Annotated in this window: 204 protein-coding genes (2 of these 204 cut by a window edge); 103 read left to right on the forward strand and 101 right to left on the reverse strand. The window is 46.1% G+C overall.

Annotation, left to right across the window (positions count from 1 at the left end; translation table 11 throughout):
• The 3 genes from C1S73_RS18650 to C1S73_RS18660 form a co-directional block, all read right to left on the reverse strand.
• On the reverse strand, positions 1–435 hold the start of the coding sequence (locus tag C1S73_RS18650; RefSeq protein ID WP_038871570.1) for an HlyD family type I secretion periplasmic adaptor subunit. Its footprint begins 957 nt before the window's first position; the window shows 435 of its 1,392 coding nt (coding positions 1–435); its start codon is at positions 433–435; its stop codon lies beyond the left edge, outside the window.
• A 113-nt stretch (positions 436–548) separates the two neighbouring features.
• Complete coding sequence (locus C1S73_RS18655) at positions 549–1,775, reverse strand: sigma-54-dependent transcriptional regulator (RefSeq protein WP_038871569.1); 1,227 nt, start codon at positions 1,773–1,775, stop codon at positions 549–551.
• Entirely contained in the window at positions 1,768–3,651 is a 1,884-nt protein-coding gene (locus tag C1S73_RS18660) for a sensor histidine kinase (protein WP_038871567.1), read from the reverse strand. Before C1S73_RS18660 ends, C1S73_RS18655 begins: the two co-directional genes overlap by 8 nt.
• 127 nt (positions 3,652–3,778) lie before the next feature.
• On the opposite strand from C1S73_RS18660, the gene pdxH reads away from it, so the two are divergent.
• Entirely contained in the window at positions 3,779–4,414 is a 636-nt protein-coding gene (gene pdxH / locus C1S73_RS18665; protein ID WP_038871564.1) for a pyridoxamine 5'-phosphate oxidase, read from the forward strand.
• Between the two features lie 63 nt (positions 4,415–4,477).
• Here the strand turns inward: pdxH and C1S73_RS18670 are convergent, their stop codons facing one another.
• Positions 4,478–5,197, reverse strand: a complete 720-nt coding sequence (locus tag C1S73_RS18670; RefSeq protein ID WP_080774286.1) for a helix-turn-helix transcriptional regulator — start codon at positions 5,195–5,197, stop codon at positions 4,478–4,480.
• Positions 5,198–5,976: 779 nt separating this feature from the next.
• On the opposite strand from C1S73_RS18670, the gene C1S73_RS18675 reads away from it, so the two are divergent.
• The 5 genes from C1S73_RS18675 (at position 5,977) to C1S73_RS18695 (ending at position 13,372) form a co-directional block, all read left to right on the forward strand.
• Positions 5,977–6,786 (forward strand): AraC family transcriptional regulator, encoded by an 810-nt coding sequence (locus C1S73_RS18675; RefSeq protein ID WP_038871560.1) that lies wholly within the window; start codon positions 5,977–5,979, stop codon positions 6,784–6,786.
• 415 nt (positions 6,787–7,201) lie between these two features.
• Entirely contained in the window at positions 7,202–10,333 is a 3,132-nt protein-coding gene (gene putA / locus C1S73_RS18680) for a bifunctional proline dehydrogenase/L-glutamate gamma-semialdehyde dehydrogenase PutA (RefSeq protein ID WP_038871558.1), read from the forward strand.
• Positions 10,334–10,344: 11 nt separating this feature from the next.
• Complete coding sequence (locus C1S73_RS18685; RefSeq protein ID WP_038871556.1) at positions 10,345–11,052, forward strand: 1-pyrroline-5-carboxylate dehydrogenase; 708 nt, start codon at positions 10,345–10,347, stop codon at positions 11,050–11,052.
• Between the two features lie 136 nt (positions 11,053–11,188).
• Positions 11,189–12,682 carry a sodium/proline symporter PutP gene (gene putP, locus C1S73_RS18690; protein WP_038871553.1) on the forward strand — a complete coding sequence of 498 codons (1,494 nt, stop codon included), beginning with the start codon at positions 11,189–11,191 and terminating at the stop codon, positions 12,680–12,682.
• A gap of 180 nt (positions 12,683–12,862) precedes the next feature.
• Positions 12,863–13,372: a MerR family transcriptional regulator gene (locus tag C1S73_RS18695; RefSeq protein ID WP_038871551.1), complete on the forward strand. Its 510-nt coding sequence runs from the start codon at positions 12,863–12,865 to the stop codon at positions 13,370–13,372.
• Between the two features lie 124 nt (positions 13,373–13,496).
• Here the strand turns inward: C1S73_RS18695 and C1S73_RS18700 are convergent, their stop codons facing one another.
• On the reverse strand, positions 13,497–14,027 hold the full coding sequence (locus tag C1S73_RS18700) for a GNAT family N-acetyltransferase (RefSeq protein WP_038871549.1): 531 nt from the start codon (positions 14,025–14,027) through the stop codon (positions 13,497–13,499).
• Between the two features lie 148 nt (positions 14,028–14,175).
• On the opposite strand from C1S73_RS18700, the gene C1S73_RS18705 reads away from it, so the two are divergent.
• The gene (locus C1S73_RS18705; RefSeq protein ID WP_038871547.1) at positions 14,176–14,415 is read left to right on the forward strand and encodes an RNA recognition motif domain-containing protein; all 240 of its coding nucleotides are present in this window, start codon (positions 14,176–14,178) and stop codon (positions 14,413–14,415) included.
• 41 nt (positions 14,416–14,456) lie between these two features.
• Here C1S73_RS18705 and C1S73_RS18710 read toward each other — a convergent pair whose 3' ends face one another.
• Positions 14,457–14,981: a GNAT family N-acetyltransferase gene (locus C1S73_RS18710; RefSeq protein ID WP_038871545.1), complete on the reverse strand. Its 525-nt coding sequence runs from the start codon at positions 14,979–14,981 to the stop codon at positions 14,457–14,459.
• A 7-nt stretch (positions 14,982–14,988) separates the two neighbouring features.
• Positions 14,989–15,594, reverse strand: coding sequence for a histidine phosphatase family protein (locus tag C1S73_RS18715; protein WP_038871543.1), 606 nt, complete (start codon positions 15,592–15,594; stop codon positions 14,989–14,991).
• A gap of 444 nt (positions 15,595–16,038) precedes the next feature.
• On the opposite strand from C1S73_RS18715, the gene C1S73_RS18720 reads away from it, so the two are divergent.
• Entirely contained in the window at positions 16,039–16,287 is a 249-nt protein-coding gene (locus C1S73_RS18720) for a hypothetical protein (protein WP_038871541.1), read from the forward strand.
• 7 nt (positions 16,288–16,294) lie between these two features.
• Here the strand turns inward: C1S73_RS18720 and C1S73_RS18725 are convergent, their stop codons facing one another.
• Entirely contained in the window at positions 16,295–16,462 is a 168-nt protein-coding gene (locus C1S73_RS18725; RefSeq protein WP_005428989.1) for a hypothetical protein, read from the reverse strand.
• Between the two features lie 322 nt (positions 16,463–16,784).
• Here C1S73_RS18725 and C1S73_RS18730 point away from each other — a divergent pair, with 322 nt between their 5' ends.
• Entirely contained in the window at positions 16,785–17,261 is a 477-nt protein-coding gene (locus C1S73_RS18730; protein ID WP_038871538.1) for an Lrp/AsnC family transcriptional regulator, read from the forward strand.
• 68 nt (positions 17,262–17,329) lie between these two features.
• Here the strand turns inward: C1S73_RS18730 and C1S73_RS18735 are convergent, their stop codons facing one another.
• Positions 17,330–18,037 carry a DUF445 domain-containing protein gene (locus C1S73_RS18735; protein WP_038871536.1) on the reverse strand — a complete coding sequence of 236 codons (708 nt, stop codon included), beginning with the start codon at positions 18,035–18,037 and terminating at the stop codon, positions 17,330–17,332.
• A 637-nt stretch (positions 18,038–18,674) separates the two neighbouring features.
• Positions 18,675–20,513, reverse strand: coding sequence for an ABC transporter ATP-binding protein (locus C1S73_RS18740; RefSeq protein ID WP_038871534.1), 1,839 nt, complete (start codon positions 20,511–20,513; stop codon positions 18,675–18,677).
• A 405-nt stretch (positions 20,514–20,918) separates the two neighbouring features.
• On the opposite strand from C1S73_RS18740, the gene C1S73_RS18745 reads away from it, so the two are divergent.
• Positions 20,919–21,920, forward strand: coding sequence for an arginine deiminase-related protein (locus C1S73_RS18745; RefSeq protein ID WP_038871533.1), 1,002 nt, complete (start codon positions 20,919–20,921; stop codon positions 21,918–21,920).
• 765 nt (positions 21,921–22,685) lie between these two features.
• Here the strand turns inward: C1S73_RS18745 and C1S73_RS18750 are convergent.
• The 4 genes from C1S73_RS18750 to C1S73_RS18765 form a co-directional block, all read right to left on the reverse strand.
• On the reverse strand, positions 22,686–23,963 hold the full coding sequence (locus tag C1S73_RS18750) for a RidA family protein (RefSeq protein ID WP_038871532.1): 1,278 nt from the start codon (positions 23,961–23,963) through the stop codon (positions 22,686–22,688).
• 143 nt (positions 23,964–24,106) lie between these two features.
• Positions 24,107–25,153, reverse strand: a complete 1,047-nt coding sequence (gene argF / locus C1S73_RS18755; RefSeq protein WP_009706650.1) for an ornithine carbamoyltransferase — start codon at positions 25,151–25,153, stop codon at positions 24,107–24,109.
• Positions 25,154–25,228: 75 nt separating this feature from the next.
• Positions 25,229–26,320 (reverse strand): agmatine deiminase, encoded by a 1,092-nt coding sequence (gene aguA, locus C1S73_RS18760; RefSeq protein ID WP_038871530.1) that lies wholly within the window; start codon positions 26,318–26,320, stop codon positions 25,229–25,231.
• A gap of 14 nt (positions 26,321–26,334) precedes the next feature.
• Positions 26,335–27,738 carry an APC family permease gene (locus tag C1S73_RS18765; protein ID WP_038871529.1) on the reverse strand — a complete coding sequence of 468 codons (1,404 nt, stop codon included), beginning with the start codon at positions 27,736–27,738 and terminating at the stop codon, positions 26,335–26,337.
• 406 nt (positions 27,739–28,144) lie between these two features.
• On the opposite strand from C1S73_RS18765, the gene arcC reads away from it, so the two are divergent.
• Positions 28,145–29,053, forward strand: coding sequence for a carbamate kinase (arcC, locus tag C1S73_RS18770; protein WP_038871527.1), 909 nt, complete (start codon positions 28,145–28,147; stop codon positions 29,051–29,053).
• A 126-nt stretch (positions 29,054–29,179) separates the two neighbouring features.
• Positions 29,180–29,797, forward strand: a complete 618-nt coding sequence (locus C1S73_RS18775; RefSeq protein WP_038871524.1) for a TetR/AcrR family transcriptional regulator — start codon at positions 29,180–29,182, stop codon at positions 29,795–29,797.
• Between the two features lie 50 nt (positions 29,798–29,847).
• Here the strand turns inward: C1S73_RS18775 and C1S73_RS18780 are convergent, their stop codons facing one another.
• The 9 genes from C1S73_RS18780 to C1S73_RS18820 form a co-directional block, all read right to left on the reverse strand.
• Entirely contained in the window at positions 29,848–30,243 is a 396-nt protein-coding gene (locus tag C1S73_RS18780) for a hypothetical protein (RefSeq protein ID WP_038871521.1), read from the reverse strand.
• 67 nt (positions 30,244–30,310) lie between these two features.
• Positions 30,311–32,362, reverse strand: a complete 2,052-nt coding sequence (locus C1S73_RS18785; RefSeq protein WP_038871519.1) for a glycoside hydrolase family 3 protein — start codon at positions 32,360–32,362, stop codon at positions 30,311–30,313.
• 319 nt (positions 32,363–32,681) lie between these two features.
• Positions 32,682–33,206: a YgjV family protein gene (locus C1S73_RS18790; protein ID WP_038871516.1), complete on the reverse strand. Its 525-nt coding sequence runs from the start codon at positions 33,204–33,206 to the stop codon at positions 32,682–32,684.
• Between the two features lie 332 nt (positions 33,207–33,538).
• Positions 33,539–34,168: a bifunctional 4-hydroxy-2-oxoglutarate aldolase/2-dehydro-3-deoxy-phosphogluconate aldolase gene (locus C1S73_RS18795; protein ID WP_005429019.1), complete on the reverse strand. Its 630-nt coding sequence runs from the start codon at positions 34,166–34,168 to the stop codon at positions 33,539–33,541.
• 9 nt (positions 34,169–34,177) lie between these two features.
• Positions 34,178–35,155, reverse strand: a complete 978-nt coding sequence (locus C1S73_RS18800; protein WP_038871513.1) for a sugar kinase — start codon at positions 35,153–35,155, stop codon at positions 34,178–34,180.
• Between the two features lie 3 nt (positions 35,156–35,158).
• Positions 35,159–36,571 (reverse strand): glucuronate isomerase, encoded by a 1,413-nt coding sequence (uxaC, locus tag C1S73_RS18805; protein ID WP_038871511.1) that lies wholly within the window; start codon positions 36,569–36,571, stop codon positions 35,159–35,161.
• A gap of 12 nt (positions 36,572–36,583) precedes the next feature.
• Entirely contained in the window at positions 36,584–38,047 is a 1,464-nt protein-coding gene (locus C1S73_RS18810; RefSeq protein ID WP_038871508.1) for a mannitol dehydrogenase family protein, read from the reverse strand.
• 90 nt (positions 38,048–38,137) lie between these two features.
• A complete protein-coding gene (locus C1S73_RS18815; RefSeq protein ID WP_038871505.1) occupies positions 38,138–39,439 on the reverse strand; it encodes a TRAP transporter large permease in 1,302 nt (433 codons plus the stop codon).
• A gap of 11 nt (positions 39,440–39,450) precedes the next feature.
• Positions 39,451–39,966: a TRAP transporter small permease gene (locus tag C1S73_RS18820; protein WP_038871502.1), complete on the reverse strand. Its 516-nt coding sequence runs from the start codon at positions 39,964–39,966 to the stop codon at positions 39,451–39,453.
• 321 nt (positions 39,967–40,287) lie between these two features.
• On the opposite strand from C1S73_RS18820, the gene C1S73_RS18825 reads away from it, so the two are divergent.
• The 6 genes from C1S73_RS18825 (at position 40,288) to sigZ (ending at position 45,914) form a co-directional block, all read left to right on the forward strand.
• Positions 40,288–41,271: a TRAP transporter substrate-binding protein gene (locus C1S73_RS18825; protein WP_038871500.1), complete on the forward strand. Its 984-nt coding sequence runs from the start codon at positions 40,288–40,290 to the stop codon at positions 41,269–41,271.
• A 107-nt stretch (positions 41,272–41,378) separates the two neighbouring features.
• Positions 41,379–42,170, forward strand: coding sequence for an FCD domain-containing protein (locus C1S73_RS18830; RefSeq protein WP_038871498.1), 792 nt, complete (start codon positions 41,379–41,381; stop codon positions 42,168–42,170).
• 129 nt (positions 42,171–42,299) lie between these two features.
• Entirely contained in the window at positions 42,300–43,487 is a 1,188-nt protein-coding gene (gene uxuA / locus C1S73_RS18835) for a mannonate dehydratase (protein ID WP_038871494.1), read from the forward strand.
• Between the two features lie 191 nt (positions 43,488–43,678).
• On the forward strand, positions 43,679–44,854 hold the full coding sequence (locus tag C1S73_RS18840) for a MalY/PatB family protein (RefSeq protein ID WP_038871491.1): 1,176 nt from the start codon (positions 43,679–43,681) through the stop codon (positions 44,852–44,854).
• Between the two features lie 24 nt (positions 44,855–44,878).
• Positions 44,879–45,277, forward strand: a complete 399-nt coding sequence (locus C1S73_RS18845) for a rhodanese-like domain-containing protein (protein WP_038871488.1) — start codon at positions 44,879–44,881, stop codon at positions 45,275–45,277.
• Between the two features lie 76 nt (positions 45,278–45,353).
• Complete coding sequence (gene sigZ, locus C1S73_RS18850; RefSeq protein ID WP_038871486.1) at positions 45,354–45,914, forward strand: RNA polymerase sigma factor SigZ; 561 nt, start codon at positions 45,354–45,356, stop codon at positions 45,912–45,914.
• Positions 45,915–45,979: 65 nt separating this feature from the next.
• On the opposite strand, the gene C1S73_RS18855 is transcribed toward sigZ, so the two are convergent.
• Positions 45,980–46,870, reverse strand: a complete 891-nt coding sequence (locus C1S73_RS18855) for a LysR family transcriptional regulator (RefSeq protein WP_038871484.1) — start codon at positions 46,868–46,870, stop codon at positions 45,980–45,982.
• A gap of 148 nt (positions 46,871–47,018) precedes the next feature.
• Between C1S73_RS18855 and C1S73_RS18860 the strand changes: the two genes are divergently transcribed.
• The 3 genes from C1S73_RS18860 to C1S73_RS18870 all read left to right on the forward strand — a co-directional run bounded on the left by C1S73_RS18860 (position 47,019) and on the right by C1S73_RS18870 (position 49,601).
• Positions 47,019–47,555, forward strand: coding sequence for a nuclear transport factor 2 family protein (locus tag C1S73_RS18860; protein ID WP_038871481.1), 537 nt, complete (start codon positions 47,019–47,021; stop codon positions 47,553–47,555).
• 109 nt (positions 47,556–47,664) lie between these two features.
• Entirely contained in the window at positions 47,665–48,207 is a 543-nt protein-coding gene (locus C1S73_RS18865) for a peroxiredoxin-like family protein (RefSeq protein ID WP_038871478.1), read from the forward strand.
• Between the two features lie 155 nt (positions 48,208–48,362).
• Positions 48,363–49,601 (forward strand): DEAD/DEAH box helicase, encoded by a 1,239-nt coding sequence (locus tag C1S73_RS18870; RefSeq protein WP_038871474.1) that lies wholly within the window; start codon positions 48,363–48,365, stop codon positions 49,599–49,601.
• Positions 49,602–49,661: 60 nt separating this feature from the next.
• On the opposite strand, the gene ompV is transcribed toward C1S73_RS18870, so the two are convergent.
• The 8 genes from ompV to C1S73_RS18910 form a co-directional block, all read right to left on the reverse strand.
• The gene (gene ompV / locus C1S73_RS18875; protein ID WP_038871471.1) at positions 49,662–50,438 is read right to left on the reverse strand and encodes an outer membrane protein OmpV; all 777 of its coding nucleotides are present in this window, start codon (positions 50,436–50,438) and stop codon (positions 49,662–49,664) included.
• 187 nt (positions 50,439–50,625) lie between these two features.
• Positions 50,626–51,792 (reverse strand): MalY/PatB family protein, encoded by a 1,167-nt coding sequence (locus tag C1S73_RS18880; protein ID WP_038871469.1) that lies wholly within the window; start codon positions 51,790–51,792, stop codon positions 50,626–50,628.
• Between the two features lie 12 nt (positions 51,793–51,804).
• Entirely contained in the window at positions 51,805–53,280 is a 1,476-nt protein-coding gene (gene nhaC, locus C1S73_RS18885; RefSeq protein WP_038871466.1) for a Na+/H+ antiporter NhaC, read from the reverse strand.
• A gap of 137 nt (positions 53,281–53,417) precedes the next feature.
• Positions 53,418–54,428 carry a LacI family DNA-binding transcriptional regulator gene (locus C1S73_RS18890; RefSeq protein WP_038871463.1) on the reverse strand — a complete coding sequence of 337 codons (1,011 nt, stop codon included), beginning with the start codon at positions 54,426–54,428 and terminating at the stop codon, positions 53,418–53,420.
• A gap of 207 nt (positions 54,429–54,635) precedes the next feature.
• Positions 54,636–55,415, reverse strand: a complete 780-nt coding sequence (locus C1S73_RS18895) for a hypothetical protein (protein WP_038871461.1) — start codon at positions 55,413–55,415, stop codon at positions 54,636–54,638.
• Positions 55,416–55,551: 136 nt separating this feature from the next.
• Positions 55,552–56,058, reverse strand: coding sequence for a GNAT family N-acetyltransferase (locus C1S73_RS18900; protein WP_029788381.1), 507 nt, complete (start codon positions 56,056–56,058; stop codon positions 55,552–55,554).
• Positions 56,059–56,257: 199 nt separating this feature from the next.
• On the reverse strand, positions 56,258–56,950 hold the full coding sequence (locus C1S73_RS18905; protein ID WP_038871454.1) for an MOSC domain-containing protein: 693 nt from the start codon (positions 56,948–56,950) through the stop codon (positions 56,258–56,260).
• 55 nt (positions 56,951–57,005) lie between these two features.
• Positions 57,006–57,248 (reverse strand): hypothetical protein, encoded by a 243-nt coding sequence (locus C1S73_RS18910; RefSeq protein WP_005429049.1) that lies wholly within the window; start codon positions 57,246–57,248, stop codon positions 57,006–57,008.
• Positions 57,249–57,332: 84 nt separating this feature from the next.
• Between C1S73_RS18910 and C1S73_RS18915 the strand changes: the two genes are divergently transcribed.
• The gene (locus C1S73_RS18915) at positions 57,333–58,148 is read left to right on the forward strand and encodes an AraC family transcriptional regulator (protein ID WP_038871451.1); all 816 of its coding nucleotides are present in this window, start codon (positions 57,333–57,335) and stop codon (positions 58,146–58,148) included.
• A 41-nt stretch (positions 58,149–58,189) separates the two neighbouring features.
• Here C1S73_RS18915 and C1S73_RS18920 read toward each other — a convergent pair whose 3' ends face one another.
• Positions 58,190–58,672: an Lrp/AsnC family transcriptional regulator gene (locus C1S73_RS18920; RefSeq protein ID WP_005450000.1), complete on the reverse strand. Its 483-nt coding sequence runs from the start codon at positions 58,670–58,672 to the stop codon at positions 58,190–58,192.
• Between the two features lie 121 nt (positions 58,673–58,793).
• Between C1S73_RS18920 and C1S73_RS18925 the strand changes: the two genes are divergently transcribed.
• Positions 58,794–59,393: a LysE family translocator gene (locus tag C1S73_RS18925; RefSeq protein WP_038871447.1), complete on the forward strand. Its 600-nt coding sequence runs from the start codon at positions 58,794–58,796 to the stop codon at positions 59,391–59,393.
• A gap of 94 nt (positions 59,394–59,487) precedes the next feature.
• Positions 59,488–60,501: a zinc-dependent alcohol dehydrogenase family protein gene (locus tag C1S73_RS18930; protein ID WP_038871445.1), complete on the forward strand. Its 1,014-nt coding sequence runs from the start codon at positions 59,488–59,490 to the stop codon at positions 60,499–60,501.
• 86 nt (positions 60,502–60,587) lie between these two features.
• Here C1S73_RS18930 and C1S73_RS18935 read toward each other — a convergent pair whose 3' ends face one another.
• Positions 60,588–61,901 (reverse strand): 6-phospho-beta-glucosidase, encoded by a 1,314-nt coding sequence (locus tag C1S73_RS18935; RefSeq protein WP_038871443.1) that lies wholly within the window; start codon positions 61,899–61,901, stop codon positions 60,588–60,590.
• 114 nt (positions 61,902–62,015) lie between these two features.
• Between C1S73_RS18935 and C1S73_RS18940 the strand changes: the two genes are divergently transcribed.
• The gene (locus tag C1S73_RS18940; protein ID WP_038871440.1) at positions 62,016–62,942 is read left to right on the forward strand and encodes a LysR substrate-binding domain-containing protein; all 927 of its coding nucleotides are present in this window, start codon (positions 62,016–62,018) and stop codon (positions 62,940–62,942) included.
• A 72-nt stretch (positions 62,943–63,014) separates the two neighbouring features.
• Here the strand turns inward: C1S73_RS18940 and C1S73_RS18945 are convergent, their stop codons facing one another.
• From C1S73_RS18945 to C1S73_RS18955, 3 genes are all read right to left on the reverse strand, one after another.
• Positions 63,015–64,100, reverse strand: coding sequence for a methyl-accepting chemotaxis protein (locus tag C1S73_RS18945; protein WP_038871438.1), 1,086 nt, complete (start codon positions 64,098–64,100; stop codon positions 63,015–63,017).
• Positions 64,101–64,291: 191 nt separating this feature from the next.
• Positions 64,292–64,681 (reverse strand): VOC family protein, encoded by a 390-nt coding sequence (locus C1S73_RS18950; protein WP_038871435.1) that lies wholly within the window; start codon positions 64,679–64,681, stop codon positions 64,292–64,294.
• A 60-nt stretch (positions 64,682–64,741) separates the two neighbouring features.
• Complete coding sequence (locus C1S73_RS18955; RefSeq protein ID WP_038871432.1) at positions 64,742–65,146, reverse strand: helix-turn-helix transcriptional regulator; 405 nt, start codon at positions 65,144–65,146, stop codon at positions 64,742–64,744.
• Positions 65,147–65,421: 275 nt separating this feature from the next.
• On the opposite strand from C1S73_RS18955, the gene C1S73_RS18960 reads away from it, so the two are divergent.
• A complete protein-coding gene (locus C1S73_RS18960; RefSeq protein WP_038871430.1) occupies positions 65,422–67,455 on the forward strand; it encodes a TonB-dependent receptor plug domain-containing protein in 2,034 nt (677 codons plus the stop codon).
• Between the two features lie 106 nt (positions 67,456–67,561).
• On the opposite strand, the gene C1S73_RS18965 is transcribed toward C1S73_RS18960, so the two are convergent.
• On the reverse strand, positions 67,562–68,257 hold the full coding sequence (locus C1S73_RS18965; protein ID WP_038871427.1) for a VC0807 family protein: 696 nt from the start codon (positions 68,255–68,257) through the stop codon (positions 67,562–67,564).
• Between the two features lie 216 nt (positions 68,258–68,473).
• Positions 68,474–69,241, reverse strand: coding sequence for a DeoR/GlpR family DNA-binding transcription regulator (locus C1S73_RS18970; RefSeq protein ID WP_038871425.1), 768 nt, complete (start codon positions 69,239–69,241; stop codon positions 68,474–68,476).
• Between the two features lie 276 nt (positions 69,242–69,517).
• On the opposite strand from C1S73_RS18970, the gene ltnD reads away from it, so the two are divergent.
• From ltnD to C1S73_RS18995, 5 genes are all read left to right on the forward strand, one after another.
• Positions 69,518–70,426, forward strand: coding sequence for an L-threonate dehydrogenase (ltnD, locus tag C1S73_RS18975; RefSeq protein ID WP_038871422.1), 909 nt, complete (start codon positions 69,518–69,520; stop codon positions 70,424–70,426).
• 25 nt (positions 70,427–70,451) lie between these two features.
• Positions 70,452–71,708, forward strand: coding sequence for a 3-oxo-tetronate kinase (gene otnK / locus C1S73_RS18980; RefSeq protein ID WP_038871420.1), 1,257 nt, complete (start codon positions 70,452–70,454; stop codon positions 71,706–71,708).
• 11 nt (positions 71,709–71,719) lie between these two features.
• Positions 71,720–72,367, forward strand: a complete 648-nt coding sequence (gene otnC / locus C1S73_RS18985) for a 3-oxo-tetronate 4-phosphate decarboxylase (RefSeq protein WP_170926983.1) — start codon at positions 71,720–71,722, stop codon at positions 72,365–72,367.
• Positions 72,367–73,143 carry a 2-oxo-tetronate isomerase gene (otnI, locus tag C1S73_RS18990; RefSeq protein ID WP_038871419.1) on the forward strand — a complete coding sequence of 259 codons (777 nt, stop codon included), beginning with the start codon at positions 72,367–72,369 and terminating at the stop codon, positions 73,141–73,143. The genes otnC and otnI overlap by 1 nt, the downstream gene beginning before the upstream one ends.
• A 113-nt stretch (positions 73,144–73,256) precedes the next feature.
• Positions 73,257–74,714, forward strand: a complete 1,458-nt coding sequence (locus C1S73_RS18995) for a GntP family permease (protein ID WP_038871418.1) — start codon at positions 73,257–73,259, stop codon at positions 74,712–74,714.
• 108 nt (positions 74,715–74,822) lie between these two features.
• Here the strand turns inward: C1S73_RS18995 and C1S73_RS19000 are convergent, their stop codons facing one another.
• On the reverse strand, positions 74,823–75,242 hold the full coding sequence (locus C1S73_RS19000; RefSeq protein ID WP_038871417.1) for a VOC family protein: 420 nt from the start codon (positions 75,240–75,242) through the stop codon (positions 74,823–74,825).
• Between the two features lie 1,625 nt (positions 75,243–76,867).
• Between C1S73_RS19000 and C1S73_RS19020 the strand changes: the two genes are divergently transcribed.
• Complete coding sequence (locus C1S73_RS19020; RefSeq protein ID WP_038871411.1) at positions 76,868–77,551, forward strand: hypothetical protein; 684 nt, start codon at positions 76,868–76,870, stop codon at positions 77,549–77,551.
• Between the two features lie 466 nt (positions 77,552–78,017).
• Here C1S73_RS19020 and ahpF read toward each other — a convergent pair whose 3' ends face one another.
• From ahpF to ohrR, 3 genes are all read right to left on the reverse strand, one after another.
• A complete protein-coding gene (gene ahpF / locus C1S73_RS19025; RefSeq protein ID WP_038871409.1) occupies positions 78,018–79,586 on the reverse strand; it encodes an alkyl hydroperoxide reductase subunit F in 1,569 nt (522 codons plus the stop codon).
• A 335-nt stretch (positions 79,587–79,921) separates the two neighbouring features.
• Positions 79,922–80,479, reverse strand: a complete 558-nt coding sequence (gene ahpC, locus C1S73_RS19030; protein WP_005374632.1) for an alkyl hydroperoxide reductase subunit C — start codon at positions 80,477–80,479, stop codon at positions 79,922–79,924.
• Positions 80,480–80,784: 305 nt separating this feature from the next.
• Positions 80,785–81,243, reverse strand: coding sequence for a transcriptional regulator OhrR (gene ohrR, locus C1S73_RS19035; protein WP_038871408.1), 459 nt, complete (start codon positions 81,241–81,243; stop codon positions 80,785–80,787).
• 137 nt (positions 81,244–81,380) lie between these two features.
• Between ohrR and ohr the strand changes: the two genes are divergently transcribed.
• From ohr to C1S73_RS19050, 3 genes are all read left to right on the forward strand, one after another.
• Complete coding sequence (ohr, locus tag C1S73_RS19040; protein ID WP_005374640.1) at positions 81,381–81,803, forward strand: organic hydroperoxide reductase Ohr; 423 nt, start codon at positions 81,381–81,383, stop codon at positions 81,801–81,803.
• A gap of 264 nt (positions 81,804–82,067) precedes the next feature.
• The gene (locus tag C1S73_RS19045) at positions 82,068–82,310 is read left to right on the forward strand and encodes a type II toxin-antitoxin system Phd/YefM family antitoxin (RefSeq protein WP_005383516.1); all 243 of its coding nucleotides are present in this window, start codon (positions 82,068–82,070) and stop codon (positions 82,308–82,310) included.
• A gap of 13 nt (positions 82,311–82,323) precedes the next feature.
• Positions 82,324–82,659 (forward strand): type II toxin-antitoxin system RelE/ParE family toxin, encoded by a 336-nt coding sequence (locus C1S73_RS19050; RefSeq protein ID WP_038868848.1) that lies wholly within the window; start codon positions 82,324–82,326, stop codon positions 82,657–82,659.
• A 53-nt stretch (positions 82,660–82,712) separates the two neighbouring features.
• Here C1S73_RS19050 and C1S73_RS19055 read toward each other — a convergent pair whose 3' ends face one another.
• Together C1S73_RS19055 and C1S73_RS19060 are read right to left on the reverse strand one after the other, a co-directional pair.
• A complete protein-coding gene (locus C1S73_RS19055) occupies positions 82,713–83,810 on the reverse strand; it encodes a YdcF family protein (RefSeq protein WP_038868849.1) in 1,098 nt (365 codons plus the stop codon).
• A 299-nt stretch (positions 83,811–84,109) separates the two neighbouring features.
• Positions 84,110–85,009, reverse strand: coding sequence for an AraC family transcriptional regulator (locus tag C1S73_RS19060; protein ID WP_020195560.1), 900 nt, complete (start codon positions 85,007–85,009; stop codon positions 84,110–84,112).
• 184 nt (positions 85,010–85,193) lie between these two features.
• Between C1S73_RS19060 and C1S73_RS19065 the strand changes: the two genes are divergently transcribed.
• Both C1S73_RS19065 and C1S73_RS19070 read left to right on the forward strand, forming a co-directional pair.
• Positions 85,194–86,057, forward strand: coding sequence for a helix-turn-helix domain-containing protein (locus C1S73_RS19065; RefSeq protein ID WP_038868850.1), 864 nt, complete (start codon positions 85,194–85,196; stop codon positions 86,055–86,057).
• Positions 86,058–86,148: 91 nt separating this feature from the next.
• Complete coding sequence (locus C1S73_RS19070) at positions 86,149–86,736, forward strand: GNAT family N-acetyltransferase (protein WP_038868851.1); 588 nt, start codon at positions 86,149–86,151, stop codon at positions 86,734–86,736.
• A 111-nt stretch (positions 86,737–86,847) separates the two neighbouring features.
• On the opposite strand, the gene C1S73_RS19075 is transcribed toward C1S73_RS19070, so the two are convergent.
• The 7 genes from C1S73_RS19075 to C1S73_RS19105 form a co-directional block, all read right to left on the reverse strand.
• Positions 86,848–87,114 carry a DUF2999 family protein gene (locus C1S73_RS19075; protein WP_004746427.1) on the reverse strand — a complete coding sequence of 89 codons (267 nt, stop codon included), beginning with the start codon at positions 87,112–87,114 and terminating at the stop codon, positions 86,848–86,850.
• Between the two features lie 66 nt (positions 87,115–87,180).
• The gene (locus C1S73_RS19080) at positions 87,181–88,533 is read right to left on the reverse strand and encodes an MATE family efflux transporter (RefSeq protein WP_038868852.1); all 1,353 of its coding nucleotides are present in this window, start codon (positions 88,531–88,533) and stop codon (positions 87,181–87,183) included.
• 86 nt (positions 88,534–88,619) lie between these two features.
• A complete protein-coding gene (locus C1S73_RS19085; protein ID WP_081634769.1) occupies positions 88,620–89,471 on the reverse strand; it encodes a helix-turn-helix domain-containing protein in 852 nt (283 codons plus the stop codon).
• Positions 89,472–89,553: 82 nt separating this feature from the next.
• Positions 89,554–90,663 carry a lipocalin-like domain-containing protein gene (locus C1S73_RS19090; RefSeq protein WP_038868853.1) on the reverse strand — a complete coding sequence of 370 codons (1,110 nt, stop codon included), beginning with the start codon at positions 90,661–90,663 and terminating at the stop codon, positions 89,554–89,556.
• Entirely contained in the window at positions 90,663–93,188 is a 2,526-nt protein-coding gene (locus C1S73_RS19095) for an ABC transporter permease (protein ID WP_038868855.1), read from the reverse strand. Before C1S73_RS19095 ends, C1S73_RS19090 begins: the two co-directional genes overlap by 1 nt.
• A complete protein-coding gene (locus C1S73_RS19100) occupies positions 93,175–93,885 on the reverse strand; it encodes an ABC transporter ATP-binding protein (RefSeq protein WP_038868858.1) in 711 nt (236 codons plus the stop codon). The genes C1S73_RS19095 and C1S73_RS19100 overlap by 14 nt, the downstream gene beginning before the upstream one ends.
• 225 nt (positions 93,886–94,110) lie before the next feature.
• Entirely contained in the window at positions 94,111–94,356 is a 246-nt protein-coding gene (locus tag C1S73_RS19105; RefSeq protein ID WP_005374689.1) for a DUF3297 family protein, read from the reverse strand.
• A gap of 234 nt (positions 94,357–94,590) precedes the next feature.
• On the opposite strand from C1S73_RS19105, the gene agaR (C1S73_RS19110) reads away from it, so the two are divergent.
• The 10 genes from agaR (C1S73_RS19110) (at position 94,591) to C1S73_RS19155 (ending at position 103,783) form a co-directional block, all read left to right on the forward strand.
• Entirely contained in the window at positions 94,591–95,361 is a 771-nt protein-coding gene (agaR, locus tag C1S73_RS19110) for a transcriptional repressor AgaR (RefSeq protein WP_038868859.1), read from the forward strand.
• 469 nt (positions 95,362–95,830) lie between these two features.
• Positions 95,831–96,607, forward strand: a complete 777-nt coding sequence (agaR, locus tag C1S73_RS19115) for a transcriptional repressor AgaR (RefSeq protein WP_005448941.1) — start codon at positions 95,831–95,833, stop codon at positions 96,605–96,607.
• Positions 96,608–96,615: 8 nt separating this feature from the next.
• Positions 96,616–97,926, forward strand: a complete 1,311-nt coding sequence (locus C1S73_RS19120) for a D-tagatose-bisphosphate aldolase, class II, non-catalytic subunit (protein WP_038868861.1) — start codon at positions 96,616–96,618, stop codon at positions 97,924–97,926.
• Positions 97,923–99,080, forward strand: a complete 1,158-nt coding sequence (locus tag C1S73_RS19125; protein ID WP_005448944.1) for an SIS domain-containing protein — start codon at positions 97,923–97,925, stop codon at positions 99,078–99,080. Before C1S73_RS19120 ends, C1S73_RS19125 begins: the two co-directional genes overlap by 4 nt.
• Before the next feature lie 22 nt (positions 99,081–99,102).
• A complete protein-coding gene (gene agaV / locus C1S73_RS19130) occupies positions 99,103–99,576 on the forward strand; it encodes a PTS N-acetylgalactosamine transporter subunit IIB (protein WP_005448946.1) in 474 nt (157 codons plus the stop codon).
• A 16-nt stretch (positions 99,577–99,592) separates the two neighbouring features.
• Positions 99,593–100,369: a PTS N-acetylgalactosamine transporter subunit IIC gene (gene agaW, locus C1S73_RS19135; protein ID WP_005448948.1), complete on the forward strand. Its 777-nt coding sequence runs from the start codon at positions 99,593–99,595 to the stop codon at positions 100,367–100,369.
• On the forward strand, positions 100,359–101,243 hold the full coding sequence (agaE, locus tag C1S73_RS19140; RefSeq protein ID WP_005448950.1) for a PTS N-acetylgalactosamine transporter subunit IID: 885 nt from the start codon (positions 100,359–100,361) through the stop codon (positions 101,241–101,243). The genes agaW and agaE overlap by 11 nt, the downstream gene beginning before the upstream one ends.
• A gap of 59 nt (positions 101,244–101,302) precedes the next feature.
• The gene (gene agaF, locus C1S73_RS19145; RefSeq protein WP_005448952.1) at positions 101,303–101,743 is read left to right on the forward strand and encodes a PTS galactosamine/N-acetylgalactosamine transporter subunit IIA; all 441 of its coding nucleotides are present in this window, start codon (positions 101,303–101,305) and stop codon (positions 101,741–101,743) included.
• A complete protein-coding gene (nagA, locus tag C1S73_RS19150) occupies positions 101,733–102,938 on the forward strand; it encodes an N-acetylglucosamine-6-phosphate deacetylase (RefSeq protein ID WP_038868863.1) in 1,206 nt (401 codons plus the stop codon). The genes agaF and nagA overlap by 11 nt, the downstream gene beginning before the upstream one ends.
• Positions 102,929–103,783: a tagatose bisphosphate family class II aldolase gene (locus tag C1S73_RS19155; protein ID WP_005448957.1), complete on the forward strand. Its 855-nt coding sequence runs from the start codon at positions 102,929–102,931 to the stop codon at positions 103,781–103,783. The genes nagA and C1S73_RS19155 overlap by 10 nt, the downstream gene beginning before the upstream one ends.
• 122 nt (positions 103,784–103,905) lie before the next feature.
• Here C1S73_RS19155 and C1S73_RS19160 read toward each other — a convergent pair whose 3' ends face one another.
• Entirely contained in the window at positions 103,906–104,292 is a 387-nt protein-coding gene (locus C1S73_RS19160; RefSeq protein ID WP_038868864.1) for a hypothetical protein, read from the reverse strand.
• A gap of 42 nt (positions 104,293–104,334) precedes the next feature.
• Positions 104,335–106,326 (reverse strand): peptidase U32 family protein, encoded by a 1,992-nt coding sequence (locus C1S73_RS19165; protein ID WP_038868865.1) that lies wholly within the window; start codon positions 106,324–106,326, stop codon positions 104,335–104,337.
• A gap of 218 nt (positions 106,327–106,544) precedes the next feature.
• Between C1S73_RS19165 and C1S73_RS19170 the strand changes: the two genes are divergently transcribed.
• Positions 106,545–106,994, forward strand: coding sequence for a DUF302 domain-containing protein (locus tag C1S73_RS19170; RefSeq protein WP_038868866.1), 450 nt, complete (start codon positions 106,545–106,547; stop codon positions 106,992–106,994).
• Between the two features lie 5 nt (positions 106,995–106,999).
• Here C1S73_RS19170 and C1S73_RS19175 read toward each other — a convergent pair whose 3' ends face one another.
• Together C1S73_RS19175 and C1S73_RS19180 are read right to left on the reverse strand one after the other, a co-directional pair.
• Positions 107,000–107,932, reverse strand: coding sequence for a hypothetical protein (locus C1S73_RS19175; protein WP_038868867.1), 933 nt, complete (start codon positions 107,930–107,932; stop codon positions 107,000–107,002).
• A 231-nt stretch (positions 107,933–108,163) separates the two neighbouring features.
• The gene (locus C1S73_RS19180) at positions 108,164–110,050 is read right to left on the reverse strand and encodes a methyl-accepting chemotaxis protein (RefSeq protein ID WP_038868869.1); all 1,887 of its coding nucleotides are present in this window, start codon (positions 110,048–110,050) and stop codon (positions 108,164–108,166) included.
• Between the two features lie 318 nt (positions 110,051–110,368).
• Between C1S73_RS19180 and C1S73_RS19185 the strand changes: the two genes are divergently transcribed.
• Entirely contained in the window at positions 110,369–113,119 is a 2,751-nt protein-coding gene (locus C1S73_RS19185) for a M16 family metallopeptidase (RefSeq protein ID WP_038868870.1), read from the forward strand.
• 65 nt (positions 113,120–113,184) lie between these two features.
• On the opposite strand, the gene C1S73_RS19190 is transcribed toward C1S73_RS19185, so the two are convergent.
• Positions 113,185–113,511: a 2Fe-2S iron-sulfur cluster-binding protein gene (locus tag C1S73_RS19190; protein ID WP_038868872.1), complete on the reverse strand. Its 327-nt coding sequence runs from the start codon at positions 113,509–113,511 to the stop codon at positions 113,185–113,187.
• A gap of 208 nt (positions 113,512–113,719) precedes the next feature.
• On the opposite strand from C1S73_RS19190, the gene C1S73_RS19195 reads away from it, so the two are divergent.
• The 8 genes from C1S73_RS19195 to C1S73_RS19230 all read left to right on the forward strand — a co-directional run bounded on the left by C1S73_RS19195 (position 113,720) and on the right by C1S73_RS19230 (position 122,869).
• On the forward strand, positions 113,720–114,148 hold the full coding sequence (locus C1S73_RS19195) for a Spy/CpxP family protein refolding chaperone (protein WP_038868873.1): 429 nt from the start codon (positions 113,720–113,722) through the stop codon (positions 114,146–114,148).
• A gap of 568 nt (positions 114,149–114,716) precedes the next feature.
• Positions 114,717–115,517, forward strand: a complete 801-nt coding sequence (locus C1S73_RS19200) for a tyrosine-type recombinase/integrase (protein WP_038868874.1) — start codon at positions 114,717–114,719, stop codon at positions 115,515–115,517.
• 394 nt (positions 115,518–115,911) lie between these two features.
• A complete protein-coding gene (locus C1S73_RS19205) occupies positions 115,912–116,646 on the forward strand; it encodes a helix-turn-helix domain-containing protein (protein WP_038868877.1) in 735 nt (244 codons plus the stop codon).
• A 332-nt stretch (positions 116,647–116,978) separates the two neighbouring features.
• A complete protein-coding gene (locus C1S73_RS19210) occupies positions 116,979–117,512 on the forward strand; it encodes a fimbrial protein (protein WP_009706582.1) in 534 nt (177 codons plus the stop codon).
• A 69-nt stretch (positions 117,513–117,581) separates the two neighbouring features.
• On the forward strand, positions 117,582–120,047 hold the full coding sequence (locus tag C1S73_RS19215; RefSeq protein ID WP_081634770.1) for a fimbria/pilus outer membrane usher protein: 2,466 nt from the start codon (positions 117,582–117,584) through the stop codon (positions 120,045–120,047).
• A 17-nt stretch (positions 120,048–120,064) separates the two neighbouring features.
• On the forward strand, positions 120,065–120,823 hold the full coding sequence (locus C1S73_RS19220; protein WP_038868881.1) for a fimbrial biogenesis chaperone: 759 nt from the start codon (positions 120,065–120,067) through the stop codon (positions 120,821–120,823).
• Positions 120,823–121,863 (forward strand): adhesin, encoded by a 1,041-nt coding sequence (locus tag C1S73_RS19225; protein WP_038868883.1) that lies wholly within the window; start codon positions 120,823–120,825, stop codon positions 121,861–121,863. The genes C1S73_RS19220 and C1S73_RS19225 overlap by 1 nt, the downstream gene beginning before the upstream one ends.
• 10 nt (positions 121,864–121,873) lie before the next feature.
• Positions 121,874–122,869 carry an OmpA family protein gene (locus tag C1S73_RS19230; protein ID WP_038868885.1) on the forward strand — a complete coding sequence of 332 codons (996 nt, stop codon included), beginning with the start codon at positions 121,874–121,876 and terminating at the stop codon, positions 122,867–122,869.
• A 113-nt stretch (positions 122,870–122,982) separates the two neighbouring features.
• Here C1S73_RS19230 and C1S73_RS19235 read toward each other — a convergent pair whose 3' ends face one another.
• Positions 122,983–123,369: a DUF2541 family protein gene (locus tag C1S73_RS19235; protein ID WP_005434277.1), complete on the reverse strand. Its 387-nt coding sequence runs from the start codon at positions 123,367–123,369 to the stop codon at positions 122,983–122,985.
• A gap of 408 nt (positions 123,370–123,777) precedes the next feature.
• On the opposite strand from C1S73_RS19235, the gene C1S73_RS19240 reads away from it, so the two are divergent.
• Positions 123,778–124,494: a GntR family transcriptional regulator gene (locus C1S73_RS19240; protein ID WP_038868886.1), complete on the forward strand. Its 717-nt coding sequence runs from the start codon at positions 123,778–123,780 to the stop codon at positions 124,492–124,494.
• 52 nt (positions 124,495–124,546) lie between these two features.
• Here the strand turns inward: C1S73_RS19240 and C1S73_RS19245 are convergent, their stop codons facing one another.
• Positions 124,547–125,746, reverse strand: coding sequence for an enolase C-terminal domain-like protein (locus C1S73_RS19245; protein WP_038868887.1), 1,200 nt, complete (start codon positions 125,744–125,746; stop codon positions 124,547–124,549).
• A 286-nt stretch (positions 125,747–126,032) separates the two neighbouring features.
• Here C1S73_RS19245 and C1S73_RS19250 point away from each other — a divergent pair, with 286 nt between their 5' ends.
• The 4 genes from C1S73_RS19250 to C1S73_RS19265 all read left to right on the forward strand — a co-directional run bounded on the left by C1S73_RS19250 (position 126,033) and on the right by C1S73_RS19265 (position 130,429).
• A complete protein-coding gene (locus tag C1S73_RS19250; protein ID WP_227740542.1) occupies positions 126,033–127,439 on the forward strand; it encodes a PTS transporter subunit EIIC in 1,407 nt (468 codons plus the stop codon).
• Between the two features lie 73 nt (positions 127,440–127,512).
• Entirely contained in the window at positions 127,513–128,478 is a 966-nt protein-coding gene (locus C1S73_RS19255) for a sugar kinase (protein WP_038868889.1), read from the forward strand.
• Between the two features lie 16 nt (positions 128,479–128,494).
• Complete coding sequence (locus C1S73_RS19260; RefSeq protein WP_038868891.1) at positions 128,495–129,133, forward strand: bifunctional 4-hydroxy-2-oxoglutarate aldolase/2-dehydro-3-deoxy-phosphogluconate aldolase; 639 nt, start codon at positions 128,495–128,497, stop codon at positions 129,131–129,133.
• Between the two features lie 171 nt (positions 129,134–129,304).
• Complete coding sequence (locus C1S73_RS19265) at positions 129,305–130,429, forward strand: carbohydrate porin (RefSeq protein WP_038868894.1); 1,125 nt, start codon at positions 129,305–129,307, stop codon at positions 130,427–130,429.
• Positions 130,430–130,496: 67 nt separating this feature from the next.
• Here C1S73_RS19265 and C1S73_RS19270 read toward each other — a convergent pair whose 3' ends face one another.
• Both C1S73_RS19270 and C1S73_RS19275 read right to left on the reverse strand, forming a co-directional pair.
• On the reverse strand, positions 130,497–130,928 hold the full coding sequence (locus C1S73_RS19270; protein WP_081634771.1) for a bactofilin family protein: 432 nt from the start codon (positions 130,926–130,928) through the stop codon (positions 130,497–130,499).
• On the reverse strand, positions 130,832–131,785 hold the full coding sequence (locus C1S73_RS19275) for a M23 family metallopeptidase (protein WP_038868898.1): 954 nt from the start codon (positions 131,783–131,785) through the stop codon (positions 130,832–130,834). The genes C1S73_RS19270 and C1S73_RS19275 overlap by 97 nt, the downstream gene beginning before the upstream one ends.
• A 458-nt stretch (positions 131,786–132,243) precedes the next feature.
• On the opposite strand from C1S73_RS19275, the gene C1S73_RS19285 reads away from it, so the two are divergent.
• The 3 genes from C1S73_RS19285 to C1S73_RS19295 all read left to right on the forward strand — a co-directional run bounded on the left by C1S73_RS19285 (position 132,244) and on the right by C1S73_RS19295 (position 136,775).
• Positions 132,244–133,977: a hypothetical protein gene (locus C1S73_RS19285; RefSeq protein ID WP_038868899.1), complete on the forward strand. Its 1,734-nt coding sequence runs from the start codon at positions 132,244–132,246 to the stop codon at positions 133,975–133,977.
• Between the two features lie 246 nt (positions 133,978–134,223).
• Positions 134,224–135,237: an HlyD family secretion protein gene (locus C1S73_RS19290; RefSeq protein WP_038868900.1), complete on the forward strand. Its 1,014-nt coding sequence runs from the start codon at positions 134,224–134,226 to the stop codon at positions 135,235–135,237.
• Positions 135,238–135,242: 5 nt separating this feature from the next.
• Positions 135,243–136,775, forward strand: coding sequence for an MFS transporter (locus C1S73_RS19295; protein ID WP_038868902.1), 1,533 nt, complete (start codon positions 135,243–135,245; stop codon positions 136,773–136,775).
• A gap of 103 nt (positions 136,776–136,878) precedes the next feature.
• On the opposite strand, the gene C1S73_RS19300 is transcribed toward C1S73_RS19295, so the two are convergent.
• From C1S73_RS19300 to C1S73_RS19320, 5 genes are all read right to left on the reverse strand, one after another.
• Positions 136,879–137,481 (reverse strand): TetR/AcrR family transcriptional regulator, encoded by a 603-nt coding sequence (locus C1S73_RS19300; protein ID WP_038868903.1) that lies wholly within the window; start codon positions 137,479–137,481, stop codon positions 136,879–136,881.
• 143 nt (positions 137,482–137,624) lie between these two features.
• The gene (locus C1S73_RS19305; protein WP_038868904.1) at positions 137,625–138,386 is read right to left on the reverse strand and encodes an iron ABC transporter ATP-binding protein; all 762 of its coding nucleotides are present in this window, start codon (positions 138,384–138,386) and stop codon (positions 137,625–137,627) included.
• Between the two features lie 11 nt (positions 138,387–138,397).
• Positions 138,398–139,348 carry an iron chelate uptake ABC transporter family permease subunit gene (locus C1S73_RS19310; protein WP_009695905.1) on the reverse strand — a complete coding sequence of 317 codons (951 nt, stop codon included), beginning with the start codon at positions 139,346–139,348 and terminating at the stop codon, positions 138,398–138,400.
• Positions 139,341–140,297, reverse strand: a complete 957-nt coding sequence (locus C1S73_RS19315; RefSeq protein ID WP_032802805.1) for an ABC transporter permease — start codon at positions 140,295–140,297, stop codon at positions 139,341–139,343. Before C1S73_RS19315 ends, C1S73_RS19310 begins: the two co-directional genes overlap by 8 nt.
• A 91-nt stretch (positions 140,298–140,388) precedes the next feature.
• Positions 140,389–141,309, reverse strand: coding sequence for a siderophore ABC transporter substrate-binding protein (locus C1S73_RS19320; RefSeq protein ID WP_005434328.1), 921 nt, complete (start codon positions 141,307–141,309; stop codon positions 140,389–140,391).
• A 202-nt stretch (positions 141,310–141,511) separates the two neighbouring features.
• On the opposite strand from C1S73_RS19320, the gene C1S73_RS19325 reads away from it, so the two are divergent.
• The 3 genes from C1S73_RS19325 to C1S73_RS19335 all read left to right on the forward strand — a co-directional run bounded on the left by C1S73_RS19325 (position 141,512) and on the right by C1S73_RS19335 (position 145,159).
• Positions 141,512–142,453: a LysR family transcriptional regulator gene (locus C1S73_RS19325; protein ID WP_038868905.1), complete on the forward strand. Its 942-nt coding sequence runs from the start codon at positions 141,512–141,514 to the stop codon at positions 142,451–142,453.
• Between the two features lie 135 nt (positions 142,454–142,588).
• Complete coding sequence (locus C1S73_RS19330) at positions 142,589–144,607, forward strand: TonB-dependent receptor domain-containing protein (RefSeq protein WP_020195587.1); 2,019 nt, start codon at positions 142,589–142,591, stop codon at positions 144,605–144,607.
• 117 nt (positions 144,608–144,724) lie between these two features.
• On the forward strand, positions 144,725–145,159 hold the full coding sequence (locus tag C1S73_RS19335; RefSeq protein ID WP_033004842.1) for an EamA family transporter: 435 nt from the start codon (positions 144,725–144,727) through the stop codon (positions 145,157–145,159).
• Between the two features lie 156 nt (positions 145,160–145,315).
• On the opposite strand, the gene C1S73_RS19340 is transcribed toward C1S73_RS19335, so the two are convergent.
• From C1S73_RS19340 to glgX, 12 genes are all read right to left on the reverse strand, one after another.
• The gene (locus C1S73_RS19340; protein ID WP_038868907.1) at positions 145,316–146,461 is read right to left on the reverse strand and encodes a winged helix-turn-helix domain-containing protein; all 1,146 of its coding nucleotides are present in this window, start codon (positions 146,459–146,461) and stop codon (positions 145,316–145,318) included.
• A 41-nt stretch (positions 146,462–146,502) separates the two neighbouring features.
• Positions 146,503–147,687, reverse strand: coding sequence for a multidrug effflux MFS transporter (locus C1S73_RS19345; protein ID WP_038868909.1), 1,185 nt, complete (start codon positions 147,685–147,687; stop codon positions 146,503–146,505).
• Complete coding sequence (locus C1S73_RS19350) at positions 147,684–148,313, reverse strand: recombinase family protein (RefSeq protein ID WP_038868911.1); 630 nt, start codon at positions 148,311–148,313, stop codon at positions 147,684–147,686. Before C1S73_RS19350 ends, C1S73_RS19345 begins: the two co-directional genes overlap by 4 nt.
• Positions 148,314–148,499: 186 nt before the next feature.
• A complete protein-coding gene (locus tag C1S73_RS19355; protein ID WP_038868912.1) occupies positions 148,500–148,736 on the reverse strand; it encodes a hypothetical protein in 237 nt (78 codons plus the stop codon).
• A gap of 315 nt (positions 148,737–149,051) precedes the next feature.
• On the reverse strand, positions 149,052–150,197 hold the full coding sequence (cfa, locus tag C1S73_RS19360; protein ID WP_038868914.1) for a cyclopropane fatty acyl phospholipid synthase: 1,146 nt from the start codon (positions 150,195–150,197) through the stop codon (positions 149,052–149,054).
• Between the two features lie 7 nt (positions 150,198–150,204).
• Positions 150,205–151,206 (reverse strand): sulfite reductase subunit C, encoded by a 1,002-nt coding sequence (asrC, locus tag C1S73_RS27990; RefSeq protein WP_038868915.1) that lies wholly within the window; start codon positions 151,204–151,206, stop codon positions 150,205–150,207.
• Positions 151,207–151,218: 12 nt separating this feature from the next.
• Positions 151,219–152,019, reverse strand: coding sequence for an anaerobic sulfite reductase subunit AsrB (gene asrB / locus C1S73_RS27995; RefSeq protein WP_038868916.1), 801 nt, complete (start codon positions 152,017–152,019; stop codon positions 151,219–151,221).
• Positions 152,019–153,047: an anaerobic sulfite reductase subunit AsrA gene (gene asrA / locus C1S73_RS19370; protein WP_038868918.1), complete on the reverse strand. Its 1,029-nt coding sequence runs from the start codon at positions 153,045–153,047 to the stop codon at positions 152,019–152,021. Before asrA ends, asrB begins: the two co-directional genes overlap by 1 nt.
• Before the next feature lie 25 nt (positions 153,048–153,072).
• Entirely contained in the window at positions 153,073–153,864 is a 792-nt protein-coding gene (gene cobA / locus C1S73_RS19375; protein WP_038868919.1) for a uroporphyrinogen-III C-methyltransferase, read from the reverse strand.
• Positions 153,861–154,019, reverse strand: a complete 159-nt coding sequence (locus C1S73_RS27920; RefSeq protein WP_167391664.1) for a hypothetical protein — start codon at positions 154,017–154,019, stop codon at positions 153,861–153,863. The genes cobA and C1S73_RS27920 overlap by 4 nt, the downstream gene beginning before the upstream one ends.
• A gap of 255 nt (positions 154,020–154,274) precedes the next feature.
• The gene (locus C1S73_RS19380; protein WP_081634773.1) at positions 154,275–155,996 is read right to left on the reverse strand and encodes a sensor domain-containing diguanylate cyclase; all 1,722 of its coding nucleotides are present in this window, start codon (positions 155,994–155,996) and stop codon (positions 154,275–154,277) included.
• Positions 155,997–156,260: 264 nt separating this feature from the next.
• Entirely contained in the window at positions 156,261–158,219 is a 1,959-nt protein-coding gene (glgX, locus tag C1S73_RS19385) for a glycogen debranching protein GlgX (RefSeq protein ID WP_009706536.1), read from the reverse strand.
• Positions 158,220–158,664: 445 nt separating this feature from the next.
• Here glgX and C1S73_RS19390 point away from each other — a divergent pair, with 445 nt between their 5' ends.
• The 5 genes from C1S73_RS19390 (at position 158,665) to C1S73_RS19415 (ending at position 165,354) form a co-directional block, all read left to right on the forward strand.
• Complete coding sequence (locus tag C1S73_RS19390; protein WP_009706535.1) at positions 158,665–159,942, forward strand: maltoporin; 1,278 nt, start codon at positions 158,665–158,667, stop codon at positions 159,940–159,942.
• A gap of 102 nt (positions 159,943–160,044) precedes the next feature.
• Positions 160,045–160,854: a MalM family protein gene (locus C1S73_RS19395; protein WP_009706534.1), complete on the forward strand. Its 810-nt coding sequence runs from the start codon at positions 160,045–160,047 to the stop codon at positions 160,852–160,854.
• Positions 160,855–161,182: 328 nt separating this feature from the next.
• Positions 161,183–161,689 (forward strand): hypothetical protein, encoded by a 507-nt coding sequence (locus tag C1S73_RS19400; protein WP_020195601.1) that lies wholly within the window; start codon positions 161,183–161,185, stop codon positions 161,687–161,689.
• A gap of 89 nt (positions 161,690–161,778) precedes the next feature.
• Positions 161,779–163,389, forward strand: coding sequence for an alpha-amylase family glycosyl hydrolase (locus C1S73_RS19405; RefSeq protein ID WP_038868922.1), 1,611 nt, complete (start codon positions 161,779–161,781; stop codon positions 163,387–163,389).
• Positions 163,390–163,734: 345 nt separating this feature from the next.
• Positions 163,735–165,354, forward strand: a complete 1,620-nt coding sequence (locus C1S73_RS19415; RefSeq protein ID WP_038868924.1) for an endonuclease — start codon at positions 163,735–163,737, stop codon at positions 165,352–165,354.
• Positions 165,355–165,495: 141 nt separating this feature from the next.
• Here C1S73_RS19415 and pulA read toward each other — a convergent pair whose 3' ends face one another.
• Positions 165,496–169,485 carry a pullulanase-type alpha-1,6-glucosidase gene (pulA, locus tag C1S73_RS19420; RefSeq protein ID WP_038868927.1) on the reverse strand — a complete coding sequence of 1,330 codons (3,990 nt, stop codon included), beginning with the start codon at positions 169,483–169,485 and terminating at the stop codon, positions 165,496–165,498.
• Between the two features lie 515 nt (positions 169,486–170,000).
• On the opposite strand from pulA, the gene C1S73_RS19425 reads away from it, so the two are divergent.
• The 6 genes from C1S73_RS19425 to pdxY all read left to right on the forward strand — a co-directional run bounded on the left by C1S73_RS19425 (position 170,001) and on the right by pdxY (position 177,411).
• The gene (locus tag C1S73_RS19425; protein WP_038868928.1) at positions 170,001–171,206 is read left to right on the forward strand and encodes a tetratricopeptide repeat protein; all 1,206 of its coding nucleotides are present in this window, start codon (positions 170,001–170,003) and stop codon (positions 171,204–171,206) included.
• Positions 171,207–171,679: 473 nt separating this feature from the next.
• Positions 171,680–172,126: a helix-turn-helix domain-containing protein gene (locus C1S73_RS19430; protein WP_038868929.1), complete on the forward strand. Its 447-nt coding sequence runs from the start codon at positions 171,680–171,682 to the stop codon at positions 172,124–172,126.
• A gap of 432 nt (positions 172,127–172,558) precedes the next feature.
• Positions 172,559–174,739, forward strand: a complete 2,181-nt coding sequence (gene speF, locus C1S73_RS19435) for an ornithine decarboxylase SpeF (RefSeq protein ID WP_038868931.1) — start codon at positions 172,559–172,561, stop codon at positions 174,737–174,739.
• 63 nt (positions 174,740–174,802) lie between these two features.
• Complete coding sequence (potE, locus tag C1S73_RS19440; protein WP_038868932.1) at positions 174,803–176,113, forward strand: putrescine-ornithine antiporter; 1,311 nt, start codon at positions 174,803–174,805, stop codon at positions 176,111–176,113.
• 138 nt (positions 176,114–176,251) lie between these two features.
• Entirely contained in the window at positions 176,252–176,434 is a 183-nt protein-coding gene (locus tag C1S73_RS19445) for an AbrB/MazE/SpoVT family DNA-binding domain-containing protein (RefSeq protein ID WP_038868933.1), read from the forward strand.
• A 107-nt stretch (positions 176,435–176,541) separates the two neighbouring features.
• The gene (pdxY, locus tag C1S73_RS19450) at positions 176,542–177,411 is read left to right on the forward strand and encodes a pyridoxal kinase PdxY (RefSeq protein WP_005429237.1); all 870 of its coding nucleotides are present in this window, start codon (positions 176,542–176,544) and stop codon (positions 177,409–177,411) included.
• Positions 177,412–177,500: 89 nt separating this feature from the next.
• Here pdxY and C1S73_RS19455 read toward each other — a convergent pair whose 3' ends face one another.
• The 4 genes from C1S73_RS19455 to C1S73_RS19470 form a co-directional block, all read right to left on the reverse strand.
• Positions 177,501–177,995 (reverse strand): hypothetical protein, encoded by a 495-nt coding sequence (locus tag C1S73_RS19455; RefSeq protein WP_038868934.1) that lies wholly within the window; start codon positions 177,993–177,995, stop codon positions 177,501–177,503.
• Positions 177,996–178,164: 169 nt separating this feature from the next.
• Positions 178,165–178,842 (reverse strand): 3-oxoacid CoA-transferase subunit B, encoded by a 678-nt coding sequence (locus tag C1S73_RS19460; protein WP_038868937.1) that lies wholly within the window; start codon positions 178,840–178,842, stop codon positions 178,165–178,167.
• Complete coding sequence (locus tag C1S73_RS19465; RefSeq protein ID WP_038869175.1) at positions 178,842–179,495, reverse strand: CoA transferase subunit A; 654 nt, start codon at positions 179,493–179,495, stop codon at positions 178,842–178,844. Before C1S73_RS19465 ends, C1S73_RS19460 begins: the two co-directional genes overlap by 1 nt.
• 27 nt (positions 179,496–179,522) lie before the next feature.
• Positions 179,523–180,728, reverse strand: coding sequence for an acetyl-CoA C-acetyltransferase (locus tag C1S73_RS19470; protein WP_038868939.1), 1,206 nt, complete (start codon positions 180,726–180,728; stop codon positions 179,523–179,525).
• Between the two features lie 180 nt (positions 180,729–180,908).
• Here C1S73_RS19470 and C1S73_RS19475 point away from each other — a divergent pair, with 180 nt between their 5' ends.
• The gene (locus C1S73_RS19475) at positions 180,909–181,796 is read left to right on the forward strand and encodes a TIM barrel protein (protein ID WP_038868941.1); all 888 of its coding nucleotides are present in this window, start codon (positions 180,909–180,911) and stop codon (positions 181,794–181,796) included.
• 31 nt (positions 181,797–181,827) lie between these two features.
• Positions 181,828–182,577 (forward strand): sulfite exporter TauE/SafE family protein, encoded by a 750-nt coding sequence (locus C1S73_RS19480; RefSeq protein WP_038868943.1) that lies wholly within the window; start codon positions 181,828–181,830, stop codon positions 182,575–182,577.
• A 12-nt stretch (positions 182,578–182,589) separates the two neighbouring features.
• Here C1S73_RS19480 and C1S73_RS19485 read toward each other — a convergent pair whose 3' ends face one another.
• Entirely contained in the window at positions 182,590–183,480 is an 891-nt protein-coding gene (locus tag C1S73_RS19485; protein WP_038868945.1) for a LysR family transcriptional regulator, read from the reverse strand.
• A gap of 70 nt (positions 183,481–183,550) precedes the next feature.
• Positions 183,551–184,993 (reverse strand): sugar porter family MFS transporter, encoded by a 1,443-nt coding sequence (locus C1S73_RS19490; protein WP_038868946.1) that lies wholly within the window; start codon positions 184,991–184,993, stop codon positions 183,551–183,553.
• Positions 184,994–185,530: 537 nt separating this feature from the next.
• Between C1S73_RS19490 and iolE the strand changes: the two genes are divergently transcribed.
• The 9 genes from iolE to iolG all read left to right on the forward strand — a co-directional run bounded on the left by iolE (position 185,531) and on the right by iolG (position 195,478).
• Entirely contained in the window at positions 185,531–186,424 is an 894-nt protein-coding gene (gene iolE, locus C1S73_RS19495) for a myo-inosose-2 dehydratase (RefSeq protein ID WP_005437833.1), read from the forward strand.
• A gap of 93 nt (positions 186,425–186,517) precedes the next feature.
• Positions 186,518–188,389 carry a 3D-(3,5/4)-trihydroxycyclohexane-1,2-dione acylhydrolase (decyclizing) gene (gene iolD / locus C1S73_RS19500; protein ID WP_005437835.1) on the forward strand — a complete coding sequence of 624 codons (1,872 nt, stop codon included), beginning with the start codon at positions 186,518–186,520 and terminating at the stop codon, positions 188,387–188,389.
• A 98-nt stretch (positions 188,390–188,487) separates the two neighbouring features.
• A complete protein-coding gene (locus tag C1S73_RS19505; protein WP_038868948.1) occupies positions 188,488–189,663 on the forward strand; it encodes a Gfo/Idh/MocA family protein in 1,176 nt (391 codons plus the stop codon).
• A gap of 12 nt (positions 189,664–189,675) precedes the next feature.
• Entirely contained in the window at positions 189,676–190,662 is a 987-nt protein-coding gene (gene iolC, locus C1S73_RS19510; RefSeq protein WP_038868949.1) for a 5-dehydro-2-deoxygluconokinase, read from the forward strand.
• Positions 190,663–190,843: 181 nt separating this feature from the next.
• Positions 190,844–191,713, forward strand: coding sequence for a 5-deoxy-glucuronate isomerase (locus tag C1S73_RS19515; protein ID WP_038868950.1), 870 nt, complete (start codon positions 190,844–190,846; stop codon positions 191,711–191,713).
• A 10-nt stretch (positions 191,714–191,723) separates the two neighbouring features.
• A complete protein-coding gene (locus C1S73_RS19520) occupies positions 191,724–192,551 on the forward strand; it encodes a class II fructose-bisphosphate aldolase (protein ID WP_005437843.1) in 828 nt (275 codons plus the stop codon).
• Between the two features lie 72 nt (positions 192,552–192,623).
• A complete protein-coding gene (locus C1S73_RS19525; protein ID WP_005437844.1) occupies positions 192,624–193,457 on the forward strand; it encodes a MurR/RpiR family transcriptional regulator in 834 nt (277 codons plus the stop codon).
• Between the two features lie 185 nt (positions 193,458–193,642).
• Complete coding sequence (locus tag C1S73_RS19530; protein ID WP_038868953.1) at positions 193,643–194,470, forward strand: sugar phosphate isomerase/epimerase family protein; 828 nt, start codon at positions 193,643–193,645, stop codon at positions 194,468–194,470.
• 21 nt (positions 194,471–194,491) lie between these two features.
• A complete protein-coding gene (gene iolG, locus C1S73_RS19535) occupies positions 194,492–195,478 on the forward strand; it encodes an inositol 2-dehydrogenase (protein WP_038868955.1) in 987 nt (328 codons plus the stop codon).
• Between the two features lie 94 nt (positions 195,479–195,572).
• On the opposite strand, the gene sstT is transcribed toward iolG, so the two are convergent.
• The 8 genes from sstT to malT all read right to left on the reverse strand — a co-directional run bounded on the left by sstT (position 195,573) and on the right by malT (position 204,990).
• The gene (sstT, locus tag C1S73_RS19540) at positions 195,573–196,790 is read right to left on the reverse strand and encodes a serine/threonine transporter SstT (protein WP_038868957.1); all 1,218 of its coding nucleotides are present in this window, start codon (positions 196,788–196,790) and stop codon (positions 195,573–195,575) included.
• 358 nt (positions 196,791–197,148) lie between these two features.
• A complete protein-coding gene (gene rsgA / locus C1S73_RS19545; protein ID WP_038868958.1) occupies positions 197,149–198,225 on the reverse strand; it encodes a ribosome small subunit-dependent GTPase A in 1,077 nt (358 codons plus the stop codon).
• Between the two features lie 254 nt (positions 198,226–198,479).
• Positions 198,480–198,782: a PTS sugar transporter subunit IIB gene (locus tag C1S73_RS19550; RefSeq protein ID WP_038868960.1), complete on the reverse strand. Its 303-nt coding sequence runs from the start codon at positions 198,780–198,782 to the stop codon at positions 198,480–198,482.
• Positions 198,783–198,958: 176 nt separating this feature from the next.
• Positions 198,959–199,426 carry a copper chaperone PCu(A)C gene (locus C1S73_RS19555; RefSeq protein WP_038868962.1) on the reverse strand — a complete coding sequence of 156 codons (468 nt, stop codon included), beginning with the start codon at positions 199,424–199,426 and terminating at the stop codon, positions 198,959–198,961.
• The gene (locus C1S73_RS19560) at positions 199,416–200,027 is read right to left on the reverse strand and encodes an SCO family protein (protein ID WP_009706507.1); all 612 of its coding nucleotides are present in this window, start codon (positions 200,025–200,027) and stop codon (positions 199,416–199,418) included. Before C1S73_RS19560 ends, C1S73_RS19555 begins: the two co-directional genes overlap by 11 nt.
• Positions 200,028–200,036: 9 nt before the next feature.
• Positions 200,037–200,462, reverse strand: coding sequence for a hypothetical protein (locus C1S73_RS19565; protein WP_038868964.1), 426 nt, complete (start codon positions 200,460–200,462; stop codon positions 200,037–200,039).
• A gap of 204 nt (positions 200,463–200,666) precedes the next feature.
• Positions 200,667–201,584: a polyprenyl-phosphate transporter gene (locus C1S73_RS19570; RefSeq protein WP_038868965.1), complete on the reverse strand. Its 918-nt coding sequence runs from the start codon at positions 201,582–201,584 to the stop codon at positions 200,667–200,669.
• Between the two features lie 697 nt (positions 201,585–202,281).
• Positions 202,282–204,990, reverse strand: a complete 2,709-nt coding sequence (gene malT, locus C1S73_RS19575) for an HTH-type transcriptional regulator MalT (RefSeq protein WP_038868966.1) — start codon at positions 204,988–204,990, stop codon at positions 202,282–202,284.
• A gap of 569 nt (positions 204,991–205,559) precedes the next feature.
• On the opposite strand from malT, the gene C1S73_RS19585 reads away from it, so the two are divergent.
• From C1S73_RS19585 to C1S73_RS19605, 5 genes are all read left to right on the forward strand, one after another.
• Positions 205,560–208,013: a glycogen/starch/alpha-glucan phosphorylase gene (locus C1S73_RS19585; protein ID WP_038868969.1), complete on the forward strand. Its 2,454-nt coding sequence runs from the start codon at positions 205,560–205,562 to the stop codon at positions 208,011–208,013.
• Positions 208,014–208,388: 375 nt separating this feature from the next.
• Positions 208,389–210,569 carry a 4-alpha-glucanotransferase gene (malQ, locus tag C1S73_RS19590; protein ID WP_038868971.1) on the forward strand — a complete coding sequence of 727 codons (2,181 nt, stop codon included), beginning with the start codon at positions 208,389–208,391 and terminating at the stop codon, positions 210,567–210,569.
• Between the two features lie 250 nt (positions 210,570–210,819).
• Positions 210,820–213,024 carry a 1,4-alpha-glucan branching protein GlgB gene (gene glgB / locus C1S73_RS19595; protein ID WP_038868973.1) on the forward strand — a complete coding sequence of 735 codons (2,205 nt, stop codon included), beginning with the start codon at positions 210,820–210,822 and terminating at the stop codon, positions 213,022–213,024.
• Between the two features lie 133 nt (positions 213,025–213,157).
• The gene (gene mtgA, locus C1S73_RS19600) at positions 213,158–213,865 is read left to right on the forward strand and encodes a monofunctional biosynthetic peptidoglycan transglycosylase (protein ID WP_081634772.1); all 708 of its coding nucleotides are present in this window, start codon (positions 213,158–213,160) and stop codon (positions 213,863–213,865) included.
• Positions 213,866–214,045: 180 nt separating this feature from the next.
• Complete coding sequence (locus C1S73_RS19605) at positions 214,046–216,106, forward strand: alpha-amylase (RefSeq protein WP_038868975.1); 2,061 nt, start codon at positions 214,046–214,048, stop codon at positions 216,104–216,106.
• Between the two features lie 88 nt (positions 216,107–216,194).
• Here C1S73_RS19605 and C1S73_RS19610 read toward each other — a convergent pair whose 3' ends face one another.
• Positions 216,195–217,367: an MFS transporter gene (locus tag C1S73_RS19610; RefSeq protein ID WP_038869177.1), complete on the reverse strand. Its 1,173-nt coding sequence runs from the start codon at positions 217,365–217,367 to the stop codon at positions 216,195–216,197.
• Positions 217,368–217,559: 192 nt separating this feature from the next.
• Between C1S73_RS19610 and C1S73_RS19615 the strand changes: the two genes are divergently transcribed.
• On the forward strand, positions 217,560–218,357 hold the full coding sequence (locus C1S73_RS19615) for an AraC family transcriptional regulator (protein WP_038868977.1): 798 nt from the start codon (positions 217,560–217,562) through the stop codon (positions 218,355–218,357).
• A 129-nt stretch (positions 218,358–218,486) separates the two neighbouring features.
• On the opposite strand, the gene C1S73_RS19620 is transcribed toward C1S73_RS19615, so the two are convergent.
• Complete coding sequence (locus C1S73_RS19620) at positions 218,487–219,203, reverse strand: DsbA family protein (RefSeq protein WP_038868978.1); 717 nt, start codon at positions 219,201–219,203, stop codon at positions 218,487–218,489.
• 97 nt (positions 219,204–219,300) lie between these two features.
• A complete protein-coding gene (locus C1S73_RS19625) occupies positions 219,301–219,669 on the reverse strand; it encodes a hypothetical protein (RefSeq protein ID WP_038868980.1) in 369 nt (122 codons plus the stop codon).
• Positions 219,670–220,045: 376 nt separating this feature from the next.
• On the opposite strand from C1S73_RS19625, the gene C1S73_RS19630 reads away from it, so the two are divergent.
• The 6 genes from C1S73_RS19630 (at position 220,046) to C1S73_RS19655 (ending at position 224,847) form a co-directional block, all read left to right on the forward strand.
• On the forward strand, positions 220,046–220,786 hold the full coding sequence (locus C1S73_RS19630; RefSeq protein ID WP_038868982.1) for a nucleoside recognition domain-containing protein: 741 nt from the start codon (positions 220,046–220,048) through the stop codon (positions 220,784–220,786).
• Positions 220,786–221,253, forward strand: a complete 468-nt coding sequence (locus tag C1S73_RS19635) for a YjiG family protein (protein ID WP_005374849.1) — start codon at positions 220,786–220,788, stop codon at positions 221,251–221,253. Before C1S73_RS19630 ends, C1S73_RS19635 begins: the two co-directional genes overlap by 1 nt.
• A 9-nt stretch (positions 221,254–221,262) precedes the next feature.
• Positions 221,263–222,387, forward strand: coding sequence for a M20 family metallopeptidase (locus C1S73_RS19640; protein WP_038868984.1), 1,125 nt, complete (start codon positions 221,263–221,265; stop codon positions 222,385–222,387).
• Between the two features lie 190 nt (positions 222,388–222,577).
• Positions 222,578–222,952: a YkvA family protein gene (locus C1S73_RS19645; RefSeq protein WP_038868985.1), complete on the forward strand. Its 375-nt coding sequence runs from the start codon at positions 222,578–222,580 to the stop codon at positions 222,950–222,952.
• Between the two features lie 251 nt (positions 222,953–223,203).
• The gene (locus C1S73_RS19650; protein ID WP_045421636.1) at positions 223,204–223,719 is read left to right on the forward strand and encodes a DUF6795 domain-containing protein; all 516 of its coding nucleotides are present in this window, start codon (positions 223,204–223,206) and stop codon (positions 223,717–223,719) included.
• A gap of 3 nt (positions 223,720–223,722) precedes the next feature.
• Positions 223,723–224,847 carry a lipase family protein gene (locus tag C1S73_RS19655; RefSeq protein ID WP_038868987.1) on the forward strand — a complete coding sequence of 375 codons (1,125 nt, stop codon included), beginning with the start codon at positions 223,723–223,725 and terminating at the stop codon, positions 224,845–224,847.
• Between the two features lie 78 nt (positions 224,848–224,925).
• Here C1S73_RS19655 and C1S73_RS19660 read toward each other — a convergent pair whose 3' ends face one another.
• From C1S73_RS19660 to C1S73_RS19675, 4 genes are all read right to left on the reverse strand, one after another.
• Entirely contained in the window at positions 224,926–226,230 is a 1,305-nt protein-coding gene (locus C1S73_RS19660) for a dicarboxylate/amino acid:cation symporter (protein ID WP_038868990.1), read from the reverse strand.
• Positions 226,231–226,547: 317 nt separating this feature from the next.
• Positions 226,548–227,615 carry a DUF4056 domain-containing protein gene (locus C1S73_RS19665; RefSeq protein WP_038868991.1) on the reverse strand — a complete coding sequence of 356 codons (1,068 nt, stop codon included), beginning with the start codon at positions 227,613–227,615 and terminating at the stop codon, positions 226,548–226,550.
• A 9-nt stretch (positions 227,616–227,624) separates the two neighbouring features.
• Entirely contained in the window at positions 227,625–228,749 is a 1,125-nt protein-coding gene (locus C1S73_RS19670; protein ID WP_038868993.1) for a BamA/TamA family outer membrane protein, read from the reverse strand.
• A 12-nt stretch (positions 228,750–228,761) separates the two neighbouring features.
• Complete coding sequence (locus C1S73_RS19675) at positions 228,762–229,568, reverse strand: hypothetical protein (RefSeq protein WP_038868995.1); 807 nt, start codon at positions 229,566–229,568, stop codon at positions 228,762–228,764.
• Between the two features lie 279 nt (positions 229,569–229,847).
• Between C1S73_RS19675 and C1S73_RS19680 the strand changes: the two genes are divergently transcribed.
• Positions 229,848–230,444, forward strand: a complete 597-nt coding sequence (locus C1S73_RS19680) for a TetR/AcrR family transcriptional regulator (protein WP_038868996.1) — start codon at positions 229,848–229,850, stop codon at positions 230,442–230,444.
• 9 nt (positions 230,445–230,453) lie between these two features.
• Here the strand turns inward: C1S73_RS19680 and C1S73_RS19685 are convergent, their stop codons facing one another.
• Positions 230,454–230,686: the 3' portion of a DUF1835 domain-containing protein gene (locus C1S73_RS19685; protein WP_038868997.1), read on the reverse strand. 1,039 nt of this gene lie beyond the right edge of the window; the window shows 233 of its 1,272 coding nt (coding positions 1,040–1,272); its start codon lies beyond the right edge, outside the window — the gene reads right to left on this strand; it ends in the stop codon at positions 230,454–230,456.

Consider the following 230,686-nt stretch of genomic DNA (forward strand, 5'->3'; position numbering starts at 1 on the left):
GTCTTTGTCTTCAAAATCACGGTTCACTTCTACACTGCTGATGGAGGCTGAAAGCTGCAACACCGAAGCCGTTAAGTTCGCTACTTGTTGTTCACGTTCTCGAAAGTCTGAGCGAAATCGCGTGTCGTCAATCAGCAACAGCTGCTGGCCTTTCTCTACTTGTTCGCCTTCTTTTACTAAGATCTCTTTGACCAAGCCGCCTTCAAGGTTTTGTACCACTTGGATTTGAGAAGAAGGAATGACTTTGCCTTGACCAACCGTCACCTTGTCGATTTGCGCCCAAGATGCCCAGCCAATAGCAGCAACAAAAAACAACACCATAACCCACAACATAAGGCGGGCACTACTCGGCGTGTTCAGGAGCAAAGCAGCGGTTTTATCGTCAACAAAATCCAACTCGTCGTTGCTTAGCTTGTTGTAGTTGTCTCGGCTCATCACATTCCTTGTTTTATAAAGACGGTTTATCTTTTTGATCTTATTATTATTAACCGACCATGTCAGCATGCTCGGTTAATAAAAATGTGTGAAAGGGGTAGATGGCCCCTCTTTTACAGTGCCTTGAACTTTGTTTTATCCAACTGATGTCGTTTTAGTTTGTCATACAAGGTTTTTCGCGACACCTGTAATTCTAGTTGAACCTCTTTGAGTCTGCCTCTATGTCGTTGTAGTGCATCGAACAATAAGCAATATTCAAAGTGTTCTGTGCGTTGAGTCATACTTTGGATTTCAATGCTCTTTTCACTGTTCCAGTCTTCCATGCGAAACGCATCTGGTTTGAGGGCGCGCAATTCCGCAAACTGCCTCAATTGTTTGATGTTTTCTGGCCAAGTCAGTTCTGTTATTCGTTTTACTTCTGCCAAACTGATTTGTGGTGGTTGCAACTGATAACGACTGGCAGCATGGCGAACAAAATGTTTATACAGCGGGCCTATGTCTTCTTTGCGCTCGTCCAAGCTCGGCATGCGAATCAACTTAGCCAATGTCTCGACTCCTTGCACTACTTTGTTTGCGGCCCCAAACACGCGTTGTAAGCTTGGGTGCTTAAACAGGCATTGCCATTGTGGTAATGAGATGTGTTCGGCACTGTGAAGATACAAACTGCAATGTGGTCTCCCTTGTGACAAATGATAAATCGCTTTGTCGAACGCATCCGAGCTTAATTCATACAAATCTTCACCAGACGCGACGATCATTTCACTGTCTGACGTGGCATGAATATCGTGGGCAAATTGCGCAGCGAGCCTTCGTCCTGTGCCATCTTCGCCAAAAAAGATCAGTGGCTGGTGGAGTGAGGCGCTGATTAAAGTTCGGCGAATATCGACCATAACTTGGCTATGACCAATCATTTTTGGCCCCACGTGCGTTTGCATATCGAGCTCTTTTTTCAACCAGACGTTTTCTTGCAATAGAGTCAGTTTGTCACTGGCGTTATTCAGTGATTTTAACAGTTGCTCTGTCGAGAATGGCTTTTCGAGAAAGTCATATGCGCCACTTTTCATCGCCTCTACTGCTGTTTTTACATCACCGTGGCCAGTGAGAACAATAAACTGAAAGTGATTGTTTTTGCTCAGCAGCGTGCGCATAAACTCTAAGCCGTTCATCACTGGCATATGGATATCGGTAATGATCAAGGCTGGTGTGTGCGGGTCGATAACGCGTAGTGCTTCGACTGCATTGGGAAAACAGGTTACTTCGATATCTTCAATTAAAAGCGCTTGTGATACAGCATCACGAATATGTGGTTCATCATCGACAAAGAAAACAGGATTATGCATAGGTGTTTTCCCCTAAGGACGGTGTTGTAGCGAGTGGAACCGTGATAACAAAAGTCATGCCGTTTACTTTTTGTGTTTGAGCGTCTAGATGTTGGTAAGCGCTCAAAGCACCTTGATAGCTCTCTAAAATACGTTTTGAAATGGTTAACCCTAAGCCCAATCCCTCGGGCTTGGTAGTGAAGAATGGGTCGAAGACTTTTGCTAAGGCACTCTCGGACATGCCTGGGCCGTTGTCGGAAACTAAAATATCGCAGTGAGTTTCTTCGCATTGCACGGCAATCGAAATTTGTGGATCAATGCAGTAGCTATCCATGGCTTGCGCCGCATTATGAAATAGGTTAATCAGCACTTGCTCAAGCTCAACGCTGTGAATCGCTAACCTCACGTTATATTCGATAGTTGGCACTTTTAATGTTACGCCTTGCTTGATTAGCTTGTTACTCAAAATTCGCGTGGCGTTGTGTACAGCATCATGCAGGATGGCGACTTCGCTGTGTTGGTTGCTGTCGGTTTTGCGTGTAAAGACTTTTAAACGAGCAATGACTTCGGCAATCGTGTTGTTGAGTGACAGCATCTTATTCAAATTGCTTGCCACCACAGGGTAACGCTCCTTTGCCATCAAACGTTGTGAGTTTTCGGTGTAGGTTCGCAGCGCGGCAAGCGGCTGGTTAATTTCGTGATTGATGCTGGCGGACAGCTCCCCAAGTAGTGCGAGTTTGGCGGCTTGCGTCAACTCTTGTTGAGTTTGCTTGAGTTCTCGCTGACTCTTCTCATATTGATGCACGGTTTGCTGCAATTTGTGGTTGGCTTGGCTGAGGACCAAAGTTCTTTCCGAGACTTTTTCTTCCAAGTTCGCGTTCACATTCGCGAGGCGTGCTTTGTTGACCAGCATTTGGAACCAAGCCAAAGCAATTAAACCAACCAAGGCATACAACAGTAGATAAATGACATCGGCTTGAAGAACGGCGGTGAGTACTTCTTGCTGGCTGATCAGTGCTACAACACGAAAGCCTTTTTCAAACAACTGGGTCGCGTATGCTAGATAGTTTGGAGAGAGTAGAAGTTGATTGTTTTTAAACTGCGTCGCACCACTTTTTCCGGTTAACTCACCACGATATTCTGGTAGGGAGTGGCCGTATTGTTGGGTTTGACTGAGTTCATGTTTTGCTGCTTCGGAAAGTGGAAACAATGCGCGATAACGCCAATCCGGTAGATTACTCATGAAAACGACGTCATGCACGCCTGTGACGAGTAAATCTCCATCGTCTTGAACCAACCTTTGTTCAAGTTGTTCTAAGTTGACTTTAACCGTAATCACTCCCGCGACTTTGTCATCAACCCAAAGCGGAGATGAGAAGAAATAGCCCCGCTTATTAGAGCGAACGCCTAATCCAACGTATTGGGCTTTCTCGCCATTGAGCGCGTTCTGAAAATAAGGGCGAAAGGCAAAGTTAGAGCCCACAAAACTGTCGTCTTGCTGGTAATTACTTGATGCGATTACTAAGCCCGTTTTGTCGTGGACATAGATGGTATCGGCCAAGCTTTGTGTGAGCCATTCCGCCAACAAACGGTTAAGTGCATCAGACGGTTTTCCGATTTTTATAGCGTCGAGCAATCTTGGATCGTGGCTGAGTAGATTGGGGATTTGTTCAAACTTAGCCAACTCATAATCGATCTCCTGAGCAACTTGCGTGGCTTGGGTCTGAAGTTTTTTTTGCCATTGATCATGTTGATGCTCGGTCGCGTACTTATGAGTCGATATTAGCCCGACCATACCGATGGCGAGTAACACCAGCAAAAAATGGCGCAGAGCTTTGGGGTTGAGTAGGTTCACGGTTGGCTCACTCGTTTTTAACGCCATGTTATCAAAAGGCATTTAACGATGCTGTGAGCCGCAGCTACAACGTGACACAACACAAATCGCAATCAGAGTTATCGTTTGCTGTCCTTGAAATTGAGTATCATCGGGCGCACAATCGGAAAAAACGAGTGAAGGAGTGAAGATGGAACTTGCTGATATTCGTCGTGAGTACACAAAAGGTGGCCTGCGTCGTAAAGATTTAAAAGCAGATCCTGTCGATCAATTTAATTTGTGGTTGGCGCAAGCGGTAGAAGCTGGCTTGACCGACCCTACTGCAATGACCGTTGCCACGGTTGATGAGAATGGCATGCCATTTCAACGTATCGTACTACTGAAAAGTGTCGATAAAGATGGTTTTGTGTTTTACACCAACTTGGGCAGCCGCAAAGCACAGCAGCTTGGGCACAATAGCAATATCAGCCTACATTTCCCTTGGCATCCGCTTGAGCGTCAGGTCCATATTACGGGCGTTGCAGAGAAGCTGTCACCGATGGAGAACATGAAATATTTCACTTCTCGCCCGAAAGAGAGTCAGCTTGCTGCTATCGCCAGTAAACAAAGTAGTCGTATTTCCGCTCGAGGCGTGTTGGAAGGCAAATTCCTAGAGCTGAAACAGAAATTCGCCAAAGGGGAAATCCCAATGCCAACCTTCTGGGGTGGCTTCCGTGTGAAACCACAAAGTATCGAGTTTTGGCAAGGTGGCGAGCACCGCTTGCATGATCGTTTCTTATTTTCTAATCAAGAAGGGACGTGGGACATTGATCGTCTTGCGCCATAATCACGCGAAAAAAAAGAATAAAAAAACACCGCCCAATTTGGCGGTGTTTTTGTTTATTAAGAATCAGCGTTCGCCGTTAAGCACCACAGAGAGCTGATGTTTAAGTAGGGTCTTTGGCACAATGGAGCCGTAACCAGCTTCCATCGCTTTGTCGATCAACTCATTCTTGCTGTTGGCTTCAAACTTCGTACGTAGACGAGCAACATGCCCCTCTACTGTTTTAGTGGAAATACCCATGACCTGAGAGATGAATTGCGGTTTTTTTCCATACAGCAATAGGAATAAGGTTTCTTGTTCGCGGCAGGTTAGCTTTTCGGGTTCGGGTTTCAGGTTAGAGAAGCGGAAGATTGATTTTTTGCTCGGGTTTCCACCAATGGCTCGACAAACCCAGTAGCCAACTTCAATGACCGCGGTGTCGGTCAGTTCACGCCCATAAAAGATGGTGCCAATGATGTTGCCATCGTCATCTCGCCACGGCGTTTTAGTAAAGATATGCGCTCGCCAATGACCATCAGGATAGGGGTGGATATCGAGGATCTTCAGTGACTCGCCAGTCTCAATAACATGCTTATCTTGCTCTTGAAACTCTTTTGCACACTCAATGGTTGGGCTCGCCATTTCAAAGTCTGTCTTTCCAATACAGGCTTCAGGTGAATCGTAGCCTATCAATTCTGCGTATTCCTGATTCACATATCGGAATACTGACGCTTTATCTTTGCATCCCCAACAACCCGGTAGCTGTCGGAGGAGCGACTGTTCTATGGTATTGACTGGAATATTCACAAGAGGGCTCACTACTGCTACGTATCGCCTGCTTTATTGCAGGTCAGTGTTCTCACTTCGATTATCCTGAAATTTCTCTTACGAAATCGTTCCTTGATCATGCTTTCAGGAATTGCGCCAGACAAACTGGAAAAGAGAGAAGATAGATCAAGTTAGCTCAGCGTGATGATTAAGCTCAGGATACGGTGAGGTGGCCCATATAATATCAGCTTATGCCATTGTTTTCATTGGCGTAGAGCAAAAAAAAGGCCAGCCTGAAGACGGGCTGGCAACACAAGATATAATCTTGTCGACGTGTAGAAGAGGTTCTAAATTACATAGCGAGGGTCTGCTAAGTAAGTTAGAGGTATCAAGTAGATACCGGTGAACTCAGGGTCGTATGCATCCTAGAGCTCGAGGTCTAATGTATTGAATTGAGCGTATATTGGTAAGGGGGGAATTCCCTCTATGTTGCTGTTTTCTGGTTAATTCATGCGCTTTTGATCGTAATTTTGACCTCTTGACTTACATTGGTGTGCACTTCAACCGCAAAGATCTTTTGAGTCGAGCTGTCTCAACTTTAGTAATTTTGACTATCTATCCGTTTTTGTTAAAAAAATTGGTTGCACATTGACCGTAAGTTACTCTTACATGATCATCGTTCCGGAACTATGATCATGTAGAGTGCCTTGATCGTGTTGGTTTGATCTTGTGCGATTGAGTTGGGGAAGATTTGCAACCCCACCGAGAAGGTATATGATGCCAAGGTGTAAGCCGACCGTGAAAGACGACTGTTTTAAATGAGTGATTCAAATAACCCGAAAGCCCCGCTGTATAAAGAGATCGCGCTGCCTAAACCAGCAGAGTTGATCACGCTTCCGTCTTATATGGATTGCCATGATCATGCTTACACGCAGATCGTGATCGGTTTGAAAGGCCAAGCGGAATTTGAAGTTCGTGGACAGGGTAATTTAGTTGGTCCGGGACAAGGCTGCATCGTAACGGCGTCTTCTGATCATGCTTTCGGCGGCGTGATTCATCAATCAGACATTTTGGTGCTCAACATGCCAAAGCCTGCTAATGATGATCCTGAGATGCTACAGAAAATCAATAATCTAGAGCGCTCTCATCTTTACTTCCAACTGGATGGTCAAATCCAAAAGCTGATTCAGATGTTGGTACAGGAGATGCGTAATCATCCTGATGATTTGCTGCTTAGTCGCGCTTGTAACGATACTGTGATTGCGTTGATGCAACGCCATATCTCTTCATTTGAAACATCAAAAAAAGATTCACGATTCGATTTGGATGCGATAGATCGTTACATCGAACAGCATTTGAGCCATAAAATCAGTGTTGCGCAGTTGGCAGGTAGTGTGTTCTTGGGCGAAAGCCAGTTCCACAGCTTATTTAAAGAGCAAATGGGTATAACGCCGCATCAGTATGTGCTAGGTAAACGTATTGATATGGCGCGTGATTTGATTGAGCAAGGCCACCTTACGCTTGGCCAGATAGCCGAATTCACCGGTTTTTCTAGCCAAAGTACTTTCACGCATACTTTTACTCGTTTACAAGGTTTGTCACCTTCGCAGTATAAGAAACAGAGTTAATAAAATATCTTTCTTTTTGTTAGTCTTGTTGCTTATTGATAGAACGCCGCGCATTGGTCGCGGCTTTTTTACGTCTGTATTTTGCACAGGAAAGTCGAACTTTTTTGCGTAATTCCCCTTTAAATTTTCAGTGTTTTTGCCCATTCCTCACAAAATCACAATCTAAATCCTTCTTATTCAAATAAAAATTACCCAAAACCTCTCTACTTTTGTTGTAAATGACATGCAAAAATTAATTTTTACAACACAATATATTATCTAATTGCGTGTGACTATGTAGATGTTTTGTTATAAAAGCGAGTTTTTAGCAAAAAGCTCGGAGTTTTTGACAAGTATTCTTCTCGGGCTCAAAATACACTGCCAGCCATTGATGATCCTCGAAGCGGTTTTCGAGGAGAGAGATTGAGGAAAACGCATGTTTACTGCAACAAACGTGTTAACACCGGAATTTATCGAGCAACCGCTTGATAAGTTGTGGTCACTGATCTCGCCATTGTACATGGTGGACGAGTCTCAATGGCTAGAGCAATTATTGCCACTAGCAACGCCGACAGCGGAAGAAAAGTCGGCAATCACGACCCAAACAACTCAGCTTATCGAAGCCATTCGTGCCGATAAGAAGTCAATTCAGATGATTGATGCGCTGTTGTTGGAATACAGCCTAGATACTCAAGAAGGCATCTTGTTGATGTGTCTTGCAGAAGCGTTGATGCGTATTCCGGATTCAGCGACGGCCGATGCACTGATTAAAGACAAGTTAAGTGTTGCGGATTGGAAATCTCACCTTAAGAGTTCAGATTCTGTCTTCGTTAACGCTTCAACTTGGGGTTTGATGCTGACAGGTAAAGTGATTGGCATTGGTGACCAAGAAACCCAGAGCCCAAGTCAGGCTGTAAACCGTCTGGTGAACAAATTCTCTGAACCTGTGATTCGTAAAGCCATGTATCAGGCAATGAAGATCATGGGTCACCAGTTTGTACGTGGTCGTACGATTGAAGAAGCACAAAAGAACGGTCGGCCAATGCGCGACAAAGGTTTCACTTACTCATTCGATATGTTGGGTGAAGCGGCGCTAACCACGGCAGACGCAAGTAAGTACTTCAAAGACTACCTAATGGCGATTGAAGCCGTAGGTCGAGAAACGTATGGCAGTGACACGAGTCCTGCGCCTTCTGTTTCTATCAAGCTTTCAGCACTTCACCCACGTTACGAAGTAGCGAATGAAGAACGCGTGATGACTGAGCTTTACGATACGCTGACGCAACTGCTTAAGCGCGCTATCGAAGTGGATGTTGCCATCACGATTGATGCAGAAGAAGCAGACCGTCTTGAACTGTCACTGAAGCTGTTCGAAAAACTGTACCGTAGCGATCTACTCAAAGGCTGGGGCAAGTTTGGTCTTGTGGTTCAAGCCTACTCGAAACGTGCGCTGCCAGTATTGGCATGGTTGAACGGTTTAGCGAAAGAGCAGGGCGATCTTATCCCACTGCGTCTCGTGAAAGGTGCGTACTGGGACAGCGAAATTAAGTGGTCGCAACAAGCGGGTTACGAGAATTACCCTGTTTACACGCGCAAAGAAGCGACGGATGTTGCTTACCTCGCGTGTGCACGCTTCCTACTAAGTGAAGGCGTGCGCGGTAATATCTTCCCGCAGTTTGCTAGTCACAACGCGCACACTGTTACTGCAATTGCTGTGATGGCAGAGCACAAAGATTACGAATTCCAACGTCTGCATGGTATGGGCGATTCGCTTTATAACCATGTAATGGACACTTATGGTCAGCCAGTGCGTATTTACGCGCCAGTCGGTAGCCATGCGGATCTACTGCCTTACTTAGTTCGTCGCTTACTAGAAAACGGCGCGAACAGTTCGTTTGTGCACCGTTTAGTGGACGCGCGTTGTCCAATTTCAGAGCTGACGCATCACCCTGTTGATGTGCTGACCTCTTTTGATACTTTGCACAACGGTCAAATTCCAATGCCAACTGGTATTTTCCCTGAGCGCAAAAACTCATACGGTGTGAACGTTGATATTGATAGCGAAGCGAAGCCGTTTGAAGCGCAGGTTGAAAGCTTCCTAACCCAGAAGTGGACTGCGGGTCCGATCATCAATGGCGTGAAACATGCCGAAAGCATGATCAAGGAAAACTCCGCAGAGATCATTACTGCCCCTTACGATCGTCGTATTGAAGTGGGTCAGGTGGCTTTCGCAAGCCTTGATCATGTTTCTGCTGCAATCGAAGCGGCTGATGCTGTATTCCCAGAGTGGAAAGGCACCGCAATTGAACTAAAAGCGGCGTGCCTAGATAAGCTTGCGGATCTGATGGAAGAAAACTTGGCTGAGCTGGTGGCGATTTGTCACCAAGAAGCGGGTAAGACGATTCACGATAGTATTGATGAAGTGCGTGAAGCGGTCGACTTCTGTCGTTACTACGCGAAGCAAGCGCAAAACCTCCAGCCGTTCGAGTTGGAAGGTTTTGATGGCGTGAAACGCATGTCTAGCCGCGAAGGTTTGGGCGTATTCGTTTGTATCAGCCCATGGAACTTCCCATTAGCGATTTTCCTTGGTCAAATCACCGCGGCATTGGTTGCAGGTAACACAGTTGTGGCTAAGCCCGCTGAGCAAACTAACTTAGTTGCGGCGCGTGCGATCGAATTGATGTTAGAAGCCGGCTTCCCAGCGGGCGTGATTCAGCTATTGCCGGGTCGTGGTGGTGAAATTGGTCATGCACTAACGTCTCATGATGCGATTGCAGGTGTAGCATTTACTGGTTCGACGGCAACGGCGCAGCGCATCAACGTGACGCTTGCCGAGCGCAGCGCGAAGCCAGTCCCGTTTATCGCTGAAACTGGCGGTCAAAACGCCATGATTGTGGATAGTACGGCACTACCAGAACAAGTTGTGCGTGACGTGATTCGTTCCGCTTTCGCTTCTGCAGGTCAACGCTGTTCTGCTCTGCGTGTTCTGTTCGTTCAAGAAGACGTTGCGGACCGCATCATCAACCTTATCCAAGGTGCAATGAATGAGCTGCATGTTGGTATTCCTTACCTACACAAAACGGATGTAGGGCCGGTTATCGACAGCAATGCAAAAAATAAACTCCTTTCTCACCTAGAGCACATGACAAGCACACAAACCAAAGTTGCTCAATTGCAATTGGATGAAGCGTGCCAGCACGGTGATTTTGTGTCGCCAAGTGCGTTCGAAATCTCGGGCATTGATGTTCTGAAAGAAGAGCAATTCGGCCCTATCTTGCACATTGTTCGCTTTAAAGCGTCTGAGTTGCCAAACGTGGTTGAGCAAATCAACCAAACCGGTTTTGGCCTCACAATGGGCATCCACAGCCGTAATGAAACCACTTACCGTTGGATTGAAAAACACGCTCGCGTGGGTAACTGCTACATCAACCGCGATCAGGTTGGTGCAGTCGTTGGCGTTCAGCCATTTGGTGGTCAAGGTTTGTCTGGTACAGGTCCGAAGGCGGGTGGTCCTCATTACCTATACCGCTTCACTAAACAACATCTTGTTCAAGCAGAGAAGGCGTAAGGAGTCGTATTATGGTTCATCAGATCACGTATTTTAAAGATGCATTCTCTGCTTGGGAGCAGTGGAATCTGACCGATTTTGATTACAAATGTGAGCATTTGCTGGCATTTAAATCTGCGATAGAAGAGCAGCATAGCGTGGCTGGCAAAGTGGTGTCTTACCACTTGCAACAAGCGTCAGCTCTGTTAGCAGAAACTCATCAGTTAGTGGGCCCTACGGGCGAAACTAACGAGCTGTACGCGGCGGGGCGTGGTGTGGCTTTGGTCGTTTGTGAAAACAACCTAGCGAATACTGAGAACGCACTGTACAGCACTTTTGCAATGATCACCTGTGCCCTGATTGCGGGCAACAGCGTGGTGATTTGTAGTGACAATACAGAACTTAATCAGATGGTTAAGCAGGCTGTAACGTCAGCAAACTTCCCATCTAACTTAATCCAAGTGGTTGCGTACGACGCGTCTTCCCCGCTGTTAGACAGCGACGTACGTAGTGTTGGTTATGTTGGGCATTCACAGGTTGAGCATGCGCTTAACCTGCAACTGGCTAAGCGTGACGGTGCCATCGTCGGTTTAGTTTCTGAAACGGATTTAGAGTCACCGACATTGACTCATGATCCTCATCTGTCGTTGCGCTTCATTACTGAGCGTACTCGAACGATAAATATTACAGCAGTGGGCGGTAACGCGACTCTACTCGAGTTGGGAAGCGACTCCCACTAACCTGACTTGTGATACCAATCTGAATAAAAGAGCCTGAGAGCTTACTCGGGTTGGTATCTCTTGTTCTGGTGTATTGCTGAGACGGCAAAATACCCGAAGAAACAAGGAAGGAAATAATTATAACGAGGACTATCAAATGATAGAAAATAGCTTTGCTATCACGACCACTTTTGTGGCGTATTTACTAATTATGGTTGCCATTGGCGTTTACGCGTATAAGAGGACTTCCAATTCATCTGACTACTTCCTAGGTGGTCGTAGCCTTGGTCCATGGCCAGCGGCACTCTCTGCGGGCGCATCAGACATGAGTGGTTGGTTGCTGCTGGGTCTTCCGGGGTATGCGTATGCAGCAGGTATCGAAGCGTTCTGGCTAGCGGGTGGTCTGCTACTGGGTACGTGGGCAAACTGGTTGATCAATGCGAAGCGTCTACGTACGTATAGTATTCAAACCGATTCACTAACGCTGCCTGAGTTCCTGTCGCGTCGCTTCAACGATAAGTCGAAACTGATTCAGACAATCTCTGCGTTCTTCATTCTTTTATTCTTCCTTTTCTACACCAGCTCAGGCTTGGTTGCAGGGGGTAAACTGTTTGAAACCGTATTCGGCTTGGATTACAGCATTGCCGTTATCATCGGTACCGTGTGTGTGGTTTCGTACACGCTATTTGGTGGCTTCCTGGCGGTATCTTGGACGGATTTAGTACAAGGTCTATTGATGGCGGCGGCACTGATGATTGTGCCTGTTGCTGTAATGGACGGCGGTCTAGGTCAACTAGCGACTGACATGCACAACATCAACCCAGAGCTATTAACGCTATGGAACGATGTGAAAGGTGAACCTCTATCGGCTATCGCGATCATTTCGCTAGCGGCTTGGGGCCTAGGCTACTTTGGTCAGCCACATATCCTAGCGCGTTTTAAAGCTTCTCGTTCAAACAAAGACCTAACAACAGCGCGTCGTATCGCTGTGGGTTGGACTGCGCTGTCTATGGCGGGTGCAATGCTTGTGGGTCTTGTTGGTCTAGTGTGGGTAACAGGTCACCCTGGTACCCAACTGGATGATGGTGAGAAAATCTTCATGCTATTGGTGAATACGGTATTCCACCCAGTGATTGCAGGTATCCTACTGGCGGCAATTCTTGCGGCGGTAATGAGTACTGCAGATTCACAGCTTCTAGTATCTTCATCAGCTCTTGCTGAAGACTTCTACAAGCAAGTGATTAAGCCAGATGCAACGTCTGAAGAAGTGGTAATGATTGGTCGTGTAGGCGTTATCGTGATTTCTCTTATCGCGCTATTCCTAGCAATGACGCCAGATAGCTCTGTTTTAGGTCTTGTATCTTACGCTTGGGCAGGCTTTGGTGCTGCGTTTGGTCCGGCAGTTGTACTTAGCCTTTACTGGAGCGGTATGAACCGTAACGGCGCACTAGCAGGTATCCTAATCGGTGGTGTGACTATCGTGGTTTGGAAACAGCTAACAGGCGGTTGGTTCGATGTGTACGAAATCGTACCGGGCATCATCTTCTCTACTATCGCTATCGTGGTTGTGAGCAAAATGACTGGCGGTGCTGCGCAAGACGTACTAGAGCAACACAAAGAGTACCAGAAGAAGTTGGTTGAACTAGACTAATCATTCTCAAGTGAAAACAAAGCCCGCGACCATCGCGGGCTTTTTTGTGTTTGTTCGATAGCAATTTGAATGACCACTAACACCTCAATTAGAGAATTTCTGAGATATAGTAAAAAAACGTGTTGACCCGTCTATCAGTGTAGGGCTGATGCTATGTCTGTACCGACAAAAGGAGCCACTATGCTAACCATAACCCAACTGGCCAGAGAGTGTGGACTCTCCCGTACTACGATTCTTTACTATGAGCGTGAAGGCTTGCTAGCGCCTGCACATCGTTCAGAAAACGGTTATCGATGGTATGGAGAAAAAGAGATGCAGCGTTTAAAAACGATCTCGTCTTATCGTTCTTATGGGTTACCGATTTCCAGCATACGCACTTTGTTGGCACAGAAAGGCAAATCTCAAGCGGAGATCTTGAAAGACCATTTCAATGAGCTCGAACGCGAGATTCAAAACCTACGAGCGCAGCAAAAAGCGATCATGGTGCTATTACAAGAACCACAACTGATAGAGGATAATATTGTGACTAAAGAACGTTGGGTACAAATCATGCAAGCTGCGGGTTTCTCTGAAAACGACATGGTGACATGGCACCAGAAATTTGAAGAGATGGAGCCTGCTGAGCACCAAAAATTCCTTGAATCTTTGGGGATTGAGCAAGACGAAATTGTGCGCATTCGTGCTCTATAATTAGCGCCTAAGCAGCGCATTAAAAACCGGTTAAATAAGAATAAGCCTCTTCGTGAGGCTTATTCTTATGGCGTTATATTCAATAGAAAAAAGTTTAATAACAGGCAGCTTGATAACAAACCGTTTAGTTGCGGATTTTTGAGTAAACTACAGTGTTGCTCAATTCCCCTGAGGTAGACAGGCGGTCGTGTCTCAACTCGCCTTCAAAATCATAGCCACAACGCTCTGCGACGGCGCGGCTTTTTAGGTTGGTTGAATCTGCCGTAATAGCAATGCGCCTCGCACCAAGATCTTCAAACGCGTAGCGCTCTAGTTCAAGCACCGCTTCGGAGATGTAACCATTGCCCACTGCGGTATCATCTAACCAGTAACCGATCTCAAATGCTGGTACTTCTTGGTCTCTAATCATCAAGCCTACGGCGCCAATTAAGCGATCGCTTTCCTTTTCGATGATGAAGTAACGTAATTCCTCTTCGAAGTTTTCAAAGTTGGCGATGGCTTTTTCTGTTCCCTCAATCATGGCTTCTAGTGTGAGCACATGTGGCACCCAAGGAAGGTACGTTTCGAGCGTCTTCTGGCTGCGCACAACCGCTTGATGTGCTTCTTCTGCACGTTCCAAACAAGCAGGGACTAACTTAAGACGTTTCGTTTCCATATCGATTCTCCTTTGGGTGAAAAATGAACGAAAAATCATTTAATCAGATGTACTTAGAATGATCTAGTCGTTAGTACAATATTATTCGCTTGGTTTGCTTGGAAGAACCTGAGAGAATCGTACGGTTATTAAACCAACTAGGTTCATTATGAAACTTTTAGTAAGAAACTTGGCTCGTGAAACGACCGAGCAAGATATGCGCACATTATTCTCAGCGCACGGCAAAGTAGAACTTTGTACTCTGGTTCTTGATCAAGAAACGGGTCTATCGAAAGGGTTTGGTTTTGTGATCATGCCAGATGAAGCAGAAGCAATTGCTGCACTAGAAGCGCTAAACCTTTCTAGCGTCGCGAAAAGCAAAATCCGCGTGAAAGTCGCTCAAGACTAAGATAGAGAAAAGCCAGCATCATCGCTGGCTTTTTTGTCCCTTCAAACGAACGTTTTTTGATAGACACAAACTTCACGCTCAGCCCCTTTAGGACCAACCCAAGTGTTTTCGACATAAGGTACATTGAGTTTGTTTATCACCGATTTGGAACGGTGGTTTTCTACTAAGTGCAGTACCTTAATTCCGGCTAACTCAAAGTCGACACGTGCGAACTCGATTAGGGCGTTCGTAGCTTCAAACGCGTAACCCTTCCCCCAGTAAGGGACACCTAGCCAATATCCTAAAGTGCCATAACCATCCTCAATTCTCGGTATGCTCACGGCCCCTAATAACTCTCCTGACTCACGCAAGGTAATCGCGTAGACGACACCTCTGCGCTCGTCGTACGTTGGCTCATGTCCTTCAATCCATGCTTTCGCCATAGACAGCCCATAAGGATGTGGAATGTTCGCGGTCATATCTGCGATGATTTTTTCACCCGCGAGTAAAGCGACGCGTTCACTATCTTCATGCTGAAAAGGTCGCAGAATGAGTCGTTCAGTAAAGAGTTTTGGTTGTGTTGGCATAACGGCATCACCTTACAGATTGAATGACCCACACATCAAGATCAGGTCGGTAGGTAGTATCGAAGTAGCCTAAATCGTGAAATGCGAATTGAACTCCAGCTTCATTCGCTCTAGGTTGGTTGCCGCAAATCACATTGAACATGGCGCTCATAAAACGGCCGTGGGAGACCACCAAGTAACGGCCACGGCCTCTTCTTATGATGGACTGAAGAGCAAGGCTAGCACGTGCAAAAAGTTCCACACCGCTTTCCCCTTCATTGGCAGAGACAACGCAAGGTTGGTACGGGTTGACGAAATCAGCCATAGGGTATTTGTGTTGAGATTCGCTAAAAGGTAGCCCTTGCAAAGGGCCGTTATCACGCTCCATCAATTCATCATGTGTGGTCATAGGGACATTTAGGTGTGTAGAAAATATCTCTCCAACATGACGTGCACGCTGCATTGAGCTACTTAAAATCGCATCGTACTTTCGCCCTTCTTCGGCAAATTGTTTCGCGCGATTTTCGGCTTGTTGAATCCCTACTTCGGTGAGCGGACTATCAAAGCGCCCTTCGTGAACGCGTAAATCATCCGCTTGTGAACGTCCATGACGAACAAAAGTAATGTGGATCATCGGTGACTTCCTTGTCAGTTATTTTTATTGGGCAGAAACGCTGAACAATAGCATGGCTTTACCAAATAAAAGTGGGTTCAACTAATTCCTATCCTTGTGATTCTCTATTATTTTTGGATGAAATTCACACTGTAAATCGCTGAAATTTGAACCGGTGATGATGGGGGGCTTGATAATTGTCAGCCGTCGCCAATCGCTTTTGAATAAAAACAAACGGCAATAATAACTTATGTGCTATGTCGCGTAGAATTACATACATAAGCGTTATTTTTCATAGTTGAGGAATGAAAGTTGAGGTCTGACCAAGGTCTCATAATTTGACCACTGAAAAGGGATTTTTTGGAGGTGGGACACAAAAAAACAATGGGGCTTTTTTATTGTGGAATTATTTTGAACAAAATATGTCAATTGTCAGTAGCACAGGAAAAAGCAGGGAGAGATGTAATGCCAGATATTTATTGCTCAGCTTGTAGAAGATCAACGCAGCATAAAGTGATCATGAAGCGTTGTGAACCAGAGCAAATTGCGACACTGAGCGGCAAAGTGGTGAGCTTTACGCAGCTGATGGCCAAATTTGTAACAGGTGAACACTATTACGAAATGGAGCCTCAATATTATTGTCGTTGCTGTAACCATCGCGCTATTGGTGAATTAGTTCAGCATCCAGCGCGACAGACATCAGCGATAATGTAACCGGCGTTTAGGCTGCGAGTTCTTTCTCGGTAGCAAATGGTAATCCGTCGATCATAACTGGCCAGCCGTAAGAGGCATATTCAGACGCCAGAGACTTTGCGACTTCGTGTGAAACGGTCGTGTACGTCCATTCGCCAACACCAAATGGTTTGTACGCGAGTTGTAGGGTTAACATTGCTTTCTCCTCATTATTTTTGCCTATTATTACCTTACTATTTGGCTCATTTCTTTTCTTTAAAGCTCGTATTTTTCTCTCCAAAGTTCATCATTCCATTTTTTCGTTAACAAAATTATCTTATTAATAAAGTTACCTATATTGGTCTGCGTATCTATAAATTTGGCATATGAATGTTTTCATTTTTTGAACGTTTGACACTTTTTTGTACATGGCAATCGTTAAATGTATGCAGGTTTCACACGTTCTCTCTTTCACTATTTGCAAACTGAATAGTAACTATTAATCTGAAGGCTCCTAAGTTGTTAAAAGGATGTGGTTAATGAGTTATCAACTAGACAGAATTGATTTACAGATTTTAAGGATTCTGCATTCTCGAGGCCGAATTCCGATCGTTGAATTGGCAAAACAAGTCAATTTAACCACGTCTCCATGCTCTGAGAGAGTCAAAAGACTCGAAAAAGAAGGCTATATTAATGGCTATCACGCCGAACTTAATGCGGAAAAGTTAGGTTTAGATGTACAAGTTTTTATCCATATTCGTCTCGATCAAACCAGCTTTTCGATTTTTGAAAAATTTGCTAAAGCCGTAGAGCTGATGCCAGAGATTGAAGAGTGCTATTCATTGTCTGGTGATTTTGACACCATGATTAAGGTAAGAGTAAGGAATATGAAAGCTTATCAAGAGTTCATGTCGAGTAAGCTTGGGACGTTGCCTGGTGTGATTCAGACTCGTAGCGAAGTGGTGATCGAAGAGCATAAAACGGGGTTTGGCGTTAATCCAGAGCTGTTAAGCTAACTAAGGCTAAATGCTAGGTACAAAAAAGGAGCCTACTGGCTCCTTTGTTATATCAGGTAGATAAATGCTTATGCGCTAACGTAGGTGGTTAAAATACCAATTAAACCACCAAAAACACCGCCCCAGACGACTAGCCAACCCAAGTGCTCTTTTATCATCTTCTGCACGATTTCTTTAACAAGAGCGGGCGTCAACTCACTTAGCCGCTGATCAATAATGCTTTCAATGTTTTGTTTGATTTCATCCATCATCGCTGGCGATTCTAATTGATCTTTTAACGCTGCTTTGATGGTGTCGCTTTGGCTCAGTTCTACAATTGATTCCTGCATCTTTTCAACAAACGGTTGTCTCATTGGTTGCAGGGCTTCTGTGCCCCCAAACATTGCAAGCATACCTCCAAACTGTGAGCCTTCGATGACTTCGACAAGTGAATCAAACGCTGGGTTTAAGTCCACTTTTTCGATGACAGGTTGAAGGTTGATGTTTACGCCTCCTGCCATTTCTTTATTAAGGAAACGGTCGATGTTTGCTTCGGTAAAGAACTGCTCCATCATCAAGTTTTTGATGGCCAGCTTAAACTCCTCGAACCGTGCAGGAATAACGCCAGAACCATAAAGCCCTGGAACTTTCTCAAACAGCATGTGGATGGCTAGCCAGTTGGTAATTGCGCCAGAAAACGCAAACAAACCTGCATACCAAAGGTAATCGTTTTGAATTTGGTATCCTGCACCCATCAGAGCGATAGCAAGGATATTAGTCAGCAAACTTTTGTTCATAGTGAGCGATTATGTATGAATTGAAGAAGGAATAAGTGGACATGATTCTATACCTAAGTCACACCGAGATGCTAGGTTGTGAGAATAATCGATTGGGTAAGGCGTGGTGATAAAGAAGCACAATGTTGATAAAGGCCAAAAAAACAAAACCCGACAATCATTGTCGGGCCACTGCTTTTTCTTAGAAAATCTAAGCGTCTTTTTTGGTCTTTTAGAAGCGGAAGATCTTACAGCAAAGTTGGCATTTCCAGCGCTCTGAGTAGCCGAATAGTTTATCTGCCCAACTTTGTTTTACTTGTACGATCTGCATTGAACCACATTTGCACATAAGCTAATTACCTTATTATTAGATTAATAACTAAGCCATCGATTGAGTATAGCTGTTTCTCAAAAAGTGAAATAACAAATGAAGCCAGCTCAATACTCTGCGTTGTGTCCACTGCTTTCGAATACGCAACGGGGCGCTATATTAACAGAAAAAATGTGATATGCACCTATATTATTGTTTCATATGTGAGATTTTAAGTGATCTCGATCACCTTTTGTTTGGGGTTATCAAAATTACCTTAGTAGACAGAAGGTAAAAAAAACGGCGCTTGAAGCGCCGTTTCTGTTGGTCTCTTTTTTTGAAAGAGATTTAGCTATTGGATTCTTCTCCAAGAAAACCACCGGTCTGGTGTGCCCAAAGCTGAGCATAAATGCCGTTGTTGGCAATCAGCTCTTTATGAGTCCCTTGTTCAACCACGTTACCTTTATCGAGCACTATCAGGCGATCCATTTGCGCAATGGTCGACAAACGGTGTGCAATAGCAATAACCGTTTTACCCTGCATGAGCTCGTTCAAGCTTTCTTGAATTGCCGCTTCAACTTCTGAATCCAGTGCTGAAGTCGCTTCATCAAGTACCAGCAGAGGTGCGTCTTTTAGCAGTACTCGCGAAATGGCGATACGTTGGCGTTGACCACCAGACAGTTTCACACCACGTTCACCTACTTGTGCGTCGTATCCAATGTTGCCAAACGGGTCAGTTAGGGTTTCGATAAACTCATGCGCGTGCGCTTGCTTGGTGGCTTTGATCAGGTCTTCTTCGCTTGCATCTGGGTTGCCATACAAGATGTTGTCACGAATCGAACGGTGCAGCAGTGACGTATCTTGTGTCACCATGCCGATATTTGAACGTAGCGAGTCTTGTGTGACACTTGATATCTCTTGTCCGTCAATCTTGATACTGCCTTCTTCAACATCATGAAAACGCAGCAACAGGTTCACTAAGGTGGATTTACCAGCCCCTGAACGCCCGACCAGGCCGACTTTCTCTCCTGGTTTGATATTGAGGTCGAGGTTGCTTATCACGCCCTTGTTTTCACCGTAGTGGAAGCTGACGTTGTCAAAGTGGATACCACCTTGAGAAACTTGCAGATCTTTTGCATCAGCTTTGTCTTTAATATCGATAGGTTTGGACAGTGTCTTTATCCCATCGACAACCGTGCCCATGTTTTCAAATAGAGCACCGACCTCCCACATGATCCACATTGACATGCCGTTCACGCGCAGTGCTAAACTGACCGCAATCGCGATGGCACCGACACTGATCGCGCTGTCTAGCCACAAGTAAATTGACAGAGCCGCTACCGAGAAAACCAGCAGGTAATTTGAAATCTCAACCGCGATATCAAAACCAGTCACCAAACGCATTTGACGGTACACGGTATTTAAGAAGCCTTTCATACCCTCTTCGGCGTAGTCGGTTTCACGCTTACTATGCGAGAACAGCTTTACCGTCTGAATATTCGTGTAACTATCGACAATACGACCTGTCATGGTAGATCGAGCGTCCGCTTGTTCAGACGCAACGTCTTTCAGTTTCGGAACAAAATGCACTTGAATGGCAATATAAGCCAATAACCAAATGATCATTGGAATCATTAAACGCCAATCTGCTGCGGCTAACATCACGATCATGCTGGTGAAGTAGACAGACACATAAACAAAGACGTCCATCGTTTTCATGACGGTCTCACGCACGGCCAGTGAGGTTTGCATTACTTTGGTGGCAACACGTCCCGCAAAATCATCTTGATAGAAGTTCAGGCTTTGATTGAGTAAATAGCGGTGTGCCAACCAACGCACCGACATAGGGTAGTTACCAAGCAAGGTTTGGTGAATCAACAAAGAATACACAACCACCAAAATGGGCATGACAATCAGTAACAACGCGCCGTAAAACATCAGCTCTGCTTTGTTGTCTTGCAAAAACGTTTCAGGGTTGCTGGTGGAAAGCCAATCGACCAACTGACCCATGGCACCAAATAAAGACACTTCCACGATCGCCACAATGGTCGACATGATCGACATGATGATCAGCGGTTTTTCAAAGCCGCGAGTGTAGTGGCGTAAAAACGCGAAAATCCCAGTAGGGGGCTGGTCAGGCTGTGATTTGGGGAACGGCTCGGTAAAGCCTTCAAATCGTTTAAACATAACTCTTCCTAAAGTTAATGGTTCCCATCTCAGTCATTGAATTCATCAATTCTTCCTGCCTTGGACTAAGCAGTTAATACTGAGTATGGGGTAAGACATATTGTGGTCTGCTAGCCAGAAAAGCAGACAAAGTTACGAATGTGAGAGAGGCGAAAAAATAGTCTAACCGATTGTCTTTTAAATGTAACTAGTTGGTTATTGCTTAATAGTCGGTGCATTATTCTTGAGAATGTGATTCACACTTCATAAAACAGTAAACCTTCAAAGTGACGATAAAAAATCGGGTTATAGTGGTTTTTTACAGTAAATATTACTTTTGACTAATGGAATTATTATTAAAAACAGTAAAACTGAAGTTAACAATAATTTTACAATCTCATCATTCTAGTCAAAAGGAATGTTTGGATGCTATTACACGAATCAGTGCCTCAGAATGCACATGGAAAAGAAGAAAGCACGCAAAGTGCTCTGCGTCATACCGCAAATTGCGTTGTGATGGTGCCGCCGAAAGAGTTTCGTTTTAACGAAGAAACCGCGCAAGACAACGAGTTTCAACACCAAGTTTCTCTGACTCAAGAAGAAGTCTCACGTAACACTATGGCTGAATTTTCCGCGATGGTTGAAATATTGCGCAAAGAAGGTGTGCAAGTCGTCGAGTTTGATTACCCTCAATCGGACATTGCCACGCCAGATGCGGTGTTCCCGAACAACTGGTTTAGCACTACCCCAGAAGGCACTTTGTATACCTTTCCGATGGCATGTGAAAACCGTCAATATGAAGTTCGGCCTGATGCGTTGGTCGCTGCATTAGCACAAGCGGGTCGCGAAGTGCATCAACAAGACTCGCTGACTGAATATTTAGATGAAGAAGCCTACCTAGAAAGCACGGGCGTGATGGTGTTCGATCACATTAATAAGGCCATCTATGCCGCGCTCTCACAGCGTTGTGATCGTCTGGTGTTAGAAGACTACGCCAAGCGTATTGGTTACGATCGCGTGATTTCTTTCCAAACCCGTTTGCCTTCTGGTGCACCGATTTACCACACTAACGTGATGATGGCAGTGGGGGAGCAGTTCTGCGTTATTTGTGACGAAGTAATCCCTGAGTTTGAGCGTCGCTTTGTGCTTAAGTCATTGGCGAAAGACAAGCAGGTTATTTCTATTTCGCTTGATCAGATGAACCAGTTCTGCGGCAACATCCTTCAGCTAGAGACGGTACGCGGCGATAAGGTGATTGCTATGTCTCAATCGGCTTACGATGCGTTCTCACCAGCACAAAGAAATCAATTAGCAACACACGGTAAATTGCTGCCATTCGACGTTTCTACTATCGAATCGATTGGCGGTGGTTCTGTACGCTGCATGTTAGGCGAAGTGTTCCTACCAAGCCGCAAGGCCGTGCTTTAAGCCAACCCTGAATTTCCCCCAAAAAAGCACCATGTTGAAAGATGTGGTGCTTTTTATTGATGTCGAAGATGAAGAGCTGACCATTAAAAATGCCACTCAACATTGAGTGGCATTTTTATGCTTCGTCGCTGTTTGATTTGTTTAATCTAAAGCGACCAATTCTTTTTCATGGGTGTTTTCGCCCACTTCATGACAGCAATGGTTGTGGTGATCCTCGTAGCCATCATACGCGCATTCGCCAATATTGTTTCTAGGACAGATAAGATAGTGACTTCTATCGAGCAACTCTGTTTGACATATTGGACAGTACTTTTCCATAGCAACCTCCCACAACTAACGATTGAAAATTTCGTCCGTAGACACGAGTTCAAAGGTAATTTTAGACCCTAGATTATGACCGTGATGTGAAGGTTTTATGTGAGGATAAGAGTGTGTTCTCTGTCTTGACAAAGCTCTGACAGAGGGCGGAGTGAGGGTTATTCTCGCATTTTCATTAGAAGTCTGATTTCAAAAGAAAAGGAGAGATTTGAAGTGTCGTTTTATACTTGATGCTTTGCTGTATCACGCCATAATTTTGCAGCTTCTTTTAGAAGGAACATCACAAAGATATTTGTCTTCATTTCGCGCAAAATTGTTGGAGTATTTTGGCTGTTTATAGGTGAGCTTTGAAGTCTTGGGTTTTGGCAATATGTCAGGGAAGAAAAGCACAGATAAAAACAAGGTCAGCGGTTGGGCTGACCTTGTTTCTCGATAATTTTATGAGGCTCAGTAGCTAAGCTCTTCTTTTGGAAATGTGCCTTCACCATTAGAAACGATAGCGTCTATTTGGATTGAAGCGTCCATAAAGATTTCTGATACACCGATGACAGTGCACGCTGGAAGTTCTTTATCAAAGTAGCTTGCTAAAACATCCTCTACTACTTGCAAGTCGTTTATATCTTTGAGCTGAATATTCAGCTTCACGATGTCGTCCATTACATGGTGCACGCTTTTGATGATGGCTTTGATGTTGTCGAGGCATTGCATGGTTTGCTCGCCTACGTCATTAGCAATGACTTCGCTACTCGACGGATGGATTGGCAGTTGTGCAGAAATGTTATTGTAATGCGAGAAAGCGACAGTTTGAGTGGAGAACTTGCTGACTGGTGCCGCTTCTGTGTTGTGGGCGCGAATCACAATCCCATGTCTATCTTCAACGGCTTGTGGTGGCGTTCCGTCTCCATGAGAAACCGTTGCGTCTATTTGCACCAAGGCGTCCATTGGTAACCCCTCAGCTTTGATGACAGTACGAGCGGGCACGTAGGCAACGCTTCTTGCTATCGCCGAGTCTGGAAAAAATGTGCTGTAGACTTGATTGACAGCAAAGGCGTCGTCGAGACTTCTCAGATGGATATTGAGTTTAACAATGTCATCAAAAGGGACATCAATACTATTCAGTATGCTCTTGATGTTTTTCAGACATTGTCGAGTTTGCGCTTTGATTCCGCCTTCAGCAATATTGCCTGTTTCTGGTTCGATTGGCAGTTGAGCTGAAATGTGGTTGTAATGTGAGAACGCAACACTTTGGCTCGACAGCAAACTGGTTGGGGCTTTTGCTGTGTTTCTTACCAACTTGATCAGCTCGCAAGGTTCTTGAGGGTGTGTACCTTCACCGTTCGAAATGAGCGCGTCGATTTGAACCAAAGCGCCTTCCAAAGGCAGTGCAGCAACGGCAATTACGGTTCGAGTTGGAAGGTGGCTGATGAAGTATTGTTTATAAACCTCATCGACAGCATCCAGATCGGTCATAGATTTAAGATAAATCGTGATTTTAACGACGTCATTTAAGCTGTGCTCGATGCTATCCACGATAGACCTAATATTGCTTAAGCATTGCTTAGTTTGCTCTTTGATGCCCCCTTCCACTAACTTTTGGCTTTTTGGGTCAATCGGCAGTTGCGCTGAGATATTGTTGTAATGGGAGAAAGCTACCGATTGAGTTGAGCCGTCGTTGATTGGTGCATTTTCTGTATTTCTAGATACTTTGATGATTTCGCCGTGCATTTCGAATGTTCTCCAATTCTGGCTGCTGTAGGAACGCTGTGGGTACGCTGATACAGGCAATAGATAGCCAGACCAACCGCTCAAAACAGAGGCAAGTCTGGCTATGTGTGCCGAATAAAAACGTTAGTTAGTGAATGAGATCGTTATAGGGTGCTGAGGAAGGTCAGGATTTTGTCTTCGTGGCGCTTGATGGTTTCTTCGCTTGGCGTGATGGCATCTTTATGGGTGAAGTAAACCAATATGGCCATTTGCGCTGTTAGGCGGTTCTCTGCTTCGTCGAATGCCACAGAGTACTCACTTTCTAGCGCACCGCGAGTGACTTCCTCTTTGTCGTTTGCAGGTAAGCAGTGCAGAAGCATGGCACCTGGCTTCGCTTTTGCCATAAGTTCTTCCGTGATCACGTAGTCGGGCATGAAGGCAGCCAAGCGCTCTTCTTTCTCATCCATTTGAGTGACCCAGTAGAAGCTGTCGCCGTAGACCACATCACAATCACTGATTCGCTCTACATCATCGGTGATCTCGATATGACCGCCAGACTCTTTGCAGAACGATTCTGCAAGCTCAACCCATTCTGGTTCCATGTGGTATTTAACCGGACCAATTTGCTTAAAGCCCATGCCGTATTTCGCACAAGTTAGCATCAATGAACGGCACACATCAGTAGCGTCACCCATGAATGCCAAAGTCAGTTCATTTAGCTGACGACCATCAGTGATGTGCTCACGAATAGTAAATAAGTCAGCCAGCATTTGTGTTGGATGGAAACGGGTATCTAGGCCGTTGATGACCGGTACGGTAGACATGTTTAACAAACCATCTAGCGTTTCAGGACTGTTAGTGCGAGCCATGATCACATCACACATGCGTGACAAAACACGTGAGGTATCATCAATCGACTCTTTGCCACCAAGATGGATGTCTTTTGGCGATAAGAACAAAGCGTGACCACCAAGTAGCGTTGCGGCAACTTCAAATGAAACGCGTGTGCGAGTCGAGCCGGCTTCGAAAATCATCCCGACTGACTTTCCTTTGAACAGTTGTGGGACTGCATTGTCTTTACGCGCCTGTTTTAGGTAGCTCATCAATTCCATCATGTTGTCCATTTCTCGGACTGAGAAATCTTTCATAGACACCATATGCTCAATGTTTGCTTTGTGTAGGTCAGTTGCACTTGAAGAAGGTAATTTCATAATCATATTCCTATTTTCATTTGGGGCTTACCTAAGCTCGCCCCTTTTATTTTGAGTCGTTGGATTCGTATGGATTTAAACTTGAGGTACTTGTTGAGTAATGCAGTGGATATTGCCGCCACCGAGCAAAATCTCACGAGCAGGAACACCGTTTACTTCATAGCCTGGGTAGAGCTCCTCTAAGAGCGCAATCACCTCTGCGTCGTATCGCTTATCGAGTAGAGGTAGAACAATCTGGTTGTTCGTGATGAGATAGTTCGCGTATGAGGCAGCTAAGCGCTCTCCGGCTTCACGCTCCATCCCTTCTGCAATATCAATCCCTGCTGCTTCTTCTTTTGCCATGTACAAAGGACCTGGCATTGGCAGCTTATGGACTTTGATTTTGCGGTCTTTCGCGTCTCTTTGATTTGTCAGGCAGTCGTAGGCTTCTCGACTGATTTCGTATTGCGGATCATTTGGGTCGTCGCACCAAGTCAGTACCACTTCTCCGGGCTTAACGATGTGGAGAATGTTATCGACGTGACCATTGGTTTCGTCGTTATATAAGCCACGAGGCAACCAAACAATTTTCTCTATATTGAGATGTTCACGAAGAACTTTACTCAACTCTTCTTTGTTTAGATCTGGGTTACGACTCTCGTCCAGCAGACACTCTTCTGTGGTGTATAAAGTGCCGTCGCCATCGATGTGTATGGAGCCTCCTTCAAGTACAATTGGCGCTCTATAACGAGAATCAGCGGTAATTTCACACATTTTCTGTGCGACTTGGTCATCGCGTTTCCAAGGCCAGTAAAGGCCATCGACAAAGCCGCCCCAAGCATTGAATTCCCAGTCGACACCGCGACGTTCACCCTCATCATTCACGACATAGCTTGCGCCGATGTCGCGCATCCAAGAGTCATCGGTTGATACTTCAAGCACGCGGATATCGTCAGGTAAACGAGATACGGCATTGTCGTACTGATCCGCACTTACCAGCATGGTGACGGGAGTGGTTTGGTTGATTTGCTTTGCCACTTCAGCGAACACTTTTTGTGCCGGTTTTGCTCCGTTTCGCCAGTTGTCAGTGCGTTCTGGCCAAGCCATCCAGATTTCGCTATGAGGCTCTTGCTCGGCAGGCATTCTGAAGCCGTCTTGTTTTGGTGTGGTTTGTAATAGCTTTTTCATATCAATCTCCTGAATTACGCTTCAGCTTGTTGTTCCGTTTGTTGGTTTTTGCGTTTCAATGCGCCCAGTAAAATCCATTCACCAATCAAGATTGTCGCGATAACTCCGATGAGCACTGGCGCTGTGTAATTCCAGTCTGCGACGGTGAGGTCAAGTGCTTCTGGGAAGATGAAGAGCACCACGGCTTGAAGGATTACCAAGAAACACACAATTGAGATGACGTATTGCGTACCCATGCCACCCGGAACTTTGAATGGGCGCTCACGGTCGCCATCCACGAGGCGCAATTTTAGGTATGCAGGGAACATGAACAGATAAGGCAATAAGAAAATGCAGCTTGAAAAGGCGAAGATGGACCAAAACAAGTCGTCATTACCTTGAGCGAATAGGGCGTATGACAAGATCACAACGGTAGAAACCGTGCCAGTGATATTGTTCGCACCTACTGGAGAGCCTTTGTCCGACATTTTTGCTACAGCGGCTGGTAGTTCACCTTCTTGAGCGGCTTCGGCAGCAGCGCGACTTGCACCCATTGTCCAACTCACCATGTTGCCGATGAGCGTTAATAGTGCACAGACACCAAAGAAATACACCATGGCATTGCCCAATGGACCATCACCAAATAAGGTTTTAAATGTGTCGATTAACCCAGCGACCAGACCGATGCTTTCAACAGGTAACGCCATCAGAATGCCAATCGTGCCGAAGATGTAGAGGAACGCAGTGATACCAATAGAAAGGAATACGGCTTTTGGCATATCACGCACGTCCTTCATCTCTTTCGTCATGGTTGCAACCAATTCGAAACCCATTAGGTTGAAGACAATAGCAGGAAGAAACGCAACCGCTGAGTCGAGAGTTGGCACCATGGCAGACAAAGAAAATTCGTTTGCGACGCCATGTTTCATTGCGTAAACAAAGCCCCCTACACCTAACGTGCCGATCACTAAGATTTTTAGGATGGCGCCTACATTCGTGACCCAAACGCCAATGTCTGCCGATACGTTGCAAATCCATACGGTGAACCAAGTCAGCGCTATGCAAATCGCTATTTGGCCCCACAAAGATAGATCTGGCATGAATAGCTCGGCAAACATGCCTGCAAACATGATGTATACCGCTGGCATCCATAGACCGACGTTAATCCAATAAAACCAAGTTGTGCGTACGGCCCATTTGAAATTGAAGGCTTCTTTTACCCAGTCATAGATACCACCGTCGCCTGGGTAAGTTGTGCTTAACTCAGAAGTGATGAACCCATAGGGGATAACAAAAAAAATCAGCATTACAACCCACCAACCGATCGAGCTGACCCCTATACTTGCGGATGCGGTGAGTGTGTCGACCACCAGTACTGCACATAACGTAAATAGCGCAATACTCATGACCCCCATTTTTCCTTGAGTTTCGTTACTCATTGTTTCGCTCCTTAACTACTGAATATGGCAATTATTAGAAGTGAAATTTATGTAACGAACTTTGATGTGAACTTAATATCGGTATTGAGGAAACGAATTGCGGGGAAAATTAAAAGAACCTAGACATTTTATGAGGAAAAAAACACTAATCGCAAAATAGTTGTTCTTGATCAATTTATTAATTTCAGAATTTTCTTACTCATTAAAAATCTAAAAACACATTCGAGATCACATATCGGTTTTTAAACGATTAATAATGAAAATTACGTGACGTCAACTTCATTTTCTATGCCAATTATTGAATAGGAATTGAACTGTGATTTTTATCTCCAACCATAAAATTCCAATTAAATACAGTTAGGCCAGTCTAATCTGACATCATTTATTTATATTTGGAGATTTCGATATGTCAAAACCGATTATTGTTGTTGCTGTTGGAGGGAATGCTTTATTGCAGCGTGGTGAGATCATGAGCTGCGAGAATCAACAAAAAAGCATTGCGCAGACGGCGAGTTCACTGGCTGAATTGAGTAAAAACTACCGTTTAGTCATTGTGCATGGTAATGGTCCTCAAGTCGGCTTACTTTCCCTACAAAACAACGCTTATAAAGATTGCCCTCCCTATCCATTTGATGTGCTTGGCGCAGAAACACAAGGCATGATTGGGTATTTGATTCAGCAAGGTCTCAATGCTGCAATTGAAGATCGTTACACGACGACGATACTTACGCGAATTGTCGTCGATGAAAACGACCCTGCCGTTGTGGACCCTTCTAAGTTCATTGGCCCTGTTTACACTGAGGATCAAGCAAAACAACTTGCCGAGGAAAATCACTGGGTTGTGAAACCTGATGGTGCGCATTGGCGTCGTGTCGTCCCTTCTCCTAAGCCACAAGAGATCTTAGAAATCAAAGCAATCAAAGACTTACTCGAAAAAGAACACTTGATCATTTGTGGTGGCGGCGGCGGTGCTCCAGTAATCGAAAAAGACGGGGCGTATGTCGGTTTTGAAGCGGTTATTGATAAGGACATGACTGCGGCACTAATTGCAGAACAAATTGGGGCGGAGCATTTGCTGATTCTGACAGATGGCACCCACGTTTGTCTCAACTGGGGAACACCACAAGAGCAAAAGCTAAAGAATGTGACCATTGAGCAAATGAAGCAATATTCTTTCCCTGCAGGATCGATGGGACCGAAAGTCGACGCATGCTGCCAGTTTGTTGAAAAAACAGGACAAAGTGGTCATATCGGTGATTTATCTTTTGCGTTAGAAATCATTGAAGGGAAGTCTGGTACACATATACAACCATAATATGCAAATAAGTTAATTCACAAATCAATAAGGTCGCATGTCAAAGTTACGGTCGTTTTTGGCGGACATTGATAGTGTGACCTTATATATTAGGTTTTAATTAAAATTTGGAAGGACAACATCACGATGCGAAAAGTTAGTACAGAAACAAAATTGTTGAAAATTAACGAAGCAGTTGTCCGTTTGATGGAGAGGCGAGAAGCGACGGATATTTCGATGTACGACGTTGCTAAAGAATGCGGAATGGCAACGTCAACGGTTTATCATCATTATCCAAATATAGAAAACTTATTTCATAACTTATTGGAAAATGTTTTCTCTGATTTTGATTTATTACTCGAGCAGTGTATTGATGAAGAAAAGATTGTCCATTGGAGCGATATTAATCGAATGATAGAAACGGCTTATGTGAATTATTATAATAACAATCCTATTGCCAAAAAATTGATATTGGGTCGACATACGTTTGCAGAGTTAGGTCACGCAGATACAGAGCATGATCTTGAATTAGGGTATCAAGTTGAGATGATTTATCGCCAGTTCTTCGACATTCCTCAGCTACCTCAACCGATTAATATTTTTGCTATATCCCTGCAAGTTGCCGACAAAATCTATTCTCTCTCTTACCGCAAATATGGCTACATCACCCCAGAACTGGCTAAAGAAGCCCTTCGCCTATCTGAGTCCTATCTTCAGCTTTACATCCCGCCAATTTGTCAAAAGGTTGATTTTCATCCGTACTGAAGCAAAGCACAGATAAACACAAGGTCAGCTGCTGGGCTGACCTTATTGGTTTAACATGCCTCAGCGTGATGTTCTTGTTGAAAGCGAGAATCTTGCTTTGAATGTTTCGGTACAAAACAGAGCTTGTCAGCAGACATCTTCAAACCATTTTGCATCTTGATATGAGTGACGGCCCAAATCACGCAACCATGAGGAAGGTTGAACAGCGAACGGGTTTGAGTGAAAAGGACGCCATCATCATAAGCGGGTGTAACGTTGATAGCTTTACCTTGCCATGCCTGACGAACGTTTTTCACATCAATGTTGGGCACAATCAATGAGAGCATTTCTGGCTCAACATCCTTGACGACCTTTAGGCAAATGCGGCAGCCGTCGTAGTATTGTTCAACCCAAACTTTATGGGGAATGCTTTGGTCAACCCAGTCTAACTGCAGTATGTGTTCCATGGTTTATTCCTCAAGTAGATCCAACAAAGGCAGCGCCGAGACACTGCCTAGTTCGGTGGATAAAAGGTTATTCGTAACTTAGGCCGTGACCGAATTCGTACAAGGTGTCTGCGTCGTCATAACCTGGGTAGTCAGAGTGCTGGTTCAAAATCGCTTGCGCGCTGTTTGCCAGTGCAAATGGAAGCTTGCCTTGAGGAGCGAAGTTGCCAGAAAGGACTTCCATTAAGTTGCTGTCTGATACACCGAAGGTGGCTAAGATTGCGCCCGATTTTTTCATGTTACTTGCGTCATCCAGTACAAACGGTTGACGGAAGTTAATTGAAAGCACGGTCTTCTGTGCGCCAATTTCATTCATGACGGCTTGGATATCGGTCAGACTTGGCTCAATTTTCCAAGATGTTGCGGTTGCCATTTGGCTGAATGCTAACAAGTCGAGTTCATCTGGGTTTGCACCGCCAAAGATAAGCTCAGGATCCGCACCTTCATTGGAGACGCGAACGCGAATAACGGCGTAATCAGTGCCTGCTGGTACTGGTGGGCGAGCTTTGCCATCTTCATAATCACCAGACGTCACATCAAAGCCATAACGCTCGTCACCAGCGATGGTTTCATCCATACCCATCACATAGAGCGAAACTGCTTTGTCGGCGTTTGGTTTGGCTAGAGGCAATGTCTTGTCTGTGTTTTGCAGCAGAACTACGGATTTCTTCTGAGCGTAATCTGCACGTTCTTGATATTCTGCGTTGCCTAAGATTTCTTGGGCTTTATCGACGTCCACATACGTGTTCTCAAACAAACCAAGTTGGAACTGCTCTTTGACTAAGCGAGTCACTGAAAGATCGACACGCTCTTCGTCAATCAGTCCTTTGTTGACCAGATTTACGATGACGTCTTTATCGTTAAAACCAGAGAGAACGTCGACGCCAGCTTCGATTACCATCGCAACTTGTTCGTCGATGGTTTTATCTTCCACACCCCATGCTCGGTCGCCGATGATACCAGTATCGGAGTTTACGTTGCCGGTATAGCCCAGCTCACCACGCAGCAGGTCGGTCACAATGCCTTTAGAGAAGGACATGCCCACATCGTTTGGCATCCACTTTTGATCTACTGGTATGCCGTAATAAGGCATGATGGAAGAGGCACCAGCATCAATCGCGGCAATAAACGGGATCAAGTGATAATCAAAGTTGTCTTTTGGATAGACTTGGTTTTGCCCAAAGTCGTAGTGAGGATCACCGCCGTTTTCTTGAGGACCTCCCCCAGGGAAGTGTTTGATCGTAAGGGCGATGCTGTCTTGGTCAATGGCTCCACCACCTTGTAGACCGTTGATCAAAGAACGCATGATATCTGCTGCAAGATCCGCGTCTTCTGTAAAGGTTTCATGTACGCGGTACCAACGAGGCTCTGTCGCCAAATCCATCATGTAGCCATACATACTGCGTAAACCAATCGATGACCATTCTTCATTCATGATGCCCGCAAACTCTTCAATCAGCGCCATATCGCGAGTGGCTGCAAGTCCAGCTTCTTTTGGCCAAGCCGAGAATGCACCCGAAGAGACGTTGATACCCGCTTTTGCAGATGGGTCGATGTGGTTGCGTGCGTTGGACTTAAATAGAGCAGGGATACCCATGCGGGTTTTCTCTCTCAGCTCTTGAACGCTATTCATGAAAGTCGCGGCTTCTTTAGGTGAAATCTGGCAGCCTGAGCGTCCGCTGTCGCAGTTTGGTGCGTTTTCTGGTGTTTCCACCACGCTGTTACGGAAGATAAAACGGGTCATTTGAGCATCGGCGATCATGTCCTGACCTTTGCTTGTCACGACACCGCCTTCACCGGAGTTGAGTGTGTCGATAAGCATCATGCCGGCTTTCTCTTCAAGCGTCATTCGGCTAACAAGATCGGCGGCACGCTCTACCGGTGTTAGACGCCAATCCTCGAACGGTTCTAACGTCCCGTTGCCATTGGAGTCTCTAAATTGATAACCATCAACGCTGAGCACGTCGTGCACTCGAGAGAAGACTTCTGGTTGAATATAGTTGCTGTCATCGTCGGATGAATTACACCCTGCGAGAACAAGCGCCACTGCGATAGGAGTGAGTTGGGTAAGACGTTTCATGTCGCTGTCCTAATGTTGGTATAGTTGTTTGTTCAAGACCAATATTAGTAATTAGCGATGTTTTGGTTAACCAAAATTAATTGAACTAAAGATTTGGATCACCATATTTTTTAATTAGGTGATTAAACTCAATATATAATTAAAAATAGGTTGACCAAATTAAATGTGAGCTTGATTTTGTAGTCTGTTTGTTTTTATTTAAGCTCTTTAAAATCAATGTCTTACTTTTATATTATGTCGCTTCCAAATTCTATGTAACGCTATGGTTGTTATTGTTTACTCCAAAATTATTACCAGGTGAGAAAAAGCGCTAAATACATTAATCCTGATTTAAAGTTTGTGTCTGGTTATTATTTTTACTCGATTGATACAAGCGATATATGGTCAGTAAGTTGGTGATGATAAAAGTACTCTCGACTAATGAACCACCGATAGAGCCAAGCCAAATATTGTGGCTGACCCAGCAGAAGGAATTAAACAAAATTAAGCTGCGTAGAGTGATGCCTTGTTTGGAAAAGAGTGCCCAAGTGGCGACGGATGATCCGATTACAGTGAGTAACTCAAAAAAGTGAGTGATGTTTGGCAGGGTCATCAGCCACATAAGAGCAATGAAGAACCACATTACTTTACGTGATTGAGTTTTGATTGAGGCGAAGCTGCGAATGCCATTAATGATCACGCCAATGGCGGCGACGGTTGCGCCCATCAGGGTAAAGTGAATACCCATGATGAAACAAAACGCCATCATCTGATAGCGAAAGCGCATGTCGTCTTTTTGCCAGAATGCCATCACGCCAACCATAAACGCGATGCCACCAATGCCTTGTGCTAACCAGTTTTCCATTTATTTCCCTAGAGTGTTGTTCTTTGAGTTATTTCCATTAAGTGAGTAAGCAATGGTCATCCTTCAAAGTTGCCAATCTTTTAGAGTTTGATTCAGTCTGTGAGTAGATCCTTAATCACGCTCGTGACTCGCTTTTCAGGATGACGAATAGGGAGATATTTATCCTATCGTCATTCCGACGAGCCTAGGCGAGAGCAGGAATCTACTTACCGCGATAACCCAATCAATTGAGCCATGCTTTGAATGAATCAGCCCTCCACAAAGGGAGGGCTGGGCACTTTATCTAAGTCGCTAAGGGGTTACCTAAGAGCCTTGAGGCTACTTACCAACCATTACTCATTCACAAGCGCTACTGCTTCGCGAGTTAGGCGAGCAAGCTCTTCCCAGTTGCCCGCTTCAATCAGCTTCTTGTCTACCATCCACGTACCACCACATGCCAATACACGCGGGATAGCTAAGTAATCTTTGATGTTCGCAGGGTTAATGCCACCAGTAGGCATCAGTTCGATGTCGGTGTATGGCGCAAGCAGTGATTTTACCATGTTGATGCCGCCAGAGGCTTCCGCAGGGAAGAACTTCAAGGTGGTCAATCCCATCTCTAGCGCGGCTTCAACTGTGCTTGGGTTGTTCACACCCGGTACGATATCAATCCCGATTTCTTGGCATGCTTTAACGGTATTTGGGTTAAAGCCAGGCGATACGATAAAGGTTGCGCCTGCTTCTTTTGCTGCAATTGCTTGCTCGCGGTTCAGCACCGTACCTGCGCCAATCAGCATGTCTGGCTGGGTTTCACGCAGTAGGCGAATCGCTTCTGCAGCCGCTGCTGAACGGAAGGTGATTTCAGCTGCTGGTAGTCCGTTTTCTGCTAGTACTTTACCCAGTGGGATAATGTCTTCTGCTTTATCAATGGCGATAACAGGGATGACTTTCAGAGCTTTCAATTGTTCTTTAATGCTAGACATGAATGTTCCTTAAACGACGCCAAGCGCCGGTTGTGTGAATGCTTTGGGAATGATGGCACCGCGATGTTGAATCACAGCACCTGCCAGTACGTTGCCTCTTTGACATGAGGTCGCGAGATCTGCGCCAGCAAGGTATGCCGATAAAAAGCCACCATTGAATGAGTCGCCCGCCGATGTGGTGTCCACCACTTGAGCGACAGGTTGGGTTGGCACGGCTTGTGGAGCCAGAGCAGTGCTCGAACCCTGATTTGTTGAGTCTTGAACCAAGCAGCCATCTGCGCCGAGCTTGACGATGCATTTGCCTATGCCAAGAGAGGTAAGGCGTTCAATGGTTTGCTCTGGCGTTTCGTCACCCCAGATCAATTGCTCATCATCAAAAGTCACCAAGGCAACGTCCGTCAGTTGATACATGGCTTGGTACACTTTCTTGACGGTTTGATTATCGTCTTGAGGCCATAGCGCTGGGCGGAAGTTACTATCAAACGCGATTTCAACGCCTTGAGCTTTAAGTTCGACCAATAAGTTGAGCAGTGAAATTCGGTCTTCTTCTGGCAAGATGGCTAAAGAGATACCGCTGAGAAACACCGCATCCACTTGAGTTAACGCTTGCTTAACCAGTCCAAAGTTTGGATGTTGAAGTAAGTAACGCGCAGCTGATTGGTTACGCCAATATAGGAACGTACGCTCGCCTTGGTCATCAAGCTGAATCAGGTACAAACCCGGCGTGCGAATCTCATCGCGCAGCACTAAGTCTGTTGATACGCCTTCGTCTTCCCAGCGAGTCAGCATGCCCGTACTGATCGGGTCATTGCCAAGCGCTGTAACGTAAGAGACCTTAACTTCATCAGGCTTGCTATTGGCTTCGCAGCCGCGGCTCAAATAAACCGCAGCGTTGAGCGTATCCCCACCAAATGTTTGATGCATTGAGCCGAACGGTTTGCCATTCAGCTCAATCATACATTCACCAATAATGGCGATGTGCTTCATTGGTTACGCCCTCTCTTCAAAGTAGCGTTTTGCGTTACCAAAACAGATGTCTTCGACCATAGGGCCAAGCAACGATAGGTCATTCGGAACTTCGCCGTTCTCTGCCCAACGACCGACCATGTCACACAAGATGCGACGGAAGTATTCGTGACGAGTGTAAGACAAGAAGCTGCGCGAGTCCGTTAACATGCCGACGAATTGGCTGAGCAAACCAAGTTGAGAAAGCTGTTCCATTTGGCGTTGCATGCCGTCTTTCTGATCGTTGAACCACCAACCTGAGCCAAACTGCACTTTGCCCGCGATGCCGCCACCCTGGAAGTTACCAATCATGGTCGCCATCATTTCGTTATCACGAGGGTTCAAACAGTAAAGAATGGTGCGAGGCAGCTCGTTGGTTTGGTCCATTTCATCTAACAGGTGTGCCAGTTCAAAAGCAAATGGGCGATCGCCAATCGAGTCAAAGCCAGCATCAGCACCCAACAGTTTGAACATGCGTGTGCTGTTGTTGCGTTGAGCGCCAATATGAAGCTGCATGACCCAGCCCAATTGTGCGTAGCGTTTTCCGAGCCAAACTTGAACCGCGGTAGAGAACTGCGCACATTCAAGCTCTGACAATACTTCGCCATTCAAACGACGAGCCAGCAACGCATCTAAATCAGCTTCGCTTGGGATCGGCGCGTAACGGACGATCTCAATGCCGTGGTCTGCCGCGCGACAACCATGTGCATCGAAGTGTGCCAAACGTTTATCAAGCGCACTCAATAAATCATCAAAGCGGCGAATTTCAATGTCTGCTACTTCGCCCAGTTTGTGCATGTAATCCGCAAACACGTCCAATTCAATCTTGAACGCTTTATCCGGACGCCAACTCGGCAGTACTTTAACGTTAATGGTGTCGTCTTCTGCGATCGCTTTGTGGTGTTCTAGTGAATCGATAGGATCATCGGTCGTGCCCGCCATTACGACGTTCATTTGCTGCATGATGCCGCGAGCTGTGAACTCAGGTGTCGCCAGTAACTCATTACATTGGTGCCAAATTTGGTCAGCGGTGTCTGGACTAAACAGCGTATTGGTAATGCCGAATGGGCGACGCAGTTCTAAGTGCGTCCAGTGGTAAAGCGGGTTGCCCAAGGTTTGAGGAACCGTCTTCGCCCACGCCATGTATTTGTCGTAATCGCTCGCATCACCCGTAATCAAACGCTCTTCAATGCCTGCCGAGCGCATGCCACGCCATTTGTAGTGATCGCCTTCAAGCCAGATTTGACCCAAGTTATCGAACTGACGATTTTGCGCCACTTCCGCTGGGTTTAGGTGGCAGTGGTAATCATAAATTGGCTGGTGGAACGCATGCTCATGGTACAAGCGACGTGCAGTTTCGTTTGAGAGTAAAAAGTCTTCACACAAGAAATTCTTCATCGTTAACTCCTATTACAACGCAGCGATAGTGGCACGAGCACCGTTATCGATTAGCGATTGGTAAGCACTGCTCACCGCATCAATCACTTGTGGGTTTTGACCAAGCTCTGCTGGGAAGATAGCTTCAACCGCGAGCAATGCAGGCACAACAGAAACGTTCAAGCCGTGCTGGTCGCAGATCTGACGTAGTGTCTCTGCCATTGGATCGCGAACATCAATGTCGTTGCCTTGCTCGTCCACGCCGGATACGTAGCGCATCCAACCTGCAATCGCCGTTGCCAACCATGAGAAGTTCGAACCTTGAGCAAGATGGAATCGTAAGCTGCCACCCATGCGTTGTGGGATTTTCTGGCTGCCATCCATCGCGATTTGCCATGTTTTGTGTTTCAAGCTTGGGTTAGTGAAGCGCTCGATAAGCATCTTAGCGTAGCCTTCTAAATCGGTGCCTTCTGGCATGGTCAGCGAAGGAGCTTGTGCTTGCATCATCATATCGAATGCCGCTTTACGGTAGCCTTCATCTGTCATGGTGTCAGAGATGTGCGCGTAACCACCAAGGTAGCCTAGGTAGGCTAGGAACGAGTGGCTACCATTTAGCATGCGCAGTTTCATTTCTTCGTAAGGCACAACGTCAGCAACAAATTCTGCGCCAGCCACGTTCCAATCAGGACGACCTGCCACGAAGTTATCCTCGATAACCCATTGGCGGAATGGTTCACAAGCGATGCCACATGGATCTTCACAACTAAGTAGTTCAGCGATTTCGGTCAGTGTCTCTTCGGTTGCTGCTGGCACAATGCGGTCAACCATGGTGCAAGGGAAGGTAACGTTGGTTTCAATCCAGTCACGCAATTCTGGATCGAGCAGTTGAGCGAACTCAAGTACCGCTGCTTTTGCTACGTGACCGTTCTCTTGCACGTTATCGCAAGACATCACGGTAAATGGCGTCAGACCGCGTTCACGGCGCATCTTCAGTGCTTGCACGATGTAACCCAGTGCCGATTTTGGCTCCGTTGGGTTGGCAAGGTCAGCAATGACTAGCGGATTGTTTTTATCAAGCGTGCCCGTCGCAGGGTCGGCGCAGTAGCCTTTCTCGGTAATCGTCATTGAAACGATCGCCACTTGTGGCTCGGCCATTTTTTCTAAAACCGCTTGAATGCTGTCGAGGCTTGGGTGGAGTGATTCGGTCACTGAGCCAATCACTTTTACCTCTGTCGATTCTGCGCCTTTTTCTGCCACTGTATAGAGGTGGTCTTGTGCACGCAGCGATTGAATTAAGTCTTCACCACCAAATAGGTTGATTTCGCAAATGCCCCAGTCAGAGCCCGTTTTGTTCAGCATCTCGTTGGTGAATAGAGCTTGGTGTGCGCGGTGGAAAGCACCGAAACCAAGGTGAACAATACGGCTTTTAAGCGTTGAGCGGTCGTAGTCCGGAAGCAGAACGTTTTCATTCAGAGTGGAATTCGAAATAGTCTTCATTGTTGTATCCCTTTTCCCGCAGGTTATCCTGCGGGATGGTTTATCTTAATAATGGGTAGCCAAGAGCTTATTTAGTAAACAAGCACCTATTTAGTAACCAAGAACAAGCCTAGGTAGGAAGAGGCTCAAGTCAGGAATAAAGGTTACGGCCATCAGGGCTGCAACCAAGGCTACGTAGAATGGAAGTAGAGGCTTAATTACTTTGTCGATGGCAACGTTCGCCACAGAACAACCGATGAACAACGCACTACCTACTGGTGGGGTACAGATACCGATAGCCAAGTTGAAGGTCATCATGATGCCGAAGTGCACAGGGTCAATACCCATATCCAATGCGATTGGCAGGAAGATAGGCGTAAAGATCAGTACCGCTGGTGTCATGTCCATGAAGATACCGACAATCAGCAGAATGACGTTGATGATCAGTAGAATCATCATTGGGTTGTCAGAGATAGCCAGTAGGGCATCTGCAATCATGTAAGGAATGTCGGCGTTCGCCATCGCCCAAGACATGCCCATTGATGCGCCAACCAGTAGCAATACGATAGAAGTGGTCACCGCAGACTCTAGGATGATCTTTGGAATGTCACGCCATTTCACTTCGCGGTAAATCAACACCGCTAGCACAAAGGTATAAACCACCGCGATAGCTGATGCTTCTGTTGCCGTAAAGATACCGCCAATGATGCCACCCATGATGATCACAATCAGTGCAAGAGATGGGGCGGCTTTCAAGAAGGTATTCCAAACCATTGCCAGAGAAGGGCGCGCTGCCACTGGGTAGCCACGGCGTTTTGCAATGATACCTGCTACCACCATGATGCTTAGACCCATCAAGATGCCAGGAATATAACCCGCTAGGAACAATGCCGCGATAGATGTACCACCAGATACCAATGAGAACACGATCAGTGTGTTACTTGGCGGAATCAACAAACCAGACGGGCAAGAAGTGATGTTCACTGCCGCAGAGAAGTTCTCATCGTAGCCATCTTTCTTTTGCAGAGGAGACATAGTGCCGCCAACCGCTGCTGCAGACGCTACCGCAGAGCCAGAAATCGAACCAAACATCATGTTCGCCATTACGTTCACGTGTGCTAGTGAACCAGGAAGGCGGCCACCGAGTACTTTTGCGAAGTTGATAAGACGCAGTGCGATACCACCTTGGTTCATGATGTTACCCGCCAAGATAAAGAACGGGATTGCCAGTAGAGCAAAGTTATCAAGGCCTGCCGCCATACGCTGCGCCACAACGGCGATCGCAGGCTCTAGCGGTAAGCTCATTAAAATAGTGGCTAGCGATGACAAACCGATAGCAAAAGAAACCGGTACGCCAATCGTCAATAAGACCGCGAAGCTACCGAACAGGGTGAGAATTAATTGCCATTCCATTGTGGAACCCTCTATTGATCAAGCTGGGTGTCGGTGAGTAGGGCTTCACCAGACGTCAATTGTTTTACACGGTCGAAAGCAAATACCGCAGAGTAAAAGATCATCAGTGCGCCACTGATTGGTAGGCAGAAGTAGATGTAGCCCATTTCCAAGCCTAGTGCTGGCGTTAACTGGCCAGTTGCCAGTGTTTTCAGTGCGAGTTGCGTACCGCCGTGAACCAACACCACGTAAGAGAACAGTGCGATGGCAATTTGGATGACGATTTCATTGATGAGTTTGCGCTTGCCTTGCAGCTTCATTGTTAGCAAGTCGATAGCAAGGTGACGTTTAAGGCCGGTGGTGTAGGCGGCGCCAATTAATGCTACCCACATAAAGAGATAGCGAGCAAGTTCGTCAGTAACGGTACTTGGTCTGCCAATCACATAGCGTGATAACACTTGCCAGACTACGCAAATGACGAGGAAGGTCGAGAGAGAGACCGTAAAGGCAGCCAGCCCCCTGTTTATGTATTTGACCAATTTATTCATTTTTATTTCCTTTAAGTAAATACGCGCATCTCATAACAATTGGTTTACCAATGTAAGGAACTGTTTCTGTGTAGGGCAGCAACATACGCTAATCTTTCTGAGTGGATTATAAGTTAGCCGATTTGGTTGTCCGTGAGCAGCTTCACAATTGGATTGGTTGACCAATTTAACGATTGCTATTGTGATTTTGGTCAATCAATTTGCATTTTTGTTTTGACGATAGGTTTTTTGATCGCCAATAATGGCTTCGAAACAAGAAATACCGATAAAAAATTAAAACTACCCTACATATTGGACAACCAATCCAAGGAGAATAGAACAATGATGACGCGTAAGACTCTTTTAAGCGCTGTAGTAGGTGCTGCAATGACCTTCGGCGCCACTGCTTCTGCTTATGCTGCGACCACTTTGAAGCTGAGTCACAACCACCCTCGTGACCATGCGGTACATAAAGCAATGGACTTTATGGCAAAAGAAGTTCGTGAAATGACAGATGGTGAAGTTCGTATCCGTATTTACCCTGATGCACAGCTAGGTACACAGCGTGAATCGATGGAGCTAATGCAAAACGGCGCTCTAGATATGGTGAAGAGCAACGCGGCAGAATTGGAAGCTTTCTCCCCGGCTTACGCGGCATTCAACCTGCCTTACTTGTTCCGCGATAAAGACCACTACTACAAAGTGACAGATGGTGAAGTGGGTCGTGAAATCCTGAATTCTTCAGCGGACAGCGGCTTTATTGGTGTGACTTATTACGATGCGGGTGCGCGTAGTTTCTACACCAACAAGCCAATCAACACGCCGGAAGATCTAAAAGGTCTAAAAGTGCGCGTACAGCCAAGCCCATCAGCGATTGCGATGGTGAAAGCATTGGGTGGCAACCCAACGCCGTTGGCATACGGTGAGCTATACACGGCATTACAACAAGGCGTGGTGGATGCTGCGGAAAACAACATCCCATCGTTTAGCTTGAGCCGTCACAGTGAAGTATCAAAGTACTTTAGCTTAGACGAGCACACTATGGTGCCGGACGTTTTGGTTATCTCAACTAAGACTTACGACAAGCTAACGCCAGAGCAGCAACAAGCACTGATGAAAGCAGCGGCAGACTCTTCGGAATACATGAAGAAGCTGTGGGCTGAGTCAGAAGCGAAAGAGCGCGCGAAAGCAGAGAAGATGGGCGTGACTTTTGTAGAGCCAAATAAAGCGGCATTTGTTGAAGCGGTTCAACCAATGTACGCGGACCTAGAAAAGACAAATCCTGAATTAAATGAATTGGTTGAGAAAATCAAAGCCGTTCAATAATTCACAATTTAATTAGTACGAAACAATCGAAAACAAGGTGTTACCACATTCTGGTACATAGAGGTTGACCAATTGTTATTGGTCGTTATGATGGCGTGAGAAGTTAGATGGAATATAGTGATAATATCATCATGATGCCTTTTGAACCGAAAAGACCGTATCAAGAAACCGGTCTAGTCCTAAGACAAGAGTTAATCAACGGCCTTTACAAGGTTGGTGATAGGCTGCCGCCTGAGCGCGATATTGCAGAACGTCTCGACGTTAGCCGCACAGTTGTGCGTGAAGCGATCATCATGCTTGAGCTGGAAAACCTTGTCGAAGTGAAGAAAGGTTCTGGGGTGTATGTCATCAATATTCCATCTCAACCCAACTCCCGCGAGAATGTGATCAGCGATGATGCTGGTCCGTTCGAAATGCTCCAAGCTCGTCAGTTACTTGAAAGCAACATCGCTGAATTTGCCGCGATGCAAGTGACGCCAAGCGACATTGTGAAAATGCGTGCAGCCCTTGAGCTGGAACGAGAAGAACTCGCCAGTGGCACCGCAGATTGCAACGGTGATGAGAAGTTTCACATGTGTATTGCAGAGGCAACCCAAAACTCTGTATTGGTGGACATGCTGAGACAATCTTGGGAGCGACGTGAGAGCAGCCCAATGTGGAATAAACTCCATTCCCACATTGCTGGTCAAGACTACCGTGAAGAGTGGTTAGACGATCACGCCAAAATCCTCGCCGCATTGCAGCGTAAAGATCCTATCGCTGCAAAAAATGCCATGTGGCAACACCTTGAAAACGTTAAACAGCGCCTGTTGGAGCTGTCTGACATCGATGACCCAGATTTTGATGGTTACTTATTCAGTTCCAACCCTGTTGTTCTGCAGGGTGCTGAAAATAGTTAACCACATTGCCGGCTTTGGTCGGCTCTAGTCAGCGCAGCTGCATTATCGTGGCTGCATATTAAGAAGTCGTTGTGCACTTAGCTTGAATAATTTGAGCGGGCTGAGTGCGTCTTAAAAAAGGTGAGTGTCATGGAACAAACTTGGCGTTGGTACGGTCCGAATGACCCAGTGTCGCTAGACGATATTCGTCAGGCTGGCGCAACAGGCATCGTAAATGCCTTGCACCACATTCCAAATGGGGAAGTGTGGTCGAAAGAAGAGATTTTAAAACGTAAAGCCATCATCGAAGAGAGAGGCTTAACGTGGTCGGTGGTTGAAAGTGTCCCTGTTCATGAAGAAATCAAAACTCAAACAGGTGATTACCAACAGTGGATCGACAACTACAAAAAGACGCTGCGTAACCTTGCAGAATGTGGCGTAGATACAGTCTGCTACAACTTTATGCCAGTGCTAGATTGGACACGTACTGACCTTGAATTTGAAATGCCAGATGGTTCTCGAGCACTTCGTTTTGACCAAATTGCATTTGCGGCATTTGAGCTGCACATTCTTAAACGCCCGGGCGCAGAAGCGGATTACACCGAAGCTGAACAAGCGCAGGCGCTTGAGTACTTCAACAACATGACGGCGGAGCAAATCCAACAACTGACAAGCAACATCATTGCTGGTTTGCCGGGTGCTGAAGAAGGCTACACGTTAGAAGAGTTCCAAGCACAGTTAGACCGTTACTCGGGCATCAGCAAAGATAAGCTGCGTGAGCACATGGCGCACTTCTTAGCGGAACTTATGCCAGTGTGTGAAGCGCATGGTTTGAAGTTGGCTGTACACCCAGACGATCCACCGCGCCCAATCCTTGGTTTGCCGCGCATCGTTTCAACCATCGAAGACATCGATTGGTTGACTGAAAAAGTACCGAGCAAAATGAACGGTTTAACCATGTGTACGGGTTCTTACGGTGTGCGTGGTGACAACGACCTAGTGAAGATGATCAAAAAGCACGGCGACCGCGTTTACTTCACTCATTTGCGTTCAACCAAGCGTGAAGAAAGCAACCCGATGACGTTCCACGAAGCAGCCCACCTAGATGGTGATGTGGATATGTACAACGTAGTGATGGCGATTCTGGATGAAGAACAACGCCGCGCAGAAGTAGGTGATCACCGTTTGATCCCAATGCGTCCTGACCATGGTCACCAAATGCTGGATGATTTGAAGAAGAAGACCAACCCAGGCTACTCAGCCATCGGTCGCTTGAAAGGCCTTGCGGAAGTGCGTGGTCTAGAAATGGCACTAAAACGCGCTTTCTACACCAAGTAAGTAAGAACCAGCAAAACCATCTAACAAAACGCAGAGTCTAGGCTCTGCGTTTTTTCGTTCTTAATTTCTTGAATATTATCCATAAAAAGTATCTGCGATACTCTGTCAGATGAATACCTGAAAATATTTTGCGTCTTTTTCTAACCACAGTCGTCTTATCTGTGTAAAAACGATTTCGACCGGAGAATTCCATGTTCAAGCCACAGCCAACGCGCTTAGATATTCAAGACAAATTCATCAAACACGATAGCCAAATGCTCAACCAAGTGTACGGAACAGACCAAGTTGTACCGTATTGGATTGCTGATATGGACTTTCCTATTGCATCGCCTATTTCGCGAGCGATGCAGCAACTTGTCAGCCGTGAAACCTTTTCATACGAGTTTGATAGTAAGACAGTTTTTCAGTCCATTGCCGATTGGAACAAGGATTTACATGGCCTTGAGCTTAGCACTGATAACTTTGTTCAAGTGCCGGGCGTACTGAGTGCGATTGCATTGCTGATTCGCGAGTTCACCAAAGAAGGTGAGGGCGTATTGATTCAAACTCCGGTTTATCATCAGTTCCGACGTTTGATTGAGTCAGCTGGCCGAACCGTTGTGGGCAATACAATGAAAATTGAAAATGACCACTACGTGATGGACTTTGAGTTGCTGGAGAACCAGTTGAAAAGTGGTGAAGTGCAAATGATTTTGCTGTGCAACCCTCATAACCCAGTGGGGCGTGTTTGGACTATAGCAGAACTAGAGCGCATGGTGGTGTTAGCTGAGAAGTACAATGTGATGATCATCAGCGATGAAGTGCATGCCGACATCGTATTTGAAGGTTCAACCTTTACCAGTATGACTTCATTAGGCTATGAAAACAGTCTGACGATCATTGGTTCTCCGGCGAAAAACTTTGGTTTGAACAGCACCTCTAACGGCTACATTTACAGCGATAACCAAGCACTTTTCGAGAAAATCAAAGCGACGTCGGCTTCACTCTCTATCGATCATGGCAATGCGTTTACCACCTACGCGACCATTGCGGCTTACCAACAGGGCAAAGAGTGGTTTGAAGGTTTTCATGCTTACACGCAAAACAATCGTAACTGGATTATTGAGTTTATTGAGCACAACTTGCCACAGGTGAAAGCATTCCTGCCACAAGGAACCAATCAAATTTGGTTGGATTTTTCTGGTTTAGAATTGGAATCTTCTCAGCTAAAAACCTTGCTGACAGAAGAAGCCAAAATGGCGTTGACGCCAGGTACTTGGTTTGGTGAACCCAATGAAAACTACTACCGCATGAACTTCGCTTGTTCTTTAGAGCAAATTCAAACCTCATTTGAGTTGCTTAAAGCCGCTGTCGATAAACGTAAATAAGTGAAGTGGTAGGGGAATAAAACGATGACACAAACCATCACTAAAGGCATCAAAGCCCTAGCAGAAGAAGCACGCTTGAGTGTCGCAGACCTCTCTATTGAGGATGCCAAAGCGTTGTTTGCAGACGAAGATTACGTATTCGTGGATGTACGAGAAGCCGATGAGAGGCGCAAACTTGGCGTGATCCCGGGGGCATTTACCTGTCCAAGAGGCATGTTGGAGTTTTTGATTGATCCACAATGCCCAGTGCATAACCCAGTCTTTGCTCAAGATAAAACGTACGTTTTCTACTGCGCACATGGGCTTCGTTCCCTCTATGCGGCAAAACAAGCCGCTGACATGGGGCTTGAACCTGTGCTCAACCTTGCTGGTGGTTTTGCTGAATGGCTAAAAGCAGATGGCGCGGTTGAGTCTGAGTCATAATGTATAGGTCATACTTGCCATACGGTTTATATTTCGATTAATATCGAATTATTATTTTATGTATAGAGACCGTCGCATGTTAGCAGAGTGGTTGGCACACAAAGAGCAGCTCAAAAACTACATTGTCAAACAGACCAGTGATCCAGATTTAGCCGATGACATTTTGCAAGAGGTGTACATCAAGGCGAGTCAAAAGATCGATCAGTTAGAAGCGCGAAGCAAAATCAAAAGTTGGTTATATCGCATCACGCACAACGCGATCATGGATCACTATCGTACGCAGCAAAGTTACGAAGAGCTGATAGACAATCAGGTTGAAGAGGAAATGCCGATAGAGCTGGAGAATCTTCAAACCATGGGGCATTGTTTACGCCCAATGTTTGAGTGCTTGCCAGAGAAATATCGCCAAGCCGTGATTCTGTCTGAACTCGACGGTTTGCCTCAACAAACGGTTGCGGACCAGTTGGGGCTTTCGCTTTCTGCGACGAAAAGCCGAATTCAGCGCGGTCGAGTTAAGCTCAAAGCCTTGTTAGTTGAGTACTGCAATGTTGAAGCAGGTCGAGGAGGTATCGTTGACTTCTCACCAGAACCGCAGTGTCTTCACATGGCTCAAATGTACAGTGCTGAAGTGGCATAAAGCCAATAGAACCGTTCGATTTACAATGTAAAAGCGCAGAGTTTTGGCTCTGCGCTTTTTTGTTGCTACTCAACGTTGGGAAGTTTTTCTTTCAGATAATCAATCAAGCAGCGAACCTTAAGAGGCGTATAACGGCTTTGTAAGTACACCGCATTGAAAGGTAAATTTTGCCCTGTGTAGTCGCTCATCAATTGTGTAAGTCGCCCTTCTTTTAAGTGATGTTCAACCATCCAAATCGGAAGAATGACAATCCCCATTCCGGTTAACGCGACCTCTAGTAATACATCCCCATTGTCGCTTTGAAAATTACCATTTACCGCGACGGCATGTTTCTGATTTTGCTTGGTAAAGCTCCATACATTAATGTCTCTCATCCGCGAATAAACCAAACAATTGTGTTGTTTTAAGTCTTCAGGAGCTTTGGGTTCTCCGTGCTGTTGTAAATAACTCGGCGCCGCTAAAACGAGCATTGGGTTATCAAACAAATGGCGCGCAATCAGCGTTGAGTCTTCCAGTTGTTTAGCTCGAATTGCGACATCTATCCCATCACTGATCAAGTCGGTGTGCTGGTCACTGAGCTGTAAATCCACCTTGATATCAGGATAACGTTGGAAAAACTCTGCCATGATAGGGGCAAGCAGAATGCGACCAAACGCCACTGGTGCTGAGATGCGAATCGTCCCTTGGGGAGAAGCCACCTCCGATCTTGCCTCAGCTTCGGCTTCATCCAGTTCACCTAAAATATCAACGCAAGTTTGATAATACTTCGCGCCTGCAGGCGTTAAAGCATGGTCGCGACTGCTTCGAGCGAGGAGCTTGACGCCGATTTTCTTTTCTAACGCTGCCACTTTTTTGCTGATCGTTGTTTGTGAGGTATTCATTTCACGACCCGTGGCAGAAAAGCTGCCCGTTTGTACCACTCGAACAAATGCGCGCATTGCACTTAGTTGGTCCATTAGTGCTCTCAATTATTCTAAATAGGCATAGATGCTAGTCATTGTAGCTCAGTTTTAGTCGATATTGGTTGGTTCTAAGATACATTCCAAGCCGAAAACAAATCGGTAAGAAAGATTAACCAAGATTGATTCGCCAATGGAGGCGCTTATGGACATGCAACAAAAACTACAACTTCTACTTGATAAACAAGATATTACTGAAGTGATTTTCCGTCATGCTCGCTCTTTAGATCGTATGGACGCAGAGCTGATGAAGTCCACTTACTGGGAAGATGCTATTGAAGACCATCAAGACCCAATCTTCCCAGATTTGTTTTTCTATAACGACAATGCCCACGCTTTTGTTGAACCCGCAATGAAAGGGTTTGAAGCAATCAAAATTACACAGCACCGCATCAGCAACGTTCTCATTGAAGTGGATGGTGATACAGCAACTGCAGAGAGCTATGTGTGGGCGTACCACGTGCATGAAGAAGATGGCGTGGACAAAGAAGGCATTTTAGGTGGTCGTCACCTGTACCGTTTTGAACGTCGTGATGGTGTTTGGAAAATGGTACACCGTTTTACCGCTTTTGATTGGAACCAAAACCAAGATGCGAGCGCAGTGTGGTCTCCAGATTTTGAAGATAAGTACGTAGGTAAACGCAATAAATCTGACGAAAGTTACGAATACATTCAACGATAACTCCGGTCTGTTAGTTGGAGCGCGACATGTGAGGGCAGCAATGCTCTCCACTCCAACCTGTGTCGCGCTCGTTTTATCTTAAACAACGTGAAGTAAATAGGACTGAATAATGACAACGACGAAATTTACCGCAGGTGATTTGTTTCCCTCTATCACTCTGCCAACGCTAAGTGGCGAAACTATCGAGCTGGGTACACCTTCTGAGAATGTCGATTGGCGCTTAGTGGTGGTTTACCGCGGCAAACATTGCCCTTTGTGTACTCGCTATCTCAACCAACTAGAGACACTAAAAGTACGATTCTTACAACTCGGGATGGATATCGTGGCGGTGTCCGCAGATAGCCAAGTACAGCTAGAGCAGCATAAGGATCAACTGAGCGTCACGTTCCCGGTCGCTTATGGTCTGACAGTAGAGCAGATGCAAACGCTTGGTTTGTATATCTCGGAGCCTCGCTCAGAAAAAGAGACAGACCATCTCTTTGCAGAGCCAGGTTTGTTTGTGGTGAATAGTAAAGGACAAGTTCAGTTAGTCGATATTTCCAACGGTCCATTCGCTCGACCTGACCTAGAAGTCTTGCTCTCAGGATTGGCGTTTATCCGTAACCCAGAAAACGATTACCCTATTCGTGGTACTTACCAAGCGGCAATCTAATCACTGTTTTGGTTTGAGGCATTAAAAACCAATGACGTTCACAAACTTCCTCTTCTAAAATTGGATTGTTCGTCTCCTAGATTGTGGTAAAGTCCGCGCCTGCGATTTACCGCATCTTTTACTGCCTCTTCAATCAAAAGCACAAGGTTAAGCTAATGCCATTTTCTACTCTCTCTTTGAGTTCTGAGCTGATTCACGCACTGCCAAAAGATTTCAAGAAGCCAACCGATATTCAAGCTTTGGCCATTCCTGAGCTACTCAGTGGTAAAGATGTGTTGGCATTAGCAAACACGGGCAGCGGCAAAACCCTTGCTTATGGCTTGCCTTTGTTGGAAAAACTAAGTGCAAATCCAGAGCGAAAAGCGCTGATTCTAGTACCAACGCGTGAGCTAGCAACTCAGGTAAGTGAGGCGATTAACCAAGTTGGTCAATCTGTTGGTCTCAACGCAGTGTGTCTGTGCGGTGGCGTGGATAAAGAGCCGCAACTACAAGCACTTGCGACAAAACCTCAAATTCTTGTGGCGACAACAGGCCGTTTAGTCGATCTGGCGAACAACAGTTTGGACCTGAGTAATATTCATTACCTAGTGTTGGATGAAGCGGACCGCTTGTTGGATATGGGCTTTTGGCCTGACGTGCAAAATATTGCAGGGCAGATTTCAAACCAGCGTCAAACCGCGATGTTCTCAGCAACGTTTTCTGATGAGTTGAAGGGCAAAGCCAAGCAGCTCATGCACGCACCAAAACAAGTAGCAGCGCATCAAGAAAACAGCACCAATCAAGATATTGCCGAAACGCTGTATCTCGTCAACAAAGGCAGCAAAACCAAAGCGTTGATTGAACTGATCAAGCAAAATGCGTGGACGCAGGTATTGGTATTTATAGGCGCCAAAGAGAATGCCGATGGTCTAGCGAAAAAACTCAGTAAAGCTGGAATCTCAACCAATGCGTTGCACGGCAATAAGAGTCAAGCAGAGCGAGAAGAAGCGTTGGCGCAGTTTAAATCGGGGCAAACACAGGTATTGATTGCCACCGATTTGTTGGCGCGCGGTATTCATATTGAACAACTGCCCGTGGTGATTAACTTTGAGTTGCCAATGCACGCAGAGACTTACGTTCACCGAGTTGGACGTACAGCCCGTGCAGGCGAGCAAGGTGTCGCAATGTCGCTGGTCTGCCATGGCGAAGCAGAAGCTCTTACCGCGATCCGTAACCTGACTCAACGTGAATTGCCAACGCAAGATCTTGAAGGTTTCCCAGTTACGGATAAGCCATCAACAGGCGAAAGCAAACGCGCCCCACGCGATAAAAAAGCCAATCGCCGAACCAATGCCAAGAAGAGCATTAAGCAGTTTCAAGGAAAACCGAAACGCCAAGCGCCCAAAGCTAAATAAACCAAGCTAAACAAACAAAAAGCCATCGTGATGATGGCTTTTTCTATTAACGGAAAGAGACTAGAAGTTGTAAGAAACGGTCGCGCCAACTGTCCATTGGTTTGCGCTCTCTACGATAGAAGAATCACTGATGCCACTTCCTAGACGCGTGTATTGTGATACTTGGCTGATTTGCCAGTTATCGGTGATTGGCACAACCAGTTTGTAGCCTAAACCATAGTTTACCGTAGCTTCGCCTTTGTAAGCTTTGCGGTTTGCGCGTGCTTCTTTGTCTGTGACACCGAAGTAGTAATCTACATAGTCTTCGCTTTGGTAAGACACGCTCGCAAATGGTACGAAATCAGCATTGCCGATGTTCATGATGTGGAAGTAAGTCGCACCACCTTGGAAGCCTTTATAGGCACCAGAAACATCGTGTTGTAGGTAAGTTGAAATCACGTTGTTTGGATCGAGTGTGAAGTCTGCGTTTAAACCTAAATCGACCGCAAAATCACGACGCTTAGTACCTTTTAAGCTTTTCGCTACATCGCTATCGCGAGGTACGCCACTGCCCACCACATAAGCACTCATGTTTAACAATTCGTTAGTTTCACCAAGAAAGCGGTAGTTGATGCCACCAAGATCAGCGTTGAAATCTTCACCGTGATAGCCACCGTTTAACACTGGTGCTGTATTGTGCTTTTGGTCTTTGAAAAGATCACTGGCTTGCACTACGCCAGCTTCGACCATCCAACCGCCTTCGTTGTTGTAGATGTTACCGTTACGAATGTAAGTGTCGCCAGCTGTTGCTGTTCCTGCTGCTGTTAAAGTGATTAACGCGATGAGTGTTTTGTTCATTATGCTGTCCTAATTATTTGATTTTGAACAGTGTACAAAACGAATGTGTAACCTTCTATCAGCAGAACGTATGGAAGTGTAATGATGGCTTTAGGGAAGTGTTGTCTGTGCAGTCTGGGGAAAGGGAAACAAAAAGCCACGCCTTAACATGAAAAGCGTGGCTTTGTTATATCGGTTGTTTGTATGGCTAGTTTAGTGCGTGTTTGATTCTTACCAAGGCTTCATCCAGTGTGCCTGCTGGGCAGCCTAGATTAAGGCGAACAAAGCCAGAACCTTCTTTACCGAAAGCGATGCCCATGCTCGGGACAAGCCCTGCGGCGACAAATTTTTGCTCCAGCTCGGCGTCGGTCAGGTTGAATGCGCGGCAATCTAACCAAGCCAAGTAGCCTGCTTGTGGGGCGATAAATTTCACCTCTGGCAGTTCCGTTTGTACAAACTGATCAAGTTTGGCGATATTAGCTCGCAAGTAGTCTTTTAAGTCCATCAACCAATTAGAGCACTCTTGATAAGCAACAGTCGCTGCACTCATCGATAGGCTATTGAACACGTCCATACCATGAGCATCTAATCGGCGAGTAAACTGTGCTCGGAGTGATTCATCTGGAATCATAAAGTTAGAGATTCGCAGTGAAGACAAACCAAACGTCTTACTTGCAGCCGTAGCTACTATCAGACGTTTTGTAAGATTTTTTGGAAGACGTAAAGCAGAGTAGTACTCCGCATCGCCAACCACTAAATCGCCCCATATTTCATCACTCAGCAGCCAAACTTGGTACTGTTCACACAGTTTAGCAACCTTTGTCATTTCGCTTTCAGACCAAACTCGCCCTGTTGGGTTATGTGGGTTACAGAAGATCATTGCTTTTGCGCCATTAGCAAAGCAGGTTTCGAGATGATCAAAGTCGAGTTGATAGTCGCCTTTGGTTTCCGTCAGTGGGTTCTCTACGACAACACGATCGTTGAATTCAATGATCTTACGGAAGGAGCCATATCCCGGACTCTGCATCACGATGCCATCACCTTTTTCGGTGAGCATTTGCAATGCCATCGCGAGTCCAGGAAGTACGCCATGTACCGTAGTGATCCACTCACGCTCAACGTGGGTACCATGCTGGTTTTGATACCAATCGATCGTAGCTTGGTAGTACGTATCATCGCGTTCTGCGTAACCAAAAATTCCATGCTCAACACGTTGTTGTAGCGCGTCTAATACTACTTGCGGCGCTTGAAAATCGTAATCGGATACCCACATCGGGAGTAAATCCGTGCCAGCCAATCCCAGCTTTTGCTGCATAAAGTCCCATTTAACAGAGCCACTTTCCTTGCGGTTCAGAATTTGGTCGAAAGCGTTCATCAATGATTTACCTTATTTTGTTTCTACTGCTGGTGTATTTGAATGCTCTTCAGCAATCTGTTGTTCGTTTTGTTCTAGCTTGGCTTTTGCGATACCAAAGCCAGTGAAGCCATAAATCAGAGCGAAGATCACGCCGGTGTAACATTGAATCGCCCATGGTAGGTAATCCAACGTTGCCACGCCTAGCGTACCCGCCATATAGATACCTGCGGCTGTCCAAGGAACCAATGGTTCAATAATGGTGCCGGCATCTTCGATGGTTCGAGACAGGTTCTTCGTGTCTAATCCCATTTTTCGGTAAGCGTTTTGGAACAACTCACCCGGAATCAACAGCGCTAGCTTGCCGTCAGAAGTGGTGAAAACCACAGTGATGGTTGCCACAACGGTCGAAGCAATCAGCTGACCTGTGGTGTGAATCGCATGTAGGAATTTGCCTAGTACCACGTTTAGTGCGCCAGTTAGGCTCAAAATACCAGCGAAGGCAAAAGCACAGAATACTAGTAGAATCGTGCTCATCATTGAGAACAGACCGCCACGGTTAAGCAGTTTGGTGATATCTGGCACTAAGCCATTTACGCTGTGACCGTTTGCTTCAAACATGGCTAGGTTGAAGCCGTCTACGTAAGCTTGGAAGCCTTGTTTTAGTGTGAAGTCTTGGAAAACCATGCCTAAAACAATCGCGATAGCCGATGCGCCAAGCATCAATGGCAGGACTGGCTTCTTAGTCAACGCGCCCCATAGGATCATCACTGGCGGAATAAGAAGTAGGATGTTGAAGTTGTATAGATTATCTAAGCCCGAGGTGATTTGAACAACTTTCTCTGGCTCGTGAATGTTCGCGATATCAGCGCTTTGACCCGCAAAGAAGAAGACGACAGACGCAATCACAAAGCCCGGCAGGGTGGTGTAAAGCATATGTTGAATGTGTTCGTACAAGGTGGTGCCTGAAACGACAGGCGCAAAGTTGGTTGAATCTGATAACGGTGAGATTTTGTCACCAAAGTACGCGCCAGATACCACTGCACCAGCGGCAGCTGCGAGCGAGACGTCAAGGCCTGCTGCCACGCCCATTAGTGCGACACCAACAGTACCTGCAGAGCCCCAAGACGTACCGGTACAAACGGAAACGACACTGGTCACAAAGAAAGCGGCAATAAGAATGTATTCAGGGCTGATGACTTTTAGTCCCCAGTAAACCATGTAAGGGATTGTGCCGCTGACCATCCAGCTGGCAATCAAACCACCAACCGAGACCAAAATCAGAATGACTGGCATCGCTTTCGCCAGTTTTTCTACGATGGCGTTAATGATGTCATCCCAGTTGTAACCGATCTTCCACGCGATAAGACCAGTAAAGGCAGCTGAAATCAGCAACAGAACTTCAATGCGAAGTCCGAGTATTCCGTATCCGACAGCCAGAAGTGCAAACATCACCGCAATAGGGGCGAGTGCTAATCCGAACGACGGCAGAGGCTTAGAATTTGTCATGTTATTTATCCTCAGGATCGATGTAGGGTTTGTTCGAAATGGATAATAACGGTCACATAATAGGCAAAATGAGAGCGGTGTGTTGTTTTCATGTAAGCGCTTACATGAGGTGTGCGAATGTAAGGTTCATCACAATTTTATCCGATCTTTTGTATTGCTTTGACGGTTTGTCTGCTGACTAAGCTTGCTTCAAATTGATGCAGGTTTGGTGGCGAATAGCCGTCTTTACTTAAGTTTAGTGCTAATTTCGCTGCATAAGTCGACATTTCGTCAATTGGGTTATGCATGGTGGTCAATCGTGGATAGAGGTAGCGTGCAAGCAACACATCATCAAATCCAACCACGGAAATATCATCTGGCACCGTGAAGCCCTGTTCATGCAAACTTGCCATTAAGCCTGCTGCCATTACGTCGTTAAATGTGACTACCGCAGTGACTCCCGGACAGGATTGAATAAGTTGGCGACCTGCTTCCTCTCCTCCAGACTCACTGAAGTTTTGGTTGATTACCCAACCTGTTGGGATAGCTAAATTGGCTGCATTCATTGCGTCTCGATAACCTTCAAGGCGGTCGGTTCGATCTTCAATGGGTAAGTCACTGGTGACACAGGCGATCTTGCGATGACCTTGCTGAATCAAATATTCGACCGATTTGCGCGCACCGACTCGGTTGTCTACCCAGACTGAACGATTGGAGATTTGTGCAATGGTGCGGTTGAGTAACACCATCGCCGGAAGCTGTGCAGCGTATTGCATCAGCGTGGTGTCATCGAGCATCTTTGAGTGTACGACCATCGCCTCACAGCCCTGACTGATGAGAAAGTCGAGCCCTTCTTTTTCTCGTTGCGCATTGTGCCCACCACTGACTACGACCAACTGACAACCATTGGCACGGGCCACTTCTTCAACGCTTTTGGCGATCAAGGCGAAAAAAGGGTCAGCCAAGTTCCCAGTGAGTAAACCTAGCGTGTTATTGCTGCGGTTCGCCAGCGCTGTTGCTCGCGCATCTCGGCGGTAGTTGAGCTCTTTAATGGCGCGTTCGACTCGCTCTTGCGTTACTGGTTCAACATAACTGGTGCGATTGATAACACGCGAGACCGTTGCCGTAGAGACACCAGCCATGTCCGCGACGTCTTTCATGGTTGCCACTAGATTTCTCCAAGAGAGTAACAGGGTGAATTGAAAGGGAGGATATGAGGCAGAGTGTAGCGGCTATTAATTGTTGGTTATGTTAGTAAGTTCAAAGGATAGAACTTTAGAAAAAAGCGCTCCTATCTTGTTTTATTAATTCAACAAGATAGGAGAAACAAAAAAGCCACGAACCTGACGATATCGGGTGCGTGGCTTCTTTATTTATTAGCCAATCTTTTTATAGGCGACGATATGAGACAAGAAAAGGAGAGAGTATCTCTCGTTGAATCTGATTTTGTACTCGTGTTCAGCTTCCGATAGTGGCACCCAACCATTGCCAAAATAATCGTTTATATCGTCAACTGCTTCAGTCTCATCTTTTAAATGTTTTTTGCTCCACTGATAGGTACAGGCTAAAACCAAAACACCATTAGGAGCCGTTGCGTCCATTAATGCTTCCACGACCGTTTTAGGGGAGTCACATTGATCCAGTACATTCAAGCAAAGACTTAAATCGTGCTGCTCCGCGACCACGCCACTTTCAAAAGGTGCTTCGATGAGAGAAAAATTCACATGGTCACAAGCTTTGGCTATTGAAGATGCATTAAATGTGAAATGCTTTTGCTCTTTTAAGCTCTTAATATAGTGGAAGTCACACTCTCCCCCATCGATCAGTAGCTGTTTCAAGTTTGATAACAAACGATGAGAAGGTTCTACGAGCGTAGCCGAATTGATACTTGGTATGTTGGTTATCAATTCATAACAGTTTCTCCCGAGAGCAGGCCCCACTTCTAATAGGCTTTTAGGAGAAGGGTTTTCACTACCGAGAGCTTCAACAACAAACTGCGCGACGTCTTTCGAATGGCTTGAAGAGACAAACCAATCTGGCACTGACTTAGACTGGCTATCAAGCAGTTTGCTCACGCCGTTTTGTCGAAGTTTATCAAGCCACTGAATCTCGAAATATGCTGCTAACCCTTTGTGATCGATATAGAAATCTTCCACTTTTACTCCTTTTTGATATTCCGTTATTGAGCGCTAATTTTGCCCCATCGATCAAAGGTGAGTAAATGCTAAATACCAAATATTGAAACTCTGCCTGACTTTATTTTTTAATATTTACAATGAGTTAATGCTGTTTTTATGCTGAGCAGATAACTTTCGGAATGTGTCTAAGACCCAACATAGTGCATCCGTCTTCCAAGTAGCTATCGGTGACAACATCAAAGCCGAACTTGCCGTAATAGTCTTTCAAGTGTGCTTGTGCGGATATAAAAATGCTGTCATTCGGGTAGATCTTCCTTGTGGCATCGAAACTCACTTGCATCAATTGGTTGCCGATGTTTTTCCCTCTGTAATCTTCTGCGACGATAACGCGACCAATACACACGTCATTGGCATCAGAGTTCAGCAAGGGTAAAACGTCAACGGGGTATCCGAGTTTCGGAGGCATAATGCGACTATAAGCCACCAGACGTTCGTTATCATATCCCATTACGTGGTAGGTGTCGGGATGGTTATCTTTACCATCCAAATCGCTGTATGGCGTGTTCATGTCTACGATGAAAATATTGACTCTTTGCTGCAAAAAATCGTAAAGCTCTTGAACAGACAGGTCTGCGAATTTCTTAATTCTCCATTCGAGCATCATGCTTCCCCTTGTATTATTTTGGGTACAACATAAAGCGTATTTGTGCGCGATTCATTAACCTTTGTTAATTGCTAAGCTCCAGCGTAAACACAGATTTGCTGTTTTGAACGGCTAAAAAGCAAAAGCCCCAATGACTTGGTCGTGGGGCAGATATAGGAAGTGAGAAGCTTTTTCTCTCGAGGAGTCAGAAAGGGAATTAACCCGCAGTCGGACCGACTAAACGCATTTCCCAATCTTCGACTTCCCCGGTTTCTAGGCGACGTTCGACAAGCTTGCCCCAAGATTCAACCAATGGAAGTTCCGCCAGTTGGCTTAGCTCCGCTTTATCTAGGCAACCAGTAAATACTGCGCCCATGATGCGAGCCAATGACCAGTCTGGGTAAGGTCTTTCGCACAGAATAATTTCGTCACCTGCGCCGATATCGCCCTCTTGTAGCACTCGGAAGTACCAGCCTGTTCGAAGCGTGTCTTGCAGTCTTCTCGCCATGTCGTTTTGCTCGAAGCGGACGTTGAGTTTCCAGCAGGGCATACGCCCTTGGGATACTTCTAACAAGGTTGAGCCGATGCGGATCTTATCTTTCAAGCAAATGGATTCTTCTGTTACGCCGCTTGAGCTTAAGTTCTCGCCGAACGCCCCAGCTGATTGGAAAATCGCTTTGTCGCCCAACTCTTGCTGCCAAACGGGATAGTGCTCACTTGGGTAAATATGAAGGGCTTTTTGAATCCCACCATGGAAGCGTGGATCGCCTTGTTCGTCGTTGGTAAAACCCAGTTCTGTTGCATGCTGACGCTGCGGCAAAACCTGTTTGTTAATCGCACTTTTCGCACCATGTGCAAAGGCAACGGTTTTACCTGCTAATACGTTGTTAACTACGCCTAACTTCTTCATATTCTTTCCTTATCGCCTAAAACTGATTTGCCAAACGGCGTGAGACAAGACCACGTTAGCGTTCGCCCAGTGACTTGAATACCGGAATCGCTGCCAGCACTTCAATACGCTTTTCTGTGCTTTTTAAGTAGCGCGTTTCGCTATCTGAAACCAACACATGACGTTGATAACCTTCCGCTTTAGGAAACTTGGTTAACACGGTTTCAAGCGATGCTTCGCACTTGTCTTGGTTGATGTTATCAATATCGACTTTGAATAAGAGTTGGTTTTCTTTGGATATTTCAACTTGATATCGCATACGTCGCACCTCACGGCTTCATTCACTTTGACGAGCATGATAGCCTAGTGAGCTTGTGTCAGAGTAGGGATGTAAGGACAGTTAATGATGACAACCCGCCAAATCGATTCTCACTCCGGTGTCATGACCTCCAATGAGATGATGGCTGCCAATCCCCACTCACCAGCTTTGGTTAAGACCATCGACATGCCCAAAGGTTATATTGATGCGCTGCACCAACACACGTGGCATCAAGTCATCTTCCCGATCAAAGGGTTATTGCAAACCAAAACCGAGCACTACCAACACCTTGTCCCTCATACCTCTGCGCTGTTTGTACCTGCGGGTATTCAACATGAATCCATCGCACTAAGCCATACGACATTTGTCGGTATCTATCTAAACCCTAAGTTCGGTACTGAGTACGAGCATCAAGTTAGAACCATCACTCTCACTCCTTTCTTGAACGAGTTGCTACAGGAAATACGCCGTCAATGCGAAGGGTTCGTCAGTGATGAGGAAGTATCGCGCTTGCTAGGCGTACTGCACGATCAAATCATGAAAGACAACGTGCAGACCTTTCAGTTACTGCTGCCTGAAGACAGACGCTTAAAGCTGATTTTTGAAGCGCTGACCGACACGCCAGCATTGGATTGGTCACTCAAACAGTGGGGAGAGAAAGTCGGTGCATCCGAGCGAACTCTGTCGCGCTTGTTCTCCAAAGAGTTCAACACCTCGTTTCAACTTTGGCGGCAACAAATTCGGCTGATTTATTCGCTCTCTTTGCTGGACGAAGAGCTCTCTATCCAAAGCATTGCCGATCAAGTGGGGTATCAAAACGACTCTTCTTACATCAAAGCATTTAAAGCCTATTTTGGTGTCACCCCACAGCAGTTTCGCGTTAATGGTAGAAGGGGATAGCGAGTACAATCTTGTCCACAACATCGGTCTCGTCCATCACACTACTCTAGCGGTAACTGGAATGTACTCTTGATTTCCTTAACTGAGACGTTGGATTGAATGGCGCTGATGCCTTTCACGCGGCGAATAGCACTGATGCGGTCAAAGTATTCGTCCAAGTCTCTCGCCACTACTTGCACCATGTAATCTGCGCTACCTGCAATGCAGTGACACATTAAGATCCAATCGGTTTCTGCGACAAAGTCTTCAAAAGGTGTGGTGTTTTCTACCTCGTGACTGCCTAGTGTCACCAGCGTAAAACCAGAGACTTGAAAGCCGAGTTTTTTGCGATTCAACTTGGCGGCGTAACCCTCAATGTAGCCTTCCTCTTCCATTTTTTTCCAGCGTCGCCAGCAGGGCGTCTCACTCAGGTTAACCGTCTCCGCGAGCTTGGAATTACTCATGCGGCCATCTTTCTGAATGTGGTCAAGAATAGCGAAATCGGTACTATCCAATTCAAAGTTGGTGGATTCTTTCTTTTTCATGGTTATTTTAGAAATAGTCTGCTCAAATTGACTTTTATCGTAGCGCAGATAGCAATTTTCTTTCTACCCAAATCGTTAGACTGTTTCACATATTCGTTGATTACTTTTTGGGAGAGAGTGCATGAGTGCTCAATTGTTGGCGGCATTTTTGTTGTTTGCCGTTTCTATTTCTTTAACGCCGGGAGCTGGCAACGTCGCGCTGTTAGGTATTTCGAGCCGATATGGGTTTTCTGCGACCGTGCCGTTTGTATTGGGCAATGCAGTCGGGGTGATCATCATGTTGGTTGGTGCAAGTGTGGGGCTTGTCAGTTTGTTTACCCTTTACCCAGATTTGTACATGGCGTTAAAGTGGATTGGCGCGGCGTACCTGCTGTATCTCGCATGGTCGATTGCTACGATGGAACTCGACAATGATTCGAATGCAAAAAAGTCCGGCTTTTTATCTGGCGTTTGGGTGCAAATTCTTAATCCGAAAAGTTGGGTTGCGTCACTGACGGTGTTCTCTCAATTTATCTCGCCAAACAATGATTACCTGACTCAGGTAGTGATCATTATCAGCGTGATGGTGGGAACTGGTGTGCTGGGGATGTTTGCTTGGGCGTACTTTGGCACCGTATTGAACCGCTTTATACAGTCACCACAAAAGGTTATATGGGTAAACCGATGCATGGGCAGCAGTCTCGCTTTAGTGGTGGTGTTTATGCTGAGTCAGCCCGTTTAAGCTCTTATCCAATTTGACGTGCGCGCTGAGAAAACGTTATATACCCGTTTCCCTATGGCGCGCCATATTCCCTGCAACAATCCTGTGGTATCCAATGAGCTTAACCAAGACCAACTCGCATAAGACAAACACTCGCGTTAATCAACTGAGCTTTGGTTCGCCAAGTGAATCGTTGGTGTTGGAGCATGTTGAGCTAGAGCCACTGGCTTTGGGTAAAGTTCGTGTGCAAATCGAAGCCACAAACATTAATCCAAGTGACCGATTGTCGATTCAGGGAGTAGGGCAGTATCGTCGTACCCATGTACCGCCGCGAGTCCCAGGGTTTGAAGCGGTTGGACGTGTGGTTGAGATAAACGATCCGCATCAAACCGAATTTCACATGGGGCAAAAGGTGCTGGTGGCACAAAGCGGGACTTGGCAAAGCTATGTCGATGCGCATGCGGAGAATGTCTTTGCAGTGCCGGAAGAGCTTGAGAATGGCTACGCGTGCCAGTTGTATATCAATGCCCTGACGGCTTGGGTGATCACCACTCACGTTGCCAAGTTGGGCCAAGAGGGTGTGGTGATCATCAACGCGGGCAATTCTGCGATTGGTAAGATCTTCGCTCAGTTATCGCACTCACTTGGATTTACTTTAGTTGCGATAAGCTCCGCGCCAGAGCGTTATCCATACGATTCCAATGCAGTGCTAGATTGTAAGCAAGATCTGCAATCTCAAATCGATGTCCGAGACCTGCCTCAACCCAATGTCGCATTCGATGCCATTGGCGGCAAGTTTGGCACCGAACTAATCCAAGTTCTGCTTAGTTCGGGAACGTATATTAATTATGGAACGCTTTCTCTCACCCCTTATGAGCCTGCTTTCTTCGCTTGTATGAAGCAGAACAATATCGACTTCAATACGTTCTTTTTGCGCTACTGGGAAGAGTCGGTTGGTAAGACCGTTCGCAAACAAGTCTTTGCCGAGATGCTAGAACATTTTGTGGAACATCAGATACAACTCGATGTGGATTGCTACCTTCCGTTGGAACAGTTCCAGCGCGCCTTCGAGCTGATAGAAGATGAGTCGGTCACGCTGCAAGGCAAAATCATTCTGACCATGCAGTGACGATATTCAAGCTCCTTAAGGCTGTTGGGTAAATTGAAGAATAAAAAAGGATGGCATTCACCATCCCTTTCGCGTTCTCGTTAGGATTAACGGAACTGTGGCATGTAGTCGAGGTTGGCTTCAATCGTCTCTTCTAGAGCCTTTTCTAGAATCGTCCCGGTGGTTACTAACGGGTTTAAAATCAATGCTCGATGCGCGGCATTGCGGTCGCCTGTGACAGCCGCTTCTACCGTGAGTGATTCAAAGTCTTTCATCAATTGGATCAAGCGCAGCGTATCGCTTGGGAATGGCGCGACGTTTAAAGCCACAGGTCCCGATTTTGTGATCATGCAGCTGACTTCCACCGCGCAATCGTCAGGTAAACCTGCAATGGCACCGTTGTTACGGGTGTTTACGTGCATGATGGTGCGCTTATCGTTGTAGATAGAGCTCATCAGCTCGCAGGCAGCTTCTGAGTAGTATTGACCCCCACGCTTTTCGAGCTCTTTTGGTTTTTCGTTGAGCTCTGGATTGCGGTAGATATCGAACAGTCGTTTCTCCATGGCTTTGACCACCTCACCGCGAGTACCTTCGCCGTTCGCTTCTTCAATCTCTTGGCTCATGATGTCTTCGCTGGTGTAGTAATAGCGCAGGTAAGCACACGGGATCATCCCCATATTACGCAGCAACTCTTGTGGCCAGTCGAATGGAGGAATATTTTGCGGCACCAAAGGATCGTTGCCGGATAGGATCTCTTCGACCACTTCTTGCAGTTTGTCACGACCTTCGTGCAGGATCTGGCGTGCCCAGATAAAGTGGTTCAAACCCGCAACTTGCAGTACAAATTCTGGCTCGTTAGCACCGAGCATTTGGGCGATGCCTTTTTGCATGATCACTGGCACGTTACATAAACCGACCGCTTTCACTTTGGTGTGTTTGAGAATCGCTTCTGTCACCATGCCTGATGGGTTGGTAAAGTTTAGCAACCAAGCATCTGGACACAACACTTCCATCTCTTTACAGATTTCCAGCGCGATAGGAATAGTACGACAGGCATTGGCAAAACCGCCTAACCCATTGGTCTCCTGACCGATCATGCCGTACTTCAGTGAGATACGTTCATCACGGATTCGACCTTCCAAGCAGCCAGCGCGAAATTGAGAACATACAAAGTCTGCGTCTTTCAAAGCAGGTTTGCGATCCAAGGTGACGTGCACATCAATATGCGACATGTCGTTTTTAGCCAACATGCGACGTGTTAAATCGCCAATGATGCTGACTTTCTCTGCGCCATCTTCAATATCAACCAACCACAGTTCGCCGATTGGCAGTTCATGATTTCGTTTGATCAGACCTTCGATGAGCTCTGGTGTGTAGCTAGAGCCTGCGCCAATGATGGTAATTTTAAGATTCTTTTTCATCGTGATGTTCTCGTTATGGATAAGACAGTTTGATTAAAAAGCATCCTGATGAGCTTCACAAACCAAACAAATCTTGCTATGGATTAGTACAGCTAATTTATAGAGAGTCGAGTGATGGACAGAAAGCAGCAGATGCTCTCCAATATGTACACTTTTGCGATTGCAGGTAAGTTTCTTAGCTTTACCAAAGCAGCGGAAGAGCTATTCATTACCCAAGGGGCGGTGAGTCAGCGAATCAAATCGTTAGAAGAGCAACTGGGCTTCAGTTTGTTTGTGCGCATGACGAGACGATTAGAACTGACCAAAGAAGGTGAGCGATTACTGCATGCATTAAACCAATCGTTCGACGTTATTTTCTCTGAGCTCGAAGACATCAAGTTCAATGAACTGCGTGGTGAATTATATATTGGAGCAGCGCCGACGTTCGCCCAGAGTTGGCTTTTGCCAAGGTTGCCAGATTTCCAACGTTTGTATCCGCATCTCAATATAAAACTGAGGGTGAAAGCGAGCCGTTTGGACTTTCAGCATGAGCCCGTCGATATCGCGATTTACTACAGCGATAGCGAACATCCGGGCTTTTACCATCAGCGTTTATTTGATGAAGTGCTGTTGCCGGTTTGTAGCCCCAAATACTTTAACGACCATTTTACTGAGCCAGCGCCATTGCTTGAGCAGTTGGCCGGCGTGACTTTTATTCATTGCTCTGAATCATTAGAGGCGAGTGAACCCAATCAAGAATGGGCGATGTGGCTGGACAAACAATCTAACTCGCTACTCAACACACTTAACGTGATGGACAGAACTTACTTGTTTAATCACGCCGATATGGCAATGACAGCGGCTAAGAACGGAATGGGGTTGGGAGTCGCTCGTGAATCGTTAGTGAAAAGCAGCCTAGAAAACGGTGAACTAGTGGCACCTTTTGAGCGCGTAAGTGCAGAGCGAGGCTACGATTTGATTTGTTTAAACGGTCAGCAACACAGACCAAAGAATGCTGCATTTATTGAATGGCTTGAGACGCAATTACCAAAGAATGAATAGGGGATGATAGGGTAGGTAAGCTTAACTTCCTCCCTTTACTCGATGAGAAGGGAGGAAGAATAAGTCTTGAAATTAACTCGCGATAATCTCATCCATCAAGCGGTCTATTTGAACGACTACTTGTTCGCTGGCATCTTCCATCGCGTTAATTGCGGTCACCATGCCAGCCATGTTGCCAGATTTGGCTTGGCTCATCGCTTCACGTCCGCTGTCATGCACGCCTTTGTGTGGTTCTTCAAGTAACGCATAGCTTCTTAGGTGGCTATACGCTTTACCGTCACCTCGATAGTACCATTGGCCTAGCCTGCATTCTGAATGGCTATTAACGGTTTCTCCAAACGAGCCTTTTTGCAGTAAGCGATAGATGTTGTTCTTCCAAATTGCGTGGTCGAGCTTGACGGTATCCAAGAAAGCGCGTGTGGAAGCAATATGGATCACTTGCTGCATGTGCTCTGATTTCACGACGACTTCGTTCACGATAGAGCCAATCTGTGCTGAAGATGCTGAAACTTCTTCTGCACACGTTTGGTTTTCATCAATCGAGCTTTTAATTGCATTTACTTGCGTGAGTACTTGATTCACAAGCGAGTCAATCTGTTCACTGGCTTCACTCGCTTTGCCCGCAAGGTTTCTTACCTCGTCGGCTACCACCGCAAATCCGCGTCCTGCTTCACCGGCTCGTGCGGCCTCAATAGCGGCATTTAGAGCAAGCAAGTTGGTTTGGTCAGAAATTTCTTGAATAGTAGATACAAGGAGGGAAATAGAAGTGGCGGTTTTATCTAATATTTGAACTGATTCAATGCTTTGAGAAGCTTGAGTACTGATCTTCACTGCTCGGTTGTCCAGACGAGCGAGAGCTTGGTGTGTTTGCTTAAACATCTCATCTAGTTGTTGCAGTTCTTGGTTCTCGTGCGCCATAGATTGCGCACTCTCCACCATCTCAGTTCGAATGGTTTGGAGCATGTCTCCACCTTTCAAACTGCTCGACATCAACTCATCGCTATTGTGGTGTTCTTGCTGAGCGGAGCGAACAAGTTGTTGCGTCTCTTGGAGCTGATTTTCCAGAGCAGCAATGTCAGTTTGGTACTTTTGTTTGAGGTCTGCTAACTCTTGCTTTAGCGCCTCATTGTCGGCTTTGATTCGTTTTAATCCAAACATAAGTTTTATAAATGTAACATGATGTTAAAAATTGCATGCTAATCGAGTTGAGTATCGAATACACGATCACATTCATATATTTGCTTAGCCGAATCACACTTTTTCAGTAAGGTTTATTTAAACAACAAAAGCCAAGGTCAAACGATGTTGAGCTTGGCTTCTCTGTTAAAAAACGGCACGAATTTAAGCCGTTATAATTCCTGCATAAGTTGAATGTAATTCCCACAGGTATCATCGAGTACGGCAATCATTACAGGGCCAGCTTCTCTTGGCTCTATAGAGAAAGCCACGCCGAGTTCAGAGAGTCTCACGTATTCTTTCTGCAGATCATCGACCGCAAAGGAAGTCCAAGGAATCCCCGCTTCTTTGAGAGCATTTTGGTACACTTTTGCTGGTCCAAACGCCATCGGTTCTAACAACAATTCAACCCCAGATTGTTCAATCGGAGAAACCACTGTTAACCATTTATGTTCACCGATAGGTACTTCGGTTTTTTTGATGAAGCCAAGAACATTGGTGTAGAAATCGAGGGCTTTGTCCTGATCGTCCACAGGTACGCTGGTTAGGGAAATTCTAATCACGGGTATTTACCTTCGTTGAGTTTGGATGAGGAAAAGATACTGAAAGTGAGGCTCAAAAACTTATTCTAGATTGCTTTTCTGCATTTTTTGAAACGCTTTGGGTGAGTAACCAGTGCTCTTTCTAAAGACACTCGAAAACGTGGTTAAGCTCTCATAGCCAACCTGAAAACAAGTATCCGTGATCGAGTGACCTTCCTTGAGCAACGCTTTGGCTTTCTTAATCCGCATATCCCTCAAATAGCTTCGTGGCGTCACGCCATACATCTGTTTGAAAATCCGCACATAATGAAAGCGCGACATAAAGGCGGCTTTGGCTAAGTGGTTTAATTCGATGTTTTCCGAGTGATGCTTTTCCATAAACGCTTTGGACTGTCTGATCAGGAGAAACTGCTTTGGGCTCAACGGCATCTCGCGGTATACGCGGTCAATTTCTTGTTCATAGAAGGTCTTTGGGCGAGATGACATCGTATTTCCACATTTTGAAAGCATCGTATTGAGTCTAACATTGCTTCGGCAAGATTGAACAAACGAGTGAGTTAAGTGCTCGACCTTGCGCGAAATACCTTTCATACCTCATCCCAACCTTCTTCCTAAATGTGGATTATTTGGTGGTGATGTGCTCGATCTGATTAAAAATAAATCGCTCATTAACGTAAAGAATGTAAATGAGATTAATTATCATTAAGCTCGTGTATTATGCTGCGCTCCCTCGTTATTGTTTATAAAATATAAGTAGTATTATGAAATTGAAGTCACTTTCCGCAGCCATCACCTTTGCGATTGCCTCTTTTGCTGCTCACGCTTCTGACGAAAACATCGTCGTTGTCGGTTCTGCTCTTGATCAACTTGTTCAAACTGAAATCAACTCAGAGACATTAGAACAAAAACAAGCGTCTGATATTAAAGACATACTGAACACCATGCCGAGTGTAACGGTTGACGGTAACGCACGTTACTCGCGTAAGGTTTACATTCGCGGTATGGAAGACAAATACTCGGTTGTCACCATTGACGGCGCACGCCAAGAAGGTCAGTTATTCCACCACTCTGGCGATCAGACCTTTGACCCAGCCATGCTTAAATCTGCTGAAATCACCCTAGGCGGTAACTCTGTACTGTCGGGAGCGGGCGCAATTAACGGCTCATTCAGCTACGAAACGAAAGATCCCAGTGACCTCCTTGCAGAAGACGAAAGCATCGGTGCTCGCGTTAAAACGGGGTATCAAACGGCTTACGAACGCTTCACGACGAACGTTGCGGTTTACGCGAAACTGAACGATGAGCTCCAACTGATGGGTATTGCGAACTACTCAGATGACGGTGAGTTGTACATTCCGGGTAAAGATGATGTGACTTCTAAGCAAGGTAAGCTGAAGTCTGGCTTGGTGAAAGTGGTGTTCGTACCAAACGACGCGAACGAGTTCAAACTGTCTTACGACACGTACCAAGACGGTGGTAAACGTCAGCTATCGGGTGAGAAAGCGGGTGCACTGTATGCACATGATGAGCACAACTACCACTCGATTAACCGAGATACTGTGACGTTCATGCATCGCTATGACAATGGCAGTGACTTGGTGAACCTAAAGACGAACCTATACTACAACCGTCAGTACATGGATCGTGATGCGCTAACTGAAGAGTATGGCGATTGGAATCAAGTGAATGGCGCTTGGGAATTCACCAAAGACGGTGACCTATCAATTCCTTCTCGTGAGTACAACGTGACGACAATTGGTGGTGATATCCGCAACATCTCTTGGGTTGGCGAGCATGAGTTGACTTACGGCTTCGAGGGTTACAAATCAGAGCAGTGGGTTGATTCTGGCCTTGGTCACTACACGTCGGGCTCGAAACTCGGTGAGACGAAGAACTACGACATCGACGGCGGTACAGTAACGGCTTACGGCATCTACGCTCAAGACGCATTCGAGATAAATGACTTCCGTTTTGTTACCGGTCTTCGTTATGACGTGCATGAGCTAGGTGGTGTATTTAAAGGTAAATACGATCAGTTGTCACCTAAGTTCCAAGGTGAATACCAAACTACAGATAACCTAAGACTGCGTGTTGGTTACGGTCGTCTATTCAAAGGCGCTTCACTACCTGAAACACTGACTATGAAAGCGGCGGCTGACGTAACTCAGGCAGACACCAAAGCCATGACAGGTAACAACTACGAAGCGGGTTTCGATTACGACATGTCTGGTTTGCTAGTGGCGGATAATGCGATTCTTGGCTTCACTGCATACCAGTACGATCTGGATAACCAAATGCACCCGACCAAGAACAACAGAACCTTGGCTAACCAAAATGATGTAGAAGTTTGGGGTGTAGAAACCGTATTTACTTACAGCATTGAAGATTTTGACCTGTACGCAAACCACTCATACTCTGATGGTGAGCAAACCAGTCTAGAAAGCGGCAAGACGAGCCACATGAACAAGACGGGTATTCACAATATCAAGGCGGGCTTTAAGTACGACGTAACCAGTGAAGTGGTGTTCGGTTGGGATTCACGCTTCGTTCCGGGTAACGACTACACAGACGAAGATGGCGAGAAAGTTGAACGCCCTGGTTTCGCAACTCATAACCTATGGGCAGTGTACGTACCAGACTTTGCGAAAGACCTGTCAGTTAACCTAGCGGTCGACAACGTGTTCAACAAGCTATACTCAGAGCACACAGGTTTTGGTATCTCTTGGGGTTCAGTGAAATACACCAGCTACGAAGTGGGTCGTAACTTTAAAGCGTCTGTGGCTTACAGCTTCTAATCACGCTTAACTAAATCACTCCAAAAAAAAAACAAAACCCCGATAATTGGTGATCAACTATCGGGGTTCTTTTTATCTCACTTTGCCTATCAAGGTGGAACGAGCATTATTTGGTATGAAAAATCTGCTCAGTCTCTAGCGACGTCATTGCACGAACTTGGCGCCAGATGTAGTAGAAAATACCAAACATCATCAACATGCTCGGAATCGCAATCATTGGGTAGCTGTACAGCGTTAGTTTACCCAACTCTTCATTGAACGCTGCTGTACCTGCTGGGCTGGTTACAATCCACGTTGCTAAGAAATAGTTCATTGCTGATGAGAATGCGAATGTGCTGGCGAACAGGTAGTTTGAAGACATCAAGCAGCGCTCGAACGCTTGAGTTTTTCCGTTTTGTACCAAACGCTCGTTAATCAGCGGTAGGTTCAAAATCGTGTCATTCAACAGCATCTTCTGCATAAGCGGGTAGCGAGTGAAGGTTGAGCCCAACACAGCAAGACCAATCAAACCTGGGATTAAGGCTTCTTTCAATGCCAACCAGCGCGTGTCTAGTTCTAACAAACCGATACCGCCGGTTAATAGCACGCTGATAAAACCAAGTGCAGAGATGAAGTTAAACTTCTTGTTGCGGATAAGATCCATGCCGCCGTACACCAAAGGGAACATCAAAGCGACAACCAGTGCCAATGCTGTACCTAGGTGCTCTTCACCACTGAACTTCATCAAAATGAATGAAGGAATGATGACGTTAAACAGGATCTCGAATAATGGATTCGACTTTTTCGCCGTCGTGTTACTCATAATTTTACTGACTCTACTATGTCGGCTGAATTTTACTTTGAGGGAAGTGTTCTACTCCTTGCGCCAGATGTAAAGCCTTAAAGCCCCGAGTTGTGTAACGACTTATGAAATGAACAGTGAATGAGCTCTAATTGAACATGGTTTATGGTGTGTGTTGGGTAGGTCGATAGAGCCTACCTAAATCTGATAGGCCCTGTCATTTCTTGTATTTGAGGCTTACTGATGCGCTTCTTTGATAACACTTAACCCTTTATCCATCAGCTCTTGTGTTACTACGTCAGACAGATTGGAATCGGTAATGATGCCGCCTAATTGCTCGATATTTAATGCACGAAAGCTGGCAATTTGGCCGTATTTGGTGGAGTCAGAAACAAGGTAGTTGGTTTGTGCCGCTTTGACGATGGCCTTTTTCACAAGGACTTTGTTTTCGTTTGGTGTTGATAAGCCTTTTAAGCTCCAAGAAGATGTTGAGATAAAGGCAATATCAATGTTTAAGCCGTTCAAGAACTCAGCAACTTTTCCTCCAACAGTGGATTGGTTCTCACGATCAATTTTGCCCCCTGTATGGTAAAGCTCACATTGACTGTGCGTCATTAGGAAAGCGGCGATAGAAAAGTCATTGGTGATCACTAATAGATCGTCACGATCCGCTATTTGATGGGCGATCTCTAGAGAAGTAGTTCCCGCATCCAAGTAAATCGTAGCGTCTTTGCCAATTAACGTGGCTGCAAGTTTGCCGATTTGAACCTTCTCATCCGCTTGTTGCTCGACTTTAGCGTCATGGGAAAGCTCAGAATGTAAAGCCTGAGCCAGTTGCACTCCACCAGAAACAGAAACGACTTTACCTGAGGATTCCAGTTTCACGATGTCACGGCGAATGGTCATATGTGATACGCCAAGGTGGTCGGTTAAATCTGAAATGCTTAACACTTCTTGGTGTGATAACAGGGACAAGATGGTTCTTTGACGTTCTGCTGGGATCATAATTTCACTTCTATATTCTTGTTTTTCAGTATCCTACCAACCTTTTCGCTTTTTGTGAATATCTGTGAATATATGTTCTCAACCTAATAAGCCTTGCCCTCCCTTGTGTTAACTGATCAGGTTATCTCTGCCCATAAAGGGGTAAATATCACAGCGTTGTTAATTTGTGTGAAAAAATGTGATTCAAAGCGAAGTCTTGGGTTTGTGCTTCACATATAATCACACCAACTAAACAAGAATTAACAAAATTCAATTTACCAAGAAGGTGTTGTTGTTATGAGCGAAGTTCAATCTGTCGGTGTTATCGGTTTAGGCTCTATGGGAATGGGCGCGGCGAAGTCATGTGTGCGTGCGGGCCTTGATGTATATGGTTTCGACCTGAATCCTATTGCTTTAGAAGAGCTAGGTGCATTTGGCGCGAAAGCCGTTTCTACCAATGCAGTCGAGTTTGCCGATCAACTTGATTCTGTGTTGGTTTTGGTTGTGAATGCGGCGCAAGTTAACACCGTATTGTTCAAAACAGGTCTTGCGGCTGCGCTCAAGCCCAATACGCCTGTCATGGTATCAGCAACTATCTCGGCAGAAGACGCCAAGCAAATTGAAGCCAAATTGGCTGAGAACGATCTTGTGATGCTTGATGCTCCAGTGTCTGGCGGCGCAGTAAAAGCAGAAGCTGGCGAGATGACTATTATGGCGTCGGGTGCACAAAGCACCTTTGATGCGCTGGAGCCTGTATTGAGCGCAACAGCTGCCAAGGTATACAACATTGGTGAAGCTGTAGGCCTTGGTGCGACAGTGAAAATCATTCACCAACTGCTTGCGGGTGTTCACATTGCAGCAGGTGCAGAAGCGATGGCGCTTGCCGCTCGTGCAAACATTCCATTGGATTTGATGTACGACGTGGTGACTAATGCCGCGGGTAATTCTTGGATGTTTGAGAACCGCATGAAGCATGTCGTCGACGGTGACTACTCACCGAAATCAATGGTCGATATCTTCGTTAAAGACCTAAACCTCGTGTCAGATACCGCGAAAGACCTGAAATTCCCTCTACCACTTTCCAGTGCCGCTCTAAACATGTTTGTAAGCGCAAGCAATGCTGGTTTTGGTCAGGAAGACGATAGTGCCGTTATCAAAATCTTTAACGGCATTGAGCTTCCTGGTGTGGAAAGCAAAGACATATAAGCGCAAGTAAAGTGGAGAAGTAATTATGTTATTAGGTGTTATTGCAGACGACTTTACTGGCGCGACTGATATTGCCGGATTCCTTGTAGAAAATGGCATGCGCACCGTGCAGCTTAACGGCATTCCGAAGCAACAGGTTGATATCAATGCCGACGCGGTTGTGATCAGTCTTAAGTCTCGTTCTTGCCCTGTCGATGAAGCAATCGACGATTCGGTGGCAGCGCTAAAATGGCTACAAGCCAATGGCTGTCAGCAGTTCTATTTCAAATACTGTTCAACTTTCGACAGCACCGCTGAAGGCAATATTGGTCCTGTTACTGACGCGTTGCTAGCCGAGTTAAATGAAGATTTCACCATTGTTTGTCCTGCGTTGCCGGTTAATGGCCGCACGGTTTACAACGGCCACCTGTTTGTTTTCCAAGACCTGCTCAGTGATTCTGGTATGCGTAACCACCCAGTGACGCCAATGACAGATTCTAGCTTGATTCGCATGATGGATGCGCAGTCACAAGGCTCATCTGGTTTGGTGAATTTCCAAGTGATTGAGCAAGGCTCCCAAGCGGTGTCTGAGCGATTTGAATCCCTTAAACAACAAGGTGTTCGTTATGCCGTTGTTGATGCATTCAATGCCGATCATCTAGTGACGCTCGGTCAGGCAGCGAAATCTCTTAAGCTGGTTACCGGTGGTTCTGGTCTAGCGGCGGGGATTGCTAAGAACTGGGCAGAACATCTGGCCGATCAAAGTGATGCTAAGAAAGCGGGCAATCCAACCACGGCGCCGACGGTGGTGTTCTCTGGCTCATGCTCTGTGATGACCAATCAACAAGTCGCCGTTTACAAACAACAAGCACCGCACTTCGCGATTGATGTGAAAGCCTGCCTTACCGATGAAGCGTACTCAAATCACGTGTTTGATTGGGTGATGACCAATATCGACAGTGAATTTGCTCCGCTGGTTTACGCAACCGCAGAGGCAACGGCTCTAAAAGTCATTCAAGAAGAGTTTGGCGCACAAGCCTCAAGCCATGCTGTTGAGCAATTCTTCAGTAAATTGGCTATCAAACTGCAGCAACACGGTGTGAAGAACTTCATCGTTGCTGGTGGTGAAACATCTGGCGTTGTTACGCAAAGCCTCGCGGTAACAGGGTTCCATATCGGCCCTCAAATTGCGCCGGGCGTGCCTTGGGTGAAATCCGTTGATGGCGAACTTTCACTGGCGCTGAAATCTGGCAACTTTGGTGATGAGCATTTCTTTACTAAAGCTCAGTCGCTTTTTGAATAACAGGAGTTGTGATGAATAAAGACTTAATGACAGAGCAGCAACTGCGAGATCAAATGGTGACCATGGCTCGCTCTATGTTTGAGCGCGGCTACGCGACGGGCGGTGCTGGTAACTTGTCTGTGAAATTACCGAATGGCCATTTTTTGGCAACGCCGACAGGCTCCTCGTTTGGGCGCTTAGTGGCAGAGGAGCTGTCTGTGGTGGATATCGATGGCAACCATATTTCGGGTAAAAAACCGTCGAAAGAAGTGGCATTTCACTTAGCCATTTACCGCAATAATTCGCAATGCAATGCCATCGTGCATTTGCATTCAACTTACCTAACGGCGTTGTCCTGCCTTGAAGAGTTAGACCGCACCAATGCCATCAAAGCATTCACACCTTACTTTGTGATGCGTATTGGTGAGCTACCAGTGATCCCTTACCTGCGTCCGGGGGATCCACAAATCGCAGAAGAACTCGCACAACGTGCTGGTGACTATCGTGCTTTCTTACTGGCTAACCATGGTCCGGTCATTACAGGCACAGACTTTGAAGATGCAGTAGACAACGCTGAAGAGCTGGAAGAAACCGCAAAATTAGCGTTCATTCTTAAAGACAGCAACATTCGTTACCTAACGGATGCCGAGGTTCAAGACCTAAAAGGGAGAGGTAAATAATGGCTAAGTTCGCAGCAAACCTAACCATGTTATTCACAGAAGTGCCGTTTTTAGAGCGTTTTGAGAAAGCGCATCAAGCGGGATTCAAAGCGGTAGAGTACCTCTTCCCATACGCATTCGAGGCGCAAGAGCTGGCCAACAAGATGGAACAGTTCGGATTTGAACAAGCGCTTTTCAATATGCCTCCGGGTGATTGGGATGCTGGCGAACGTGGCTTCGCCGCGATTCCGGGCCGTGAGGATGAGTTTAAGGCGAGCGTTGAGACGGCACTGATGTACGCCAAGGCACTGAAGTGTAAAAAGGTTCACGCTATGTCTGGCATTGTTGATTCACGCTTCACTCGTGATCAGCATATTGAAACCTTCATCTCAAACATTCGTTATGCAGCGGATAAGTTTGCCGAGCAAGGTGTTGAGCTGATGATTGAGCCACTCAACAATCGCGACGTGCCGAACTACTTTGTCGCCCATCAACGCGAAGCGGTCGAGCTGATTAAGCAAGTGGATCGTCCAAACGTCAAACTGCAACTCGACCTTTACCACGCTCAAATTATGGATGGCGACTTAAGCACATTAATCCGTGAAGTCGCTCCTTACACCGGCCACATTCAAATCGCCTCAGTGCCTGAAAGACACGAACCGTCAGAAGGTGAGTTGAACTACCCACACCTGTTCAACGTGTTGGATGACTCAGGTTATCAAGGCTGGATCGGCTGCGAATACAACCCAAGACACAGCACAGAAGAAGGTCTTGGTTGGGTTCACCCTTACCTCTAATAAAAATACTTATAACAATTTCAGTTGCTTGCGCAACAACGTGTACTAGGTGATGAGAGCTCATCGCCTAGCTGCACGCACCCTACAGAGTCAGAAATAAAAGGAACATAAAAATGGATGGAGCATTAATCGGCATTGTCATCGGTATTCTTGCCATGATGGGAATGATCATAAAAACACGTATTCCTGTCGCATTGGCAATGGTTATTGCGAGCATCATCATGGGTCTATTTGCAGGCATGGCGCCAACAGAACTCATTGATGCTATTAAAGCGGGCTTCGGCGGCGTGCTAGGCGGAATCGGTTTGATCATTGCCTTCGGTGTCATCATGGGCGCGTGTTTTGAACGTTCTGGTGCTGCTGTCCGCATGGCGAAAACCTTCGTTAAGATCTGTGGTAAAGGCCGTGAAGATCTAGCACTTGGGTTCACTGGTGTGCTGGTGGCAATTCCAGTTTTTTGTGACTCTGCGTACATCATTTTGCACTCTCTTGTTCGCGCAATTTCACGAGATACGGGTAAATCTGCCGTTGGTCTTGGTGTGACGCTCGCACTTGGTCTGCTTATCACTCACGCACTTGTGCCGCCAACACCGGGTCCTGTTGCGGTAGCCGGTATTCTTGGTGTCGACCTAGGTGAGTACATGCTGTGGGGGCTAATGGTGTCTGTACCTATGATGCTGCTCTCGATGATTTACATCCGCCGTGTGGGTAATGAATACTACCGCGTACCTAACGGCGATGGCTGGATCACAAACCAAGCGGATTGGGCAAACTTAGAAAAAGTAGAAGCAACGGACGACAAAGAGCTGCCAAGTAACTTCCTTTCTTTTGGTCCAATTCTTGTTCCGATTGCACTTATCCTTATCAACACTTTAGTTGGTTCAGGAGACACATTCCTTCATACAGCGCTGTCGCTGCTTGGTAACCCAGTTGTTGCTGTAGGCCTTGGTGTATTAATGGCGTTGTACGGTCTTACTCGCAATATCGAACGTAAAGACATGGTTGGCTCGATGGATGATGCGCTATCAACAACAGGTCTTATCTTAGTGGTAACGGGCTGTGGTGGCGCAATGGGCGCTGTACTTAAAGCGTCTGGCGCTGGTCCACAAGTGGCAGAAGCTATCGCTAGCAGTGGTATCCCACCACTACTTGTGCCATTGGCTATCGCGTCTATGCTTCGATTGATTCAAGGCTCGGCTACAGCATCGATGATGGTTGCTGCGACAATGACGTTACCTCTAGTCGAAACATTAGGTCTGGATCCTGTATTCGTGGCATTGGCGTGTGCGGTTGGCCCGGTTGGTTTCTCACACCTTAATGACTCTTACTTCCACATCATCAACCGCACGCTAGGTATTACAGAGTTGGCAGACCAAATTAAAATCTGGTCAGTATCGTCAACAGTGGCGTGGGCGATTGGTGCATCGATCATCATGGCGCTAAACCTAGTCTTTGGTAAGGGTGGCACGCTCATCGACCCACTGGTACCAATCTTAGTGCTTGCGGCCGTCATCGTTTGGATGAAGTCAAAAAGCAATAAGGCAGCGAAGCCTGAATTAGCCGCTAGCTAATCACTCGCTCAAGGTAAAATGTTCAAAGCCCCTAGCTGAAAAGTTAGGGGCTTTTGGGTATCTAAGACGCTGCTCTTTCTTGATAAAAGAGAGATAAAGGTTAAGCTCTTAATTCGTCGAGTTACGCAATTTTGGGTCATCCGTCAGGTATTCTACAAACTCGATTTCAAAACCGGCAGGGTCAACAAAATAGACGTTCTTTCGGTATGGCTCATCCGCGCCGGATTGGGCGATTGGGTAGCCCGCTTCAACCAGTCTTTTTATCACAGCGTCAACGTTGTTGGTCACATAAGCGAAATGCGCCAACCCAACTTGATGACCATCTAAATCGCGATTGTTGCCTTCGCCGTGGTCACTCAACGCAATGTATTGGTACTCATCGCCAAAGTGCAGCCAGTTTCTGTGCTTGCCGCTCCATGTTCCTTCCCCCTCATCACGCACATACCAATGCGGAAAGGCCGCTTGGTAAAACTTCAGCATTTCAGGGATGTCTTTTACCACTAAGTTCACGTGTTCTAGCTGGATCATGGTGTGCTCCTTTTTGTCATTTTCTAGCCAACGGTGAACATGCTAAAACCTCAAGTTAAGTTTAGGTAAAGGGCTTTTTTGGAATTTTTTATATGAGCTTCTTGAAGCTTTATAGAAGGGGAGGTTAGGTGGGGTTGGTGGTTTGAAGCTGAATGTTGGGTTATGCGCTTGCAACCCCCTCCAACTCCCCCTTTTCTCGACCTGATTTGCCAAGCATTTGAATGCGGCTATCAAGGGGGAGGGTTTTCTTTTCTGCTTTTAGTTCAGCGCGTTGTGATGCTGACAGTGTGAGTTGAATTATCTGCGAGTGTAGGACCAGTCCCTCCCCTTTGAACTCGGTGTGTTGAGATCTTCGGAGTTTGATACAAGGGGAGGTTAGGTGGGGTTGGTGGTTTGAGGTTGAATGTTGGGTTATGTGCTTGTCCCCCCAACTCCCCCTTTTCTCAACTTGGTTTGCCAAGCATTTGAATATGGTTGTCAAGGGAGAGGGCTGTTCTTTATTGCGGTGAGTTCAGTGCTTTCCCACCGTCATTCTGAAGGAGCCTAAGCGAGTATTCAGAATCTATTTTCAGTGCGTTGCTGTGTTGTAGTGTGAATTGAATTATCCGCGAGTGCAGAACCAGTCCCTCCCCTTTGAACTCGGAGTGTTGAGAGCTTTAGAGTTTGATACAAGGGGAGGTTAGGTGGGGTTGGTGGTTTGAGGTTGAATGTTGGGTAAGGTGCTTGCAACCCCCTCCAACTCCCCCTTTTCTCGACATGGTTTGCCCAGCTTTGAATTTGGTTATCAAGGGGGAGGGTTATTCTTTGCTGCTGTGAGAACAGTGCTTTCCCAGCGTCATTCTGAAGCAGCCTAAGCGATTATTCAGGATCTGTTTTCAGCGCGTTGTGATGCTAACAGTGTGAATTAAATTATCCGTGAATGCAGAACTCATTCCTCCCCTTTGAGCTCGTTGCTTTGAGAGTTTCGGAGTTTGATATAAGGGGAGGTTAGGTGGGGTTGCTGGTTTGAGACTTAATGTTGGGGGTATGTGCTTGCAACCCCCTCCAACTCCCCCTTTTCTCGACTTGAGTTGCTACGCATTTGGATGTGGTTATCAAGGGGGAGAGTGTTCTTTGCTGCTGTGAGAACAGTGCTTTCCCAGCGTCATTCTGAAGCAGCCTAAGCGATTATTCAGAATCTACTTTCAGCGCGTTATGATGCTGGCGTTGTGAATTGAATTATCCGCGAATGCAGAACCAGTCCCTCCCCTTAGAACTCGGTGCATTGAGATCTTCGGAGTTTGATACAAGGGGAGGTTAGGTGGGGTTGTTGGTTTGATGCTGAATGTTGGGTTATGTGCTTGCAACCCCCTCCAACTCCCCCTTTTCTTGACATGGTTTGCCAAGCATTTGAATGCGGTTCTCAAGGGGGAGGGTTTTCTTTTCTGCGGTGAGCTCAGTGCTTTCCCATCGTCATTCTGAAGGAGCCAAAGCGATTACTTAGAGTCTGCTTGAAGCGTACTGTGACACTGGTGTTTAGATGTTTTGATTAATTGAAACATTTGACGGAACTTAATTTGACCTAATTTGGAATTCGCGTGTACTTTGATGAGTAATAGGAAAATTGAAGTAAAGGGTGAACGTAATTGTTTGACGAAGAACAGAAAAAAGCAGTTATGCGAGCATACACTTTTGCGCATGGGGTTGGAAAAGAACACATTCGATATCTAGAAAAAAATAGATCAAGCAATGCACTAGCAATGTTAGAAGAGCTGAGATCAGAACATACGCCAGAAGAGTTGAAAAAGTGCGTTTTGGACTTGGCGATTGAATATCATTACTGGAAAGCCCCCTCGTCCAACTACGGTCTGATTCCCCATTTGGAAGATATAGAAACTGAATTAAGAAGTCTGATAGCGAAGTTTGAGTCATTAAAAAATACGGCTCCAAACATCTTTGATGAGATTGCTTATCTGATGCATTCACCATATGTACGGAGTGGTGAATTTAAAACCAATACGTTTACGTACTATGACCCTCAGATAGAGTTAAACCATCTAACTCGGGCTGTAAGTATCACTAAGAGTGACGTACAGAAAAAAGGACGGGCAGCCAAAAAAAGAGGCTTTTATTGGAAGCTAATTGAACGAGTATGGCAGCAGATAACATACCAGTCCCCGCAAAGCGGTCAAAGCAGTGGATTTATTAAGTTCTCTGAGATGGTTTTCAACTCAGGTAAAAGTTCTGAAGATAGTTTTGAAAGTGCTGAAGCCCTGAGTAAGGATTATCGAAGGTACCTAGAGGTAAAACGCTTAAAGGAAAACATCTAAGTTGCTTGGACAAAAAAGGTAAAATTATGACTTCTCTGTCCAGAACAATTAGTTCTTGTTGCGCATAATGTCCTTACAAACAATGTAATGGAGGAGTTTATTGTGCTTCTAGAAATTCGAACAAAAACAGTGTGTATAAAATTTTCTTGGAAGACACTAAGCGTGGTTGTTATAGCTGGGTTATGTATGTACTTGGATCTACCGTTACCTTGGCAATATCCCTAGCTAAAAATACTAGGTTTATGAAGATATCTCAGTCTCTAAACGGCAGTAATCCAGTATCATAGAGTCAAGAAAGACTCCCCCAAAACCAAAAAAGCCAGCAGTTAATACCTGCTGGCAAAGTCTTTGGGCTTCTAGGTTTTTTGATTTTATTTCTTGTTACTCATCGCTGTCACGGTGCCCCGATTGGTTTTCCGGGGAAGAAAACACAGCACCGTGCGCTTTGTGCTCAAGAAATTGGAGATTAGCCTTGCTTACGGATTAGGTAGTCAAATGCGCCTAAGCTTGCTTTTGCACCTTCACCCATCGCAATGATGATCTGTTTGTAAGGAACGGTTGTTGCGTCACCCGCTGCGAAGACACCTTCTAGGCTAGTATCGCCACGGCTACCGACTTCAATTTCGCCGCGCTCAGATAGGGCTACTTCTGAATCTTTTAGCCATTCTGTGTTCGGTACTAGACCGATTTGAACAAAGATACCTGACAGTTCAATCTCTTTGATTTCGTCTGTGTTGCGGTCTTTGTACTTCAAGCTTGTTACGCGAGTACCGTCACCCACTACTTCTGTTGTTTGCGCCATCGTGATGATGTCTACGTTTGGTAGTGAGTTCGCTTTGTCGATAAGCACTTGGTCTGCACGAAGTACGTCTGCGAATTCAAGAACCGTTACGTGTTCTACGATACCTGCAAGGTCGATAGCTGCTTCGATGCCTGAGTTACCACCGCCGATAACCGCAGTTTTCTTACCTTTGAACAGTGGGCCGTCACAGTGTGGGCAGTACGCGACACCTTTGTTGCGGTACTCTTGCTCACCTGGAACGCTCATTTCACGCCAGCGTGCACCTGGGCTTAGGATGACACTCTTACTCTTCAGCGTTGCGCCACTTTCGAGTTGGATGTGAATCAAACCGTCTTCTGTGTGTGCTGCGCCCATTAGCTTCTCAGCTTGTTGCTCAGTCACGACGTCTACATCGTATTCTTTTAGGTGTTCTGCTAGATCAGTTGCCAGTTTTGGACCTTCAGTACGTTTTACCGAAATAAAGTTCTCAATTGCCATGGTGTCCATAACCTGACCACCAAAACGTTTAGCAACCACACCAGTGCGAATACCTTTACGAGCAGCGTATAGTGCAGCTGCGCTACCACCAGGGCCACCGCCGACAACAAGTACGTCGTATGGGTCTTTTTCGCTCAGTGCTTTCGCCGCTTTCTCGCTTGCGCCGTCATCCACTTTGTTTAGGATTTCAGTCAGAGACATACGTCCTTGACCGAATAGCTCACCGTTCACGAATACACTTGGTACTGCCATGATGTCGCGTTGTTTCACTTCATCTTGGAACAAACCACCGTCGATCATGGTTGCTTTTACTTTCGGGTTGACCGCCGCCATCATGTTGAACGCTTGAACTACGTCCGGACAGTTTTGACACGACAGTGAAATGAAGATTTCTACGTCTAGATCTTTGTCTAGTGCTGCGATTTGCTCAATCACTTCTGGTTCTAGTTTGATTGGGTGACCGCCAGAGTGAAGCAGTGCCAATACTAGAGAGGTAAATTCGTGACCCATTGGCAAGCCTGCAAAGCGTAGTGCAGTGCCTTTTGCTGGGTTAGTTACCGCCATCACTGGTTTACGTGCGCTTGCATTGTCGTCACGTTCAACAGTGATTAGGTCGCTCATCTCTGCGATTTGGTTCGCTAGAGACAAAATGTCATTCGATGCTTTGCTTTCATCTAGACTAACCACTAAACGAACTTCTTCTTTTACATTAGCCAGATATTGTTTGAGTTGTTGTTGGATCGCTTGGTCTAACATAGTTGTTACTACCTTAATTAAATAGTTACCAATCAAAACAAGTATTTGTTCATTCTTGCTAGCCAAAATCGTTGATAACTGCGTTATAGATTTTGTAGTTAGGGGAACTAGCTATCGAAAATCTATGCCTGGTTCTAAACGATTTTTTCTACGCAATTACTGCACACCTACTTATTCAGATAGGTAATAAAAAGTGGTTACTGTAGATAAAACCTGAGGGGGAGAGAGCAAATCAGGCAGAAGGTCGTCAAGGTATCTAACCTGAAGTGCTCTCTCATTCAGTTCTAATCAGAAAAAGGAAATCGGGAACTGATTAGAACTTAAATTTCAGTGGCTTAGATTTTGCCAACTAGGTCTAGTGATGGAGCTAGTGTCTCTTCACCTTCTTTCCATTTAGCTGGGCAAACTTCGCCTGGGTGTGCTGCTACGTATTGAGCTGCTTTCACTTTGCGTAGTAGGTCTTCTGCGTCACGACCGATACCTTCAGCAGTGATTTCCATTGCTTGGATAGTACCTTCTGGGTCGATTAGGAACGTAGCGCGGTCTGCAAGACCTTGACCTTCACGCATCACACCGAAGTTGTTTGTGATGTTGCCTGTTTGGTCGCCAAGCATGTAGTACTGAATCTTACCGATTGTGTCTGAGCTGTCGTGCCATGCTTTGTGAGTGAAGTGTGTGTCAGTTGATACGGAGTAAACTTCTACGCCACGTTTTTGTAGCTCTTCGTAGTGGTCTGCTAGGTCGCCCAGTTCTGTTGGACATACAAACGTAAAGTCTGCTGGGTAGAAGAAGAATACTGCCCATTTACCTAGAACGTCTTGTTCTGTTACTTCAACGAATTCGCCGTTTTTGTACGCTGTAGCTGCAAATGGTTTGATTTGAGTATTAATCATAATTTACTTTCCTTTGAATGTTTTAAGCTGAGCTGTTGTTGCTTTCGGAAAGTATATTCTCATCGGAGTGTGTTTAAGGAAAATCGCTTGTAACTATCCTATTGATAGTCATTTCCTATTTCACTTGATAGGGAAATCCGATGTAAGTGAGTTTGCTTTGATAGGTTTTATTGAAGATGAAGGCGGATTAGCAATAGAGAATACCGATGATTACTTTGAGTAGATCTTCTAGCTAAGATCGAAAGAGCCTGCATCTCGGCAGGCTCTTTCTAATAGGAAGTGAGGAAGCGGATGCTTCTATTTTGTTAGCTCAGATTGTCGAGCACTTTGCCACACAACTTCTTCAGCATGATCATTTCATCCAGCTCTAATGTGATTTTGCACATCATGGCGTTTGGCACCGACTTGGCTTGTTCTCTGAGATCACGACCTTGCTCGGTGAGGTTGAGTACGCGAACGCGCTCATCGGTTTCACTGCGACCACGCTCTACATAGCCTTTTGCTTCTAAGCGTTTAAGCAGCGGCGTGAGTGTGCCTGAATCCAAATGCAGTTGAGACCCCAATTCTTTCACACTGGCACCGTCTTTCTCCCACAGCACCATCATCACTAAGTACTGCGAATAAGTCAGGTCAAGCTCGTCCAGCAACGGGCGGTAAGCTCGGATCACTGCATTTGCTGCGCTGTAGAGCGGGAAGCAAACTTGGTTTTCGAGTAAGAGTTTATCGTCGTCGGTCATGGTGTTGTCGGTGTAACACTGGCTCATTGGCGTTGCCTACCTGCTCACAGAGAAAGAGAGTCATAAAATAAATTGTGCACAATATAGTTGCAAACGATCTTTACTTCGATATAAGATTGCAAGCAATTAAATTGTGCACAACTTAAATTAAGAAGGACACTCGCATGACTACTCTATACAAAACTCAAGCTACCGCTTTGGCTGGTCGTAATGGTCAAGTAAAAACTGATGACGGTCTTCTCGATCTAGAGCTGTCATACCCGAAGGAAATGGGCGGCACAGGTGCAGCGACTAACCCAGAACAGCTTTTTGCAGCGGGCTATTCTGCATGTTTTTCTAACGCGATTCTGCACGTAGCGCGTGAAGGTAAAGTAAACCTGAAAAGTGCACCCGTAACAGCGGAAGTGGGCATCGGTCCTAACGATAACGGCGGCTTTGCACTGACAGTGAGCCTAGCGGTAGAGCTAGACATGCCACAAGAACAAGCGCTAGAACTAACGCGCATCGCACACCAAGTTTGCCCATACTCAAACGCAGTTCGTGGCAACATTGATGTGGCAGTAACGGTAAACGGCGAAGCGATTTAAGCGGTTCTTATCACTGCACAAAGACAAGAAAGCCTGCAAGTACGCAGGCTTTTTCTATATTTGAAGTAGGAGTCTAAATTTAAACTTAATTTGGTTTGTTCGAAATGCACAGGTATAGTTGGAAAGATTAGGTCAGAATCTAAACGAAAAATAGAATGTGATTAGCACTTTCTATTGATTCAAATATTTCGGTCAAACCTGCAGTATAGCTCGGCTGGGTTCGCTTGTTGTTACACCAGCGAGGTTGCCGATAGGAGTCATGTGATGAGCACTGAAACGGTAAGTTATCTAAAAAAGAATGCTGCGAAGCTTGAACTGGATGAACCAATGACGATTACGCAAAATGGTAAGCCTATTTATGTCGTTGAGTCTTATGAAGAACGTCAGAAGCGTGATGAAGCCATTGCTTTAATGAAGTTTGTTAGCTTTGCTCAAAATGATGTTGCGAATGAACGTGTAAAGTCATCAGAAGATATGAAGAGCACGTTAGCAGCACTCAAAGATTGAGTTTGATACGAGCATGGAAGCAAAAGTTTTTTATACACAAACCTTTGAAAATACGGCTATTCAGAGTATTAACTATTTATCGAACTGGAGCGCTCGCAACGATGTGATTGATAGATTAATTGCGGTTCAGCAGAAGTTTGAACACAACGTTTTGAATAACCCGTCTATCTATCCCCCTTGTTATGAACTGACAACAATCGGTGTTTACGACATACGGCAATTTAGCTTTGATGGATTCAAACTGCTTTACCGAATTGGTGACAAAAATACTATCTATGCTCTAGTGATTCTGAGTGACAAACAAAACCTACAAAACGCATTGATTGATCACTGCATCATGTTCAAATGATTCTATGAGAGACCGCATTAACGCGGTCTCTTTTGCTTTCTGGCTCTGGTGTATTAACGCGACTCGAGCGGGTAAGATCGGTAGCTCCACATGCCGTAAGTACGCAGAGCATCGCGGTAGATACCAAGCAGTTCGCTATCGCTGGCTTTGGCTAAGTCTTTAAGTGGTTTGTCTGGGTAGCTCACTGTGTCGAAAGTGATGCCTTGCGGGCCAGTTTGCCAACTTGCGATTTCAAACAAGGTTTGACCACGGCGCACGTGGCTCGCGGAACTGATGATGGTCGCGTGTTTGATGTTATGACGCGCCAACGCGTAGCTGCTGAATAGGGCGTTACCTACCGTGCTGGTGGCGTAGTTTTCTTCAATGATGCGATCTTTGCTGATGCCTTTTTCGATCAGCCAATCTGCCATTAATTTGCCTTCGGTTTTGTGGTTCTTCGGTACACCACCCGTCAATACGATCAACGCGTCTGGGTTTGCTTTCGCCATTGCTAGCGTGGTTTCCAAACGCTCAACCAAGATTTGATGCATTGAACCATCTGGGTTCAGCGCGTATCCCAATGTAACGATTGCGCCTTTGTCATCCAGTTTGCCTTTGTCGGCTTTCTCTTTTAGTGGCGTGGCAAGTACGCGGTCTACGGTGTCGAAGATGCGTTGGATGTCTGCGGCTTTACCTGCATTGAGCTTAGTGAGCGTCGCCATGTGTTTCGCTGATTCCGCTTGGTTGCCCTCAAAGCGTTGCCATACCGCTAAGTAAGCGTGCAAATCCACATCGTCTGGTGCGACAGCAAGGGCTTGTTCAAACAGTTTAATCGCGCGGTCTGCATTCTTGTTGTAGATCTGCGCATTTGCCGCAGAAATCAGTAGGTCAGTGCGGTACGGCTCAAGTTTGTATGCTTCTAGTAAGCGGTCGGTAACAATCTCCATGTTGCTCGGCATTTTGGCGGTAAAACCCGCATGCGAGATACGCGCAGGGGATTTGAATGCTTGTACCGCGTCGTTGAGAAGTTGGTCGACAACCTGACGTTTAGTGACGATTTGTGAGTAATCGGCGGAAGATTGGACGGCAGCATCGTTAGCCGCGATAGAGTATGGGGCAGCAGTCAGCGCAATCACGCTACCAAGAGCAATGGCAAGTAAGTTCTTCTTCATGGAATGTCCTAGAGGTGCAGTAGTACCTAGTTTTTATTGTGCCTAGCGTTGTAGGTCGAACGGGGTCGATGGAGTTTTTTTCAGTCTAGGTTCGCTTCATGAATAATCTGTGAAATGAATCCCAACTCAGCCGAGCGAATGAACGCGCGTGGTCAAAACGCGAAGTAGGATCACGAAAACACTGAGGTATTCGTTCGTATTCTAAGTAATTGGATTAAAAGATAAACAGCGTTTGGAACAGCGAATTTAAACAACCAGAGTAAGAAATGAAAAAGCCTGCAACGATGCAGGCTTTTGGTTTATTTGATGGCAGTGCAGAAGCTAACGTCTGCATGGTGCGTTTGTGGGTCGAAGCTGTGGTAAAGCTCGAAGCAAGGGCGGTCGTCGTTCTCAATACCGGATTCAATTACCTTGCTCATGACATCATCCCACGCTTTTGAGTATTGGCTCGGGTCAGTAATGTGCTGGCGCATCACAGCATATTGACCGCCGGGGAAGTCTTGCAGCTCAATGCCTTTCGGAACTTCCGTGTCTTCTGGCACCATGAGACAGATGTCAGTACGGCACTTCTCGTCTGGCGTGATTTCAGGATTGTCATGGTAGATGAAGATGCAGGTATTGCCCGCCAAACCTTTCATTCCTGCCCATTGATACAGGCGACCTGATGGCTCTTCATAGCCTTGGCCGTAAGGGCCGTTTACGCGAATGTAAGCCAGTTTTGCTTTTTCAAAGTTTTGCGTTTCCATTGTCGTGCTCCATTTGGTGAGTTCAGAGCCAGTATATGAATCGCTTGGTGTTACTTCGTTTCCATTCTTGCGCAACGTGTGTCCAATCTTGCTGTTTCGTGCTAATTCAGAAAACTGCTGGTAGTTTTCGCAGTCACGAAAGGCTGTAGGTGTGACGCCATAATGTTGTTTAAAGGCTTTGGCTAAGCTCTGTGAGCTAGAAAATCCGTACTCTAGGGCAATGTTTAATACCGGTTGCTTGGATTTGAATAAGTCATCGGCGGCGGCTTCTAGACGCAAACGTCGAATGAAGTCGGCCAGTGTTTCGCCTTGCACGGCTTTGAAGGTGCGATGAAAGTGATAAGGGGAAAGGTTCGCCAGCGCGGCCACTTCTGGCAGGTTGAGTGGTTCATTAAAGTGTTGTTCTAAATAACGAATCACAGGAACCAGTCGTTGGTGGTAGTCGACGCGCATCGGGGTATTTCCTTGTTCTGTTCAGCTTGTTTTCTCTGCTCAAAGCCTACCGCAATCCAACAAGCTTGCAAGGGAGCAGGGTGAGAAATGCGTGGCGAGATGAGCGTCAATCAGTCACACTCAACGAGCAGATGTTTAAGCAAAAACGTTGCGCTCATTATCTTTACTAACCGCTAGGACAATCATGATAGCTTGGAAACAGTCTCTGCCAGAGTACGAATGGCTCATTCATCAAGTTTGGTACTTGGAAGTGCCAAAGGGTGAAGTCATTGACCCCAAGCCGCACCTTATTCCAAACCCGCGTGCTCATTTACTCTTTACGCCACCAGAGCAAGGCTACAGCTATGACACGGGAGACACAAAGTTTGTTGGCAAAGGCTGCCACTTATTAACGGCTAACGAACATTTGCTGTTGTTGGAAGATACGGCTCCCATCAAGCGTATTGGTATCACCTTTCGTCCAGAGGGTTTGTATGCCATTGAATCGCGGTTTAGTGATGCATCCCGAGTTAGCGTAATTAACCAATGCGAATGGTTTGATTGGCTTAACGTGGCGTTTGATGAGCGCTTTCAACAGGGCCTATGGCAGTTAGAGTTGCAGGATTCACCGCAATGTTTGCTGGACTATATCAAACAACATTTAGATGCGTTAGATATCGAACCTTGCCGTACCAAATCGTTTTTAGCATCGCAAAAAGCAGTGTCCGTGATGGATGCTCAAGCGCTACGCTCACCTGAGTTAGCGATGGATATTGATGAGATAGCCAAACAGTGCGCCTGTTCTCGAAGAACGCTTGAGCGCAGTTTCAAGCAGGTGGTGGGGTTGAGCGTTAAGCAGTATCAACAAATGGCACGTCTGGAGCAGATGATTTTGACCCTCTACAAGCAACAAGAAACGATTGATTGGGCGAGCTTCTCACAGCAATTTGGTTTTAGTGACCAATCGCATTTGATTCGAACCCTCAAACAGCAGCTAAGAAAAACGCCAAGCAAGTACTTGAAAAAGCGTGACTTAACCATCGATATCTATGGCGACTTTGAGTCGTAATACATTGCTAATCAGCCCGAAAGTTGTCGCAAAAATCCAATTTTTCTCTTATCCGCTGGGCTACTATTTTCCGCAGATAACGAGGTAACACATGTCATATCAAAAACTAAAACAAGGCGAAGCCATTTCATTTAATGAATCGTTGACTATCCAACTGATTCAAGGCTCTGATCTACAAGATATTATCGAGATGCTGAACGACGATAAGGTCAATCAGTATCTGTTCTTCGCACCTGCTGACAACAGCCTGTATGAAGGTTTCTTTGGCCCTATTATTGAAAATACGGCACAAGCGATCAAAGACGGTGTTTGGCCAGACAGTCCAACGTTCGTGATTCGCGACCAACAAGGTCAGTACATGGGAATGTGTGCAGTGACCGCAGTGATGTTCTTAACTGGCAACTACGAAGTGGGTTATCAGTTACCTACTTGCGCATGGGGCAAAGGCGTTGCGACTCGCGCTTGCCAAATGATGACCGAGATTGGATTTACTGAGCTAAACGCCCATAAAGTCAGTGCCGATTGCTACGCTTCTAATGCTGGCTCTTACAAGACGTTAGAGAAAAATGGTTTTACTCAGGAAGGCCTTCAGAAAGACTACTATAAACGAGAGCAAGGCTTTGACGATAAACTTTACTACGGTATGACCGCAGAGCAATTCGCGTCTTTAAATCGCTGATTATTAGCCGACAAAAAAGTAGCTAAAAACAAAGTAGTGAACAAAAAAGGCCGTTAACCCACATGCTCGGGTTAACGGCCTTTTCTATATTCAGCGCTAAATGGCTAAGACTTAGTTGCCTTGGTTTTGGCTTTGAAGCTTCTCTTTTGCTTCTTCAACCTTTGAGAAATCCAATCCCAACTCATCTACGGCTTCTTTGATTAGCGCAGGGTTTTGCATCACTTGCGCCATCAGCATTTGTAGCTTGTCTTGTGGCAAACCTAGTTGGCTGATTGTTGCCATTGCCGCTAGAGGGTTTTGCGTCAGAGTCTGAAAAATCTCGTTGATTTGCTCATCGCTGATGTTGTTCTCTTTTAGCAGCGCAATAATCGGGTTCATCGCATTTCCTTTTAATCACAGAATGAAATAGAACCCGAGTTTATCATTTGGCTGAGCTTGGTTGAACTAGGAACTGCTTGCCAAGGAAGTTGTTAGTTCCATTGCGCGTTTTCGGTAGTTGAATAACATGCTCAAACTGATCACCGCAGTGAGCGTTTCTGCAAATACTATGCTCGCCCAAATGCCGTCTTGCGGGAAGAACTTAGGCAGTAGCAATACACCTAGCGCGACAAACACAAACCCTCGGCATAAGGAAATGAGCGTCGCTTGTTTTGGTTTGGCAATGGCTTGGAACAGGTTGGCAATCACCATGTTTAACCCCATCAAAGGGACGCCGAAGAAGTAGAACGTCAGTGCGCTTGCGGCGATAGGGATCAAGTCATTTGCGTTACCCAAGTAAATCGAGGCAATCAGTGGCGCTGACAGCCAGATACCTAAAAGAAAGACTGTGCCACTACCCATGGCTGCTTTCATCCCCAATTTTAGAATCTCGTCAATGCGTTCTGGTCGCCCTGCGCCGTGGTTAAAGCTGATGATTGGCTGACAAGCTTGCGCTATACCGACCATCACAAACAGAGCGAATACACCGACATTGGTGGTTAAGCCATAGGCAATGATGTGGCTTTCACCGAATTGGCTGAGCAATACGTAGTTGAACAACACGATGGTCATCGCGGATGTGACTTCGATAAAGAAAGTCGGAGTACCGATGCTTAAGATTTCTTTAGTCTTGCTTAAGCCGATGCCTTTCAGGCTGAATTCTAGTGAGCCTTTCTTACGCACGAAATGAGCCAACAAAATCAGTGCGATGAACGCTTGAGCAATGGCCGTACCATAAGCTGCGCCTTTCATCCCCATGTTCATCTCAATGATAAATAGGTAATCAAAAGCGAGGTTGGTAATGGCACCAATCGACATGGCATAGGTTGCCAATTTGGGGTTGGTGTCGTTACGCACAAAGCAAGACAACACCCAAGCCAGCGAGTAAAGAACAAAGAAGGGCAGCAGCACGATCAGGTAATCATGAGCAAGCTGAGCCAAGTTGCCTGAAGCGCCCATCAAGGCAATCAATTCATCCAACCAAATGAGAGCGAGCGTCACCGTGATAGTGGATAACAGAGTGGTAATCAACATGGATTGACTGAACCACATCTGGCTGGATTCCGTGTTGCCTTTGCCTATTTCTATCGACATTTTGGCAGCACCACCAATGCCAACCATCATGGCGATGGCAGTAAAAATAGAAAAAGGTGGAATCACCAAGGCAATAGCACCAAGCCCATCGGGCCCGACGCCTAAACCGATAAATAACGCATCACCCATGATGAACAGTGATTTAATCACCATTCCAGTTAGCGCTGGCCATAGATACTGATAAAAGGATTTTGAAATGGGATCAGTTTTTAGATTGATAGCCATGGATTAGAAAAATACCCGAATGTGGTGGATTTATGTTCGGGTATTATCAGTACATTCAAGCGTAGCGAAAAGGGATTATCCGCCCATTATATTGCACTATCTAAACATCGGAGACGAAACTCCGCTGGTGTTTCTCCCTTTTGCTTCCGATAAAAGCGGCTGAAATACGCAGGGTCATCAAAGCCCAATTCAAACGCTATGGTCTTGACGGTTTTCGTCGAAAACACCAGTTCTCGATTGGCTTCTAATATGATTCGATCATGAATCAGTTGCGTGACCGTCTTGCCTCTGGCGGCTTTCACTAACTCGTTTAGACGTTTGCTGGTGAGAGCTAAGGCATCGGAGTAGAACTGGCATTTCTTTTGTTCGCGATAATGCAGTTCGATTAATTCGGTCAACTGCACGATGCGAGCGTCTTTCTGTTCACCTTTTTGAGACGGTGTTTTAGCAAAGCGTAATGCATAGCGTAGAAAGCTGTTGATGAGTGATTCGACAAGGTCCCAGTCACAATCCTCTCTTTCACACTCTTCCTTGATTAGGGTGTAAATCGATTCTAGGTAGGGAAAACCCTCTTCGCTGCAATCGAGGTACGGCGGTCGATCAATCGTAGAAAATACGCTATTCACCAACTGCGTGCTGCGTGGATTGGTTTCAGCAAAGCCGGGACGGAATATCAACATACGAATGTTTTTGCCCATGAACTCGGAATGGTGAACCTGCCCTGGTGATATGGTAAATAAGCGACCAAGGCGGTTTTGGTATTCGACGAAATCGATGCTCTGCGTTCCGCTATTATCTAAGCACCAGACAATTTCCCAGTACTCGTGACGATGCGGTTCGATGTATGGGTCTTCTTGGATGTCCGAAAATTCAAGCGCTCGACACGGCTCACCTAAAATGAGTCGCACTTGTCGGATTGGCGAAATCATATTGCTCATGAGGGCATTCAACAGCTCTTGGGGATGAGGATTTCATCATTATGAATCGAATAACCAAGATTGTGCACGGAAATTTTTGTGCTCAGTAGCCAGTGAGTTCCATATAACCAGTCCCGGAATGAGAGCCATCAATACGCACTGGACCTTCCCAATAAGGCACCGAAAGTGGCATTTTCGAGTTCGGATTGAGGGCAGAAACGGTTAGCTCGATTTGCTGATTAGGAATCGACACTTGCCACTCGGTTGGATACTTTCGCCCTTGGATTTCAGTTTGCTTAGTCGCCTCTAACTGAATGTCTTTTTGTGAGATAGCGATGCCAGAGCCGTCTTGCTGCATCAGCCTTGCACTGGAGTAACTGGCTGCTCCGGTTTTGGAATCCCGCAATTGGAACACCACCAAGCTTGTCTTGTCACTCAATCTTAGGGCAAACCAGTCCCAGCCTTGTTGTGAGTCGAGTAAGAATTGCGAGCTCCACTCTCGGTCTATCCAACCTTTGCCGGATACTTGATGGGTTTCGCCGTCGATCGTGACTTCACCGGAGACTTCAATAAACGGTTGGCTGTAATAATACGAAGCCACCTGACCATCGGCACTTTTGGTGCTGTACCCTTGCTCGCCTTGCTTTTGATAAGGTGCGCTGCTGGTAAGCATCAGCGAATAGCCAAACTGTTCGGAGTTCGCCTTCAAAGTGGCAGGGAAGAGGTCGTTGGTTGAAGAGACCCACTGCCAATCATCGAGATAAACTCGAAATGGTGAAGTGTCGACGCCGGCTAGAGAGGCTTGATCGCGCGACCATTTTTCATCGGCGTAGTGTTTGTCCGCGGTCGTGACTGCGCTGTGCGCTGTGTAGATTTGTTGCGTTTGCCACTCGGTTTTCTTCACGTCATCTTCGCCCGTTGGCGGCGCAGCAGCAAAGCGAAATTGTGTCCACTGGACGCCAAGTGGGTTGCCATATTCATCAATTAAGTTAGCGGTTAAGTACCACCATTCATGACGAAAATCCGGGTGTGCTTGATGATCGGTAGGAAAGGTGAGTTCAACCCCTTTTTCTACGGGTGTGAATAGGTTGCTCTCGCTTTGCGTATCTCCACTGCCCAGTAAAGTGCCCATATTTTGTTGTTGGGGATCTTCACAACCGAACAGGAACAGACTGCTCATGAATAGAGTAAGTGTGCTTGCTAACCGAACCATCACAACACCTCGCTTTGCAAACTGGATACGACAGGCTTGCTGACCAATCGCCACAGCGGAATCAAGGTTGCAATCACCGCCACCAAGATGGTGATCGCCGCAATACTGAGGGCATCACTCCAATTCCACAGATAATTTAAGCTCCAACCAAAAGCGCGCAAGGTGACGATGTCTGTCAGCACGTAACCCACCATCGCACCGAGGGGCAGGGCGATAACCAGAGTAAAACTGACCAAAACGACGATCTGTCCGACCACCATGGTCATTAATTTACGACGACTAACGCCAAGTGCATACAGCCTTGCAATGGCGGCTTTGCGCGCGTCGAGTAACATAAAACAAGCACTGAACAAACCAATCACTGCGACCATCAACGTCACGCCGTTGAGCGCGCGCGTAATGGCGAAGGTCTGCGAGAAAATATCCAACGCGATGGATTTGATTTGCGCCTGATCGTAGAGCTGACTTGGATGCAGATTCAATTGCTCGCGCAGTTGCTCGTAGACGATTTGTGGGTCTCCTGATACTTTAATGCCAAGGCTTGTCGGTAGGTCGGTAAACCCGCTCTCTTTCCATAACTTTGGTGCCAATAACACTTCACCGTTGGGTGAGCCGTAATCATGGAATATCGCACCCACAAGCAGGTTCTTATTTGGAACAGCATCAAGCGTGAGCTCGCTACCCAGTGATAAACCCAATTTGACCGCGGTTGGTTCACTGATCGCGACTGACTCACCTTGGTAAAAACGCTGCCAGAAGTTCTCCAAATGCGATTTGAACACCATGGTTTGCTCTAAGGTGTATTTGTCTTTGGTACCAAGCAAAATCGGTAAGCCTTGCAGGTTATCGTCGACATAGTATTGCTTGTAGACGGTCTCAACCTTGTCGAACTGTCCTAATGCGCGCTCTACATCTGCGATTTCCCCTTGGGCAGGGCTGACGTAAATATCGGCGTGCAACCTTTGTTCTAACCACTGTTTAAGGGTGGATTCAAAGCTACCAACTAGGGTGTTCATCCCCATATTGGCAGTAACGGCGAGTAGCAGTGCCATCATGGCGAGAGAAAGCGGAGAAATCAGCTCGCGCAACTCAGCAAACAGATACTGCATCAAACCGGAAGTGGTGCGCTTCCCACACCAATTGGCTAGTACGCTGAGTGTTTTGGGTAGGTACAAAGGAATCGACACTACAAGCACGCCAAGCCACGCCATGGTGAAGCGGTGATGCTCACTCAGCCATAACCCTGCGAGTGCGAGAGTCGTCAACGCAGCACCTATCACGAACAATTGGTTTTCGTTAGAGGCTTCAGGTGCTTGATAAAATCCACCATGAGAGGAGAGCGGTTGGCGCACTCGCTGTTTAAAGTGCTGCCAACATGCCAATAGGGTTGCGGCTAACGTGAGCAGCAATGCTTGTGCCCACCATTGCCACTGCCAAGTGCCGGGCAGCAGTGTCGCGCCATAAAGTTGTTCTAGAGTCAGTGCCACGGTCGGATGTAACCAGTGGCTAAGCTGCATGCCCAATACAAAACCGAGGGAGGCGCCGGTGGTAACGAGAAGAGTGAGTTCAACTAACAGCGCAGAGAACACAATGCTAGGCGCGACACCCGCCTGTTGAATTTGCACTAACAGCCGATTGCGTTTAAGCAAGCTGTACTTGACGCCGTTGTAGGCAATGAACAGTCCGACTAAAAAGGCGAGTAAGCTCATTGCGGTGAGATTGAGGTGAAAGCTGTCGGTCAGCGAGCCAAGGTCTGTACTTTGATTATTGGAAATCCATTGCCCTTGATCGCCAATCAGCTTCTGCCATTTTGCTTGCGTGTCTTTATTCCCTTTATCACCCGAGTGGAAAACCGCAATGTAACTGAGCTGACCTTGTTTATTGAGCAGTTGCTGGGCAAAACCAATGTCCATCAACATTCGGCTACCTAACTGCCATTCGTCAGGTAGCACCACCACTTGGGTTGGAATGTCGTCCAGAGTTAGCGTTTCTACCTCTCCTAGGTTTTGATGTTGAGATTGGCTCATCATCACGATTGGCTTGCCAGCTAAAAGCTCAGGTAAAGGTAAAGCACTGTCGAACAAAGACACGTTTTGTTGGTTTTCTGATGACTTTCCGTTTGTAGAATACCGAGAACGCGAAGAGATAGCGGCAATCAACTCGCTACCTTGCACTGACCAGCGACGCCCTTGTTCGTCTCTCACTCGCCCTTCGATTACAGGCAGCGCTGCACTGAGCCCGTTTTGTCTAAGGGTGAAATAGAGCGATTCAGGCAGATAGTTTTGCCCTGCTGGTGGAATAATTAAGTTCTGAGCTTGTGCGCTAAGCTGCTCGGTAGACTCTGCATAACTGCGCTTGGCATTGAGGTTGATGGCTTGCACCGCAACAAACAAGGTTACAGCCAACACGATACCGATCAGAATTGCGGCGGCCTGCAGTGGCGCCTGCCGATAGTGCGCTACAAACAGATTCAGGGCGAGTCGAGTATGCGTGAATCTGGTGTTTGGTTGCTTAGCTTGCTTCATGGCGAAGCTCATGTTTGTTTACTTGATGATTGTTCTGTAGCTGACTATTATCCAATCGCAGCCGTATTTTCATAAACTCAGCGCAGTCAGGACTGTGGGTGACTAACAGCACTGCCGTATTGCCTTGGGTGGTGATTTCACTGAGTAGCTTCATCACTTCTAACCCCGCTTTTTGGTCGAGGTTACCTGTGGGTTCATCGGCGAGCAGTAATTTGGGCTTGTGAGCCAATGCGCGTGCGATAGCGACTCGTTGTTGTTGACCGCCAGAAAGGGCAGAAACATGTCTGTCGAGAAGTTGGCTGATCCCTAGAGTCTCGACCAAGTAATCGCACCAGTCGTTCCATTTGTGTTGATTCAAATGCAGAGGGAAGGCGATGTTCTGCTGCACGTTGAGCGGTGTTAATAGGTTGAATTGCTGGAAGATAACACCGAGTTTTTGGTGGCGAAATCGGCTCCATTGTGGGTCTTTCCAAGCCGCCGTGTTATCGCCGTCTAGCCACAACTCACCATCGGAAAGTGGCTCAAAGCCAGCAATGACATTGAGTAGGGTACTTTTACCGCTACCACTGGCGCCCGTCAGCGCAACACTCGCTCCTGTGTTCAACGTGAAGTCGACCCCTTCCAGCACGCGATGTGTCTCTTTGCCATCAACAAAGCTTTTGCTGGCGTGTTTGAGTGTGACAAGTGGGCTTTCCATTTCCTCTCCTTGTGTTCAAAGGTGTCGTTTCTTTTGGCAATGGTTATTACAGTAAGTTCTATAGAAACTTTAGACAACAATAAGATAAAAACAGCGATTTACATCGATTTCTTAATAACTTGTACTGAAAAGAAGAGGGATTAGATTAAACGAGGAGGGGATATGGCAGGCATTAAAAAAGCCCGAGTTAGACTCGAGCTTTCAAATACATTCAGCGTGGTCAGCTTACACGTAGTACGCTTCAACTTCGCCTTTAAGCTTGATTAGCATTGGGTTACCGAAACGGTCTTTTGCTTTAGGAGATGCAATTTTTACCCAACCTTCGCTGATGCAGTATTCTTCTACGTCAGTACGCTCTTGGCCGTTGATACGAATACCGATTTGGTGCTCGAAGCATTCTTTGATGAAGAATGGGCTACGTGGGTTACCCGCTAGGCGATCTGGTAGAGCTGGTTTAGCTGTATCTGTCATGTTTGTGACCTTGAAGTCATTAAAAAAAGTGCGCCATTGTAGTCAGTGCAAGGCGAGTGTTCAAGAAATGTTGATGTGAGTTTGAAGCACATAACACTCACAGCCATGCTATCGTCTTTTTTGGCGTGAATACGCTCTCGATTTCAATTTGATAGCATTAAAGAAAGGTTGCATTATAAACAGATATGAGTACCTATCATTACATCTATAGCTTATTATCGGTGATCAACTTTTATGAAATTAAACGCATCATTAAGGCGCAAAGAGATTTTGCGGTTCATCCAGAACGCCCAGCGAGGTGAAGTGAGTGACTTTGCCAAGCAATATGATGTGTCAGAAGTGACCATTCGAAATGACCTCAACTATCTAGAGAAACAAGGCTGCGTCAAACGTTGTTATGGCGGAGCACTGTTGAATAATCAATTTGCGTTTGAACGTCCTCTCAATGATAAAAAGCAGCTCAACAGTAATATCAAGGCGAAGCTCGGAGAGTATGCTGCCTCGTTGATTGCGGACGGCGATAAAATCATTCTCGACTCTGGTTCAACCACAGAGCAAATTGCTTATCACTTGAAAGGTAAGAATGATCTTGTCGTTATGACTAATGGCATTAACATCGCCTATCATCTTGCCAATCAAAGTAATGTCTCTGTTATGGTCACTGGAGGCACCATGCGTGAGAATTCTTATTCCGTCCACGGTTTGAGTGGTGAGGACTTCCTCGCAGGCTATCGCTTTAACAAGCTCTTTTTAGGTGTGGATGGCTTTGACAAATCCACTGGCGTCACGACTCCTCATCAGGGTGAGGCTGACATTAATCGAAGAATGCTTGACGCGGCACAAGTCGTTATTGCCGTAACCGACTCATCAAAGTTTTCTCGTCAGAGTTTTTGCCTTATTGCCCGACCAGAGCAACTTGATATGCTCATTACTGACAGTGGTATCCCGTCCGATTACTTTGAACATCTCACTTCAATGGGCGTTGATGTACGTATTGTTGATTAGTGATTAGTGATTAGTGATTAGTGATTAGTGATTAGTGATATTGGTTTTTCTATCAATATCGTGAAGACTATTTCTGATCGACTTAAACCTTTGTGCAACTTCAGCATCAAAAAAAACGCCTTCTAGCGACTTCATCGACCTTCAAAAAAATAACCGATATTGCATTTTGTGATCTTGCGCAGGCTGTAGTTCGAAACGACAGCTGTTAACTCTATTTCATCCTACCTTTCACTTTCTTTGTATCGAAAGTGAGTTTTTATGCGCCCCTTTGTGATTACTTTCAATTTAATAACGAAAGGAAAGCCTTTCGTTTTTCATGAAGTGAAAGGTTTTTTGGGGTAAAAACGAAAGAAAAATGACTGTGATCTAGCTTTCACTTTTCCTAACTTCGCCCTGTTTTAATACCAACGAAAAGAAAATCGAAACATTTCTAACGGAAAGCGAAATGGAACGAAAGGAGAGTTGGTGAATGAACAGTGCAGAACGAAGACAGCAAATCATGGCTCATATTTGTCGTCATGGTTCAGGAAAAGTGGACGACTTTGTCGAGCATTACAATGTATCGGCTGTCACCATTCGCCACGACCTGAATCTTCTAGAAAAAGAAGGCTGTGTTTTTCGCTGTTATGGTGGCGCAACACTCAACCCTAACTTTGCCTTTGACCAACCGCTCTACCGCAAAGATCAACTTAATCGCAGTGCGAAACAAGCGATAGCACAGGCTGCAGCGAGCCTTATTCAAGATGGTGAAGCGATCATTTTGGATTCCGGAACCACGATAGGTCTTATGCCACAGTACTTGGTCAATAAACAGCAATTGGTTGTGATGACCAATGCCCTCAATACCGCCTACCAACTTAGCAAGATGGAAAACGTTGAGTTACATGTGGTTGGAGGTAGCCTGCGTCGCGCTTCTTGTTCACTGATAGGTAACCATGGTGAACAGCAAATTCGATCTTACCTTTTTGACAAGCTGTTTTTGGGCGTGGATGGATTCGACCTGCTTGCTGGCGTGACTACGCCAGACAATCAAGAAGCTCAGGTGAATCGCGCCATGTGTGAGGTTGCTCGCCAAGTCATTGCTGTCACCGATTCAAGCAAATTTGGTCGCAAAAGCTTTTGCATGATCCGAGCTGCAAGCCAGATCGACGTCTTGGTCACTGATCGCAACATTCCCCATAACACGCACCAATCCCTTATTGAACTTGGCGTAGATGTCGTCATTGCGGATCAAATCGTTAACTAGGAATCAAAATGAAAGCGTTACTTTCCCTAATCGAGCAACACAAACAAGGTCAGCTTACCGGTATTTATGCTGTGTGTTCTGCTCACCCCTTAGTACTTGAAGCTGCGATAAAGCAGGCTGCGCAAAATGAGCAATTGGTTTTGATTGAGGCAACGTCAAATCAAGTTAATCAGTTTGGTGGCTACACCGGAATGACGCCACAAGATTTCGCGAGCCACGTATTTGATTTGGCAGAGCGGGTTAATTTTCCTGCTGAGAACGTGGTATTGGGTGGCGATCATCTCGGTCCTAACTGTTGGCAGCACTTGCCAGCAAGCCAAGCAATGGAATATTCAATGCAAATGATTCGAGACTATGTTTGCGCGGGCTTTAAGAAGATTCATCTCGATTGTTCAATGCCTTGTGCCGATGACGAGGTTCCGCTGAGTGAAGAGCTAATGGCGCAGCGCGCTGCCCAGTTATGTTTGGTGGCAGAGCAAGCATGGAAAACAGTCGGTGGTGAAGCGCCAGTGTATGTGGTTGGCACGGAAGTTCCAACGCCAGGAGGTGCTCTTGAGTCGCTTGAAGAAGAAGGTATTCAAGTGACGAAAGCGGAAGAAGCATTGGCAACGCTAAATGCTCATCATCAAACGGTCAGTGATATGGGGCTTAGCTATGTTTGGCCTCGTGTGATTGGTTTAGTGGTGCAACCAGGAGTGGAATTTGATCACCACTCAGTACATCACTACCACAGTGCGGCAGCGCGATCGTTAAGCAATATGATCGACAGCCAACCAAATCTGGTCTTCGAAGCGCATTCTACGGATTACCAAAACCCAGAGGCATATCACCAACTGATTCGCGATCATTTTGCGATTCTCAAAGTCGGTCCAGCTCTCACATTTGCTTTGCGTGAAGCCTTGTATGGTCTGGATTCTGCGGAGAAAGAGTGGTTAGGCGCTCATCATGCTTCTCACTTACGCGAAACCATAGAACAAGTGATGAGAGAGCAACCTAATTATTGGCGTTCTCACTACTCCAGCAAAGGGCATCAACAATATCTCGATTGCAGCTACAGCTTGAGTGATCGCATCCGTTACTACTGGAATCATCCAGAGGTTAAAGCGGCGCAGCAAGCTCTGTTTGACAACTTAGCTGCTCACCCTCTGCCAATCACAATCCTTAGCCAATATTTACCCAACCAAGCTAAGGCAATTTCTCAACATCAAATTCAAAATCAACCTGCTGAGATTGTCGTGCACAAGATAATGGAAGTGACACAAGTCTATTCCGAAGCCTGTTACGCCAATTCAGTGGCTAGCAAGGAGACGACCAAATGAGTTCAGTTTTAGGCTATGAGTTGCCATGGTTAGAACAACGTAATGGTGTTCATACGGCTCAAGAAATCAGTCATCAACCTCAGTTATGGCGAGCACTTTCTACCATTTTAGAAGAGCAGTATGAGGCAATCCGCGATTTTCTAACGCCTCTGCTTGAGCAGCCAGACCTACGCATTATTTTGACTGGTGCGGGCACATCTGCATTTGTCGGCGATGCGGCAGCACCATTTATTCAAGAGGGGCTGAGATTTCAAGTTGAGTCCATCCCAACCACGGATTTAGTGTCAAACCCGGAACAGTATCTGGACCCAAGTCGTCCGACGTTGGTCGTTTCTTACGCCCGCTCTGGTAATAGCCCGGAAAGTGTTGCTGCTGTTGCTCTTGTCGATCAGCTTGTTCCTCATTGTCATCACTTGTTCTTGACGTGTAACCGTGACGGGGAACTCTCTCATTACGCTCGAACTGCACAAAATGCTTGCTGCGTGATCATGCCTGAAGGCTCAAATGATAAGAGCTTTGCGATGACATCGAGCTTCAGTTGTATGTTGATGTCTACGCTGACGTTATTTGGTGGTCAATCTCCAAAACAATGGCATGAACAAATTGAAGTGGTAGCAGCACTTTGCGAAGCCAAGTTAGAGCAATGGGAGTCTGCTATTAAGGCGCTCGCCAGCCAGCCTTATGAGCGTTTAATCGTAATCGGTAGCGGTGGTTTTGCTGGGCTTGCCCGTGAAGCATCACTCAAATCGCTTGAGCTAAGTGCAGGTAAAGTGATGACGGCTTTCGACTCATCTCTTGGCTTCCGCCATGGTCCTAAATTCACCATTAACGATAAAGCGGTCGTGATCCAGTTGTTATCAAGTGACGCTTATACCCGTGGGTACGATTTGGATTTATTCAATGAGATCCGCCGCGACAAACAAGCATTAGCTCATATTGCTCTCACAGAACTGTCTCTCAACGAAGACGATGTTTTTGAATTTGGGAGATTGGATTTGGGCGATCAGTGGCTGTGCTTCCCATTCATTCTCTTCTGCCAAATGTTGGCATTTGAAAAATCACTTCAACTGGGATTTGGACCGGACAATCCGTGCCCAACCGGTGAAGTCAATCGTGTGGTGCAAGGTGTCACCATCTACCCATTCAACAAGTAACGGATTCGAAAAGGAATAGACCATGCCAAATATCGTGTTAAGTCGTATTGATGAGCGCCTCGTCCATGGCCAAGTGGGTGTGCAATGGGTAGGTTTTGCGGATGCCAACATTATTGTCGTTGTGAACGATGAGGTAGCAGAAGACACCATTCAACAGAACTTAATGGAGATGGTGCTAGCAGATGGCATCGCAATCCGATTTTGGACGGTGAAAAAGACCATCGACACCATCCATAAAGCGGCTGAACGCCAACGAATTCTAATGGTTTGTCGCACACCAAAAGATTTCCGCCAATTGGTGGAAGGCGGTGTGCCAATTAGCAATATCAACGTCGGAAACATGCACTACGTTGAGGGAAAAAAGCAAATTGCCAAGACGGTTTCAGTCGGAACTGAAGACGTTGCGGAGTTTGAAAAATTAAAAGCACTAGGGGTGAAATGCACGATCCAAGGGGTGCCAACTGAAAGTGCGACTGACCTCTTTACTCTTATCTAACAATAGGAAAGAAATCATGGAAATAGGACTCTTACAGGCCTTGATGCTCGGCATCTTAGCCTTTTTTGCTGGCCTAGATTTATTTAATGGTCTTACTCACTTCCACCGTCCGGTGGTGCTTGGTCCACTTGTTGGTCTGATTTTAGGCGACTTGCAAACCGGTATCTTGGTTGGCGGTACGCTTGAATTGATTTGGATGGGACTTGCCCCTCTTGCGGGGGCTCAACCACCAAACGTTATCATCGGCACCATCGTGGGTACGGCTTTCGCGATTACAACCAAAGTCGAGCCAAATGTTGCGGTTGGTGTCGCTGTGCCTTTCGCCGTTGCCGTACAGATGGGCATTACGCTGCTCTTCTCTGCAATGTCAGCGGTCATGTCTAAGTGTGACGAGTACGCACAAAATGCGGATACCAATGGTATTGAACGCGTGAACTATATGGCACTTGCTGTACTCGGTTCTTTCTACTTTCTGTGTGCATTCTTACCCGTTTATCTTGGGGCTGAACATGCAGGGAAAATCGTTGAAGTACTACCGAAAGATCTCATTGATGGCTTAGGCGTCGCTGGTGGCATCATGCCTGCAATTGGCTTTGCTGTCTTGATGAAAATCATGATGAAGAACGCCTACATCCCTTACTTCATCCTTGGTTTCGTCGCTGCTGCTTGGCTTCAACTGCCAATCTTAGCGATTGCCGCGGCTGCGACGGCCATGGCCATTATCGACTTCATGCGTAAAACGGAACCCACTCCTGTAACTGCACCTGCTGAGGACTTTGAAGATGGAATCTAATGTAAGTAACGAACTCGACCTTCGTAGCCAAAATGTTGATGTGCAGCCAGCTCCTGGCGTGGCTGAAGATGAGTATGAAAATAAAGAGATTGGTGCAGATCTAACCAAAGCAGACATCAATCGTATGGCGTGGCGCTCGCTCCTACTCCAAGCGTCTTTCAACTACGAACGTATGCAGGCTTCTGGTTGGTTGTACGGACTACTGCCTGCGCTGAAGAAGATTCACACCAATAAAGCTGACCTATCTAAAGCAATGCAAGGTCATATGGGGTTCTTCAATACTCACCCGTTCTTGGTGACATTTGTCATGGGGATCGTTCTGGCGATGGAACGCTCCAAGCAAAACGTCAGCAGTATTCAGAGCACTAAGATCGCGGTTGGTGCACCAATGGGTGGCATCGGTGATGCGATGTTCTGGCTGACTCTTCTTCCTATTTGTGGCGGTATCGGTGCAGACCTTGCGCTGCAAGGCTCCATCATGGGTGCGGTGTTCTTTATTGTGCTGTTTAACGTGGTGCATTTTGGTCTGCGATTTGGTCTCGCACATTATGCGTATCGCATGGGGGTTGCTGCTATCCCTGTTATCAAAGCCAACACGAAGAAAGTCGGACATGCGGCTTCGATGGTAGGTATGACGGTGATCGGTGCTTTGGTGGCGACTTATGTTCGTCTATCGACGACCGCAGAAATTACCGCCGGTGATGCTGTGGTGAAACTGCAAGGCGATGTGATCGATAAACTCATGCCAGCGTTTCTTCCATTGGTCTACACCCTAGCTATGTACGCGCTCGTCAAGCGTGGTTGGAGCCCGCTAAAACTTATCGGTATCACCGTGGTGTTAGGTGTTGTTGGGCGTTTTATGGGTTTCTTATAAATCACATTGGACACACAAAACATTGGGGTGGAGTGCTCTGCCCCATTAAGGAAACGTAAATGATTGCTGTAATTCTATCTGGTCACGGAGGGTTTGCTTCCGGTCTTGCCAAAGCGGTGTTTCAGGTTATTGGGGAGCAACCTCAATTTAAGTTTATCGACTTTCCAGAAGAGGCAACGACTCCGCAACTGGAAGTGTCAATGCGCGAGGCGATTAATGAAGTTGATTCTGGCGAAGGTATTGTTTTCCTCACTGATTTGTTGGGAGGTACACCTTTTCGTACTGCATCACTGATCAGTCAAGAGCGTGACGATGTCCAGGTTGTAACGGGAACAAACATGCAGATGGCGGCTGAGATGCTTTTGGAACGCGATGAACTCGATCTCGCTGAGTTTCGCGATCAAGCGCTGGCTTGTGGGCATCGTGGCATTACCTCGTTGAGTGCTGAAATGGCTGAGAAAGCTAAACATGTGGGAACGGTAGAAGAAGATGGCATCTGAACAAGATCGTGCAAGGCATTCTTGCTACCGAGCTCAGCGTGTATTGCAAGGTGATAGATGGCTTGATGATGGGCTAATTCGCATCGACGAAAATGGGGTGATTGATTCTGTTGAGCCATTCAACTCTCATGAACACATTGATTTTATTGACTTAGGTGAGGTGAGCATACTACCCGGCCTGATTGACAGTCATGTGCATGGAGCCAAAGGCTGTGACGTTATGGATGCCGAGCATGACAGCCTCAATACGATGTCTCGCTATTTCGCGAGCTTGGGCGTTACCGCATTTGTTGCCACAACCGTAACCGCTCCTGTGGCAAAAATTCGTGCCGCGTTAAAGCAAGTTGCTGTGAGTAAACGACATGGCGTTGATGGTGCTGAGATCTTAGGTGCGTATCTAGAGGGACCTTATTTCACCGAGAAGAATCGCGGCGCGCACCCGACGACATGGTTTAGAGATTTATCGGTCGAAGAGTTGGAGCAGTGGATTTCTTATTGTGATGACCAGCTCGTCACCGTCGCACTGGCTCCAGAAAAAGACGGGGCAATCGATGCGATTCGTTACCTGAATAAACAGGGTATTAACGTGATGCTTGGGCATACCGATGCGAGTTACGACCAAGTGAAACAGGCGTTGGATGCTGGCGCAAATGGCATTGTCCACTGCTACAACGGCATGCGGGGTCTACATCACCGAGATCCAGGAGTCGTTGGGGCAGGGCTTATCCATCCCAACAGCTATGTCGAAATGATTGCCGATGGGCATCACGTTCACTCTGCTGCTATAGATGTCGCGCATCGCTGTTGTGGTCAACGCATGGCGCTGATTACCGATGCTATGAGTGCGACAGGCATGCCTGATGGTCGCTACACGCTTGGTGAATACGAAGTGCAAATGAAAGGCGGCGTCGTTACTACAGAAAGTGGAAGTTTGGCAGGCAGCACTTTGACCTTGCCGCAAGCAGTTAAAAATATTCATAAATGGCTAAACATCCCACTAGAGCAAGCTTGGTTGATGGCATCGTTAACTCCGGCTCAATCGTTAGGTTTGCAACACCAATTAGGCACCCTAGAAGCCGGAAATCGCGCATCTATGGTCGCTGTTAAATCAGATTTCTCAATTGTAAAAACTTGGGTCAATGGGCGTCTTGTGTTTGATGCATCCGTACCAAGTCAGGAGGCTTTATGTATCTAATTTCTTCCCGTGAAATGCTAAAACGTGCCCAACAAGCTGGTTATGCGGTGCCTGCATTTAATATTCATAACTTAGAGACGGTCCAAGTCATTGTTGAAACCGCTTCAGAGATGGGCTCTCCAGTGATTCTCGCAGGCACGCCGGGAACTTTTGATTATGCGGGTACCGATTACCTGATCAGTATTTGTAAAGAAGCTGCACATAAGCATTCGATCCCGTTAGTTCTTCATCTTGATCACCATGAAGACCTACAAGACATTTGTACTAAGGTCGATCACGGTATTCGTTCTGTAATGATTGATGGTTCGCATTATGCGTTTGATCAGAACATAGAGATTGTGCGCTCGGTGGTTCAATACTGTAACCGATTTGACGCAAGTGTCGAAGCTGAGTTAGGTCGTTTAGGCGGTCAAGAAGACGATCTGATTGTCGACAGTGCCGATGCACTAATGACCGACCCAGCTTCTGCCGCGGAGTTTGTTCGCCGTACTGGTATTGATTCGTTAGCTGTGGCAATTGGCACAGCTCATGGCTTGTATAAAGCGGAGCCTAAACTCGACTTTAACCGCTTAGATAAAATCCGTGGTGTTGTCGATATTCCGTTAGTACTGCATGGCGCATCAGGTGTTCCTGATGAAATGGTTCGTCGTTGTATTGACCTTGGCGTGTGCAAGGTGAACGTGGCGACTGAGCTGAAGATCGCGTTCTCAAATGCGGTCAAACAACATTTTGCGCATCACCCTGACGCAAACGACCCTCGTAAATACATCACGCCTGGTAAAGCGGCGATGAAACAGGTGGTGATGGATAAGATCCATATGTGCGGAAGTGAAGGAAAGCTCTAGGGTCTGTTGACCCTAACAACTGATTATATTTGGTAAACTCCCCCGATGACATGTTTACCTAGGTGCTAGGTCTTCTAGCACCTTTTTATCTTTATGGCATTTCAACCGTTATTATGTGGGTATTAAGCCCGATAAAACTTACTGTCGTTGAAGACGTCACGGTCACGCGGATCGTTCGATAGGAACATCCAAATCTCTTTCATGCTTTGTTCAAAGAACTCTTCTTCAAACACCACCATAGAACAATGCTCACCAAGCCCAGCCACGAAGGGTTCGAGTGCTTCAAACCCAATGCGTTCGATGTCTTCAATATCAATGAAATACAGCTTCTTATCGGTTCTTTGTTCGCTTTCTGCGGGTAATTCGCCTTTACCAAGCACTGAAAAGTTAAGCTCAACGGTTAAACCCGTACGGTTTTGTTTGAGTTCATAAACCGCTTCCGTTTGAGCCATCACGCTGTAGTTCAAATCATCAAAGTAGCTTAGTGTTTCTTGCTTCATTGGGTGCATAAGTCTTCCATAAATTGTGCAGTTGAATCTGATGAGATTCCGTTACAAGCCTTTCAAGTATTGAGCGTTTGCCGTCGGGTGAATCGCGGTATTAAGTGCCCCAACATGCTGCTCATTGTGTTCATTCAACAGAGCGGTAAAGGCATCGATCAATTCAGGTTTGGTCATCGTGACTTTAGTTTCTGTCTGAATGCCACGTAGGTCGATCAATACGTCAGTTAACAGCTGTGGCAAATCCTGCAGTACTTGCAGGTTCAATACGTTGTGCTCGCTGTAGATCGAGTTGTGACTGCCTTTTTGTTTTTGCACCACATACGGGTTGTCTTTTAAGTTGATGATCGATGTGCGCTTGTCACAACGCTTCAAACAGCCTTTATTTACCTTAATCTTGCGGCAACCTTCGGTTTGTTGGAACAAACATTGGCGACTGGTGAGCAGTGTGTTCGGGTGGTAAATGCTGTAGTAGCTGCGCATGTTGTGCGGGCGCTTAATGTGGCGCATCTGCTTCATGTTCAGCTCGTTAGAGATAAACGCACCGCTTGCGGCGAACTCTTCTTGCAAACATTTGAACGAGTAGGAGTTCACTGTGTTCATTTGCGGGCCTGCAATCCAACCTAATCCCAGCTCTTGGGCCAAAATACCCACGCCAGAGTTATTGGTGATCGACAATTCTGGTTTCACTGCTTCTAAGAATGCACGTGAGGCTTGGTAATCGTCGCCAATCAAAATCGCAGGGAACCAAGGTTTCAATCTTGGATTTGCTTGGAACAACTCGATCATCGCATTCAGTTCACCCGCCAATCCCATTGGTAGCTGGAAATACACATCGACATTGCTGTCTTCGCATAGTGCGGTGTCTTCTATTGATGAAATCAATACAGATAGCTTCGGAGCGCCTTCGCGCATATCTGGTTGAGGTAGCGTCGGTAAAGTCGGTACATCAATCGCGCCTTTTAGGCTGCTGCCAGAGGCTTGCGTTGAAGTCACATCAAAATCTTGAGTCTTCTCTGCAACCTTCTCAATGATTGCGGTTTTGTCGTCGTAGAGCTTCTTCTTCACGCCTTGCACATCATCGGCGGATTCGCATTTGTAGATCTTTGAGAAGTGTTTTACAGCGTGATCGCGAGGGTTATCGATGTACATCGCTTTACCGAAATCGCCTTGCAAAAATGCGTTAGAGAAATCGCGGTTAAATACGGTGTACAACTCTGTGGTGTCGTTCGACAGCTCTACGCCATCACACAAGCGATCAATCTGTTTACGCCAGTTATCGACTACGGTGTAAACGTAGTGAGATTTCTTAATGCGGCCTTCCACTTTCAACGAATACACGCCCGCATCGGCAAGTGCTTCTAAATCGCCAAATGCTGAGTTGTCCTTCATGTTGAGTGGGTAGCTGTTGCCTGTTTTGGTGGTTTCGTATTGCTCACGACAAGGCTGGCTGCAGCGACCACGGTTGCCCGAAGCACCGTTTCGCGCAGAACTGATGTAGCAAATGCCAGAGAAACCAATGCAGTAAGAGCCGTGCACAAACACTTCCATCATCACATCATGCTCACGACCAAACTGAGCTAGATGTTTGATCTCATTGATGTTCAGTTCACGAGAGAGGTTCACACGGCTCGCCGTCAACTGATTAAGGAACAAGATCTGTCCTTCGTTGTGCGTGTTGAGCTGAGTTGAAGCGTGTAAGTCTAGATCTGGGAAATGATTCTTGAGAATGTAAGCCAAACCAAGATCTTGCACGATCACGCCATCAATTGCGGTGGTGTTTAATTGGCTGAGCAAACGCACGATGGCTGGGATTTCGCTTTCCAGAATCAATACGTTCAGAGTCAGGAAGATCTTACAGTTGTGCTGATGAGCTAGCGTCAGCACGCCATTCAAGTTATCTAAAGTGAGGTTGGTCGCTCGATTGCGGGCATTAAAACGGTCTAGTCCGCAGTAGATAGCATCGGCACCCGCAGCAATGGCTGCTTTGATGGAATCCAGATCGCCGCCCGGGGCTAATAACTCAAATTGATCGCGTGTCACTAGTTATCTCTTACTCAGTAAAATAGGTCACGTATTTTATGTGCTTCACGGTTTTAATGTTGGACTGATTAACGCTTTATTAATCTGAATCAATTTTCACTCTGGGTCGGTCTATTGTTGATAAGGAAAGCCGAAAATCAGACACGTGCAGGTCGCGAGTCTGGGTCTTGGCTTCTATAGTTTTTGGGTAGTGAGATCGAAGCATAAGGAATCAGCAGATGGTAAAAGCAATAACGGTAGGATTGGTCGCAGTGTTGGCGTCATTTTCCTCTTTGGCAGAAGAAAGTGTAGTACGAGTCGCGAGTCAACATTCGGTGCAAGATACCGCGAATAAGTTTGTCGAAATCGCGCAAAGTAAGGGCTTAAACGTGTTTGCGCGTGTAAATCACCAAGAGAATGCGGCTAAGGTCGACATGGCGCTACGACCAACCGAAGTCATTGTGTTTGGTAACCCAAAAGTGGGCACGCCGCTGATGCAATGCGCCCAAGAGGTGGCGATCGATTTGCCGCAAAAAGTGCTGGTTTATGAAGATGCAGAAGGCAAAACGTGGCTCGCTTACAACAACCCAATGTATCTAAAAGAGCGCCACAAGATTGAAGGGTGTGACGAGGTGTTGGCCAAAGTCAGTGGTGTGCTGAGTAAGCTCACAGGCGCGGCAGCGAAGTAGTTTCCTCATGCTGCTCGCGGTCTCTCCATGTGTGAGCAGCATTCTGCAAGCCAACCGTTACGGTGAGCGGCATTGTAAGCACCTCGACAACAGCGTAACCAATCTCGCTTGTTTGCGAAGTAGGACGCGCTGCCTTTGCAAATTTTGAGCGTCCACTTTGAGCGAGCAGAACGCATGTGTTCACAGCACTTTTGTGTCCAGCCATTGCGGTGTGCTGCGAAATACGCGCCACTGCACCCTTCTTGCCATGCAGTTCGCGTTCGATAATTAGCTGCACTGGCTTTACATGTTTCGAACGTCCATTTTTTCTGTGTTCTTGGCGCCCCCATGTGCTCACAGCATTCTTCTAACCATCCGCGATTTCTCGCTGCTTGGTAAGCGCTTTTGCAAGCGGCAATCCACTCAGTGCGGGTCTGGAAGGCGCTTGCGCTCTTGACACAGGCCTCTCGATTCCACTTCAACTCTATTTGTTTCATGTGCTGGCAGCAGTCTTCTAGCCAGCCGTTTCGGTTGGCCGCGTTATAAGCACCGCTGCAACCGCGTTGCCAATCGGAGCGTGTTTGGTACTGTTTGGCGTTGTCTGCACAAGTTTCGAAGGTCCATTTTTTACCGGTCCGAGAAGGGAGCATATGTGCACAGCAGTCCTCCACCCAGCCGTTTTTACGGGCGGCGTGATAAGCACTTTTACAGCCTCGGTTCCATTGTGACCGTGTGTTGTATCGCGCAGCGCTTTGTTTACATTTCTCAAATGTCCATTTGATGCCGACTTGCTGCATGTGCGCGCAACACTGATCTAGCCATCCATTACGATAAGCGGCGCTGTAGGCTGCCTTGCACCCTTCGCACCATTGGGTTCGTGTCTGATAATGAGCCGCACTCTGTTTGCACAGTTCGAGACTCCATTTTCCGCGTTTTTTGGGAAGATCCATTAGGTTCATAAGCGCACCCCTTCAAACGTTTTTAACTGGTGATGTTGAGCCGTTTCCCTAGATAAAAGTCTGCCGTACTCTCTGTGGAGTTTGCTTTCGCAGACAGGTGATGGTGATGATTGTTATGCCTTTTTGTACGGTTTCTTCGCCTTTTCGGGTCAAATGAAGACAAAAGTAGCGGAAGGAAAAAAAGCAAACCCCGCTCGTGGCGGGGTTTGGTAGATCACTAGAAAAAGATATTTATGCCAGTTTAAAGGTCGCGACTTGTGAGTTGAGGTCTTCTGCTTGCGATTTCAATTCAGAAGATTGAGTCATCGACTCTTCCGCACCAACGACCAATTGATCCGTGACATCTTTTATCGAAGTTACGTTCTGCGTGATTTCGTTGGTCACGTGAGTTTGTTCTTCTGCGGCTGTCGCGATTTGTGTTGCCATATCGCTGATCATCGCAACTGCGGAATTAATCTCGTCCAGTGCTTGAGAAGCGCGGTCGGCATCTTCTACCGAACCTATTGCCAGCTCAGAGCTGCGTTCCATCAAAGTAACAGCACGCTGAGTTGTGCGCTGAAGCGTTTCGATGGTGGACTTGATCTCTTCTGTTGATGTATGAGTGCGTTGCGATAGAACACGCACTTCATCCGCAACCACAGCAAAACCACGGCCCTGTTCACCCGCGCGAGCGGCTTCAATCGCGGCGTTCAATGCTAGTAGGTTGGTTTGCTCTGCAATGTCACGTATGGTCGACAGCACGGTATTGATGTCTTGAGCGTGTTGGTTTAGTTCACTGATCACGCCGCTGGCTTGGTTTACTTCCGAAGACAGGTTGTTGATCGAGTCTTTGGTGTTCACTACCAACGCATGACCGTTTTGTGTGCTCATTGAAGAATCTTGCGCTACTTTGGCGGTTTGCTCTGCATGAGAAGCAATCTCCTGTGTTGCAGATGCCATTTCAGTCACGGCCGTAGCCACAAGAGTGATTTCTTGTTGCTGGTGGTTTAGCTCATCAACTGATTGATTTGCACGTTTGGTGCTTAACTCGGATTGTTGGTTTAGTTCTTCCGCTTGATGACGAATATGGCCGATGAGTTTCTGGAGGCTTTCAACGAATTGGTTGAAGTTTTCTGCGAGCTCACCCACCTCATCGCGGTTTTCCACTATGATACGTTGAGTTAAGTCACCACTACCGTTGGCGATTTGCGATAGTGCATTAGATACGTTGTAAAGCGGACGGAATAGGATGTTACACAGCAGGTTAAACAAAGCCACGCAGATGATCACCACGATAGTCGTCGCGATGATTTGGCCCCAAACTGCGTCGTAAAGTGGGGCAACTAAAGAGTCATTATCCAGAACCGTGACCGTTGTTAGCTTAGTGCCGTCAATGGCTTTCGCGTAAACCACGAAGTCTTTGCCGTTGATGGATACTGTACGATCTTGACCGGAATTTGCTGCCGTTGTGATATCGCTGTTGTTCAGCCCCAATTTGCTAACAGGTTGGTTAAGTAGCTTGCTGTCATTGTGGGTGAAGATATTACCTTGGTCATTGGCGATAAACATGTAACCTTCACCTGGCAGAATCACTTGATTAAGGCTGTTCAGAATATCACCGATTTCTACATCAGCACCAAGGACTGAGGTTTGACCGTGTAGCTGTATGGCTTTACCAAGAGAAACTACGTTTGCCCCTGTTGCTGCTGCAACCGTTGGGTTATCCATAAAGACTTTCGAAGGGTTTGCGATCGCGTTGGTGTACCAACCCCATTGGCGAGGGTCGTCGTTACCCGGTGGAAGTACAACACCGTTCGCGTTGTCTTGAGAACCATCTGGATACGCAAGGAAGACGTTATCAAACGCGGCAGAATCACGAACTTGTTTTAGGTGGGTCACAATGGCGGATTTCTCTGCATCTTGTGACAATGATGTAAGCGCTCGTTCTTTGGATAGGATCCAATCACTCACATATTGGTTATAAGATGCGCTTGTACTTTCTAAACGTTGCGCGACTTCAACATCCAGTCGCTGCAAAGAATCACGAAAAGACAGCCCCTCTACCAACACTCCCCCGAGGATGATGGCAGCACTGGCAGATATCGCCAGTTTGTTTTTCAAAGATAAATTCTTAAGCATAAAATTTTGATTGGCTCGTTATATTTATAAAAAGTGGTGTTGCACGGGCCATTATATTTTAGTGGTCAAAATAAATTCCGATCTATGTCGCGTATTTGAGCCATATCGGTGTTTATAAAGAATTAATCTTTAATGCTATTTACTTTTTTGGACTAACTTGTTTATTAGCAAAGCGTTATCTAAGTCTTTGTAAATGATTCTTATTTTTATAAAGTGTGATTGAAGTCTTACTATTCGGGCGTATATTTCATATTAAATATCAAGCATATGACGTGATCGATATATTGCCTCAATTAATCATTGTTAGGGACGATAGTTATGCGTAGCACGTTGTTAATTCCCGCATTATTGCTGTCAGGGTGCGCTCTGACGCCCCAATCTACACCTCTTCAAACTGACCCTAATTGGGTTGTTGACCAACTTCCCAATGGGATGAAATACCACATTTACCCAACTCAAGATGAAGAAGTTTCGGTACGTTTGATGATGAACGTTGGCTCATTCCAAGAAGAAGCCAATCAAAAAGGCTATGCACACTTTATTGAGCACATGGCGTTCAACGGCAGTACCCATTTTTCTGGTAATGATGTAGTGAAGTTGTTTGAAGCTTCTGGTGGCAGTTTTGGTGCAGATATCAATGCCACAACGACCTATCAACAGACGACCTATAAGTTGGATTTGGCTAACCCTGACAAGCTTGATGATGCGCTAACTTGGATGCGCGACATCAGTGATGGTATTCAGTTTGATCCAACACAAGTGGAGAAAGAGAAAGGCGTCATTTTAGGTGAGTGGCGACGTTCTCGTCCCGATGATAAATCCCTATCTTTTAACGCGTACCAAGCTTCAATTGAAGGCACGCCTTACGCAGAGCACGACCCTATTGGTACACGTAGTTCTATAGAAAACACAACTTCGCCTGCACTCAAAACGTTTTATGACAAATGGTATCAACCACAATACGCAGAGCTTATCGTGACGGGTAATGTGGATGCAGAATCACTGACTAAGATTATTGAGAGTAAGTTTTCTAACTGGGATAGTACATCCGATGCTGTTGTTGAAAAACGTCGTGACATCCGAGCAAAAAATGCAGACCGTATTTTGCCAAGTAGTCAGATGGAGTCGCCGAGTTTGCACTTGATTATCGACCGAGATTCGGTGAGTCGTCAAACCATGCAAGATCAACATAAAGCATGGCAAGATGAAATCAGTGCTCAACTTATTCAACAACGCCTACTTAGTGTTTTGAATGATGCTGCGGAGTCATTTCAATACGCGTACGCACAACCATACTCTTCAAACTATCACCGCATGATGTCTGCTGGTGTTTCATTTGCACCAGAGCGCCGAGAGAAAATCCAGCAAATCTTCATGAACACATTGACGTCCTTGCGTGACTATGGTGTTACTCAACAAGAACTCGACGGGATCATGTCGGGTTGGTATGGGGAGCTGGCTAATCTCGATTCTGATTGGTCGAAACGCAAACCAGCAGGCTATGCAGAAGCGCGTGTATTCCAACTAGAACAAGATTCAGTGAGCCAATCCAAAGCAGGCTATGAATTGAGCTTGTCGACGTTTGTTAAGAGCAATACGCTAACCCATGCGAATGAAGCGTTGGAGGCTCTTCTTTCTCAGCCAGCAAGTTTTGTTGTCGGCTTAGGTAAAACAGAAAATAAAGCTCAGTTCGCTGGAGAATTTGCCCTGTTGAGTGCCGCTTACGCACAAGCGGGGGAAAAGCCTTTGAACATGTACGCGAAAGCCGATGGTTTTGTTCAGCCAAAGAAAGAAGGCACTATTGTAAGTACTCGTGAAGAAGCGGGTGGTTTCCAAGTGTATACCTTGTCAAACGGTGTGGATGTGTGGTTCCAAAAGGATGATAAAGCGGCCAATCGAGCTTATGTTTACTTCGTCAGCCAAGGTGGTAAAGCCGCGTTAGATAAGCCACTGTATCCTGCGTTTGACGTGGCAACGATGGCAGCAGCTCGTAGTGGTTTGGGTGATTTTTCTGGTTCTGAACTCGACAGTTATTTACGTAAAAACGATATCTCGTTGTTCCCTATTTTAGGACCAACTAACCATGGCATAGAGGTCATTACTCCGAAAGCGCATTTGGCAAGTGCGTTAAATGGTTTGTACAACATTGCCACTGATATCAAAGTGGATGAACGCCAACTAGAAGCGGTGAAACGAGAGTTTCTTCAGCAGCGCCGTGCCTTTTTTGAGTCGTCGATGGGGAAATGGATTAAAGCGGCGAACGAAAACTCGTACTTACCAAACAGTCGCCATCGTTTGTTACCAAGTGATGGTGTAAAGGATGTGACACCTGAGCAGGTTCAAGCGGTACATGATGCTTTGTTCAACTACAATCGCGGTTTTAAAATGGTCATTGTGGCGGATGTTGAACCAGAACAAATTACCCCATTGTTGCGTAAATACGTCGCCTCTATTGATATGCAGGTAGGGGAACCGGTGGATTACTCGATTGAGTTCAACCCGAATGCATTAAGCCGAACGGTGATGGAAGAAGGTAACGAACCGTCATCGATGTATTTATTACGTCTAACCAATCAGCACGAGTCGCCAAGAACTGGGCATGACATGATTGTGGAAGACATGCTTCAACGTATTGCGGCTGCGCGTGTTACAGAGCAATTACGTGAAGATGCAAGCTTGGATTACAGCCCGAGTATTTATCCAATCACACAAGATCGTGAAATGGTGTCCGACTGGTTCTTGGAATCTCAAATCGATCCTAAAGACGTTAGCAAAATGGATGCGCAGTTAGATAAGGTTTTTGATGAACTGGCTAAAAATATCACTCAAAAAGAGGTTGATACCGCAGCTAAACAACTTGCGGTTGCAATGAAGGATTTGGATGATAATCCGGGCCAACGTAGCTGGGCTTACACACGCTATCTTGTTCATGGATATGGTTTAAACACATTGCTTGATGTAGATAAAGCGGCTCAGAGTGTGACGTTAGAAGAAGTAAAAGCCAAAGCGAAAGAGGCATTTGGCATCAAAGCTAAGCGAACAACGATTATTCTAAATCCAAAATCGTAATCATCTACAAGGGCGACGTGTGAGTCGCCCTTTTTCTGTCTCGCTTTGCCAATTCCTTGCGCGATTTAGCCACATTGGCAGGGCTTTGTTTCGCCTTTCTTTATTTGTTGTTTGTAAGTTTTTATCGCTTGTTTACGTTCTTCGTCTAAATCTGCACGGCGCACAATCACTTTCATGCCTGATTGAGGCTTTACCTTACACGCGTAAAGAGGCGTGCCATTAACTTCTACTTTGCAAGCATGGCAGCAACCGTGTTTACGCTTGTTCTTTAGGCAGGGCGCAGCGATATTCACTTTGACCTTGCGGGCTGTTTCTACCAAGTTCTGATCATCTGGTGAAATCGCGATTGGATGGTTATCAATCTCTATGATTGCAGGTTTGAAGGTAAACATAATCTCTTAAAATTCAGTAAAACAATAACTAAGACGACAGAGGCCGAAAAAAGACGACGCATTTCCTTATTTTTTGTTCGGTTCCTTGCGATGCACTTCTAATGCTGTTTTTGTGAAGGAAAGTCGCACATTAATAATAGGCAGGAAACCATATGGTATCGCTTGAGTCTGACCTTACTCCTGATTGAAGTAAATAAAGGTTCCCCCAATGAAACGCTACTTATTGTCGACAATTTTACTCCTAAGCAGTGCCAATGTATTTGCAGAAGCGGCACCCACTCAACCTGTAGCGCCAAAACCATTTGGTTTAGAAAGCATTACTGCTGATCAGCAAGCTAAGATTGAAGAAATTCAGCTTAACTTAAGCAGTACGCTGACTCAGGAGCAATCGCCACAAGATATCCAAGAAAGTGCGAAGCAGTTTGAGAAGTTAGTAAAAGCGTCATCGTTTGACGAAGCAAAAGCAAAAGCGCTGCTTGAACGAGCTAACAAGACACAAATCGATGTCCAGCTTGCAAAACTAAAAGCACAAAACGACATTTACAACGTTCTGACTGATGAGCAGAAGTCGACGTTAGAAAAGCGCCAACAAGAACAAATTAAAAAGTTTGAATCGATGAAGCAGCAAGCTCAGTAATCGAACGATTTTAATTGTCTAATTGATTAAAAAGACACCTGATTAATAGGTGTCTTTTTTCTTGTCATTCAAAAATGAAAGGGACCTTTCCCACTCCTTAAATTAACGGTTATGAGCGGTGCTTTAAGGTCATCAAAACGTAACAAATTTAATGAGACTTATTGTGATCTTGGTTCAGTAAAAAAATCCTAATGATAACTAGATCACAAAACGAAGGCTTATCTAACGGGTGAGCACCGTTCTTATCACCAAGCAAACCGCCATCTTTCTGAGTAAAAAGTCAATATAGTTATAAGTCTAGATAAATTATCAAGTTAAGAGATGTATTTACCGAACAGATCAGCACTGTCGGAAGGCCAATTCAGCTTGATATAGTCCAGAGGATTTTGTGCAGGGGATTGGGCTCAACCAATCATTGCCTGCCCTGCACCATAGCATGAGAAAAATACGCTCAAATACGGGTTAATAAGCATTGGGTAATAACTGACGAACACTCATCCTTATTACTCATGGTTGTTTGAACTATATTTTAATTATTAATAATTATAACGCAATGGAAGGTATGTTTATGAGTACCGTACAGGCAATCAGTGACAAACGCCTTGTAAAAAAAGCAGAGAAATACCTCAAGAGTCATCATGATGAAGTGTATTGGCTAATTTGGAGAATAGGTATTGAAACAGGGCTACGAATTACCGATATCACCAAGTTGGGTTACGATAATATCAATTTCGAATCCGGAGAAGTGGTTGTGATTGAGAGTAAAGGCACGCTAGCCCGACAAGCTAGAGCGAGGCATAAAGTCTTAAAAAGTGTCAAAAATGAGTTACTTAACTACTACAAGCGTGATCACACAAAACTGCTTTCTGTTTACGTATGTGACTATCGACACATCACTGATCTTGTTCCTCGCTGCTGGAAAGATAGCGTCCAAACACGATTAGAAGAAGCAACCAAAAGTGCGCCAGTGAAAAAAAGAGTGGCTTATCTCAGTCCGCGAACATTAACGGCATTAAAAAAGCGACAAAGAGTATGGCAAGGTCGAGACAGCGGATTCATCTTTTCAAGAGCGACACTGGGCAGTAATCGTGCAAAAAGGCAGCGAGGTGTCATTTCTCGACAAGCGTGCTGGCGGGTATTCTCATGCTTATCTTGTTGTATCGATGAGCTTCGCCAACACAAGATTGGTTGTCACAGCCTGCGTAAAATCTTTGCACGTCACCTTTATCATTCAAGTGATATGGATATTGGCCTTGTTGCTACTATCATCGGTCATCAATCTGTTGCGACAACATTGAGGTACATTGGCATATCTGATGAAGATACAAGAAGGGCGCAATTGCGGCTGTTTGACTACTTTTTCGCATAGCCAATAACAACACAGTTCATATTCTCAATGACTGAGGAAGCGACCGCGACCTCACGTTTTCTAATGTCTTGAATTCCTAGCGCTGATTATTTGCGTCTTTTTTCTGCATCCATTTGTGGCTGAAACGCACGGTGAGTCATCGGTTTCTTGATAGGGTTGCTCAGGTAAAGGCTGAATCTATCGATATCAACGTAGTTGTTCTTTACCATTGAATCAAAATGCCGTTTTTGTACATTTCTCTTTATTTTTTAATGGCATAGCATCAAATAACTCGAGACAAATTCTACAACCTATCCTCCTCAAACATACAGAGCATGTCCGTATTGCTTAACTTTTTTATGCCTATTTAACCTCTTGATTCATAAGTCAATTAAGCAGTGCAGGAGAACAGAAGATGAAATCGAACTTTTCTCATCACCTTCGAATGACACGAAAGAGAAGAGGTTGGTCTCAAAGAGAGTTAGTTGAGCGCTTGCACGATCTTTCCTTCTCTTTGTTTTCTGGGCTTGATGTGAATGCACTTTCTCGTTGGGAAAGCGAGAAGATACAACCGACACCTGAACGAATGGTTCAAATATTTAGAGCTCTCAGAATCAGTGTAGATGAACTTAAGGTTTGTGGCTTTCCGAAAAAACCTCAACTGATGAAGAGATTTGAGCGCTTTCGAAGAGGAAATTTTGGACTGATTGAACTTCCCCAAAGGCAGGGGAGGTGGCGGCGTTTAAAAGAAAAAGGCAGTGGTTATAAGTTTCTTAGAAGTCTCTGTTCCGTTGAGGAGTATGAGCCGTTTGTGACAGGTAGGGAGCGAACGGAGCAGTGGTCTGTTACTGGGTGCTATTTAGCATCAGTCACATATCGAATCGAAGGCGATACTTTCATTCTTCTCCACTCTGAAAGCTTAACTTACAGTGCGTTGCTGTCGACGATTGAGCGTTTGATTGAGCTATTGTACGAAAGTGAGGCAAAATTTTTTTGGATCGTCGCGGCTGAAAGAAAAGCGGCAAAGAAAGCTCGAGTCCTTCAGCTTGAAGAGGTTGGCTTTTGTTCGAATATATATTCTGGAACGTCAGATTATGTATTAGGCGAGTTGTTGACTATTCGCACTTGGAGCTCCTCAAATAACACTTAATTTTCACGAATTGTACGTCGAGTCATCGTTATCTTCGGAAAAACGTTTAAATGGATGAATGTAAATTGGAACAGGTAAATAACATATAGGCTCGTAACAAGAATGCATTATTTCTTGATGAAAAGGAGCAAATAATTTAGGGAGAATTAATGATTTAGAACTTAATAACATTCACGCTAACCAAAAATCATAATGTTTGTGAAACGATACAAACATATCGAGTTGGAAATAAAACGTTTCCATCCACACATTTATTAAAAACTAAATTGCAACAATAAGAAGTCATCACTTCTTGTCTGCATTTATTCGCTAAAAATACACGGGATTTAAAAATGAAAGCTAAATTCATTCGCTCATCAATCGCAGCTACTTTTCTTTTTGGACTGATGTCTGCAACCCCTGCTTTGGCAGAAAACACGACCAACGTTTACTTCAAAGGTGAAATCGTAGAATCAGCATGTGGTCTATCACCAGACAGCATCGATCAGACAATCCAACTTGGTCAACAGCCAACGCACATCTTTAAAGCAAAAGGTGACCGCTCTACACCAGTGCCTTTCCAAGTGAAGCTGACGGATTGTGATACGACTGTAGCAACAAAAGCGGAATTCACATTCGATTCTAACCCAGACACTACTGGCGACCTATTCAGCGTTGAAGGCGGTGCAACGGGCGTTGGCGTACGTATCCTTCACGATGGTAACCCAATCGACAACGGTGACGTAGCAGCAAGCAACGTAATCGTAGACGGCACAAACATCGCGTCTTTCTCTGCAGCGTATGAAGCAAACGTAGACGTAACAGCAACACCTGTTACAGCGGGTGTTGCAGAATCTTGGGCGCTACTACGCGTAACGTACCCATAAGCAGTTGCCGAGAGAGCTTTGGCTGTTTAGCCAAAGCTCTCGTTCTAATAAAAAACACTGGTTGATAAAATGCGTCGTCATTTACTCGGTTTAATAATTGTACTTTCCTTTCCTTCTTTTTCTTACGCGACCAGCTTCAATGATTATTTTATAAGAAGTAAAAATAGTGTCGATTTAAGCAAATTCTCGAATGCGAACTTTGTGGAAGACGGTAAATATGAGCTAGAGGTTTATATTAATGGGGAGTTCTTAACCAAAGAAAATATTGTATTTAATAACAATAAACCCTGCATTTCTGATGCATTAATGGACAGCCTTCCTCTTAGCGAGCGTGGTTATAAAGTCTACAAAGAAAACGCGATCTCAGTTGATGGTGGTGTGTGTTATCAGTTTGAAGATGTCGGCTACACCAAAGTCACGTCCGATCTCGGTAAAGCACGTTTAGACATCACGACGCCTCAAGAATACATCGCGAATGAGTACAAATATGGCTTTGTGCCTGATCGGTTATGGGACGATGGCATCGCCGCGCTCTATCTGGATTACAACGTTAACTACTTTTCTAGCCAACAAGACGATGAAAACGGTTGGAATGACGATCTATCCACCTACGGCATTGTTGGGCTAAATGCCGGAGCGTTTCGCTTTCGAGCAAATTACCAAGCATCTAACAACTACTCGGGTGACTTTACTTCATTGTATGGCTACGCGCCGATTCGCAGCATTAAATCGAAATTGACGTTCGGTAATACCCAGTTTGGCTCGGACGTGTACGACTCGTTCCAAATGACGGGCGTTCGTCTGCAAAGCGATGACCAAATGCTGCCATCTAACTTGCGTGGTTACTCGCCAGTGGTCTCTGGCACGGTCAATACCAATGCGGTGATCACCATTCGCCAGCAAGGCAACGTACTTAAAGTAGTGAATGTGAATGCGGGGCCATATCTGATTGATGACCTATCACAAGCGTCTCAAGGTACGTTGGATGTTGAGGTCAAACAAGCTGACGGGACGATTCAACGTTACCAAGTGAACGGTGCAGATGTGCTGTACCTAACTCGACCTAATCATGTGCGTTATAGCGTTTCAGCGGGCGTACCGGACAGTGACGCTTATGAGCACACGCCAGAGTTCTTTTCCGCCGAAGCGTCCTATGGTGTCAACAACTACCTGTCGTTGTTCTCTGCAACGCTGCTCTCTGAAGATTACCAATCTTACACTTTCGGTAGTGGCATCAACCTGAATTACTTCGGGGCGGCTTCATTCGATATTTCTTCTGCGCAGGCGAAATTAGGCGACGACACGGATGCCTCTGGCTTGTCTTATGGCTTTACTTACAACAACACGCTGACCGACTTTGGCTTGGGTTTACGTGTGGCAGGCTACCGATTTTCGGAAGAGCAATACTACGAATTTGATGAGTATTTGAAGTCTTATGATGACCGCACTTCTTCCATCGTCTATGCCGCGAACAACAACCGCAAAGATGAAAAGTACATTGCACTAACCCAGAGCTTTGGCTCGACCAGTGCGTATTTGTCTTACACCTCAAACAACTATTGGGACAATCGCCGCGACAGTTCTCGTTACGACGTCAATATTTCGCATCCGTTGAAGATCAACGGGATCGATCTCTACTTAACGATGAACCTGTACAAGTCGAACGATTCATACATCAGTTACGACTATGAGTCGGGCATTAATGAATACTCGCCAAGCATTGACGAAAAAGGCTGGTCATTGGGGATCTCTATTCCTATTGGTGGCAGCAACACTGTCTCAGTTCAAACCAATTCACGCAGTGGTGACTACTCTCAAAACCTTGCCTACTCGGGATACAACAACGACGACGGTTCTAACTATCGCGTTGCTTACGATGTTTACGAGGGTGAATCCAACGGCGTAAGTGGCAACTACAATCGCGATTTCTCATTCATGTCGACGTCTGTGGGTGGCAGCTACAAAACCAACTCGTACAGCCAAGTAAACGCCAATGCGATGGGTACGGTGCTGCTTTCAAAACATGGCTTGGCTTACAGTGCACTTAACTCTGGTACGTCGCGCATTCTTATCGACTCGAATGTACCGGACGTCACCATTAACGGTAGCAACAACGAAGAAACCAATGCGTTTGGCTTGGCGCTGATCAATGGCGTGACGCCTTATCAAAAGAGCTACAACACCATCGATTACAAATCACTACCTGATGATGTTGAGGTGCTCGGCAGCGTTAAGAGCATGGTGCTGACCGAGGGTGCGATCGGCTATCAAAAAATTAAGGCCCGCCAAGGCAGCAACTTTATGGCGCGCTTGCAAGGCGAACAAGACATTCCGTTTGGTGCATTGGTGTTTGACGACGAGCTCAATCAAGAGATTGGCATTGTAGGGCAAGACTCAACAGCTTATCTGGTCGGCGTCAATCTCGATTCAAAAATCAGTGTGAGCTGGGGGGATAACCAAAGCTGCCACTTAATCATTGATGACTCAATTCTAAACAGTAAAGAAGTCATCCGTTCCGTTCATTGTGATAATTAATCAGTAGTTGAGAAGTTATGAAAAAATCAATTCTAGCCATCATGTGTTGTTTGATGGTCTCGGCATCGGCGAATGCGGCATTGGCTTTAGACCGAACTCGTGTGGTTTATGAAGGTAACTCAAAGGTAGAGACCGTCAAAATCAAGAACCCCGCTGACATTCCATTCTTGGCGCAATCTTGGTTGACGGACATGGACGGAAAGGATGTAGAAGACAAATTCATCGTTGTTCCACCCGTGCTGAGAATCGAGAGTAAAGATTACGCCATGCTGCGCATCAAATCTTTGCCAACCGCTTCCCAGCTGCCGCAAGACAGGGAAACGGCTTACTTCTTACATGTTCGCGAAGTGCCGCCTTCGGAGCATGAAAAGCACGATGATGCTGTCGCAGAAACTGCCAGTGGTTCTATCCAAATCGCGATTGAATCGGTGATCAAATTTTTCTATCGACCTTCCAGTCTGGACAAGATTAAGCGTGTCGATAAAGCGGTGGCGAGCGCGACCAAAATTAAGCGCACGGGCAGCAATAAGATCTTGGTAGAAAACGGTTCGCCATTTTACGTGACTTACTCTGAGTTGATGGTGGGGAAAGCGAAGAAAGACGCGACGGGTTTCACCCCTGTGATGCTTGCGCCGTTCACCAGCAGAACGTTGAAAGTAGAAAAAAGCGACCGATACACGTTAAGCCACATCAATGATTATGGTGCCACGGTGAGCAACACCTATTTCTGCAATTCAAAAAGCATTTGCACGGCCAAAGACGAAAGTGAGGGTTAATGATGAGAGCGTTATTTCTAACACTTTGTTTGCTCGTTACGGGGCTCTCAATGGCTCCCAATGCGTGGGCGTTAGCCTGCTACAGCACAGAAGCCGGTGGGAGTTTTGGTGGGAGTGGTCCTGGCGGTGTAAGCAGTTTCTACATTGATCCTTCTGCATCGGTACCCATTGATGCGCCTGATGGGCAAGTGGTATGGCGTGGCCCGTCTCAAACGGTGAATGTTACTTGCTATAAAGATGCGACGAATTTCCCTCACCTGAAGGATTTCCCCGAACAAGTGTTCTTTTGGCCCGGTAAAACGGGAGATACCGTCGTCCCGAATATTCCCGGTATTAAGGTAGGGTTTCGATATGAAGGCCGAGATATTTATGGTGTAAAAACGGCGGTCGATGGCTTTAGGGTTCCTCAGTGTAGTGCTAGTGAAGACAACAACGCTTGTGAATCACGCACTAAAACATCCAAAACCATTACATACCAGCCCATCATTGTTACGGGGCCGGGGGACTTCTCTGGATATAGCGCGCCGGTCAACATTTTCCAGTTAGATGGGGAGTTAGGTTACAACGGTGCGTATGCGAACTACCGCAGCGTAATTCAGAACATGGACATCCTTAAGCCTTCTAAATGTTTGGTTGAGCTGGAGATCAAGAACAATAACATCGACTACGGGCGCATTGGTGTGGACGATATTGTGCAAACCGAGCCTCGCCCTCTCACTATTATCGTTCGCAACTTAAAGTACGGAGCCGATTGTCCATCCGTTAAGCTACGTGGTTATTTTGATAACGTGCGTGATCTGACCAACCGATCTTATGTGCCTGTCTTTGACGAAAGCGGCAAAGAAATCAAATCCTACGGCATCAAGCTTTACACCCCAAGTGGTGAAGAGGTGCAACTTAATGAGCCTGTCGGTGATGGCTACGAAGTAGAGCAAGTCGGCTATGACCGTTACCTCGCCAAACTGGTGCCTTTCGACCCTGCCAACATTAAGAAAGGGAAGTTCGAGGGAATGGTGGTGTACACCGTTTCTTACTTATAGGGGAAGGCTTGTGAATTACAAACAAATGATTTTGTTCGCGATTTCTGTTTTTGCACTCTCCCCAGTTTTGGCACAAGAGGCTCAGCAAGTCGACGAACCCGAGAAAGGCGTTATCGATACTTTGGTATCCAATGGGTTGTATTTTCAAGTGGGAGGGGGACTCGCTCAGTTTAAAGACGATCCTTACAAGCACGACAACGACATCACCAGTTTGAAGTACAGCTTAGGTATCTCGACGCAGTCTTTTGATTATGAGTTAGGCTATCGCAGCTTATCGGACGGCAATGGTTTTGACATGAAAGGCTTGGACATTCTCGCCAAACACAAATGGTCACTGTGGCGCGATGGTGGTTTGTTTGCTGGTGTGGGTGGCTACGTCTACAACGCCGACATGGACAAGCCTCAGTTAGATTCACCGACAGAAACCAGCGGCGTGGCACCGTACTTGTCGGTGGGCGGTTACTATGCTCTGAGTGAGTACATCGACGTCTCGTTGCAATTCGACAATCTGTTTAATGTCAGTGTGCTCGATCAGTACTACGACAAAAAAGACACCGAGCAGTTGCGTCAGGTGAACTTGTCTCTGGTGCTTCATCCGTGGTCGAGCAGCAGTTACGATCCGCAACCTATTGAGCACATAGAGGATACGCCAGAAGAGCAAACCGTGATTCTAGCGGAGAACAGTCCGGTTTATAGCTATGACGATGCATCGCTCAACCCAGAGATGGAAGCTCAGTTGATGCAGTTGGCCACTCGAATTACTGAGTTGGAAAGCTATGAAGTGGTGGTGACAGGAGGGGCAGACAGTAAGCCTGCTTATCTGGAGTACAACAATCACTTAGCGAAAGAGCGAGCAAAAGTCGTGGCGGATTTCTTGATTTTGCACGGCGTGAAAGCGAACAACATTCGTCTTGAGACGTCAGTCATTGAACAAGAACATCGCGAGCAAGCCGCGCGCAAAGTCGAAATTACGGTCAATGGAACCGAATTGGTTGTGCCAGAATAAGAACCTTCTTCGTTTCTGACTGACAATAAAAATCCCTCGCCAATCGACGAGGGATTTTTGTATTCGTAGAGAGGAGGATACTCATCCCTTTTGAATGTCGAGATCAGTAACGATTAATCGTTCTTCTCTTTACCGTAAACGCGCACGCCCGCTTTAGAGCCTTCTGAGTTACCGTATACTTCGATGTTTTTCACACAGCGACGGTAACCGAAGTAACGCCAGTCGGTCATCTTGTCTTTCTTTAAATCACGGTGGAAGCGAATGGTTTTCTCGTCACCGTTTTGGAATCGCACAACGACCTTTCTTAGTTCTAGGTCTTTCTCTGCTTTCACTTTGATCGCGTTGGTGTTGCGACAAATCACCATTGGGATTTTTGCAGCTAGATTACCGTGCTCAAGCAAGATAGTACGACCTAAAGTGAATTTATCGTCTGCGTGTGCAGGAGCGATAAGTGTTGTTGCAGCCAATGCTGCCGTGATAATAGCGGTATAAATTCTCATTTAAAAAATCACCAAAACACAGGAGCGCGAATCATAGTCGAGCTCAATAAAATTCAGCTAGCAATATTTTTCTTTGTGAATGAAATTTCACAGTCCGCTGACTTTGATTGCATAAATGTGAGAATTTATCAGCCGAGAGCAAAGGCAAGTAAGGGCGTTGTCGGTGATATGGCGCGTTTAAAACCGATCTCTTAAAGTGCTTTCGATGCCAATGGTTATCTGTATGGTCTGAGTACAAGAAGGTGAGTATTCAAACTAGACAACGATGCAGTTCGTTTAAAAAGCCCCAATACTGAATAACTGAGCCTGTATACACTCTCTATTTTGCTTCTAAGTTTCGGTATTTTGATTATATTTATAAGTAAAAAATGGTATAAATTACTTATTGTCGATAATAATTGAATGCTTATGAAGAAATACGAAGAATTAGTTCAAGATATCATCAGTAAAATTTGCCAAAACGTCATCGATGTGAAGTTGCCATCTGAGCGTGAATTGGCGGAAAAGTATGATATCTCTCGTTTTTCGGTACGGAAGGCGCTGTCCAAACTTGAAGCGATTGGTATTGTGAAATCCAAAGTGGGTTCAGGTTATTTCGTTAATACCTCAATTATTGGTTCACCACTCATCTATAATTCGGTCACTGAAAATAAATTTGGTGAGATTTCATACAAGAAAATAAAGCTGAATAAACGTTTACCGACTACGCATGAAATGCAGATGTTTTCTATCGAGGAAGATGAATATCTGTGGAATATTAAACGTCTGCGATTAATTCAGGGGAAAGTGACACAAATTGAGGAAACAAAATTACCCGTAAGTATGTTTCCTAAAATTACCGAAGAGATTATTGAAAGTTCACTACAGAAACACGTATTGTCTCTAGGTTTAGAAATCGACAGTTATTTAACGAGTTATCAAGCAATTAACGTGTCAAAAGAAGATGCAGATTTACTCGGTTGTAAACGCAATAGTTCAGCGATGAATATTACTAATCGAGGATTCTTAAAAACAGGTGAAGTCTTTGTGGTGAGCGATATTATTGATATTAATTACCAGTGTACTTATCACACCAAGTTTAATCCCGAGAGTCTTAACTACCGAGATCAAAACGACCGCGAATAGCGGTCGTTTTTTTAGGTCTGCATTTAACGCCGTCGCTAGGACAAACAAGGCATTAAGGCGTGTGAATACTGCCGTCTGGCAAACGGCTTTGCGTCCATTCGTGTGGGCGGTATTCAACAGGGAAGTCCTGTGCCGCTTCGCGATCCATCTCCACACCGATACCTGCAATTTCAGATGCGTATAGGTAACCGTTGATTGGCTCTGCTGCGTTCGGGAAGACGCGCTGTGTATTGGCTTTGTACTCCACGTGTTCTTGAATCGCGGCGTTGTGCAGATGCACATTTAAGTGAGTGTTCACTGCGGCGCCAATCGGCGTCATATCTGGTGGGCAGTGCCAAGCAATACGAACGCCAAAGCTCTCACAGAAGTGACCGAGTTTCAATGCTGGTGTGATGCCACCGATTTGCGACACGTGGCAACGGATGAAGTCGACACGACGATTGATGATCAACGCTTTCCACTCTTCAGGGTTGTTAAACAGCTCACCCAAAGCCAGAGATACGCTCGATTGGTTGCGAATATTATCCAACCATTCTGTCTGACTTGGCGGCAAAATATCTTCAATAAAGAACGGGTTATACTGCTCGACTTGCTTCGCGAATTGAATCGCTTGGTTCGGGAACAAACGCTCGTGTACATCGTGAAGAATATGGAATTTCTTGCCATATTTTTCACGTAGGTTTTTGAACATTTCTACCGTGTTTTCAATATATTGGTCTTGGTCGTAGTAAGAGCCTTGGGTTGGATTTTGTGCCGTTTGAATATTTTCTGGCACACCGCCGTAGAAACCTAACTGACAGCGAATATGTTGATAACCCTGTTCTAGGTATTTATCGACTTGCTCATACAAGCCTTCCATCGTATCGCTGGTGGCATGCGTATATACTTGAATAGCGTCACGAGACTTACCACCAAATAATTGATGAAGCGGCATGCCGGCTATTTTTGCCTTAATATCCCAAAGTGCCATATCAACACCAGAAATAGCATTGTTGATCACTGGGCCATTGCGCCAATATGCATTGACCATCATCATTTGCCACAGATCTTCAATATTATTTGCATCTTTACCAATTAATAATGGCCTAAGATATTCATCAACCATGGTTTTTACTGCCAATGGTCGTTGTTGGAATGTCGCACAACCGTAGCCCGTTACACCAGATTCTGTTTTTACAATAACAGTAATCAGGTTATGTCTGTCTGGCTTGGTAATCACGCACTCAATATTTGATATGGTATTTTTGTTCACTTCAAACTATCTCTAGTTAACAGGATTTATTTTATATAAGCGTGAAAAAATACAAATTACAAGCGGTAAATTATGCTTAAATTTAACTGGTTCGTTCCTGTTTTGAATTCGGCAAGAAAAACGAACCAATTGGCGAAAAAAGCCGAAAATTTAATTTTTAGCCGTTTTAATGTGAGTTTAATCACTAATTTGTCGATTGGATAAATACCTCCAGTAGCTAAGATGAGCGCAGTGAATGAGCAGACAAAGCACATAGGAAAGTATGATGCAATTGACACAAACAAACATGGCAACTGGCGATGCGTCGTCAGGTAAGGCAGACAGCTTTAGCATGAAACTACAAGAATTGGTCGCAGCACTTGGCGGCAACGAGAACATTGCTAACATTACCCACTGCATGACCCGCTTGCGCTTCAAGCTGGTAGACGAGTCGAAAGCCGACAAAGCAAAACTTGAAGCAATTCAAGGCGTAAAAGGCGTGGTGCTTGGACAAGGTCAGACGCAGGTGATCATCGGTGTTGACGTTGAAAAATGGTACTTAGCCTTGTCTGGAGCAAGTGCTGCACCAGAAGATGCAGAAATCGAGCAAGAGAAAGGCAAGCTATTCCAAAACGCAATGCGCGTGGTAGCGGGCATCTTTGGCCCTGTCGTACCTGCGATTGCGGGTTCGGGCATGTTGATGGGTCTGCTATCGGGCTTAATTGCGACCAACGTGATTTCAGAAAGCTCGGATACGGTGTTCTTCTTCCGTTCGATTTCTCTCGCAGTATTCTTTTTCCTACCTATGTTGGTTTCTTTCTCTGCGGCGAAAGTGTTTAAAGTGAACGAATACATTGCGTTAGCAGTGGCTGCAGCGATGATGTCGCCTAAGTTATTGGAAAAAGCGACCATTCTTTCTAAAGCAGGAAATACCCCAGAGCTGAACGTATTTGGTGTGATTCCAATTGAGTTGCTTAACTATGGCGGCGCGATCGTGCCTGCGATTCTAGCGGTTTGGGTACTGTCCAAAATCACCCCTATGGTAGATAAGTTAGTTCCTGCTTCTGCCAAACCAGTATTCACGCCGCTACTTGCTTTCACTGTGACGTCAACTCTTGTGCTCTCTGTTGTTGCCCCTGCGGGGATGTGGCTAAGCAACGGCGCAGGTTGGGTAGTGAGCTCACTATTAGAGATCTCACCAACGCTGACCGGTTTCGTGTTTGGTTTGACTCGTCCAATTACCATTGTATTCGGTATTCACCACAGCATGACGCCAATCAGCTTGAACAACTTCGCGCTGTACGGAAAAGATTTGCTGATGCCAATTATGTGTTTGGGTAACCTAGGCATTGCAGGCGCGACCATGGCGATTTGGTACAAGCAGCGCAAATACGCAAGTAAAGAGCAGTCTTCAGTGACAGTGAGCTCAGGTGTCACCGCTATTCTTGGTATCACAGAGCCAGCGCTATTCGGCGTACTGACTAAGTACACCAAAGCACTGTTCATGGCGAGCTTAGCAACAGGTATCGTCGGCGCGATTTCAGTGACTATCGATACCCACTTAACAAGCTACATTCTTTCTTCGGTATTCAGTCTGCCAGCTTACTTGGCAAGTGGTACTCAGAACTTTATTCAAGCGGTATTGGGCGTGATTGGTGTGTTTGCACTGTCGTTCGCAATGACCATGATGTTCGTACGCATCGATAACAAGTAGTCCTTTCTTCTCTCTATGTAGGCCTGTCTTGTCTCACTTCGACAGGTCTACTCAGCATGCTTAAGAAACCGTTATGAAGACAATCTCAATACTTGGGGAATGCATGATCGAGCTGAACGGCAAGCCGTTTGGCGACATGCAGCAGACGTTTGGTGGTGACACCCTTAACGCGGCGGTTTACCTCAGCCGTTGCAGCCAAGCCCTAGACGCATCACCGCAAGTGCAGGTGCAATACGTCACCGCCATGGGAACAGACCCACTGAGTGACGGCATGGTGGCGCGTTGGCAACAAGAAGGTGTGGTTACGGAGCTAGTCTTGAGAGACGAAACGCGCACGCCGGGCCTATATCTGATTCAGTTAGATGACCAAGGCGAGCGCACTTTTCTTTATTGGCGTAATCAATCGGCAGCGCGCTACTTGCTCCAACACGCCGAGTTTGAACGTGTAGCTGAATCACTCAAGCTAGTTGATATGGTGTTTGTCAGTGGTATTAGCTTGGCGATTCTGCCGGAGAAAGATCGTCTCCAACTGCTTGATCTTTTGAGTCGCTTGCGAGCTAAGGGTGTTGAGATTGCTTTTGATAGTAACTTCCGCCCGACACTTTGGCCGCAAGACCAAATGAAGACTGTTCAAACATGCTATCAAGCGATGTACCAGACTACCGACTTGGCGTTGGTCACTTTCGATGATGAACAGCTTATTTGGGGTGATGCAACGGCGTACGACACAATCACGCGCTTGCAGAAGCAAGGGGTGAAAAATGTGGTGGTTAAGCTCGGTGCAGAGGGCTGTTTAGTCGCGGATTCAAATACATTTGAGCCTTACTCTGTGGCAACAACGCCCATAGACAATGTCATCGATACCACTTCAGCAGGCGATTCATTTAATGGTGGTTTCCTCGCGACGTACTTGTCTGGTGGCAACATCAAACAAGCGTGTATGAATGGGAATACCCTCGCAGGCACCGTGATTCAACACAAAGGCGCCATCATCCCACGATTGGCAACCAATACGGCCATTGCTCAGTTCAAAAAATAGATATACAGGAAACCACATGTCGAATTTAAAAGCTCAATTGAAAGCGTTAAAAGTGATCCCAGTGATCGCCATTGACCGTGCAGAAGACATCATCCCACTGGGTAAAGTGTTGGCAGAAAACGGTCTGCCAGCAGCCGAAATTACATTTCGCTCTGATGCCGCTGTCGAGGCCATCCATCTATTGCGTGAAGCGCAGCCAGACATGCTGATTGGTGCTGGTACGGTGCTCAATCGTGAACAAGCTATTGCAGCCAAAGAAGCGGGGGCAACCTTTGTGGTTTCTCCGGGATTTAACCCTAACACCGTTAAAGCTTGCCAAGAGATTGGTATTGATATTGTACCTGGTGTCAATAACCCAAGCGCAGTTGAAGCGGCGTTAGAAATGGGACTGACAACATTGAAGTTCTTCCCGGCAGAAGCCTCTGGTGGCGTCAACATGGTGAAAGCACTGTTGGCTCCTTATGGTGATGTGGAAATCATGCCAACTGGCGGTATCAATCCTTCGAACATTAAGGACTACCTAGCCGTACCGCGAGTGCTGGCATGTGGCGGTACTTGGATGGTCGATAAAAAGCTTATTGAAGCGGGCAAGTGGGAAGAATTGGCTCAGTTAACGCGTGAGGCGGTTGAGCTAGTCGCGAAGCAATCTGCTTAATTCTCGATAATCCAAATTTCCCTAACCGCGAGATTTACGGCGGTTAGGGGATACTCAAATAACAACAATAAATCTTAGTAAGCCTTTCTTTCTCAATAAGAAGGGGCGGGACTTTCTGTCTCTGAAATCAGCACATTTACACAATAAAATCTAATACATATAGGGTTTAACATGAACAAAGCACTGAAACTATCTCTGAGCGCCATCGGCGTATGCACGGCACTATCGGCAAATGCGGGCATTAGCATTGTCGACAACGAAGAAGGTAACTTTTCTATCGGCGGTGACGTTGAATTGAACTTCAACTATCAAGATCGTGAGTCGAACGATTCTGGCGATCAAGAATTCAACCAAGATGGTCGCGTACTGATCGAATTTGCCGGTGAGAAATTCACAAGCAACGGTCACTACGTCGGCGTGAAAGCGCAGCCTTTGTTTGAAAGCACTGGTGACGTAAATCTTGATGACGCATACTTTGAGTTTGGTAAGAAAGACAGTTGGGCAATCAAAGCGGGTCGTTTCGAAGCGTATGACATGTTCCCTGTTGGTTTGGATGTGTTCCTAGAGTACTCAGGTGATACTTCTAACGAGCTTTACACCGATGACTCGGCTTACACCTATCAAATGAAAGAAGCACGCGGTCGCGGATCTGATGGTCAGCTGATGTACAGCCAAAGCTTCGGCAATCTTTATCTGGAACTGAGCACCATGATTGGTGACCGTTCGGATCTTTTCCATGAAGGTACCGATGGCGGAACATACCACGGTCAAGCCATTACAAGCAGCAAAGACTCCTTCTTAGTACGCCCTGTTGTTGCTTACCAAATGGGTGATTTCAGCCTAGCAGCCTCGATGGAAACCAACCTCGTTTCTGATGCGGTGGTGACCGACCAAGGTGTTGATATTTCCGACCGTACTGGTTACGGCTTAACAGGTAACTGGACCAGCGGTGATTGGTCGGTGAATGCAAACGTGGCTTACCTAGATGCGGTTGACGAAAACAACTTTTCGACAGGAGTTAACGCTCTGTGGAAAGGGCTAGGTATTGGTTATGTTTACGCGCTAAACGAATACGAAAACAAAGAGATCAAAGACTGGGCAGAAGGCGATGTGAAGGTATCGACGCTTTACGCTTCTTACGAGTTCACGGACGTACTAGAGGTCGAGAACTTCTCAGTGCTATTGGGTTCTTACTTCACAACTGTGACCAACGATCTTAGCGCGAACTCACCAAGCGAAGCATTTAAAGAAGAAGACGATTTCGGTGCGCGTGTTCGCCTGTTCTACGAATTCTAATTTGGTCTAACGCAAGAATAGAAATAACTCAAAAGGGCACAGTCAGTGCCCTTTTTGATATTCTTAATTACGCGCTTTTGCGAGCTTGTGACTTATCGGTTTTGTTGGTTTCAGTGGACTTATCTTTTAGCGTCACCACTTCTTTTTCTGGTAGTTCTGCAGCCTCTCCGAAGAACTTACCGCCCGCTTCGATACTCAAGTTGTTACTCCAGATTTTGCCACTGACTCGTCCTTTCGCTAAAACCTGAATGTGTTCTGCATGGCAGTTACCATCAAGCAGACCATTGACGATCAGTTGTTTCGCGTAGATGTCGCCTTTAACACGGCCACTCTCTGCGACGATCAATGTCCCTTCGACGTGCAATTGGCCTTCGATGATGCCATCAACCTGAATATCGCTTTCTACTTTGAGTTCTCCGCTAACAGAACAGCCTTTGGCGATGAGAGTTGAAGCTGATGAGCCACTCGTTGTTCCACGGTTTTGATTAAAGATTCCCATCGTATTCTTCGCTCCTTGGTAAAGATGTCTTCAAAATTATTGAGGTTCCAATCCACGAATGGCCTTGGGTTTACGGCTCTTTCAATAAATCTCACTTCATAATGAAGGTGAGGACCAGAAGAGAGCCCGGTGTTACCAGATATGGCGATGAGCTGGCCTTTTTTGACGAACTCACCGGTTTTGACTTTGAACTCTTTCAAGTGGGCATAAGCGCTCGAAAAGCCAAAGGAATGCTGTATACGCAGTAAGTTTCCATACCCTTTACTACTTCGGCGTGTGGTCTCTATTACGCCATCAGCAGAGGCATACACTTTGGTACCAGTGTTAACCGCAAAATCTAATCCTCGGTGCATTTTTGTTTTTTTGGTAACCGGATGAACGCGCTTGCCAAACCCCGATGAAAGCCGTGCTTTACCGACTGGAGAGCCGTTGGGGATTTGGTTGAGCATCACCATTCGAACATTGGATGTGATAGCGGCGGTATCAAAGCGCGCATCCAAACTCTCAGTGTTGGATTCGTTGGCGACACCGAGCACTTTCTCCAATTCGCCCAAACGCTCCGAGACCAATTGAACGCGCTCTTCTCGTTCCGAGAGGTCATTCTCAAGCTCTGATTTCAGAGCCTTTAGCTCACTTAATTCCTGACCCATACTACGCGATTGCTCGGTTAACTTTGCTTGCTCAAGTACGGCGTCATCGACCTGAGAATAAAGATGATTGATCAAGATAGCGGTTGCGGTTAATCCCAAAATAAATGCCACCAAGCTCGTTTTAAAGTTGCGCTGCATGGTTTTGCTGAAGTACCAATGCTTAGAGCCATTGATGTTGGAGATAGAGATAGTCAGCTGATCTTTCATGGTGATTAATGGCGCGATAGATGTTCAACATTCGTTATTGATAGCTCTAGACTGTAAGTAAAAGTACGACCGTCTTCTAGAGGAGGAATCGACGAAAATGTCAGGTCGTGAGCTGTTTTCAGACAATAGAGAAAAATCGGTAATTGGATTTAATATTGCGTGGATTTTGGCCGGTAGGGTATGGCATTTATGAAATTTTATTGAGTAAGTTGCTAATAGTGTGGTTTCGCAGTTTAACCGACTTCACGGTTCATCTTATAAATGTTGGATATCTTAAGAAATTGGCATTCAGCAAATTGATAACTTTGTTTGGGGGTTTATGATGGCGTTGCACGCAAATTAACGTCTGAGTTCCCGAATGGTGATTCTCATCCTTTATGGCGTTCATTAAAGGCTTAATGCTCACTCAAACCTACTGATTGGTTTGAGGAAATAAAACCAAGACAACGGAGTTGGTCGTGAAAAAATTATTATTAGCTACTGCAGTGGTCGCAGCAGCCGGTGGTGCCGCATATGTGTACCAAAATAACCTTGCCCAAGGTGAATCTTCAACCTCGCTACTTTCCCAAGTTCCAGCGGATACCTTGTTGATTACCTACCAAACGGAACCTTTTAATCACTACGAATACATGAATGCATTCGGCACGTCGCAGCAGCCACCAATGGGAGAACTGTTCGCAGAAGAAGATCTGACTCCTGGTTTGGAGTTTGCGGTTAACTTCTTGGATGCGTACATGGCAGCAGCCTCTTCCCCTGAGAATTTAAAAGCCTTCTTGGGTACCGGTGATATGGTCAACCCAATCATGTACACCCTAGGTCTTGTACCTGTTTATAAAGTGCAGTTGGAGAACCCTGCAGCGCTTTGGAAAACACTGGATGAGCAAGAGCAACTGGCGGGTATTCAACATGAACTTGTGAAGCTCGATTCCGCGGAGTTCCGCCGCTACGAGTTGACAGACTCGCAAGATCCACAACTGGGCATTGGTCTTGCGGTGGGAGTGGTTAATAACGTACTTACCGTGACTTTCGACATTCCAGAGCTGGGTGTTGAAAACCCACTCAAACTGGCATTTGGTCTGGAAGCTCCTAAGAGCAGCATCGTTGACTCTGGCCGTCTAGAGGCAGTGCAAACTCAGTACGGAATGAACAACAACTCGTTTGGGATTTTCGACATTCGAGAAATCATTAAAGGTCTAACGACACTTGATGGCAACAGAATGGCACGCCAACTTAAGAATGTCGATTCTGACCCGACTTTAGAGCAACTGCGTTCTCCGGCGTGTCACACTGAGTTCACTCAAATCGCTGAAAATTGGCCACAAATGGTCGCGTTTGCCGAGTACAGTGCGGGTGACGACAAAGCTCGCCTCAACGGTAGTTTTGTTGTTGAATCGAAGAACCAAGTGATCCTTGAGGCGCTGAAATCTATGCGTGGCGTGCTGGCAGAATCCAACGGTGAAAAAAGCATGTTTAGTGTGGCATTAGGCCTAGACGTTGCTACGTTGGCGCCTGCGATTGGTAAGATCTGGACAGATTTAACCACGCCTGAATACCAATGTTCGCTTCTGGCACAAGCGCAAAATGACATGCGTGGCCAAAACCCAGCTCCGGCGATCAGCATGGGCGCGGGTATGGCAAATGGCCTGAAAGGTTTAAGCATGGAAATGTTCGGTCTTGATGTGAACATGAATGGCCAGTACGGACCTGAGCTAGGTCAGCTGGATGCGATCTTCTCTATCTCAGCGGACGATCCAAACATGCTGCTGCAAACGGCACAAATGTTCATGCCTGAACTGGCTCAGATTCAAATCCAACCTGATAACCAACCAGTGAACATCGGTGGTCTGATTGAACCATACGCAGGTAAGCCGATGGACGTGTTTGCTCGTCTAAACGGTAGTCACCTAACGCTTTACAGCGGTAAGGCATCAGCAGCAGCGAGCGAGAAAGTCATGGCTCAGCCGCTAACGGCAAATGGTCTATTGAGCTTCACTATGGATTCGGACCGCGTACTGGAAGTGATTGAAACAGCGTCAGAAGTGTCTGGCGAGCCAGTACCGGAAGACGTGAAGATGAGCCTACAAGGTGAGCTTATCGGTGGTATGGCTTTGGACGTAACCAAAGATGGCATTGTGTTTGACTTCGATTACACAAGCTCAACCAAACCACAAGTGAAGGTAGCGCAGCAATAAGCGTGACTCACCGGCTTCAATCTCGAAGCATTTCTTCATAATCAAAAGGCGACCTCAGTGTCGCCTTTTTTGTTTTTCTCGCGACAGCCCTTCAATTCCTTCTCTTTCAATCAAAAGTGACCACCAAATAAGATCATTAAAAATCAGTGGGATGGATCTTTTCTTCTCATCAATGATCAAATGTACCTTTACTAAAACTGTACGGTACAGTACAGTTTGTGAAAATCATTTAGTTGGGTTTCAAAAATGAAGAAGAAAGTCATTGCGTTGTCGCTTGTTATTGGTTCGTTAGTCGCTGCAGGTTGTGCGTTATACCAACCTAATACAGTGACCACTGATAACGCTTATGTTCACTCGGATGTGACGGCGATTTCTCCAGAAGTCGGTGGGCAGGTAAGCCAACTTTTTGTCGAAGATAACCAGTGGGTAAGCAAAGGTGCGCCACTGTTTTCGATTGATGATGAAGATTTCATTGCTAACCAAGAAATTGCGAAGTCGGCGTTAGATGTCGCAAAGGCTGCGCTGACCGCAAACCAAACCAAAACCGAAATGCAGCTGGTAAAGATTGAGCAGGCGAAGCAGGGCATTCACAGTGCAAGTGCTAACGCTGAACATCAAGCGGCAGAGTTGAAACGTCTTTCACGCTTGGTACAAAAGCAGTCGGTGAGCAAGAACCAATTTGAAGCGCAAAGAACGCGTTCTATTGAAGCAAGCAGCAATCTTGAAACTGCCAAGCTAGCACTAGCCGCTGAACAGAAGCAGCTCGATGCGCTAGTAACAGAAAAGATGCAGCTAACCGCGCAACGCAAGCAAGCAGAAGCGAACTTGAGACTGGTAAATATCGCCCTTGAGCGAACCATCGTTCGAGCGCCATTTGATGGTTATGTGGCTGACAGACAAGTGCAAGTAGGTAAGTTTGTTCAACCGGGCATGGGTTTGATTGTGATGGTGCCGGATTACGTTTGGATTGAGGCAAACTTCAAAGAGACTCAACTAGAGAACGTCGCACAAGGGCAAGATGTAGAAGTGATGTTAGACATGTTCCCTGATCATCCGTTGCATGGTCGTGTATCTTCAATTACCCCTGCAACAGGCGCGCAGTTTAGTTTGTTGCCACCGCAAAATGCGACCGGTAATTTTGTGAAAGTAGTACAGCGCGTGCCAGTGCGTATTGAGTTGGATATCCCACAAGAGCTGAAACAGCGCATCTACCCTGGTTTGTCGGCTGAAGTGTCGATTGAGACCGCAACGCAGGGTTAATCGTCATGAAAACACGTTCACCATTGCTGATTTTTGCGCTGTTCGCCATTGCGGCTTTTGGGATCAATTCGGTGATGTTTACCGAGTTGTCCCACGAGATGGCAGCCACATCCGGTTTGTCTGCAGATGAAGTCGAGTTAGTGAAGATCGGCTTTATGATCACTCAAGTATTAGGGTTTATGTTTACCCCTATCTTGGTGCGCAAGCTTGGAGCGTCTCTGCCATTGCACTCTGCATTGCTGGTGGGTTTGGGAACAAACCTTGTGCTCTATTGGACTGGTCAGCATGCGTTGTTGTTCACCCTGACTTGGTTAGTAAGCGGCTTTTTCATGAGCATGTTATTGGTGGTGGTGAACCTTTATCTACTCAATACCTTTGAGCAGCGTTGGCTGCCTGCGATTATTGCGCTGACACTGATCTTCTCAACACTGTTACCAATGGGCGCTTATCCGTGGTTGGTAGCTGAGATTGTCGAAGAGTTTGATTGGTCGTTTTTGAACGTTGCCTCGGCTTGGTTGTACTTTTCTGCTTTAGTAATGATCGGCGTGTATAAGCCTCAGGCGATTGAGATTGAAACTAAGCCAAAGTCTTCAGGTTCGGTGTACCTCGTACTCGCGTTAACGATGAGTTTAGTGGTGTTCCTGCTAATGCGTGGCAGCTACTACAACTGGTTGGATTCAGACTGGTTTGTACAGGCTTCTTCTGTCGCTGCAGCACTGGTTTTGTTGGCCGTGTATCAGTTGGTGAAAACGCGCCATTTGGATACTGCGTCGATGCAATTGCACGGTAAGTTAAAGACTAACGTGTTTATGTATAACGCCTTTCTTGCGGGCTTTGCCGTGATGGCAAGTACAGTGCTGTTTGCCAACTTCCTAAAAATGGCGATGCACTACAACAGCCTCAATGCGGGCTATGCGCAATTACCATCGTTTTACGCCATGTTGGTCGGTATGCTGGTAAGTGTGTTGGTGTATTACTTCCGCCGCCCTTTAGCGGATGCAGTGGTGCCTTTTGGCGTGCTGATGATTCTACTGTCGGTGCACGAGTTCAGCCAATTACCAAGCTTTGTTGGCACAGAGTCACTACCCATCCCAATGCTGCTGCGCGGTTTTGGTGTTGGCTTGTTGAATGTGTCGGTGACGATTGCGGTGTTGATGTACTTCCAAGTAGGACAGCGATTAGAAGGCATTGCAAACTTCTATCTGTTCCGAACCATGGGCGGGGTGATTGGCGGGGCGTTTTTCTCTCGTGTGATTCAAAACCACAGCGCGCAAGCATCGGGCGAAATCGGTCGTACTCTGGATGGTTCTAACCATGTGTTTGCGGCGTATGAACAGGCATTGAGCAGCGCGATTTTGACTCATGGCCGCTTACCTAATCCGGCACTTGGGATGAGCCAAATTAGTGCGGTTGTGAAAGAGCAAGCTACGACATTAGCACTGAGTAATTCGTTGGTGATGTTTATTGTCTCTATTTTTGCGCTTGCGCCAATCTTGTTGATTGGTAAGAAGCTAGCCGCAAAACAAGAAGCGCACTAAGGTTATGTAAACAGAACAAATAGCCAGCCAAGCAACTCGGTAACTAAGCCGTAAAAAACAAAGGGAGCCAATGTGCTCCCTTTGTTTTTTAGGTTTGAGGTTCTTATCGCTGATAAAGTTTAAGGAACGCCGCCACGGCTTTTTGTGTATGCGAATCCAATTCTTCATCGCTTAAGAAATCAAAGCCCATCAGTGCCATGTTCTGGTAATCCATTTTGATCAGCGCGAGTAGCTGACCACAAGCTAAATCGGCATCGTCAATGTTAAGCTGCTGGCTGATGGTGTCGGTTTTTAAAAACTCAATTAAGTACTGGTGAATGCGCTGCGGTCCGGTTTGCCAAAACTGATTTGGAACCGAGTCATGTTTATTAAAATCGGCAGAGATGATGCGATAAAGCGATAGGATTGGGTTAGAGCAAATGCCTCGTAGATACTTCTTCGCGAAGTCTTCTAAGGTTTCTCTTAGTGGTTCGTTCTGTTTATCGGCAAGTTGGAAAACGGACTCTAGGCTGATCTTGGTGTTATGTGCGAGCACTTCAACAAACAACCCTTCTTTGTTGGAAAAGTAACGATAAAGGGTCTGTTTTGAACCACCACAAATTGCAACGATTTGATCGAGTGACGTGTCCTTGTAGCCCTGTTCAATAAACAGATCGGTTGCCACTTCGATGATTCGAGTTCTTTTCTTTTCAGTAGATGCGCGCATAACTAAATCAACCTAAATAAAACTGTTCAGTACAGTATCATTAATGCTGCTCGGACACATCGCTTTTCCGCGTTTAACGCTTCTTCATTGACCAAAATTAAAAAAGGCGACACGAGGCCGCCTTTGGAATCAGATTGGTTACGTTAACGTCGGTAGTACAACGAAATACGGTTGCCGTTAATCTCTTGCACGATAAATGGAATCTCGTAAATATCGCTCAGCACTTCGGCATCAATCACTTCTTCAACCAAGCCCGCTTTGATGACTTCACCAAGTTTCATCGCCACGATGTGGTCAGAGTAACAAGACGCAAAGTTGATGTCGTGAATCACGATCACTACGGCTTTGTTCTTCACTTCCGCAAGTTTGCGTAGTGTACTCATGATATCGACGGAGTGTTTGATATCGAGGTTATTCAGTGGCTCATCCAAGAAGATGTAATCGGTATCTTGCGCCACCACCATAGCAATAAACGCCATTTGACGCTGACCGCCAGACAGTTGGTCGATAAAGCGATCTTTCAAATGGTCGATTTCCAGATGTTGCATCGATTCATTAATGATGCGGTGATCTTCTTCTGTCAGACGACCTTGTGAGTACGGGAAGCGGCCAAACGCCACCAAATCACGCACCGTAAAGCGCATGTTGATGTTGTTCGATTGGCGCAGCACTGATAGGCGCTTTGCCAAGTCTTCGGTGTTCCATTGGTCAAGCGGCTTATCACCAATCACGACGCTACCAGCATCGCTTTCTGTTAGCCGACTCGCCATCGACAGCAAGGTACTTTTACCCGCGCCGTTCGGACCAATAATGCTGGTTACTTTACCAAGTGGAAAAAGGGCATCGGCATTTTTTACCACGTATTTTTCGTTGTATTTTTTGCTAAGACCTTGAATACGGATCATGTGATGAACCCTTAATCGAATTTGTTTTTCATAAGCAGAAGCAAGAAGTAGCCGCCGCCAATAAAGTTGATGATAACGCTGATGGTGGTGTCGAAATCAAACAGGTTTTCAACCACCCATTGACCGCCTGACAGCAGCACAACTGACAGTACTGAGCTCGCCACAATCAATAAGCGATGCTGGTAGCCAGTGAAGATTTGGCGAGTCAGTGCCACAACAATCAGACCAAAGAACAAGATTGGACCAATCAATGCGGTCGAGATAGACACCATCAAAGTAATGATGAACATGACTTGCATGGTCAGTTTGTGGGTATCCACGCCTAGGCTTTTCGCGTTGTCGACGCCAAGCCACATTACGTCCAATTTGTGGGCGATGCGCATTAGGTATGCGCCACACAGCAGCATCGGAACCACACACCAGTACACCAATTCACTGTTGATGTTGTTGAAGCTGGCGAACATCGAACTTTGGATGAAGGTGAACTCATCTGGGTCGGTGATCATGGTGAAAAAGCCGGTGACGCTATTGAACAAGCTGCTCAGTACGATACCAATCAACAACAAGGTGAAGATATTGCGCTGACGACCACGGAAGTAGAAGCTGAACAAGGTCATTGCACAAACAATCATGATGCCAGTCGACAACACGAAGTTGAGTTTGCTGTTGATGACTAAAGCACTCAAGCCGCCAAACATCACTACGAGCAGCACTTGAATCATCACGTACATGGAATCAAAACCCAGAATCGAAGGGGTGAGGATCCGGTTGTTGGTGATGGTTTGGAAAATCAGTGATGATGACGCAATCGCCATCGCTGCTAAGACAATCGCTAGCACTTTAGGGATGCGGCGTGACAAGAAAAACTGGTAGTTATCTGGCGTTAAGCCCTTGCCGATGAACACCGCACAAATCAAAACCGCCGCGATTGCAAGCAGGGTTACTTTCATAGAATCACGCATTCGATTTGTCTCTCAGAACTAGGTAAATGAAGATTGAGCCACCCAAGATGCTGATGATCATCGAAATTGGAATCTCGTAAGGGAAGATGATGAGACGACCGAGGATGTCGCAAGTAAGCACCAAAATCACGCCTGCGTATGCGGTCCAAGGCAAGTTACGACGCATGTTGTCACCAATGAACAGCGACACAAGGTTTGGCACGATAAGCCCAAGAAACGGAATCATACCGACGATCATCACTACCGATGACGACAGCACAGCCACAAGGATGACACCGACCAAAACAATGCGTTGGTAGTTCAAACCAATGTTTTTTGCGAAGCTCTCGCCCACACTCGCCGCACTAAAGCGGTTGGCGTAAGCGTAAGCCAGAATCGAGACTGGCAGAGCGAGATACAAGAACTCGTAGTTACCGCGCAATACCGATGCGAAGTTAGCCACCGTCCATGAACCAAGGGTCTGTACTAGATCGTATTTGTAAGCAATAAAAGTGGTCATGGATGAAACCACGTTGCCGTACATGATGCCTATCAGCGGGACGAGCACGGTGTTCTTAAACTTCAAACGTTGTAAGAAGCGCACGAAGATCACCGTACCAATCACAGAGAACGCGAAGATGGTGATCAGGTGGACCCAACTGCTCATGTCTGCAAACAGAATCAGTGCGACGATGTAGCCGAACATTGCCCAATCGACGGTACCCGTAGTAGATGGGGCAGCAAAGCGGTTTTGTACGATCTGCTGCATGATCAAACCAGCGATACTTAAGCCTGCACCAGCTAAGACGATGGCCAACAAGCGAGGTAATCGACTAACCAGTAAGATGTTCAAACTGTGGCTGTCACCGGCCAAAATCTGCGAGAGAGAAACGTTCGCCACCCCAACCAGTAAAGAGGCGCAGGCGAGTACGACGAGCAATAAAAAAGCCAAGATATGATGTAATTTCATGGTGTATTTATAGGGTGATAAAAACAACAATGACCTTTCGCACCGTGAAGCGGGAAAGGTCATCTTTTAGAGTGAGATTGAACCGAATCTGTTAGTTAGCAATGACTTGGTTCAGCTCTTTAATCATGGTTTGCGTCGATTGGTAGCCACCTGCGGTTAAGTACCAAGCTGCTGGGTCCATAAACAGCACGCGGTTGTTTTTCGCCGCTGGTGTGGACTTCACAAGATCGTTGTCGAACAGCTGTTTTGCTTTACCGCTGCTCTGACCGATTGCTTGCTCGCGGTCAAGGATAAGCAGTACCTCAGGTTGCGCATCAGCAATGTATTCGAATGAAATCAGGTTGCCGTGGGTACGTGGTACAGATTTCACGTTCTCAGAAGTTGACGTTGCAAAACCTGCTTCTTCATACACAAATGAGAAGCGGCTGTTGGTGCCAAACATCGCCAAGCTGTTACCGCTGTTTGAGACGGTCAGTGTGCGTGGTGGCTGAGCTTCTACTTTTGCGTGCAGGTGATTAATTTGTTCTTGAACGCCTTCAATCAACTGCTCTGCTTGCTCTTCTTTGTCGAAGATGTCACCCAGCGTGCGCCAGTGTTCTTGGGTTGTTTTCCAGTAGTCGGTGGTGTCGATACGGAACATGTAAGTTGGCGCGATGTCGCTCAGATCTTTGTAAATATCTGCCATGCGACCTTCTGCGATGATTAAGTCTGGCTTAAGCATAAACAGCGTCTCGAAGTTCACTTCTTTCACGCTGCCCGTGTTTGCGAACGAGTCGATCTGGAATTTTTCTAGTGACTTTGGCAGCAGCGTCTTTGGCATGCCGACGGGTGTTACGCCCAAAGCATCAATGTAGTCTAAACTGCCGTAGCCCAATACTACGACGCGTTGTGGAACGCCATCAATGTCTACTGTGCCCAAACTGTGTTGGTAGGTTTTAGCCATTGCCCCCATAGGAGCCAATGCAAGCAGCAAAGCTCCCGTTGCTACGCGAAGAGAAGTTTTACCAAACATAATGATTTCCATAAGGTGCGATGCAATCTCGCAAGAGTGCCTTAAAAACAAATAATGCTTTAAAAAATAGAGCGCGAGATTAGTCGTAAAGCGGTATAACTTATTTGATTAAAATCAAATAAGAATGATTATTGATTGCAGACACATTAGCAGATAGTCTATATGCAGCAACAGAATTAGCGGAATAGTGAGTATTCAAAAAATGAATTTAGCTCAAGTCGACTTGAACTTATTGTTTATTCTCAAACACCTACTTGAAGAGAAGCATGTTTCCAACACCGCGGTATCGCTCAATATGAGCCAACCATCGGTGAGCCGCTCTTTACAGAAACTCAGAAACTTGTTCAACGATGAGCTGTTAGTACGTACTGCACACGGCTATGAATTGACCCCAAAAGCGGAAGTGATCAAGCAAGATTTGAACACGGTGTTAACTGGGCTAGAAAAGCTGATGTACGGCCAGTCATTTGTGCCAGAAAAGAGCAACGGTACGATCCGTTTTTACGGCTTGGTTCCGCAGGTGATTTTCTTACTGCCACCGATTGTTTCGCGCATCCGTGAAGAAGCGCCGAACATGATTGTCGATATCGATTCCATCCCGAAACGCCATTTCGATTCGCTGATCGCAGGGGATGTACATTTTGTGCTCTCAACCGCCGAGCCACCTAGCTCTGAGCAGAATTTGTACCGCATGAAAATTGCCAATCGCGACTACCGATTCCTAATGAGCGAAACTCATCCACTTGCCCATGTTGAGGAACTGACGGTGGAGATGCTGCTCGATTGCAACTTCGGTCAAATCTCACTTCAAGGTGGCAAAACCCTGTCGATTTATCACCGTTTTGTTGAGCTTGGTGTGGTGGATAAAAAGCGCCAATTATCGATTCCTGTTCAGCTTTCAAACTTCAACGCTGCGCCAGCGATTGCCGAGCAAACGGATGTGATTTTCCACTTGCCAACGCCGTTTGCACAAGACGCTTGTCAGGGCAGAAAATTGATCACCAAAACCGTACCAAAAGCGATTCGAATGGACAGTGAATCGGTCTATTTATACTGGCATAAGCGCTATCATAACGACCCGATGTGTAATTGGGTTAAGTCATTATTCAAGGAAATATATGGCTCAACTGAGGCTGAATGGTAAAGAATATTATTATTCATTTTCGACATAGTGGTAATTAATCCTACAAATGCTCGGTTGCTTGTCTTCGTCAAATAAAGGCTATTTAATGCGAACCATTATCATTATAAGTTCCATTAAAATTTATAGGTTTTTACCATGTCGAAGACGACTCCGTTTGCGCCAAAACCATTAGCAGTGGTGATCGGTGCGCTATGTACCTCTTTTTCCGTCTTTGCTGATACAACGCCAATCGAAACCGATGAGCAGCTTGTTGTAACAGCAACTCGTACCCAGATGGAGCTGAAAGATGCTCCAGCTTCTATGTCGGTGATCACCGCTGAAGACATCGAAAACGATCCAGGCATCACGCTGGCGGACATCGTGTCTAACGCAACCAGCGTGGAGTCAGACTTCGACAGCACACGTGCAGGTCGTCAGCAAATCTCGATTCGTGGTATGGATTCGAAATACACACTGATCATGGTAAATGGCCGTCGCATGAGCTCGGCAAGTGCAATTGTGCGTGGTAACGACTTTGATCTTTCTGCGATCCCAATGGATTCAATTGAGCGAGTAGAGATCATCCGTGGTCCTATGTCGGCGCTTTACGGCTCTGACGGTATGGGCGGTACGATCAACATCATCACTAAGTCACCAAGCAACGATTGGAGCTCACAACTTAGCTTAGACAACACGACGCCAAACGATGGCAATGGTGGTCAAGAGTACACTGTGGGTCTAACCACGTCTGGCGCTCTGATTGAAGACACACTATTTGCTCGTTTCTCTGTTTCTCAAACGAGTCGTAATGCATGGCAGCCATACTCTGGCGAGAAAGGCGGCATCGATCGTGAAGAGGTTACTGCACTTGAAGATCGCGATAGCTTAGCGATGTTCGGTACACTTTCATGGCATTTGGCGGACAATCAATTTATCGATCTTGACCTTGGTTACAGCGACGACGAGCGTGATACCGCAGCAGAAAGTGGCACTACGGTTCTGTTCTCTGAGTCTCGCGTTAAACGTAACAGCCAAGCGCTGTCGCATACTGGTTTTTGGTCTTGGGGTGATACGCAAGTTCGTTACTCACGTGAAAACGTAGAGAACATTGAAGCGGCAAACGATGGTGCTGATTCAATTGAAGAACTGACACAAATTTTTGAAGCATCAGCTACGACTTACCTAGGTGAAAGCCACACCGTGACGTTTGGTGTGGACTACCAAACTAGTGAGCTAACCAACCCAGAGCACATCGTGGGTAACAAAGCAGAAGCTTACCAAGGTGCGGTATTTATCCAAGACCAATGGGAAATGACCGATACGCTAATGGCAACCATTGGTGGTCGTTTAGATAAGCACGAGCACTACGGCGAAGAGTTCAGCCCGCGTGTGTACCTAGTACACCAAACAACAGACGACTTGGTACTGAAAGGTGGTGTGGGTAAAGCGTTTAAGGCACCAACCATGACGCAAAACCACCCAGACTTCTCGATGAGCAGCTGTAAAGGTAACTGTAACATCGTAGGTAACGAAGATCTGGAAGCAGAAACCAGCGTGAACTACGAGTTCTCGGCGCTATACAGCGGTCGTAACTGGAACCTTGAAGGCGCGGTATTCCGTAACGAAATCGAAAACCTAATCGAACAGACAGACATCTTCTGTGAAGTCGGGACGTGGTCGAGCGCAGTGATGAGCTGTATTGATGACAATGGCGACCCTATTGATCGTGAACTGTCGAACCCGTACAAGTCTTACCAAAACGTATCGAAAGCCGTTATTCAAGGTGTGGAGCTAACCGGTAGCATTCAGTTCAATGAGCAATGGGCGATGTCTGGTAACTACACTTACTTAGACACCGAAGATAAGTCGACAGGTGAAGAGCTGAACGAGCGTTACAAGCACTCAGCATTTGCACGCCTAAACTGGTACCCAACTCAAGATTTGAACCTGTTTGCGAGCGCACGCTACCGTGGTGACCGTAAGATTGATTCTCAGCTAACGCAAGACGCTTACACCACGATGGATTTAGGTACGGTTTACCATGTGAATGACGCACTACGTATTCGTGCGGGTATCACCAACCTAACCGATGAAAGCGTATCAAGAGAGCTAGAAAACATCGGTTATGTTGAAGCACCGCGTACTTACTACGTTGGTATGACAGCAGACTTTTAAGCTCTAGTTACAGACTGATTCGATTGGATTTAAGTCGAATTTAATCGAAGCAAGACATGGCGTTGCAGTACACTCTGTAACGCCTTTTTTGCTTTTAGGGATGAATAGGAAAAGACAATGCTTCAAACTTCTTGGTTATTTTGGGCGCTCATGTCGGCGGTATTTGCGGCGATGACTGCAGTGTTGACCAAACTTGGTGTGGCGAACATCAACTCTGATTTGGCGACCTTTATTCGTACCTGCGTGATTCTTGTTTTGGTTGGTTTGATTGCTTACGCGACCAAGCAGTTCAGTGCCATTGGAGAGATCTCGACCAAAGGCATGGTGTTCTTGGTGCTATCGGGTTTGGCGACAGGTGCATCGTGGTTGTGTTACTTCCGCGCAATGTCATTGGGGCAAGCTTCTCAAGTTGCGCCGATCGACAAATTAAGCGTGGTGCTAGTGGCCATATTCAGTGTGGTTTTATTGGGAGAAAAGCTCAGTATGGTCAACTGGATGGGGATTGGCTTGATCACCGTTGGTGTGATTTTGGTGAGCCTACAAAGTTCTTAAAGATCACTATCACCTAAGTATCTCGTCTCTTGGAATAGCGAGAGACGGATGTAATTCAGAATCGATATGCAGAGTGCATGGGCTTGAAGAGAATAGTTTGGTTTCTAAGCACTTTGCTCTTCGATTCTTCGGGTACGGTTCTTTTTATTACGTCCTTTACGCGACTTTCTGAATCACAAACGTTTGGCACTGATTAAACTGCGCGAAAGCGTGTAACTCCTCTTCTAAGGCGACGAAAAACGCCTCTCTGTCTTTGAGCGAAGGCTCGTTAACTAGATTAAGAACGTTTAGTGTTGAGCTAGTTTTATCCACTTTGCAGTCGGCGCGCGCGACCAGTTTCCCATCCCACAATATTGGCAAACAAAAATAACCGAACTGGCGTTTTGGCTCTGGAACATAACACTCTAGCAAGTAATCAAAGTTGAAAATTGCACTGGCGCGTTTTCGTTGGATAAGCAGGTTATCAAATGGGGAAAGGATTTTAGCGCGTTTGCGATTGAGCCGTTTGTCGAGCAAGTTCAGCGCATCGCTACAGGCATAATAAGCTGAATTGTTGATGCTAATGGCTTCAATCTCACCCAAATCGACCAATTCGGACAGAGCTTGTTGTACCGGCTTCTTGACCCCTTTCAGTAGGTAAACCATTTCAGGCAAAGTGCCGAACCCATGAGATTTAAGATAGTTGAGGACTAAGAATCGCGCGTGTTCTTGCTCGGTTGGCATCGATGTATCAATGTTTTGAGGCAGAACATGTGAGGTCAGGTCATACACTTTCTGGAAGCCGCGACGTTCGCTTATCATCAAATCGCCCTGCATGTATAAGTTCTCTAGGGCACGTTTGGTTGGCTTAGTATTCCAGCCATCGGTCTTATGGTTGGCGGATTCGAAATCCTTTGCCATCAATGGGCCTTCTTGCTCAATTCTCTTCAAGATAGACGCCATCAAGTCGTGGTCTTTTTTGTACCAATGCTTTTGCTGATCGGATTTGATCGCCGCTTTGCGAGGTAAGCTATGACGGTATTGCGACATAGGTAAATACGCTGCCGCGTGAGACCAGTATTCGAAGACTTTCTTTTCTGCCACCAGTTGGTCTAGGTGCTCAAGTTGATAGCTTGGGTTTCGACTCCACAAAGTATGATGGTGAGCGCGCTGAACGACAGAAATCGTATCAATCTGAACATAGCCCAGTTGTTCAAAGACGGCTAAGGTCTTTGCTTTGGCGCTGCCTTTGTTGCTTGCTAGCGGCAACCCTTGAGAGAGCAGAGCCAATTTTTGTGCTTGAGCAAGATTGAGTGATTTCATGTCGTTATTTGTCTTCCTTGTTACTTTCTATTGCTCGGACTCTATAGCTCGGAAGGTTGCTCAGTGGCAAAACCTCGCAGAACGTTAGTCAGTGTAATGGTCGCAAAAACCACAATCACCAATGACAGATGCCATGCTTGGCTTAATCCGAGCTGCACCAATGCCATACTCACAATCGATGACACTACCATTTGGCCGCCGCCCGACATCGCCGCCGCAGCACCTGCTTGTTTCTTATAGGGTTGCATTACCATGGCTTGAGCACAAGGTAGAGCGATAGCATTGCCTAAAATCATCAACAGCTGACCTAGCATTAAATACAGCGGCTCAACAGGGCAGAAGAACAGCCACGCTGCGGAACTTACATGCAGGATTGGCGTGACCAATAGCATCTTCTTCGTGCCGATGATTGGGCGCACACGGTTACAGATACTGGTGCCGCAAATCATGCCGAACGCCGGAATCAGTGCCCACATCGCGTATTGATCGGATGTCATGCCGATTTGGTTTTGCATGATAAAAGGCATTACCGAAACGGTTGTGATCATCAAGCTGAAGTTAAGCCAACCGATACTGGCAAAGCTCATAAAGTAACGAGAAGTCAGTAGGTCACGATATTGCAGCAGCATCTTTTTCGGTGATGGCAACGCAGAGGTTTGTGTGATGGTTTCTTGGAAGCGAAATAGAATCACAGTCCAAGCCAACAATACGTAACCCAACAGCGAGATAAACACCATAGTCCAGCCGAAGTGGGCGTTAATGAAACCACCAATAACAGGAGCAACCAACGGTGTGATAGAGGCAGCCATCGCAATGTAGGACAAAGCGACAGGGAGCTCAGGACCATTAAAGCGGTCGCGAGTAGACGCTCGGGCTAACACCGCGCAACAACCTGTTCCCAGACCTTGCAGAAAACGACCTGCTACCATGCCAGTGAAAGTGTGGCTTAGGAAGATGATCATCAATAGACCGAGCATGGCAATCAACAAGCCAGCTAACAGCACCTTTTTGCGGCCTAACGCATCTGATACCGGGCCATAGATAAACTGAGACGGGCCAAAACCAAGTAAGTAAACACTGACTAGCAGCTGAGCTTGGTCGAGGGAAATATCGAAATCTTTCGCGATCCAAGGCAAGGATGGGAACACCAAGCCCATACTGAGCTGACCAACACTGATGATGAGACACGCCAGCAAGATGGTTTTAAATTCAATCGGTCGACTCATGATTTTTCACCATCGCCACGGCGGCGCAGGCTTCCTTCCTCATCAAACTCGTTCAATTTGGCTTTCACACGTTTGACCGTCGATAGGCTGACTTCGCATTGTTCTGCGACGCTTTGTAGCGTATTGCCTTCCAGAAGCAAAGTTGCAATGTGTTGATGTTTCGCTTTGTCTGCAGGGCGACCTCGGAATTTCTGCTTCCACATCTGTGGGTCGTCTTTTAGTGCTTTGCGGCCTTGTTCTGCGGCGAACAAGCGATGTTGCGTTTGCACTTGTCCGTAGCCAGCAAGCAGCGAAAGCAAGGTTTGCGTTTGTACGGAACCAGGTTCAAAGGTCAGTGGTTCACAAACGGTTTTTAGGATGACACCTTTGTTAAGCAGGGTTTGAATCGTGCTTAAGGCTTGGCTGAAGTCTCGGCCAAAGGCGGTTAGCCACCAAAGTACAACGGTGTCGCCGGTTTGCACCGTAGTTAAGAGCTGTTGAAAGGCTTGTCGCTCGGCTGGTGGCGTGCAGCCGCGTACCTTGTCTTCAAGGTGAATTGCTTCAGGAGCAAAGGCTTTCAAAGCGTTGAGCTGCTCAGGGTAAGCTCGGTTTTTTGGCGAATGCCGCGTATAGAGAAAGGTAGCCATGGGTACAATGCGTCTCTTGAAATTGGTTCATATACTGTAATGGTCCATAAATATACAGAGGTTCATTAATAACCACAACACCAAATGAGCCTACTTAAGGTGGTGATCTTTTATCTCTATGATACATAAATGAAAACTAGCCGAAGAAATGGGCTAGTTTTACAGGACTGAATGAGTTCGGTGGGTTTATCGCAATAGGAAGTAAGGCGTATTAACGTAAGCATGTCCCGCTGAAATCGCATAAGGCAGTACGACTTTACCAACAGAGACCGCCGTGTTTACCAGTGGTTGAACGTTGATATTAGCATTCATCAAAGTAGGGCGAACGTTGGGAGCCAAGCGATAGTGGCTTGGAGTGGAAACGCAGCCAGAAAGTGTAGACGTAAATAGCAGTGCAATGATGATTGATTTGATGGTTTTCATAATGGTGACTCTCAAAAATAGTATTTTGGCTCTGGTTTTGGTTATCGGGATGAGCCTTGGTTGAGAGGAAGATTGCCTGAGTCGAACGAACGTCACCATCAATGTAAAACAAGTCATAGCGTGCAAGACTAAAAGTAATACTGGGCGTTACTAAGTATTAGTTTTTACGAGTAAGGTCGTACTAAATGCCCCCTGGATGGGTTGTTTAGTGCTTTGGAAGGAAATAGAAAGCAGTAAAAAAAGCCAGAATGAAACCGCCCATTCTGGCTAGGAGCCAAACGAAGGTGCTCAAAACACAATCTGGAGGCAGATTGCTTACATGGAACGTACGGTCAGTGGTCGGCGGCGACCAATCTTAGTTAGGGCGAGCTGCCATAAACTCAAATCTCGTGAGCGAAAGGCGCCAGCACAGCTGAGTAAGTAGTATTTCCACATGCGGTAGAAATCTTCACTGTAATCGCCTTTGATTTGATTCCAAGAGTGTTGGAAGTTGGAGAACCAGCACATCAGGGTTTTGTCGTAGTCTTCACCGAAGTTGTGCACATCTTCGATATTAAATCGGTCTTCCATCGCCTCTGCGAGGTTCTTCATCGATGGAATAACGCCATTTGGGAAGATGTATTTCGAGATCCACGGGTCCGATGCGGTAGTGCTGTGGTGTGAACCAATGGTGTGCAGCAAGAACACGCCATCGTCTTTCATGAAGCGCTCTGCGCACTCGAAGTATTCCGCGTAGTTCTTCGGTCCCACGTGTTCGATCATACCGATAGAAACGATGCGATCGTATTGTACGGTGGGTTTGAACTCGCGGTAGTCCTTCAAAATGAAGTTCGCGACTACGCCATTTTCTATTGCTAGTTTGCTGCCGAGCTTCTTCTGCTCTTTGGATAGAGTCAGACCATCACAAATTACGCCATACTTTTTCGCTGCGTAAATCATAAAGCTGCCCCAACCACAGCCAATATCGAGGATACGCATTCCCGGTTGTAGGTCGAGCTTACGACAAATCAAATCCATCTTGTGCTCTTGCGCTTCGTCCAGCGTTGCAGCTCGGTTCCAATACCCGCAGGTGTAGGTCATGCGTGAATCGAGCATCTTCTGGTAAAGCTTATTGCCGATGTCGTAGTGGTGCGGTACATCGAATTTACAGCGCTCAATGCTTTGTGGGTTAACCCAGCTTTTCAGTTTTAATTTCGCAGCGGAAGAGGCGAACTTGAGCTTTTCAGCCAGTCCTAGTTTGCCTTCAATATCGTTTAAAAGTACGCGTTCAAAGAACTGATCCAAGCGGCTGCAATCCCACATCTTGGACATATACGCTTCCCCTAAACCCAAGGAGCCTGACTGCATCACAAGCTCATACACTTTTGGGTTAAACACTTGGATATCCCACGGCTTAGAACCATTGATGGTGATACCTGCTGGGGCTAACGCCTCTTTAAACATCTCTTCTAGTTTGTTCATACTATGCCTATTTCACGTGCATGTTCGCTACGTATTCATCTTCTGCCCAATACATACGTTCGGCGACTTTGGCTTCCGGATTTAGGCTAACGCCATCTAAGACGCGCTCTCTAAAACGCAAGTAGCCGCCTTTATCAATCAGATGTCCCATGTGGAGGTAAATCGGCTTACCGCCCAACATCTCTTTTTCAAATTCGAACAGATTGTCGATGACAGGGTGTAGGACGTCTTCCGTTACCCAATTGAGGAACATCTTGCCAACGCGAGGGGTCTTCTTCGAAGTTCGACCGCCCAGCTTGACCATATAGAATTGTTTTGGATCTCGACGCCAAGCCAGTGTCGGACAAGCAAGCACACATTCGCCGCAACCAATGCATTTGCTTTCTTCCTTCACCGCTTTACCGTTTTTGAGTGACAAGCAATCTACTGCGTGGTGCGCACAAGCTTTGACGCAGGCGCTACAACCAATACAGCGATGGCTTTCGAAATTAATCTTGGCGATACCTAAGATGCCAAAATCCGCCATATTGGCTTTGGCACAATCGTTCGGACAGCCTGCCATGACCATTTTTAAATGGTATTTGCTAGGGTAAACGTGACGCTCCATTCGCTGCGCCAAACCAGTGGTATCGGTATTAGCTTTCTGGCAGATTCGACTGCCCTGACACGCGACGATATTACGCCCACCAATCGACTGATAACCTGCTTGAGTGTCTTCGACATCAATGCCGCACGTATCGACGGTGATGTCTTTGATGAATGGCTCCAGTGCTTTGTTGACCTCTGGAATGTCTTCATAACGAATGCCGGGCATCGCCAGTTTTTGCCGTGTGGTGAGGTGAATAACACCATTGCCCCATTTTTCGGCGATCTCTTGCGCAGCACCGAGTAAGTATGCGGGCATAATGCCACCCGGAATGCGCACGCTGATCATGCACTCGCCACGCACTTTCGATAGGCGGTAATCGCCATTGGCGCGCATTTTGATGATATCTACGTCCATCGTCATAGTGATTCCCTCCTAATCGATCATGGTTCTGGCGTGGTCATAACGGAAAACCGGACCATCCAAGCACACGTATTTGTCACCAATTCGGCAGTGACCGCATTTACCCACTGAGCAGGCCATTCTGCGTTCGTAGTCGACCCAAATCTGATCTTCTTGAATGCCTCTGGATAAGAAGTCCTGCACGACGAACTTAATCATGATCGGTGGGCCCACAACGATGACGCGGATGTTCTCTTTGTCTGAGATGTCAAGCTTGCTGATGTGTTCGGTGACTAAGCCGCTCTCATAGAAGTGTTCGTCGCCACCTTCATCCAAGGTGGTGATGACGTGATTGGAGTAAGACCAATTCAGCAAGTCGTTTTTGTACAACACGGCATCTTGGTTTTTGAATCCGAGGATCAAAGACATCTTCTTCACATCACTTGGGTTGTTGTGAAAGTAGTTAATCAGCCCTTTAACCGGAGCAACGCCAGTGCCGCCCGCGACCACAATGAGGTGTTTATCTTGGTATGCTTCCATCGGGTAGCCATTGCCCATTGCGCCGCGCATCATCACGCGATCACTGGCGTTTAATTGGAACAGCTCGCTGGTTACCTTGCCTACATTACGTATCAGCAAGTCGACGTAACCTAAGCCGTAATCAGAGACGGAGATGGGTGCTTCACCCACAAGGGATAAACCCACTTCGACAAATTGTCCGTAGTGCACCGGAAAGTCGCATGCAACGCGAAAATTCCATTCCAGTTCGGTGTGCTTTTCGATATGAATAATCGGGTAGCTTTGCGGCAGCATTTTGTTTTCACAATCGCACATTAGAGCGCCTCCTCTACAATCGATGTCATCTTGTTGATGATGTTGCTAAATGAGATGTAGTGAGGGCATCGGTCGTCGCAGCGTCCGCATCCGACACACATATGGTGTTCGCCTTGGCGAGACTTAAAGTCGTTGACCTTATGCAAAGCGCGATAACGTAAGCGCTCTCCGGTTTTACGACGGAAGCTGTGACCGCCGGCCATATCCGAGAAGCCATCAATCATGCAACTGGCGTGTTGGCGGCGACGTTCACCCACTTTGGCTTCTTGGTTGTAAACCACATCAAACACGTTGAAGCAGGCGCAAGTCGGGCATGAAGAAGTGCAGCGACCGCAACCAATGCAGCGTGAATCGTATTCTGACCACACCGGATGGCTGAGTAACACTTCACGTATTTTCGTTGGGTCATCGCAAACCGAATCTGGAGTGCGGACTTTGACTGGATTGGACTTGACGAAGCTGACGCTGTGCTCAACGTCTTTGCCTTGTGAAAAGTAGGGCGTCAGTTCTGGATCTTTAATAGTGACAATGGCGCCGTGATCACTAAATTGTACTGAAGCGCCGAAGTTATCGGTTTTGTTGGTGCCCATAGAGACACAAAAGCAGTTTTCGAAACTTTCGCTGCACTCAATCAGTACAAGTTTGAGTTTCTGGCGCAGACGTTTGTAATAGAAGTCTTCGTGACCGCCGTTTTCTAAAAACATGTAATCAAGGCTTTTGAGCGCATTGATGTCACAAGCTCTGAGAAACAGAAACACAGGGCGCGCATCGACACTGGATTCTCGCAATTCGTCAGCGTTAAACCAAAATAGGGTTTCGGTAATTGGGAAGACGATCTCTTTGGGTGAAAAGTGGCTTTTCTCTTTCCACTCCAGTTGGTCGTAACGTTCCAATTCTTGGTAATCCAAATTTGGGGTATGGGCGAAACGACCTGCGTATTCTTCATAGACGGGCGCCATCACCTTATAGCTCTGACGTAACGCCTCGATCGCCGAACCCATTTGCTGAGTAGTTAAAAACTTAGGCATTGTTCTATCTCGTTATTTTCAAAAACTAATGAATCGTGCGTTCTAAACAGGGCTCGGCGGTGGACTCAAACCATTCCAGTGACTGTGAAAGGGAAACCACATCTCCAACCACTATGATTGCTGGCAGTGGTGGTTTTTGCGTTTTGCAGGTTTCATACAGTCCGGCTAAGGTAGTGACGATCTTGCTTTGATTTTCTCGTGTCCCATTGCTGACGATGGCGCAAGGTGTATCTGGCGCGAGACCGTGAGCAATGAGGTTGTCTGCGATCGCTTCTGCTTTGTGTAGCCCCATGTAGAAAATTAGGGTGTGGTCGATGGCGGCAAGTGCGCTCCAATTAGGTTCGCTAGCATCATTACAGTTTCGTCCCGTTACCAAGGTTACACCCCTCGAAACTTGTCTATGAGTGACTGGTATCCCCGCGTAAGCGCAGCATCCAAGTGCCGCAGTTACACCCGGTACAACCTCATAGTTGATGCCTTGCTGTGTTAAATAGGCAGCTTCCTCACCGCCTCGACCAAATACAAACGGGTCGCCCGCTTTTAAGCGACATACCGTCAGACCTGTGATTGCGTAGCCCTTCATCATTTCGTTGATTTCTGCCTGCGTTTGCGAACACTTACCGTAGTGTTTACCCACGCAGATTTTTAGGGTTTTTCGTGGGATGACGTCCAAGACTTCTTCCGAAACCAGATGATCATAAAGCACGACATCAACGCGATTAAGCAGACGAAATGCTTTAATGGTAAGCAGCGACGCATCACCTGTGCCTGCTCCAACCAAATAAACCTGACCATAAGATGGATTGGATGCCTTCATGAGAAAATACCCCAAATCATTACAACGAATAGGATGGCGGCAATAACCCAATAAAGAACTTGATGGACGTTATCGCTGACCCAACCTAGTTCTTCTAACATCTCGCTAGTCAGGTCTAAATTTATCTGCTCTACGTAATCGTCCAGTTCTTTCATTTTCAATTGGCTTCGTGCAATCCCCTGATGCATTTAAGGTTATTGATGAGAGCCGTTAAGTTAAATCAAAGAAAAATAAACACCTGTTCAAAACTGATTAACGAGAGGGTATTTGGGAGCAGAATTTGAATCGGTCAAAAGACTGAGGAAAGAGAGAAGTGTCGTGTCAGATCGTGTGACTTAACTGACTGTAATAAAAATAAAAAAGCCAGAGCGATATCTGCTCTGGCTTTGTCTTTTTTCGTAAGAAATTCGCTATGCTGCTTTGAGATGGCAGACGCGATTCTTGCCCAGTCTTTTTGCTTGATAAAGTGCTTTGTCAGCTTGCTCCACTACATGGTGATAGCTGGTTTCTAATGGCGTAAACCCAACACTTGCCGTAAATCGCACATCACCACAACCCAATGTGAGATGGCTTCTTTGCAGCGCGGTTAGGAAGTTATCAAGCTGATGTTTGGCATCAAACTCGTCATTGGCTTGGAACACGATGGCAAACTCTTCACCACCATAGCGCGCTAAACAAATCCCTTTTGGTTTAGGGAAGCAATCGCGCATCACTTCTGCGGTCTTTTGGATGACTAAATCACCGACTGGATGACCGAATTTATCGTTGATGTATTTGAAGTTATCAATATCGACCATCGCGATAAAACGGTTCTCTGAATCAAGCTCTCTCGACACTTTTGCTGCTAAGCACGCTTTATTTTCGAGTTGTGTCATTGGATCTTGATGGCGCAAACGGTCATGCAATTTGAGGTTTGCCAACGCCACTTGGGCGTAGTTTTGAATCAAGCTCAGCACGCATTTGTAGGTTGGGAATCGACAACTGACGTAAGTCACGCCAAGTAGCTCTCGCCCATCAAACAATGGAATGCAGTAGTGGTTACTGTTGATCTTGAGCTTTTTCGTCAGCTCGTCGCCGTACTTCTTCGTTCTGTACGTTAAAGCGCTATGAGAAAAACGCGCCGCGAGTTCTGCGTCGGTTAACACCAGCTTTTTATTGCCGTGATAATCGAGGGTGTAAAAGCTGTAATTCAAGCTGTCGTATAAACAGAACTGTATGCCTCTGTGGTAGCAAAAACGATCCAAGACATGCTTGAGTTGGGTTTTGAACTCACCAACGCTCTCCGTGCCATTTAGGCGGGCTAAAGACAAATGCAGTTGGTAAGTGAGGTAGTTGATTCCGATGGCCAGCGCTAATAGAGAGGCTATGACACCGGCCGTTAGCGTGAACGGATAACTGCTGTTAAGGATATCGGCACGGTCTGTCCCTGCGACAAACACCCAGTTTAAGCCGTTGTCTGCATCGAAGACTGAAATCTTAAAGTTATCTTGGTAATAGTATTCGTGTTTACCGAACAGTAAGCCCGATGCAACTTTATCGCTGATACCGCCATGATAACTCACTGAAGAGTCACCGATGCGGCTTGGATCTGGATGGAATACCAAGCGTTCTGTATCTCTGTCTACGACAAACACATAACCTTTATTCAATGTTTTCAGACCACGCAATTGTTGAGTGGTATGAAGAAGATCGAACTCAAGCCAAAGTTGGTATTTTAGGTTTGGATTGACGTGTTTGATGGCGAATACCCAACGTTGCTGTGGGTTTTGGTACAGCGAGGAGATAGAGAATTTATCGCTGACAGTGTTCAGTTTATGCCATTGAATTACGCTAGTGTCTGCTTGTTTGATTTGACCAGATAGGCCATAAGCGACGCTGTTGTTGGATTTGGTATAGAGGATATTGGAGTATTGCGGGGAATAGTCGATGATGCCTTGGCTTAGTTCACGGAAGTCAGGATCATTGAGGTCTTGTTTGCTTGCTTTTAATGCGGTCTCTAGAAGATAGAATTTGCTGAAAGCCGCCTCGATTTGAGAGTGGATCAACCGCTCGGCGGTGATGATATTGGTCTGTGATTGCCGATAGACCATCGACTCGGAATCGACTAACTGAGCATAAGCCAGATAGACCATGAAACCTGCGAGTAATAGCAGGTAAGGCCGCAGAATGCGGATTAAGAATTTAGGTAAAGCCATATGCCAAATAACGTTGTATATATTATAAATGTGATTTGGCTAGCAATATTAGATTAGTTTCACTTGTGCATCAATGCGTATGGTGTGCCATTTGAGCTGATTGCTGTTTATGTATCCGAAACGTTGATAAAACAAACCCAGCGCACGGCTGGGCTTGTCAGTTCTTGTAGGAATAAGCTTCGCTTTTGTCAGGTAAGGTTCTTACTCTGGTTGATAATGCAAAATTGCCATCGACGTAGGAGAAAGCAACACTTCGCCTTCCGCATGACCAGGATTGAGATTACGCACATTGGTATCACACACTGTCACCCACTCTTGACCACGCTCATTTGGTAGCTTAAATCGCGCAGGTGCGTTGGTTTGGTTGATCAGATACACCAACTCTTGCCCTTCTTTGCCGATGCCTAAATGCAGTGCTACAGAGCTTAGACGATTCCAATCGTCGTGCTCCATCAAGCTGCCATCAATACGACGCCAGAAGATACGGTTGTTGTTGCGATTCTCACCACTGAACGCTCGAATGAATGGCACCATATACTGATTACGATTAGCAACCATTTGTGACATCCACACTTTGAAGTGCTGTTTGCGTTCTGTGCTCGACCAATCTAGCCAGCTGGTTTCGTTATCCTGACAGTAGGCATTGTTGTTACCACCTTGCGTGTGCGACAACACATCCGCGGTTAGGATGTGAGGGATACCAAATGCAAACAACAAGCTTGCCATTAAGTTTCGCTTTTGTTTTTCACGCGTGGCGATGATCATCAAGTTTTCGGTTTCACCTTCCACGCCATAGTTTTCAGAGCGGTTATCGCCGTGGCCGTCGCGGTTTTCTTCACCGTTTGCCTCGTTGTGCTTCTGCTTGTAAGACACCAAATCTTGCAGGGTGAAACCATCGTGATATGTGATGTAGTTAACCGTGAGTTTGTATGGCCAGTTTGCTGCGCTGTAGATATCACGAGAGCCCATCAAACGAGTCGCAAATTCTTTTAGGTAGCCTTGGTCACCGCGCCAGAAGCTGCGGGAGATGTCGCGAAGTTTATCGTTACACTCGTTCCAACCAAATGGGAAGTTACCCACTTGGTAACCGTTAGGGCCGATATCCCAAGGTTCAGCGATCAATTTGGTTTCGCGAAGAATAGGGTCTTGCGCGACGGCTTTAAAGAAGGCTGCTTCTGGATTGTAATCGTCGCCTTGGCGACCTAGCGTTGCTGCCAAGTCAAAACGGAAGCCATCGACTTTAAATTCACTCACCCAGTATCGCAGTGTATCCATAACGAGATTCAGGGCTGGCTGGTAAGTTAAGTCGACTGTGTTGCCACAACCAGTGAAGTTCGCGAAGTTCTGACCATGTTTGATGTAAAAACGTGAGTCGAGCGCTTTTAGGTTGAAGATCGTTGAGCCTTCACCGCCTTCCGCCGTGTGGTTGTAAACCACATCAAGAATCACTTCGATGCCGTGTTTATGCAGCTCGCGGATGGTGGTTTTGAGCTCGGTTACCGCGTCTTTTTCTGCATAGCGAGGGTCCGGCACCATGAACAAGTATGGGTTGTAACCCCAGTAGTTCACTTTATCCATCTTTAGCAAATGCGGTTCATGCATACACGCTGCGACAGGTAGCAATTGCAACGTATTGATGTTTTGTTGTTTGTAGAACGCCAACATTTCAGGTGAAGACAAACCTAAATAACGGCCTTTTGTATCGCTTGGAACTTCAGGGTTCTGCTGAGTGAGCCCTTTAACATGAGTTTCAAACAACACCATCTCTTCCCGTGGTATGCGAGGATGATCTGTGTCTTGCCAATCAAAGTTGTCTTCAATGACGACACACTTTGGCATATCGAAGCTTTTTGCAGGAGAGAATGGAGGCTGGTAGTGAAGGGCTTTATCAATCGACTTTGCATAGGGATCGGAGATCAGCAAAGGTTCATCTTTATGCGTCACTACATAGCCATACTTTTGCCCCGGTTTGATGTCAGGGATAAAAGTATGGCGAATGCCTGCATATTCGCCTGGCAAGTCGTGCAGCTTGTAACTACCGTCTTCCGCAAATAGCGCAAGTTGAATGTCTTTACTACTCGGAGCGTGAATAGAGAAGTTACAACCTTCTTTATTTACGGTTGCGCCGAGTGGGTATGGGCGAGAGTGAAGTTGTGTCATCAGCGAATCTTTTTTTAATTTTATTGCTACCTTTAAGAAACTATAAGTAAAAAACTTTGTCTTACTAAGGTCAACCACCTTATATCGAAAATTATCACTGTAATTAAATTACTTTCTACGACCTATTTTTGACAAAAATATGAAATGGCTATCACTTTGTAGCGGCCATAAACTGAAGAAACTTACTAATTCCTCCCTAGATTGGTGATCTAACTCGAAAAAACACCATTCGGTATATTTTCTCATCCCTTCTCATCCCCCCTAAATTAGTTTGGGGCGGAGGAAGTCATCCTTGTACTCCTTGGGTAATCTGCAGACTGTTGAAACAAACGGGGACTTGTTCCCATCTTACCTCTCTTTCTTTAGGTGCATTTTTACTGCCTATATGTATCTAAAAGAGTGAGCAGGGAAGACAGAATTATAAATACCCTTAATGGAGTTAAGAATGAAAAAAGTAAGTGTAATTGCTGCTGCTGTTGCTGCAACTTTAGCTGCTGGTTCTGCTTTCGCAGTGGACTTTCATGGTTACATGCGTGCTGGTGTTGGCGTAAGCGCTGACGGTGGCCAACAACTAACGTTCGAAAAGAACAAAATTGGTCGTCTAGGTAACGAAGGCGACATCTACGGGGAAATCCAATTAGGTAAAGAAGTTTACAACAACAACGGTAAAACGTTCTACGTAGACTCTATGATTGCAATGACTTCTAACGGTTCTAACGACTGGGAAAGCACTGCAACTAACTGTGGCCTAAACGACGCTGGTGATGCAGTAAGCTGTACTGACGACGCTCAATTCGCTCTACGTCAGTTCAACGTTCAAGCTAAAGGCGTTCTAGGTTTTGCTCCAGAAGCAACTCTATGGGCAGGTAAGCGTTACTACCAACGTCACGACATCCATATCTCTGACTTCTACTACTGGAACATCTCTGGCGCGGGCGCTGGTGTTGAAGGCATCGAAGCTGGTCCAGGTAAAGTATCTTTTGCATGGGTTCGTAACGACCGTGGCGATATCGCTGACCCAGGTAACGATGGCGGCGATGCAAACGTTAACACTCTAGACGTACGTTACGCTGGTCTTCCAGTATGGGAAAACGGCTCTCTAGAACTAGGTCTAAACTACGCTCTAGTTAACGAAACTGACGACGCACCAAACAGCACTAAAGATGCAGAAGACGGTGTAATGTTCACTGCTGAATTGACTCAAGGTCTAGATTCAGGCTTCAACAAAACAGTATTCCAGTACGGTACAGAAGGCTACTCTAAAACAATGGCATTCTACGGCGACGGTAGCTGGTACGGTGCAGAAGCTGACAGTGGCGCATCTGGTTACCGCCTAATCAACTGGGGTGTAATCGGCATGGGCGAAAACTGGGAAATGGGTCACCAGTTAGTATACGGTGTTGGTGAAGACATGTGGGCTGGCCAAGACAAGTGGGAAGCAATGTCTGTAGTTGTACGTCCAATGTACAAATGGGATGACAACCACAAAACTATCTTCGAAGCTGGTTACGCTATCGATGATAACGACGGTGCAGAGAACAAGTTCGGTAAACTAACTGTTGCTCAAGCATGGTCTGCTGGCTCTAGCTTCTGGGCTCGTCCTGAAATCCGCGTTTACGCGTCGTACCTAACTGCAGATAAAGACGACAACTCAAACGCATTTGACGGCGGTCGTTCAGACGATACATTCCAATTCGGTGTACAAGCTGAAGCTTGGTGGTAATCATCTAGCCACTAAGTCCTAAATTGTCCTAGAATGATACAGCCAGAAACTTATCTGGCTGTATTTATTTCAAAAAACAATAATGAGTCGAGGTAGACGGTAATGAAAAAATGGCTTGCTCCCGTGCTGTTGGGAATGTTGGCTACAGGATGTACTTCTGTAGAACAAGTCGATATGAGCCCGAAAGGTCAACAACAAGTGATCACGCAATCGGGTGATATTCAATGGGTACCAGTTGATGTACCTGTGGTTACTGAGTTCGCTTTGACTGATAAAAGCCAGATGCTGCTAGATGGTAATAGCGCAGGTGCAATTGCAGCGTTCGCATTACCAGGCAATCGTGGCAGTCTCGATATCAAACTAGAGACCTTCGTAAACAAAAATCTAGAGTTTTACGCACCTAACGTCGTTGTTATGAACACGGCAGGTGAAACTATTTACCAAGCAGATTTCTCAAAGTTTAAGTACGAGCCAGCAAAACTGTTGGATAACGATAAATTCGTACTTGAAATGAACGTGATTCCAGACATGACAGGTAATGACTTGCATGTACTGGTTTACACAACTTCCGCTGATCTAAAAGGAAGTTCTGAAGTTCTTCACCCTGCAAAAGCCTTCGCACTGGCAAATCATACTCAGCCGCCAGATATTGCAGACCCTCAAGCGAAACACAGCCCACTTGGCCAGTTCCGCTTTTCAGTATCCGCGAACGACATCGTGAATACTAAGATTGTTGCGAAAAACGACAACATTCCTCAAGGTACGGATTTAACCAGCTACTACCACAGTTCTATCAAGGCAGCGGTTGCCGCGGACGATATTCCTAAAGCGCTAACACTGCTAGATGAAGCAAAAGAACTGGGCATCGAAGGTGCACAAGAAGTATTTGTTAAAGCGGTAAATACCAAATAAATGAATAAAAAAGGCCAGCAAATTGCTGGCCTTTTTTAATTGCATTTAGAACGATAAAACTCACCCCTACATATAGTTAGCTTATTCACAAATTTATTTGTTTTACTTTGTTTTTCATATTTAACAGATCAATAATTAAAGTGTGTTCCTAACCTTACTCGTCATCGATTAGGAAATAATTAAACCTCTCAAAGTAATCTGGCTCAGCAAGATAGAGAATAATATTCTTTATCGCTAGTTTGGTATTTTGTTCTTTTTAAATATTAACTTTATCCAGATTGGTGAGTTTGTATTTACTTTGGAATATTAAAAAGGAATTAACGTGAAAATGAACATGATGAAAACTTCACTTGCTGCTGCCTTACTTGTTGCTCTTGCTGGTTGTCAATCGACAGCAGAACCAGAAGGTGCTGCTGAACCTATTGTTAATCTGTCTCAAGACGAAGTCGTTGCTTTCATGGCGGCTTGTGACAACCCAGATAGCACGGCGAAAGGCCCAATTTCTAAACCTCTGTTTGTTGTCGGTACGTTTGCTGATTCAGATTGGAAACATGTACCTCAACGTAAATACACTTACAAAGGCAATAACTTCTATCAAGTTGTGACGCAAGAAAAAGCAGGCTCTTTCAAAATGCAGTACGCGACTGAGTTGTGGTTCCCACAATTTACCGCGAAAGGTAATCGAATGAATGTTGGTGAATTAACACCATTAACATTTGGTGGTTACGGCACAGATACTGCGGTTGATATTAAAGAAGATGGAAAATACGTTTGGAGCCTTCAATTTGAAGGAAAAGGTAAGCCACTTCACGTAATGGTTAATAAGTGCCAATAATATTCCATTCAGTTATTTAAAATTTATTTTTTATTTATTAACCCCTGCATGGGAAACATGTTGGGGTTAATTTTATTTGGGAGAGTTTAATGCGCAACGTACGATATAAAAAACTATTTGGCCAATCGCTTTTAGCCTTGAGTGTGGTTGGTGTTTTATCCGCGTGTAATTCCTCTGGTGGAAGCGATAATGGCAGCACGCCACTTCCTGATGCAAGTTATGCTTGCCAAGCGAATGTAATGGAGCAAAGCAACCAACTTCGCACCTATCAAATCATGGTTGAGAGCTTTGTTGATGGTGATTCGAGTATCGGCCATGGCACAGGTTACGGCACCAGTCATCATAACGGTGATCTTCAAGGGATTATTGATTCGCTCGATTACATCCAAGACTTGGGCATGAATGCGATTTGGTTGACGCCAGTTTTTGAATCGGAAGCCATTGATGAACAAGATCATTGGGCCGATCGTTTGGATGCAACGGGCTATTTTGCCACGGATTATTTTAAGATTGATCCTCGCTTTGGCGATTTAGAAACGGCGAGAACCTTAGTTGATGAAGCACACAAACGCGGTTTGTACGTTTTCTTTGATGGCGTGTTTGGCCATCACAAAGAAGGGTTGATTAAGCCGTCTCCATCGGGTTTATTACCTTCTGGTTCGAGCAATCCGGTCGACTACCCAGCAAGCTTGGACTTCTATAAAGAAGTCGCGACTTACTGGGTCAAAGAGCTAAAAATTGATGGTTGGCGTTTAGACCAAGCGTACCAAGTTCCAACCGGCGCATTGACACAAATCCGCAAAGCGGTGGATGAAGCCTCACAGAGTGTGACTTACACCAACGCGGAAGGTGATCAAGTGAATCCTCTGGGTTACATGTTAGCTGAGATCTGGAAAGGCGAGTCAGAAATCGCGAGTGACGCATACGGCGCGGCTGACGATCCTGCGTTGTGCTCGGCATTTGATTTCCCAATGCGCTATCGCGTGGTGGAAACACTGGCTGTCAATGAGAGCGGTGTCGGCGGTCGTAGTGTGGATTGGTTAGACAATGGCTACCAAACACACAACCAATATCCGTCTCATGCTCAGCCAAACTTGATGATTGGCAATCACGATTTGGTTCGCTTTGGTGACTTGCTGCAACGAGGTGGATTAGCGGATGTGAACGATGCTGAATACTGGCAACGCCACAAAGCCGCGTTTGCATTCCAAGCGGCTTACACCGGACCAATCACTCTCTATTATGGGGATGAAATCGGTGACCAAGTTGATGGTTTTGACGCAAAAGAAGACAACAATACGTGTGCGGTTCGTGGGGTATGTGATGATCACGTCGCGCGAAGCAGCGCCAAGATCGAAGGCGTAACAGCAACCCTAGATGCCAACCAAGTTGATCTGAAAAACTACGTTAAGTCATTGATGACTATGCGTGCTGCTCATCCTGCTTTGTATCAAGGCAGCCGAACTAACTTGGTAGCAAGTAATGGCAGTTATGTGGACTTGAAAGTATCTGGCGATGACCAAGTCTTATTTGCTTTGAATACCTTTGAGAGTGCTCGCAACATAGTGCTGACAGAAGCGCAAGTCGGTAGCAATCAAGCGCTGGTGGATTTAATCACTAACCAACAAATCGCACTAAGTAACGGGCAATACCAGATCCCTTTGTCATCATTACAAGGGCGCTTCTTCAAAGTGAGGTAAAGCGGACAATAAGTTTTCCCCATTCATCCAAAGCCAAGTGTTGCTGCTGACCCCCATAGGCGCACGCTTGGCTTTTTTCGTCTCTTTGTCTAAGATGCCGTTCTTTCTTGTTCTTCGGTGGCGATATTGCACGTCGAATCCCAGTTTTCCTTTCTACATTTATTTGTTTTATATCGAACATTCGCCGCTAAAAATTGAAAGAAACAGTACGGAGTTTGTGAGATGTGCTGCACGATAATGAGAATATTCACATTCATGCAAAGTCAAAGTGTGATTTAAGGCTTACTCATCTGTAATTGTTATGTTTATCTTTTTGTGGATTTATATAACTAATGGAAAATTATAATGAAATCCATAACGAAACCCCTCTGTCTATTACCCCTTATTTGCTCTCCATTCGCGTTCAGTCACGTTCTTAATGGCGACTTTGAACAGTGGAATGGTAATGCACCAACGCAGTGGTCTGTGATTGATTCCGGCATTGCTGTTTCACCGACCAGTGACCCGCACCAATCTGGTGGTCTTGCGGCTCAAGTTATCGTAAATACAGGTACCCAAAGCAACACCGACTTTTTGCAAACCATTAATGTGGAGCAAGGGAAAACCTACCCATTTTCTGTCGCGGTTTATCATACAGAAGGCAATGTTAAAGCGCGTTTAGTGGTTGATGGATACCATAGCTACTCTACCCCTCAGCAAACCAATCAGTGGCAACAACTCACGCACAGTTACACTGCGGCATCAAACAAAACGATCAATGTCGGGTTACGCTTTTATGATGAGTCGGGTTTTGACGGTTCTGAAGTCGTTTATGTCGATAACTTTCAGCCAAACCAAAATGGTGGTACTCAGCCACCAGTAGAAAGCTGTAATGACAACGAAGTGTTACTGACATTGAACACCGATAGCTATGGTTCAGAAACGAGTTGGAAACTGAAGGACAGCCAATCGCAAGTTCTGTTTTCTGGCCAAGGTTTTGACTCTTCGAAAACTTACGAAAAAACCATGTGCCTAGCGAACGGCGATTACCAGTTTACGATCAGTGATAGCTATGGGGATGGCATTTGCTGCGGTAACGGCAGTGGCTCATACGCTTTAATGTTTGGCCAAACCACATTAGCGTCTGGTGGTGAATTCACGAAATCTCAAACCACAAGCTTTACTCTTGGTGGTTCAACGACACCTCCGCCTGTTGTGGGTGAATACTATAAAGCCGCAGAAGGCAAAACCGGTTTTGAGTTGAAAACAGCGCTGTTTAACATCATCAAGGATCACACAGGGCGCGGCTACTCGGCTATTTGGACGTTAGTGAAAGACGCGGATTTAGACAACTACTACGAGAAAGACGGCTCCATTCTCGATATGTATTCTGAAAAACCATCTGGCAGCGATACGGTGAGCTTTACCAAAGTTACAAACCAATGCGGCCAATACAAAACGGAAGGTGATTGCTACAACCGTGAACACTCATTCCCTAAGAGCTGGTTTGGTGGCAAGGTTGAACCGATGAACTCGGATGGTCACCACCTGTTTGCAACCGATGGCTATGTGAATGCGAAGCGCAGCAACTGGCCATTTGGTGAAGTGGGTAACAGCACTTACGTATCTAGCAATGGCTCAAAAGTCGGCTCAGCAAGCTCTACTTTGGGCTATTCGGGAATGGTATTTGAGCCTATTGATGAGTTTAAAGGTGATTTTGCTCGTGCGTATTTCTACATGGCGACGCGCTATGAAAACGTCATTGGCAACTGGGAAAGCAATTCTAGCAACTCTGACGCGGTATTGAACGGCACGAAAACGACCGTCTTTGAACCATGGATGCTGAACATGTTGAAACGTTGGCACAAAAACGATCCTGTTAGCGCGAAAGAAATCAGCCGTAACCAAGCGGTGTTTGAATTCCAAGGTAACCGTAACCCATTTGTGGATCACCCTGAGTTTGTAGAGATCATTTGGGGAAACTAACCCCATAGTTAAAGCAAATCGCTAGAAACAACACAGCCGCCATCGTCACTGTTCGGGCGGCTTTTTTAATGCCGTTTTACAGGCACAAAAAAGGGGAGGTGTTACCCTCCCCAAGCTAGCACATGATTGCGCCTACTGTTTTTAGTTCTTAGTCACTGTCACGATTGGTGCGGCTTTATCAGCTGCGTTGAAGTGGAAGTTGTAGTTTCCTGCTTCTGCAATTGTGATTTTAAGGTTTGCACTGTCGCCACCAACATCCATGGTGACTGCTGCGCCGAGCTCTACATTGCCTTCTCCACCGAAGTTGGTGTCACCCGCCCAATCCGCACTTGCGATTTTCATTTCGTAGCTACCTGCTGCTAGGTCGATGTCTAAAGAGTAAACATCGGCGGCTACGTAGTTGAACTTCGCGCTTGAATCTTCAGCTGGCGTATCCCAAGTTGTGATCGTGCCGCGTAGGAAGAGTGAAGTTTCACCAAACGTTGGTGCGTCTGCCGCTTTCGTTACAGAAACAACCGGTTTGTCAGCTGAATCGCTTTGCTCATGAATTGCATTTAGAACGAAGGTGTATTTGCCTGTTTCAGTAACGGACAATGCACAGTTACCTTCAGTACCCAAGTCTAGAGATCCAGAAGCTTGTTCTGCGTAGTCACAGCCAAAGTTTGGTGTACCCCAGCTATCATCAGCAAACTTAAAGCCGTAATCACCAGCTTCAAGTACACCCGTTACCGAGTACATACCGTTGCCAATGAATGACATTTCCCATTCTTCTGATGGATTCCAACCGTTCATGTCACCACGAACATAAACCTTGGTTTCACCGTAAGGAGGAATGCTCGATACGTCTTTGTTATCTGTATCAACAGGCAGACCAGCACCTTGTGCGTTACCTTGAGGTTGTACAAATACCGCTGTTGTAAGTGCCGGAACCGTGAAAGTCTCACCGGAGAAGCTTGCACTCTTAACGGTCATGTCAGCCGAGTTCTTCTGAACGTCATGCAGTTCGAAACCCGTTGCGCCCTCAATTTTGAAAGATTTCTCTTCTGCTGTTGAGTTCACTACCGCGACGATGGCGTCGTAGTTTGTATCTAGGTCTGCTCCAGCTGACGTACCGTCGTCAATAGACATCACAATCAAGCCTTCAACTTGGTCTTTGCCTACGTTGCGGAAATCAACGCGGTTCATGACCTCTTGAGCAGTATCTAAACGGAACAGCTCGCTTGAGCTACGGATAGTTAGTAGTTCTAGGAATTGTTGTTTAGTAAGTTCAATATCAGTCGAGTCTGGTTTTGCTGTGCCATCCGCAACGATGGTTTTGATTAGCTCCCAGTTCGCGCCGTCTTTGTCTTCACGAGGTAGGCCTACGTTCCAGTTGTTGTCGCTACCGTCGAAGTAAACACGGTTGAACCAGTCACCTGAATCGTAAGAGTCACGCTGCATTGATTTAGAGCGTAATAATTCTGAACCCATGTGAATGAACGGAATACCTTGACCAAGCATTACCGTAGATAGAGACACGGTTTGCATACGAGCGCGCTCAGCGGAAGAAGTGCCAGTCGCAATCTTGTAAGCGTTGTTGTCCCAAAGGGTTTGGTTATCGTGCTTAGATACGTAAGAGATGTTCTCAGAAGGCATCTTAGTGTAGCCCGCAGGTGCACCGTTGTAGTCTACGTTCTTACCAAGCTTCGTATCCCCTTTGTAATCGAGTAGAACGAATTCTGCTAGGTTGCCAGCCATGCCTAAACGAACGATATCTTGGTTGTGTAGACGACCGTTTACTGAATCTGCATCTGTCTTTGTTTCTTCGTTCGGGTACCCTGCGTTACCAAAGCCCTGGTTGAAGCGAAGTGGGTGTTTACCTTCAGAGTCCATGCCGCCATCGAATGGGCTACCACCACGGACCGCATCACGTAGACGGTCAGAGAAGGTGCCGATTTCTGTGCCAGCCATATTTAGCTGTGTTGCTTGGTCGAAGCGCGCGTTGTTCGCGACTTCACCGAAGTCCCAACCCTCGCCGTAGAACAGCGTATTAGGATCAACTTTACGTACTTGTTCTAGCGCGTACACCATCACGTCTTTTGGTTGGTGGCCCATCAAGTCGAAGCGGAAACCATCGACTTTGTAGTCATCTGCCCACACAAGCAATGAGTCAACCATCAGTTTACCCATCATTAAGTTCTCAGTTGCTGTGTTATCACAACAAGTTGAGTTCTCAACGCCACCTGTGTTGACGTTCAGACGGTGGTAGTACCCTGGGACGATTTTATCGAGAACTGACTTGTCGTTTACGCCAGATGCGTTGGTGTGGTTGTATACCACGTCCATAACCAGCTTCAGATCCATTTTGTGCGTCGCTTGCACCATTTCACGGAATTCAAGGATACGTTTAGAACCGTTTGGATCAGTCGCGTAGCTGCCTTCTGGGACAGTGTAGTGGAATGGGTCGTAACCCCAGTTGAAGCTGTCTAGCATGCGTAGATCGTTCATCAGTGCTTGTGCAGCACCAGTTGCTGGATCGTAGCTATTTAGGACATCTTCAATCACTTTTGCATCGTCTTCGGTTTCACAAACAGAGGCTTCAGGCTTAATGCCACATAGCTTGCCTACCGTATCCGTGATATCAACGCGTTTAGCTTCGTTTTCATCAACGGTTGCGATATCGAAGGCAGGAAGAATGTGAAGCGTTGTTAAACCAGCATCTTTCAGAGCTTGAAGGTGAGTAACAGATTCACGCTCAGCTTCCGTCAACGCAAGGTATTTGCCGTTTAACGATTCTGTGCCTTTCGTGTCACTAAAGCTAAAATCACGTAAGTGTGATTCATAAAGGACATGGTCTTCGTCTTTTTCAACCGTTGGGCGATCGTAATCATTCCAGCCTTGTGGTTGCAGGCTAGCACTGTCTAGATCCACAACTTGTGAGTAAAGCGAGTTTTCAGAAAGGCTTAATGAATATGGGTCAGTCACAAGGCGCGTTTCTACCACACCTGTTGTTGGGTGATAAACCTTCACTTCGTAGCGGTAGTATTTATTCAATGCATCGCTTTGCGCTTCAGAAGCCCAGATACCAGTAGTTGGGTTTTCTGTCATCGCAACGGTGGATTCTTCTTTCAAATCGGCATCGTAGATGATCAGGTCAACGTCTTGCGCTGTTGGTGCCCAAAGTTTGAATGTTGCTGCATTGCCTTCAACAATGGCACCAAGTTCCTGACCAATGGCGTTACCTGCGTCTGCATCTGCGAATACCGCATCAAGCACACCTGGCTTTTGGACTTCAGTGGCAGAGATAACATCGCCATTTGCGTTGTATGCCACCATCACGATTTGTGACTTCAGAATAGAGCGTAGCGTATCAGAATCCACATCAATGCCTGCGGCTTGTAAGCTCGCAAGATGACGGAAACGAGATTTCAGTTCTTCAGACAGGTCTCCTGTTTTCGTCAACTCAACGGCTGTACCGCCAGAAATCTGCTTGTCTTCGTCCATCTTGATGTCGTTGGTCAAGCTGTAGAAAAGCTTCATCGAGTCGGCGTTTGCTGCCGCTTCCCAAGCGATAGTGTCGGCATCTAACCAGTGTGCTTTCTGGCCATCAATATCAACAGGGCGATCTGCAATTGGCTCATAGTAAAGCTCACTGCTGCCGTGGAAGCCGAATAGACCTTGAGACTCACCCAGTTTGGTTAACTCCACTTTAGAGTTCGCGCTGCCAAAGGCTTTTTCATCGCCTTTGTGCAAGATGAAGTTCATACACTCGTGTGGGTCTGATGCGTCAGGGTTCACTTTAAGTACGTAGTAAGCGCCGTAAGTTTCGCTGATGCCTTCGAACGGAAGCGGTGCTGCCCAATCCGTACCGCCGTCAGCGATCCCCATTGCTTCTAGGTCAGTACTGGTACAGCCTTCGCCATTCCAAAGGTGTAGGCCCCAACCGTCGTAATCACTTGCTGTTGAAGCCGAAGCAACATCGCGTTTGTAATAGATGACAACTTCGTTCTCTCCCGCAGGGTGAAGGCCGGAGCCAGGGTTCGTAGTGTCATCGCTAGAGCTGTCACTGCCACAGCCGCTGATCACTGCTACAGAAAGTAGAGGTAGCACGGTTTTGGCAATCGCTGATAATTTAAATGTTTTATTGTCCACGTTTACAAATCCATTGTTATTGAATTGAGAATAGATTGGGCAAGATGCCGAAAAGGAAATGTTCAACTAAATGCTAATACACTGAACTATCAGCAAAATGTGAGAGCAGGCGGTTAAGTTTTTTACAAGAGAAAATTTTCTATCACACTAGATTTTGTTCACAAATTAAATAATAAAACGAGCGCATAGTGAGATGTTAAGCACAGCCTAAAAATGTAAATTTCTATAGGAGGAGATCGGGGGGATGATAGGGGAGGAGAATGTCTAAGCCCCAAAACTGTGATTAGGTTCTATAAAAGTAAGGGTGATATTTTTCTTTAAAAAATAAGTTTAGATGATATTGAATAAATTGCCTTCACAGTAAAATTGTAAACTTCAGATTTTGCCTACATGGTCGTTATATAATAAAGGCGGTGTACAGTGGAATGATTGCTTTCACACCCAAATTAACAATTTTCTAGATTCCCCGAGCTACGGGAAATCCTTATGGGCCCTGACCTAAAAAGAGGCTATTTATGAGTAGTATGGGCATTGCCATTGTGGCAACTGGCCTTTCACTCGTCCTGATATTTGTGTGGATGATCTCGTTGTCGATGCGTAAGCAACGTCTCGAGACCGAGAGGAAAGCTCGTGAAGCGGCATACCGCAAAGCGATGCAGAAGGCGCGAGAGCAAGAGCGTAAAGAACGTGCGTTTAAGGCGGAAACGGGGCATATCCCGACCATTCTTTATTTAGCAAAAGAAGCGGAACGAGAGAACATTAAACAGGCGCTCTATTGGTATGATAAAGCGGCCAAGTTAGATAATGTCACTGGTATGTACGGTGTAGTAAGACTTGCCGAACGTATGCGTGAAGATGTGATCTTAAGAGAGCAGGCAAACTTCTGGCGTACGGCTATTTCGGGCATGGAAGGCGATATCGATGCGAAATTCGCGACCGGAAAAGCGCTCGTATTTGGGCGTGGTACAGAGAAAAACATTCCTAAAGGTCACCAATTAATCGAAGAAGCTGCCGATGAAGGCTGCATTCCAGCCATGCTGTATATGGGCGAATGGCAGTTGTCACCAGAAAACACATCAGGTCAGCGGGCTGATGCGTTGTTTTGGTTTATGAAAGCTGCAGAGCAAGACAGTGCTGATGGCAAAATCCAAGTAGGTCTATGCTATCTCAATGGCATTGGTACTGAAAAAAGTATGGTCAAAGGCTGTTATTGGTTAGAAAGAGCGGCGGAAAGCGGCAGTGCAGAAGCCATGTTCCATGCAGGTGAAGCGTGGAAAGACACTGGCAAAACAGGTAACGCGATTGCTTACGTTTGGTTGTTCTTGTCTGCGAACATGGGTTATGAGCCTGCGAGAGTTGTACGTGATGAGGTTGCCAGCAACATCGGTGTAGATGTGGTGGTTGGCTTACAATCAATTGCTAAACCGCTACAAAGAAAGTTGGCTTCTGGCGTGGTGAAAAAGCACTCAATCATCAGAGCCTTAAACAAGGTTTACAAGCGTGAGCCATATTTCCCTGGAGAAGAAGAACTGAACGAGTTGCTTAATGAAGAGCATCATGAAGAAGCAAACGTAGCTGATGGGATGCCAGAGTTAAACTTCGAAAGCGAAGTGTCCGCACAACAAGAATTTGCGTCTCCACCAAAACAACCTTCCAAAGAAGTGCTCGATTTTACGCAAAACTTCTTACAGCCACAGAATCTCAACAAGCCTCATTCGTGAGGCTTTTTTATCACTCAAATTCTTCTTTACTCTATCGATTGCATAATTGTTGGGTGATCTTTATGCAAAGCTTCAACAGAATTTTACCTGCCATCAATCTATCCTTATATAAATCGACAAATAGAGGGAAATCCCCCCTTGCTGCAAATACATGAATTAAGCTCCAATCCGTTATTATTGATTAGCTCGTACTATAGCTATGAAAATAATTTTTTAGCTTAAATTGTGTTTTTCTAATGACACTCATTACTTTAGTTAATATTTGGTATTAAGTTTTATATTACTAAATCTTAATTTCTATTTTTGGTTTCAATTAGTGTCTGTTGATCTTTAACTAAATTGAGCGCAATATACCCAAAAATAAAAATAGCGCACACTCTGCGTATAAATACAGTAAGAAGCAACCTGTTATTATCCTTTTTAACATAAAGGGGCAACGTCATGCTCCTTTTATGTCCATTAGAGATTTGTGTATGTTGAGAATCATTAGTGCAGATAAGTTCATCTCTTCAAGGTTTATCTTGGAATACAGCAAAGTGGAGTTTGCATCTTTGTTGGGTGTTTCCGTAGCTAAGATAACCAATATAGAGAATGGCAAATCTTCGATTCCCCCGGTGTACGATTACGCCATCAATCATTTGCTCAGTGAGCACCCGTTTAAAGATAGTGCAGTGGACGCCTTGTGCTCCCATGAGACACTTAACTTCGCTCGTCGTGTTGACGTAAACAGTAAGGTTCAGCGTCTTTCTTGTAAGCGCTGTGACAGTCGAAGGCTACATGTAATGGCTGGTATGAGTGGTTTGTATTTTGTCGAATGTATGGACTGCAAGCACACCATGTATTCGTCTGGTAACGCGGTGAAACGGTATCAATTGTGGTCAAATAACGGCGTTAAACTCGATAGCCATTTGTTTGATTAGACTTGAGCTCGAAGAAAGCACCAAAGAAAAAACAATAACGTGAAAAGCCATCAGCAGAAATGTTGATGGTTTTTTGCTATAGTTTATAAATTGTTAAGTATAAGCGTATTTATTGTGTTTTTTATTGCTAATAAATCAATCTAGTTAAATATAGAGTGATGAAAATCGCAAAATTTTATTTTCTTTTGATTCCTTTTTTAATAATAACTGGTGAGGTCACATAATTCTTCACCTGAATTCAATTTAAACCAAAATTCAATATCATTGGCTTATTGAAAGTAAAGTGATAAAGATCGCGAAATTTTATTTCGAGAAAATAAGAGTTATAAATATGAACGAATAATCACGAAATTTGGTTTTTTAATTTTAAATATTAAATTCATTTGTAATATCTGTCTTATCGTTTTTACAGAACAAATAAGAGATATTTCAATGAAACGTTTAATTATCGGTGTTAGTAATTACATGCCAGAAGACTTCAGTTTATTATCTGAATCTTTGGATGAACAATTTAACCGAACTTTAAAACCGCTAGAGCATGTCGAATTAACTGACGTTGGCGCTGCAATTATTACTTCTTCAGATATCAAGGCTGGTCTGCACAAAATTATTTCTGAGACGGGTTATGGTATCCCGGTCTTCTTAGTAACAGATGAAAATCCGGTCTCCGCCGACGATTATGTCTGGTTAACCGGTGTTATTGATCTAGAAAGACAATCAATTGAATACTACGGTCGTCAAATCAATGAAGCGGTGACCAAGTACGAATGCCGCCTATTACCGCCTTTCTTCAAACAATTGACTCACTATGTGGAAATGGGCAATTCTGCATTCGATTGCCCTGGACACCAAGGCGGTCAGTTCTTCAAAAAACACCCAGCGGGTAAACAGTTCTACGATTTCTTCGGTGAAAACCTATTCCGCAGTGACTTGTGTAACGCGGATGTTGATTTAGGTGACTTGCTGATCCACGAAGGTTCTGCTCACCAAGCTCAAGCGCACGCAGCAAAAGTGTTCAACTCCGACAAAACCTACTTCGTACTCAACGGTACTTCGGCTTCAAACAAAGTGGTTTGTAACGCGTTAGTGACCGAGGGCGACTTGGTGATGTTTGACCGTAACAACCACAAATCAAACCACCACGGTGCGTTAATTCAAGCGGGCGGTACGCCAGTTTATCTAGAAACGGCACGTAACCCTTGGGGCTTTATCGGTGGTATGGATGAGCACTGTTTTGATGAAGAATACATTCGTGCTCAAATTGCGAAAGTATCACCAGAGCGTGCGCGTGATGAACGTCCATTCCGTCTTGCGATCATTCAGTTAGGTACTTATGACGGTACGATCTACAACGCGCGTTACGTGATGGATAAGATTGGTCATCTTTGTGACTACATCCTATTTGACTCTGCATGGGTAGGCTACGAGCAGTTCATTCCTATGATGAAAGACTGTTCTCCATTGCTACTGGATCTGAAACCAGAAGATGCGGGTGTGATCGTGACTCAGTCTGTTCACAAGCAACAGGCTGGCTTCTCTCAAACCTCGCAAATCCATAAAAAAGACCACCATATTAAAGGTCAGGCTCGCTACTGTAACCACAAACGCTTCAACAACGCGTTTATGATGCATGCGTCAACCTCACCATTCTACGCGCTGTTCTCTGCTCTAGATGTGAACGCGAAGATCCACGATGGTGAAGCAGGTCTGCGTCTATGGCGAGATGCAGTTAAGACAGGTATCGAAGCACGTAAAGAAATACTGAAAAGCTGTGAGCTGATACGTCCATTCATTCCGGATGAAGTTGAAGGCCAGCCATGGGGTAGCTACGACACCGATCTTATCGCAACCAATAAGAAGTTCTTCATGTTCGAGCCAAATGCAAGCTGGCATAAATTCGAAGGCTACGGTGAAGGTCAGTACTTCGTTGACCCTTGTAAATTGCTACTAACCACAGCTGGTATTGCAGAAGATGGTAGCTACGCAGACTTTGGTATTCCTGCAACGTTATTGGCTAACTTCCTACGCGAAAACGGCATAATCCCTGAGAAGTGTGATTTGAACTCTATCTTGTTCCTGCTTACTCCAGCAGAAGATATGGGCAAGATCCGTCACCTTGTGGCGCAAATCAACCGCTTCGAGAAGTTCATTCGTGATGATGCACCGCTTAACATCGTGCTGCCTCGCGTTTATGAAGCAAACAAAGAACGCTACCGCGGCTACACCATCCGTCAGCTATGTCAGGAAATGCATGACATGTACAAAGAGCTGAACGTGAAACAGCTACAAAAAGCGATGTTCCGTAGCGAATACTTCCCAACCATGGTGCACAAACCAGATGTGGCAACACGCAAATACTTCCGTGGAGAGTGTGATTACTTACCACTTAAAGAAGCGGTAGGCCGTGTCGCAGCAGAAGGCGCGCTTCCTTACCCTCCTGGCATCATATGTGTGATCACTGGTGAGGTTTGGACACAGCACGTTGTCGACTATTTCTTGTCTCTAGAAGAAGGCATCAACCGATTCCCAGGCTTTGCACCAGAGATCCAAGGTGTGTACCTAGAAGACGTCAATGGCCGCACCACCGCCCATTGTTACGCCCTAAAAGATTAATCTACCCGTTCGCACCGTGCGTGAAAACCGCGGTGCGAACCGTTTATTCGTGGAGAATAATTTATGAGTACTGAAACCAAAAAAATGTCGGTGGTGCAACTTACCATTCTGACGTTCATTAACATGGCTGGTTCGGGCATCATCATGTTGCCAAGTAAGCTAGCGCAAGTAGGCACCATTTCGATTTTGTCTTGGTTGATTACGGCTGCTGGCTCTTTGGCTCTCGCGTATGTGTTCGCAAAATGTGGTCGCTTTAGCAAACGTGACGGTGGTATGAACGGTTATGCGTCGTATGCGTTTGGTAAATCGGGTGCGTTTATGGCGGGTTGGACCTACGGCTTATCATTGTTGATTGCCAATATCGCAATCGCCATTACCTGTGTCGGTTACGGCTCAGCGTTTTTTGAAGTGACTTTGTCGCCAGTAGAAACCTGTCTGTACACCATCGCTATCCTTTGGATTTGTACCTTCGCTAACTTTGGTGGTGCGAAGATCACAGGTCAAATCGGCTCGTTTACGGTCTGGGGCGTTATTCTTCCTGTCTGTTCTTTGGGCATTGTTGGTTGGTTCTACTTCAGCCCAACCATGTACATCGAAGCGTGGAACCCACACCACCTACCATTTGGTGAAGCGGTAAGTGCGTCGATCGCGATGACACTTTGGGCATTCCTAGGCCTTGAATCGGCTTGTGCAAACTCAGAAGCGGTAGAAAACCCAGAGAAGAATGTTCCAATCGCAGTATTGGGCGGTACGCTGATCGCGGCAGTGGTTTACATTGTTTCAACCAACATCTGTTCTGGTATCGTGGCGAACTCTGAGCTTGCTGCTTCTACGGCGCCATTCTCAACGGTATGGACAGTAATGCTAGGTTCTACTGCAGGGAAAGTGGTTGCGGGCATGGCAGTGCTAGCTTGTGCAGGTTCACTACTTGGTTGGCAGTTCACCATCGCGTCGGTATTTAAATCGTCTTCAGATGCGGGCTTCTTCCCGAAACTGTTCTCAGAAGTTGATAAACGAGGTACGCCAATCAAAGGTATGCTTGCAATTACAGTCATTCAATCCGTCTTGTCGCTTATGACGATCTCTCCGACGTTGAACGAGCAGTTTGAAGCATTGGTTAACCTTGCGGTTGTGACTAACGTTATTCCTTACATTCTATGTATGGGGGCGATTTTCATCATGCAAAAAGTGGCGCATGTACCTGACCGAGAAATGAAAACCACCAACATCATCGCTTTGGTTGGCTCTCTCTACAGCTTCTACGCGTTGTATGGTTCTGGCTATGAAGCCATGATGTGGGGCTCTATCGTTACCTTCCTAGGTTGGAGCGCTTATGGTCTGATTGCTTCTAAGCATGAACCGCTAGTGAACTAAGTTTTTTCAATCGAGCCTTCCCATACGCGGTGTGGAGGGCTCTTTTGTTTTTATCCATTTGGCAGATTAAGGACACAAAAGAAAGTTACTCGCCACTCGTAACGTGAAAACTCATTTTCGACAATTGGGGGACGAAAGATGATTAGCCAACCTGTTAAGATCGGTGACGATACCGTCGTAGTCATTCCAAGCGTGATCCTGAGCGAGCTCGGGATAAGGGAAGGGGATACCCTCGAAATTGCGCTCAATAAAGACAAAATGGAAATTAAGAAAATGGTACTGAAAACCAGCTCTCCAACCGATTCCAGCGAAGAAGGCTAGAATTGAGTTAGAGAATCTTGGTTTGTCGGATACACTACTGGTTTCGCAAATCTGGCGCTCGCCGCTGTCTTTGAACTATTGATAACAACAAGAAGAGGTCTGGTACTATGCAAGGTATCCTCTCTATACAATCTCATGTTTCTTTTGGTCACGCTGGTAACAGCAGTGCCGTTTTCCCAATGCAACGCATGGGTTTCGAAGTGTGGCCTATTCACACGGTTCAATTTTCTAACCACACCCAGTATCAAGAAGGCTGGACGGGTCGTGCGTTTTCGGCTGATGACATCAGCGAATTAGTTCGTGGTCTTGGTAATATTGGCGCGCTAGAAAAGTGCCAAGCCGTTCTGACCGGCTACCAAGGCAGTGCCGAGCAATGTCTGGCAGTAGAAGATACCGTCACTAAAGTTAAACAAGCGAATCCAGAAGCGCTTTACGTGTGTGACCCAGTAATGGGCGCGCCAGACAAAGGCTGTATTGTTGCGCCGGGTATCGCAGAAAACTTGTTGAATCGTCTAATGCCAATGGCGGATGTGATCGTGCCTAACCAGTTCGAGCTAAGCCAATTTGCAGAGATGGAAATTCACACGTTGGATGACGCGATTAACGCTTGTCAGCGTGCGCTAGCAAAAGGCCCTAAAGTGGTGTTGGTGAAGCACCTTTACTGCCTGTCAGATGACAGCTTCAATATGCTGCTTGCGACACCAGAAGGCACTTACCTAGCGAAGCGTCCTCATTTTGAATTTGCCAAAGCACCTGTAGGCGCTGGCGATTTGATCTCGGCAATCTTCACCGCTGGCCTGTTGAAAGGTTGGACGCCAAAACAAGCGTTCCAACACTGTCACGATGCTTGCTATGGCGTACTTAACGCGACTTACCAAGCGGGTGAATGGGAACTTCAAACCATTGCAGCGCAACAAGAGTTTGTAGAGCCAAGTGCGCACTTCCCATTGGAAGAAGTAACACTCAGCCAAGCGTAAGCTCAGGCTGCAAGCAGTAAAAAGGGAGCACTTAGCTCCCTTTTTGATTTCTATAGCCTGTTCTACACAACCGCAACGTTAAGTCTGCCCTAACAGCGAGAGGTATCAACCTTAAAGCTGTGTCCATCATCCCCTTTTCCGTCCAAGCGGTAATACGCGTAGCACTTGCCAGCCATGAGCGCTGCTGGTGATTCGTCATTGCCATACCCAACCATAGAGTATTGATTGTTTTCGATGAAGACTAAATCTGTCTGTTTCATCTCATCGGTGATGGTTAAGTTATCGAAGAAGCTGACCTGCTCACCACACTCACTTTGGGTTTCTGGGTAGCCATTGTAAAACTCTTGATATCCGGCGGCAGTTAACACGCACTGGTCGGCCCCTTGGTCTTGCTTAAAGGCTTTCGCATTCTGATTGAGAATAGAAACGTGATACTGCATGTCGGCAAAGATCACTTGGATGGCGGCTGTGCGGGCATCAGAAGTTCGTTGGTTGGAGTGATAAACGGCATACGCGGTTAAGCCTCCGAGCACGACAGCCGTTAGCAGCCACTCTTTTGACGAGAATCCAGACAACAATCTCATTGGTTTTTACCCTAAATACAACTCAACCATGCGCATAACAGGGCGGGATTCTACGCATGGTTTGAGGGAATTTTAAGGGCAAACTGCGTGTTTCAGAAAAACCTGACACAAACTTGAAGAACGATCAAATTATGAAGAGAGGAGCATATTGCTCCTCTTGCATTTAGAGTTAATTTGGTGTCGGCATTGGAATAAGGTTAGGCGATACAATCAGTTGAGCTTTCGTCGCTGCTTGTACCTCTTCAACGGAAAACTCCGGCGCGAGTTCGGTTAACATCATGCCTTTATCGGTGATTTCGAATACGCCCATCTCGGTAACAATCAAATCCACCTGACCCACGGCGGTCAGCGGTAAAGTACAATGCTTGAGCAGTTTAGGGTTGCCTTTCACTGTGTGTTCCATGGCGACAATCACTTTCTTTGCGCCGACCACGAGATCCATCGCACCGCCCATTCCTGGAACCATTTTGCCCGGAATGATCCAGTTGGCGAGGTTACCATGCTCATCGACTTGCAGCGCACCAAGCACGGTTGAATCCACGTGACCACCACGAATGATGGCAAAAGAGTCGGCGCTGTTGAAATAGCATGACCCCGCGATTGCTGTGATGTTCTGCCCGCCTGCATTGACCAGATCAGGGTCGATTTCTGCCTCTGATGCGAGTTTATCAATGCCAATTAAGCCATTTTCTGCTTGCAGTAATAGCTCGACATCTTTGTCTACTTCATTGGCAACCAGCGTTGGTAGACCTATTCCTAGGTTAACGATGTCGCCATCTTGCATCTCTTGAGCAACGCGCCATGCAATGCGGCGGCGAACGACTTCTTTATCTAATTGTGCAGTCATTAGTTGTCCTCCACTAAGATGTAATCGACGTACAAACTTGGGGTATGCACGGCTTCGGGTTCAATGTCGCCCAATTCCACAATCTGCTCTGGTTCCACCACCACGGTTTCTGCCGCAGTGGCCATTAAAGGGTTAAAGTTCTGAGTGGTTTTGCTGTAAAAAACGTTGCCTCGACGGTCAACTTTAGAGCCACGAATCAACGCTAAGTCGGCCTTCAGTGGCATCTCCAAGAGATACTGTTTGCCATCAACTTCAATCACGCGTTTGTTCTCTGCGACGATGGTGCCAAGCCCGGTTGGGGTTAGTACACCACCCAAACCCGCGCCCGCACTGCGAATGCGCTCTGCCAATGTACCTTGAGGAACCAGCTCTACTTCAAGTGTGCCTTCGTTCATTTGCTTGCCCGTTTCAGGGTTGGTGCCGATGTGTGAGGCATATAGTTTCTTCACGCGTTTGTCCGCGATAAGTCGACTAGAACCTCGACCGGGTGAGCCTGTGTCGGTACTGATTAAGGTAATGTCTTTGATGTCCTTTTTGATCAGCAAGTCAATCAAACGCTCTGGGGCTCCCGTCGCCATAAAGCCACCAATCATGATGGTCATGTCGTCGTGTAGTAGGTCTTCAATTTGCTCTGTAGTGGCTGCTTTTTTCATGTTTTTCGTGTCCATGAGAGGCTCCTTCTAGCAACGTTTTAAAATCAACGCCGTGCCCATGCCGCCGCCGATGCAAAGTGATGCCAAACCGTAATCGCGGCGAGTGCGTTGCAGTTGATAAACCAAGGTGGTCACAATGCGGTTACCGGATGCGCCGATTGGGTGACCAAGTGCAATGGCGCCGCCACTTAAGTTACTGCGTTCTAGCAGCCATGCTTCATCGATATTGTGTTGCTCGGTAAGGGAGCGAACTACGCCAAGTGCTTGCGCTGCAAAGGCTTCGTTAAGCTCAAAAACGTCGATGTCTTCAATCGCCATTTCGGCTTTGGCTAAGGTATTGGCAATCGCAGACACCGGACCTAAGCCCATCACCTCTGGAGCGATAGCACCTTGTCCGTATTCGATGAGTTCAGCTATTGGCTTGAGGTTGTGGCGTTTCACTGCGCTTTCGGAAGCGAGCAAAATTGCGGATGCGCCATCGTTAATACCGGATGCATTGCCTGCGGTAACGCTGCCTTCTTTATCGAATGCGGGGCGCAGCGCTTGTAAGCCTTCAAAAGTGCTGTCGTCCTTCGGATATTCGTCGTTCTTCACTTCGAATTGGCGTTTGCGATCCACAATGGTAATTGGCGAAATTTCCGCTTCAAAATGACCATTTTCTATCGCGCTGACTGCTTTACGTTGGCTTTGTAAGGCAAAAGCATCTTGGTCTTCTCGGCTGATTTGGAATTGCTTGGCGATGTTTTCTGCCGTAACCCCCATGTGGTAGTTGTGGAAGGCATCCGTCAAACCGTCTTTGATGATGCTGTCTTCTTGGAGTTGATGACCCATGCGGTAGCCGCGACGAATCTGGCCAGAAGAGACATAAGGTGCGTTAGACATGCTCTCCATACCGCAAGTAAGCACTAACTCAGCATCGCCCGCCCTAATGTGGCTTGCACCGTCCATGATGACTTTCATGCCACTGCCACAAATCATATTGAGGGTGTAAGCGGGAACGGATTCTGGAATGCCTGCCTTCATTGCGGCTTGGCGACCCGGACCCATGCCTGCGCCTCCAGTCAGTACATTGCCCACAATCACTTCATCGATTTGTTCTGGTGCAATATCCACTTGCTCCAAGGCTGCCTTGATGGCATGAGCGCCTAATTCCACACCGGACAATGACGCTAACGAGCCATTAAAGCTGCCAATTGGGGTGCGCTTTGCCGCCACAATAAAGATTCGTTCCATACCGCTGTTTACTCCGTAATCGTTCTGTCACAACCAGTGTAGGGAGTGCGATGTGCTCGCGATATAGCCAGGAATTCAAAGCCGCTTTGCGAAAATGCAAAGTACAAACGAGGCGCAAATCACGAACTTTTACCCCCACCAATCTTAAGGTGAAAGGAAATCAACTTAGGAGAAAAACACATGCTTGATCGTATTGCTTGCGCCCCATGCTGCTGGGGAGTGGAAGAGGCATCTCATGCGACCAACCCAAGCTGGGGAAAGGTGTTAATGGATGCGAGTGACAGTGGCTTTCGTGGTATTGAATTAGGACCGGATGGCTTTTTCCCTGAAGATGCGGAACTGTTGAAAAGTGCGTTTCGTGTACGTGGATTGCAGATGTGCTCTGGCAAGGTACAAGTGCCATTTTGCGATTCTGCAAACATGTCTGCCATTTTGGAAGATGTCGATACCGTTTGTCAGCGTTTAGATTTATTGGGTGTAAAGAACTTACTGGTGATGGAAGGCATTCACGCGGAACGCTATGGCTATATCGGACAAAGCGTCACTGCACCGCGTTTGAAAATGGAAAGTAAACGAACCATGATTGCCAACCTTGAACGCATCATTAGCGTGGCTAGCCAATATGGTTTGCGTTGTTTACTTCATCCGGGCATCGGTGGTTACATCAGTTATAAAGACGAGATCGATTTTGTCATGAGTCAGATTCCAGCGGGCAAACTTGGATTGTGCATCGATATCGGGCATGCATTTTTAGATGGGATGGACCCGCTGGGGCTTATCCGTCAGTACGGAACGCGCATCGAGCATATTCATGTTAAAGATATCTCGACGGACAAATTGAGGTTAGCTATTCGCGATAAGCTGGAGTGGGTTGACGCATACAGCAAAGGGCTGATTACGCCACTAGGAGATGGCGATATCAAGCTACAAAAAGTGATGAGTGCACTTAAAGCGGCCGACTATCAAGGTTGGATCGTAGTCGAGCATGAACACGGTACGGCAGACGTGAGTCAGGTTTCGCGCGATTTAAAACGCAGTCGCGATTATCTCGCTCAGATTGTGGCGTAGTTCGATATTCGATTCTAAGAAGGTGGCGATGATGCTCAGCGATCCTTGGTTCTATCTTTTGGCGATTCCTGCGGTGTTAATCTATGGCATTGGTAAAGGTGGGCTCGGTGGGGCGCTGGGCATTTTGGCTGTTCCTATGATGGCGCTGGTGGTGCCGCCAACACAAGCCGCAGCGATTTTATTGCCCATTCTTTTGGTGATGGATGCCTTTGCGGTGCGTCATCATTATCGAAATGCCGATGTTCGAGTGCTTAAAACCATGCTACCTGGGGCTTTGCTTGGCGTGGTATTAGCGGGCTTATTTCTGAGTATCACCCCAGAGTCGGGGTTGAAGATCACCGTTGGCATGCTGTCTTTGCTGTTCTGTTTTCAGTATTGGCTAAGTGGTGACTCACCCTCTCAATCAGGGAAATTAGGTGCTTGGATTTGGAGTACTCTGAGCGGCTTTTCCAGTACTGCAATTCATGCTGGTGGCGGTCCAGCGAGTATTTATTTACTGCCATTGAAACTGCCTAAAATCACCCTGATAGCGACTATGGCGGTATTATTCGGCATAGTGAATGTAGCGAAACTCGTGCCTTACATTTGGCTTGGTGAGTTTGATTCGACCAACTTGATGACTGCGTTAGTGTTGATTCCACTCGCGCCTGTTGGCGTTAAGATGGGTGTGTATCTTTTGCATCGCGTCAGTCAGGAAAGAATCTATCAGCTCTGTTACTTGTTCTTGTTTCTTTCAGGCGCCAAGCTGACTTACGATGGCGTCAGCAGCTTATTGTTTTAAATCCAATCCGTCTTAACAAGGGGTTTTTAATAAGAACTCTTTGAACTTTATCGCCACTGGAGATGCAGTTTTGGGTGAATGATAGTACAGATTCAAACTCCAAATACTGGTCTCATACTCTTCCAATAACGGTACTAACTCGCCTTTATCTACTGCTTCTGTTGTGACAAATTGCGGTAAGTACGCGACGCCTGCACCCTTTAAGGTGCCACTAAGCAACAGGTCACTGTCATTCACTTCAATAGTTTTTGGCACTTTCAGCACCATGTTTTCCATTCCTTGACGGAAGATCCAATCGTTGCTGCCTGTCAGTGTGGTTGCAATCAAGCAAGCGTGGTCTCTTAGTGCTTCTGGATGCGTAGGCAAGCCATGCTTTTCGAGGTATTGAGGCGAAGCCACGACGATAAACGGGCACTGCATCAACTCGCGTTTCACCAGTAATAAATCTTTTTCACGGTAGCCTTGGAAGCTAGCGTTAGCGCTGATCATCAGGTCACATGTACTGGCATGATCCAATGCCCAAGGTGTGACGTTGATGTTGAAGGTCACCTTTGGGTTGAGCTTGGAATAATCGGCGATTTTGTCCATTAGGTAGTGATTGGCATACACGGGCGTGCACGCGATGTTGATATGACCTTTTTCGCTGTCTTGGAAGTCTTCTAATTTGCGGCTGATACGCTCGGCGCTGTCAACAAGAGGAGAGAACTCTTCATATAAGGTTTGGCCTGCTTGAGTGGCCTCCAATAATCGGTTCGAGCGGCGGCATAGGGTAGTGCCGAAGTGTTGTTCCAGTTCTTGCAGCCAACGGCTTCCGGCGGAGACCGAAATATTGAATTTACGCGCTGCGGAGGAGATAGACCCAGAGCGGATCACATAGACAAAGAACGCCATTTTATCGAGCATGAGGTTTGCCTCCAAAAGCAAAAGGGAACAAGTGCTAACACCTGTTCCCTTTGTAAAACATTAAGTTATCTTATGCACGTGCTTCAGTCGCAGTTCCAGATACTTTTTTACCCAGTTTTTTCGCCATCGCTTCTTCCATTTTCTCCAAGCTGACGCCTTTGGTTTCAGGCACATACTTGACGACCACGAACATACAGATGAGGGACAAGACGCCGAATAACCAGAAGGCAAAGGCACCGTTGAAGTTCTCTTGTAGGTAGGTGTTTTCATTGAGCATTGGGAATGACTGCGTCACGATAAAGCCAGTAAACCATTGTGCACCGACCGCGATAGCCATTGCACGAGAGCGGATACTGTTCGGGAAGATTTCTGAAATCATAGTCCAACATGCGCAGCCCCAAGAGGTCGCGTAAGACACCACGTACAGACAAAGTGCGAATAGCGCCGCGTAACCTTCCGTTTGCTGGTAAAGCACGTAGCCAACAATGAACATACCGAACGCACAGCCAAAGGTGCCGTATTTCATCAGTGGCAAGCGGCCGACTTTATCGATCAGGTACATACCCAAAGCGTTACCACCGATAAATACGATACCCACGAACGTGGTTTGGAATAGCGCGTTTTCAGTAGAGCCTGTGATTGGTTTTAAGATCTCCGGAGTGTAGTACATGATCACGTTGATACCGGTTAGCTGCTGGGCTGCCGCGACAAACGTACCGATAACCAAGATTGCGAACAATAATGGCGAACGCAGGCTGACCTTGTTCTTCTTCGCGCCATGACTTTCTACTAACGACTCTTGGATCTCTTTGATCAAGCGGTCCGCGTGTTTCGGGTTAGAAATTCGAGAGAGAGTATCTTTTGCTTCGGCGACTTTGCCTTTTAGTACCAGCCAACGTGGTGACTCTGGAATGAGGAACAGCAACATGGCGAAAAGCGCGGCTGGAATCACTTCTGACCCGAGCATCCAACGCCAACCGAGATCGACGAGCCAAGCCTCGGACATGCCTTTTGCAATTAAATAGTTAACGTAGAACACGCCAGTCTGACCGATAACCGCGGATTGCTGGAACATGCTCACCGCGCGCCCACGGAAGTCTTTTGGCGCGACTTCCGACATGTACATTGGTGATACCACACAAGCCAGACCTACCGCGACACCGCCTACGATACGGAGCATGACATAGAACGAGAAGGTTTGTGCGAGGGCAGAACCGATGGCTGAAATGATAAAGAGGATAGCGGCGATAAAGAGTGTGTTGCGTCGACCGTATTTAAGGGCTGCCCAACCTGCGCTTACTGCGCCAATAATACTCCCTAGTACAACGCTGGATACGGCCCAACCGGTTTGTACTGCTGACAATCCGAAATATTCACGGATTGGTCCAATTGCCCCAGAGATAACAGCAGTGTCGTAACCTAATAAGATGCCTCCGAGTGCAGCGATACAACAAATCCTAATGATGTAGGCGAGGTTGTGCTTTCGAGCTTCGGCCTTGGATGTAGCTTCCATTGTTTTTTCCTTTATTAGATCCCCAATCCTTCCCTTAACCATCGAATAAGAGCCAGTTGGGTAGCGGCCAATACTCCGCTTTGTAGGGTACGAGTATTGGATATCTATATTGCCGACTTGTTGTGTTTATTAGATTTATGAAAATTATTTTTCATTTGTCGGTTGGTTTAATCATATTTACTCTTTTGTTATTCGACTAGGTGTCTGTTCGTTTTTTATCCTAAAGTGTTATCCAAATCAAATAATGAAAAACATTTTTCATTTGATGTGCTTTGTTTAACTTTATGATTTTAAATAATAAATTATAAACGAGATCCAGATCATACTCGCTTGAAAGGCACGTGGCTATTAGCTTTTTTCATGATTTAACAATTTGATGACATCGATTGCTTTGATTGAAAAATATTTTTCAATTTGTCTTTTTTTCGCTAATGTAATTTCCAGTGAAACGAAATTGGTGAAAGAAAAGCATCGATAAAAACACGCTTTTACTTCACGACATTTATTAAATAACGCAAACATTGTCGGAGAATAAAAATGAGCAACGTGCAATATGGAATTAGCCCACTGACTTGGACCAACGATGATATGCCTGAATTAGGCGGCGATATCCCATTGGAAACGTGTCTAAGTGAAATGGCAGAAGCTGGTTTCACTGGTACAGAGCTAGGTACTAAGTACCCACGTGAACCAGAAGTTCTAATCCCTCTACTAGAAAAACATGGCCTAGTGCTCGCTTCTGGCTGGTACAGCGGCAACCTAATGAAGCTGACTGCGGAAGAAGAAATCGCAGCGATGCAAGAGCACATCAAATTGCTTAAGGCTGCTGGCTGTAAAGCCATGGTGTTCGGTGAAGTGAGCAACACGGTTCACGGCGACATCAACACGCCACTTTCTCAACGCGTGATCCTCACGATGGATGAGTGGAAAACCTACTGCGCGAAGTTAACTCAAGTTGCGGAATACCTGCTTAACGAGCACGACATCAAACTGTCTTTCCACCATCACGTCGGCACCATCTGTGAAACGGAAGACGACATCAACATCATGATGGAATTCACTGGCGAAGCGGTTTACCTAACTCTAGATACGGGTCACATCACTTACGGTGGTGGTAACCCAGTGACCATGATCAAGCGTTGGGGTCACCGTATTGGTCACATGCACTTTAAAGACCTTCGCCTAGAAGTAATGAAAGCCGCGCGTGATGCAGACAAATCATTCCTAAACGCAGTGCTTGATGGCGTATTCACTGTTCCGGGTACAGGTGACGTGGATTACGACGATGTATTCGCAGCACTGAAAGAGCGCAACTACCAAGGCTGGTTGCTGGTTGAAGCAGAGCAAGATCCAGCGAAAGCGCACCCATTGACGTACGCGAAAACGGCTTACGAGAACATCACAGGCTACGCGAAGAAATACGGTCTATAAGAGCACAAGTAAGGAAGGGGAGATTCGTCTCCCCTGTATCAAGCCGCGGAGACAACGTGGCTACAAAAATGATTGATACTACCGGGGAAGACAATGAAAACTGTACGCCTAACTGTTGCAGAAGCGCTAGCTCAGTACCTAGCCGCACAAATGATTGAAATTGATGGTAAAAAAGAACAGCTGTTTGGTGCGGCGTTTGCCATCTTTGGTCACGGTAACGTGACGTGTTTTGGTCAACAGCTAAAAAATATCGAAGACAAAATTCCGACTTGGCGTGGTCAAAATGAGCAGTCGATGGCAACAGCGGCAATCGCGTATGCCAAGGCGAACTTACGTCGTCGCATCGGCATCGCGACCAGTTCAATTGGTCCGGGTGCAACCAATATGGTTACCGCAGCAGGTATCGCGCACACAAACCGCTTACCAGTGCTTTTGATTTCTGGTGATGCTTACGTCAGTCGTCTGCCAGATCCTGTGCTTCAACAGCCAGAGAATTTCTACGATCCTTCGATCACTTGTAACGATGCGTTCAAACCGCTAACACGTTACTGGGATCGTATTATCTCGCCAACACAATTGATGCACTCATTGCCTCAGGCAATTGACACCATGCTTGACCCAGAAACCTGTGGTCCAGCGTTTATCGGCTTACCACAAGATATTCAGGGCGTGGCTTACGATTTCCCTGAAGTCTTCTTCCAAGAAAAAGTGCACCGCATTCGTCGTCCAGAGCCCGAAGTGGCGGATCTAGAAGATGCAAAAGCGGCGCTGCTTAGCGCGAAACAGCCTTTGGTTATCTCTGGCGGTGGCGTGCATTACTCACTAGCAACGGACGAGTTGGCTGCCTTTGCGAAAAAACACAACATCCCTGTGGTTGAGACCATTGCTGGTCGCGCCACGATGCTGCAAGACAATCCTCTAAATGCAGGTCCAATCGGCGTGACAGGCTCAGACTCTGCAAACTACATGGCAGCGCATGCGGATGTGGTGTTGGCGGTGGGTACTCGCTTACAAGACTTCACGACAGGCTCTTGGTCGGTGTTCAAGAACCCAGATATGAAGCTGGTTACCATCAATACCGCACGCTTTGATGCCATTAAACATCGCGCTATTCCAGTTAAAGCAGACGCAAAACGTGGCTTAGTTGAGCTGTCTAACCTACTGGGCGATTTCCGTAGTAGTGACGAGTGGGCGGCAACGGCGAAAGCGCAAGCGGATGAATGGAAAGCCGTGGTGCATCGTCGTACTCATCCTCAACCAGGCGACCTACTCGACGGTACGTCTTCTTATGCAGAAGTGATTGGCAAGCTCAACAAATCTATGCAGCCGGGCGACACCGTACTTACGGCAGCGGGTGGCTTACCAGCAGAGCTCGCGATGAACTGGCAGAACTACCAAATTGGTAAGTTCGACATTGAATTTGGCTTCTCTTGCATGGGTTATGAAATCGCAGGTGGCTGGGGCGCGAAAGTTGCGAACCCAGATAACGATGTGGTTGTGCTCGTCGGCGATGGCTCTTACCTGATTCAAAACTCAGACATCTACTCGTCAGTTCTGACAGGTCACAAGATGATTGTCGTGGTATGCGATAACGGTGGTTTCGCGGTGATCAACAAGCTGCAAAACAATACGGGCAACGAGTCGTTTAACAACCTATTGGAAGACTGTCGCCGTCCTGATGGCGAGGTGGCTCGAGTGGACTTTGCTAAGCATGCCGAAGCGCAAGGCGCAATCAGCGAGAAGTTGACGTCAATCGACCAGTTTGATGACGCATTCCAACGCGCTAAAGAAGCCGACCGTACTTACGTGATTGTGGTCGACATCGACCCAGTATCGCCAATGGCTTGGTCTAAGTGTGATTGCTGGTGGGAAGTGGGCCTTCCTCAAGTGACACGCAATGACGACACCGCTGAGAAAGTTGCGGCATGGGAAGAAGGCAGAGCAGCGCAACGCGCCGGCGTTTAAGCCCAAACCGATTTATGTATCAAAACATCCAGCTTTAAAACAGATTTCAACAATTCGATTTATAGGCTCTTAAGCAAGAGCCTATCAAGGAGTCAAACATGTTTAATGAAGAACGTCATTTTGAGCAACCAATCCGTTGGGCAATGGTCGGCGGTGGTCGTGGCAGTCAGATCGGTTACTCGCACCGTAATGCGGCGCAGCGCGATGGTTTGTTCAAATTGGTCGCTGGTGCATTCGATTTGGATGCGGATCGTTGTCGTGATTTCGGTGAGAACTTAGGTCTAGATGGCGACCGTTGCTACGCAAATTACAAAGAGATGTTTGAGAAGGAAGCGCAACGCGAAGATGGCATTCAAGCTGTTTCAGTCGCAACGCCAAACTCAACTCACTACGAAATTTGTAAAGCAGCACTGGAAGCCAACTTGCACGTTGTGTGTGAAAAACCAATCACCTTCACGACGGAAGAAGCAGAAGAACTCAAACAGATCGCAGCAGAGCGCAATCGCGTGATTGGCGTGATGTACGGTTACAGCGGTTTCCCAATGGTTCAGCAAGCGCGTGAAATGGTGAAGCGTGGTGATCTGGGTGAGATTCGTGTTGTGAACATGCAGTTTGCTCACGGCTTCCACAACGAAGAATACGAGAAAAACGATCCAGGTTTGAAATGGCGCGTCAGCCCAGAAGTCTCAGGTCCAACTTATGTTCTGGGTGATGTGGGTACGCACGCTTTCTACCTGTGTGAAGTGATGACGGGTCTTGAAATCGACCGCCTGTCTTGCATGCGTCAAAGCTTCATCCAGTCACGTGCTCCGCTCGAAGATAACGCTCACATCATGATGCAATTCAAAGATGGTGCGGTCGGTACGCTTTGGGCATCTGCAGTGAATGCAGGTTCGATGCACCAACAAAAAATCCGCATCGTCGGTTCGAAAGCGTCCATCGAATGGTGGGATGAGCAACCAAACCAACTTCGTTTTGAAGTGCAAGGCGAAGCACCACGCATTCTTGAACGTGGCATGGGCTACCTATACCAAGATGCTCCGGGTGTGGCTTCTAACCGTGTTGGTGGTGGTCATGCAGAAGGTTATTTCGAATCATGGGCGAACTTGTACCACCGTTTCGCATTGGCATTCGATGCGGCTGACCGTGATGACCAGCAAGCGCTGTCTGAAATTTGGTTCCCAGGTATCGATGCAGGTATTGAAGGCGTACGCCTATGCGAGAAGTGTGTGGAATCTGCAGACCAGAACGCCGCTTGGGTTGATTACAAATAATAGGAACAGACGATGACAAACATTGCACTTGAAACAAATCGACCATTGGATGCCATCGTTTTAGGACGTGCGGGCGTAGATCTCTACGCTCGCGAAGCTAAAACCGACATGGCGGACATCTCCGGCTTCAACAAATTCGTTGGCGGCTCAGCAGCAAACATTGCGGTGGGCATTGCCAAGTTAGGCGGTAAGGTCGGCTTTATTGGCTGCGTGGCTGACGATGCATTCGGTGGTTACGTCAAAGGTTACATGACGGAACAAGGCATCAACCTTGATGGTATGAGAACCGATGATTCTGGTTCGCGCACTTCGGTGGCATTCACTGAGATGAAGCCAAAAGATTGCACCGTGCTTATCTACCGTAACAACGCATCGGATTTGACCATCAAACCAGAAGAGATCGACCCAGCTTACATCGTTAGCTCAAAAGTCTTGGTGGTCACGGGAACGGCATTGTCGGAAAGCCCAAGCCGTGAAGCCACTTTGATTGCGATGCAGCATGCGCGCCGCAGCAATACCTTGGTGGTGCTGGATGTCGATTACCGTCCTTACTCTTGGCGTACGGACACCGATGCTTCGATTTACTACGGTATTGCCGCGGGTCTTTCAGACATCGTGATCGGTAACCGTGAAGAGTTCGACATGATGGAAACCGTCATTGCTCCGGGCAACACCGATGATGACCAAACGGCGGCTCGATTCCTCACGGAGAACACGCAAGTGGTGGTGGTGAAAGCCGGTGAGCATGGCTCGAAAGTGTACGACCGTGCTGGTCATAAGTTCGAGCAAGGCATTTTCCGAGTAGAAGCCAATAAGCCATTTGGCTCTGGTGACTCATTCGCCGGCGGTCTGATTTGGACGCTAGTTACGGGTGGTTCGTTAGAAGAGGGCGTACGCAACGGCACGGCTGCAGCGGCGATTAATGTCAGCGGTCACAGTTGCACAGAAGCCATGCCAACCAAGGAACAACTATTCGATTTTATTGAGACGCGAAGTTAAGCACGGTTTGGTGCTTTCGGGCACCACATTGCTGCGCGTTTTGGTCTCCCGGGCCGGTATGTCACTTGAGGGTAACCAAACAGTGCGCGTACACACCATCGTGGCCCGGCTTTTTTGTTAAGCCACTTTCAGAAGGATAGGACAGTCTCGTTATCAAACGAACTGTGAGGAGAAAAGAAAAATGGGAAAACACATTCCACCATTTGATAACAAGAATGAACCAATTATTGGTGCGAACGACGAAGTAACACCGCTATGTTACTTCAACCAAGTGTTCTTGAATCAGAACGAAACCTTTGACCATGTCATCGAAGGGTATGAGTCTGTCATCGTATTGGCTGGCGGTACTTGCAGCATCACCGTAACGAAAGACGGCGAGAGCGAAACGTTCGACAACATTGGTAAGCGTAAATCAGTTTGGGACGGCAACCCAGAAGCGGTTTACGTACCACTTGGCTACCGCGCGACCATTCAATGTGTGAGCGACAAAGCTGACGTTATGATTGCAGGTGGTAAGTTTGAAGCGTCACTGGAGCCTTTCTGTGTCCGCGAAGAGAACGTAGACATGGTGCAATATGGTTCGGATGACACCAAAACACATCGCAAAATCAAACACGTGCTGGGTCAATCCAACGCAGATAAACGTGGTCGTTTATTAGTGAGTGAGCTGTTCACTGTCGGCGCAGGCGGTTGGTCTGGCTTCCCTCCACACAAGCATGATGAAGATCGTGTTAAGCCTGACGGCAGCAAAGAAACCCTTTACGAAGAAGTGTATCAATTCCGCTTTAACCCAGATTTCGGCTTTGGTGCGCAGTTCCTATACGAGCACGAAGACGACTTTGGTCCGGTTTACCACGTGCGCACGGGCTCAGTGATCGCCATCGATAAAGGCTATCACCCAAGCGTGGCTGCGCCGGGCTACGAAATGTATTACTTCACCATCATCGTTGGCAAAACAGAGAAATCTTTGATTCAGCACTTTGATCCACACCACGAATACCAAGTGGAAACGATCCCTGGCATCAAAGACATGATCGCGAAATTTAAGTAGGGGAATCATCATGTTGGTAAATTTGAATGACCTATTGCCGGAGGCTGCGGCGTCTAACTACGCTGTCCCTTGCTTTAATGTGTTCGGCTTTGAAGATGCACGTGCTGTTGTTGAAGCGGCAGAGCAAGTGAACAAACCTGTAATTCTGGCTTGTAACAAAGACGTGGTGGATTTTTATGGCGTCGAAACTGCTGCGGCGATGTTCCTAAATCTAGCGCACAAGAGCACAGTGCCTGTTGTGCTTCACCTTGACCACACTTACGAAGAGGACATCGTCTTTCGCGCGCTTAAAGCTGGGTTTAGTTCCGTGATGTTTGATGGCTCGCAACTGACGTTGGACGAGAACATTGCTCGCACCAAGAAAGTCGTGGAAGTGGCACATGCGTTAGGAGCATCGGTAGAGGGTGAAATTGGTTCGGTGCCTTACGAAGAAGGTCGCGACCACATAAAATCTATCTACACAGAACCGGAAGACGCGGCGCGCTTTGCAGAAGAAAGTGGCGTTGATTGTGTCGCAATTTCTGTCGGCAACGTTCACCGCTTAACTGAGCCAACTTGTACTATCGATTTTGGTCGCCTAGACCGTATCGCAAATGCTGTGGCTGTGCCGCTGGTGATTCATGGTTCGAGTGGTATTCGCGATGAAGACATGCTCAAGCTCAAGCAAAGCCGCGTATCCAAGTTCAATATTGGCACCTGTTTGCGTCAGGCTCTGGGTCATAATCTTCGCGATTACATGAATCAGGAACCACAAAAGTTTGACCGTATTTACTTCATGCAAAAGGCGATGCCTTATGTGAAAGAAGAAGCGGTACGAAACTTTGAATTATTATCTTAAAATAGCGGCCCCTTTTGTTACTATAAGGGGCCTCTATCTCCAAGCGTTCATTGATAGGAGAGCAGTATAACTATGGATGTTGAAGTGAAAGCACCTGCAGATTTAGACACACTAAAAGAGTTAATCGCAAAGCGTTACGACAGTTTGAGCGGGCGTTTGCAGCAAGTCGCGGATTTCGTCACCGACCAGCCGATGCTGGTGGCGGTAGAAACCATGGCGACCATTGCCAAGCAAGCCAACGTCCCCCTGTCGACTTTGAGTCGATTCTCTAATGCGATGGGCTTTGATGGCTTCACTTCTATGCAAGTACTGTTTCGCGATCAATATTTGAATCGCCCGAGAGATTACAAAGAGCGCGTTCGTAAAGCTCGTGAGATGGAGGACGTCCCGCATGACTCGCCTCAAGCCATCTTCCAAGATTTCGGACACGCGAACATTGAAGCATTAGAACAGCTTCAAATGTCGGTCTCTCCTCAAAAATTGGAACGTGCAGTGGCTCTGATGGATGGTGCTGAAACCATCTACATTCAAGGTACTCGCCGTGCTTACCCAGTGGCTTTCTATCTTTGGTACGCCCTCATGAAATCTGACAAGAGTGTCGTGCTCTTGGATGATCACGGTGGCATGTTGTCTCCGTTAACTCGACGAATGAACGATAAAGACGTTCTGTTTGCTATCACCTTCAATCCATACGCGGAAGAAACCAGCCAGCTGATTGATGATGCTTGCAAAAAGAACGTGCCGATTGTCTGCATTACCGATAACCAAATGACGCCTCATGGCAGCAAAATGGATGTCTGTTTTGAAGTGCAAGAAGGCGAATTGATGGGCTTCCGTTCGCTCAGCAGCTCCATGTATTTGGCGCAGGCGATTGCGGTGAGTCTGATTTGTCGAGAAGTGAAGTAATTTCATCGCTCAGTAATCTCGAATAGGGACGCGATCCTGCGAGCGAATAAGCAGTAAAGCGCGCAGATTTTTTCATACCTTTGTCCACTGATTAGGTGCAACTTAGCGGTTGTGCTGCGGGTTTGCTCGAGCTGAATTCGGCTTATGTCCTGCAATGTACAGGGCAATGAGAAGAGGTAAATCTGATGCGTTTTGCTCTACATGGCATGTGCTCTCTGCACTGCAATATTCTATCTGATGTCCGACTTGCCAAAGAAACTGGCTACCAAGGGCTCGAAATCCACACCGAAAAACTCTGGCGTTATATTCAAGCTGGCTTCACTGCTGAACAACTCAAACAGCGCATGGATGAGTTCGGCATTGTCCCAACGGCGATCGACATCATTGGCGCAGTTGAAGTGACAGATAAAGCCAGCCAACGTCAACTGTTCCAAGATTCAGAAACGCTGTGCCGTTTTGCGCAAGCCGTGGGTGCACCTACCATCCAGCTCAATGCTTTTGAGGCATTAAATGGCTTAACCAAAGAGCAAAACATCGAACTCACGGCACAGAACATTCGCCAGATTACCGACATTGGTAAGAGCTATGGCATCCGTTTCCAATATGAAGGCGCGGCTTGGACTCCAATCGCCAAGTTGGAAGATTACTTCCGCCTGTACGACGCCGTCGGCCGCGACAACTTTGGTTTTGTTCTGGATACATGGCACTTATGGGCATGTCGCGGGGCAACGTTGGAGCAAGTGGCAAATATCGATGCCGAGCTGATTTACAACGTGCACTTGTCTGACGGTAAGCGTCCTGCTCCGGGCGAGGCTTGGCCCGATGAGCGCGCTCTACGTGGTTACTTGTTAGGGCAAGGTGAGGTGCCATTAAAAGAATGGGTCGATGCGATTCGCCAAACAGGTTACGACGGCTTCTATTCTGGTGAATTCCTCAATGACCAACTGTGGGAAGGGGATTACTACGACATAGCCACAGATATGTTGGCGGGCATGAAGCGTCAATTCGATTAAGCGACACAGAAGGGAATTACTATGTTTAATATTGCTTTATTTGGAGCGGGTCGAATTGGTCAAGTCCATGCGGTCAATATCGAACGTTCACCAGAAACCACGATTTATTCGCTTATCGAACCTTATGAAGTCTATGCGGATCAGTTTTGTGCGCAGTATCCGCAGACAAAACGCCAAACCGTAGAAGAGGCGATGGCGGATGACGACGTTCATGCGGTGTGCATTTGCTCTTCAACCGACACTCATGTGGATTTGATTGAGCGAGCAGCAAAAGCAGGTAAAGCCATCTTTTGTGAGAAGCCAATCGACCTTGATTTGGGGCGAGTACGTGATTGCTTGGGCGTAGTAAATCAGCATCAAGTGCCTTTCTTATTAGGCTTCAATCGCCGCTTTGATCCGCATTTCCTGAGTCTTAAGAAAGCGTTGGATGACGGTCAAATTGGCGAACCAGCAAGCGTAATCATCACGTCTCGCGATCCTGCGCCACCGCCAGCGCAATACAGCAAATCGTCCGGTGGTATGTTCCGTGATATGACGATTCACGATCTCGACATGGCGCGGTTTATCTTAGGGGAAGATCCAATCGCGGTTACTGCACATGGCAGTTGCAAGGTAGATCCTGCTATCGGTGAAGCGGGAGATATCGATACCAGTGTGGTGACGCTTACATTCCCTTCTGGCGCGATGGCGACGATTCATAACAGTCGTCGCTCTGGTTACGGGTACGATCAACGTCTCGAAGTGCATGGCGAGAAAGGTACGCTGCAAGTGGCGAATCTGACCGAAAATCTAGTCAGCCGCAGTACAGAAACAGGGCAAACAGGCGCAACACCGAAGTACTTCTTCTTAGAGCGTTATGAGCGTGCTTACGTGGCGGAATGGCAACACTTTGTTGAAGTACTGAAAGGCGAAGCGCCATGCTGCTCTGGCATAGATGGCGAGATTGCTCTGACGCTAGCGGATGCTGCGTTAGAGTCGATGCAAACAGGGAAGACGGTTCGTTTGTAAGTCACCCTTAACAGGAAACAAAAAGGGGAGCCGCATTGGCTCCCCTTTCTATTTCCTACACCAAAGATGCGTAAATCTTACTGATGCATAAGTCTTACTGAGTTTTTTGCTGTTCTGATTTGCAAACAGCGGCAGTGAAGATAACGTCTGTTGAGCTGTTTAGCGCTGTTTCAGCAGAGTCTTGAATTACACCAATGATGAAACCAACTGCTACAACCTGCATTGCTACGTCGTTTGAAATACCAAACAGACCACACGCCAGTGGAATCAGTAGTAGAGAACCACCAGCAACACCAGATGCGCCACACGCTGATACTGCGGCAACAATACTTAGAAGTACTGCTGTCATGAGATCAACTTCGATGCCCATAGTGTGTACTGCTGCTAGCGTTAGCGTTGTGATGGTGATTGCTGCACCTGCCATGTTGATGGTCGCGCCCAGCGGGATAGATACAGAGTACGTATCTTCGTCTAGGTCTAGCTTCTTACATAGGTTCATGTTCACTGGAATGTTCGCAGCACTTGAGCGTGTGAAGAATGCTGTTACGCCACTTTCACGTAGACATTGGAACACTAATGGGTACGGGTTTTCTTTCGTTTTGAAGTATACGATCGCTGGGTTAACCACTAACGCAATGATCATCATCGAACCTAGCAGTACCGCTAGCAGATGTGCGTAGCTTGCTAGTGCGCCAAAGCCTGTTGTTGCAAACGTTGATGCAACTAGACCAAAGATACCGAACGGAGCAAGACGAATGATGAAGCGAACAATGTGAGAAACACTGTGGCTTAGATCTTCGAATACCGCTTTCGTCGTTGCTGATGCGTGGTGAAGCGCAAGACCAAGACCAACACCCCAAGCAAGAATACCAATGTAGTTAGCTTCTACTAATGCGTTTACTGGGTTATCAACCAGTTTGAACAACAAGGTTTGTAGAACTTCTGCGATACCTTGTGGTGGCGTTGCACCTTCAGCACCGGTTACTAGCGTTAAATTGGTCGGGAAAAGGAAACTTAGTAATACCGCGGTTAGTGCTGCAAAGAAGGTACCCGCTAGGTAAAGAACCACGATTGGGCGCATGTAAGTGTGTTGGTTTTTCTTTTGGTTCGCGATAGACGCTGCGACCAAAATGAACACCAAGATCGGTGCAATGGCTTTTAGTGCGCCAACAAAAAGGCTACCAATCATGCCAACACTTTGAGCATGGCTTGGAGAAATTGTTGCTAGTAAGATACCAAAGACGATACCGACGAGGATTTGGAGAACGAGGTTACCGCGAGCATATCGGGCAACGAGACTGTTGTGTTGCATACATCATTCCTGCAATGTGATGTCTGAGCAAGCGCGCAAAATTCAGTCATTACACGGCGTAATGTTCCTTGTAAAACAAGGGCTGAAGGTTGGAATTGCGTTGCTAAGACGTCCTGATTATCAATTATCCTGTTTTTATAAATTCAGCCATATTCTTGCTGAATATCACATATCTTAGCTTGGTAATATTTTGTGTCTAGTTTTAGTTTGTTCTTAGTTTAAATGTTTGCTTGATGTTGCCATTATTGGTCTTTTGTGTTGATTTGTGTCGCCAAATATGAATGATGGTTTTTCATTAAGTTATTAAAAAAGGAGGCGTTAGCCTCCTTTGTTCTATTGATTACCTAAATACTACAACTTAGTAACCTTGTTGGCGTTTTCGCTTTTCTCCGACGACATTACGTACCATCTTTCCAAATTGCTTGCTTTGCGCTCGCTTCTTAGCAAGTGTCGCGCCGTTATGGGCTTGTTCGCGCAGTAACTTCAGGTAGTTAGTAAAGCGGCGCATCTCCAACGTGCCATCTTCAATCGCAGCTTGAACGGCGCAACCTGGCTCTGTTTGATGCTGACAATCACCAAATCGGCATTGCTCTGCTAATGCTTCGATATCAGAGAAGGTCTCACTAACGCCAGCTTCGCAATCGGTCAATTGGATCTCACGCATTCCTGGCGTGTCCATTAAGACGCCGCCAGAAGGTAACAAGTGAATAGAGCGAGAAGTGGTAGTGTGTCGACCTTTGCTGTCGTCTTCACGGATACCACCCGTTTCTTGTTCTTGTTCGCCTAGTAGCGTGTTCACTAAAGTGGATTTACCCACACCAGATGAGCCAATAAAAGCAACGGTTTGCCCTTCGCCGCACCAACTCATTAACTTGCTTACGCTCGATTCATCTAGGCCATTTACGCTTTCGACCATTAGCAATGGATCGAGCCTTTGCACCTGAGTTTTTAGTTCATCGACATCGTCACATAAATCGGCTTTGGTCAGCACAATCACGGGCTCAACATCGGCTTCATTGACCAAAGTTAAATAACGCTCAATGCGGCTGAGGTTAAAGTCGTGGTTGACTGAACAAACGATAAATACGGTATCCACATTTGCGGCGATAAGCTGCTCGGCAACCTTGCTGCCTGCGGCTTTACGACTGAATAAGCTGCGGCGTTCAAGTAAACGAGAAAACTGCTGTTGGTGGTTTAGTATCACCCAGTCGCCCACTGTCATGCTGGGTAGTGAGGCTTGGATAGGCAAATGGGTTTCACCTTGCTCGCTTACCACGACATAGCCACTGCGATGGTGAGCAATCACTCGTGCGAAGAGCGTGTCTTCATAATCGTCTAACGTCAGTTGTTGTTGAAAAAACGGTTTCCAACCTAATAGCTTTAACGGGTTAGGTTGAGTAAGTAGTGTTTCACAAAAAGAATGTGTTTTATTCATTGTTGAATTATCCCAGACGCCACAAAGCGCCTTAATACAAATCGTATGAGGGTCTAATTCGCATAGAGCTGACCCCGGTGGAAACCGGGCAAAGAAGGGAGGTGCTGTGGCTTAGCCACGAGAAAAAGTTGGACGTTTACCCTTTCACTGCCCAGTTAGTGTTATTCATTACAATCATCATATTTCCTCTTCGTTGGTGAGTTAACGGCCGGAGTATAGCGGCTGTGATTCGAATCTTACAACTCCTTTGCGTTTTATATGTGTTTTATTCGACGTTCTTCCATCTCTTGTGAATAGGTGTTGGCTTTTACGCCGTAGATGATTTGGATATGTCGGTCATCGATGATCACCACACCGTGTGCCCCGTGTTCTTTCAATGCTTTTTGATTCACGATAGCGGTGCTTTTTAACGTTAGGCGTAGCCTTGTCGCGCAAGCGCCCGTTTCGACCAAGTTATCCAAACCGCCTATGGCTTGTATCACGGTGTCGACATCTTGTTCCAGATTTGGATTCACTTGGGTCAGCATTTTGAAGACGCGAGAAAGGGCTTTTAACATGGCGAGAAACTCGTTTGGCAGCAAAGCCTTGTTTATATCTCAGCTGCGGCTGTTTCGCTCTGATTTAGGACACAAAATTATGCATTGATAGCTTGGTGAATGCTGCTCAGAGAAGAGAGAGGAATAAAAAAGCTCCTCACGTTGGAGGAGCTTTGAACTGATTTGCCGAGCAACAATTAATGCTGATGCTCGTGCTTTTTCATTCCAGCCATGACTTTTTTAACCGGTGCGGTAAAGCTTTGCTTTTGACCATTGTCGTAAGTCACGGTGACTTCGATTTCGTCGCCTTCATTAAGCGGCTGTTTAAGGTCGAACAGCATGATATGCAGGCTGCCCGGTTTTAGCTCTGTGGTTTCTTTTGCTGTTAGTGTGATGTGATCTACTTGACGCATCTTCATCACATCACCTTCTTTAATCACATCGTGCAGCTCAACTTTGCCTGCTGCTGGTGTTTCTGCTGCAACGATATTGATGTCTTCTTGGCTTCGGTTAGCAAAGGTAACAAATACAGCACTTGTTACGGCACCTGGCGCCATGGCTCGTGCATACGGCTCATGTGGCATTACATTGAGGTTTGCTTGTGCCAAAGGGCTTAGAAGTAGGGCGGAGAGGGCTAACGTTTTGATTGCATGCTTAGCTTTCATTGGTTTTTCCTTCTGCAGTCAGTTTGGTTATCGCCTCGACAATTGGCGCAGGCGTTAAAGTATGTGGCACTTTAGTGATGAGTGTGCCGTCGGGCTTCAAGAAATAGAAATATGAGCTGTGGTCGAGAGTGTATTTCAGCTCAGAACCTTCGAGTTCCGTTTTACGGAAGATAACACCGTACTTGTGAGCAAGTGGGGTGGTGACATCCAACGGTGCTGACAGGCCTTCAATCATAGGGTGGAAGTAGTGCGCGTATTTGGCGGATGCATCGGCTTCGTCGCGCTCTGGATCAAGCGAGATAAACATCGGGCGCAACTGTGCTTTTTGCGCATCGTCGATTTGATTGAGTGCGCCTGCTAGCATGGCTAATGAGGTCGGACACACGTCTGGACAACGCGTAAAGCCAAAGTAAACAATGCGAATGCGATCATCGCTGGTATCGAAGATATCGACAGGTTTATCGCCTTCGCCGAACAAAACACTTTGTTCGGTCGCGACTTGTTGTTTTTTCTCTACGTCTTTTTGTCCATCTAGATACGTTTTGGTACCAAAGCCGAGGACAAAAGCAACCACGAGAAAAAGAGACCAATTACGGCTCATATCAATTCCTTATCTTTGCATTTTGAGGGCTGGGTAGATGGTGTCTTTACCGTCGGAAAGCTCACCAACCCACGTCATCGAATCTTGTGTACAAACGGGCAATGTCACGTCTCCCACGAATTTACCCGGCGCCACTTTCTTCAGCATGAATTTTGGCTCGCCCATTTCCATTTCTCGACCAACCAAACTTAATACAAGCTGATCGGCTTCGCTGTCTTGCCATTCGACTTCGAGTTGAGCGGGGATCAGAGGTTGAGCAGTATCGACGCTAAGCGTCATCGCAACATCATGTTGGATGCAAGATTCAGTAGAGAGGAAACAGTATTCATCGAGCGACTTAGGCTCGGGCGCTGAAGAGAAGTTTTTGATCAGGGTAGGCGCGTAAAAGCCAGCAACCAGTGCAACGGCTATCCCTGCGATTTGTAACACTTTCATTAAGATTCAGTATTTATCACTTAACATTGTCTGCATCCTAGCACAGATGGGATGTAGGAAAACTCGTAACTTCAACAAATTGTGCACTATACCCAAGTAACCTCGAGATGCTTGGTTCAGCGAGAATGACTTGGTTTGTAGAGCGTAAATAAAAAAACGGAGCCAATGGCTCCGCTTCTTAAATGATGGAATAGTGGTTCAGATTTATTTGTTTGAATCCGCAAACTTTTCTAAACCAAGTACCAGTGCAATGGCAGCTAGCATCATGATCACGGCTAACACCAGTTGTGATGGTTGAGACGTGATGTGCTCAAACTCAAACGGTGACAGGTTTTGCTCTAGCAATGGCACTTGTTCACCTTTCGAGTTTGTACGCCATGTTAACGTCTCTTTCCAAGGCCAGATCTTCGGTAGCGTGCCGATCATCAAGCCTGTTAGGAACATCAAAGTTAAATCGCGGAATTTGCGCAGTAACCAAGATAACAGGTGAGAGAAAGACAATAGACCGACCACACAGCCAACAAGGAACAATGCAAGAATATCAACTTGGAACCCTTTCACTGCGCCTAGTACAGGAGCGTACATGCCGATCAACAGCAAAATAAAGCTGCCTGAGATGCCCGGTAGGATCATTGCACAAATCGCAATCGCACCTGCAAGAATGGTGTTGATTGCAGTTGGCTCCATGTGAAGTGGTTTTAGTACCGTGATGCTGTAGGCAAAGCCAATACCAATCAAGAGGGCAACAAAGCGAATCGCATCGCGTTTCTCTACTTGGCGAATGATGTGGTAGACCGACACCAAAATCAGGCCGAAGAAGAAAGACCAGATTGGAATTGGGTGGGTTTCTAGTAGCCAGCTGATCAGTTTTGCCAGTGTTGCGATACTAGTGAAAATGCCCGCAAACAATGAAATCAGGAAGAAGCCGTTAATATGGTTAAATGCGGCTTTGAAGCCATCTTTTTTCCAAATCGAGAAAAGTGATGGGTTAATACGTCGAATGCTTTCTAGCAGTGTGTCGTAAATGCCGGTAATGAATGCAATGGTGCCGCCTGATACGCCAGGAACAACATCAGCTGCACCCATGGCCATTCCTTTAAAGTAGGTGATTAGATAGTTCATTTCTCAAGTACTAAGTCATGTTGATGGCAGTGAGTATACAAACATTGATGTCAAAAAAGTATGAAATAGTGTTTCGGAAGAGTTCGAAATGATGGCTTATCGGAGAAACACAAACTCTATCGCGAGTTTGAACAAATAAAACAGAACGATAAGCGAGATTTAGCAATGTGAAGAGGGGAAATATAAAAGGCGCAACACTGTCTAAATCATCCTAACTAAACAATAAATATCGTGAATCTGGCCATTTGATGATTTATTTATCATTTATGAAGTATGATTGCGTATTGCAACTGCGTTTTGCGTTTTGGTTTTGCATATTGCAAATTTATCCGTTCTGGTCTGATCTGATATGAGATCTTGTGCCCAAAAATAAAGCTTTTCAAATTGGCATGATTAATGCATAATTCTTTTCGACCCTTCTTAAGCCGAGGGTCACCTAGCCAACTGACGTTGTTAGTGAATACACATTGTTCACATCATACATAAGCCAATCGCCTTAATTGCGGTTGGCTATTTTTTTGTCTGTAGTATACCCAAATAACCTTGAGATGCTTGATTCTGCGAGAATGACTCGGGTATATATGTACAACGTTTCCTACGTGCTTTGCAATTTGCACTTTTCAACGATTAATGAGCAATAAAAAGGGCTGACGCATAACGCCAACCCTAGTATCTAGCACTAATTTATTCAGTCCGATCAGTACCCCATCAACTGCAACAGATTTTCCGCTGTTACGATGGCTTCCTTACGGTTAGCAATGTTGAGCTTTTGGTACAAGTTACGAATGTGAGTCTTAATCGTTGTGCCTGCGACATCCAACTCTTGCGCGATTTGTTCGTTGCTAAAGCCTGAGTAGATTAGACCAAGAACTTGCCATTCGCGTTGAGTCAGTGGACTTGTACGAACCAGTTCCGGTACGTTCGGGTGATTCACCAATTTCTCAATAAAGTCTTCATCGAAGTGAATAGAACGACTGCGTTGGTTTGATGAAATGTCTTTCATCAATTGCTGAGCACGATGACGTTCTAGGTCACCGAGTTCGTGACGAAGACTTAGCTTCTCTAACAGACCACCAATGGTGGCTCCATCAGTAAGGAAGTTACCTACCATGCCAGTTTGGTTCGTCATAACTAGGGCTTCTTTCAATAGCGCTTTCGCTTGGTCTTCGTCTTTTTGGCGTGCTGCCAAGATAGCCTCTACAACCAAGTTACGGTTTGTATCCGTCACCAAATTCGTACGACTAGCTTCACTTTGCAAAAAGTTCAGTGCCTCACGTGCTTCATCATATTGGCCTAGGTTGATATGAGCGCGAGCAATGTTACGCCATTGCAGTTGTTGGAAGTGATTACATGCGGATTCAGGGCGAACGGCAGTATTCAACCATTCTTGAATCGCTTCTGTGTTACCGCGCGCTTGCCAGAACAAGATCAGAGAAAGTGATGCGTTCGCAGTCCAATCTACGTGGTAAGTAGACTGTTTCATCAAGTGTTGGATGTGCTCAATGAATTTTCCTGCTTTATCGAGTTCACCACGGCCAATTGCAATACGTGCCAGCATTGAGTAGCTATGTAAGTGCTTGCTTGGTGAGTGATTTTCCAGAATTTGCAGACCTTTGTACGCACACTCTTCCGCTTCATCCAGACGGTTCCAACACCACAATACTTGAGCGCGAATACGCAGCAAGAATTCATGAAGGGGTACGTGTTGTAGCTGCTGGTCTTCGATCAGACGGAAGCCTGAGTCTTGCAGTTCAAATGCTGCTTGAACGTAACCTTGCGCAATCATAATTTCGCTTTGCTGCAGGATTGCCCACAACGCTTGGTGGTAAACCTGATACTGGCGAGCCAGCTTTTCGGTTTGCTGCATCATTGGCAACGCACGATCGAGCTTACCCAATACGTGGTTAACTTCACCGACGACCGATGTCGCCACGATGCGACTGCGGTACACGGTAGGGTCAAGTTGACTCAATGCCAGTTCGGCTAGTTCCAATGCACGCTCTGGTTGGTTGCTGTTGATCGCAACTTGAGCGAGCAGGGCGTGGGCTTGGCCTTGGTAGCCAGAATCCAACTCGATATTTCGCTTAGTGTGTTCTTCTTCGGCTTCTGCCAGCAACTCGCCCACTTGATTGTAACGGTGTTGGCTTTGTGCCAACCATGCTCTTAGCATCGACAGTTTTGGATGGCTGAAGAGTAACTCTTTGTCCAGTTTGTTGATCGCCGATTCTAAGGTGGTTAACTCACCTTGGTTAAACATCTTCCAACCAAATTCATTTAAGATTTCGACGATCAAGTCGGTATCATGAGATTTCTGCGCATGATGAATGGCTTGATGCGGTGCTTTCTGGTTCAACCAAGCAACGGCGGCATTACGATGTAGGTCTTTTTCTTGTTGTGGAATTCGAGCAAGACGTTCATGAGAAAGGAATTCGCCAAATAAATTGTGGAAGCGGAACCAGTTTTGCTCACCTTCCAGCGGATAGATGAACAGACCATAACGGTTCAGAGATTCAATCATACCTAGCGCGTCTTCACGCTGTGTGAGTGCGAAAACTAACTCATCATTGAAATGGTCCAGCACCGACACTTGCATTAAGAAGTGGCGTGTTTCGTGATCAAGCAAATCAAACACTTCCTCGACAAGGTAATCCCATAGGTGCGCATGATTAAACTGGGAAACCGACTCGACGGTTTGTGCCAGTGTGCGGTTTTGATGTTGTGCTTGCAGCGCGATCAATTGCAACGCGGATGGCCAACCTTCCACATAAGTACGTAGATTGTTTGCCATGTCTTCATCAATGCCATCGGCAATACGTTGGTTGAAGAAACGTGTGGTTTCCTCTGTATCGAATGCCAACATTTCGTTGCCAATTTCGATCATTAAATCGCGTACGCGTAAGTTAGCCGTACCCAAAGGTGGTGCCGCACGGCTTGTCACAACCACGGTTAGGTTGTCAGGCATGTGCTTTAAGAAGAAGCGCATTGACTCATGAATTTCGTCGTTGGTGATCAAATGGTAATCGTCTAAAACGACATAGCACTCATGCTGAAAATCCGCCATTTCGGCGAAAACTTCGCTGAATAGAGAGCGCAACGAAGAGAACTGACGTTTCTCCGCCAGTTTTTGAGCATTAGAGCAGTTGTAGTTGGTGGCTTTATTTAAGGCTTGCAGTAGATAGTTAACGAAACGAAAGCCATCGTTATCGCTATCGTCAATGCTATACCAACCGACATTGGGTTTATCTGACAGCCACTGAGCCGCCATGGTGGTTTTCCCGTAACCAGCAGGCGAGCGGAATAGTACTAATTTGTAGTAAGGCGCTTGTTGTAGTAAGTCCAATACTCGTGGACGGACGATAGCATTATGCAAGCGACCCGGACGAGTAAGTTTAGATGGAATCCACATTATTGATTCTGTCCTTGTTTTTTGAGCTAGCGAAACTAGAAAACTGACCCACACCACTAAAAATTTTAGTTTGTATGAAAAGTGTACAGGCTTGTGAGTCGTTTGGGATGGTACGACATCAGAAATGCCTCTTACTTTGATCCACTTCCTAATTCTCGAGAGTTGATGAAAATGCCGTCAACTACGCCCTGTATTTGTGATTCTGGTCACTTAAACGTCGCTGGTATTGATTTCATGTAGTTTGAGTTGCACATCTATTACGAAAAAATTATCGATGTTAAAAGACGTAATGTGATCGATTAGACACTTTTTACATTGGAGTGGGAAGGGGTCATAAAAACCGTCATGAACAAATTTTAATCTTTCTCAAGATTGGTTGTGATCCGAATCACTAAGAACAGGACGAGAGAGAGCTGTGTTGCGATTTGGATCACTAACTTTTCAATGGTACTCCCTCTACGCCCTACCCCCTCCTCCCACGAAGGAGGAGAAACAGGAGGATGTTTATTCACAGAGGGAAATGCAGGATGTATGGCAGATGAATTACTAAATGACGTGAGAATTTCTTAATGAAACCAACTCAACAAAAACAATTTGACAAGAAGTCGTTCCAAGAGAGTGTGAAGAAGCATCTATCTGTAACTTATGCACACACGATTGAAAATGCAGATAGCCGTGCATGGTACCTAGCAATGGGTCGCGCACTGGCAGAATTCACGACTTGTGATTTGCTTGCTACAGAAGAAGATCCTCGCATCAAGAATGCGAAAAGCGTTAACTACCTTTCTCTAGAATTTCTAATCGGTCGTTTAACGGGTAACAACCTAATCAGCATGGGTCTTTACGAAGAGATCACTGAAGCAATGGCTGAACTAGGTCACAACTTAACTGACCTTCTAGAAGAAGAACGCGACCCATCATTGGGTAATGGTGGTCTAGGTCGTCTAGCAGCATGTTTCATGGATTCATGTGCGGCGCAAGAATTCCCTACTGTAGGTTACGGCCTGCACTACGAATACGGTCTATTTAAGCAGTCGTTCAAAGACGGCCGTCAACAAGAAGCACCAGACGCATGGCGCGGTGTAGAAGGTTACCCTTGGGAAGTGGCTCGTCCAGAGCTTGCGCAAGAAATCGGTTTCTACGGTCACGTTGAAGTGGTAAACGAGAACGGTAAAGAAGTTCGTAAATGGTTTCCTGGCATGTCTGTAAAAGCAATGCCTTGGGATCTACCTATCGTCGGTTACGAATCAGACACGGTTTACCCTCTACGTCTTTGGGAATGTCAGGCTATCGCACCATTCTCACTAGCAAGCTTTAACAACGGTGATTACTTCGAAGCTCAGCACGCGCTGATCGACGCAGGTAACATCACTAAAGTGCTTTACCCGAACGATAACCACGAGAAAGGTAAAACACTGCGTCTAATGCAACAGTACTTCCACTCAGCAGCGTCTGTACGCGACATCCTACGTCGCCACGAAGCTGCAGGCTACTCTCTAGCGGATCTACCGAAGCAAGAGACTATACAGCTTAACGATACGCACCCAACAATTGCTATCCCTGAGTTAATGCGCATTCTAATGGATGAAAAAGGTCTTACTTGGGAAGCGGCTTGGGAAATCAGTTCTAAGACATTTGCGTACACCAACCACACGCTACTTCCAGAAGCACTAGAGACATGGCCAGAGTCGCTAATCCAGCGTCTACTTCCACGTCACATGGAAATCATTTTTGAAATCAACCACCGCTTCCTACAAGAAGTTCGTAAGATGTGGCCTGGTGACGGTGAGAAGCAAGCGAAGCTTTCTATCATCCAAGAAGGTTTCAACCGCATGGTTCGCATGGCTAACCTATGTGTCATCGGTTCTTACGCGGTGAACGGCGTAGCAGCACTTCACTCTGAATTGGTTAAGAAAGACCTATTCCCAGAGTTCCACGAGATGTACCCAACTCGTCTACACAACGTAACGAACGGTATCACTCCTCGTCGTTGGTTGAAGTTCTGTAACCCAGGTCTTTCTAAGCTAATCACTGAGAAAGTAGGTCCAGAATGGCCTGCGAAACTAGAGCAGCTAGAAGGCATTGCTAAATACGCAACAGACGCGAAATTCCAAAAAGAATTCATGGCTGTTAAGAAAGAAAACAAACAGCGTCTTGCTGATTGGGTTCTAGATAACATGGGTATCGAGCTAGATACTAACGCTATCTTCGACGTTCAAATCAAGCGTCTACACGAGTACAAGCGTCAGCACTTAGATCTGCTACACATTCTGTCTCTATACCACCGTATCCTGAACGAACCAGGTTTCGAGTGTGAGCCACGTGTATGTTTCTTCGCAGCAAAAGCAGCACCGGGTTACCACCTAGCGAAAGAAATTATGTTCGCAGTGAACAAGGTTGCAGAGAAGATCAACAACGATCCTCGCATCGGTAACAAACTGAAAGTGGTATTCATCCCTGACTACCGCGTGAGCATGGCTGAGATCATCATCCCTGCGGCAGACGTTTCACAACAAATCTCGCTAGCGGGTAAAGAAGCATCTGGTACAGGTAACATGAAGATGGCTCTTAACGGTGCCCTAACTATCGGTACGATGGATGGTGCTAACGTTGAGATTCGTGAAGAAGTGGGCGACGAGAACATCTACATCTTCGGTCTTGATGTTGAAGGCGTGAAAGCGGTGAAAGCAGCTGGCTACAACCCTTACGATTACTACAATGCTGACCACTTACTGAAAGCGTCTCTAGACCTACTAACAGGCGAAGAGTTTACGCCAGGTCAACCAGGTCTGTTGCGTGCGACATTTGATAGCCTACTAGATGGCGGTGACCCATACCTATGTCTTGCTGACTTTGCATCTTATGTGAAAGCGCATGAAGACATGGGCAAACAATACAAAGACCAAGCGGGTTGGGCTAAGAAAGCCATTCTTAACACCGCCCTAGTTGGTAAGTTCACATCAGACCGCTCTATCCGCGACTACGTGAACAACATCTGGAAACTTGAGACGGTAAAACGCTAATAGTGATACCCAAGTAACCCCAGGATGCTTTGTTCAGTGAGATTGACTTGGTTTTCAGGCAAGGCAACGATTTGAAGATATAGTGGTTCTATATCAAAAATTGTTAACGAAGCATGTAAGACAAGGCAACTCGCCCTCTGTGAGCGTGTCATTGACCCGATTTCGGTGTCAAACAACTTGGAAAGAGGCTGCTATTCCGCGGCGTTGCTTTCCTTGAACTCGAATCAATGACAACGCTCTGAACTGTGCATCTTGAGGTCACTTGGGTATAAGACCAAGGTAGCCGAGCGCTACCTTTGGTCATTTTCAAAGATTAGTTATTGATAACAATAAAACCCTACATGGAAGGTGTTGGTATTACCTTCGGAGAAAGCGATGAAAGAACAAACAGCACTAAAGAAAGTCGCAGACATGGCGCGATTAGCTGATAGCTACGTCAGCGCGTGGGGAGACGAGGCAAAAGTTTCTGAAGAAACACTGCGCCGCTTGCTCACTTCACTTGGCTACGATACTAGCAGCGATGAGAAGCTATTGGCTTCTGCTGAGAAAAAACATAAGAAAGACGTACTAGCCCCTGTTCTTGTTTTACGCGACGGCGAACCAGTCGAAGTGGAACTAAACCTAGGTACGAGTGCTCGCGAGAGCGAATTTAGCTGGCGTTTAGAAACAGAACAAGGAGAGGTACTTGAAGGCTATCTTCAGTCGCAAATTGTTCGTGATGAACGAGCTGAGGGTGGCCCTCTAGTGTTTGCATTGCCAAAGAACTTGGCATGGGGTTACCACAAACTGATCATTAGCCGTAAGCGTCGCAAAACGCCTTACGAAATGTCGCTGATCATCACACCTAAAGCGTGTTTCAAACAAGAAGACCTAAACCAACACAAAAAGCTATGGGGCCCAAGCATCCAGCTTTACACACTGCGTACTCAGCACAACTGGGGTATCGGTGACTTCGGTGATCTGAAGCAGTTGGTGAGTGACATCGCATCTCGTGGCGGTGACTTCATTGGTTTGAACCCGATTCACTCATTGTTCCCAGCGAACCCAGAAGGTGCGAGCCCATACAGCCCGTCTTCTCGTCGTTGGTTGAACATCATGTACATCGACGTAAGCTCTGTGCCTGAGTTCGCACTAAGTGCAGAAGCACAGCAACGTGTTGGCAGCGCTGAATTCCAGCAACGTCTGCAAAAAGCACGTGAATCACATTGGGTGAATTACACCGAAGTGTCTGAGCTGAAGATGAGCGTGTTACCGCTACTATTTAGTGAGTTTAAAGCGCGTCACTTAGACAAGAACACTGACCGTGCTCGTGCATTCCTAGAGTTTGTAGAGCTTGGCGGTGACAGCCTACTTCACCAAACGGCATTTGATGCTTTGCATGGTGAATTGCACGCGGAAGATTCAAGCGTGTGGGGTTGGCCTGTATTCCCTGAGAAATACCGTACATTTGACTCGGCGGCGACTCAGAAGTACATCAAAGATAATCAAGAGCGTGTTCACCTGTACATGTACCTACAGTGGATCGCTGACGATCAAATCAAAGAAGCGCAAGCACTGGCTGAAGAAAAAGGTATGACCGTTGGTCTTTACCGAGATCTCGCTGTAGGCGTTGCGGATTCAGGTAGTGAAACGTGGGCTGATGAAGGCAACCTAGTTCTAGATGCAAGTATCGGCGCGCCGCCAGATATTCTTGGTCCTCTAGGTCAAAACTGGGGTCTACCACCGCTAAACCCACAAGTGCTAGAAGCAACTGGTTACGATGCGTACATCAAGCTATTACGTGCCAACATGAAGCACTGTGGTGCACTGCGTATTGACCACGTTCTTGGTCTACTTCGTCTATGGTGGATTCCAAAAGGTGAGAAAGCGACAGAAGGTGCTTACCTTTACTACCCAGTTGAAGACATGCTGGCAATCCTAGCTCTTGAATCTCACCGTCATCAGTGTTCAGTTATCGGTGAAGACTTGGGTACCGTGCCAGATGAAATTGTCGATATCCTACGTGACGCAGGCGTTCACTCATACAAAGTGTTCTTCTTCGAAACATCAAAAGACGATGGCGGCTTCATTTCTCCGAAGCATTACGCTGAACAGTCGATGTCGGCATTGTGTACACACGACATGCCAACCCTCCGTGGTTTCTGGCATTGCGATGACTTAAAGATGGGGCGTGAGATTGGTCTTTACCCAGACGAGCAACAATTAGAAGGTCTATTTGAGGATCGTTTGAAGTGTAAACAAGGCATTCTAGACAGTGTTCGTTGGCATGGTTACTTGCCAGAAGGTATTGGCCATGATGCTCAATACGTTCCAATGGACACGTACTTGAGTGAAGCGCTTCAATTGCACGTTGCTGCGGGTGATTCTGCATTACTGAGTGTTCAGCTTGAAGACTGGTTAGAGATGGATCAACCAGTTAACATTCCTGGCACGGTAGATGAGTATCCAAACTGGCGTCGTAAGCTGTCGATGAACCTTGATGAAATCTTTAGCCGCGAAGAAGTAAACCGCATTTCGAAACGTCTCACTGAAGTGCGTGCGAAAGTAGGCAAATAATGAGTATTGAGTGATGTAGGAAATCGTGAATTTAATTGCGTAGAGGTACGAAAGTACAGCCTAGGTCACTCATTAAATCGGTACGATCCGTTAGGATGGAGTACCGTTATTATGCCCGCAACAATAGCGGGCATTTTTGTTTTTTGATGCCACTTTATTCATTGAATGGATAAAGTGAGCGGTTTTATATTTTTGTGAATTCGCAACGTTTGGCTGAGGAAATCCGATATTCAAAAACCACTAGGAGAATATCGGTGCTAGGGAGAAAGATTTGAAAACTAAGGTAAAGAAAAACCACAAACGCGCATACGAACTATTGGCTGAGGCGGCTTACTCAGACCCGTTTGCTACACTGGGTCCTTTTGCGAATGACGAAGAAGGTTCATTAAGAGTCTGGATGCCAGGTGCAGACAAAGTTGAACTGGTTGTCGAAGGCGAACCACGTGTGGAATTAAAGCGCGATGGTGACAGCATTTTTGTCCTAGAAGAAGTGCGCGATTTGCACTTAACACACTACCAATTAGCGGTGAATTGGGATGGTGTTGAACAGCTTGTCGACGACCCTTACCAATATCACAATATTTATCAAGAATATGAGCACCTGCATACGCCAAAAGACATGTACCACTACATGGGCTCACATTTCGTGACGATGGAGCGAGATGGTAAAAATATCTCGGGCGTTCGATTCCTTGTTTACGCACCTCATGCATCCGCCATTAGCCTAGTTGGCAGTTTCAACCAGTGGGATGGCCGCCGTCATCCGATGCAACGCCTTGATTACGGCATTTGGGGCTTGTTCATTCCTGATTTGGAAGAGGGCGTACAATACAAATTTGAGCTCAAAGGACCAAATGGGGAAGGGCTTCCTCACAAACAAGACCCTTGGGGTTTCTTCTCAGAGCAATACCCGTCTTTCGCATCGATTACGTACGATCATAATCGTTACCAATGGCAAGACACCAAATGGCAAAACCGAACGGTCACGCAAAAACGTGATGAGGCTTTATCCTTCTACGAACTCCATGCTGGTTCTTGGAAGCGCAATGCGGACGGTGATTTCCTAAACTACCGTGAACTGGCCACTGAGTTAGTACCTTACCTTGTTGACATGGGCTACACCCACGTTGAACTGATGCCAGTTTCTGAACATCCGTTCTTTGGCTCTTGGGGTTATCAACCTGTTGGCTTGTTTGCGCCGACTAGTCGTTACGGCTCTCCGGATGATTTCAAGTTCTTCGTTGATGCGTGTCACCAAGCTGGCTTGGGCGTGGTACTGGATTGGGTGCCTGCTCACTTCCCGTCGGACGATCATGGCTTAGCGAACTTCGACGGTACGCCACTGTTCCACGATCCAGATCCTCGTCGTGGTTGGCACCAAGATTGGAACTCATACATTTACGATTTAGGTCGTGAACATGTTCGTCGCTTCCTTGTGTCTAACGCACTGTACTGGTTCGAGCAATTCCATATTGATGGTATTCGTGTTGATGCTGTCGCTTCAATGCTCTACCTAGACTACTCACGCAGCCACGATCAGTGGATCCCGAACGTCGACGGTGGTAATGAGAACTACGATGCGATCGCAACCTTGAAGTGGATGAACGAAGAGGTGTACAAGCACTTCCCGAATGCGATGACGATTGCAGAAGAATCGACCGCATTCCCGGGTGTGTCTGCTCCGACGTTTATGGGCGGTTTAGGCTTTGGCTTTAAGTGGAACATGGGCTGGATGCACGACAGTCTATCGTACATTCAAGAAGACCCTGTTCACCGCAAATACCACCACAATACCATCACATTCCCGCTTGTTTATGCACATAGTGAGAACTACGTATTGTCGCTATCTCATGATGAAGTGGTGTACGGCAAAGGTTCTATTCACAACAAGATGCCGGGTGATGAGTGGCAGCAAACTGCAAACCTACGTGCGTACTACGGCTACATGTATGCGCAGCCAGGTAAGAAACTCAACTTCATGGGCGCTGAGTTAGGCCAGACGGCTGAATGGAACCACGACGATCAGTTGCAATGGTTCTTACTTGAGTTTGGTCGCCACCAAGGTGTACAAGCGCTGATTCGTGACTTAAACCACTTATACCGAAACGAAGCGGCGATGCACGACCAAGATTGCGTGCCTGCTGGTTTTGAATGGCGTCTGCAAGATGAAGCTGATTCCAGCATTTTGGCGCACGAGCGTATCAGCCAAAAAGGCGAGCGTGTATTGGTGATCAGTAACTTCACTCCAGTTCCGCATGAGCGTTTCCGTTTGGGTGTTCCAATGGAAGGCAAATATGAGCTTCTGTTGAATACTGATGATGTGAAATACGATGGCAGCGATTTTGAAGTGCTGGCCAGCGTAGAAACAGAAGAAGTAGAAAGCGAGTCGCTACCTCAGTCTCTTGAGCTGCGTTTACCGCCACTATCAACCGTATTCTACAAATTGGCAAAGTAAGCTGAGTTTACGCACATAACTCAAATAGCCAAAGAACCTGATAAACATCAAGCCCGCTTTACAATGTAAATCGGGCTTTTTTTGACCGTTTTTTCACTAACGGTAAACAGACTCCATACTCTATACTTGCACCATGTTGTTTTATGAAATCAGGCTAGGTCGGACTTTGAGAAAGATTAAATCCCTTCTGTTCAATATCTTATTGGTGCTTTTGCTTTTACCAGTGATGCTCGTTGGCATAGTGAAATACGTCGATCCACCAATTTGGGGATGGAAGATCAGCCGCATGATTTCTCCTCCTGAGGGATTCCCTGAAGACAGTCAAAATGAGTGGGTGCCTTTGAATGATATTTCTAAGCACATTCAATTGGCCGTGATCGCGACAGAAGATCAAACGTTCCCGACCCATTACGGTGTGGATTTTGATTCTTTATTTAAAGTGATTTCTCAAGCCGGAGAAAATGGCCCTTCGCGTGGTGCGAGCACGATTACGCAACAAACCGCGAAGAATGTGTTTCTCTTTCCTTCACACTCTTATGTGCGCAAAGCGTATGAGCTTTATTTTGCTCTGTTGATGGAAGCGATGTGGAGTAAAGAACGCATTCTCGAAGTGTATTTGAATGTGGTGGAGTTTGGTCCAGGTATTTATGGCGCGGAAGCCGCTGCGCAAAACTACTTTGGTATTCCTGCTAAACAACTGTCAACACGCCAAGCAGCAAGGCTTGCAGTGGTGTTACCAAATCCGTATCGCATCAAAGTCTATCCTCAGACTTCTTACACCATCAGCCGCGTCAATTGGGCGATGAGACAAATGCGCAACCTTGGTAGCGTTCAGCTTTAAACTCCCTTTTATCCTGCTCATAAATAGAACTACGCCCCAATAAAAGCAAAATGTGAAGCGTCACAAGCTTTAGGGCGTAGCCTTTCAGAATGATGTGCTCAGTTTTTCATCCATTTACTATTAGTGTGAATAAAACTACAACACGAATACTGCGCCTATGCGCAACCAATGGACTGAACGATGAAACTGAACCTGATTACGACTACCTTATTGCTTGCATCGGCAAGTGCCATCGCCGAGCCAAACATCACCATTTCTACCACGACCAACAGCCGTGACTTTCCTTTAAGTGCAGAGCAGCCTTTGGTTGTGCCATTAACCAAAGATGGCTATACGCTCAAAATCACGGGTGTTGAAGGCGACTGTGTGGCGCCTGATGATCAGAAGGTCAAATTCAACAAACCTATCGCGCTGAACTGTGGAAAACCAACAGAACTGCCGTTAAAAATCCGCTTTACCGGCGATTACTCTTTTGCTTTTGATGCGGAAGCCAAAACACTGCGCTTCAAGCGAGAGCCTAAGAAAGCTGCCAAGACAGAATTCAAACGCCCAATCCCACAAGTGCAATGTGAGGTTTACCAAGGCGGCGAAGTCACCATCGCGTTAGGTGACAGTTTCCCAGATGGCACCAAGTTGCGTGATGCTTACTCTGGGCAAATGGTCGAAGTAAAAGATCAGCAAGTATCGCTGACGCCAAGCAAAGATTCAGGCGGGTTGGTGCTACTAGAGCCAGTGAAGAAAACCAAAGAAGCAGTACTGTTTGATTATCGCAATGCCAACATTTACTTCGTGATGGTCGACCGTTTCAATAATGCCGATACGAGAAATGACAACAGCTATGGGCGCAAGAAAGACGGCAAAGAAGAGATTGGTACCTTCCACGGCGGTGACCTAAAAGGCGTGATTGAGAAACTGGATTACATCAAGAGCCTAGGTACCGATGCGATTTGGTTGTCGCCAATCGTTGAGCAAGTGCATGGTTTTGTGGGCGGCGGCGATAGCGGCTCATTCCCATTCTACGCTTACCACGGCTACTGGACACGTGACTTTACCAAGATTGATGAAAACTTCGGTAACGAAGCTGATCTTAAAAAGTTGGTGGAAGAGGCGCACAAACGTGGCCTTAAAGTCTTGATGGACGCAGTAATCAACCACACCGGTTACTCAACGTTAGCCGATTTGCAATTTGACGGCATTGAGGTGTTAAAACCAAACGCTGATTTACCGAAAAAGTGGGGCGACTGGCAACCAAAAGCGGGTGAAAATTGGCATAGCTACCACCAGAATATTGATTACCAGAGTCCAAACTGGGCGAAATGGTGGGGCGGTGATTGGGTAAGAACAGGTTTACCGGGCTACCCTGCACCGGGCAGCAGCGATATCACCATGTCATTGGCGGGTTTACCTGACTTTATCACCGAATCAGACAACGCCGTGAAGCCTGCGCAATGGCTATTGGATAACCCAGGCACTCGCGTAGAAGCGCGTGACAATTACACCGTTTCCGATTACTTGATTGAGTGGCAAACTGATTGGGTGAAACGCTTTGGTATTGATGGTTACCGTGTCGATACGGTGAAGCACGTTGAAGGTGATGTGTGGAAACACTTGAAAGAAGAGGCTTCAAGCAGTCTTGAGCAGTGGCGTAAAGAGAACGGTAAGTCAGGTCAGCCATTCTGGATGATGGGTGAAGTATGGGGACATACCGCTTATCGCAGCCCTTACTTTGACGATGGCTTTGACGCCTTGATTAACTTCGACATGCAGAAGAAGTTAGACAAAGGCGCGGCGTGTTTCAGCCAAATGGCAGACACCTACCAAAGTTACGCAGATACTATCGCAAATGAGAAAGACTTCAACCCAGTGAGTTATATGTCTTCTCACGATACCGAGTTGTTCTTCTCTCGTTTCAAAGATTATGGCATGCAGCGTAATGCCGCGAATGCACTACTTTTGAGCCCAGGAGCTGTTCAGGTTTATTACGGTGACGAAGTGGGTCGTAACATTGGTCCTTACGCAGACGATTTCCATCAAGGCACACGCTCTGACATGGTATGGAAACTGTCAGATGAGAAGCAAGCATTGCTAAAACATTGGCAAACACTTGGTCAGTTCCGTAAAGCGCACCCAGCGATTGGTGCGGGTCAGCATCAAGTGATTGAACAAGAAGGCGCGTACGTGTTCTCTCGTTCGCTTGGCAATGACAAAGTTGTTGTGGCGTTTGTTGGTCGTGAGAAATAAACGACACTACGGCATCAGCCCCTTCTCACTTGAATGTGGGAAGGGGCTGCGTGAGTGCTAACAGGTTTTTCTTCCTAGATAGTCGTATTTAAAACTCAATATCAGAGGTTTTGAAAGTAATCAGTCCAACAAGATATTTGATGATGGATATGACACAAGCAATGCCAGCACAGCCGATTAAAGTCATCGCCAAATCACCAAACTCAGCTGCTCTGTGAAGGCCAAATCCGATGACCAGATAATAGAACAAGCCTAATAGTGCTCCTGCACTCCCTAAGTGATCGCGATAGTGAGTTAACGCGCCGCTTAAGAGGTTTGGAATAGCTAGTCCAAATGATAGGGAAACCAATACCACAGGGATGAAAAACCAAACTGACTCTTGCATGATGAATACACCAAATCCGCCAATCAAAAGTAGCCACGATGCAAACATCACAATCTTTTCGTGACTTAAATGCATGCGTATTAACTTCATATTGATGACAGAGCCTAATACAGAACCCAGTGCGAGTATGAACCCTGTATTGCCGAAAAAGTTAACGCTTGCGCCCAGTTTTTCAAACATAAATGGTGCGATGCTGTAATAAGAAAACAGCGCAATGTTAAACAACCCTACCATGAGTGTGATGTACCAGATGTGCGTATCGGTCAGCATCTTTATACCGACGGATAACAGGCTATCTTTTTTGGTGTGTGCTGGCTTTGTCTCCGGCAATTTGAACAACGACCAAACCAACAGTGTAATGATGAACACGACCATGGCGATGAAAACCCATTGGTATCCGCCGAATGATGTTAGCCAACTGCCAGCCAACATTCCGATCACAGGGCTAATGCCGATCGATGTTCCAACAATCGAAAAAACGTGACTGAGCTCTTTACCATGATAGCCATCACGAATGATGGTTTGCGTGCAGACAGAACCAACCGCCGCTCCAAAAGCGCAGCAACCAAAACCGGTTAGCAGCAAATTGAATGTTGGTGCGAGCATGGTAAAAATGGCTGCAATAATAAAGACGATAAGCCCTAGTATCGTTGATACTCTTCGACCTATGACGTCACACATTCTTCCCCAAAAAACCACACCAAACGTAAAAGCGACAAAGAAAATGGACATCGCTTGTGCGGCTTCATTGCTACTGACGCCAAACGTACTTTTCACGGAAGTCAGTGCAGGGCTGTACATTGTCTCGATGATCTGTGGAAACATTAAGAGCACAACAGCCAACGGAATGGACACTTTTTCTATTAATTTATTCATTGTTAAGTTCTCAAAAATACCTCTATTGCTGAGCGTCGTTTGAACATTTAGTTTGATGTTGAGTGAACGACATTCGATTACGTGTTTCACGTTTCTTGGTTTACGTGATGCAGCAAAGTATATCTGTGCCATGCTTTGGGTTTATAATGAGAATCAAACATAAAATATCGAAATAAGGACAGGTTGATTTCAATGGCATTACTTTCGAAAGGTGATCATTTTTGTGCTGATGAACACAATGGATTGGTCATTGGCGTCGCTGTCGAGGTATCGGATCATGATTCAGGTATTCATTTCCATGCGAAAGACCAGTTACTTTCATCACAACATGGTTGCATGACGATAACGCTTGAGGACGTCAAGTATGTGTTGCCACCTATGAGAGCAGCATGGATTCCTAAAGGGGTATCACACAACGCTCAGTCTACGAATGTGGCACAATACCGTTCTCTCTATTTTGACCCGTCATTGACAGAGCGTTTGCCGCGGAAGATTCGAATTTTCGATGTGACGCCTCTGATGAGAATCTTGATCGAAAGGATGTCTTTCTGGCCATTTGATAAACCTGAAAGTGAACAGGTCAATACCCTGAATTTATTTATAGAAGAGCTTAACGATTCTGAAGATGTCTATTTACAATTGCCGTTACCCAAAGATTATCGATTACAGTCGTGGATCGCGAAAATCGATGATGAAGCGTTTACAGCGCCTTCTTTGGCTAAGTTAAGCCAATGGGTTGGGGCGAGTGAAAAGACGATAACGAGGATCTTTAATCGTGAGACGGGGATGCCGTACCAAAGTTGGCGTCAGCAATGGCGTCTGCTGGGGGCGATTGAGCTGTTATCCAGTGGCATGAGGCTATCGGATGTTGCGCATCGGTTGGAGTTTTCAAGTGACAGCGCATTCATTTACTTTTTCCGCCAAAAGACGGGGACCACGCCAATGAGTTACTTAAACAATGAGCCAAGTTTTGGGAGCCAACTCAAATAGTCGTCCAATTGCTATTTAGCCTCGTGCTCTTATGATAAAGAAAAGCCCTTCCTTGACGACTCAGGGAAGGGCTTTGTTATTTTCGATTCTTACTTAGCTACTTCAATAGCTATCGGTATCAATCGCTATTTATTTCTTTAGCTCTTGGTCGATGACTTTCTCAAGCTCTTCGAAAGGTACATAACCCGGAATGACTTGGTCATTAATGATGATTGCTGGTGTGCCACGTAGACCTAGGCGAGTGAAGTACTCGTAGTTCTTATCCAACAGCGCTTTGGTCTCTTTGTCGTCAACAAGCTGTGCTTCGGTGCCTGTTTTCTTAGCGATTTTTTGCAGCGAACTTGCATCGTGTGGTCCCGGTTTTTTCACCAATAAGTCATGTACTTGCTTGTATTTGTCATGTTGGTTTTGCCATACGTTCAATGCGTAGCTTGCTGAGTTGTAACCGTTCTTCTCGTACTGTTCTTTGAACGATACCGTCATGTTCAGTACTTTTATTTGCGGGTATGCTTTCTCTACCTTCACCAACTCGCCTTCAAGACGCTTACAGAAAGGACAGCTGTAATCAGTCACATTGATGATAGTCAGTTCTGGATTCTCCGCCCCGAAATACGAGTGCTTGCCATCGTTCAAGTAAGTGCGCACTTCTTCAAGCGTAGAGCTGAATGATTTTTGGTAGGCGACGTACTCTTGTAAGTTTTGATGCAAAGAGTCGAGGACTTGCGGGTTTTCTTGCAGTATCTGCGTAATGTCATCCAGTTTCTCTTGAGTGGTTTTTTCTGCTGCTTGTGAAAACATTGGCACTACCGTAAGTGCTACCGTTAAAAAGGTGCGTGTGAATTTCATGATCTTTCCTAAAACTATCGGTCTTCACTGTTTTGTTAGTGAAGTGATTAAAAATAAAACAATTAATTTGGGGGCAATAGGCCCTAACAATCGGGTTTTATTCTCTAAACACACACAGTTTTAGGTGCACCCGAACTTTTTCGGGTATCGGCTCAGTATGATGACGGAAAGCGTTACGTTCACCACCACAGATAGAGAGTAAGATCAACGTAAACAGAAATAAGGGAACAATGAAGCTATCCAGATGGTTTTGTGAAACCTGAATCAACTTTTCAGATAGTTCACACTGTTTCGTTAGGCCTTTCTCGCTCTTTTGTTGTTGCGCAGTAGCGTGTTCAGCCGTGACTTGATCCGCTATGAGAGGGCAAGATTGATAGAGGCCCGCATTTTTACTTAAACAGATCACGATCACCCAAGCTACGAGGGCAAGTGTCCAGCGAGCGATGTTAGATTGTGATCGAAGCAAAAGGCAAATCCTAGGTGAAACTCTATATATGACCGCACAACCCTAAATTAAATTTCATTGGGCTTTTGTTAGTTTTTGGTCAGAAAACACCAAATAAGCAACAAAACATGAAGCACGTCGAAGGTGTGGTTAAATACAATTTTGCTCAAAAGTTAAACATACTTTGTTAAACGTTTGATTCGTACGGATGTTAGATAAATCTACCTTATCTTGGTCATAAATATTTATTATCTTTTAAATGTGATTCAAATCATAAAATAAAACTTCATAACTGAGTGAGATGATTGTTCGGCAAACGGATTGATTTTGATCATCTCTCTAGCACATTATTCAAGGGATCATCTATGTGTTCTGTTCCACATATATAGGTGAATTTATGACAAGCCCTGTTCATGCTGAACGCAAGGTAACGATTGGGTGTTACATCGCACTCGCGTTTGCGGTTGTGTTCTTCTCTGGTTTAATGCAATCCAACGAATGGTACGGTGTATTCGACTTTACAACGCTTAATGGCTCTTTCGGTAAAGTGGCTTACGGCGTAACGGAAGGTGCGGATGGCGTGGTACAAGCTGCGACTACCTCTTTCCGCGGTACTGGCGGTAGCGGTGCTCGTGACGGTTTCATTTTCGCACTTACTTTGATTCCAACCGTTATGTTCGCATTAGGTATGATCAACGTACTTGAGCACTACGGTGCACTTGAAGCCGCTCGTAAGCTTCTTACTCCTCTTCTACGTCCATTAATGGGCATCCCTGGTAACTCTGGTTTGGCTCTGATTGCTTCTCTACAAAGTACTGATGCTGGTGCAGCAATGACGCGTCAGCTAAAAGATGAAGGTCATCTAACTAAGCGTGAAACGGACGTATTTACTATGTTCCAGTTCACTGCGGGTGCAACCATCGTGAACTTCTTCTCATCAGGTGCTGTGCTGTTCACATTGACGATGGCTGACGGCTCTCTAGCGGTAACGTCTTCAATTGGTTTAGCGGTTGTTGTGATGTTTGCATTCAAGATCATCGGCGCGAACCTGTTCCGTATCTACCTAAACATGACGGAAGGTAAAGAAGACAAACAAGACCAAAACAAATCAGAGAACCTAAAAGAGGAGACGGCATAATGGGTGACGTTAAAGCGAAAAAACCAATGGTGACGGATATCTTCGTCGAAGGTGCTAAGAAAGGTTGGGTGATTGCGACTACCTCTACGGTTCCTAACGTATTGATGGCATTCGTTATCATCAAAGCGCTGCAAATCACTGGCGCGCTGGATCTGATGGGTACTGTGTTCTCTCCAATCATGGCGGTGTTTGGTCTTCCTGGTGAAGCGGCAGCCGTTCTTATCGGCGCTTGGATGTCGATGGGCGGTGCAGTGGGTGTGGTTATCACGCTGTTTGACCAAGGTATCCTTAACGGCACGCACATTGCGATTCTAGCGCCTGCTATCTACCTTATGGGTTCTCAAGTTCAGTACATGGGTCGTATCATGGGCCCTATCGGTACTGAAGGTCGTTACATCCCAGTTATGATTGCAATCTCAGTATTGAACGCGTTTGGTGCAATGCTGGTGATGAATCTGTTTGTCTAGGAGTGAGTCATGCAATTCTCTCTAAATGAATATCTAGAAGAGCTACGTCCGCTAATCAATGTGGATTGTGGCACTTACACCACTGATGGTATCGAGTTCATCGCTTCTCAATTTGAAGAGAAGTACCAAGCGATGTCAGGTTGGAGCGTAAAACGCATCGACTGTGGCAGAGCCGGTGTTGGTCTTGAAGTTCGAAATAAGCCGGAAGCTGAGCAAATCGACGTGATGTTGATTGGTCACATGGATACCGTGTTCCCTGTGGGTACCGCTGAGCTTCGCCCAATGTCTCAAGATGCAGAGAAAGCCTACGGTCCGGGCGTCTCGGACATGAAATCTGGTTTACTGAACATCGTATACTCGATGCGCAACCTAGACCAAGCGGTGTTGGATAAGTTGTCTATCGTTATCTGCATGAACCCAGATGAAGAAACGGGATCTTTGGACTCTGTGGATTGGATTCAATCAGTAGCGAAAAACGCTAAGAATGTACTGGTTGCAGAAGCAGCACGTGCAGACGGTGGTTTAGTGAAAGCGCGTAAAGGCATGGCTCGCTACAAAATGACCTTTAATGGCGTTGCTGCTCACGCAGGTAACGAGCCAGAAAATGGTCGCAGCGCAATCACTGAGATGGCGAACTGGATCTTGGCAGTCAATGCAATGACCAACTTTGAATCTGGTACCACGTTGAACGTCGGTATTGTCTCTGGTGGTAACGGCGCTAACATCGTCCCTGAACATGCTGAAGCGATTGTGGATGTGCGTTTCTGGAGCAACGAAGAATACGATGATGTCGATAGCAGGCTAAACGGCATGCTGGAAACACCATTCGTTGATGGCGTAAGTATCGAATTGGTTCGTGAAGCTTATAAGCCTTCTATGGTGCCAAGCCTACAAACAGAAAGCCTGATGATGCTAGTTGAAGAAGCGGCAAGTGAACTGGCGATCGACATCAACTGGAAAGAAGTAGGTGGTGGCTCTGATGCAAACAACACTGCAATTCTTGGCGTTCCAACTTTGGATGGTCTAGGGCCTATCGGTGCAGGCTTCCACAGTGATCAAGAGTACTTGTTGCTTGAGTCTATTGAACCACGTATCAAAATGCTGATGCGTGTACTGGAGAAGATTGCTCAATAAGGCATTTTGCTTTTAAAGCTTGCTTCCCAGAGCTTTTGGTTTCCAAAGCAATAATCCCCGGACTTCGGTTTGGGGATTTTTTTATCTAGCCAATTGGTTTCCTTTCTTCATTATCATTTCTCGCTATTAATCCTACGTTCAGGTTCATCGTCTTAATATCTATGCCACAGTCATAAATTTAGGAGGCACGATGACCACAAGCATGTCTGTAAATTCGGCGTCCGATGACGTCTTAGACCAAACGATGCAAGCACCAGATGAGAAAATCTTCTGGCGTAAAATGAAAAATTCCGTCAAGAAAGCAGGCGAAGAGATTGCTGTTATGGGCATTAAATCATGGCTCGCGATGGCAGATTCCAACACCTCTGTTCGCCACAAGGCTATCTTAGGTGGCGCGTTGGCTTACTTCGTTCTCCCTACTGATATGGTGCCCGACGTACTAGCAGGCGTCGGCTTTACCGATGACATGGCAGCACTTACCCTAGCCGCGAACTCAGTCGGCAATGCCATTACCGACGAGCATGAAGAACAAGCGAGAGAAAAGCTGAGTTCGATGACGGAGTAGGCGTCAATTCTTCATATAATCTGTATCGCTCCAAGGCTAAATAATATGATTTCGAACAGCCTGAACTATGTCGTGTAATTGCCGATGGCGATATTCAAACAAAATAGTCCTATCTTTAAACCTGCTTGAGTGTAAATATTAATTCTAACAATTTCCCTTTCAGTAAAAGTTGCTCGCATTCTAGTGAACTTCCTATCGAATGCTTTCTCTCAAAAGTTTAATGTCTACGTAAATTAATTCTGTATGACATTATGAAATTAATTCAATCTTTGAGTTTATCAATTCTATTATTTTTAGGGAGCAGTAGCTTGGTTGGGAAAGAAGTGTACCAGTACACTCCAGAGATTCATGGTGTGTTGACGCAAAGTGGCACTCCGATGAATGATCAGGAAGTCGTTTTAAGAGTTGGAGTTCGAGGAGATATACAAGAATTTATCGCACGAACTGATGACCAAGGTCGGTTTTCATTTCAATCTGTTCAAGAAACTAAACCTACTAGCTCTAGTTTTTTAGATCAAAAATATGTACTGGTGTTCCTGAAAACATATTTGAAATCTGGTGAAGAAATAACTATTTGGGAGTCATCTATTGATGGTTACGAGATTGATGACTTTGCTAAAAAAAATATGATTGATTTAAATTGTGAAGTGACTGATGAACTTTACTACTTTGCTTTCTCTTATTCCGAAAATGGCGATGACGATACTTATGTATATAGCCAGTGTCGATTGTTTGGATATGTTGATTCTGGAATATATGAGGAATAAGTAATGAAGTCTTTATCACCACGATTAGCATCAAGAATAGCTGAAATACCATATTTAGCTTATGGCAAAGATAACAAAAGAGTACAACCTTACATCGCTAGGTCATTTTCATTTAATACTCGCCGGGATGTTTTTCAAGGAGTAACGGGAGGTTTCCTTGGGCTTGGTAGCATGACTTCTGACTTTATGGTTATAGGGTATGGTAAAGGTGAGTTTTCCGATCATTTAGTACTTTCATTTAGAGGAACTGAAGACAATATAGGCGATAAGCTTGCTGATGGTAATATTGGCTTGAAGGGATCTTCTAATGGTCAGCCAGCACATGCTGGTTTTGTTAATCTATTCAACAGTCTCAGACCTCAACTCACTAACTTTTTTTCAGGAAGACAAGCTCCTAAAGTCGTGCACTGTGTAGGGCATAGTTTAGGTGGAGCTATTGCTTCTCTTACGGCTGACTGGATTAAAGCGAAATACAAGTATTGCGTTCATCTATATACGTTTGGTGCCCCAAGGGTTGGACTCAAGTCTTATGCTCTGAGGAACGTTGATAAATCTTATAGATGTACACATGGCGCAGATCCAGTGACAATGATTCCGTTGTGGCCATTTACTCACTCAGGTACTGAATATCGACTAGATGGAAGCTCAGGAGTTTACTTTTTTACACATACTTTACCGAAGCGAGGGACCCCTGGGTATATAAATACAGCGAGTCATGAAGAATGGGAAAAGCTACAACAACGCTCAACGGATTTTTTGAACAAACGTGTTAACTTAAGTTATGAGAGGAGAAAAGAAGCGACTCTCAATACGACTTGGATTGAAAGAGTATTTTCTGCAATACTAACTCTATTGAGAGATTCCGGATTTGCTCATATCTTGCAGGGAGGATTTTCCTCGACATTAACGATGTGGGATGTATTAGCAAGAACATTAGCGAAATTATCTAGTCTCAAAGACAACTATGCCTCACGTATTAAAGGTATATTAGGTCATATAAACATAATGTCTGGCAACCCCGCTGTTAATCTTTCCATTATAACTTACTCAGTGATCAAGTGGTCTTTTACGAGGCTGATAAATAAACTTGATTCATTAGCCAGAAGCGCACTTAAAGTTGCAGCTTGAACTTCCTCAAATAAAACAAAAGCCCCGATGTTTCCATCGGGGCTTTCATTTAGACAGGATAATTTAGCTTGGAAGGAATTAAGCTTCCGCGCGTTTTAGATGTACTTCTTCTTCTTCGACCCCAGCTTTTGGATCGTTGAAGCGAGCTTCATCCAATGCGCCTTCCGATTTAGCAACAATGATAGTCACTGCACTGTCACCGGTGATGTTTACTGCGGTACGAATCATATCAAGTAGACGGTCAACACCCATGATAAGTGCAATACCTTCTAGTGGTAGACCTACTTGGTTTAATACCATTGCTAGCATTACTAGACCAACACCAGGAACACCTGCGGTACCGATCGACGCCAATGTTGCCGTCATGATAACCATTAGGTAGTCGCCCATAGTTAGGTCGATATTGAATGCCTGTGCGATGAACGCTGTCGCCACACCTTGCATGATCGCCGTACCATCCATGTTCACGGTTGCACCCAGCGGTACTGTGAACGATGATACGCGGTTCTCAACACCCATGCGGTGCTTAGCCGTTTCCATTGTCACTGGAATCGTCGCGTTCGATGATGCTGTCGAGAAAGCAAACATGATCGCGTCTTCCATCTTACGTAGGAACGTAATTGGGTTTAGACCCGTGAAGCCTTTTAGCATCAAGCTGTAAGTTACAAGGCCGTGCAGCAATAACGTACCTGCTAGTACAACAAAGTATTCAGCAAGGTTGAAGATTGCGCTTAGACCAAGACCGGTAAACAGCTTCGCCATTAGGAAGAACACACCGTAAGGCGCTAGGTTCATCAAAATCGCAACCAGCTTCATGATGACCTCATTCAGATCAGAGAAGAAAGCGGCAATACGCTCGCCTGGCTTACCCGCTGCACTGATCGCGATACCGAATAGTACGGCAAACACGATAACTTGCAGGGTTTTACCTTCTGCCATCGCGCTGATTGGGTTAGTCGGGAACATATCAATGATCACTTGACCCAAAGATGGCGCTTCTGCTGATTTGAATGAACTTGCTGCAGTTAGGTCTGCACCAGCGCCTGGCTGGAATAGCGTACCCATGGTTAAAGCAAGTGTGATTGCGATAGCGGTTGTTGCTACGTAGAAAGCAAGGGTTTTACCACCCATGCGACCCAATGTAGATAGGTCTTTTAGGGAGCTGGTACCACAAACTAGCGAAACAAATACTAGCGGTACGACAAGCATTTTTAAGCTGGCAACGAAGATCTGTCCACCAACTTCGAATAATCCATTAACAATGTATGCGTCGACAAATCCGTTGTCGGCGAAAAGTGTGCGAATTGCAAATCCTGTCAAGATACCCGCTACCATACCCAAAATTACGCGGCTGGTGAGCGACATCGGTTTCTTGGTATTCATGAGAATACTCCTTATAGTTATGCACCTTAAGTTCACTTCAAGGCGGCGAGCAGATTAGCAGTGGAGTGTGAAAATACGAAAGAATAATCGTCTGAATGGTTAATAGATGTGAAGTGAGTCACTCTAAAAAATAGAATTTTAACCAACAAGTAACGAACTGAATGGTTGAAAAGTTTTAAATTTAACAAATTTATCGAATATACAACCGATAGAAATGATTTCTTACATTTTCAGTCAATAGAAAACAGTATGCATAAAGGTGAGGTTTTTGATGCTCAGTGCATAACTAAGCATCATTTATTCACCTTGCTTCCAGGTTATTGCTTTAACGGTGGGCGAGTTTTTTCATCAACGCTTTGAGCGAAGTTCGACAATGCTTGGTAGTCGGCTGGAGACCAAGTGGAGCGTGACTTTAGCGCGCTAGGCAATGACGAAAATGCTTTTTCCTTGTCTTTTGCTATTAGTTCGACGCTCATCCACTGATCGATGGGTTGTTGATCGGCAAAGTAAGCATCTAATGAAAGCTCATGGTTCGCACCGGAGTAATTGGGTGTTAATTGTAGCGCCATATGGTAGTCGCGGAATCTCACTACCCATTTATCTGGCAAGCGTTTTGAACTATCCCACCATACTCCGTCTAGTTGTTGAATCTTTGCTTTTGTCACGGATTTAGGTTGTGCTTGCAGATCCTTTAATGCTTGTTGGAAAGCGCTGTCCATGGCTTTTGAAAAACTTTTAGGTGTTAGGTCTGGGTTACTGAGCAGTACCTGTTTTGCTAGGTTTGCACCAAGCATATTCGAGTAAAGATCTTCAGAGGAAAACGCAGAGGCCAGCTCTTTAAAGCCACTCACCGATACCATGCCAAACCATTGAGCGATTTCATGCCATTGTGCGAGACGAAAAGCAGTCAGTGCTGCAGCTTGAGCGCTGCGTTCGATGTTTTCTTGCTCGCTGAGTTTGTTTTTATGCTCGTACCAACGAATACGTCGAACACGCAATTCTTCAGGCAGATCTAAATGTGCTGCTCTGCCTAAATAGTGTCGATTTAACTGAAACAGATAGTAGGTGTAATCTGAGGTGTCCCGCACGTGTGCCGTATCAATAAAGCCGCCTAATTCGGTAAAAATCAGACCGTTGGCTTCTTCATTTAATCCAAGCAGACTGCCGGGTACAGACTCACTGCCGTCATTGTAGTGGTGAGTACCCACTTCGTTGCTAGACAATACATTTTCTAAGGAGAAGAAGGGTACTGGCACGCTTCCTAACTCAGCTTTGAGATCGACTCCGAATGCGCAACATGGCCTGACGCCCACGGGCGCTTTCAGTGCTTGTGCTTGGACGAACCCGCTACAAAGGCTAAGTAGTAATAGTGCTGCTTTCTTCAAACCAAACTCCTAGAATGCTTCATTGATTTGGAAATAAAAACCGGTGCTGTCTTTACCTATACCAAGGTCGACACGGACATTAATGCGTGCTTTAAAGGCGAATCGATAGCCAACGCCGACGGTTGGTAGCCAGCTGCCGGCAAACAAATCGTGGTAGGTTGGCGCAATGTTACCTGCACCCAACCAACCGACCACACCGTGACGACCAGAAATGGTGTGGCGAATTTCTACTTGTGTCGAAAGCTGATGTTTGTCGCGATACTGCCCTTGGTAGTACCCGCGCATGCGTTGATCATCACCCAGTTGGGCGTAATCGAACCAAGGCGCATCACCGAAAATAGATTGTGAATATACCTCCATCGCAACAATCGTCGTGTCAGACCATTGTTGGTAAAGGCGGTAGTTAGCAATAAGATTGTCGTAGTCTTCATCACTGCCCAGTGAATCTCTGTTCGCAACCCATTCGATATCGAGAAATTGCCCTTTCATGGGATTAGGTTCGAAATCGCGATTATCGTATTCCATTCCGACTAATACGCCACTGCTGGTGACGTCTGTGACTTCGGAAGGTAGGATGTCACCATCCACGCCATCAACTTTATTGAATGATTGCCATTGCCAGCCCAATTTCGCGTAGGTATTGGGTGCGACTTCTACTGCAATTTTGGGACTCAGTTGCAAGCGTTGTCCTTCGTACTGAACTTTGTTGCGATCATTATCAGCCGCTTGGCTGCCAATACCCCAGTAGTAACCGGGTGTATGGCTGATCCACGCTTCACCAAGTAAGCGGACTTTGTCACTGTTTAGATAAGTGCGATTGTTCAAGCCCAAGCCATAAGAGCCTGAGGTTGAACCGTAAGAAGTGACAGTGACGGTTGAATAAGGATCGCCTTGTTGCCAGTCGTATGGTGTGTACAACCCAACGGCGGCTACCCCGATTCCGAAGCCTTGCTCTGGGTTGACGAATGGACCCGGTAATACACCCCAATCGATTAACTTCGATTCATCCACCGTTTCGCTCGAACCCAGCTTAGTTAGGATGTCATCCATCAAGCTGCTCTCATCTTGCTGCATAGCAAAAACATGTGGTGTGCAAAACAGTGCTGCAATTGCAAGGGAATAAGAAGCTTTCATCTTCTCTTTACCTTAGAAACGACGATCTATAGAGAAGAAGATGCTTTCACGATCACCAAAGCCGGCTTCACCTAAAAGGTACCAATCGTCATTGATCTGGTATTGCATGCCTGCGATGGTGTTCCATTCGGACTCCAAATGCTGTTTAACGTCGAAGCGACCAGAGAGGTTGATACCGGCTTGTTTCAACGTACCTGAAAGTTCTTGTTCTACGTTTTGGTACATCGCACCAACCCAAAGTCGAACTGGTACTCCATTTTTGTGGAAGTCGAAGCCAACACGAGGAGAGACGACGATCGCGTCAATTGCACCGTCGATCACATTGAGATTTGTTTGGGTGTAGCTTGCGTCAACAAGGGCAAATAGTTGGTCGTAGCCGCCAGCAAGAACAAAACCACCACCGTAGGTGTACCCTTCGAGGTCTAGGCGGAATGGAAATTCACCAATTTTTTGGCCAAGGACGCTGACTTTTACGTTGGTCTCTGAATAGCCATCCAGTGTACCCACCAACCCATACACATTTAGGAATGGAAGCAGCCAAACATCACCGCGCAATGTCACCACATCGCTGGCTTGTTTGCCTGCACCAGCTTCCATGTTGAGCATTTTCTCTAAGCCATGCAGTCCGCTTAGAGCAATAGAATCGACATTGATGCCTTGTTCCATACTCATATAGCTTAGGTTTAAGCCAAAGGGTTTTGGTAAGTCATAGCCAAGTGCTTCTGCTTTATCTTTCCAGATTGGCAGTGAGATCGAGTCAGCATTCGCCACGCCAGTGAATAGACAGGAAGCGGCAACAAGCAAGGAGCGTAATTTCATAAGTAACTTCATTAAACGTGACGATCACAACAACACCAGGGGTCTTGTAATAAGGGCATCGACTCTGGAGTTTGTGTCACGGAAAATCACAGCTTCATCAGAAGGACGAAGCGCCACAGCGTGAGTTAAGAGTGATTATTGTTTGGTATTTTCGTGGAATCTTAACGTCGGCGAGCGCATCTTACTCCTAAAATTAAGAAAGTAAACTTCAAAGTATACTTTTGATTGTTGTGCGCTATACTCTGCATCCACTTACATGAGGTTGGTGAATCTAGGACCATGAAACTTTCAGAAAAGAAACGCTTAGCGCTGATTGAAGCAGCTCAACAAGAGTTCATTGAACACGGTTATAGCAGTGCGAATATGGACAGAGTGTGTGAGCGAGCAGCAACATCAAAGCGAACCTTATATCGCCATTTTGAAAGTAAGGATGTGTTGTTTATTGAGTCGATCCAATCAGTGCTTGAAACACAAAGAGCGCGTTTGCAACTCACATACAAACAAGATGTGGATATAGAATCTCAGCTTCGTGACTATTTGTATTCTAAGCTGGATTCTATGTACGAAGACTTTGGTTTGCCTTTGGCTAAAATGGTGATCAGTGAGTTTATGCGTACACCGGATTTAGCCGAAAACTACCTTCATCAACTTCAACGTCAAGATGAACTTCTCCAAGCTTGGTTTGCTGAGGCGATTGCAGACGGAAAATTCAAACCTCTTGATCCTGCAATGATGAGTAGCATGCTGATGTGTTTGCTCAAGGGCAACTTTTTGTGGCCACAACTGGTGGCGAATCAAGCTGTACCAAATGAAGAACAGCGCAAGGAAACCGTTGAATCAATTCTGACGCTGTTTTTCAATGGTTATTGTTGTTAACTCTTATCTCTAATTTGTGGTTAAGCGACGCAATGTAGGCAGTTGCTCGTGATCCCATGTCCAGAAGTCTTGCCTTTGATTGCGGATGCCTCCAACCCAGTAACTTTGTGTGGCTCGGCATTTACCATTCAAGCATACTTGACCTTGTTTACTTAAACTAACTTGATGTTCCCACCAGTTTTTCTCGAGTTCACTTATCGTAAACAGCGGTTCTTCGTATTGGGAGAGTGGTAATAGCAAAG

The sequence above is a fragment of the Vibrio jasicida 090810c genome, assembly GCF_002887615.1.
GTDB lineage: Bacteria > Pseudomonadota > Gammaproteobacteria > Enterobacterales > Vibrionaceae > Vibrio > Vibrio jasicida.

Bases quoted from the DNA above. Each gene is read 5' to 3' on its own strand.
- C1S73_RS18710 (WP_038871545.1), bottom strand. From the start codon at position 14,981: ATGCCAACACAACCAAAACTCTTTACTGAACGACTCATTCTGCGACCT.
- C1S73_RS19300 (WP_038868903.1), bottom strand. From the start codon at position 137,481: ATGCGCGCATCTACTGAAAAGAAAAGAACTCGAATCATCGAAGTGGCA.
- C1S73_RS18940 (WP_038871440.1), top strand. From the start codon at position 62,016: ATGGACAGAAAGCAGCAGATGCTCTCCAATATGTACACTTTTGCGATT.
- C1S73_RS19485 (WP_038868945.1), bottom strand. From the start codon at position 183,480: ATGCTCGATAAAATGGCGTTCTTTGTCTATGTGATCCGCTCTGGGTCT.
- C1S73_RS18800 (WP_038871513.1), bottom strand. From the start codon at position 35,155: ATGAAGCACATCGCCATTATTGGTGAATGTATGATTGAGCTGAATGGC.
- C1S73_RS19675 (WP_038868995.1), bottom strand. From the start codon at position 229,568: ATGAAATTACGCTCCTTGCTTGTTGCCGCTTCCTGTCTATTCACTGGC.
- C1S73_RS19615 (WP_038868977.1), top strand. From the start codon at position 217,560: ATGGCATTACTTTCGAAAGGTGATCATTTTTGTGCTGATGAACACAAT.
- C1S73_RS18880 (WP_038871469.1), bottom strand. From the start codon at position 51,792: ATGAACGCTTTCGACCAAATTCTGAACCGCAAGGAAAGTGGCTCTGTT.
- C1S73_RS19620 (WP_038868978.1), bottom strand. From the start codon at position 219,203: ATGAAATTCACACGCACCTTTTTAACGGTAGCACTTACGGTAGTGCCA.
- cfa (WP_038868914.1), bottom strand. From the start codon at position 150,197: ATGAACAAACTAGAAGAGATGTTTAAAGAGGCGTTAGCCCCAGCAGGT.
- C1S73_RS19240 (WP_038868886.1), top strand. From the start codon at position 123,778: ATGAAGAAATACGAAGAATTAGTTCAAGATATCATCAGTAAAATTTGC.
- iolC (WP_038868949.1), top strand. From the start codon at position 189,676: ATGACAAACATTGCACTTGAAACAAATCGACCATTGGATGCCATCGTT.
- C1S73_RS18655 (WP_038871569.1), bottom strand. From the start codon at position 1,775: ATGCATAATCCTGTTTTCTTTGTCGATGATGAACCACATATTCGTGAT.
- C1S73_RS18810 (WP_038871508.1), bottom strand. From the start codon at position 38,047: ATGAAGACTATTTCGAATTCCACTCTGAATGAAAACGTTCTGCTTCCG.
- C1S73_RS19265 (WP_038868894.1), top strand. From the start codon at position 129,305: ATGAACAAAGCACTGAAACTATCTCTGAGCGCCATCGGCGTATGCACG.
- C1S73_RS18855 (WP_038871484.1), bottom strand. From the start codon at position 46,870: ATGGACCAACTAAGTGCAATGCGCGCATTTGTTCGAGTGGTACAAACG.
- pdxY (WP_005429237.1), top strand. From the start codon at position 176,542: ATGCAAGGTATCCTCTCTATACAATCTCATGTTTCTTTTGGTCACGCT.
- C1S73_RS18905 (WP_038871454.1), bottom strand. From the start codon at position 56,950: ATGAAGAAGTTAGGCGTAGTTAACAACGTATTAGCAGGTAAAACCGTT.
- C1S73_RS19455 (WP_038868934.1), bottom strand. From the start codon at position 177,995: ATGAGATTGTTGTCTGGATTCTCGTCAAAAGAGTGGCTGCTAACGGCT.
- C1S73_RS19660 (WP_038868990.1), bottom strand. From the start codon at position 226,230: ATGAATACCAAGAAACCGATGTCGCTCACCAGCCGCGTAATTTTGGGT.
- C1S73_RS19190 (WP_038868872.1), bottom strand. From the start codon at position 113,511: ATGTTTACCTTCAAACCTGCAATCATAGAGATTGATAACCATCCAATC.
- C1S73_RS18825 (WP_038871500.1), top strand. From the start codon at position 40,288: ATGATGACGCGTAAGACTCTTTTAAGCGCTGTAGTAGGTGCTGCAATG.
- C1S73_RS19555 (WP_038868962.1), bottom strand. From the start codon at position 199,426: ATGAAAGCTAAGCATGCAATCAAAACGTTAGCCCTCTCCGCCCTACTT.
- arcC (WP_038871527.1), top strand. From the start codon at position 28,145: ATGTCAAAACCGATTATTGTTGTTGCTGTTGGAGGGAATGCTTTATTG.
- C1S73_RS19070 (WP_038868851.1), top strand. From the start codon at position 86,149: ATGTCATATCAAAAACTAAAACAAGGCGAAGCCATTTCATTTAATGAA.
- C1S73_RS19520 (WP_005437843.1), top strand. From the start codon at position 191,724: ATGTTGGTAAATTTGAATGACCTATTGCCGGAGGCTGCGGCGTCTAAC.
- uxuA (WP_038871494.1), top strand. From the start codon at position 42,300: ATGGAACAAACTTGGCGTTGGTACGGTCCGAATGACCCAGTGTCGCTA.
- ltnD (WP_038871422.1), top strand. From the start codon at position 69,518: ATGAGCGAAGTTCAATCTGTCGGTGTTATCGGTTTAGGCTCTATGGGA.
- C1S73_RS18735 (WP_038871536.1), bottom strand. From the start codon at position 18,037: ATGAACAAAAGTTTGCTGACTAATATCCTTGCTATCGCTCTGATGGGT.
- C1S73_RS19060 (WP_020195560.1), bottom strand. From the start codon at position 85,009: ATGCGCGTCGACTACCACCAACGACTGGTTCCTGTGATTCGTTATTTA.
- C1S73_RS19160 (WP_038868864.1), bottom strand. From the start codon at position 104,292: ATGCACCCAATGAAGCAAGAAACACTAAGCTACTTTGATGATTTGAAC.
- C1S73_RS19000 (WP_038871417.1), bottom strand. From the start codon at position 75,242: ATGATCCAGCTAGAACACGTGAACTTAGTGGTAAAAGACATCCCTGAA.
- C1S73_RS19395 (WP_009706534.1), top strand. From the start codon at position 160,045: ATGAAAAAATGGCTTGCTCCCGTGCTGTTGGGAATGTTGGCTACAGGA.
- C1S73_RS19585 (WP_038868969.1), top strand. From the start codon at position 205,560: ATGAAACCAACTCAACAAAAACAATTTGACAAGAAGTCGTTCCAAGAG.
- C1S73_RS19605 (WP_038868975.1), top strand. From the start codon at position 214,046: ATGAAACTGAACCTGATTACGACTACCTTATTGCTTGCATCGGCAAGT.
- C1S73_RS19180 (WP_038868869.1), bottom strand. From the start codon at position 110,050: ATGCTTAAGAATTTATCTTTGAAAAACAAACTGGCGATATCTGCCAGT.
- C1S73_RS19085 (WP_081634769.1), bottom strand. From the start codon at position 89,471: ATGAGCAATATGATTTCGCCAATCCGACAAGTGCGACTCATTTTAGGT.
- C1S73_RS19305 (WP_038868904.1), bottom strand. From the start codon at position 138,386: ATGATCCGTATTCAAGGTCTTAGCAAAAAATACAACGAAAAATACGTG.
- C1S73_RS19185 (WP_038868870.1), top strand. From the start codon at position 110,369: ATGCGTAGCACGTTGTTAATTCCCGCATTATTGCTGTCAGGGTGCGCT.
- ompV (WP_038871471.1), bottom strand. From the start codon at position 50,438: ATGAACAAAACACTCATCGCGTTAATCACTTTAACAGCAGCAGGAACA.
- C1S73_RS19635 (WP_005374849.1), top strand. From the start codon at position 220,786: ATGGGTGACGTTAAAGCGAAAAAACCAATGGTGACGGATATCTTCGTC.
- nagA (WP_038868863.1), top strand. From the start codon at position 101,733: ATGGCATCTGAACAAGATCGTGCAAGGCATTCTTGCTACCGAGCTCAG.
- nhaC (WP_038871466.1), bottom strand. From the start codon at position 53,280: ATGACAAATTCTAAGCCTCTGCCGTCGTTCGGATTAGCACTCGCCCCT.
- cobA (WP_038868919.1), bottom strand. From the start codon at position 153,864: ATGAAGGCATCCAATCCATCTTATGGTCAGGTTTATTTGGTTGGAGCA.
- C1S73_RS19335 (WP_033004842.1), top strand. From the start codon at position 144,725: ATGCTTCAAACTTCTTGGTTATTTTGGGCGCTCATGTCGGCGGTATTT.
- C1S73_RS19225 (WP_038868883.1), top strand. From the start codon at position 120,823: ATGATGAGAGCGTTATTTCTAACACTTTGTTTGCTCGTTACGGGGCTC.
- ohr (WP_005374640.1), top strand. From the start codon at position 81,381: ATGACTACTCTATACAAAACTCAAGCTACCGCTTTGGCTGGTCGTAAT.
- C1S73_RS18970 (WP_038871425.1), bottom strand. From the start codon at position 69,241: ATGATCCCAGCAGAACGTCAAAGAACCATCTTGTCCCTGTTATCACAC.
- C1S73_RS19315 (WP_032802805.1), bottom strand. From the start codon at position 140,297: ATGAAATTACATCATATCTTGGCTTTTTTATTGCTCGTCGTACTCGCC.
- C1S73_RS19525 (WP_005437844.1), top strand. From the start codon at position 192,624: ATGGATGTTGAAGTGAAAGCACCTGCAGATTTAGACACACTAAAAGAG.
- C1S73_RS18820 (WP_038871502.1), bottom strand. From the start codon at position 39,966: ATGAATAAATTGGTCAAATACATAAACAGGGGGCTGGCTGCCTTTACG.
- C1S73_RS19325 (WP_038868905.1), top strand. From the start codon at position 141,512: ATGAATTTAGCTCAAGTCGACTTGAACTTATTGTTTATTCTCAAACAC.
- C1S73_RS18910 (WP_005429049.1), bottom strand. From the start codon at position 57,248: ATGCGATATCAAGTTGAAATATCCAAAGAAAACCAACTCTTATTCAAA.
- C1S73_RS18700 (WP_038871549.1), bottom strand. From the start codon at position 14,027: ATGGAAACGAAACGTCTTAAGTTAGTCCCTGCTTGTTTGGAACGTGCA.
- C1S73_RS19650 (WP_045421636.1), top strand. From the start codon at position 223,204: ATGAAATTAATTCAATCTTTGAGTTTATCAATTCTATTATTTTTAGGG.
- C1S73_RS19425 (WP_038868928.1), top strand. From the start codon at position 170,001: ATGAGTAGTATGGGCATTGCCATTGTGGCAACTGGCCTTTCACTCGTC.
- C1S73_RS19560 (WP_009706507.1), bottom strand. From the start codon at position 200,027: ATGAGCCGTAATTGGTCTCTTTTTCTCGTGGTTGCTTTTGTCCTCGGC.
- C1S73_RS19205 (WP_038868877.1), top strand. From the start codon at position 115,912: ATGAAATCGAACTTTTCTCATCACCTTCGAATGACACGAAAGAGAAGA.
- C1S73_RS19045 (WP_005383516.1), top strand. From the start codon at position 82,068: ATGAGCACTGAAACGGTAAGTTATCTAAAAAAGAATGCTGCGAAGCTT.
- C1S73_RS19175 (WP_038868867.1), bottom strand. From the start codon at position 107,932: ATGAACCTAATGGATCTTCCCAAAAAACGCGGAAAATGGAGTCTCGAA.
- C1S73_RS19065 (WP_038868850.1), top strand. From the start codon at position 85,194: ATGATAGCTTGGAAACAGTCTCTGCCAGAGTACGAATGGCTCATTCAT.
- C1S73_RS19645 (WP_038868985.1), top strand. From the start codon at position 222,578: ATGACCACAAGCATGTCTGTAAATTCGGCGTCCGATGACGTCTTAGAC.
- C1S73_RS18925 (WP_038871447.1), top strand. From the start codon at position 58,794: ATGAGTGCTCAATTGTTGGCGGCATTTTTGTTGTTTGCCGTTTCTATT.
- C1S73_RS18725 (WP_005428989.1), bottom strand. From the start codon at position 16,462: ATGTTAACCCTACAACTCGCGTACAAACCATTTGGTGTTGGCGAATGG.
- agaR (WP_038868859.1), top strand. From the start codon at position 94,591: ATGAAATTAAACGCATCATTAAGGCGCAAAGAGATTTTGCGGTTCATC.
- asrC (WP_038868915.1), bottom strand. From the start codon at position 151,206: ATGACGATGGACGTAGATATCATCAAAATGCGCGCCAATGGCGATTAC.
- C1S73_RS19415 (WP_038868924.1), top strand. From the start codon at position 163,735: ATGAAATCCATAACGAAACCCCTCTGTCTATTACCCCTTATTTGCTCT.
- C1S73_RS19155 (WP_005448957.1), top strand. From the start codon at position 102,929: ATGTATCTAATTTCTTCCCGTGAAATGCTAAAACGTGCCCAACAAGCT.
- putA (WP_038871558.1), top strand. From the start codon at position 7,202: ATGTTTACTGCAACAAACGTGTTAACACCGGAATTTATCGAGCAACCG.
- speF (WP_038868931.1), top strand. From the start codon at position 172,559: ATGAAACGTTTAATTATCGGTGTTAGTAATTACATGCCAGAAGACTTC.
- malT (WP_038868966.1), bottom strand. From the start codon at position 204,990: ATGTGGATTCCATCTAAACTTACTCGTCCGGGTCGCTTGCATAATGCT.
- C1S73_RS18780 (WP_038871521.1), bottom strand. From the start codon at position 30,243: ATGGAACACATACTGCAGTTAGACTGGGTTGACCAAAGCATTCCCCAT.
- C1S73_RS18900 (WP_029788381.1), bottom strand. From the start codon at position 56,058: ATGCTCGAATGGAGAATTAAGAAATTCGCAGACCTGTCTGTTCAAGAG.
- C1S73_RS19640 (WP_038868984.1), top strand. From the start codon at position 221,263: ATGCAATTCTCTCTAAATGAATATCTAGAAGAGCTACGTCCGCTAATC.
- potE (WP_038868932.1), top strand. From the start codon at position 174,803: ATGAGTACTGAAACCAAAAAAATGTCGGTGGTGCAACTTACCATTCTG.
- C1S73_RS19210 (WP_009706582.1), top strand. From the start codon at position 116,979: ATGAAAGCTAAATTCATTCGCTCATCAATCGCAGCTACTTTTCTTTTT.
- pdxH (WP_038871564.1), top strand. From the start codon at position 3,779: ATGGAACTTGCTGATATTCGTCGTGAGTACACAAAAGGTGGCCTGCGT.
- ahpC (WP_005374632.1), bottom strand. From the start codon at position 80,479: ATGATTAATACTCAAATCAAACCATTTGCAGCTACAGCGTACAAAAAC.
- C1S73_RS19250 (WP_227740542.1), top strand. From the start codon at position 126,033: ATGGCAACTGGCGATGCGTCGTCAGGTAAGGCAGACAGCTTTAGCATG.
- agaW (WP_005448948.1), top strand. From the start codon at position 99,593: ATGGAAATAGGACTCTTACAGGCCTTGATGCTCGGCATCTTAGCCTTT.
- C1S73_RS19235 (WP_005434277.1), bottom strand. From the start codon at position 123,369: ATGAGAATTTATACCGCTATTATCACGGCAGCATTGGCTGCAACAACA.
- C1S73_RS19400 (WP_020195601.1), top strand. From the start codon at position 161,183: ATGAACATGATGAAAACTTCACTTGCTGCTGCCTTACTTGTTGCTCTT.
- C1S73_RS18920 (WP_005450000.1), bottom strand. From the start codon at position 58,672: ATGAAAAAGAAAGAATCCACCAACTTTGAATTGGATAGTACCGATTTC.
- C1S73_RS19565 (WP_038868964.1), bottom strand. From the start codon at position 200,462: ATGAAAGTGTTACAAATCGCAGGGATAGCCGTTGCACTGGTTGCTGGC.
- C1S73_RS18715 (WP_038871543.1), bottom strand. From the start codon at position 15,594: ATGATCCACATTACTTTTGTTCGTCATGGACGTTCACAAGCGGATGAT.
- C1S73_RS19465 (WP_038869175.1), bottom strand. From the start codon at position 179,495: ATGAAAAAAGCAGCCACTACAGAGCAAATTGAAGACCTACTACACGAC.
- C1S73_RS18765 (WP_038871529.1), bottom strand. From the start codon at position 27,738: ATGAGTAACGAAACTCAAGGAAAAATGGGGGTCATGAGTATTGCGCTA.
- ahpF (WP_038871409.1), bottom strand. From the start codon at position 79,586: ATGTTAGACCAAGCGATCCAACAACAACTCAAACAATATCTGGCTAAT.
- C1S73_RS19075 (WP_004746427.1), bottom strand. From the start codon at position 87,114: ATGAACCCGATTATTGCGCTGCTAAAAGAGAACAACATCAGCGATGAG.
- C1S73_RS19670 (WP_038868993.1), bottom strand. From the start codon at position 228,749: ATGAAAGCTTCTTATTCCCTTGCAATTGCAGCACTGTTTTGCACACCA.
- C1S73_RS19220 (WP_038868881.1), top strand. From the start codon at position 120,065: ATGAAAAAATCAATTCTAGCCATCATGTGTTGTTTGATGGTCTCGGCA.
- C1S73_RS18720 (WP_038871541.1), top strand. From the start codon at position 16,039: ATGCCAGATATTTATTGCTCAGCTTGTAGAAGATCAACGCAGCATAAA.
- C1S73_RS18730 (WP_038871538.1), top strand. From the start codon at position 16,785: ATGAGTTATCAACTAGACAGAATTGATTTACAGATTTTAAGGATTCTG.
- otnK (WP_038871420.1), top strand. From the start codon at position 70,452: ATGTTATTAGGTGTTATTGCAGACGACTTTACTGGCGCGACTGATATT.
- C1S73_RS18930 (WP_038871445.1), top strand. From the start codon at position 59,488: ATGAGCTTAACCAAGACCAACTCGCATAAGACAAACACTCGCGTTAAT.
- C1S73_RS19330 (WP_020195587.1), top strand. From the start codon at position 142,589: ATGTCGAAGACGACTCCGTTTGCGCCAAAACCATTAGCAGTGGTGATC.
- agaE (WP_005448950.1), top strand. From the start codon at position 100,359: ATGGAATCTAATGTAAGTAACGAACTCGACCTTCGTAGCCAAAATGTT.
- C1S73_RS19475 (WP_038868941.1), top strand. From the start codon at position 180,909: ATGCTTGATCGTATTGCTTGCGCCCCATGCTGCTGGGGAGTGGAAGAG.
- C1S73_RS18840 (WP_038871491.1), top strand. From the start codon at position 43,679: ATGTTCAAGCCACAGCCAACGCGCTTAGATATTCAAGACAAATTCATC.
- agaR (WP_005448941.1), top strand. From the start codon at position 95,831: ATGAACAGTGCAGAACGAAGACAGCAAATCATGGCTCATATTTGTCGT.
- C1S73_RS19680 (WP_038868996.1), top strand. From the start codon at position 229,848: ATGAAACTTTCAGAAAAGAAACGCTTAGCGCTGATTGAAGCAGCTCAA.
- C1S73_RS19260 (WP_038868891.1), top strand. From the start codon at position 128,495: ATGTCGAATTTAAAAGCTCAATTGAAAGCGTTAAAAGTGATCCCAGTG.
- C1S73_RS18685 (WP_038871556.1), top strand. From the start codon at position 10,345: ATGGTTCATCAGATCACGTATTTTAAAGATGCATTCTCTGCTTGGGAG.
- C1S73_RS19505 (WP_038868948.1), top strand. From the start codon at position 188,488: ATGTTTAATGAAGAACGTCATTTTGAGCAACCAATCCGTTGGGCAATG.
- malQ (WP_038868971.1), top strand. From the start codon at position 208,389: ATGAAAGAACAAACAGCACTAAAGAAAGTCGCAGACATGGCGCGATTA.
- C1S73_RS18785 (WP_038871519.1), bottom strand. From the start codon at position 32,362: ATGAAACGTCTTACCCAACTCACTCCTATCGCAGTGGCGCTTGTTCTC.
- iolG (WP_038868955.1), top strand. From the start codon at position 194,492: ATGTTTAATATTGCTTTATTTGGAGCGGGTCGAATTGGTCAAGTCCAT.
- C1S73_RS19320 (WP_005434328.1), bottom strand. From the start codon at position 141,309: ATGTTTGGTAAAACTTCTCTTCGCGTAGCAACGGGAGCTTTGCTGCTT.
- C1S73_RS19275 (WP_038868898.1), bottom strand. From the start codon at position 131,785: ATGAAAGATCAGCTGACTATCTCTATCTCCAACATCAATGGCTCTAAG.
- C1S73_RS19215 (WP_081634770.1), top strand. From the start codon at position 117,582: ATGCGTCGTCATTTACTCGGTTTAATAATTGTACTTTCCTTTCCTTCT.
- C1S73_RS19050 (WP_038868848.1), top strand. From the start codon at position 82,324: ATGGAAGCAAAAGTTTTTTATACACAAACCTTTGAAAATACGGCTATT.
- C1S73_RS19200 (WP_038868874.1), top strand. From the start codon at position 114,717: ATGAGTACCGTACAGGCAATCAGTGACAAACGCCTTGTAAAAAAAGCA.
- C1S73_RS19125 (WP_005448944.1), top strand. From the start codon at position 97,923: ATGAGTTCAGTTTTAGGCTATGAGTTGCCATGGTTAGAACAACGTAAT.
- C1S73_RS19310 (WP_009695905.1), bottom strand. From the start codon at position 139,348: ATGCGTGATTCTATGAAAGTAACCCTGCTTGCAATCGCGGCGGTTTTG.
- C1S73_RS19570 (WP_038868965.1), bottom strand. From the start codon at position 201,584: ATGAACTATCTAATCACCTACTTTAAAGGAATGGCCATGGGTGCAGCT.
- argF (WP_009706650.1), bottom strand. From the start codon at position 25,153: ATGAAATTACCTTCTTCAAGTGCAACTGACCTACACAAAGCAAACATT.
- C1S73_RS19655 (WP_038868987.1), top strand. From the start codon at position 223,723: ATGAAGTCTTTATCACCACGATTAGCATCAAGAATAGCTGAAATACCA.
- glgX (WP_009706536.1), bottom strand. From the start codon at position 158,219: ATGACACAACTTCACTCTCGCCCATACCCACTCGGCGCAACCGTAAAT.
- C1S73_RS19380 (WP_081634773.1), bottom strand. From the start codon at position 155,996: ATGGTCTATCTGGCTTATGCTCAGTTAGTCGATTCCGAGTCGATGGTC.
- C1S73_RS18860 (WP_038871481.1), top strand. From the start codon at position 47,019: ATGGACATGCAACAAAAACTACAACTTCTACTTGATAAACAAGATATT.
- C1S73_RS19295 (WP_038868902.1), top strand. From the start codon at position 135,243: ATGAAAACACGTTCACCATTGCTGATTTTTGCGCTGTTCGCCATTGCG.
- agaF (WP_005448952.1), top strand. From the start codon at position 101,303: ATGATTGCTGTAATTCTATCTGGTCACGGAGGGTTTGCTTCCGGTCTT.
- C1S73_RS19405 (WP_038868922.1), top strand. From the start codon at position 161,779: ATGCGCAACGTACGATATAAAAAACTATTTGGCCAATCGCTTTTAGCC.
- asrA (WP_038868918.1), bottom strand. From the start codon at position 153,047: ATGCCTAAGTTTTTAACTACTCAGCAAATGGGTTCGGCGATCGAGGCG.
- C1S73_RS18790 (WP_038871516.1), bottom strand. From the start codon at position 33,206: ATGGAAAACTGGTTAGCACAAGGCATTGGTGGCATCGCGTTTATGGTT.
- C1S73_RS18815 (WP_038871505.1), bottom strand. From the start codon at position 39,439: ATGGAATGGCAATTAATTCTCACCCTGTTCGGTAGCTTCGCGGTCTTA.
- C1S73_RS19270 (WP_081634771.1), bottom strand. From the start codon at position 130,928: ATGGGAATCTTTAATCAAAACCGTGGAACAACGAGTGGCTCATCAGCT.
- C1S73_RS18775 (WP_038871524.1), top strand. From the start codon at position 29,180: ATGCGAAAAGTTAGTACAGAAACAAAATTGTTGAAAATTAACGAAGCA.
- C1S73_RS19080 (WP_038868852.1), bottom strand. From the start codon at position 88,533: ATGGCTATCAATCTAAAAACTGATCCCATTTCAAAATCCTTTTATCAG.
- C1S73_RS19255 (WP_038868889.1), top strand. From the start codon at position 127,513: ATGAAGACAATCTCAATACTTGGGGAATGCATGATCGAGCTGAACGGC.
- uxaC (WP_038871511.1), bottom strand. From the start codon at position 36,571: ATGAAGAATTTCTTGTGTGAAGACTTTTTACTCTCAAACGAAACTGCA.
- rsgA (WP_038868958.1), bottom strand. From the start codon at position 198,225: ATGAATAAAACACATTCTTTTTGTGAAACACTACTTACTCAACCTAAC.
- C1S73_RS18915 (WP_038871451.1), top strand. From the start codon at position 57,333: ATGATGACAACCCGCCAAATCGATTCTCACTCCGGTGTCATGACCTCC.
- C1S73_RS18865 (WP_038871478.1), top strand. From the start codon at position 47,665: ATGACAACGACGAAATTTACCGCAGGTGATTTGTTTCCCTCTATCACT.
- C1S73_RS18845 (WP_038871488.1), top strand. From the start codon at position 44,879: ATGACACAAACCATCACTAAAGGCATCAAAGCCCTAGCAGAAGAAGCA.
- sstT (WP_038868957.1), bottom strand. From the start codon at position 196,790: ATGCAACACAACAGTCTCGTTGCCCGATATGCTCGCGGTAACCTCGTT.
- C1S73_RS19530 (WP_038868953.1), top strand. From the start codon at position 193,643: ATGCGTTTTGCTCTACATGGCATGTGCTCTCTGCACTGCAATATTCTA.
- iolE (WP_005437833.1), top strand. From the start codon at position 185,531: ATGAGCAACGTGCAATATGGAATTAGCCCACTGACTTGGACCAACGAT.
- C1S73_RS19345 (WP_038868909.1), bottom strand. From the start codon at position 147,687: ATGAGTCGACCGATTGAATTTAAAACCATCTTGCTGGCGTGTCTCATC.
- C1S73_RS19430 (WP_038868929.1), top strand. From the start codon at position 171,680: ATGTTGAGAATCATTAGTGCAGATAAGTTCATCTCTTCAAGGTTTATC.
- C1S73_RS19515 (WP_038868950.1), top strand. From the start codon at position 190,844: ATGGGAAAACACATTCCACCATTTGATAACAAGAATGAACCAATTATT.
- C1S73_RS18660 (WP_038871567.1), bottom strand. From the start codon at position 3,651: ATGCCTTTTGATAACATGGCGTTAAAAACGAGTGAGCCAACCGTGAAC.
- asrB (WP_038868916.1), bottom strand. From the start codon at position 152,019: ATGTGCGATTGTGAAAACAAAATGCTGCCGCAAAGCTACCCGATTATT.
- C1S73_RS19100 (WP_038868858.1), bottom strand. From the start codon at position 93,885: ATGGAAAGCCCACTTGTCACACTCAAACACGCCAGCAAAAGCTTTGTT.
- C1S73_RS18870 (WP_038871474.1), top strand. From the start codon at position 48,363: ATGCCATTTTCTACTCTCTCTTTGAGTTCTGAGCTGATTCACGCACTG.
- C1S73_RS18995 (WP_038871418.1), top strand. From the start codon at position 73,257: ATGGATGGAGCATTAATCGGCATTGTCATCGGTATTCTTGCCATGATG.
- C1S73_RS19445 (WP_038868933.1), top strand. From the start codon at position 176,252: ATGATTAGCCAACCTGTTAAGATCGGTGACGATACCGTCGTAGTCATT.
- C1S73_RS19340 (WP_038868907.1), bottom strand. From the start codon at position 146,461: ATGAAATCACTCAATCTTGCTCAAGCACAAAAATTGGCTCTGCTCTCT.
- C1S73_RS19480 (WP_038868943.1), top strand. From the start codon at position 181,828: ATGCTCAGCGATCCTTGGTTCTATCTTTTGGCGATTCCTGCGGTGTTA.
- C1S73_RS19490 (WP_038868946.1), bottom strand. From the start codon at position 184,993: ATGGAAGCTACATCCAAGGCCGAAGCTCGAAAGCACAACCTCGCCTAC.
- sigZ (WP_038871486.1), top strand. From the start codon at position 45,354: ATGTTAGCAGAGTGGTTGGCACACAAAGAGCAGCTCAAAAACTACATT.
- C1S73_RS19610 (WP_038869177.1), bottom strand. From the start codon at position 217,367: ATGAATAAATTAATAGAAAAAGTGTCCATTCCGTTGGCTGTTGTGCTC.
- C1S73_RS18675 (WP_038871560.1), top strand. From the start codon at position 5,977: ATGAGTGATTCAAATAACCCGAAAGCCCCGCTGTATAAAGAGATCGCG.
- C1S73_RS19470 (WP_038868939.1), bottom strand. From the start codon at position 180,728: ATGGAACGAATCTTTATTGTGGCGGCAAAGCGCACCCCAATTGGCAGC.
- otnI (WP_038871419.1), top strand. From the start codon at position 72,367: ATGGCTAAGTTCGCAGCAAACCTAACCATGTTATTCACAGAAGTGCCG.
- C1S73_RS19095 (WP_038868855.1), bottom strand. From the start codon at position 93,188: ATGAAGCAAGCTAAGCAACCAAACACCAGATTCACGCATACTCGACTC.
- C1S73_RS19390 (WP_009706535.1), top strand. From the start codon at position 158,665: ATGAAAAAAGTAAGTGTAATTGCTGCTGCTGTTGCTGCAACTTTAGCT.
- C1S73_RS19460 (WP_038868937.1), bottom strand. From the start codon at position 178,842: ATGACTGCACAATTAGATAAAGAAGTCGTTCGCCGCCGCATTGCATGG.
- C1S73_RS19350 (WP_038868911.1), bottom strand. From the start codon at position 148,313: ATGGCTACCTTTCTCTATACGCGGCATTCGCCAAAAAACCGAGCTTAC.
- C1S73_RS18750 (WP_038871532.1), bottom strand. From the start codon at position 23,963: ATGCACGGCGAAATCATCAAAGTATCTAGAAATACAGAAAATGCACCA.
- otnC (WP_170926983.1), top strand. From the start codon at position 71,720: ATGAATAAAGACTTAATGACAGAGCAGCAACTGCGAGATCAAATGGTG.
- C1S73_RS27920 (WP_167391664.1), bottom strand. From the start codon at position 154,019: ATGAAAGAACTGGACGATTACGTAGAGCAGATAAATTTAGACCTGACT.
- C1S73_RS18795 (WP_005429019.1), bottom strand. From the start codon at position 34,168: ATGTCTAGCATTAAAGAACAATTGAAAGCTCTGAAAGTCATCCCTGTT.
- C1S73_RS18705 (WP_038871547.1), top strand. From the start codon at position 14,176: ATGAAACTTTTAGTAAGAAACTTGGCTCGTGAAACGACCGAGCAAGAT.
- ohrR (WP_038871408.1), bottom strand. From the start codon at position 81,243: ATGAGCCAGTGTTACACCGACAACACCATGACCGACGACGATAAACTC.
- C1S73_RS19055 (WP_038868849.1), bottom strand. From the start codon at position 83,810: ATGAAGAAGAACTTACTTGCCATTGCTCTTGGTAGCGTGATTGCGCTG.
- C1S73_RS19170 (WP_038868866.1), top strand. From the start codon at position 106,545: ATGGTAAAAGCAATAACGGTAGGATTGGTCGCAGTGTTGGCGTCATTT.
- C1S73_RS19630 (WP_038868982.1), top strand. From the start codon at position 220,046: ATGACAAGCCCTGTTCATGCTGAACGCAAGGTAACGATTGGGTGTTAC.
- C1S73_RS19105 (WP_005374689.1), bottom strand. From the start codon at position 94,356: ATGACAGATACAGCTAAACCAGCTCTACCAGATCGCCTAGCGGGTAAC.
- C1S73_RS19355 (WP_038868912.1), bottom strand. From the start codon at position 148,736: ATGAAAACCATCAAATCAATCATCATTGCACTGCTATTTACGTCTACA.
- agaV (WP_005448946.1), top strand. From the start codon at position 99,103: ATGCCAAATATCGTGTTAAGTCGTATTGATGAGCGCCTCGTCCATGGC.
- C1S73_RS18945 (WP_038871438.1), bottom strand. From the start codon at position 64,100: ATGTTTGGATTAAAACGAATCAAAGCCGACAATGAGGCGCTAAAGCAA.
- C1S73_RS19290 (WP_038868900.1), top strand. From the start codon at position 134,224: ATGAAGAAGAAAGTCATTGCGTTGTCGCTTGTTATTGGTTCGTTAGTC.
- C1S73_RS18695 (WP_038871551.1), top strand. From the start codon at position 12,863: ATGCTAACCATAACCCAACTGGCCAGAGAGTGTGGACTCTCCCGTACT.
- C1S73_RS18745 (WP_038871533.1), top strand. From the start codon at position 20,919: ATGCTATTACACGAATCAGTGCCTCAGAATGCACATGGAAAAGAAGAA.
- C1S73_RS19120 (WP_038868861.1), top strand. From the start codon at position 96,616: ATGAAAGCGTTACTTTCCCTAATCGAGCAACACAAACAAGGTCAGCTT.
- C1S73_RS19550 (WP_038868960.1), bottom strand. From the start codon at position 198,782: ATGTTAAAAGCCCTTTCTCGCGTCTTCAAAATGCTGACCCAAGTGAAT.
- C1S73_RS18965 (WP_038871427.1), bottom strand. From the start codon at position 68,257: ATGAGTAACACGACGGCGAAAAAGTCGAATCCATTATTCGAGATCCTG.
- C1S73_RS18955 (WP_038871432.1), bottom strand. From the start codon at position 65,146: ATGTCATCTCGCCCAAAGACCTTCTATGAACAAGAAATTGACCGCGTA.
- C1S73_RS18960 (WP_038871430.1), top strand. From the start codon at position 65,422: ATGAAATTGAAGTCACTTTCCGCAGCCATCACCTTTGCGATTGCCTCT.
- iolD (WP_005437835.1), top strand. From the start codon at position 186,518: ATGAAAACTGTACGCCTAACTGTTGCAGAAGCGCTAGCTCAGTACCTA.
- mtgA (WP_081634772.1), top strand. From the start codon at position 213,158: ATGTTGTTTTATGAAATCAGGCTAGGTCGGACTTTGAGAAAGATTAAA.
- C1S73_RS19195 (WP_038868873.1), top strand. From the start codon at position 113,720: ATGAAACGCTACTTATTGTCGACAATTTTACTCCTAAGCAGTGCCAAT.
- C1S73_RS18935 (WP_038871443.1), bottom strand. From the start codon at position 61,901: ATGAAAAAGAATCTTAAAATTACCATCATTGGCGCAGGCTCTAGCTAC.
- C1S73_RS19090 (WP_038868853.1), bottom strand. From the start codon at position 90,663: ATGGTTCGGTTAGCAAGCACACTTACTCTATTCATGAGCAGTCTGTTC.
- C1S73_RS18830 (WP_038871498.1), top strand. From the start codon at position 41,379: ATGGAATATAGTGATAATATCATCATGATGCCTTTTGAACCGAAAAGA.
- aguA (WP_038871530.1), bottom strand. From the start codon at position 26,320: ATGAAAAAGCTATTACAAACCACACCAAAACAAGACGGCTTCAGAATG.
- putP (WP_038871553.1), top strand. From the start codon at position 11,189: ATGATAGAAAATAGCTTTGCTATCACGACCACTTTTGTGGCGTATTTA.
- C1S73_RS18740 (WP_038871534.1), bottom strand. From the start codon at position 20,513: ATGTTTAAACGATTTGAAGGCTTTACCGAGCCGTTCCCCAAATCACAG.